The sequence below is a fragment of the Psychrobacter sp. 1Y10 genome (assembly GCF_052259005.1).
GTDB lineage: Bacteria > Pseudomonadota > Gammaproteobacteria > Pseudomonadales > Moraxellaceae > Psychrobacter > Psychrobacter saeujeotis.
The window spans coordinates 1-230,522 of record NZ_JBQQES010000006.1 but is presented as its reverse complement, the minus strand read 5'-3'; the positions used below and the strand labels follow the sequence as shown (position 1 = coordinate 230,522).

The 230,522-nt window shown below is 42.7% G+C and carries 182 protein-coding genes, 5 tRNA genes and 3 pseudogenes; 115 read left to right on the top strand and 75 right to left on the bottom strand.

From position 1 onward, the window contains the following. Positions 1-74 precede the first annotated feature (74 nt). The 4 genes from ACTXGH_RS09785 to ACTXGH_RS09770 all read right to left on the bottom strand — a co-directional run bounded on the left by ACTXGH_RS09785 (position 75) and on the right by ACTXGH_RS09770 (position 6,390). Positions 75-818, bottom strand: coding sequence for a cupin domain-containing protein (locus ACTXGH_RS09785; protein WP_439296669.1), 744 nt, complete (start codon positions 816-818; stop codon positions 75-77). Between the two features lie 146 nt (positions 819-964). Then, positions 965-3,046: a caprolactamase subunit alpha gene (capA, locus tag ACTXGH_RS09780; protein WP_439296670.1), complete on the bottom strand. Its 2,082-nt coding sequence runs from the start codon at positions 3,044-3,046 to the stop codon at positions 965-967. Positions 3,047-3,102: 56 nt separating this feature from the next. Then, positions 3,103-4,887, bottom strand: a complete 1,785-nt coding sequence (gene capB / locus ACTXGH_RS09775) for a caprolactamase subunit beta (RefSeq protein WP_439261084.1) — start codon at positions 4,885-4,887, stop codon at positions 3,103-3,105. A gap of 117 nt (positions 4,888-5,004) precedes the next feature. Then, positions 5,005-6,390 carry a purine-cytosine permease family protein gene (locus ACTXGH_RS09770; RefSeq protein ID WP_439296671.1) on the bottom strand — a complete coding sequence of 462 codons (1,386 nt, stop codon included), beginning with the start codon at positions 6,388-6,390 and terminating at the stop codon, positions 5,005-5,007. Between the two features lie 392 nt (positions 6,391-6,782). Between ACTXGH_RS09770 and ACTXGH_RS09765 the strand changes: the two genes are divergently transcribed. After that, on the top strand, positions 6,783-8,573 hold the full coding sequence (locus tag ACTXGH_RS09765) for a potassium/proton antiporter (RefSeq protein ID WP_439261068.1): 1,791 nt from the start codon (positions 6,783-6,785) through the stop codon (positions 8,571-8,573). 47 nt (positions 8,574-8,620) lie between these two features. Here ACTXGH_RS09765 and ACTXGH_RS09760 read toward each other — a convergent pair whose 3' ends face one another. Next, positions 8,621-9,562: a LysR family transcriptional regulator gene (locus ACTXGH_RS09760; protein ID WP_439296672.1), complete on the bottom strand. Its 942-nt coding sequence runs from the start codon at positions 9,560-9,562 to the stop codon at positions 8,621-8,623. A 181-nt stretch (positions 9,563-9,743) separates the two neighbouring features. Between ACTXGH_RS09760 and ACTXGH_RS09755 the strand changes: the two genes are divergently transcribed. From ACTXGH_RS09755 to ACTXGH_RS09710, 10 genes are all read left to right on the top strand, one after another. Continuing rightward, the gene (locus ACTXGH_RS09755) at positions 9,744-10,133 is read left to right on the top strand and encodes a RidA family protein (RefSeq protein WP_439296673.1); all 390 of its coding nucleotides are present in this window, start codon (positions 9,744-9,746) and stop codon (positions 10,131-10,133) included. Positions 10,134-10,369: 236 nt separating this feature from the next. Beyond that, a complete protein-coding gene (locus ACTXGH_RS09750; protein WP_439296674.1) occupies positions 10,370-11,845 on the top strand; it encodes an aldehyde dehydrogenase family protein in 1,476 nt (491 codons plus the stop codon). 187 nt (positions 11,846-12,032) lie between these two features. Then, complete coding sequence (locus ACTXGH_RS09745; RefSeq protein WP_439296675.1) at positions 12,033-13,022, top strand: membrane dipeptidase; 990 nt, start codon at positions 12,033-12,035, stop codon at positions 13,020-13,022. 196 nt (positions 13,023-13,218) lie between these two features. Then, positions 13,219-14,892 (top strand): BCCT family transporter, encoded by a 1,674-nt coding sequence (locus ACTXGH_RS09740; RefSeq protein ID WP_439296676.1) that lies wholly within the window; start codon positions 13,219-13,221, stop codon positions 14,890-14,892. Between the two features lie 176 nt (positions 14,893-15,068). Then, the gene (locus ACTXGH_RS09735) at positions 15,069-16,796 is read left to right on the top strand and encodes a hypothetical protein (RefSeq protein WP_439296677.1); all 1,728 of its coding nucleotides are present in this window, start codon (positions 15,069-15,071) and stop codon (positions 16,794-16,796) included. 12 nt (positions 16,797-16,808) lie between these two features. Beyond that, complete coding sequence (locus tag ACTXGH_RS09730; protein WP_439296678.1) at positions 16,809-17,534, top strand: DUF3726 domain-containing protein; 726 nt, start codon at positions 16,809-16,811, stop codon at positions 17,532-17,534. Between the two features lie 347 nt (positions 17,535-17,881). Further along, the gene (locus ACTXGH_RS09725; RefSeq protein ID WP_439296679.1) at positions 17,882-18,232 is read left to right on the top strand and encodes an ArsR/SmtB family transcription factor; all 351 of its coding nucleotides are present in this window, start codon (positions 17,882-17,884) and stop codon (positions 18,230-18,232) included. 101 nt (positions 18,233-18,333) lie between these two features. Further along, positions 18,334-18,744 (top strand): arsenate reductase (glutaredoxin), encoded by a 411-nt coding sequence (gene arsC / locus ACTXGH_RS09720; protein WP_201595128.1) that lies wholly within the window; start codon positions 18,334-18,336, stop codon positions 18,742-18,744. After that, entirely contained in the window at positions 18,728-19,486 is a 759-nt protein-coding gene (gene arsH / locus ACTXGH_RS09715) for an arsenical resistance protein ArsH (protein ID WP_439296680.1), read from the top strand. Before arsC ends, arsH begins: the two co-directional genes overlap by 17 nt. Positions 19,487-19,529: 43 nt before the next feature. Further along, a complete protein-coding gene (locus tag ACTXGH_RS09710) occupies positions 19,530-20,840 on the top strand; it encodes an arsenic transporter (RefSeq protein WP_439296681.1) in 1,311 nt (436 codons plus the stop codon). Between the two features lie 41 nt (positions 20,841-20,881). Here ACTXGH_RS09710 and ACTXGH_RS09705 read toward each other — a convergent pair whose 3' ends face one another. Next, positions 20,882-22,369, bottom strand: coding sequence for an ATP-binding protein (locus ACTXGH_RS09705; protein ID WP_439296682.1), 1,488 nt, complete (start codon positions 22,367-22,369; stop codon positions 20,882-20,884). A gap of 4 nt (positions 22,370-22,373) precedes the next feature. Further along, entirely contained in the window at positions 22,374-23,075 is a 702-nt protein-coding gene (locus ACTXGH_RS09700; RefSeq protein WP_439296683.1) for a heavy metal response regulator transcription factor, read from the bottom strand. A gap of 218 nt (positions 23,076-23,293) precedes the next feature. On the opposite strand from ACTXGH_RS09700, the gene ACTXGH_RS09695 reads away from it, so the two are divergent. The 9 genes and pseudogenes from ACTXGH_RS09695 to ACTXGH_RS09655 form a co-directional block, all read left to right on the top strand. Continuing rightward, the gene (locus ACTXGH_RS09695) at positions 23,294-23,569 is read left to right on the top strand and encodes a hypothetical protein (RefSeq protein WP_439261054.1); all 276 of its coding nucleotides are present in this window, start codon (positions 23,294-23,296) and stop codon (positions 23,567-23,569) included. Between the two features lie 132 nt (positions 23,570-23,701). Continuing rightward, a complete protein-coding gene (locus tag ACTXGH_RS09690; protein WP_439296684.1) occupies positions 23,702-24,298 on the top strand; it encodes a c-type cytochrome in 597 nt (198 codons plus the stop codon). A gap of 90 nt (positions 24,299-24,388) precedes the next feature. Further along, a complete protein-coding gene (locus ACTXGH_RS09685) occupies positions 24,389-25,030 on the top strand; it encodes a DUF411 domain-containing protein (RefSeq protein WP_439261052.1) in 642 nt (213 codons plus the stop codon). Positions 25,031-25,104: 74 nt separating this feature from the next. Next, complete coding sequence (locus ACTXGH_RS09680; RefSeq protein WP_439296685.1) at positions 25,105-26,808, top strand: copper resistance system multicopper oxidase; 1,704 nt, start codon at positions 25,105-25,107, stop codon at positions 26,806-26,808. 25 nt (positions 26,809-26,833) lie between these two features. After that, the gene (locus ACTXGH_RS09675) at positions 26,834-27,982 is read left to right on the top strand and encodes a copper resistance protein B (RefSeq protein WP_439296686.1); all 1,149 of its coding nucleotides are present in this window, start codon (positions 26,834-26,836) and stop codon (positions 27,980-27,982) included. 95 nt (positions 27,983-28,077) lie between these two features. Next, positions 28,078-28,554, top strand: a complete 477-nt coding sequence (locus ACTXGH_RS09670) for a DUF305 domain-containing protein (RefSeq protein ID WP_439296687.1) — start codon at positions 28,078-28,080, stop codon at positions 28,552-28,554. A gap of 137 nt (positions 28,555-28,691) precedes the next feature. After that, entirely contained in the window at positions 28,692-28,868 is a 177-nt protein-coding gene (locus tag ACTXGH_RS09665; protein WP_439261048.1) for a hypothetical protein, read from the top strand. Between the two features lie 113 nt (positions 28,869-28,981). Continuing rightward, a pseudogene (locus ACTXGH_RS09660) lies at positions 28,982-29,128 on the top strand (heavy metal-binding domain-containing protein); the annotation flags it as partial. A gap of 111 nt (positions 29,129-29,239) precedes the next feature. Then, positions 29,240-29,407: pseudogene (locus tag ACTXGH_RS09655) on the top strand (cation transporter); the annotation flags it as partial. 172 nt (positions 29,408-29,579) lie between these two features. Here the strand turns inward: ACTXGH_RS09655 and ACTXGH_RS09650 are convergent. After that, positions 29,580-29,831 (bottom strand): transposase, encoded by a 252-nt coding sequence (locus tag ACTXGH_RS09650; protein WP_439296688.1) that lies wholly within the window; start codon positions 29,829-29,831, stop codon positions 29,580-29,582. Positions 29,832-30,174: 343 nt separating this feature from the next. On the opposite strand from ACTXGH_RS09650, the gene ACTXGH_RS09645 reads away from it, so the two are divergent. Continuing rightward, entirely contained in the window at positions 30,175-32,088 is a 1,914-nt protein-coding gene (locus ACTXGH_RS09645) for an acyltransferase family protein (protein ID WP_439261046.1), read from the top strand. 118 nt (positions 32,089-32,206) lie between these two features. After that, positions 32,207-32,902, top strand: a complete 696-nt coding sequence (locus tag ACTXGH_RS09640) for a hypothetical protein (RefSeq protein WP_439261045.1) — start codon at positions 32,207-32,209, stop codon at positions 32,900-32,902. Positions 32,903-33,114: 212 nt separating this feature from the next. Here the strand turns inward: ACTXGH_RS09640 and ACTXGH_RS09635 are convergent. Both ACTXGH_RS09635 and ACTXGH_RS09630 read right to left on the bottom strand, forming a co-directional pair. Further along, positions 33,115-33,201: transfer RNA gene (locus ACTXGH_RS09635), tRNA-Leu, on the bottom strand. A gap of 146 nt (positions 33,202-33,347) precedes the next feature. Next, entirely contained in the window at positions 33,348-34,121 is a 774-nt protein-coding gene (locus ACTXGH_RS09630) for a ferredoxin--NADP reductase (protein WP_439296689.1), read from the bottom strand. Between the two features lie 546 nt (positions 34,122-34,667). On the opposite strand from ACTXGH_RS09630, the gene tsaA reads away from it, so the two are divergent. Both tsaA and ACTXGH_RS09620 read left to right on the top strand, forming a co-directional pair. Beyond that, a complete protein-coding gene (tsaA, locus tag ACTXGH_RS09625) occupies positions 34,668-35,618 on the top strand; it encodes a tRNA (N6-threonylcarbamoyladenosine(37)-N6)-methyltransferase TrmO (protein WP_439296751.1) in 951 nt (316 codons plus the stop codon). A gap of 81 nt (positions 35,619-35,699) precedes the next feature. Beyond that, on the top strand, positions 35,700-37,487 hold the full coding sequence (locus ACTXGH_RS09620) for a GspE/PulE family protein (protein ID WP_439296690.1): 1,788 nt from the start codon (positions 35,700-35,702) through the stop codon (positions 37,485-37,487). 21 nt (positions 37,488-37,508) lie between these two features. Here the strand turns inward: ACTXGH_RS09620 and ACTXGH_RS09615 are convergent, their stop codons facing one another. Continuing rightward, positions 37,509-38,267, bottom strand: coding sequence for an acyltransferase (locus ACTXGH_RS09615; protein WP_439296691.1), 759 nt, complete (start codon positions 38,265-38,267; stop codon positions 37,509-37,511). A 159-nt stretch (positions 38,268-38,426) separates the two neighbouring features. On the opposite strand from ACTXGH_RS09615, the gene ACTXGH_RS09610 reads away from it, so the two are divergent. The 6 genes from ACTXGH_RS09610 to gspK all read left to right on the top strand — a co-directional run bounded on the left by ACTXGH_RS09610 (position 38,427) and on the right by gspK (position 43,452). After that, a complete protein-coding gene (locus tag ACTXGH_RS09610) occupies positions 38,427-39,215 on the top strand; it encodes a TatD family hydrolase (protein WP_439296692.1) in 789 nt (262 codons plus the stop codon). A 286-nt stretch (positions 39,216-39,501) separates the two neighbouring features. Next, the gene (locus ACTXGH_RS09605; protein ID WP_299219409.1) at positions 39,502-40,191 is read left to right on the top strand and encodes a TetR/AcrR family transcriptional regulator; all 690 of its coding nucleotides are present in this window, start codon (positions 39,502-39,504) and stop codon (positions 40,189-40,191) included. A 13-nt stretch (positions 40,192-40,204) separates the two neighbouring features. Further along, on the top strand, positions 40,205-41,119 hold the full coding sequence (locus tag ACTXGH_RS09600) for a pilus assembly FimT family protein (protein ID WP_439296693.1): 915 nt from the start codon (positions 40,205-40,207) through the stop codon (positions 41,117-41,119). 3 nt (positions 41,120-41,122) lie between these two features. After that, entirely contained in the window at positions 41,123-41,611 is a 489-nt protein-coding gene (gene gspI, locus ACTXGH_RS09595; protein ID WP_439296694.1) for a type II secretion system minor pseudopilin GspI, read from the top strand. Beyond that, positions 41,608-42,390, top strand: coding sequence for a type II secretion system minor pseudopilin GspJ (gene gspJ / locus ACTXGH_RS09590; protein ID WP_439296695.1), 783 nt, complete (start codon positions 41,608-41,610; stop codon positions 42,388-42,390). Before gspI ends, gspJ begins: the two co-directional genes overlap by 4 nt. A gap of 12 nt (positions 42,391-42,402) precedes the next feature. Continuing rightward, positions 42,403-43,452, top strand: coding sequence for a type II secretion system minor pseudopilin GspK (gspK, locus tag ACTXGH_RS09585; protein WP_439296696.1), 1,050 nt, complete (start codon positions 42,403-42,405; stop codon positions 43,450-43,452). Between the two features lie 30 nt (positions 43,453-43,482). Here the strand turns inward: gspK and ACTXGH_RS09580 are convergent, their stop codons facing one another. The 3 genes from ACTXGH_RS09580 to ychF all read right to left on the bottom strand — a co-directional run bounded on the left by ACTXGH_RS09580 (position 43,483) and on the right by ychF (position 46,989). Continuing rightward, positions 43,483-44,163: a TetR family transcriptional regulator gene (locus ACTXGH_RS09580; protein ID WP_439296697.1), complete on the bottom strand. Its 681-nt coding sequence runs from the start codon at positions 44,161-44,163 to the stop codon at positions 43,483-43,485. A gap of 98 nt (positions 44,164-44,261) precedes the next feature. Beyond that, the gene (locus tag ACTXGH_RS09575) at positions 44,262-45,704 is read right to left on the bottom strand and encodes a deoxyguanosinetriphosphate triphosphohydrolase (protein WP_439296698.1); all 1,443 of its coding nucleotides are present in this window, start codon (positions 45,702-45,704) and stop codon (positions 44,262-44,264) included. A gap of 193 nt (positions 45,705-45,897) precedes the next feature. Beyond that, positions 45,898-46,989: a redox-regulated ATPase YchF gene (gene ychF, locus ACTXGH_RS09570; RefSeq protein WP_439261035.1), complete on the bottom strand. Its 1,092-nt coding sequence runs from the start codon at positions 46,987-46,989 to the stop codon at positions 45,898-45,900. Positions 46,990-47,126: 137 nt separating this feature from the next. Between ychF and ACTXGH_RS09565 the strand changes: the two genes are divergently transcribed. After that, entirely contained in the window at positions 47,127-47,522 is a 396-nt protein-coding gene (locus ACTXGH_RS09565) for a DUF7079 family protein (protein ID WP_439261034.1), read from the top strand. 9 nt (positions 47,523-47,531) lie between these two features. Here the strand turns inward: ACTXGH_RS09565 and ACTXGH_RS09560 are convergent, their stop codons facing one another. The 8 genes and pseudogenes from ACTXGH_RS09560 to ACTXGH_RS09525 form a co-directional block, all read right to left on the bottom strand. Then, positions 47,532-48,359 carry a phosphodiester glycosidase family protein gene (locus ACTXGH_RS09560; protein WP_439296699.1) on the bottom strand — a complete coding sequence of 276 codons (828 nt, stop codon included), beginning with the start codon at positions 48,357-48,359 and terminating at the stop codon, positions 47,532-47,534. Between the two features lie 35 nt (positions 48,360-48,394). Continuing rightward, complete coding sequence (locus ACTXGH_RS09555; RefSeq protein WP_439261032.1) at positions 48,395-50,200, bottom strand: FMN-binding glutamate synthase family protein; 1,806 nt, start codon at positions 50,198-50,200, stop codon at positions 48,395-48,397. A 211-nt stretch (positions 50,201-50,411) separates the two neighbouring features. Further along, positions 50,412-51,506: an RNA 3'-terminal phosphate cyclase gene (rtcA, locus tag ACTXGH_RS09550; protein WP_439296700.1), complete on the bottom strand. Its 1,095-nt coding sequence runs from the start codon at positions 51,504-51,506 to the stop codon at positions 50,412-50,414. A gap of 77 nt (positions 51,507-51,583) precedes the next feature. Beyond that, positions 51,584-51,937: pseudogene (locus tag ACTXGH_RS09545) on the bottom strand (LA2681 family HEPN domain-containing protein); the annotation flags it as partial. Beyond that, positions 51,922-52,269: an LA2681 family HEPN domain-containing protein gene (locus tag ACTXGH_RS09540; RefSeq protein ID WP_443561735.1), complete on the bottom strand. Its 348-nt coding sequence runs from the start codon at positions 52,267-52,269 to the stop codon at positions 51,922-51,924. The gene ACTXGH_RS09540 and the pseudogene ACTXGH_RS09545, both read right to left, overlap by 16 nt. A 265-nt stretch (positions 52,270-52,534) precedes the next feature. Beyond that, a complete protein-coding gene (locus ACTXGH_RS09535) occupies positions 52,535-53,230 on the bottom strand; it encodes a hypothetical protein (protein WP_439296701.1) in 696 nt (231 codons plus the stop codon). A 38-nt stretch (positions 53,231-53,268) separates the two neighbouring features. Then, the gene (locus tag ACTXGH_RS09530) at positions 53,269-54,501 is read right to left on the bottom strand and encodes an RtcB family protein (protein ID WP_439296702.1); all 1,233 of its coding nucleotides are present in this window, start codon (positions 54,499-54,501) and stop codon (positions 53,269-53,271) included. 585 nt (positions 54,502-55,086) lie between these two features. Then, on the bottom strand, positions 55,087-55,227 hold the full coding sequence (locus ACTXGH_RS09525; protein WP_439261028.1) for a hypothetical protein: 141 nt from the start codon (positions 55,225-55,227) through the stop codon (positions 55,087-55,089). Between the two features lie 123 nt (positions 55,228-55,350). Between ACTXGH_RS09525 and rtcR the strand changes: the two genes are divergently transcribed. Beyond that, positions 55,351-57,123: an RNA repair transcriptional activator RtcR gene (rtcR, locus tag ACTXGH_RS09520; RefSeq protein ID WP_439296703.1), complete on the top strand. Its 1,773-nt coding sequence runs from the start codon at positions 55,351-55,353 to the stop codon at positions 57,121-57,123. A gap of 179 nt (positions 57,124-57,302) precedes the next feature. On the opposite strand, the gene ACTXGH_RS09515 is transcribed toward rtcR, so the two are convergent. Continuing rightward, positions 57,303-58,130 carry an IclR family transcriptional regulator gene (locus ACTXGH_RS09515; protein WP_439296705.1) on the bottom strand — a complete coding sequence of 276 codons (828 nt, stop codon included), beginning with the start codon at positions 58,128-58,130 and terminating at the stop codon, positions 57,303-57,305. 217 nt (positions 58,131-58,347) lie between these two features. Here ACTXGH_RS09515 and ACTXGH_RS09510 point away from each other — a divergent pair, with 217 nt between their 5' ends. Continuing rightward, a complete protein-coding gene (locus ACTXGH_RS09510) occupies positions 58,348-59,550 on the top strand; it encodes an acyl-CoA dehydrogenase (RefSeq protein ID WP_439296707.1) in 1,203 nt (400 codons plus the stop codon). A gap of 202 nt (positions 59,551-59,752) precedes the next feature. Beyond that, entirely contained in the window at positions 59,753-60,991 is a 1,239-nt protein-coding gene (locus ACTXGH_RS09505) for a CaiB/BaiF CoA transferase family protein (protein WP_439296708.1), read from the top strand. 18 nt (positions 60,992-61,009) lie between these two features. On the opposite strand, the gene ACTXGH_RS09500 is transcribed toward ACTXGH_RS09505, so the two are convergent. Continuing rightward, positions 61,010-61,780, bottom strand: coding sequence for an IclR family transcriptional regulator (locus ACTXGH_RS09500; protein ID WP_439261023.1), 771 nt, complete (start codon positions 61,778-61,780; stop codon positions 61,010-61,012). A gap of 273 nt (positions 61,781-62,053) precedes the next feature. Here ACTXGH_RS09500 and ACTXGH_RS09495 point away from each other — a divergent pair, with 273 nt between their 5' ends. The 3 genes from ACTXGH_RS09495 to ACTXGH_RS09485 all read left to right on the top strand — a co-directional run bounded on the left by ACTXGH_RS09495 (position 62,054) and on the right by ACTXGH_RS09485 (position 66,791). After that, the gene (locus ACTXGH_RS09495; RefSeq protein WP_439261022.1) at positions 62,054-63,529 is read left to right on the top strand and encodes an NAD-dependent succinate-semialdehyde dehydrogenase; all 1,476 of its coding nucleotides are present in this window, start codon (positions 62,054-62,056) and stop codon (positions 63,527-63,529) included. Between the two features lie 208 nt (positions 63,530-63,737). Next, a complete protein-coding gene (gene gabT, locus ACTXGH_RS09490; RefSeq protein WP_439261021.1) occupies positions 63,738-65,000 on the top strand; it encodes a 4-aminobutyrate--2-oxoglutarate transaminase in 1,263 nt (420 codons plus the stop codon). 348 nt (positions 65,001-65,348) lie between these two features. After that, on the top strand, positions 65,349-66,791 hold the full coding sequence (locus tag ACTXGH_RS09485) for an APC family permease (protein ID WP_439261020.1): 1,443 nt from the start codon (positions 65,349-65,351) through the stop codon (positions 66,789-66,791). A 79-nt stretch (positions 66,792-66,870) separates the two neighbouring features. Here the strand turns inward: ACTXGH_RS09485 and ACTXGH_RS09480 are convergent, their stop codons facing one another. From ACTXGH_RS09480 to ACTXGH_RS09455, 6 genes are all read right to left on the bottom strand, one after another. After that, positions 66,871-68,244, bottom strand: a complete 1,374-nt coding sequence (locus ACTXGH_RS09480; protein WP_439261019.1) for an NAD-dependent succinate-semialdehyde dehydrogenase — start codon at positions 68,242-68,244, stop codon at positions 66,871-66,873. Between the two features lie 171 nt (positions 68,245-68,415). After that, the gene (gene aguA / locus ACTXGH_RS09475; RefSeq protein WP_439296710.1) at positions 68,416-69,519 is read right to left on the bottom strand and encodes an agmatine deiminase; all 1,104 of its coding nucleotides are present in this window, start codon (positions 69,517-69,519) and stop codon (positions 68,416-68,418) included. An 82-nt stretch (positions 69,520-69,601) separates the two neighbouring features. After that, positions 69,602-70,471, bottom strand: coding sequence for an N-carbamoylputrescine amidase (aguB, locus tag ACTXGH_RS09470; protein WP_439261017.1), 870 nt, complete (start codon positions 70,469-70,471; stop codon positions 69,602-69,604). 133 nt (positions 70,472-70,604) lie between these two features. Beyond that, on the bottom strand, positions 70,605-72,098 hold the full coding sequence (locus ACTXGH_RS09465) for a Na+/H+ antiporter NhaC family protein (RefSeq protein ID WP_439261016.1): 1,494 nt from the start codon (positions 72,096-72,098) through the stop codon (positions 70,605-70,607). 189 nt (positions 72,099-72,287) lie between these two features. Then, positions 72,288-73,658, bottom strand: coding sequence for an NAD(P)/FAD-dependent oxidoreductase (locus ACTXGH_RS09460; RefSeq protein ID WP_439296712.1), 1,371 nt, complete (start codon positions 73,656-73,658; stop codon positions 72,288-72,290). Between the two features lies 1 nt (position 73,659). Then, positions 73,660-75,003: a glutamine synthetase family protein gene (locus ACTXGH_RS09455; RefSeq protein ID WP_439261014.1), complete on the bottom strand. Its 1,344-nt coding sequence runs from the start codon at positions 75,001-75,003 to the stop codon at positions 73,660-73,662. A gap of 483 nt (positions 75,004-75,486) precedes the next feature. Here ACTXGH_RS09455 and ACTXGH_RS09450 point away from each other — a divergent pair, with 483 nt between their 5' ends. Both ACTXGH_RS09450 and ACTXGH_RS09445 read left to right on the top strand, forming a co-directional pair. Further along, on the top strand, positions 75,487-76,227 hold the full coding sequence (locus ACTXGH_RS09450; protein ID WP_439261013.1) for a gamma-glutamyl-gamma-aminobutyrate hydrolase family protein: 741 nt from the start codon (positions 75,487-75,489) through the stop codon (positions 76,225-76,227). Continuing rightward, complete coding sequence (locus ACTXGH_RS09445) at positions 76,202-76,858, top strand: cupin domain-containing protein (RefSeq protein ID WP_439261012.1); 657 nt, start codon at positions 76,202-76,204, stop codon at positions 76,856-76,858. Before ACTXGH_RS09450 ends, ACTXGH_RS09445 begins: the two co-directional genes overlap by 26 nt. A 60-nt stretch (positions 76,859-76,918) precedes the next feature. On the opposite strand, the gene ACTXGH_RS09440 is transcribed toward ACTXGH_RS09445, so the two are convergent. From ACTXGH_RS09440 to carA, 7 genes are all read right to left on the bottom strand, one after another. Continuing rightward, on the bottom strand, positions 76,919-78,295 hold the full coding sequence (locus tag ACTXGH_RS09440) for a glycosyltransferase (RefSeq protein ID WP_439296714.1): 1,377 nt from the start codon (positions 78,293-78,295) through the stop codon (positions 76,919-76,921). A 139-nt stretch (positions 78,296-78,434) separates the two neighbouring features. Continuing rightward, positions 78,435-79,307: a TIGR03915 family putative DNA repair protein gene (locus ACTXGH_RS09435; protein WP_439296715.1), complete on the bottom strand. Its 873-nt coding sequence runs from the start codon at positions 79,305-79,307 to the stop codon at positions 78,435-78,437. A gap of 11 nt (positions 79,308-79,318) precedes the next feature. Further along, a complete protein-coding gene (locus ACTXGH_RS09430; protein ID WP_439296717.1) occupies positions 79,319-80,587 on the bottom strand; it encodes a putative DNA modification/repair radical SAM protein in 1,269 nt (422 codons plus the stop codon). Between the two features lie 192 nt (positions 80,588-80,779). Beyond that, positions 80,780-81,733: a hypothetical protein gene (locus ACTXGH_RS09425; RefSeq protein WP_439296718.1), complete on the bottom strand. Its 954-nt coding sequence runs from the start codon at positions 81,731-81,733 to the stop codon at positions 80,780-80,782. A gap of 293 nt (positions 81,734-82,026) precedes the next feature. Next, positions 82,027-82,503 (bottom strand): transcription elongation factor GreA, encoded by a 477-nt coding sequence (gene greA, locus ACTXGH_RS09420; RefSeq protein WP_299219453.1) that lies wholly within the window; start codon positions 82,501-82,503, stop codon positions 82,027-82,029. A 252-nt stretch (positions 82,504-82,755) separates the two neighbouring features. After that, entirely contained in the window at positions 82,756-86,019 is a 3,264-nt protein-coding gene (gene carB / locus ACTXGH_RS09415; RefSeq protein ID WP_439296720.1) for a carbamoyl-phosphate synthase large subunit, read from the bottom strand. Positions 86,020-86,185: 166 nt separating this feature from the next. Then, positions 86,186-87,427, bottom strand: a complete 1,242-nt coding sequence (gene carA, locus ACTXGH_RS09410; protein ID WP_439296721.1) for a glutamine-hydrolyzing carbamoyl-phosphate synthase small subunit — start codon at positions 87,425-87,427, stop codon at positions 86,186-86,188. Positions 87,428-87,924: 497 nt separating this feature from the next. Here carA and ACTXGH_RS09405 point away from each other — a divergent pair, with 497 nt between their 5' ends. From ACTXGH_RS09405 to ACTXGH_RS09345, 13 genes are all read left to right on the top strand, one after another. Then, positions 87,925-88,461, top strand: a complete 537-nt coding sequence (locus tag ACTXGH_RS09405; RefSeq protein WP_439296723.1) for a gamma carbonic anhydrase family protein — start codon at positions 87,925-87,927, stop codon at positions 88,459-88,461. 88 nt (positions 88,462-88,549) lie between these two features. Then, the gene (locus ACTXGH_RS09400; protein WP_299219458.1) at positions 88,550-89,257 is read left to right on the top strand and encodes an HAD family hydrolase; all 708 of its coding nucleotides are present in this window, start codon (positions 88,550-88,552) and stop codon (positions 89,255-89,257) included. Positions 89,258-89,435: 178 nt separating this feature from the next. After that, positions 89,436-90,531 (top strand): peptide chain release factor 2 gene (gene prfB, locus ACTXGH_RS09395; protein ID WP_299219459.1). Its coding sequence is split into 2 segments (ribosomal slippage): positions 89,436-89,507 and positions 89,509-90,531, totalling 1,095 coding nucleotides; the frame shifts between segments, so codons are not numbered across the junction. Positions 90,532-90,653: 122 nt separating this feature from the next. After that, positions 90,654-90,938, top strand: coding sequence for a pyrimidine/purine nucleoside phosphorylase (gene ppnP / locus ACTXGH_RS09390; protein ID WP_439296725.1), 285 nt, complete (start codon positions 90,654-90,656; stop codon positions 90,936-90,938). A gap of 184 nt (positions 90,939-91,122) precedes the next feature. After that, positions 91,123-92,241, top strand: coding sequence for a DNA topoisomerase IB (locus tag ACTXGH_RS09385; protein ID WP_439296727.1), 1,119 nt, complete (start codon positions 91,123-91,125; stop codon positions 92,239-92,241). A gap of 205 nt (positions 92,242-92,446) precedes the next feature. Then, positions 92,447-94,159, top strand: a complete 1,713-nt coding sequence (locus ACTXGH_RS09380; RefSeq protein ID WP_439296728.1) for an AMP-binding protein — start codon at positions 92,447-92,449, stop codon at positions 94,157-94,159. A 106-nt stretch (positions 94,160-94,265) separates the two neighbouring features. Beyond that, the gene (locus ACTXGH_RS09375; RefSeq protein WP_439296729.1) at positions 94,266-95,057 is read left to right on the top strand and encodes an SDR family NAD(P)-dependent oxidoreductase; all 792 of its coding nucleotides are present in this window, start codon (positions 94,266-94,268) and stop codon (positions 95,055-95,057) included. Positions 95,058-95,686: 629 nt separating this feature from the next. Continuing rightward, a complete protein-coding gene (locus ACTXGH_RS09370; RefSeq protein ID WP_439296730.1) occupies positions 95,687-97,660 on the top strand; it encodes an acyltransferase family protein in 1,974 nt (657 codons plus the stop codon). Between the two features lie 401 nt (positions 97,661-98,061). Next, on the top strand, positions 98,062-100,659 hold the full coding sequence (clpB, locus tag ACTXGH_RS09365) for an ATP-dependent chaperone ClpB (RefSeq protein ID WP_439260998.1): 2,598 nt from the start codon (positions 98,062-98,064) through the stop codon (positions 100,657-100,659). 137 nt (positions 100,660-100,796) lie between these two features. After that, positions 100,797-102,038 carry a PQQ-dependent sugar dehydrogenase gene (locus ACTXGH_RS09360; protein WP_439296731.1) on the top strand — a complete coding sequence of 414 codons (1,242 nt, stop codon included), beginning with the start codon at positions 100,797-100,799 and terminating at the stop codon, positions 102,036-102,038. Positions 102,039-102,320: 282 nt separating this feature from the next. After that, the gene (locus ACTXGH_RS09355) at positions 102,321-103,973 is read left to right on the top strand and encodes a BCCT family transporter (protein ID WP_439296732.1); all 1,653 of its coding nucleotides are present in this window, start codon (positions 102,321-102,323) and stop codon (positions 103,971-103,973) included. A gap of 152 nt (positions 103,974-104,125) precedes the next feature. After that, on the top strand, positions 104,126-105,754 hold the full coding sequence (locus tag ACTXGH_RS09350) for a BCCT family transporter (protein ID WP_439296733.1): 1,629 nt from the start codon (positions 104,126-104,128) through the stop codon (positions 105,752-105,754). Between the two features lie 199 nt (positions 105,755-105,953). Then, entirely contained in the window at positions 105,954-107,606 is a 1,653-nt protein-coding gene (locus ACTXGH_RS09345) for a BCCT family transporter (protein WP_439260994.1), read from the top strand. A 102-nt stretch (positions 107,607-107,708) separates the two neighbouring features. On the opposite strand, the gene ACTXGH_RS09340 is transcribed toward ACTXGH_RS09345, so the two are convergent. From ACTXGH_RS09340 to dnaQ, 8 genes are all read right to left on the bottom strand, one after another. Continuing rightward, positions 107,709-108,050: a hypothetical protein gene (locus ACTXGH_RS09340; RefSeq protein ID WP_439260993.1), complete on the bottom strand. Its 342-nt coding sequence runs from the start codon at positions 108,048-108,050 to the stop codon at positions 107,709-107,711. A gap of 275 nt (positions 108,051-108,325) precedes the next feature. Then, complete coding sequence (locus tag ACTXGH_RS09335; protein ID WP_439260992.1) at positions 108,326-108,694, bottom strand: DUF3144 domain-containing protein; 369 nt, start codon at positions 108,692-108,694, stop codon at positions 108,326-108,328. Between the two features lie 34 nt (positions 108,695-108,728). Beyond that, entirely contained in the window at positions 108,729-109,895 is a 1,167-nt protein-coding gene (gene metK / locus ACTXGH_RS09330) for a methionine adenosyltransferase (protein ID WP_299219483.1), read from the bottom strand. A 254-nt stretch (positions 109,896-110,149) separates the two neighbouring features. Next, complete coding sequence (gene nth, locus ACTXGH_RS09325) at positions 110,150-110,845, bottom strand: endonuclease III (protein WP_439296735.1); 696 nt, start codon at positions 110,843-110,845, stop codon at positions 110,150-110,152. A gap of 110 nt (positions 110,846-110,955) precedes the next feature. Beyond that, a complete protein-coding gene (locus tag ACTXGH_RS09320) occupies positions 110,956-111,834 on the bottom strand; it encodes an RnfABCDGE type electron transport complex subunit B (RefSeq protein WP_439296737.1) in 879 nt (292 codons plus the stop codon). A gap of 137 nt (positions 111,835-111,971) precedes the next feature. Further along, positions 111,972-112,967: an NAD(+) diphosphatase gene (nudC, locus tag ACTXGH_RS09315; protein WP_439296739.1), complete on the bottom strand. Its 996-nt coding sequence runs from the start codon at positions 112,965-112,967 to the stop codon at positions 111,972-111,974. Positions 112,968-113,028: 61 nt separating this feature from the next. Then, positions 113,029-114,708, bottom strand: coding sequence for a hypothetical protein (locus ACTXGH_RS09310; protein ID WP_439296741.1), 1,680 nt, complete (start codon positions 114,706-114,708; stop codon positions 113,029-113,031). 129 nt (positions 114,709-114,837) lie between these two features. Further along, complete coding sequence (dnaQ, locus tag ACTXGH_RS09305) at positions 114,838-116,454, bottom strand: DNA polymerase III subunit epsilon (RefSeq protein WP_439296742.1); 1,617 nt, start codon at positions 116,452-116,454, stop codon at positions 114,838-114,840. Positions 116,455-116,782: 328 nt separating this feature from the next. Between dnaQ and ACTXGH_RS09300 the strand changes: the two genes are divergently transcribed. Further along, positions 116,783-117,346: a hypothetical protein gene (locus ACTXGH_RS09300; protein WP_439296743.1), complete on the top strand. Its 564-nt coding sequence runs from the start codon at positions 116,783-116,785 to the stop codon at positions 117,344-117,346. Between the two features lie 81 nt (positions 117,347-117,427). Then, positions 117,428-117,733 (top strand): hypothetical protein, encoded by a 306-nt coding sequence (locus ACTXGH_RS09295; protein ID WP_439296745.1) that lies wholly within the window; start codon positions 117,428-117,430, stop codon positions 117,731-117,733. A 127-nt stretch (positions 117,734-117,860) separates the two neighbouring features. Here the strand turns inward: ACTXGH_RS09295 and ACTXGH_RS09290 are convergent, their stop codons facing one another. Then, positions 117,861-118,316: a YkvA family protein gene (locus ACTXGH_RS09290; RefSeq protein WP_439296746.1), complete on the bottom strand. Its 456-nt coding sequence runs from the start codon at positions 118,314-118,316 to the stop codon at positions 117,861-117,863. A gap of 255 nt (positions 118,317-118,571) precedes the next feature. On the opposite strand from ACTXGH_RS09290, the gene ACTXGH_RS09285 reads away from it, so the two are divergent. Together ACTXGH_RS09285 and ACTXGH_RS09280 are read left to right on the top strand one after the other, a co-directional pair. Then, the gene (locus ACTXGH_RS09285) at positions 118,572-119,846 is read left to right on the top strand and encodes an LD-carboxypeptidase (protein ID WP_439296748.1); all 1,275 of its coding nucleotides are present in this window, start codon (positions 118,572-118,574) and stop codon (positions 119,844-119,846) included. Between the two features lie 567 nt (positions 119,847-120,413). Then, the gene (locus ACTXGH_RS09280) at positions 120,414-120,773 is read left to right on the top strand and encodes a hypothetical protein (RefSeq protein WP_439260982.1); all 360 of its coding nucleotides are present in this window, start codon (positions 120,414-120,416) and stop codon (positions 120,771-120,773) included. Positions 120,774-121,163: 390 nt separating this feature from the next. Here the strand turns inward: ACTXGH_RS09280 and ACTXGH_RS09275 are convergent, their stop codons facing one another. Continuing rightward, positions 121,164-122,741, bottom strand: coding sequence for a hypothetical protein (locus ACTXGH_RS09275; protein ID WP_443561734.1), 1,578 nt, complete (start codon positions 122,739-122,741; stop codon positions 121,164-121,166). 439 nt (positions 122,742-123,180) lie between these two features. Between ACTXGH_RS09275 and ACTXGH_RS09270 the strand changes: the two genes are divergently transcribed. The 13 genes from ACTXGH_RS09270 (at position 123,181) to ACTXGH_RS09210 (ending at position 141,485) form a co-directional block, all read left to right on the top strand. Beyond that, on the top strand, positions 123,181-124,083 hold the full coding sequence (locus tag ACTXGH_RS09270; RefSeq protein WP_439296847.1) for a YagK/YfjJ domain-containing protein: 903 nt from the start codon (positions 123,181-123,183) through the stop codon (positions 124,081-124,083). A gap of 138 nt (positions 124,084-124,221) precedes the next feature. Continuing rightward, positions 124,222-124,512, top strand: coding sequence for a hypothetical protein (locus ACTXGH_RS09265; RefSeq protein ID WP_439296849.1), 291 nt, complete (start codon positions 124,222-124,224; stop codon positions 124,510-124,512). 49 nt (positions 124,513-124,561) lie between these two features. Beyond that, complete coding sequence (locus ACTXGH_RS09260; RefSeq protein WP_439296851.1) at positions 124,562-125,554, top strand: DUF932 domain-containing protein; 993 nt, start codon at positions 124,562-124,564, stop codon at positions 125,552-125,554. A 108-nt stretch (positions 125,555-125,662) separates the two neighbouring features. Continuing rightward, positions 125,663-126,766: a YqaJ viral recombinase family nuclease gene (locus ACTXGH_RS09255; RefSeq protein ID WP_439296853.1), complete on the top strand. Its 1,104-nt coding sequence runs from the start codon at positions 125,663-125,665 to the stop codon at positions 126,764-126,766. Positions 126,767-126,873: 107 nt separating this feature from the next. Beyond that, complete coding sequence (locus ACTXGH_RS09250; protein ID WP_439296854.1) at positions 126,874-127,785, top strand: recombination directionality factor; 912 nt, start codon at positions 126,874-126,876, stop codon at positions 127,783-127,785. A 186-nt stretch (positions 127,786-127,971) separates the two neighbouring features. Further along, entirely contained in the window at positions 127,972-128,430 is a 459-nt protein-coding gene (locus ACTXGH_RS09245; protein WP_439296855.1) for a hypothetical protein, read from the top strand. Between the two features lie 182 nt (positions 128,431-128,612). Then, positions 128,613-128,864: a helix-turn-helix transcriptional regulator gene (locus ACTXGH_RS09240; RefSeq protein WP_439296856.1), complete on the top strand. Its 252-nt coding sequence runs from the start codon at positions 128,613-128,615 to the stop codon at positions 128,862-128,864. A 684-nt stretch (positions 128,865-129,548) separates the two neighbouring features. After that, positions 129,549-131,246 carry a DUF262 domain-containing protein gene (locus tag ACTXGH_RS09235; protein WP_439296858.1) on the top strand — a complete coding sequence of 566 codons (1,698 nt, stop codon included), beginning with the start codon at positions 129,549-129,551 and terminating at the stop codon, positions 131,244-131,246. A 36-nt stretch (positions 131,247-131,282) separates the two neighbouring features. Beyond that, on the top strand, positions 131,283-134,135 hold the full coding sequence (locus ACTXGH_RS09230) for an SNF2-related protein (RefSeq protein ID WP_439296860.1): 2,853 nt from the start codon (positions 131,283-131,285) through the stop codon (positions 134,133-134,135). 188 nt (positions 134,136-134,323) lie between these two features. Then, positions 134,324-137,491, top strand: coding sequence for a site-specific DNA-methyltransferase (locus ACTXGH_RS09225; protein ID WP_439296861.1), 3,168 nt, complete (start codon positions 134,324-134,326; stop codon positions 137,489-137,491). Positions 137,492-137,494: 3 nt separating this feature from the next. Continuing rightward, positions 137,495-140,899, top strand: coding sequence for a DEAD/DEAH box helicase family protein (locus tag ACTXGH_RS09220; protein ID WP_439296862.1), 3,405 nt, complete (start codon positions 137,495-137,497; stop codon positions 140,897-140,899). A gap of 379 nt (positions 140,900-141,278) precedes the next feature. Then, positions 141,279-141,354, top strand: a tRNA-Val gene (locus ACTXGH_RS09215). Between the two features lie 54 nt (positions 141,355-141,408). After that, a tRNA-Asp gene (locus ACTXGH_RS09210) sits at positions 141,409-141,485 on the top strand. Positions 141,486-141,720: 235 nt separating this feature from the next. On the opposite strand, the gene ACTXGH_RS09205 is transcribed toward ACTXGH_RS09210, so the two are convergent. The 6 genes from ACTXGH_RS09205 to ACTXGH_RS09180 all read right to left on the bottom strand — a co-directional run bounded on the left by ACTXGH_RS09205 (position 141,721) and on the right by ACTXGH_RS09180 (position 146,189). Further along, a complete protein-coding gene (locus ACTXGH_RS09205) occupies positions 141,721-142,131 on the bottom strand; it encodes a DUF3293 domain-containing protein (protein ID WP_439296863.1) in 411 nt (136 codons plus the stop codon). A 131-nt stretch (positions 142,132-142,262) separates the two neighbouring features. Further along, entirely contained in the window at positions 142,263-143,621 is a 1,359-nt protein-coding gene (locus tag ACTXGH_RS09200) for a tyrosine-type recombinase/integrase (RefSeq protein ID WP_439296864.1), read from the bottom strand. Between the two features lie 164 nt (positions 143,622-143,785). Continuing rightward, positions 143,786-143,872: transfer RNA gene (locus ACTXGH_RS09195), tRNA-Leu, on the bottom strand. A 124-nt stretch (positions 143,873-143,996) separates the two neighbouring features. Next, positions 143,997-144,070: transfer RNA gene (locus tag ACTXGH_RS09190), tRNA-Cys, on the bottom strand. 211 nt (positions 144,071-144,281) lie between these two features. Next, on the bottom strand, positions 144,282-144,416 hold the full coding sequence (locus ACTXGH_RS09185) for a putative transporter small subunit (protein WP_299219501.1): 135 nt from the start codon (positions 144,414-144,416) through the stop codon (positions 144,282-144,284). A 99-nt stretch (positions 144,417-144,515) separates the two neighbouring features. After that, the gene (locus ACTXGH_RS09180; protein ID WP_439260981.1) at positions 144,516-146,189 is read right to left on the bottom strand and encodes a sodium:solute symporter family protein; all 1,674 of its coding nucleotides are present in this window, start codon (positions 146,187-146,189) and stop codon (positions 144,516-144,518) included. Between the two features lie 1,012 nt (positions 146,190-147,201). On the opposite strand from ACTXGH_RS09180, the gene folD reads away from it, so the two are divergent. Continuing rightward, positions 147,202-148,083: a bifunctional methylenetetrahydrofolate dehydrogenase/methenyltetrahydrofolate cyclohydrolase FolD gene (folD, locus tag ACTXGH_RS09175; protein WP_439296916.1), complete on the top strand. Its 882-nt coding sequence runs from the start codon at positions 147,202-147,204 to the stop codon at positions 148,081-148,083. 59 nt (positions 148,084-148,142) lie between these two features. Here the strand turns inward: folD and corA are convergent, their stop codons facing one another. Both corA and ACTXGH_RS09165 read right to left on the bottom strand, forming a co-directional pair. Further along, positions 148,143-149,357, bottom strand: coding sequence for a magnesium/cobalt transporter CorA (corA, locus tag ACTXGH_RS09170; protein WP_439296865.1), 1,215 nt, complete (start codon positions 149,355-149,357; stop codon positions 148,143-148,145). Between the two features lie 104 nt (positions 149,358-149,461). Next, positions 149,462-149,851 (bottom strand): DUF2237 family protein, encoded by a 390-nt coding sequence (locus ACTXGH_RS09165; RefSeq protein WP_299219506.1) that lies wholly within the window; start codon positions 149,849-149,851, stop codon positions 149,462-149,464. A 661-nt stretch (positions 149,852-150,512) separates the two neighbouring features. Here ACTXGH_RS09165 and ACTXGH_RS09160 point away from each other — a divergent pair. The 12 genes from ACTXGH_RS09160 (at position 150,513) to ACTXGH_RS09105 (ending at position 166,444) form a co-directional block, all read left to right on the top strand. Next, positions 150,513-151,838: an ATP phosphoribosyltransferase regulatory subunit gene (locus tag ACTXGH_RS09160; protein WP_439296866.1), complete on the top strand. Its 1,326-nt coding sequence runs from the start codon at positions 150,513-150,515 to the stop codon at positions 151,836-151,838. Positions 151,839-151,995: 157 nt separating this feature from the next. Further along, positions 151,996-153,285, top strand: a complete 1,290-nt coding sequence (locus ACTXGH_RS09155) for an adenylosuccinate synthase (RefSeq protein WP_299219509.1) — start codon at positions 151,996-151,998, stop codon at positions 153,283-153,285. Between the two features lie 319 nt (positions 153,286-153,604). After that, positions 153,605-154,036, top strand: coding sequence for a nucleoside-diphosphate kinase (gene ndk, locus ACTXGH_RS09150; protein ID WP_439296867.1), 432 nt, complete (start codon positions 153,605-153,607; stop codon positions 154,034-154,036). A 366-nt stretch (positions 154,037-154,402) separates the two neighbouring features. Continuing rightward, the gene (gene rlmN, locus ACTXGH_RS09145) at positions 154,403-155,647 is read left to right on the top strand and encodes a dual-specificity RNA methyltransferase RlmN (protein ID WP_439296868.1); all 1,245 of its coding nucleotides are present in this window, start codon (positions 154,403-154,405) and stop codon (positions 155,645-155,647) included. A 272-nt stretch (positions 155,648-155,919) separates the two neighbouring features. Next, positions 155,920-156,849 carry a type IV pilus biogenesis/stability protein PilW gene (pilW, locus tag ACTXGH_RS09140; RefSeq protein ID WP_439260976.1) on the top strand — a complete coding sequence of 310 codons (930 nt, stop codon included), beginning with the start codon at positions 155,920-155,922 and terminating at the stop codon, positions 156,847-156,849. After that, positions 156,840-157,676 (top strand): helix-turn-helix domain-containing protein, encoded by an 837-nt coding sequence (locus ACTXGH_RS09135; protein WP_439260975.1) that lies wholly within the window; start codon positions 156,840-156,842, stop codon positions 157,674-157,676. Before pilW ends, ACTXGH_RS09135 begins: the two co-directional genes overlap by 10 nt. A 101-nt stretch (positions 157,677-157,777) precedes the next feature. After that, complete coding sequence (gene ispG, locus ACTXGH_RS09130) at positions 157,778-158,893, top strand: flavodoxin-dependent (E)-4-hydroxy-3-methylbut-2-enyl-diphosphate synthase (protein WP_439260974.1); 1,116 nt, start codon at positions 157,778-157,780, stop codon at positions 158,891-158,893. 124 nt (positions 158,894-159,017) lie between these two features. After that, positions 159,018-160,307: a histidine--tRNA ligase gene (gene hisS / locus ACTXGH_RS09125; RefSeq protein ID WP_439296869.1), complete on the top strand. Its 1,290-nt coding sequence runs from the start codon at positions 159,018-159,020 to the stop codon at positions 160,305-160,307. 93 nt (positions 160,308-160,400) lie between these two features. Beyond that, complete coding sequence (locus ACTXGH_RS09120; protein ID WP_439260972.1) at positions 160,401-161,222, top strand: YfgM family protein; 822 nt, start codon at positions 160,401-160,403, stop codon at positions 161,220-161,222. Positions 161,223-161,345: 123 nt separating this feature from the next. Then, positions 161,346-162,554: an outer membrane protein assembly factor BamB gene (gene bamB / locus ACTXGH_RS09115; protein ID WP_439296871.1), complete on the top strand. Its 1,209-nt coding sequence runs from the start codon at positions 161,346-161,348 to the stop codon at positions 162,552-162,554. Positions 162,555-162,903: 349 nt separating this feature from the next. After that, positions 162,904-164,334 carry a ribosome biogenesis GTPase Der gene (gene der, locus ACTXGH_RS09110; protein ID WP_439296872.1) on the top strand — a complete coding sequence of 477 codons (1,431 nt, stop codon included), beginning with the start codon at positions 162,904-162,906 and terminating at the stop codon, positions 164,332-164,334. A 163-nt stretch (positions 164,335-164,497) separates the two neighbouring features. Continuing rightward, complete coding sequence (locus ACTXGH_RS09105; RefSeq protein WP_439296874.1) at positions 164,498-166,444, top strand: sensor histidine kinase; 1,947 nt, start codon at positions 164,498-164,500, stop codon at positions 166,442-166,444. Positions 166,445-166,609: 165 nt separating this feature from the next. Here ACTXGH_RS09105 and ACTXGH_RS09100 read toward each other — a convergent pair whose 3' ends face one another. Together ACTXGH_RS09100 and ACTXGH_RS09095 are read right to left on the bottom strand one after the other, a co-directional pair. After that, the gene (locus tag ACTXGH_RS09100) at positions 166,610-167,776 is read right to left on the bottom strand and encodes a D-alanyl-D-alanine carboxypeptidase family protein (RefSeq protein WP_439296876.1); all 1,167 of its coding nucleotides are present in this window, start codon (positions 167,774-167,776) and stop codon (positions 166,610-166,612) included. Between the two features lie 459 nt (positions 167,777-168,235). Then, entirely contained in the window at positions 168,236-168,682 is a 447-nt protein-coding gene (locus ACTXGH_RS09095; protein WP_299219533.1) for an MCR_0457 family protein, read from the bottom strand. A gap of 685 nt (positions 168,683-169,367) precedes the next feature. Between ACTXGH_RS09095 and surE the strand changes: the two genes are divergently transcribed. From surE to ACTXGH_RS09075, 4 genes are all read left to right on the top strand, one after another. Continuing rightward, positions 169,368-170,261, top strand: a complete 894-nt coding sequence (gene surE, locus ACTXGH_RS09090; RefSeq protein WP_439260967.1) for a 5'/3'-nucleotidase SurE — start codon at positions 169,368-169,370, stop codon at positions 170,259-170,261. A 202-nt stretch (positions 170,262-170,463) separates the two neighbouring features. Beyond that, positions 170,464-171,243: a LysM peptidoglycan-binding domain-containing M23 family metallopeptidase gene (locus ACTXGH_RS09085; protein ID WP_439296877.1), complete on the top strand. Its 780-nt coding sequence runs from the start codon at positions 170,464-170,466 to the stop codon at positions 171,241-171,243. 240 nt (positions 171,244-171,483) lie between these two features. After that, positions 171,484-173,670 (top strand): ATP-dependent helicase, encoded by a 2,187-nt coding sequence (locus tag ACTXGH_RS09080; RefSeq protein WP_439296879.1) that lies wholly within the window; start codon positions 171,484-171,486, stop codon positions 173,668-173,670. A gap of 180 nt (positions 173,671-173,850) precedes the next feature. Then, complete coding sequence (locus tag ACTXGH_RS09075; protein WP_439296880.1) at positions 173,851-175,866, top strand: contractile injection system protein, VgrG/Pvc8 family; 2,016 nt, start codon at positions 173,851-173,853, stop codon at positions 175,864-175,866. A gap of 122 nt (positions 175,867-175,988) precedes the next feature. Here the strand turns inward: ACTXGH_RS09075 and ACTXGH_RS09070 are convergent, their stop codons facing one another. Next, a complete protein-coding gene (locus tag ACTXGH_RS09070) occupies positions 175,989-176,183 on the bottom strand; it encodes a hypothetical protein (RefSeq protein ID WP_439296918.1) in 195 nt (64 codons plus the stop codon). 129 nt (positions 176,184-176,312) lie between these two features. On the opposite strand from ACTXGH_RS09070, the gene ACTXGH_RS09065 reads away from it, so the two are divergent. Together ACTXGH_RS09065 and ACTXGH_RS09060 are read left to right on the top strand one after the other, a co-directional pair. Further along, complete coding sequence (locus tag ACTXGH_RS09065; RefSeq protein ID WP_439296882.1) at positions 176,313-177,560, top strand: NAD(P)/FAD-dependent oxidoreductase; 1,248 nt, start codon at positions 176,313-176,315, stop codon at positions 177,558-177,560. 72 nt (positions 177,561-177,632) lie between these two features. Continuing rightward, on the top strand, positions 177,633-177,971 hold the full coding sequence (locus ACTXGH_RS09060; RefSeq protein WP_299219550.1) for a RidA family protein: 339 nt from the start codon (positions 177,633-177,635) through the stop codon (positions 177,969-177,971). 133 nt (positions 177,972-178,104) lie between these two features. Here the strand turns inward: ACTXGH_RS09060 and ACTXGH_RS09055 are convergent, their stop codons facing one another. Then, positions 178,105-179,019, bottom strand: coding sequence for a LysR family transcriptional regulator (locus ACTXGH_RS09055; protein ID WP_439296883.1), 915 nt, complete (start codon positions 179,017-179,019; stop codon positions 178,105-178,107). Between the two features lie 220 nt (positions 179,020-179,239). Here ACTXGH_RS09055 and speB point away from each other — a divergent pair, with 220 nt between their 5' ends. From speB to ACTXGH_RS09035, 4 genes are all read left to right on the top strand, one after another. Continuing rightward, entirely contained in the window at positions 179,240-180,208 is a 969-nt protein-coding gene (gene speB / locus ACTXGH_RS09050) for an agmatinase (protein ID WP_439261294.1), read from the top strand. A 171-nt stretch (positions 180,209-180,379) separates the two neighbouring features. Next, entirely contained in the window at positions 180,380-182,098 is a 1,719-nt protein-coding gene (locus tag ACTXGH_RS09045; RefSeq protein WP_439296884.1) for a 5-guanidino-2-oxopentanoate decarboxylase, read from the top strand. 66 nt (positions 182,099-182,164) lie between these two features. Then, positions 182,165-183,949 (top strand): D-lactate dehydrogenase, encoded by a 1,785-nt coding sequence (gene dld / locus ACTXGH_RS09040; protein ID WP_439260956.1) that lies wholly within the window; start codon positions 182,165-182,167, stop codon positions 183,947-183,949. Continuing rightward, positions 183,939-185,345, top strand: a complete 1,407-nt coding sequence (locus ACTXGH_RS09035; protein ID WP_439260955.1) for a YjiH family protein — start codon at positions 183,939-183,941, stop codon at positions 185,343-185,345. Before dld ends, ACTXGH_RS09035 begins: the two co-directional genes overlap by 11 nt. A gap of 81 nt (positions 185,346-185,426) precedes the next feature. Here the strand turns inward: ACTXGH_RS09035 and ACTXGH_RS09030 are convergent, their stop codons facing one another. Further along, positions 185,427-186,461, bottom strand: a complete 1,035-nt coding sequence (locus ACTXGH_RS09030; RefSeq protein WP_439296885.1) for a GlxA family transcriptional regulator — start codon at positions 186,459-186,461, stop codon at positions 185,427-185,429. A 177-nt stretch (positions 186,462-186,638) separates the two neighbouring features. On the opposite strand from ACTXGH_RS09030, the gene ACTXGH_RS09025 reads away from it, so the two are divergent. The 8 genes from ACTXGH_RS09025 (at position 186,639) to ACTXGH_RS08990 (ending at position 198,152) form a co-directional block, all read left to right on the top strand. After that, positions 186,639-188,459: an acyl-CoA dehydrogenase gene (locus ACTXGH_RS09025; RefSeq protein WP_439296886.1), complete on the top strand. Its 1,821-nt coding sequence runs from the start codon at positions 186,639-186,641 to the stop codon at positions 188,457-188,459. Between the two features lie 75 nt (positions 188,460-188,534). Then, positions 188,535-189,317, top strand: a complete 783-nt coding sequence (locus ACTXGH_RS09020; RefSeq protein ID WP_439296888.1) for an SDR family NAD(P)-dependent oxidoreductase — start codon at positions 188,535-188,537, stop codon at positions 189,315-189,317. 175 nt (positions 189,318-189,492) lie between these two features. Beyond that, positions 189,493-190,257, top strand: a complete 765-nt coding sequence (locus tag ACTXGH_RS09015) for an SDR family oxidoreductase (protein WP_439296889.1) — start codon at positions 189,493-189,495, stop codon at positions 190,255-190,257. Positions 190,258-190,615: 358 nt separating this feature from the next. Beyond that, on the top strand, positions 190,616-192,958 hold the full coding sequence (gene tynA / locus ACTXGH_RS09010; protein ID WP_439296890.1) for a primary-amine oxidase: 2,343 nt from the start codon (positions 190,616-190,618) through the stop codon (positions 192,956-192,958). A gap of 63 nt (positions 192,959-193,021) precedes the next feature. Beyond that, on the top strand, positions 193,022-194,446 hold the full coding sequence (locus ACTXGH_RS09005; protein WP_439260950.1) for an aldehyde dehydrogenase family protein: 1,425 nt from the start codon (positions 193,022-193,024) through the stop codon (positions 194,444-194,446). A 210-nt stretch (positions 194,447-194,656) separates the two neighbouring features. Beyond that, positions 194,657-195,703, top strand: a complete 1,047-nt coding sequence (locus ACTXGH_RS09000) for a histone deacetylase family protein (protein WP_439260949.1) — start codon at positions 194,657-194,659, stop codon at positions 195,701-195,703. A gap of 269 nt (positions 195,704-195,972) precedes the next feature. Beyond that, positions 195,973-196,395, top strand: coding sequence for a tetratricopeptide repeat protein (locus ACTXGH_RS08995; RefSeq protein WP_439260948.1), 423 nt, complete (start codon positions 195,973-195,975; stop codon positions 196,393-196,395). Between the two features lie 212 nt (positions 196,396-196,607). After that, on the top strand, positions 196,608-198,152 hold the full coding sequence (locus tag ACTXGH_RS08990; RefSeq protein WP_439296891.1) for an acetyl-CoA hydrolase/transferase family protein: 1,545 nt from the start codon (positions 196,608-196,610) through the stop codon (positions 198,150-198,152). Positions 198,153-198,451: 299 nt separating this feature from the next. On the opposite strand, the gene ACTXGH_RS08985 is transcribed toward ACTXGH_RS08990, so the two are convergent. Beyond that, positions 198,452-199,393: an acyltransferase gene (locus ACTXGH_RS08985; protein ID WP_439296893.1), complete on the bottom strand. Its 942-nt coding sequence runs from the start codon at positions 199,391-199,393 to the stop codon at positions 198,452-198,454. A 241-nt stretch (positions 199,394-199,634) separates the two neighbouring features. Between ACTXGH_RS08985 and ACTXGH_RS08980 the strand changes: the two genes are divergently transcribed. From ACTXGH_RS08980 to ACTXGH_RS08965, 4 genes are all read left to right on the top strand, one after another. Continuing rightward, positions 199,635-199,877, top strand: coding sequence for a hypothetical protein (locus ACTXGH_RS08980; RefSeq protein WP_439296894.1), 243 nt, complete (start codon positions 199,635-199,637; stop codon positions 199,875-199,877). Between the two features lie 99 nt (positions 199,878-199,976). After that, entirely contained in the window at positions 199,977-200,390 is a 414-nt protein-coding gene (arfB, locus tag ACTXGH_RS08975; protein ID WP_439260944.1) for an alternative ribosome rescue aminoacyl-tRNA hydrolase ArfB, read from the top strand. A 111-nt stretch (positions 200,391-200,501) separates the two neighbouring features. Beyond that, a complete protein-coding gene (locus ACTXGH_RS08970) occupies positions 200,502-201,206 on the top strand; it encodes a cupin domain-containing protein (protein WP_439296896.1) in 705 nt (234 codons plus the stop codon). Between the two features lie 70 nt (positions 201,207-201,276). Then, positions 201,277-202,437, top strand: coding sequence for a flavin monoamine oxidase family protein (locus tag ACTXGH_RS08965; protein ID WP_439296897.1), 1,161 nt, complete (start codon positions 201,277-201,279; stop codon positions 202,435-202,437). A gap of 58 nt (positions 202,438-202,495) precedes the next feature. Here the strand turns inward: ACTXGH_RS08965 and ACTXGH_RS08960 are convergent, their stop codons facing one another. Further along, positions 202,496-203,311 carry an enoyl-CoA hydratase gene (locus ACTXGH_RS08960; RefSeq protein WP_439296898.1) on the bottom strand — a complete coding sequence of 272 codons (816 nt, stop codon included), beginning with the start codon at positions 203,309-203,311 and terminating at the stop codon, positions 202,496-202,498. 219 nt (positions 203,312-203,530) lie between these two features. Next, positions 203,531-204,034, bottom strand: coding sequence for a lactoylglutathione lyase family protein (locus ACTXGH_RS08955; protein WP_439296899.1), 504 nt, complete (start codon positions 204,032-204,034; stop codon positions 203,531-203,533). Positions 204,035-204,124: 90 nt separating this feature from the next. Here ACTXGH_RS08955 and ACTXGH_RS08950 point away from each other — a divergent pair, with 90 nt between their 5' ends. Beyond that, positions 204,125-204,994, top strand: coding sequence for a LysR family transcriptional regulator (locus tag ACTXGH_RS08950; protein ID WP_439260939.1), 870 nt, complete (start codon positions 204,125-204,127; stop codon positions 204,992-204,994). Between the two features lie 63 nt (positions 204,995-205,057). Here the strand turns inward: ACTXGH_RS08950 and ACTXGH_RS08945 are convergent, their stop codons facing one another. Both ACTXGH_RS08945 and ACTXGH_RS08940 read right to left on the bottom strand, forming a co-directional pair. Beyond that, positions 205,058-206,194, bottom strand: coding sequence for a glycerate kinase (locus ACTXGH_RS08945; RefSeq protein ID WP_439296900.1), 1,137 nt, complete (start codon positions 206,192-206,194; stop codon positions 205,058-205,060). 93 nt (positions 206,195-206,287) lie between these two features. Further along, on the bottom strand, positions 206,288-207,646 hold the full coding sequence (locus tag ACTXGH_RS08940) for a GntP family permease (protein ID WP_439296901.1): 1,359 nt from the start codon (positions 207,644-207,646) through the stop codon (positions 206,288-206,290). A gap of 254 nt (positions 207,647-207,900) precedes the next feature. Here ACTXGH_RS08940 and cobT point away from each other — a divergent pair, with 254 nt between their 5' ends. The 3 genes from cobT to ACTXGH_RS08925 all read left to right on the top strand — a co-directional run bounded on the left by cobT (position 207,901) and on the right by ACTXGH_RS08925 (position 210,589). Continuing rightward, entirely contained in the window at positions 207,901-208,959 is a 1,059-nt protein-coding gene (gene cobT, locus ACTXGH_RS08935; protein WP_443561733.1) for a nicotinate-nucleotide--dimethylbenzimidazole phosphoribosyltransferase, read from the top strand. Continuing rightward, complete coding sequence (cobS, locus tag ACTXGH_RS08930; protein WP_439260935.1) at positions 208,959-209,843, top strand: adenosylcobinamide-GDP ribazoletransferase; 885 nt, start codon at positions 208,959-208,961, stop codon at positions 209,841-209,843. Before cobT ends, cobS begins: the two co-directional genes overlap by 1 nt. 185 nt (positions 209,844-210,028) lie before the next feature. Further along, positions 210,029-210,589, top strand: coding sequence for a histidine phosphatase family protein (locus ACTXGH_RS08925; protein WP_439296904.1), 561 nt, complete (start codon positions 210,029-210,031; stop codon positions 210,587-210,589). A 7-nt stretch (positions 210,590-210,596) separates the two neighbouring features. Here the strand turns inward: ACTXGH_RS08925 and ACTXGH_RS08920 are convergent, their stop codons facing one another. The 9 genes from ACTXGH_RS08920 to ACTXGH_RS08880 all read right to left on the bottom strand — a co-directional run bounded on the left by ACTXGH_RS08920 (position 210,597) and on the right by ACTXGH_RS08880 (position 221,779). After that, positions 210,597-211,388 carry a sterol desaturase family protein gene (locus ACTXGH_RS08920; RefSeq protein ID WP_439296906.1) on the bottom strand — a complete coding sequence of 264 codons (792 nt, stop codon included), beginning with the start codon at positions 211,386-211,388 and terminating at the stop codon, positions 210,597-210,599. Positions 211,389-211,422: 34 nt separating this feature from the next. Further along, a complete protein-coding gene (locus tag ACTXGH_RS08915; protein WP_439260932.1) occupies positions 211,423-212,052 on the bottom strand; it encodes a CDP-alcohol phosphatidyltransferase family protein in 630 nt (209 codons plus the stop codon). Between the two features lie 64 nt (positions 212,053-212,116). Continuing rightward, positions 212,117-212,761 (bottom strand): ATP-binding cassette domain-containing protein, encoded by a 645-nt coding sequence (locus tag ACTXGH_RS08910; RefSeq protein WP_439296907.1) that lies wholly within the window; start codon positions 212,759-212,761, stop codon positions 212,117-212,119. A gap of 51 nt (positions 212,762-212,812) precedes the next feature. After that, positions 212,813-214,573, bottom strand: a complete 1,761-nt coding sequence (locus ACTXGH_RS08905) for an ABC transporter permease (protein WP_439296908.1) — start codon at positions 214,571-214,573, stop codon at positions 212,813-212,815. Beyond that, a complete protein-coding gene (locus tag ACTXGH_RS08900) occupies positions 214,570-215,889 on the bottom strand; it encodes an ABC transporter substrate-binding protein (protein ID WP_439296909.1) in 1,320 nt (439 codons plus the stop codon). The genes ACTXGH_RS08905 and ACTXGH_RS08900 overlap by 4 nt, the downstream gene beginning before the upstream one ends. A 214-nt stretch (positions 215,890-216,103) precedes the next feature. After that, on the bottom strand, positions 216,104-218,257 hold the full coding sequence (locus tag ACTXGH_RS08895; protein ID WP_443561732.1) for an FAD-dependent oxidoreductase: 2,154 nt from the start codon (positions 218,255-218,257) through the stop codon (positions 216,104-216,106). Positions 218,258-218,522: 265 nt separating this feature from the next. Then, positions 218,523-218,963, bottom strand: coding sequence for a hypothetical protein (locus ACTXGH_RS08890; protein WP_439260927.1), 441 nt, complete (start codon positions 218,961-218,963; stop codon positions 218,523-218,525). A 489-nt stretch (positions 218,964-219,452) separates the two neighbouring features. After that, positions 219,453-220,649, bottom strand: a complete 1,197-nt coding sequence (locus tag ACTXGH_RS08885) for an amino acid aminotransferase (RefSeq protein ID WP_439296911.1) — start codon at positions 220,647-220,649, stop codon at positions 219,453-219,455. Positions 220,650-220,849: 200 nt separating this feature from the next. Continuing rightward, positions 220,850-221,779 carry a LysR family transcriptional regulator gene (locus ACTXGH_RS08880; RefSeq protein ID WP_439296912.1) on the bottom strand — a complete coding sequence of 310 codons (930 nt, stop codon included), beginning with the start codon at positions 221,777-221,779 and terminating at the stop codon, positions 220,850-220,852. 146 nt (positions 221,780-221,925) lie between these two features. Here ACTXGH_RS08880 and hppD point away from each other — a divergent pair, with 146 nt between their 5' ends. The 4 genes from hppD to ACTXGH_RS08860 all read left to right on the top strand — a co-directional run bounded on the left by hppD (position 221,926) and on the right by ACTXGH_RS08860 (position 225,974). Then, the gene (gene hppD / locus ACTXGH_RS08875; protein WP_439260924.1) at positions 221,926-223,032 is read left to right on the top strand and encodes a 4-hydroxyphenylpyruvate dioxygenase; all 1,107 of its coding nucleotides are present in this window, start codon (positions 221,926-221,928) and stop codon (positions 223,030-223,032) included. 134 nt (positions 223,033-223,166) lie between these two features. Further along, the gene (phhA, locus tag ACTXGH_RS08870) at positions 223,167-224,000 is read left to right on the top strand and encodes a phenylalanine 4-monooxygenase (RefSeq protein ID WP_439260923.1); all 834 of its coding nucleotides are present in this window, start codon (positions 223,167-223,169) and stop codon (positions 223,998-224,000) included. Positions 224,001-224,137: 137 nt separating this feature from the next. After that, positions 224,138-224,479 (top strand): 4a-hydroxytetrahydrobiopterin dehydratase, encoded by a 342-nt coding sequence (locus ACTXGH_RS08865; protein ID WP_299219637.1) that lies wholly within the window; start codon positions 224,138-224,140, stop codon positions 224,477-224,479. Between the two features lie 91 nt (positions 224,480-224,570). Further along, the gene (locus ACTXGH_RS08860; protein ID WP_299219640.1) at positions 224,571-225,974 is read left to right on the top strand and encodes a Na+/H+ antiporter NhaC family protein; all 1,404 of its coding nucleotides are present in this window, start codon (positions 224,571-224,573) and stop codon (positions 225,972-225,974) included. A gap of 184 nt (positions 225,975-226,158) precedes the next feature. Here the strand turns inward: ACTXGH_RS08860 and ACTXGH_RS08855 are convergent, their stop codons facing one another. Beyond that, positions 226,159-226,836: a DUF421 domain-containing protein gene (locus ACTXGH_RS08855; protein ID WP_439296913.1), complete on the bottom strand. Its 678-nt coding sequence runs from the start codon at positions 226,834-226,836 to the stop codon at positions 226,159-226,161. Positions 226,837-227,323: 487 nt separating this feature from the next. Here ACTXGH_RS08855 and fahA point away from each other — a divergent pair, with 487 nt between their 5' ends. From fahA to ACTXGH_RS08840, 3 genes are all read left to right on the top strand, one after another. Then, on the top strand, positions 227,324-228,616 hold the full coding sequence (fahA, locus tag ACTXGH_RS08850; RefSeq protein ID WP_439296914.1) for a fumarylacetoacetase: 1,293 nt from the start codon (positions 227,324-227,326) through the stop codon (positions 228,614-228,616). Between the two features lie 164 nt (positions 228,617-228,780). Next, positions 228,781-229,356, top strand: a complete 576-nt coding sequence (locus ACTXGH_RS08845; protein WP_439296917.1) for a VOC family protein — start codon at positions 228,781-228,783, stop codon at positions 229,354-229,356. A 58-nt stretch (positions 229,357-229,414) separates the two neighbouring features. Continuing rightward, positions 229,415-230,458 (top strand): TRAP transporter substrate-binding protein, encoded by a 1,044-nt coding sequence (locus ACTXGH_RS08840; RefSeq protein WP_439296915.1) that lies wholly within the window; start codon positions 229,415-229,417, stop codon positions 230,456-230,458. The last annotated feature ends 64 nt before the right edge of the window (positions 230,459-230,522 follow it).

Below are 230,522 nucleotides of genomic sequence, written 5' to 3'. Positions count from 1 at the left end.
CTCGGGGGTGTAGTGTCGTGTTTTCATCGTTGTATTCTCTCAGAATGTTGAGTCTCCGACAATCCCGGGGCGGTTCAAGGAGAAATCTGAGGATTGGCTAAGTTAAAATGTATAAAGTCTTCGATCCGTTGTAGATGCGCGGCTTTGATCGTTGAGTTTTGACTATCTGCTAGAGATAAGGTGGGTCGATGTAGAGTATGTATGATTAAGTCTAATAGTTGTTGCTCGAGAAACTGAGACTCTGTAGAGGATAATGTAAAGTTAGTGGCAAGGTGCAGAGCATGATTGATTTGATGATTAAGTAGTCTGCCCGAGCCTTGTTCAGTAGTAATGGCCTGAGCAAAATACTGCTCTATTAAACGCTGATGGTTTTCTAGTCTGGCTATCGGTACTTTTAAGACTTGTAGCTTTACCGTTTCGGTATGATAAAATTGATAAGGTTGGTGAGATAGCTCAATAAAGAACTGACCAGGGTGACAAGTTAATAACCGTTTTTGTTGTTCAAAGCACACTGAGCCATTCAGTGGAAACGTAAGCAAAATACTATCGCAAGCCTTGGATACATCCTGTCCACTACGTTGATAATGTACAGAATCCGCGATATAGCCTGAGACACCCATTTGGGTTAGGATGGCTTGTTGAAGTTGACCTGTGAACTGGTTGGGGTTTTTAACTTGTACCTTTAAGTCAAAATAGGTATCACTAATTGCGTTTTGCCAGCCATCAGCATTTAGTAAAGGCTTGATTGGTTTTTGAGTGCTACTGGTGTTATCTATATGCTCATAGAGTTTTTTGCTTATGCCTTGACTATGTTCCATTTGCATTCATCCTTAAATGCTAGGTAATAAGTTTACAGCTCTTTATTCTCTCCACTTGGTTTTCAGATTTATCTTAACAAAAACGATAAATACCCTTCTCCCATAAAGAGAGAAAGGCTGAAATAGTTATGACTATTATATCCACATTATTGAATTTTGCTCAACTTGTATGTTCCAGATTGATGCAAATCAGCTTGCCAATTAGGTTTAACCACAATAGTTGTGGTTGGCTCTTCAATCAAAGCTGGACCGGTAACAACCGCTCCTGCACCCAGTTTATTGCCATCATAAATAGGGGTTTGCATCCATTGATAAGTATGGTCATGTATCATCTTGCGCTCATCCACTTTAGCGCTCTCCACCGATCCAACTTGAGTATCTAGGGTAGGTAGCTCAGGTTTGTTGACTTTCCCAATGATTGAAACTTCTACATTGACAAGCTCTACAGCACTGTCTCGTTCATCATAAGTATACAATTCTTTATGACGCTTGTGGAAGGCTTGTAGGATATCTTCGGCTGCATTACTATCTATGTTGCCGTTTGGCACGATGACATTGCATTCATGGACTTGTCCAACGTAGCGCATCTCCATAGCGCGTTCAATTTCTATATCTTCGTCACTAAATCCATCTTCTTTAAGCTTTGTAATACCGTCTTGCTCAAGCCTTGTAAGGGTATCGTTTAATGCTTCTAGCTCAACATCTGCAGACATAATCATAATTTGAGTGGCTAGATACGAGTATTTGACATCAGAGATGATTTGTCCAAAAGCGCATAGGCAAGAAGCTGACTTAGGTACAAGTATTGTATTGATACCCATCTCCTCTGCTAGTGAGATAATATGCATACCCGCAGCACCGCCAGCACAAACTAAAGCGAAGTCGCGAGGGTCATAGCCTTTTTCGATAGTAATACGGCGAATACCATTGGCCATGTTTTGATTGACAATCGTACTAATACCATAAGCTGCATGAGGTAAATCGATATCTAAAGGCTTGGCAATATGCTCATCGATAGCAGCCTTTGCTTTATCTTCATCTAAAGTGACAATCCCGCCTAGTACGGCACCAGACTGCAAATATCCCAATACTAAGTTTGCATCGGTGACCGTCGGTAGTGTGCCACCTTTACCATAACACGCAGGTCCTGGGGTCGCGCCTGCACTTTGTGGTCCGACCTCTAACATGCCAAAGTTATTGATATGACCAATAGAGCCACCGCCAGCACCTAGGGTTTCGACATGAATCATAGGTACACCAATGCGATTGCGCAAAAAGTCAATATCGCGATTTAGACTGGTTTTGCCATCTTTTGCTAGTGTAATATCGAACGAGGTACCACCCATATCGACAGTAATTACGTTATTAATACCGAAAGGTTCAGCGATATACAATCCCGCTTGCGGGGCAGAGGCAGGCCCTGAGTTGATCGCGTTAACCGCACGCTCTTTCATGACTTCACCCAATGCAAGCCCGCCATTAGATTGGAAGTAACGTACTGGTTGATCAGCGCCAAGTTGTTTGAAGTAATCATCTATCTTATATACGTAAGATGACATAATCGGACTGAGATAGGCATTAACTAGGGTCGTTGAGGTACGCGTATATTCTTTAATCTGCGGATAGACCTCACTACCGCAGCACACAAATACATCTGGCATATGCTGCTGTATCAGCTCTTTTGCTCGTTGCTCATGTTTGGTATCGCGTATTGACCATACAAAAGAGATGGCCACGCTTTTGACGTTTTGGCGTTTTAGCTCTTCTATGGCTGCTAAAATATCGTCTTCATTGAGCTCTTCACGCTCTGTCCCATCGGCAAGTATTCGACCGCGAATAGGGAAGCGCAAATCCCGCGGCGCTATTTGCGGTGCTGGCGGGTAGCTTGCATCGTAGCGGTGGCCTTCTTCTTTATGGCCCAGACGAATCTCAATGCTGTCTTCATGACCTTCCGTACAGAGTAGTCCTACTTTTACCCCTTTCATTTGAATCAGAGCATTTAGGGCAACGGTGGTACCATTAATACATAAGTCGCAGGCTTGGATGATCTCGGTAATTGGGCGATTGAATTTTTCGGAAATCTGTTGCAGCCCGTTAGCAATCGCTTTAGTACCATCTTCAGGGGTAGAAGGGGCTTTGAATAGATGTATATCGCCCCCATTTTCAGCCAATACGAAATCGGTAAAAGTACCACCAGCATCTACGCCTAAACGAAATTCATAACTCATAATTCATCCTTAAACTTTTCTATTTTATATGTAGAGTCAGTACATCCCTGTACCAACTATGCCGCCTCTGCCCGTAATGCTTGAGTCGCTTTTTCATCTAGTTGCATGGTTTTGCTATCAATGACGACACCGTATTCTTTTGCAGCGGCAGTCACAGAGACAATCCCTTCGATGACGTCACGTAGCACCGCTTCAGGCTCACGCTCAAAAGAGCGACCAAAGCCGCCGCCACCAGGATTGGTATTCCGCGCGCGCTCTCCTGACTTAATCTCAATTACCGTATTGTGAAGATGAGTATCGGTGGTGCCACCTTCACGGAACACTTCTAATTTTCCTAACTTGAGCTCTGGAGAGATTTGCTCAGCACCGCCTGCACCCATCGTTGGGATATGACGCCCTTCACCAAAAGCAACAACGGTCATGGTGTGATCGAGGGGTTCTACCTCCCAAACTGTACCGCAGCCGCCGCGCAAGCGTCCTGCGCCACCACTATCTTCTGCCAGTCCATACTTATGGACGACGATAGGATATTGATATTCTAATAACTCGATATCACCTGAGCTTAACGCACCAAAGCAGCACAAAGGCCCGCAAGCATGCCAACCATCCATTTGCTGAGTGGCGCCTGCGCCTGAGATAATAGAGGCGAGTACCATGGTGACATATTGCTCACCCGTTTTTGGATCAATGCCGGCGATGTTGACTCCTGACGAATGTCCCCATGATGCCGTTACGCGCTCAGGCGCTGCGTCCTCTAACGCCTTACGAACTGCATCTGTCAGCGTCTCCATCGGTGTGGTGGTACAGTTGACGTGAGGCGCTGGCTCTTTGGCATTACATAGCGTGCCATGTTCACCTAAATCAACGGTGACGCAGCGATACAGACCTTCGTTATAAGGAGGGTCCACTTGCGCGAACATCATGAGGCCAAGCAAGACGCCTGACATTGAGTTACCGGCATAAGAGTTGATAAAATAAGGCACTTGTGGCGGGCTATCTATCTTGATATGTACATCGCTACCTTTGATAGTAATGTCTGCACTGATAGTCAAATCGCCAAGACCATGCCCTGAATCTTCCAGAACGGCCTCGCCATGATACTCACCATCATTCAGCGATTCGATGAGCGAGCGCATGTGCTTATCAGCCATGTTTTTCAGCTCTTCGATCGCTGCACGAACCGTCTCTACGCCATATTTGTCTAGCAACGCAATCATGTTGCGCTCACCAACCGCGCAAGCACCGTACTGGGCATTCAAATCGCCTTCTTGATTGCGACGTGAGCGCATATTGCTATGAATTAGGTTGATAACGTCATCACGTCTAACGCCTTTTTCCCATATTTTGATGGGTGGAATGCGCAAGCCTTCGGCATAAATCTCTTTGGCATCTGGGTTATAACCAGCAGGTACAGGACCGCCGATATCGGTGACATGACCTTTACATACCGTCCAAAATACCAGCTCACCGTCATAAAACACAGGCTTATACATGCAGCAATCTAAAATATGACTGCCCATAACGACAGGGTCATTATGATATATAATGTCGCCTTCATGGATATCGTCGCCATAAAATCCTGCCACCGCTTTCATGGCTGGCATTAATGAGCCTAGATGAATAGGAATGTCTTGACCTTGCAGTATCATCTCAGGTAGATGATCAAACAGCGCATTACTATAATCATGCGCTAGGTTAAACACACTAGAGCGTGCTGTTTTTTCTAAGGTAAGTGTCATCTCGCGTTGCGCGGTTTCTAACGCGCCGCGGACAACGGATAAAGTGATAGGATCGAGGGCCTTGGTTGAAGCGGTGGTCGAGGTGTTTTTAGCTTGATTCATGATTCACTCCTTGTAATCTTATTATCGCACTGGCTTTACTATAACAATGCTAACCACAAATAAATGGATTGAGCAGGCACAGTATTTGACTGTCAGTGCACTTTTTATCTCATTTATTTAGCCAGTCGTTGTTTTTGGTGAGAGTTGTAAAACGTGTTGCTGAGTTTTGGGCATCAATATCGCGTACAAGACAGTCGCTGTAATAAAGGTCAAGGTCGCATACCAATTGACCCAGCTGCCGCCCAGATTCATAAGCACGATTCCGACGATTGAGGCTGCTATCCAAGCGACCAATCCTGACTTATCAAATGCTGGCAAGCGCTGCGGATCAATGATGGGAACCGCGCCAAAGATGTCTTTTCGTTTAGGATAAAGAATATGGGTGAGGGCAATCGCCACCCAAGCCACCACAAATACACCTTGATAGGCAAGCGCTTGTAACAGATAAGCAAATACATCGAGTAGCATCAGAACGAAAATAAAAGTACCAATTAATAAAGCGCCAACAAATTTTGGAATTTGAATATTGATGGTATCTTTGAGGAATGCTTGCAGATTGGTTGTCGCCAATAAGTAGTTGGCAGTATTAATACGAGTTTGTGTAACGACGACAAAGATAAGACCGAACACACCCATCAATTTTACCAGTCCTAAAGTGATGGACACCTCGGATAATGCGCCTTCTAAGGGGATAGTGCTCACTAAATAAATCCCCGCCAGTCCGCTCAAGAAAAAAGCGACTAGATAGAAGGGGATGCCGAAATTAAACCAAGATAAGAATTTGCTGTCTTCTTGCTTGCCATAACGCGCATAATCAAAGGTATACATCATCAATACCCATATGCCCATGTAATATACGGCAACGTTCCACCAGCCAAAAGGCAGTGCTTCTTCAGGCCCTAAAGACAGCCAAGCACTACTATAACCATACTCATTGGTCGCCATGACGACCGCCGCAATGAGCCCGATAATGTAAAACGGCAAGAGCACACCATTTAGTTTGTCCAGCCAGTTTTGTACGCTGCCCATAATCATAGGCACACTATAAGCCACCACGATCAAAGCGGCTATCCAGTAAGGAACAGAAGGGTAAGTTTGGCTAAAGGTGACGGCAATGACAGAGCCTTCAAATACCGCGTAATACATCGCCGTGGCAAAAAATATCAGTGTCGCTAAAGCTGCGCCTTTATGACCGAATAATACGCGAGAAAACAAGGCCACTGACATGCCTGTGCGAATGGCATAGCGAGTGATGATTCCATTTATGATTCCGTAAGCGCCGCAGCTTATCAATAAGCCGATAATCGCATTCTTAGTCCCATAGTTCTCTGCCATTGCAATACCAATGACCAGATAGAACATGGCGCTACAGACGCCCCACCATGCCATGGTTAAGGAACCTTTTGTAGCTCGATCTTCGTTTGACACCAACTCTTGGTTAGGATCAGAAGGGGTAGCAGAATTATCCTGGCCCTTATTCTTTGGTTGTATTACACCTGCCATATCACACTCCTTATGATAGTCTATTGGTTGTACCGTCGTCGTAATCGTCTATCGGCTAAACATAATTAGCAAAGACTTCTGTTTCGTTGACAGTAGCCACACCATGTTTTTTACGTCCTGTAAAATGGTGTTATTCCTACAATATCTCTATAACTAAAAAGATAACTGTAGTCATTTAACTATAGACAATACCTTAAGAAATAAAATGACTGGAGATGCAGAGTTTTTGATTGAGGGTGCAGGGTTGTTAGGGTTTTTTGATTGATGGTTTTTGTTAACTTTCACCTAGCCACATCCGTAATAGTTATTTATAGTACTATCAGTAACTATAATTCGCTCAATCACCATAACCAATACCATCATAATAATTATTAAAAATAGGGCTTAAAAAGATGGATACCTTAAATATCCTATACCTAGTGGGGGCATTGTTAATTTTTGCCAGTATCATGGCAAGTACACTATCAGCACGCTTGGGCGTTCCGTTGTTACTGCTGTTTTTAGCAGTAGGCATGTTGGCGGGCGAGCAGGGTATCTTAGGAATTGAGTTTTCACAATATAATATTGCCAACTTCGTCGGGCAGGCGGCCTTAGCTTGTATCTTGTTAGACGGTGGATTGCGTACCTCGTTTAAATCATTTCGAGTCGGTCTAAAGCCTGCGGTCACTCTAGCGACTTGGGGCGTACTGGCTACCGTTATGGTGCTAGGAGTCTTCGTTACTTGGTTACTTGATGTTGATTGGCGCTTTGGTTTGCTGATGGCAGCAATCGTTGGCTCGACCGATGCGGCAGCAGTATTTTCTCTATTACGTAATGGCGGGGTCAAGCTCAACGATCGTGTTCAAGCCACGCTCGAATTAGAGTCTGGTGCCAACGATCCTTTGGCTATCTTGTTGGTTACGGGCTTAATCGCTCTAAATGTAGATCCTGCTGGGCAGACCGTATTTGGATTTCTAGGATTGCTATTACAGCAATTGAGCTTTGGCTTGGGAATGGGCTTACTTTTCGGTTATCTACTCTCTAGGCTATTACCCAAGGTTCATTTAGCAGAGGGTATGTATGCAATTTTGATACTTTCTGCTGGCTTGTCAGTCTTTGCAGCTACCAATTTAATCGGCGGTAGTGGCTTTTTGGCTGTCTACCTCACTGGTGTGCTAATTGGCAACCATAAAGTGCGCTCAACTGAGCATGTAATGCGAGTGATGGATAGCTTTGCATGGTTGTCGCAAGCGGTACTCTTCGTCGTTTTAGGACTATTAGTCACACCATCAAACGTCATCAATGTTTGGCATTATTCAGTGGCAATCGCCGCCTTTATGATTTTGGTTGCCCGACCTATCGCCGTCTATACCAGTGTTAAGCCTTTTAAGTTTAAAGATAGGGAGATTGGTTTTATCTCTTGGGTCGGTTTGCGCGGTGCTGTCCCTATTACCCTTGCCATTTTGCCAGTCATGGCGGGAATAGATGGCGCTTTTATGTTGTTCGATATTGCGTTTGGGGTGGTGGTCTTATCGTTGATTTTACAAGGAACGACCATTCCTATTATGGCAAATTTATTTAAGGTGCGTATTCCGACTAATAAAGACCCAAAAGAGGAGCACGAAGTTTGGGTGTCAGACAAGGCAAGTATCACTTTATACGAGTTTGAAGTTCAATCAGGGGCGTTTGCCATCGGTCGTCATCCTAAAGGCATCTCCAACCGAGTCAGTCCTGATGAGATTAGTATTTTTGCGCTAGTGCGTGGACAACAAATAGTCATTGTCGATGAAAATACTAAGCTGAAATTTGGTGATAGCGTCTGGTACGCCATGAGGGGCAATCATGCCAGTAAGATTGCCAAGATCTTTAATGATACGACGTTAGATCGTAAAGCCATTGATGACTTCTACGGAGATTGGTTGTTATCACCCAGTGTAAAGCTTGGGGATTTACCGTTTTTTACTGGTGTCATGGCATCCGAAACCCTCACACATAAGCTCAAGTCTAAAGCTGACGACCCATCAATAAACATGTGGCAGCAGACCGTGGCTGAGTACGTTAAAGAAAGCTTGGACACGGCTCCAGTGTCGGGTGATACGGTCACGATAAATGACGAATGGTCGTTAGTTATTAAAGAGGTCGATGACAAGGGAGCGCTTAGAACCATTGGCTTAAAACACCAAGAATTGCCAACGATGGTCTAAGACAATAAACAAGCTTTGATACTGTTAAAAAACCAAGCTATGCAAAATCAGGCCATGTCTGACAAAGGGTAATGCTTCTGAACGTAGGCAATACACAGCTCATAAAAGGCTTGCGCTGGCGGTGAGATGGTTTTATTCGCCAGCTTAAAAATACCAATTTGTCTATCCAAAGATGGCTCAAGTAAGTCAATCCAAACCAGCTCTGGCTCATTAGAGGGGAAGGCGAGCTTGGGCAAAGTCGTGATACCCAAATCATTGCGCAGTAGTGAAAATAAAGACGTGATGTTTTTGACCGTGTAGCGTGCATTGCGATTGAGTACTTCGGCAGGCGTGTTTTCAAGCAATCGACAAGTACCGTTATAAATAAAAGGCTGCGTGACTAGCTGTTGCCACTTAAGCCCTTTTTTCCGTTGGCTCTTTGTCTGGTTGTTTGACTGCTTTTCTGGCTGACTTTTCAACTGGTTTAACGAATTGCTTTTTAAGCAAACGACACCAATAGGATCTGATATGAGTGGGGTAAAATCTATATCCGCCTGATCTATACTGATACAGTTACCCAATGCTAAATCTACTTCTCCTGCCAATAATCGATTGGCTACCCCAACAGAATTATCATCTATCAATACAATCTCAATATCAGGGTGCTTTTTTGAGTATTCGACCAACACGCTTGGCAACAGCTTGGTGACGAGCGATGGCACGCTTGCAATTCTTATTTTACCTTTGTCACCAGACGCAGATGCTTTGAGATCATCTTCTAGTGCTTTATAAGTGGTAAGGAATTGCTCAATCTTCGGTAAGCAGGTTTCACCAAAAGGGGTGAGTGTGGCTTTGTTACCACTTTCAAATAAACGCTGACCGAGCGTCTTTTCCAGCTCTTTGATGGAGGCTGACAGCGCTGCTTGTGATCGATTGGCGCGCTCAGCCGCGGCACGAAAACCGCCTTCTTTTACCACAAATAAAAAATGCCGTAATTGCTGTATTTTCATATTTTCTGCCGCCTAAATCTATTTATCAATAATATATCTACTATGATAGATTAAATCTATCAATTTTAATATTTAATTAGTTAGATTTGTCATTATTAAAAGGGTAGCATGGATGCAACATCGCAATACAGGCTATCAATTAAACAGATGATGCCGCCATTTATCTAAGGAAGAACACCGCATGACGACTCAAACCACTAAGCAGCCCGTTAAGACCTCACTTTACGCTTCTAAGTCACCGTTAGAGTGGGCGATTACTAACAATGGCACGCTGTATACCGCACAGATTCCTATCGATGAAAATGGTGAAGTGGTCGCAGGCGGTATTGAGGCGCAAACTCGGCAAACGCTAGACAATCTTAAGCACACACTAGAATGTGCCAATGTCGGCATGGATTCGGTATTGCAAGTGCTTATTTATGTGACGGATCGCGAGTATCTCAAAACCGTTAACCAAGTGTATGCTGAATACTTTGAAGCTCCTTATCCAAACAGAGCCGCTCTGGTGATCTCAGGGCTTGCTCGTGAAGAGATGCTGGTAGAGCTGGTCGTTTATGCTGCTGTGCCTTAAGTTTTGAATAAATTTCTATTCATAAATATATTTATTTTAAAATAAAACAAATACAGTGGTTAAACGTGCTACTGGTATAAATTTTCCTCGCTTGCTGTGCGCTTTGCACTCCAGAGGCTTCACAAAATTCATCCCAGTAGCACTATTTTCTTCAAAGTAAATCAATTATATAGATAGGTTTCATTTCATATTTTTTATTTACCAGGTTTTTTAATCGTTTTACTAAGGATGTTCTTATGTCAGCCCAAACCACCCAACAAGTATTGCAACAAGACCCAACTAAGTCACTTTATATCAATGGTGAATGGCAAGCGGGCGCTGATACCATTGCCAATATTAACCCATCTGATACCAGCGAAACCATTGGTGAGTTCGCGCAAGCAAGTCAAGACCAAGTCAAAGATGCTATTGCAGCTGCTCGCCAAGCACAGCCCAAGTGGGAAGCAACGCCACTTGAAAAGAAGCAGTCTATTCTACAAGCGATTGGTGATGAGATGATTGCCCGCTGTGATGAGCTAGGTACTTTGTTATCACGTGAAGAAGGCAAACCTTTTCTAGAGGGTCGCGGTGAAATTTATCGTGCTGGTCAGTTCTTTCATTATTATGCCGCTGAAGTGTTACGTCAAATGGGCGACCTTGCTGACTCGGTACGCCCTGGGGTCAAAGTCGAAGTCACCCGTGAAGCTGTCGGTGTGGTTGCAATTATCTCTCCTTGGAACTTTCCAACTGCCACTGCGGTATGGAAAATCGCGCCAGCGTTAGCTTTTGGTAACAGTGTTATCTGGAAGCCTGCGAATTTAACGCCTGCCAGTGCGGTCGCGTTAGCGGAAATCATTCACCGTCAAGGTATGCCTGAAGGTACGTTTAACTTGCTATTGGGTGGCGGCTCTAGCGTCGGTGACGCGCTTATCCATTCTACAGAGATTGATGCGGTCAGCTTTACAGGTTCTGTACCGACAGGACGTAAAGTTGCTGCTGCAACGGCACCAAACTTTATCCGCTGCCAGCTTGAGATGGGTAGTAAAAATGCGTTAGTCATCGCTGATGATGCTGATTTGCAGGTTGCTATTGATACAGCGGTTGCTGGTGCATTTGGGGGCTCAGGACAAAAATGCACCGCCTCTTCACGCCTTATCGTCATGGACAGTATCCATGATGCTTTCGTCGACGGTGTGGTCGCCAAAATGAAAACGCTAAAAGTCGGTCATGCGCTTGATGACGGTATCTTTATGGGACCTGTGGTCGATGACAAGCAGTTGGCATCAAACATGGATTGGATTGAAAAAGCCAAACAAGCGGGAGCCAATTTAGCCTTTGGTGGTGAGCGTTTAGAGATGCCACATGAAGGCTACTATATGTCGCCGACCTTGTTTACTGAAACCGATAACAGCTGGGATATCAACCAAGAAGAAGTGTTTGCCCCGCTGGCCTGTGTCTTGCGTGTCAAGGACTTGGAAGAGGCGATTGCGATGACCAATGATACGCGCTTTGGTTTGACTGGCGGCATCATCACCCAAAGTCTGCGTAGTAGTGCGATGTTTAAAGAGCAAGTACAAGCTGGCTGCGTGATGGTGAACTTAGCGACAGCGGGTACCGATTATCATGTGCCGTTCGGTGGTCGTAAAGAGTCGAGCTTTGGCCTGCGTGAGCAAGGTCAATACGCTAAAGAATTCTATACCATCGTCAAGACCGCTTATCAAAAAGCGTACTAATAGGATAAAGCGTAGGGTGGGTTAGCGATAGCGTAACCCGCCAATATTCGATATTAGATTATTCAAAACGGCGGGTTACGTTTTATTGGCACTCTCTACGAAAGCTTAATAAAGCTAACCCACCCTACGCAAATCTTAAGCTAGAAGCCAGCTCATAAAATTAAGAAAGCATAAAAAGGGAATGGATATGTATCAAGATCATATCGTCATTGACGGATTACAGTATAGCCATTGGGATCGCGACTACTTCAAGATGCTAAAAGATAGTGGTATCAATGCGGTACATGCCACCTTGGTCTATCACGAAGATGCGCGTCAGACCATGACCCGCTTCGCTGAATGGCACGCACGCTTTGAGCAGAACAGCGATTTGATTATGCCCGTGTATTCGGTCGCTGATATCAAAACGGCAAAAGAGCAGGGCAAAGTCGGTATCTTTTTTGGCGCGCAAAACTGCTCACCAATCGATGACGAGATTGGTCTGATTAGCGTCATGCGCCGTTTGGGTTTACTGATTATGCAGCTGACTTATAACAACCAAAGCTTGCTAGCAACTGGCTGCTATGAGCAGAATGACAGCGGCGTCACCCGCTTTGGTCAGCAAGCTATTAAAGAGATGAATCGCGTCGGTATGATCGTCGATATGTCGCACAGTGCTGAGCAATCTACGCTTGAGGCGATAGAAGTCTCCTCGCGTCCGATATGTATCAGTCACGCCAATCCAACCACCGCTCATGATGCCTTGCGTAATAAATCAGACACGGTTATTAGCGCCTTGACCAAAGCGGGCGGGCTATTAGGCTTTAGTTTATACCCGTTCCACTTGCCAAATGGTAGCGACTGTACGCTTGAGGACTTTTGCAGAATGATTGCCAATTGTGCGGATAAATATGGTGTTGAGCACTTAGCTATTGGTAGCGACTTGTGCCTTAATCAGCCGCAAGCGGTACTTGAATGGATGCGTAATGGTCGCTGGTCAAAAGCGATGGATTATGGTGAAGGTAATGCTAATAATTCAGGCTGGCCGGATACTTTGCCTTGGTTCGCTGGCAAAGATGGTATGGAAAATATCTATAACGGTCTTTTACAGCATGGCTTTAATGAGGCTGATGCTGGCAAAATTATCGGCCAAAACTGGTTTGATTTTTTAGAGCAAGGTTTAAAGCCGTCGGCTTAAATATTAACACTCTAAAGTTAAGCTTTGAAAGCTCGTTTTTTAGAGGTTCGTTGTTTAAATCTAAGCTTTGCAAGCCATCACTCCAACGCGCTATAAGACAAACGACGTTTTATAGCGTTAAAACTCTTTCATTTTTATAGTGGATTGACTATACCTCTGATTTAAACAATGTAACGTTAGCATATGGAGCCACATCATGGCCGATTTAAAGGGATTTAATAGCGATGAGCAAGGACGCTCAGACGTCGACAAAACAACAGGCACCTTAACCCATGTAGAGGGGCCGTCCGATACCTTAGGTCTTAAAAATCCAGCGTTTTGGTACAGTGGCGGTTTTATTACCCTCTTTGTTTTGATGGCTATCTTTGCTGAGGAGCAATTAGCACAAATCGTCAATGTCAGCTTTGCTTGGTCGGTCAATATTTTTGGTCCCTTTTGGCAGATACTATTATTAGCGACTTTCGTCATTGCTTTGGCTGTTGGTGCTGGCCGCACAGGACGAGTTATTTTGGGTAATCTGCCTGTGCCAGAGATGGACAGCTTTAAGTGGATGGCCATTCTTTTTTGTACGCTACTTGCTGGCGGCGGGGTCTTTTGGGCGGCCGCTGAACCTATTGCGCATTATGTGACGGCGCCGCCTTTATATGGTGAGTCACCAGACTTACAACAACGTGCATTCAATGCTTTGTCACAGTCTTTTATGCACTGGGGCTTTTTGGCGTGGTCGATTGTGGGCAGCTTGACCGCTATTGTAGTGATGCATCTGCATTATGACAAAGGCTTACCACTTAAGCCGCGTACCTTACTTTATCCTGTGTTTGGTGAGCGTGTACTGACGGGTCAAGCTGGCGCCATTATCGATGCTTGTTGTATCGTCGCGGTGGCGGCGGGCACCATCGGTCCTATTGGATTTTTGGGTTTGCAGACCAGCTATGCGCTCAATGAGTTATTTGGTATCCCTGATACCTTTACCACTCAGCTAATTATTATCGTATTCGCTATTGCGCTTTATACCATCTCAGCAATTAGTGGACTGACGCGCGGTATGCAGCTCTTAAGCCGTTTTAACGTTACGCTGGCTTTTGCACTGATGGTGTTTATTTTGATCTTTGGCCCGACCAACTTTATTGTTAATGGCTATATTCAAGGTGTCGGTAGCTTGATCGATAACTTTATCCCGATGGCAACCTATCGCGGTGATGAAGGCTGGCTGAGCTGGTGGACGGTGTTCTTTTGGGGCTGGTTTTTGGGCTATGGCCCGATGATGGCTATCTTTATTGCTCGTATTTCACGTGGTCGTACCATTCGAGAGTTGATTACCACAGTATGTATCATTGCACCGCTTGTCACCTGTTTTTGGTTCACCATCGTTGGCGGTTCGGGACTGGCGTTTGAGATTGCCAATCCGGGCAGTGTGAGCGCCGCCTTTGAAGGCTTTAATTTGCCAGGTGCGCTATTAGCGGTCACGCAGCAATTACCGTTTCCTTTGATTACCTCAATTCTGTTTTTAATCTTGACCACGATCTTTATCGTGACGACAGGGGATTCGATGACCTATACCATTAGTGTCGTCATCAGTGGCGAGCGTGAGCCAAACGCTATGATTCGTACCTTCTGGGGCATCATGATGGGGGTTACTGCTATTGTATTGATTTCGCTTGGTTCAGGCGGTGTGAGCGCCTTGCAGTCCTTTATTGTCATTACTGCGGTTCCTGTATCTTTTGTTTTGCTGCCGTCTCTATGGAACGGACCAAAAATCGCCCAGCAAATGGCACGCGATCAAGATTTGTATCGTCCTAACAAGGTTGTGGTCAATCATCGCAAGGCGGAGGAAGAGCTCGCTAAACAAAAAATTATTGAAGAAAAGTAAATTGTTGAACAACTATAATAATAGATATATTGTGTATAACATGTTGATTATGATAGTAATTTATTTACAGTGGTTTGATTAAAATGGTTGGTTTTTAAATGGCTTTGATTAAAAGCACTTCGTTAAAACGGTCAGCCAGTCAACTGGTCTGACATATTATGTAAGGTAGTGGCATTATGAATTTGGTTCACGCAAACAATGAGAGCATTGACGTAGCGACACTGTCTTTACGCAGCCCCGATGTGGTCATGAATGCTGAGCGGCTGGGTGCTATGCACCAGACGCGTATCAGCTTTGTACGTACATTACTGCGTAAAATTGATAGAGAAAAATGGACACTGAGTACGCATCTGTGGGATTTGGATGACAAGGGTTATGGACAAGTGATCTACCGTCTGCAAACCCCTGAGCATACTTATCATCTGGTGGTGTTTTGTAATGAGCTGGCCGATGACGAGCGTAATGATCGAGTGATCGCTCAAAAATGGGATGTCACCTTTGGCCTCGTATTTGGGGAGATTGGTCAGGAGCTACTCGATAATCTCAAAGCCAATGTACCGCTACAAGAAGCAGGTCGCAATTCCAACATGGTGATGGTGCTGGCACGCGCTAATAAAAGCGTGCGAGTGTTTGATCATATCGTGAGCGCCTTAGCTGATGGTCAGCAGCCTGACCTTGAGGTGCTCGCACAAGTCGGTTATATCCTGCGTACCACGGCAGTCTATGGAAACGGCAAATTTGGTATTTATGATTTTAAGCCATTAGATCATAGCGAAGATTTTAATCAGTCGTTTCGCGCGCAGATGTGTGCAGTTTATCTATTGCGCGAGTTTAGCCTTGATTGGGTTGATTTTTTAGCCAAGAAAAAAGGCGGTAATAAAGCAGTCGCGCTCCATCCAGAGATTAAGCGTTATCTAGGAATCGGTAACGCGACGGGTCTGGGTATGGCACCGTATCTAATCAATCACCCTTGTATCGTCGATCAGTGGCTCACCACTCGTGAAGAAGCCGTACAAGCGACTTTGGTCTGTGCTATTGAAGCAGAAAAGGCGGCATATTTTTCAAGCTTGTTGACACGTGCGATTCAGCATTTTACCGAAATCGTTACTATCAATGAGCAGCAAGATCAATTGAACGCGACCGTCGTTATAGAGTTGAGTGTATTACAAAGTAAGCTTATGAACATGATTGAAGGTCATAAAACATGGGCGGAGTTTCTGCAAGCTCATGATCATTTAAGTTTTGAGAGCCAAGAAGTTATTATTTCTTGCTTAATGGAGCTATATCCTGAACGTGTAGATTCGTTCCAAGAAAAGGTGAATGCCGATGAAAGCTTATCATTACCGAAGGGTAAAGTGATTCAAGATTTACTTGATGTATTAGAATCACGTTATCAATGGGCAATTACTATTGATTTTGATGAGCCTGAAAATCGCTATTGGTTTTGGTATCGCTCGGTGGATAAAGAAGAGCCACGTATGGGTGTGCGCGGTCAAGAGCCTGGCGACGATCGAGAGCTGTCATTAGACATCGCTCGGCAAACCAAAAAACTATACTCAGCATTGCAGCAAGCCGATCCACAGCAGCTCATATCCGAGTTTATGTTAAGCAAACCTAAGTACCGCTCTATCGCGCGCCGCGTATGGACCATGGGACATAAAAAAATGGGTGATATTCAGATGAATGTTTTGAATAAACACACACCGCCCATGCATCTGCTACGCTGTAAGCTATCGATGTTTGGCGCGACCAAGTTCGATCCCAGATCTGATCGATGGGTGCGAATTACTTTGTTTCAAGGTGCGCCTTTATTTAGCGAGGTGCATAGTGATGAATGGCTGTTTCCGTTATTGCCCAATTTGTCAAAAGAAGAGTCGTCAATCAAACAGCCATTCACACAGTAGGGAGGTTTAAACATGATTGTATCGCATAATGAAATCGTAGCAATGGTGTATAAAGCCTTTACTGGTATGCACCGCGAAGTAGGCGAAGCTGATGTTATTGCTTCAATGGTCGCTGAGCTGGAGATGGCAGGGCTGGACGGTGTACGCCATTTTAATAATGCCACCCCTTTTATTTTATCTGAACAAGATACGCCTATCGATATTGTCCATCAAGAGACTGGCGCGATTCGCTTTGATTTGCATGACAGCAGTTTGATTTGTCATTTGCCTGCCATCATGGACTACGCACTAGAGAAAATGGGTGATTTGGAGCATTTTCAGATTTATATAATGAACTGCCATAATCGTTGGCTGGCTTATAGTGAGCTGGTCAAGCTCGCTGATAATGGCATTGCCTGCCTAGCAAAATGGGATAATGGCACGGTGCCCAAGCATACTTTACTTACCCTAAACCAAGGCTTTGTCTATCCTGATATTTACTTCTTTAATAAGGCTCAAGCCAACTACAATACCAACGATATGATCATTGAGCTGGCGACTGCTAACTTCGATATTGAACAAGAAATCGAACATTTTGATCATAAAATATCGACGGATGAATTGTATGCCAACCATAAGCGCTCATGGAAAGAGGGTATTCATGTCGATGATGAGCAGTGGGCGATACTCAAAAAAACAGCGGCCGCCATACTGGTAGAAAACAGCGAGGTATCGAGCAAAGGCGCTGGCGGGGTGTAAACTTGACTGATTTTCATTTTTTAAATCAAGCGCTTGGGACACGTCGTTCTTGGAGTGTCGGACTTAGAATAATATTACTAGAACGGAAGTATCTAATTTTAAATATTTTTTTAATATATTTAGTTGCTCTTGTTGGGCAGTGTAAGGCAATTTATTTTGTAGACTGTTAGTTGATAGCCTGACTTGTTTATTGACATTAGAAACCCGCTAAATTGTTTTAGCGGGTTTTTTGCTGTGGGTTGTACGTTGTTAAAAATTGGATTATCGAAAGCTTTAAAATGCTACTTATAAACATTTTTCATTTATTGTTTATTGAAATATTCTGATATGTCTGTATTATTGGACGTATGGAAATAACAACTGCTATCGCAAGCTTTGCGGCGCTCTCTCAAGACACTCGTCTTAAAGCCTTTAAACTACTGGTCAGTCAAGAGCCTGAGGGTTTACCTGCGGGTGAAATAGCCCGTCAGCTGTCTGTGCCACATAACACCATGTCCGCGCATTTATCGGTGCTGGCGCGGGCAGGGTGGGTGGTGTCAAAACGTCAAAGTCGTCAGATAATCTATCGTGCATCCCTTACGCATATGGAAGCTGTCGTACAGTTTTTATTGCAAGATTGCTGTGCGGGCCATCCAGAATTGTGTGCCTCGCTGATGGATAGCTTAGGCGGCTGTGAAATTGCTAAACCTAATAATTAAGAAATTTTTTAAAGCCAGCGCTAAGCTAATAACTGATTCAATAAAAAGATTTTAATAAATAAATTCTTAATAACCATACCCAAAAAATAGGTTAAATCGCTATGAAACCATTAATTTTTCATAATCCAAACTGCGGTACTTCTCGCAATACGCTTGCCATCATAAAGGCATCAGGTGAGCAGCCAGAAGTGGTGGAGTATCTAAAAACCCCGCCGAGCCGTGATGAGTTGGTTGCGTTGCTATCGAAGATGAATATCTCGCCAAGAGAGTTACTACGTAGCAAAGAAACCATCAATGATGAGTTGGGCTTAGATAAGCCTGAGTTATCTGATGATCAAATTATCGATGCAATGATTGCCCATCCTATCTTAATTAACCGTCCTATCGTGGTCACAGATAAAGGCGCAGCGTTATGCCGACCATCAGAGCGAGTGTTTGAATTATTAGAAAACCCAGTGAGCAGTTTTACAAAAGAAGACGGCGAGACGATTTATCATGACAAAAGCGAATAAAAATCAGCCTCACGCAGAGGATTCATTGAAGCTAGATGACTTGCCCAATATTGATGCCAATCAATTACAACCGATCGATATTGAATCGCTGATTGCGCCAACTGACCCACGTCATCCGCCTAAGATACTGGTGCTATACGGGTCATTACGTGAGCGCTCGTTTTCCAGGCTGGCGGCTGAAGAAGCAAGTCGGCTGCTGCGTTGGTATGGCTGCGAGGTACGGATGTTTAATCCATCGGGTCTACCGCTGCCAGATGATGCTGATATCGATCATCCAAAGGTGCAAGAGCTGCGCGAGTTGGCGCAGTGGTCAGAGGGTATGCTGTGGGTGAGTCCAGAGCGTCACGGTAGTATGACTAGCATTATGAAAGCACAAATCGATTGGATACCACTCGCACTGGGCGGCGTACGACCAACTCAGGGTAAAACCTTAGCGGTGATGCAAGTGAGCGGTGGCAGTCAAAGCTTTAATACCGTCAATCAGCTGCGCATTCTGGGGCGCTGGATGCGTATGATTACTATCCCTAATCAATCGTCTATCCCTAAAGCCTTTTTAGAGTTTAACGACGATAATCGCATGGACAAGTCGCCCTTATATCTGCGCCTCGTTGATGTCTGTGAAGAGCTGGTAAAGTTTACTTGGCTCACTCGTGGACGTTCAGCCTATTTGACAGATAGATACTCTGAGCGGGTGGAAAGTGCTGAAGCAGTGTCGCAACGTGTCAATCAAAAGTCGCTGTAATATCTCCTAGTTATAATCAACACGCTGTAAATAAGGTTGCTCCATGCTCGCATTAACTATCTTTATCGTGACTTTGATTTTGGTGATATGGCAGCCTAAAGGCTTGGGTATTGGTTGGAGCGCGCTGGGTGGGGCTTTAATCGCCTTAGCTTTTGGCGTGGTGCAGTTATCCGATGTCGGTATTGTATGGGACATCGTTTGGGATGCGACCTTTACTTTTGTAGCGCTAATTATCATCTCGCTTATCTTAGATAGAGCAGGATTTTTTGGTTGGGCGGCGCTACATGTGGCCAGACTTGGCAATGGGCAGGGACGGTTGTTGTTTCCCATGATTGTAATATTGGGCGCGTTTATCTCGGCGTTTTTTGCCAATGATGGGGCTGCATTACTCCTAACACCGATTGTCATCGCTATCTTGCTACGGCTTAAGTTTTCACCGCCATCGGCATTGGCTTTTATCATCGCCACAGGCTTTATCGCTGATACCGCGAGCCTGCCGTTAGTGACTTCTAATCTGGTTAATATCGTCAGCGCCAATTATTTTGATATTGGCTTTGGACGTTATGCGGCGGTCATGGTGCCGGTAAATATTGTCTCTGTCATCGCGACATTAGCAGTGCTGTGGGTGGTCTATGCCCGCCAAATCCCAAAACACTATTCCATTGCCAATCTTAGCGCGCCTGCATCCGCTATTGAAGATCCGTTGGTTTTTAAAGCCGCTTTTCCGCTGCTTGCCTTGTTATTGGTTGCTTATTTTACCACCGAGTCACTAGGTATTCCTATCTCCCTCGTAACTGGTGCGGCGGCATTGGTATTAATGGCTATTGCAGGCCGCTGGTGGCAAGGCGGACGAGATGCCGTTGTTTCGGTGTCTGATGTCGTACGTAACGCGCCTTGGCAAATCGTCTTGTTTTCTGTGGGTATGTATTTGGTGGTGTATGGCTTGGGTAACGCAGGACTGACGGCTTATGGTGCCCAAATACTGAATTGGTTAGGGCAGCAGGGTGTCGTTATCGCAACGTTGGGGACTGGATTCCTTTCGGCTATCGTGGCTTCTATAATGAATAATATGCCATCTACCTTAGTTGGTGCACTGGCTATTGATAGCGCGCAAGTACCCGCAGCGACTCGCGAGCTGATGATATATGCTAATGTGATTGGCAATGATTTGGGGCCGAAGTTTACGCCCATTGGTAGCCTTGCGACCTTGTTATGGCTGCATGTATTGGCAGAGAAAGACTATAAAATAAGCTGGGGGCAGTATATGAAAATCGGGCTGCTCATTACGCCGCCAGTATTATTAGCCACGCTGTTGGCCTTGGTGTTTTGGTTGCCGATGCTACCGAGTTATTAAGAAGCTATAGTTGATTCGCTTTAAAACCGATACAGTGCTCGCTACAAAATCACCTCAACTTGGAAGTAATAATCATCTTTGATAGTAATGCTGACTTTGCCGTTATGGGCGTTGACGATAGCTTGCACAATGGATAATCCCAGACCTGATCCTGCGTGCATAGCCTTGGTTTGATCGTGACGATGAAACCGCTCAAATAACTTATCCGCATCGCTTTGTGCCAGTGGCTCGTCCAAACGATTGGTAATGGTTATTTTTAATGACTGTTTTTTTGTGCAAGATGTAACATTTTTTGATAAGTTGTCTTTGTCAATCATGGCCATTTTATGCGCGGCAATAGTAATGACGCTATCGTTAGCCGCATAATAGATAGCATTTGATAGTAGATTGGCAAACAGCCTTTGCAGCAACCCTTCATCACCTAACACACTGCCAAAGTCTCCTAATTTGTCAAAAGTGATACCGCGCTCATCGGCGATCAGCTCAAAATAATCGACAAGTTTGCCAATCAGCCTGTCAGTATCGACAGTACTAAGCTGCGAGTCACTCAGCCCCTTTTGAGTCTTAGCGAGCAGGAGCATATTATTAATCAGACTCGATAACTGCTCTAAAGTTTCATGCTGGTGATGCAGCTGCTCGATATACTCAGCGCTATCTCTAGGTTTACTGAGCATTACCTGTGTTTGGGTGCTAAGGGTCGCAAGTGGGGTGCGCAGCTCATGGGCAATATTGTCAGAGAAGCGTAGCAGGGAGGCAAAATTGCTCTCAAGCTTGCCCATCATTAAGTTATAGGATTCAGCAAGCGGACGCAGCTCCAATGGCATGTCATGAGCGTTAATTCTTTCATCCAGCCGTTCAGGGTTGATGCCTTTCATCTTTTGCATAATAGTAGATAGAGGCGCAAAGCCCCAGTAAACACTTAATGCTGCCACGGAGACTAACAATAGGGTAATGGCCATTAAGATCATACTAAGCTGACGGTTGAACTGTAATAAATATTGGTGATGAATATCGATGGGTAGGGCGATAAATGCCAAGGTATGGTGGTCTTTGATAATGATGGCTCGATAATTTCTATCGTTTATCTCAACGACGAACTGCTGCTCCTGATGCTCTTTCCATAATGATAATATATTAAAGCTGGCTGGCAAATCGTCGACAAAGCGGCTGGGTATGCTGGTCAAAAGCTGCCCCTCTTTATCAGCAATGACTTTTTTTAAATCATAATCGCGCCAAGAGGGGTGCAAATGGTCGTTGTCTGCTGGAACTGTGAGGGTAGATAAGTTAGAGGTAGCCGTTTGATCATTAAAATCAGTTAGACGCTGACGCAAATCAAAAGCAGCATGGGTGATAATCTCCGCGTCCATCTCCTCAAAGTGACCTTTGACAGAACGTTGCACCCAGATATAAATCACTACTTGTGAGAGAATCACGAAGAAGGTTAGTAAAAATATCGTGCGCCATAATAAAGGCCAGCGCCGATTATCAGATTTCGCTTGAGTATCATTAGGTGGTGTTTTATTTAACATCGATTTATTCAACGTCTGTATCATGTGTATCTAAAACGTCCAATTTATAACCCATGCCGCGCACGGTATGGATCAGTCTTGTATTAAAGCCATCATCGATTTTGAGTCGCAGACGTCTTATAGCCACATCGATGACATTGGTATCGCTATCAAAATTCATGTCCCATACTTGCGAGGCAATGACGGAGCGCGGCAGTACCTCACCGCGACGCTCAAGCATAAACTGTAATAAAGCAAACTCTTTTGCCGTCAGTTTAATAGCGCTGTCGCCTCTATGCACAGTGCGCTTGGCAATGTCCATTTTTAGATCCGCTATTTGCATAATCGTACTTTGATAATCTGCTTGATTGGCGCGTCTTAGTAGGCTTTTTATTCTGACTATTAATTCTGCAAAGGCAAAAGGCTTGGTTAGATAGTCATCGCCACCGATTTCAATACCTTTGACCCTATCGCTTAACTCATCTTTTGCCGTTAAAAATAAGACAGGCGTATGCTTGCCAGCGGCTCGATAATTGCATACTAGCTCAAAGCCACTAATATCAGGCAACATCACGTCCATGATGATGACATTAAAGTCTTCGGTCATAAGAGCATGATAGCCGTTGAGTCCTGTGGTCTGATGGTCAACGATAAAGCCGGCTTCGCTGAGCCCTTTTTTTATGTACTCACCAAGCTTTATCTCATCTTCTACTAGCAATACTTTCATAGGCTGGCCTCCATTAGGCGGATCAATTTAATGCGGCTCGTTCTCGCTATTACTTTTAGCCTTACTGTGGTCTTCATACTAAAGGAGTATACTCGGCATGAAAATCTAAAGCGACGAAGATGACAAAATTGTCATCTTATTGTCATCTAGCAGTCAGAATAAATAAGACATAATCTAAGCCAGTAACATGGCTTTTCACCAAAAAATAAGGGTTTACCATGTACTCAACCAAATCAATCATCATCACTGCTGTTGCTCTAGTCGTTTCAACGTCTGCTATGGCTCATGATCCCAAATTCCATGCCGAAAAGGATCAAATGAACTGTAAAAAGATGGAAAAACATATGCAAATGATGCAAAAGATGGATCATAGTAAGATGGATATGAACGACCCTGCTATGAAAGCAATGATGGCCAATATGGGCAAAATGAAACAGATTTATCAAAAACACTGCGTCAGTAGTGACAACGGAAGTAATGACAGTAAATCTTAAGAATTTTAAATATAGTCCTATGAAACATACATCACTATTAGGCAGCTTTACTGAATAAGCAGTTTTATTAAGTAAACAGCCTTACTAAATAATAGTGGTGTATTAACAAAAATAGATTTTTAGGATAAGTACATGAAATTCTTATTGGGGATAATTTTTACCCTTGTTGTCGCAATTACTGGTGTTTTTGCTGTCATTACTGGTGGTGTTATAAATATTGGCGCCGATCAAGAGCATAGTCCAATGGTCTACAATTTCTTGGAAACAGCTCGTAATCGTTCTATAGAAAATGCGAGTAAAGATATCATCGTTCCAGATTTAGAACAGGTGGACATGATTAGCAGTGGCGGTGCAGATTATAAAGACATGTGTGCAGGCTGTCATTTGTCTCCTGGCGTAGAACAGACTGACCTTAGTCAAGGCTTATATCCAAAGCCACCTAATTTTACCAATATTGATGTTGTTGCGCGTTATCAAGCGCAGGCTGGTGCTAGACAAGGGTTTTGGGCGATTAAACATGGCATCATGGCGTCTGGAATGCCAGCATGGGGTGCAACGCATGATGACGATAGAATGTGGGCCATGGTCGCTTTTATCAGATCGCTACCTAAATTAGATAAAAGCCAGTACACCATGCTAACGACTAGGTTGGACGACGATATGCTGGATATGTCGTTCAATAGCGACATGATGGATATGTCAGACGACGGATTTGAAATGCAGCATTAGTTGTTTTCAAGATCATGGTTTTTAGTCTTATAGCTTTTAATACCTAGTTTTTAATGTCAAAAATACAAACAGACGCTTAGGAGTGGCTTTATGAAGCGCTATACCAATATGTTTTCTAGCGAACACAACCAATTATCTGGTCGTGCTCTTTTAGTGATGGCGACATCTTCATTATTATTAGCGGCTTGTAGCCAATCAAATACGAGCGCTGCTGATTCTCAGCCTGTACAACCTGAGCCAACAGTTGCGACACAATCAGCTCAGATAGCACAGCCCCAAGCTGAGCTGTCAGCGGTGACGGCTCCTTTGATAAACCAATCAGAGCTTCTTAAAAATGTCTCGGCTACGGTCTATAAAGATGCTAATTGTGGTTGTTGTAAAGAATGGATAGGCCATGCAGAAGATAATGGCTTAAACGCTACCGCGCAAGACGTTGCAGACTTATCGATATTTAAAGAGCGTTATGGCGTACCGCCGCAAATGCAGTCTTGCCATACCGCAGTCACCACCGACGGCTATGTCTTTGAAGGCCATGTCCCTGCTAAGCACATGGCGCAGTTCTTAGAGAACCCACCTAGCGATGCTATCGGTCTTGCCGTACCGGGCATGCCAGTCGGTAGCCCTGGTATGGAGTATCAAAATCAGTTTATGCCATATCAAATCATGCAAATCAATAAAGACGGTACAACCAGCGTCTATGCTGATATTGAGTCGCCGCAGCAGCAATTGTAGTTTGATTGATGTTTGAAGTAGATCGTTTGGTACAAACTCAATTCCCATTTTATGGATTAAGTTAGGTCATTATTATGAATAATAACAGCATGCTTAACCGCAGGCGTTTTTTGACAGGGTCATCTACGCTACTTGGCGCGTCTATGCTATCGACGTTACCGACCATTGCCAATAGTGCCTTGGGGGCAAATCAAAAAAACGTCGTCATTAACACTGATAAGCCCGAGCATAAAGTACCCATATTGACAGGCAATGAGTTTGATCTTTATGTCAGCAAAAAGCCCATTATTGTTAACGGCAAGTCGAGCATGGCGACTCTCATAAATGATTCATTACCAGCGCCAACGCTAAAAATGCGCGAAGGCGATACAGTAGTGATCCGCGTCCATAACCAGATGAATGAATCGACCTCTATTCATTGGCATGGTCTGCTCGTACCGTTTGAGATGGACGGTGTGCCAGGTATCAGCTTTGATGGTATCCCAGCCAATAGTACCTTTACGTATAAATTTACGCTGAAACAAGCGGGCACTTATTGGTATCACTCGCATACTGGATTTCAAGAACAAACCGGTATGCGCGGGGCCATTGTCATCGAACCAAAAGGACGCGAGCGTCATCCTACCCAAGAAGATCATGTCATTTTACTCAGTGATTGGACGCACCGTGACCCACACAATTTGCTGAAACTATTAAAACAGCGCGCAGACTTTGATAATTATCATTTGCCAGATTTCAAGAAGCTATTGTCTGATATTGCCGCAACGGATTTAGAAGCTGCTTTTGATAAGCGTAAAATGTGGAATCAGATGCGCATGATGCCAACAGATTTTACGGATCTGTCTGGTGAAACGACTTTTACTTATTTGATGAATGGTAAAACGACTGCGGCTAACTGGACGCAACTTGTCAAAGCAGGTCAGCCAGTCAAGCTACGCTTTATTAATGGCTCAGCGCAGACGATATTTGATGTACGCATCCCTGGTCTAAAAATGACGGTAGTCGCGACAGATGGAATTGATGTGAGTCCTGTCGATATCGATGATTTCCGTATTGGAGTGGCCGAGACTTATGATGTCATCGTTACGCCAACTAAAGATGCCCATACGATATTTGCCCAAAATATCGATCGGACAGGTTATGTAGCGACGACGCTTGCTACTAAAAAGGACGCGCGTGCGCCAATACCTGCTATGGATAAAGTTGAATGGTTGACCATGGCTGATATGATGGGTGCGATGGGAGACAAGGGTTATGACGCTCGTCATGCCAATACAGAGTACGACTTTAAGACGGATATGCGCGTCGATAGTCCGCGTATGAATCTTGATGATCCGGGTATTAATCTACGTAATATTGATCGGCAGGTTTTAAACTACAGTCAACTGCGCTCTGTTGATGAGCATATTTTAGCTGAGCAGCAAAAACCGACTAGAGAGCTTGAGATTCACCTAACGGGTAATATGGAGCGTTACATCTGGGCATTAGATGGGGTTATGTTTCGGGATGCCGCGCCGGTCAACATCAAACCTAATGAGCGCGTGCGTATCACCTTAGTCAATGACACTATGATGAATCATCCGATGCATTTGCATGGTATGTGGAGTGATCTGCGTGCGCCTGATGGTGGCTTTCAGGTTCGTAAACATACGATCACGGTACAACCTGCCCAAAAGATTAGTTTTGATGTTACGGGTGAAGTTGGACGCTGGGCTTGGCATTGTCATCTGCTTTATCACATGGAAGCTGGGATGTTTAGAGAAGTTGCCGTTGTTTAATAAACCTTCGAATATGAGCCTTATTATGAAAGTATATAAAGTAGGTCTACCGTTTATTGGCATGTCATCTTTGATGTTATTAATGTCACCTTTAGCAAATGCTGCTGAGATGTCGCACATGGATCATGGCAGTATGGATATGTCTGGTATGGATCACAGCAGCATGGATATGTCAGGTGATATGTCGGATATGGACCATAGTGGCATGGACATGTCAGGTGGTATGTCAGACATGGACCACAGCGGCATGGACATGTCAGGTGATATGTCAGATATGGACCACAGTGGTATGGATATGTCAGATATGGACCACAGTGGTATGGATATGTCAGATATGGACCACAGTGGTATGGATATGTCAGGTATGGACCACAGTGGTATGGATATGTCAGGTATGGACCACAGCAGCATGGATATGTCGGGCATGGATCATGGCAGTATGGATATGTCTGGGATGCAAGGCGGCGAACCACCAGCCGATGCTCGTAGTCCAGATTATTCAAATGGCGTTCCTTATGGAGAGCATGGTAAGCCTTTAATGATGGGCACCTTGCCATTATGGGGCGTGTCAGTAGACGATTTGGGTTATCAATTTGACGATGATCAAATCAATTATGAGTTTGATACGTGGTACGGTACAGACAGCAACCGCGTAACGCTACGTAGCGAAGGTAGTATCCAAACTAAAGATGATAAAGAAATTGATAGCTTAACCTCATTATCTTACTGGAAGCCACTTAGTATTTTTTGGAATGGGGAAGCCGGTGTTGCTTATGATACCGAAAATGATAAATCTGCCGTGATGGCTGGTATTGCAGGCACTGCACCTTACTTCATCGAAACTGATGCTAGAGCTTATTTATATACTGATGGGCAAGTCCGGCTTGATTTAGCTGCGGAGTACGAGTGGCGCTTAGATCAGCATTGGGTAGTGATTCCAGAAGTAGAGCTGACGGTATTTAGCAAAGATGATACGGATAACCATATTACTAAAGGCTTTAATGAGTTTGGGGCTGACGTTAGGCTTACTTACGAGATGTTAAGTCGTCAGCTCGCGCCTTATGTGGGTATCAGCTATGAGACCGCTTTAGGCGACACAAGAGATTTGCGACGTCAAGAAGACGAAGCTGTTGATTCTAGTAGCGTGACAGCTGGTGTGAAATTTTGGTTCTAGTGTTAACCATGTAAGCAAAAACAGTTATAACACTAGCGCTAAAAACGGGCACCTCTTCATTTAGGTGCCTTTTTTACTAAATTAAGGACAAGAATATGAATAATCATATGGATAATAAACAGAAGCAAATGAACCCCTATGTGAAGTTCACAATCATGATTTTAACATCGACAGTAGTGATGTTTATCATGATGTATTTTAATACTTATCAGTGGGATCACGTTTATTTTAGCGAAACTAGAGCTTATATGGCGTTATATATGGGCGCTATGATGGCTATTATTATGCTCGCCTTTATGACCAATATGTATAAAAAGACTAAGGTCAATCTTATGATTTATGGGATTAGCGTCGTACTACTTGCCTTTGGTTTATGGGGCGTTAGATCACAACAAACGGTTGATCAGGTCGATTGGATGCAAGCGATGATACCGCATCACTCGATTGCTATTTTGACCAGTACCCGTGCTGATATCGAAGATCCGCGTGTACGCCAGCTTGCCGATGACATTATCGAAGCACAAAAGCGTGAAATCGATGAGATGCAGCAATTAATTGATGAATTGAAATAACTAGAATAGAGCATTATCAACTTTGAGTATTACGTATTCGATATTTTCGAGTAACTAGCTCATTGAAAGGTATACGATCACACGCCAGTACTATATCATTACTATGGATAAGGAAATAAAAATAAGGGGGCTTTATAATGGTAATTATGATGCATGGTATGACTGATGCTGTTATGTATAGCATGATGAATGGATCAATGCATGGTGTGGGGTGGGGAAGATCCATAGTCTCCCTATTGTTTACGGTACTGGTTTTTGCTGTACTGATATTGGCTATTTTGGCACTGATTAAATATCTGCGTAAACCAGACTAAGTCTGAGGCTCAATTGAATGGTTAGGCAGGTAAAGCAGAGTAGAAACCACGGCTATCAGCGCTTGATATAATTGGTTCAAAATCTCTACTCGTTGTCTTCAAGGAGTGATTTTATGAAGCATGTTGACGATACAAAGTCTATAGAAGGCGGACAGTACGATAAAGTACCTACTGGCTACATTGGCACAATCTTTATCTGTCCAATGCATCCAGAAGTTAGAGATGTTGAAAAGAGCGATTGTCCAATATGCGGTATATTTCTGCAACCTGAGAATGAATTTGCTAACTCAAACAATAATAATCACGACCACAACCATAAACATGCATATAGTCATGGAGAAGGCGCGGACAGCAGGGAAGTAAAATCCGTCATCAGACAGAACTTATTCTTCGCCTTTATCTATAATACGCTTGACGTACCGATTGCTGCTGGCGTGCTCTATCCGGTGTTTGGTCTGCTGCTAAGTCCTATGATAGCAGCGGTAGCGATGAGCTTATCGTCAGTCTCGGTGATTGGTAACGTAACGCGCTCAGGTTGAGGGGTTTGGATTTATCGAAATAGCACTGGGTATCAAGATCGAACATAATATGGTTTAAAAATACCTAAGATAATCTAATAAGAAACACCGTTTGAAAGGGCTAACACTGCATGCAGTGGTGGCTCTTTTTTATAGACTATAACGATAATTGAACTGTCAAATTTATAATCTTTTAATTTATAAACTCTTCTTGTATCTGAGATTTTAAACTTAAATCAGCATATATCTGTTTGAATCTGCGGTTTTCTTTAAGCTCTTTTAGACGCTTCACATCAGATGCTTCTATACCACCATATTTAGACTTCCATTTGTAGAAGGTTAAACTAGTGATATCGTATTTACGGCATAGCTCTTTGGCAGAAAACCCCACATCAGCTTCTTTTAAAATGGATACAATTTGCGTTTCAGTGATACGTTTGCTCATGTTAAAACGTTTTATGGATGTTTTATAAAAAACTCTATGGCTAAGGTGTATTAGTTTAGGAGATAGTTATACGAGCATAGAATTTTTATAACCTTTCATCAGCAACTTTTATGCTGATCTCTCGTATATGTTTCTTAGGTTTGTAATTTGGCCTTAAACCTTCTTAATAAAATGATGTCTATTGCACATAACTGACATTAACTGCTCTAGTAGAGCTATGCATTCACATACAAATAAGATACCATCGACAATATCTTCTTAGTCGACTGGTGTACAGCCTACAATATTGTATTTACAGCGATATTTATAACAACTTTATATTAACCTTTTGGACAGTGTTCTTATGAAATTTAGAAAAGATATTAATGGCCTTAGGGCAATCGCAGTTATCGCTGTTCTGCTATTCCATTTCAACCCTTCTTGGATGCCAGGGGGATTTGCTGGCGTTGATGTCTTTTTTGTAATTTCAGGGTTCTTAATGACTGGAATAATATTTAAAGGGATTGAGCAAGACAGATTTTCTATTCTAAAATTCTATGTTGCTCGCGCCAATAGAATCATTCCTGCTTTAGCATTGCTTTGCTTAGTCCTGATGATTTTTGGTTGGTTTTACCTTACGCCCTTTGATTACAGAGTATTAGGTAAGCATGTTGCCAGTAGTATAGGTTTTTTATCCAATATCATGTACTGGAGGGAAGCTGGATATTTTGATGCAGCTTCTCTTGAAAAATGGCTGTTACATACTTGGACATTATCAGTAGAATGGCAGTTTTACATTATCTATCCATTGATTCTGGTCGCTATGCGCAAGTTTCTGTCAATAAAGACTATGAAACTTATGATACTAGTGGCAACGGTTCTAGGCTTTATATTTTGTGTTTTTTCTACTTACAAATGGCCCAATGCCTCTTACTTCTTATTGACTACCAGAGCCTGGGAGATGTTGATTGGTGGTGTTGCTTATTCTTATCCTTTTACCTTAAAAGAGGGCAGAAAAAAGTTTGTAGAGTGGATAGGCGTAGCTTTGGTTGTCAGCTCTTATTTTTTAATATCAGCAGAAAATCCTTGGCCAGGTTACCTAGCGTTATTTCCGGTTCTAGGATCGTTCCTAATCATCCAAGCACAGCGTAATGACAGTATTATTACGAGTAATATAGTCTTCCAAAAACTAGGAGCTTGGTCTTACTCAATTTACCTTTGGCATTGGCCACTTGTTGTAGCTATATACTACTTCTCACTAAGTAGCTCTTATATTTATTTAGGTATGGCACTCTCTATACTACTTGGATTTTTGAGCTACAAATATGTTGAAAAAATCAATTTCAGAAGAGAGTTTGGCAACTTATTTACGTATTTAAAGCACAAGCCTATATACATGGTATTGGCAATTGGCGTCCTAGGAAGCTTTGTTTTTGTAGATAAAGGGGTTGAGGAAAGATTTTCGTTAAACGCGTCTGACGAAAATATTATTGATGGCCTAAAAATACCTTATAGAAATAACGGTTATTGTTTTTATTCATCTCACGACCCAAGTTTTGAGGTAAGCCAAAGTAAGGGGATTGATTGTTATTTAGGTAATAAAGAAAAAAATGCCAAAACATTGCTATTTGGTGATTCTTTTGCTGGTCATAATGAACCATTTTTTGACGAGGTATTTAAGGCTAATGACGCATCCTTTCAATCAATAGTTACCAATTGGTGTGTTCCATCTCTTACCGAAAACTTTATAGGTTCTAAAACGAATAAGGCCTATGAGCAATGCTTATTAAACAGGAAATACCTGAAAGAAAATATGCAAAATTATGAAAATTTAATATTCGCAGGATCATGGGGTAATGCTTTAGAATTTGAACAGTTTAAAGATGTGGAAAAACTGATTGATGAAGCAGCTAAGCTGGATGTAAATATATTCCTTATGGCAGCTCCTTATGATTACAAAAAAAACCCGTTACAAGGTTTTTATAAAAGTATTTATTTTGATCAACCATTTGATATAGATGCTTTCGATGGTAATGATACATTTGTAAGTAAAGCAAACATGAGACTGAACAATTTATCTCAAAAACATGACAATGTTTATTATATTGACAGAACAATGCTCTTTGAGAACAATAACACTTTCGATGTTAATGGAACTAATGTTCCGTACACTTTTGATGGAGATCATATCTCAGTTATAGGTTCAAAATATTCTGCAAAACACTTTATGAACCACAGTAATTACCAAGCTATGATAAATAACTTTGAGTTAAAGTAACTGTTTGAGGGCTAAAAGGGGGCGTATGCCCCTTATTGTGGCGTCATAACTAGCGATATACGCTAGAACTGTGGTCACAGCTATCAATACAGCGAACTTCTAGTACAAGGCACTATACATGACCAATAACAATCCCTTTAACCTTATTCCGCTCAATCCTACCGGCAGAAATGAAGAAGACAACGTCAATACTTATGCTCCTGAAGACATGATAACCATATACGAGCAGCAGTTTCTCACGCCAGTGTCTGAAGATGAGTTAACCGAGTTTTTACCCGCACTAAAAGCCTTTTACGATATCGATGACAATACGCTAGATGTTAGCGCGGTCATTTTTGACGCCATAGCTGACGCTACTATCATCTATAATCACAAGGTAAAAACAGGCGATTATCAGATAGTAGGAAGCTTAGTCACAGAGCAGATTGAAAACAGCGAAGGCAATGTAGACGATGAGAATAGTGATAGCCAAGCCTACACGATAGACTGTATGCGCACGTTTTTCATCAATGATGTAGAGATACCTTATCATTTTAATTTATTTATCCAAGGCGATGGTTATTCTACCTTGACCGAAAAAAACACCGTACTAGAAAAGCTATATTGGTTCGTCAATGCTGGATTTGATGAACACTTATTGGGCAACCCTGAAGATGTTGTAAGTTTAGAGTCTATCAACGAAGAGCTGGTCAGCTTAGGTATTAAAGAGATGGATCTGAGCACCATACATCAATTGGTCAATTATATTGAAGACAATCTTATCGATGACGATATGGCAGAAGCGTTAAATACCCTCATAGATGAAGCTGAATAGATTTGGTTTTAGAGTAAGTTATATTCCACATGCTCTATGAGATAGAGTCAATATATATAGCACGCAAGAAAAATTTGTACCAGTCTCTCATATTAATGCAATGCCTCTATTTTATTTAGTAACAACTATATTGTAGATTTTTTAGCATAGATTTATAAACCAACGCGCAAAAAAATACCGCTAACGATTTATGGTTAGCGGTATTTTAGTATTGGTACCAGTGGTCGGACTCGAACCGACACGCTTTTAAAGGCAACGGATTTTGAATCCGTCATGTCTACCAATTCCATCACACTGGCATGTTAGAAGATAATGTTTATTGGATAAATATTATCGAATTGGACTACAGGGTTAACTGTATAGGCTGCGTATTATAACAGCCTATTTTGAGCCGTCAAGAAATATTTATATAAATTGCATTTTAGTGTTGTCAGCCCTAGCCAAATTATCCGACGAAGGCACGCTCGACTGCATAATCTGCCTGTACACCCATACGTGGTGACACAGTAAGACCGAAGCCATCTAATATCTCTGACACTTCCGCATTAAAAGGCATACTACCGCAGAGCATGACGCGGTCATCTTCTTTATTCATCGGTGGCAGGCCAATATCTTCAAACAGTTTACCTGATTTCATCAAGTCAGTGACGCGTCCGGTGTTTCTGAACGCTTCACGCGTGACCGTCGGATAGTAGATGAACTTTTCGCGGTACCATTCGCCAAAGATTTCGTCATTTGGCAGCTCGTTTTCAAACATATCTTGATAAGCCAAATCATCAATATGACGTACGCCGTGGACCAGAATGATTTTGTCAAAGCGCTCATACACCTCAGGGTCACGTGCCAATGCTAAAAACGGCGCAAGCCCAGTACCCGTTGATAGCATGTATAGATGCTTACCTGGCAGTAAATCATCAAGCACCAACGTACCTGTCGGTTTTTTGCTGACCAATAGCTCGTCACCAACTTTGATATGCTGCAAGCGTGAAGTTAATGGACCGTCTTGAACCTTAATAGAAAAGAATTCTAAATGCTCTTCATAGTTAGGACTAGCGATCGAGTAAGCGCGTAGTAGTGGTCTGCCATCGATAGCGAGACCGATCATCGCAAACTCACCATTACGAAAACGTAAACCATCATCGCGCGTGGTTTTGATACTAAATAGAGCGTCATTCCAGTGATGAACCTCTGTGACCGTTTCGGTGCGAAGTTTTGACATAAAGTCCTCGTTAATAGATTACTGACTACATTATTAGGTTTAAATAAGTATTAAATTAAAATTTTCAATGGTAGATTCATACACTAAAAATGTATGTCGCTTATGACCATTATCAAAATCATGATAGAGACAGTGAGTGCAACCGCTTAAAATTTGAAATATTAAACTTATTAAGCTTGGATGTTATGAGTTCAATAGCATCATGAATCAAGCAAATAGGCTGCATTATAAACCGCTATTTTAACATTATTATTAAGCGTTATAAGGGGACCTGAATGCCTGTTAAGTATATGTATAGAGACGCCAGTATACGAATACAAACGATTCTCAATAAATTCCACGCTCATAATACCAAACTTTAAAATAAAAATCCGCTCAGCGGCTCTAAGCGGGCATGATAAAATAGAATATCGTTAGTAAATAATTTTGTATGATTGGATGAGACTGTTTTATAGTCAGTCTGTTTTATTGTATAAATCTGTTTTGAATAGACAAATTGTCGCTATTGGCAAGTTTTTTTGGAGATTTTTTATGTCAGGTGACAATATGGTAGAGGGCAATCTACCGGAGGGCTATGCGTCAGAAGGCTATCACCATGCGCCAATTATTGGCTATCATCGTGCGCCGCTGTCACAGAAGTTTGGGGCGCCAAGACAGCCAAATTTGGTGGCATTGACTAGCGTGATTGAGGTGTTAGCGCCTTATGACACACCAGCGGCATTTGCAGGACTAGAAGCGTTTAGTCATGTTTGGCTTAGCTGGCAGTTTCATCATAACTTTATAAATAAAAACGGCCATGCAAATAAAAATGGTCATATCAACAATAAAGCGCAAGACAGTTTTCGCGCGCAAGTACGACCACCACGGCTAGGCGGTAATGAAAAGATAGGGGTGTTTGCCAGTCGCAGTATGTATCGACCATCAGGATTAGGGTTGTCTGTGGTAAAACTTGAACGTGTTGAGGTAGTAGAAGGTCGCGTATTACTTATCATTAGCGGTGCTGATATGATTGATGGTACGCCAATTATCGATATCAAACCCTATGTGGCTTATAGCGATACTGTTGATGATGCGGAGAGTGGCTTTGCGCCAACTGCGCCAACACTACTAGATGTGACGATGACTGAATCTGCTCATGAGCAGATTATGACTTTGATTAATGTAGAGCAGGTTAATGTAGAGCAATCTGATAAAGCTAATAATAAAAATAATGACACAAATAGTGGTACGGAAAATGCTGCATTACTTTTTATAAATTCAACAAACTCAACAAATTCGCTAAGCTCAAGAGATGGGCTAGTCCACAAAGTACAAAAGCAATTGCTAGTCTCTGATATTGACCATATAAAAGAATTAATCGCGCAAGATCCACGTCCTGCGTACCGCCGTACGGAGATGAACAAAGTGTTTACGATGCGTTATAAGTCAGTAGATGTCAGCTTTCAGTTGCTAAAGACAGGGCAGTTGCAGATCACGGCAATTGTAGAAGTGGATTGAATTCAAAGTTATTAATTTTATAAATTTCTAGAGTTTAGCGTAATGCTTTCGCTACTCAATTAACCATGAAAGAAGAAAAATATGTCCGCTCAGCAGTATTCGATAGTGATTGATTTACGTTGGTGTCTTGATGAACTATTGGCAGATAGGGTGATTGACCAGCGTGGCTATAATTTGGTGATTACTAGTCGCCGTGATAAGGCGCAGCATCCGCTACTGACGATTAGTGAATTTGGTTTGCCAAATGGTCATGCGCTTGATAATAGTTCCGAGAATAAATTAACACTGGCATGGCTCAACCAATGGCTGGCAGCCAAAGCAGATATGTCAATCGTGCGTATTGATCCGTTAAAGGTTGATGTGCCAGCGGTGACACAGTTGATGTCTTTTGAATACGCACGCTCGCAGCATATTTTGCCGATTGAGGTTACATTAAATGAGGTCATCATCGGTACCGATCAGCCGTTTTATACCGATTGGCACACAAACATCGAAAAGCTGATTAAATCTAAAAGCTATCGCACGGTCTATATTAATCCTGAACAAATTAATCGCTATCGGCAAGAGTTTTACCAAGTCACACAAGCGATTGCCGGGGCAAATAGTGTGCATAAGCGTGCGGCTGCTGATGTGACCAATGTTGAGGCTTTATTGCAGTTAGGCGACAACACCAATCCAGATGCCAATGACCAACATATCGTCAAAGTCGTCGATTGGCTGCTGCAATATGCCTTTGAGCAGCGCGCCAGTGATATTCATCTAGAGCCGCGCCGTGAGACAGGCAAAGTACGTTTTCGTATCGATGGCGTGCTGCATACTGTCTATGAGATGCCACTTGCGATTATAGTCGCGGTAACCGCGCGTATTAAAATCTTAGGACGTCTTAATGTGGCAGAAAAGCGCAAACCGCAAGATGGCCGCCTAAAAACCCGTACCCATAATGGAATGGAGACTGAGCTGCGTCTGTCTACCATGCCGACTGCTTTTGGTGAAAAGCTGGTTATGCGCGTCTTTGACCCAGAAGTACTGGTGCGCTCGTTTGCTCAGCTTGGATTGTCGGGTAAGCAGCTTGAAACTTGGCAGGAGCTGACCGCACATCCAAACGGCATTATTTTGGTCACCGGTCCGACGGGCTCTGGTAAAACGACTACTCTATACAGTACGCTCAAGCAGCTAGCGACTGAGCAAGTCAATGTCTGTACTATCGAAGATCCTATCGAGATGATTGAGCCCGCCTTTAACCAAATGCAGGTCAATACGGGCGTGGATTTGCACTTCGCTGATGGTATCCGCTCTTTAATGCGTCAAGACCCGGACATTATTATGGTCGGTGAGATTCGTGATAACGAGACCGCCAACATGGCAGTGCAGGCATCCCTAACTGGACACTTGGTACTCTCAACGTTGCATACCAATGATGCACCAAGCTCCCTGACTCGTTTGCATGATTTGGGTGTCCAGCCGTTTTTGACTTCGGCAACTATCTTGGGCGTGATGGCGCAGCGCTTGTTACGTACATTATGTCCGCATTGCAAGCAGGCAGTTGATGTCATGCCAGATAGCGAGACAGCTATCCAATGGCAAGAGCTAGTACAGCCTTGGCGCGCTGCTGTGCCAGCACGAGTTTATATGGCGCAGGGCTGTGAGCACTGTCGCCATACAGGTTATCAAGGCCGCGTTGGTCTGTACGAGATCATGCCATTGTCGAATGAGCTAAAAAAGCTGGTCGCCGCTGATGCCAATTTGGATACGCTCAAACAACAAGCGTACCGCGAAGGCGTGCAACCACTGCGTCTATCTGGGGCGAAGCGTATCAGTGAAGGGGTGACGACCATAGAAGAGGTCATGCGCGTGGTGCCACTTAATTAGCTATCATAGTTTAAGCTATTTTTAGCGCTCCCAGCGTACATTTTGGCGAATGATTTTTGCAGGCGTACCCGCCACCATACAGTTTGGCGTCTCAATGGGTTTGTTTACAAATGCACCTGCTGCAATGATACAACCGCTAGCGATAGTGACGTTTTTAGAGATAGTCACATTGGCAGCAATCCAGATGTGATCTCCTAAGACAACATCAGCATGAGCATTATTCAGTCGCACATTAGAGTCTATATCGTAGACCTTGTGGACGTCAGTCGCCCGAATTTCAATGCCGCGCGATATCATGCAAGCGTTACCGATAGTCACGCTCTTATCGCGTGCCAAAACATAGCAATCTATGGCAGTGGTACGCGCACCGATATGAATGTGGAGATGGTTGCCAACGATTAATAATTGACCAGAAAATTTGACATGCTCCGCGATAGTTATTTGGTTATGACTGCCATTGATATCGATTTTTAACTTGTTAAACTTACCATGCTCACCAATGGTAATTTGATTGTCATGGCCTTTACGAATGGTAATGACTGAATGACCAATAATACGCGCATCTGTAGCAATATCGATGTGATTGTCATGTCCGTTGTCCTGTAATAAGAACCGCCGCTTATACAAATACTTAGGTAGCAGAGTCTTTATAATAGGGGGCAGAGTAACGGTTTTTTTATGGTTCATAATGATAGGGCTTGTGATGAATGAATAAAGAGTGCGATGTTTTGCTAGTGATACGCCATTATTAGGGTAGCGCTTTAGGGTGGTGTTTGCCATATCTATAGCTTTAATAAAGTTAATTTGAATACCATTAATAGCTAACCTAGTAGTTAGCTGTTAAAGAACGCTTGAAAACAGTGCTATTTAGAGCAATACATAGCATAACGATTATCAAATCCATATTTTAAAAGATTTTACTTATTAACGAGATTGTTTATGTTTACTGATACCCATTGCCATCTAAACCGGTTAGATTTAACGAAGTATGACGGTCAGTTGTCCGGTGCAATTGCCGCCATGAAAGAGGCCAACGTCACGCGTGCGATGGCAATTATGTGTGATTTTGCTGAATATGATGAGATTGCCAATATCGTCAGTACCTACGGTGATAAGACGCTAAACCTAGGCATGAGTGTGGGCATCCATCCTTGTGAAGATATTGGCGTATTGCAATCAACGACGGTCGAGCGTTTGATAGAGACCGCCGACGCTGAGCACGTCTGGGCAATAGGCGAGACGGGGCTAGACTATTACTGGTCAACAGAGAATAAAAAAGAGCAACAAGCCAGCCTTGCGCGTCATATTCATGCCAGCCAAAGCTTGAAGAAACCTCTGGTCGTACATATGCGTGATGCCAAAGAGGACACTATCGATATCTTGAAAGCGGAAGGTGCTGAACACGGCATTATTCATTGCTTTACCGAAGATTGGGATACGGCAAAACGTGCGCTGGATTTAGGGTTTTATATCTCGTTCTCAGGTATTGTGAGTTTTAAGAGTGCGCAAATGATTCAAGATGCAGCAAAAAATATGCCTAGAGATAGAATATTGATCGAGACTGATAGCCCGTATCTTGCCCCTGTGCCTAAACGTGGTAGACCCAATGAGCCGGCGTATGTTCCCTATGTAGCAAGTTATCTGGCCGATATGTATGGCTGTAGTAGCAATGAAGTAGGGGCGCTAACTGCAAAAAACTTTGAAAATTTACTAGCACAGTACCACTAAAATCGTTATGCTATGACCAGTCAGTCATTAATTGTATAGTCTTTTCGCTGCGTACTCAGTTATTAAGTATAAAAGCGTTGACACAGCAAGCAAGAAAAACTTATACCAGTTGTGCATTGTGTTACAACGTATCCGACTATATTAAGCAAATATAAGTGCCATAACCATTTATAGTCCACGATAGTTTTCATACAGTTGTGATGCTGACACTACCGTTTTACTTTCTATTGTACTGTTTATCGCAATATGGTCAGATGTTTGTTCTGACCAGGTTTTAGGAGAGATTATGAGTCGTCAACATCAGTTTAAAGCGCGCGAAGAGAATATCTTAGCGATGGCTGAGCAGTTATTACTTGAGTCAGGCGACGGTGACATCACTTTAGACAGTTTGGCCGAACAACTGGATTTGGCAAAAGGGACGTTATATAAGCATTTTTCGAGTAAAGATGAGCTGTATCTGCGTATTATTATTCGTTATGAAGAGCAACTGTTTGAGATAAACCGTATCGATGATTGTCCTTCAGCAGGGATTGCGCGGATGATATTTCAGCAGCTGCTTAATCCGCAAAAAGCCATGCTCCTTAATCAAATAGAAGAACGTCTGGCAGCGTCAGTGACTGGTCTTAATCGCTTATTCGGTGAGTTATACGATATTCGCCGTCAGCGTATGAAACGCTTGCTCGATATTATTAGTATTTATCTAAAAGACAAGCGTAGCAGTTTGAGTACTCGTGATTATTTGTCCTCTATTTGGGCGATGGGTCAAGGCGGAGCGGGGCTATTAAACTCCAGTTTCTATCAGCGTTATTTAGGTCGCCGCGATACGCTACGTTATGTTTTTGTGCAGCAAATGCTTGAGTTGCCCAGTCATTACCCAGCCGATGAGACGGACCAAGATGTATTGGATGAGGACATGCAAGAATTGGTTGAGCAAATTGATACAGAATCAGAAGAACATCGTAATACGACTTATTGATAGTAGGTGCAACATGCCGGTCACTGCCAAGACTCAGTCCAGCTCAGTGGTCGCGCACTCTTTTTGCCCCACAAAAAGCCAGCTAACTAATCTAAGTATTCTAAACAATGATATGGCTATAAAACTCAGTCATTATCATTGTCATTTCAATTTCCCCAAGCATTTTCAAGAAAGCTGTTCGCAAAAAAAACAGCTTCAAGAAAACCATCATCAAGCACTTCCTAATCAATCACATCCTAGTCGCATACTTCCTGCAAAGTTCGTATTGCCAAACTTACCGCGTTCGCAGACTGGTTTTACCCTAGTCGAGATCATGGTGGTCATGGTTATTTTGTCTATATTTGCTGGCATGATTGCTGTATCAGTCGGTAGTAGCGAATCCCGAAAAAACCGCGCCTTTTATGAGCATCTTATTGATTCATTAAGCTATGTCAGACTGCTGGCAGCTGAGCGTATGCAGCCGATGGGTTTGAGCATGCAAGCAGATAAGCAAGGTCAAGTAACGCCCGTTATCATGAGTTTATCAAACCCCTATATCGGCTATCAGACTCAATCAGTAACGCCAAACGGTGATAGCACGCTCAAAAACGCAATGGAGTTATCTGCAGATTTGTCCGGTATGTCAGGCGATGATGACGACAATCCACCAACGCCCAGCTGGGAGCTGGAGACGGCAGTTACGTTGCCACAAATGCCAGCTGGGGTCAGCTTAAGTATTCAAAGTTTACAGGCAAATAATGCATCAGGGCTTGAGTCCACCCAGATTTTACAGCCTTGGTTTAATGGGCAAGCAGTGCCGCAGGTATTGTGGTTTGGTACTGGGCAAGCAACTCCTGTCACGATTGAGGTACGTCATCAATCGCGATTAGTCGGAGAGGTCATTACTATTATGCCGGACGGTAGTATGACGATAGGGCAGGGACTGTAGCAGATGGCAAAGAGAAATAAACCAACAACGCACATGACAACACATAGCACAAGCCAAACCTCGCTTGCCAAGCATGAAGGTGGATTTACGCTGATTGAAGTGATGGTGGCGCTTGCAATACTGGCGGTGGTCGCTGTTGCCGCTAGCCGTGCCAGTAGTGCATATCTAAGCTCGGTTGAGGTACTACGTACGCGCACGCTTGCACACTTTGTAGCACAAAACGCCGCGGCTGATTTGCGGATTCAAGAGTCGTGGTTGACGGCCAATAGCACTCAAACGATGGATGCCCAAGGCCGTACGTGGCAAGTAGCCATGACCGTTAATAATACGTTGTCGCCAGCGCTCAAGGAAGTAAATATCAGTGTTGCCCCTATTATTGATGGACAAGTGCGCTCAGCGGTAACAGATATCGATGTGATCTTAGGCAATGCAGAACAAGATGTCGGCAGCTTAGATTTAAGTAGTTTAAATCCAAGTGGAGGCAACTTGTGAGGCAGCAGCACGGCTTTACCTTACTTGAGCTGATGGTCGCGATGGCGATATTTGCGATGCTTGCCGTCGCAGGGTGGCAGGTGTTTGATGGGGTTAACCGTGCTCGCGAGCGGGCACAGTTCCATGCCGATCAGCTGGCGGTCTTACAATATGCGTATTTGCAGTTGCAACAAGACATGGGTCAAATCATTGCATATCAAGAACCCTCTACGCAAAATAGTAGCGCGAACGGCTCCAGTCTGAACGACAGCGCTAATGATACTAATAGTGAGCACGACTCTATAGCTGCTAAACCTTTTATGAATTTAGAGGGTGAGCAGCTTAGTTTTGTGCGTTATGCTGATCCCGATCCGCGCTACCAAACCAGTCCAAGCTTGCAGCGTGTTGAGTATGTCTTTACAAATGAGCGTCTTATCCGGCGACAATACAATAGTATCCAAGGTGGGACTGATAGCGTCAGCTTGGATACGGTGCTGCTTAACGGTATCACAGCAGGGCGCTGGCAGGCCCATTTACCTGAGGTAAGTAACGACTTCCCTAGCGCAAGTAAGCAACAGATTAATAACAATAATAGCGATAATCCAAATAATGATGAAGCGGAGACTGTCTTACTTCCTAAAGGAATAGGGATGAGCTTTACTTATCAAGATATGCCGATTACCTGGCAATGGGCACTTGCCCCGCAACCTCTACCAAATAATAGTAGTGGACTTAATACCAATATAGGCGGTAATAGCGATAACGAAAATGATCTTGATAACACGACAAACGGCCAATAATAGGAGGCGCTTATGACAATGACAGCAGACTCCCAGCGCGGCGTGGCCTTATTGACCATTTTGCTTTTGGTTGTCAGTATTACAGTGGTAGCAGGGGCAATGCTTGCAAGCCAAAAAATCGTTATTCGCCGCAGTGGGCTACTATTTAATCAAGATCAGTTGCTACAAGACCTTGAGGCAGGAAAGCAGTTGGCGATCACCATTATTCGCGCTGATGATAAGCTAAATGATAACGATAGCATGCAAGATATTTGGGCGCAGCCGTTGCCGCCCTATACTTTAGGGTCGCACAGCATCACTATTGCGTTGCGCGATGAGGCCAGCCGTTTTAATATCAATAATCTTTATCATGATGACGCAGTCGATAGCGATGCATTGGAAGTGTTTCAGCGTTTGTTAACCCAGTTAAACCTAGAGCCTGAAATCGCGATCGCGGTACTTGATTGGCAAGACCCAGACAATGAAATCTATAACGATGGCGGTGATGAGAGTGTCTTATATGGTGAGCAAACAAATATTCGCGCAAATAAAGCATTGCCCAATCAATCATTGGTCAGTATCGACCAACTCCAAGAGGTACGCGGGATAAACGCTGATACATTGGCAATTTTGCGCCCGTATATTACCGCGGTCCCTTATTTTGTACCAATCAATATTAATACAGCAAGCCCCATACTGTTAGCTGCATTGATGGATGAGGCGACCCCACAGCAGATGCAAGCGTTTACAGACTTGCGCACGCAGCAAGTGTTGGCCTCTGTTGATGATTTATGGCAGTTACCGCCATTCATCAGTATGAGTGCTGAGGCGCGTCAAGGGTTTGAGTCGTTATTAGCGGTGGATAGTCAAGCATTCAGAGCGCTCATTACCGCAACTGGCAATAGCGATGTAGGCATCGCGCCACAGCGGTATGCCACAGTATTAATCAGTAAGACGAACTCTGAAAATGACGACGACGATATAAATAATAATGATGTTAACAACAGCGGTAACAATAATAGCAAAGCTAAGACCGTAACAGTCGTAGCACAGCGCTTATGGGCATTTCGTCCTAGTTTTTAACAACCAGTAACATTATTCAAGAATGCATTGTTAATCATTAAGCTGCGTCTTTTCGCTTGACTTCCAATTATAAGCACCATAAAACAACATTTGCGCTTGGCGCGTACAGTTATGTAGCATTAATTGTTTTTTCTCTTTGATTTCTGCTGGATTCATCTCATCGTCATGCTCCTCAGAATATGTGAGCTCTAACCAATCAATAATCCAAGAAAAAAACATATTGACCCCAGCTTCGGCCAATAAACGCCGGTCATAATCGTTGATATGTGTAAAGGCAGGCTGCAGTGCTAAATCCTCTCCCAAGATTTTTCCATGCATCTTTATCAGATTGCTGATGGCTTTACGGACAGCTTCTGAGCCACCAAAGCGCTCACTGACCAAAAACTGCCAATAACGAGGCTGTGCATTGACGGTTTGTAAAAATAATTGAATGCTTTTTGCAATTTGACGATCAAAACTGCGTTTGCGACCGATCTGTAGACCATCACGTAAGATAGCAAGGGTACCGCCTAGCTCTTCGACGACTAATGCTTCACCCAATGATTCCATGTCATCAAAGTGACGATAAAAGGCAGTCGGCACCACACCAACTTCACGAGTTACTTGTCTAAGACTGATGGAGCTAAATGATTGCCCGGTGATGCATAAGTCTAGCACTGCATTAAAAAATGCTCGCCGAGTTTGAAGCTTTTTTTGTTCGCGACTGCTCATAATATTTCAAAATTACCTAATAGATGTTTATCATACTCATTTCAACGCAAAAATACGAATGAAATACGTGGTTAGCGTCGATACTAACAGCGAGATTATCAAACCATTGTACCCCAATGACCCTGCAACTCTTGCGCCAACCTATAAGCTTCATGATCATTCATACCAGTAATAAAGTCTAAAATATTTAGAATATTATGATAAATATCCTCTGTCAGTAGGCGCCTGTTTTCATCAAGATGGGGCTGTAACAAGCTCAATAGGCGTTGCTGCTCAAAAGGTTTTGATGCGCTTGTGTGTGCCATCCATGCCAATGGCATAAATGAATCAAGTAGACGATGTAAGCATTGATTTGCCATAAGCTCCATGCGCACTTTACTTGGATGATTAAATATCTGTTCGCGCGCTAACTGCTTGGCTTGATTGATACCATTTTGCACACTTGCATCACAATGTGCAAATAGACTGCCATTGAGGGTTCCAGCTAGCAACTTATCGCTATTTACCACAAAAGCATCGGTCACGGTATTGACCAAGCGCATCATTGCGCGTGCTCGCAGTGAAGCTAGGCTCTGCCGCACAGAGAGATGTGCAGGTAAGTCAATACTACTAGGACGCTCGCCAATCAACTCATAAAATATCGTCGCCACCTCATGATAAGTGAGCATATTTAAATTGATTCCATCCTCTAGATCTATAAGCGCATAGCAGATATCGTCTGCCGCTTCCAGTAGATAAGCCAGTGGATGACGAACAAAGCCATCGTGTTGCTCTGAGCGTGGCAATTGCAAACAGTCCGCCAATTGCTCTAACTGTGCAGCTTCACTATAAAAGCAGCCAAATTTTTGTATTTTAGGGGCGTTTTGATAAGCACTCTGATGTTGGTTGCTGTTTATTAGAGTGCTATTTATCGGATTGCTGTGCGCCGCTAGCCATGGGTATTTCATAAAGGCGCCTAATGTCGCACAGGTTAGGCGCATGCCGCCCAAGTCAGGATGATGCTCATTACGGACCAGTAGGCGAAACCCTTGCGCATTGCCTTCATATGCAAACAGATCAAGACGCTCGTTATCGCTGATATTCTGTAAAACTGATTGGCGATCAGAATGCATAAACCAATCACGAATGGCGTACTCACCAGCGTGACCAAAAGGGGGATTACCAATATCATGAGCAAGACAGGCTGCTTGGACGATGACGCCTACATCTGCTGGCGTGACACCTGCAGGTAGGCCATTGCCTAATTTATCATGAAGCTTTTCTGCTGCCATGATTCCTAGCGAGCGCCCAATACAAGACACTTCTAAAGAGTGAGTTAGGCGTGTATGAATGCCTAGCTGATTGGTTAATGGATGGACTTGAGTCTTTTGATTGAGCTGACGAAAGGAGTGCGAGAACACCAAACGATCATAGTCTTTATGAAAGGAGGAGCGAGCACTGTCTTGGATAGGGGCTGGTTTTACACTACCTAGACGCTGTGCGGTGAATAATCGTGCCCAATGATCGGCTGGGGTAGTAAGCTTATTAAAATGAGCAGGCATGGTTTATATTCCATTATTATTGTCATTAACATTATCGTCTTTTGAGATACGCTTTATAAAAATATGCGATGTATTTTGACATCCGTTAAATCAGTATAATAAAAAAAGCCAGCGCGAAGGCTGACTTTTAGTTGTACTATGCTAAGACTGTGTAAGTCAGCAAGCAGGCAAAATGCTCATACTGTTGGGACACTTATACGTTAAAGCGGAAATGCATCACATCGCCATCTTGTACAATATAGGTTTTGCCTTCTAGGCGTGATTTACCAGCGGCAGCAGCCCCTTTTTCGCCGTTATATTCGATAAAATCATCATAAGCGATGACCTCAGCGCGGATAAAACCACGCTCAAAATCAGTATGAATCACGCCCGCCGCTTGCGGCGCTGTTGCACCAATAGCGACAGTCCAAGCACGCACCTCTTTAACGCCAGCGGTAAAGTAAGTCTGCATATCGAGTAAGTCATAACCACCGCGAATCACTTGATCCAAACCTGCCTCTTCCATACCCATGTCTTCTAAGAAGTCTTTTTTGTCATCTTCATCCAGTTGCGCGATTTCAGATTCGATTTGGTTGCATAAGGCGATTACGATAGAGTCTTCACCCGTGGCGTAGTCGCGTACAGCATCGAGATAAGGGTTGTTTTCAAAACCATCCTCAGACACGTTAGCAATATACATGGTAGGCTTTAAGGTAATCAGACCATAACTTCTGATCAGTTTTTTCTCATCGCTATCTAATCCTGCTGCGCGCGCCGCTTTACCTTCAGCTAAGAGCGGCTCGATTTTTTTGAACACATCGAGCATAGCTGATGCATCTTTATCACCGCCTTTGGCTTTTTTGGTTAAGTTGAAAATCGCGCGCTCAACCGCGTCCAAATCAGCAAGTGCCAGCTCTGTATTGATGGTTTCGATATCATCAATTGGGCTGATGCGTCCATCGACATGCACCACATTATCATCATCAAAGCAGCGTACCACATGGGCAATGGCATCGGTTTCACGGATATTGGCCAAAAACTGGTTGCCCATACCTTCACCTTTTGAGGCGCCAGCGACCAAGCCTGCGATATCGACGAATTCCATCGTCGTTGGCAAGACGCGCTCAGGATTGACGATGTCCGCCAGCTTCTTTAAACGTGGATCTGGCACTGGTACGATACCAGTATTAGGATCTTTGGTACAAAACGGGAAGTTTTCAGCGGCGATTCCCGCTTTGGTTAAGGCATTAAATAAAGTGGACTTGCCTACGTTTGGTAGGCCGACGATGCCGCAGTTAAAACCCATAGTAATCTCTCAATCATTTAATATATTGTGGAATAAAAATTGGCGCTATTGTAGCAAAGTTTAGCTGTTAGCGGGCGTATAGATATGCTAATTTCATAGTAAGGCATTAGTAAATAGTGCGGGACTGAGGCAAAGACATGAGTAGCTTAAGTGATAGAGAACTGGTATGGATGGCGTTGTCAGACTTGTTCGTCGACCATCGTATCAATCATGAGCACATAGCCAATCAAGTGGCTCATTTGACCATCAGCGAAGTAGAACAAATCTTATTTCATGAAGTCGCCCCTGTTTGTATGAGCAATTTACTGATGCCCACACCGACTGTCTGCGAGAAATTTAGTGAGAATTACGTCCTCTCTAGCATGCAGCAGCATTTGGCTAAAATGCAGTCCAATGGGTTTTATCGTCGTAAGGTCTTATTAAAGGCAAAGTTTTACAAGGTTTTTTTGAAGCAAGATTGGTTAAAGCTAATGGCCAGAATGCGCCGAGCACAAAAAAAGCAAGCAAACGAGTTACAAAATTTTGACTTTTAAAGTTAAGGCTTATTCTTTAGTTTCAACCACTCCAATCATCACACCCATCTCTTTTTTATCGTGCTTATCAATACTGGGCGCATATAATGCTGAAGCAACACCGCCATCTAAAAACAGCGCATCTGGACAGTTTAAGTTATCCTTAAATAAGGATGCAAACTGATAAAATGTCACAGGCTCATCGCTATTGACGAGCTGTATGCTGCCATCCTTACAAACGCCTGCACCGTTACGAAACTTACGTGAGCTACTATCAGGGTTAAACTTTGGATGTATCTCATCATTGATGACCAGCATTGGCCCTGATTGGGTGGCGTACCAAGGATCTACTTCGCCACTGTTAAGCTGCTCAGCTAAAGCATGACTTTCAGTGATTTGCACGTTGCCAGATTTATCCCACCACATGACTCCATTGGGTAATAGATGAAAATTACCACCGCCTGCGTTTAGATTTAAAGCGCGAATCTTGTCACCTTCAATGATTGTATAACCAATCGGTGCGTAACGCTCATTGTACATGCCTGCATTCATGGCAAAAACTAAGTTCTGTTTCTTTGGCAGCGTATTCAATAAATTAGCAAAAGTAAGTAATGGTTTTGAGCCATCAGGTTGTTGCCAAAACAGCTGTAGAGAGTAGCGTTCACTATTTAGTATCTCAGCATTGATACGACAGGTACTATAAGTAAAGGGTGAATCTTGCGACTGGCATGACCAGCTTTGCGTACCAGTATTAGATTTGTCAGCATCTATCGGCTGGCAGGCGCTAAGGCTTAACGTGAGTAGGGTCAACAGTAAGGCAAACACAAAGCTTGATATCAATCCGCTATCTTTTGTCATATCAATAATAATAGCTCAGCCCCTATAAACTATTTTTAATGATTAGTGGATGGAAGGTCGCGAAAGGTATTGTTTACATTACCAATCAGTTGACCGCCATCGACTTCATCATACTCTGGGCTATTAACGGTTTTTTCTGTAGGGGCGCTGGTCTCTTTACCTTTATCACGCGAGTCTTTGTTATAAGCAATCAGCGCATCGTTGTTTGCCAAAAAGCTATTAGGGTTTGCCATGACCCACATCTGGTTAAAGACATCAGCACGAGCGCTTTGATCAAGTAGCGCCCCCTTATCTGTAAAGTAAAAGTACTTCGATAGTAGCTTAATTTGACCATCATCTAGGCGACGTGCAATATGATAAGGTTGCAATTGGCTTGGGTGCTCAAGACCAACTGCCCCGACAATACTGGCGAGCGATTTGAGTGTGTTTTTATGAAAGCTTGCAACGCGCTCAGCTTTGCTTGGCACATCGAGCGCTTTTTGACGATACGGATCTTGGGTTGCAACCCCTGTTGGACAAGTATTGGTATGACAAGAGCGCGACTGAATACAGCCAACCGCAAACATAAAGCCGCGCGCAGAGTTACACCAATCGGCGCCTAGCGCGATTAGACGAGCAATATCAAAACCTGTCACAATCTTGCCACTGACGCCAAGTTTAACCTTGTCACGGACGCCAGCCCCAACTAAGGTGTTATGTACCAACAAAAACCCTTCAACCATGGGCATGCCGACATTGTCCATAAACTCAACGGGTGCTGCGCCCGTACCACCTTCTGCACCATCAATCACGATAAAATCAGGGTAATTGTCCATCTCTATCATGGCTTTGACAATCGCCATAAACTGCCACGGCTGACCAATACACAGCTTAAAGCCCACAGGTTTACCGCCGGACAGCTCGCGTAGCTCTTGCCAAAAATTCACCAGCTCGCGCGGGGTACTAAAGGCAGTATGCGAGGAGGGCGACACACAGTCTTGACCAGTAGAGACTTGACGCGTATCTGCAATCTCTTGAGTGATTTTTTCGCTTGGTAGCACGCCACCTTTACCTGGTTTTGCGCCCTGTGATAGTTTGATTTCAATCATTTTTACTTGTGGGTCAACCGCTTTTTCGGCAAAGGACTGTGGGTCGAAGTCGCCATTTTCATCACGGCAACCAAAATAACCCGTACCAATCTCCCAAATCAGGTCCCCACCGAATTTACGGTGATAAGGACTGATTGCGCCCTCGCCCGTATCGTGGGTAAAGCCGCCCATCTTCGCGCCTTGGTTGAGCGCCATAATGGCATTGGCAGACAAGCTTCCAAAGCTCATCGCTGAGATGTTAAATACGGACATATCATGCGGCTGGGTGCAATGCTTGCCACCGACGATGATACGAAAGTCTTTATTTTTTATAGGTGCGCTAATCGCTGATTGCAAAAACCACTCTTTACCATGCGCGTATAAATCATCGAGCGTTCCAAAAGCATTGGTGTCACTGACCCCTTTTGCCCGCTGATAGACCAATGCCCGCTGTTGACGTGAAAACGGTACTTGTTCTTTATCGTCCTCAAGCAAATACTGACGAATCTCGGGGCGAAAATCCTCTAGTACGTAACGAATATGACCTGCGACAGGGTAGTTGTTTAAGATGGAATGCTTGGATTGAACTAGATCATAAATACCTAAACCTACTGCCAAACCACCAATAACAATCAACCACCAGTTGATTAATAATAGCCCTGCCAAAAAAATTAAAATAGAGGCACCAAAGGTACTATAGCGTAGTAGCAGTCCTGTGATGTAAGGGCGACTGTGTTTGGGTTCAGGATTTAGATTGGTACGAGATTGGGGCATAGCAAGGCTCGGCAGTAATACGTAAAGATTAAAAAGGCGATAATAATCGAAAGAGCAAGTAGATCAAAAAACCCCTCTTTTATCATTATTAAGCACAAATAACGCGCTCAAATTTATCGCCTATATCATACACATATGATATCACTGCATAGCGGTATTTGAGTAACAATGTGCTAATGTAGTTATTATAAGGTTCATACTCATAGGTGGCTTAACCGACGACCTGCACCAATGTTTTATCGTCATCAATAGCATTAAACTTAATTTCAACGGGCAAGAACTGCTCAATCAACCACGCTTGGGTTTTAGAATGCTCGCTGACGACACGCGCTGTAAATTCACCGCCACCTGACAAGGCTAAAGGTAATAGTAGCTGATCGGTTAAGTACTCATCGACCAGCGCATCCGTTTGAAATAGATAACGTTTCACCAGTCCTGCTAAGCGGCTACCCACATTTTCCGCTGAGCTGCGTTTCTCTCCTAGCAAGGTAAAAACTTCTTGGTGCGTGTGCTCTCCAGTTTTGTGGGTTACTCTATGAGTGACGAGGGCATAACAAGTATTTCCCTCACCGATGCCGCGTAGTTTATTGCCTTGCGTACTAATAAGCGTCTCGTTGATACCTGACTCAATGAGCGCACTTTTGGCGCTGGCAAGCTCGCGTTTGCAAATATCATAGTCTAGATTGAGCACACTAGCGATCAGCTCTATGCTGATAAGCTCTCCACGTTTGGTTAGCTGTAATGATTTTGAATCAGCACGACGCATAAACGGTGTGATAGTCGCTTGAACCACGCCGCCACCAATAGGTGCAAAGCCAGCTTGCTGGCATTCAAGTTCGACTTGCATGCCCAGCTTCGCTAGTGCAGGTATAAAGGCCTGCTGTAAAAAGTCGCTGGTCGGTGCCATCGGATTATGGGTGCCGCCTTTAATGGTCACGGTTGATTTGCAATGTTGATCGGCATTGGCAAATAGTAGAGCAGGGAGCAGGGTTTGTAGCACCAGACTGGTACTGCCTGCCGAGCCAATATCAAAGGTGTAGTCACCGAACTTAACAGTATTTGGCGTAAAACTAAAAGCCGTGCTACCTAAATGCGCGCCTGATACGCTGGCGTTTGAGATTGCTTGCGATGCCTCTACGCACATCAAGTGCTGGCGCATAAGTCCGGGTTTGGCACGACCTGCGCGGATATTGCTAATCTCAATCGGCGTGCCCGTTAGCATCGATAGTGAGAGCGCGGTACGGATGATTTGTCCGCCGCCTTCGCCGGTGCTGCCGTCGATTTTTAGGGGTTTGGTTTTTGGCATAGGGTTTTCTTTTTAGCGGATGAGTAGGGCTTCGGCAAGTTTAATTTTGGTTCTCTCTTATTTGCTAATTTTATTTTTTAAGTATATTTCTTTCGCTCGATAAACTTGTCCTGAATTAAAATATTAGGAATATTTTCAAGAGCTTCTTTCTCAGCTTTGATCCTAGCTGCAAAGACGAAAGAGAAAATAGCTGAACGCGTCAATTGCAAAACATGCTCTGCGCTTTCAACAAATTCGGACTCAGAAATAAAAACTGGTTCTTCATAATAGGTTAACGAGGCTTCAATGCTTTCAGGTTTTTCATTCTCGTAAACAAATACGAAGCTATGTTCCAAGGCGTTTCGCCACTGCTTGTAAAAACTAAGCTCGCCTTCTAACTTATGGTTTAAATCACAAGCTATACTATATAAACCAATCAAACCTTCATTATCATAAGCTTCGAACTTTTGAAGTCTTTCTTCATTTTCAAGTTCCCAGAAAGTATGAAAATATGAAGGTCTGACTTTACCTTACCTTTACTGTTTTTGAGTTGTAAATCAAACAACAAGGCTACAGCATTACCTATCTTATCTAATATACCAAAGCAAATTCTAAAAGCAGTACGGAGCTTTTCGATATTTGTTCCTAGCAACTCGTTGTCATATAGCTCTGCATAGCAAGCATCGTCGTCGATATCGTTATCGCTCTTAGCAACTTTGTATTCATACAGCATCAATCTAGCAAGTCCGAATTCCGATTTAAGCCTATTTAGTACCTTTTCCATTGGCAATATGAAATCCCCAGATATAGCTCTAGTAGTTAAAGGAATAGTTAAATTATCACGGGCACTTCCATAGCATTTACAATATAAGCCATGTTCACTAAGGCTTAAGAAGCTATCTAAGCACCACTTCCGATACTCTGAAAAAGATTGATATTCCTGCTCATCTAAATGGCTGTTATCTTCTATAGCTATTCCCATATCCAAGCATTTTTTTTCGATATCACTATCTATTCTCTCAGCTCTTAGGAGATAGTGTTTTGCCCAGTCAGGAGGTATGCACTTTGATGCACTTTGATGCACTTGCTTTTCTGTAACCTAAAGCTATTTCTTTACCCTGCTGAACAGTATGCATTTTAGTAATGCTATTCAGTAAAATTAAACATTCACTACGGTTTACCCAAGCTTGAGCGATATCCAAATTCATTGCGATAACTTGATCGTATAGAGCTAATGCCTCGGAAAATCTGTATTGTTGCTTAAGGTTATTTCCTAGATTCACTAAGTATTGTGGTTGAGCTTCTATTTCTTGTTCTCTACAATTTAAAATAGCTTTAAGGAAAAGTGAATTAATTTTTGACAACTCTGGAATAGATTTGATATCTGAAGCTAAAGAATTGCCATATTTATGCTGAATTATATTTCGGTTAGCATTTGCTAAACAGTAATAATAACTATCACGAGTTAAACAGTTTTCAAAGCTATCAGATTCCATTATTTTTAAGCCTATATAGTTAGCTTCTGCCTTAGAAGCCATATGACCTATATCGACAAATATACCAGCGAGTCTAAAAAGTGCTAAAGATAAACTTGGTTCATTAATATCATTAACCTCTTCTAGAAGCTCCTTCAAATATAAGCATAACTTATAGCTTTCCTCAAACTGTCCTTCATCAATCATTTCAGATGCATTGTCTAGCTGCAAGTTTGTATATAGAACCCTAGATTGAATAGAATCTTCCATAAAATTTTTCCTGTTTGTTATAAAATTGCAGTTCCTATTTAGCCTTTAACACAAACCACTTGCCGCAAAGTATGCACCACTTCCACCAAGTCACTTTGTGCTTGCATCACATCGTCAATGTCTTTATATGCCGCTGGAATCTCGTCAATCACTTCTTTATCCTTACGACATTCCACCCCTTCGGTTTGGGCGATCTGATCATCTACCGTAAAGGTCTTTTTGGCTTCAGTACGCGACATGATACGACCCGCGCCGTGCGAGCAAGAATGGAAAGATTCTGCGTTGCCTTTGCCGCGTACGATAAAGGATTTTGCACCCATCGATCCTGGGATAATACCGTATTCACTGACGCGGGCACGTACTGCGCCTTTACGCGTAACGAATACTTCCTCACCGTAGTGCTCTTCTTTAGCCACATAGTTATGATGACAGTTCACCGCTTTTCTTTGGGCATTGAAGGGTTTGGTAACAATATTGCGTAGTGCTTTAATAGCATTTTCCATCATGATTTCACGGTTTTTAAAGGCGAATCGTTGCGCCCAACCGACCGCAAACCAATAATCATCGAAGTGCTCAGTCCCTTCGGCAAAGTACGCCAAATCTTTATCCGGCAAATTGATAAACCACTTGCGCATATCTTCACGCGCTAACTCGATAAAGTAACGACCGATGGTATTACCGACCCCGCGCGAGCCGGAGTGCAGCATAATCCACACCTGATTGGTCTCATCCAAGCACACCTCGACAAAATGGTTGCCGGTTCCGAGCGTGCCCAAGTGCTTTAGGTTATTGGTGTTTCTAAGCTTAGGGTGCTTTTGGGTGAGATAATTAAAATCATCAACCAGCGTGCCCCAGCCGTCTTGAACGGTGTCATCAGGGTTTGACCACGCGCCGACATCACGGCGAGAACCGCGTCCGCGAGTTTTACTGCGACCGTGCGGAATGGCTTTTTCCAGCTCGCTACGTAGGCCCTGCAAGTTATCAGGCAAGTCCTCAGCGGTTAAGGTGGTTTGCACCGCCATCATGCCGCAGCCGATATCGACACCGACTGCCGCTGGAATAATCGCCTCTTTAGTCGGTAATACTGTACCGATGGTTGCGCCGATACCCACGTGCACATCGGGCATCACCGCTAGCCACTTGTAAATAAATGGCATCTGCGAGGCTTTAATCAGCTGATCATGCGCTTTGGGATCGACAGGCACGCCTTTGGTCCAAAGTTTTATCGGGGTTCCGCCATCTTGAATGATGTTATGAGTGGTAGGTTGCATAGCGTGCTCCTTAGCGTTGTAAAAATTGTTTTTCTTATTTTATATAGTGCTAAGGGTATGCCAAATTTTCTATTCCCTAGAATTATTTTTATAAGTATCTGATATAAAAAGAAAAATAGTTTTACATTTTGAGAAGAGTTATATTCATAAAATAGCTTTGAACTTTAAAAATATAAATTATTCTATTGTTATATAATTTAATATATATTAGGTAAGATTAAAGTTAAGTAGTATTTGAATATATTTTTAAGTGTGTAGTTTAGAGACAGGTGTAGCGTAGATGATGGCTCACGGAGTGCAATACTACATAATCATCCGGTTACCTTATGAAACCAATCAGGACTTTGTATTTACAAATAAAACATCTGGCAGTTTGGCTTAAGTATTGGGACTATATGAGATGGCTATCGGGGGCAATAACTACATTGACGATGGGCAAGCGACTGATGAGCTAGATATGGATCAGCTGATAAAGATAGACAGCTAATTAAAGTAACTGTCTAAAAAGAATACGCTTGTTTTAACCTTATAAAAAACAGTATTAATCATTCGCCAAATGTTTTGCAGACTATTAATACTGTTTTATTACTCAGCGACTGGCTCTACCGGCTCAACTTCAGTATCTGGCGGTCCTTCAACTGGCGCTGCTTCTTCTGGTGGCGGCTCAGCACAAGCGCCAAGCAGTAATGTGGCTCCTAATAGACCATACATGATTTGGTTTCTCATTTTTGTTCCTTATTTATAATAGGCATTTATACGCTATGGTTATAATGATAGCTGGTTGCTTTGATTATAGCAGAATGTCCCTTTTTACAAAGCTCAATAGAGCAGCTGACTTATAATAAAAATATGCCTAATAACTCTCAGTCTAATATAAAACATCTTAACCAAGCTATCCCTAATAAAACCGCCATCATCGGCTTTCTCGGTACCACCTTAGACAACGGCTTTAATGACAAGCGTTGGCAACGCTGGCGACCGACGGTAAGTCTATGCCTGCACGATGATATGCTCGTCGATGAGCTGCATGTTTTATATAGCAAGCGTGATAAGCGCCTGTTTAAGATTGTCAAAGACGATATCGCCAAAGTCAGTCCGCAGACACAAGTCATCGCTCATCATGTGACGTTATCAAGCCCGTGGGACTTTGCCGATGTCTATGCCGAGCTATATGACTTTGCCACAGGCTTTGATTTTCAAGATAATACTGATTACTTGCTACATCTCACCACAGGCACGCATGTGGCACAGATTTGCTGGTTTTTACTGGTGGAGGCGGGGTTTATTCCTGCCGATCTGGTTCAAACTTCGCCGTGCCCAAGACCCGACCAAGCTGATCCGCAAGGCCGCTATCAAGTGATTGATTTGGATGTCTCACGCTACGATGGCTTGCGTGAGCGTTTTGAGGCCGAAAAGCAGCAACATTGGCAAACCTTACAAGCCAATCTGGTCACCCAAAACGCTGCTTATCAAAAGCTAATATCCGATATCGAAAAAGTCGCGACGCGCTCCACCGCGCCAATACTTTTAATAGGCGCAACAGGGGCAGGCAAGTCGCAATTGGCGAGCCAAATCTACGCGCTTAAAAAAGCCAAAGCCAATAGCAGCGCGCAAAACAAATATACCCTTGATAACTTTGTCGAGGTCAACTGTGCCACCTTGCGCGGCGATACCGCTATGAGCGTACTCTTTGGTCATATCAAAGGCGCGTTTACCGGCGCGGCGTCCAGTCGTGAGGGACTGCTAAAATCAGCCGATGGCGGATTGTTGTTTTTAGATGAAATCGGCGAGTTGGGTCTTGATGAGCAAGCGATGTTACTAACCGCTTTGGAGGAGCAGCGCTTTTATCCGCTGGGTAGTGATACGCCGATCAGTGTCTCATTTCAGCTGATGGCAGGAACCAATAAAGACCTGCGACAAGCAGTTGCCAATGGAGAGTTTCGTGCGGATTTATTTGCACGGCTCAATACTTGGACGTTTTTTTTGCCCTCATTAAAAGACCGCTTAGAGGATTTACCTGCCAATATCGACTATGAGCTGGCGCGTTTGGGTAGCGAGCAGCAACAGCAATTCCGCTTTACGGTTGATGCGCGGCAATTATACGAAGACTTTGCGACAAGTTCTGAGGCGACATGGCAAGGTAACTTTCGTGATTTGACCGCGAGTATGATTCGCTTAACAACGCTGACTGAAAGTAAAGTGATTCGGAAAACAGACGTACAAGCAGAGATCGCGCGCTTGATGAATATTTGGGGTTTGGTAGATGGTTTGAATGGCTCGAACAGTTTAAGTAATGATAAAGGCAATGACGCAACTAAAAATAGCCTAAGTAATGGTTCAAGTAATGATGTTAAAATCAGTTCCAACAGTGAGTTAGTTGAGCAGGGTAGTTATGACATTCTAAATAAATATTTAGATAATGAAACCCTTGCTACGATTGATCCGTTTGACGCAGTACAACTGGCGTATGTCATTGAGGTGTGTATCAGCCATAAAAACCAAGCGGCGGCGGGACGCTATCTTTACGCTAATTCAAGAGATAAGCTTAAAAGCCCAAATGATAGCGATAGATTGCGTAAGTATTTGCTCAAATTCGGGCTTAGATTTGATGAGCTGGGGTAGAGTTTAAAAGCATTGTTTTTGCTGATTGAATATTAAAATAAAAGGAAGTAGTTATGAGTGATCCACGATGAAATCTGTGGCGGCGATCCTTACATTGCTCATGTTCGCAATCGTTATAAGGTTAATGCTAATGGTTCGATAATGATCTATAGCGTTAAAGATGATAAATATCAACCGCTTTAATCCCCACCACCAATCCGCTCCGCCAATGCCTGCAACTTTGGCACTATCATCTCAGCATAGTCATCTGCTTCCCAGTTGGCACTTGGCACACTAGCATTGAGTGAATACGCATATTGCCCAGTGGCGACATCAAACACCCCAACCGCGACTGCTAATATGTCAGTAGAAAACTCTCCATCAGACACAGTATAACCGTACTGCTCATAATGCTCCGCTGCGCTGGCTAGAGTGCTTTGCGCATGGTTATAATTCTCGACAGACAAATTCTCTTGCAGATTGCCAATGATAACCGCCTGTCTTTCTTGTGAGCTTGCCGCATAAAAAGTTCGTCCAATGGCGGTGCGTGCAATGGGTACGGCTGAGCCAACTTGTAAATTGACCGATAGGCGAGCAGGGCTACGGCAGCAGGCAAGATAACGCATTTCGCCTGCAATCTCTGTGGCTAAGTTCACTGACACTTCGTTTTGTGTTGCAAACTGACGTAGCAAAGGTTCAGCAAATGCGACTACATCATGACGACTCCAAGCAGTAGCGCTTAATCGCACTGCGCTACTACCCAACTCATACTGACCGTAGGCGGTGATACGTAAAAATCCAAGCGTGGTTAAAGTGTAAATTAACCGAGTGATGGTCGCTTTCGGTAGTGCTGTCATTTGGCACAATTGCTGATGACTTAACTGCTCTTGCTGTTCAAAGGCAGCAAGTATAGACAAGCCGCGCCCAAGCGCCGTGACAAACTGTCTGTCTTCTGTCTTTTTGCTTTGCACAAGGGCATTATTCGTGCGTACTAGTAAAGGCGTCGGTTTTGGCAAGTTTTTTGTCATTTTTTGACCGCATATATTCAAAAAGGTTTACAAGAGAGATAAATTTTGCTTAAATAGTTTTACATTATGAAACTAAGTTTCACATAGCGGAACTTGGTTGTCAAATAAAATTGTTGTCAAATAAAATTTGCTTGTGATTTAGCTGGTTATATAAGTAGTTTTTGATAAAACGTTGATGAACAGTTTTTACAAGCCGTCTTAAGTAAAGGAGTACGACATGTCAGCACCTACTAACCTACGAACGAATGCCAGCCCAAGTTTTGATTGGGAAGATCCTTTTTTATTGCGTAATCAGCTTACTGATGAAGAGCGCATGGTCAATGAAAGCTCGCATCAGTTTTTTCAAAAAGAATTAATGCCTGGTATTTTAGAGGCCAATCGCAACGAAAATTTCGACCGTAATATTATGCGTCAAATGGGCGAGATGGGCTTACTTGGCGTAACGATTGAAGGTTACGGCTGTGCTGGTTTGTCAAGCGTGGCTTATGGTCTAATTGCTAAAGAAGTGGAAGCAGTAGATTCCGGTTACCGCTCTGCGATGAGTGTGCAGTCAAGCTTGGTTATGCATCCTATCCATGAGTATGGTACTGAAGAGCAAAGAGAGAAGTATCTGCCTAAGCTTGCTTCAGGGGAATATGTCGGTTGCTTCGGTCTGACCGAGCCTGATTCAGGTTCAGATCCTGCGTCAATGTCGACTCGTGCGCGTGCTGTCGATGGCGGTTATGAGCTGACTGGTAATAAGATGTGGATTACCAACAGTCCTATCGCTGATGTGTTCGTCGTATGGGCAAAAGATGATGAAGGCGACATTCGAGGCTTTATCTTAGATAAAGGTATGAAAGGTCTATCTGCACCGAAGATCGAAGGTAAGTTCTCACTGCGCGCTTCAGTGACTGGTGAGATTGTCATGGACAAAGTATTTGTTCCTGAAGCCAATGCCTTCCCAGATATTCGTGGTCTTAAAGGTCCGTTTGGTTGCTTAAATAAAGCCCGTTACGGTATCGCATGGGGTTCAATGGGTGCGGCTGAATTTTGCTGGAAAGCCTCGCGCCAATATACCCTTGATCGCAAACAGTTTGGCCGTCCATTAGCCGCAACGCAATTGGTACAACTAAAACTTGCTAATATGCAAACTGAGATTGCCCTTGGCTTGCAAGCAGCGCTACGTGTTGGTCGCTTGATGGATGAGCATAATGCAGCGCCTGAGATGATATCGCTAATTAAGCGTAACAACTGCGGCAAGGCATTAGATATCGCTCGTGTTGCTCGTGATATGCATGGCGGTAACGGTATCTCTGATGAGTTCCATATCATTCGCCATGTCATGAACCTAGAAGCGGTTAATACTTATGAAGGTACGCATGACATCCATGCACTTATCCTAGGTCGTTCGCAGACTGGTATTCAAGCGTTTTATTAATCTAAAGCGCTAGCAAGGTAATAATTAGCTTTTGATTAATTCATAGCTAAATATCAATTTTCAACGACTAACGTACGTTACTGTTTAGCCTTTAATACAGCGCTTAACATTAGCGTGCGTTTTTTTATAATTTGAAATAATGATGTATGCGCAAGCTTAAAATAATGAATACCTCAATGTTTCTAAAAGGTAAGGGAATATCATGAGTACGACATTACAACCTTCTAATTCACAAGACGATATTGATAATGCACCACGGGCAGCTTTACAGGGTATTAAGGTATTGGACTTGTCTAGAGTATTGGCCGGTCCATCCTGTACACAAGTGCTCGCCGATCTTGGCGCAGAAGTCATCAAGGTTGAACGTCCTGGCATCGGAGATGAAACCCGTCATTGGGCACCGCCCAAATTCAGCGATGACACTTCTGCCTATTATGCGACTATTAACCGCAATAAAAAATCGCTCACTGTCGATATCACGACCCCAGCCGGACAAGCCATTATCAAGCAGCTAATCGCTGATAGCGATATCGTGGTAGAGAACTTTAAGGTTGGCGGTCTCAAAAAGTACGGCTTAGACTACGATAGCCTGAAACAAGACAATCCGCGCCTAATTTATGCCTCTTTAACGGGTTTTGGTCAGACAGGACCAGATGCTAAGCGTCCAGGTTATGATTATATTATCCAAGGACTATCAGGGTTGATGAGTATTACAGGCCCCAGCGATGGTGAACCACATAAGGTTGGCGTTGCCATTGTCGATTTATTTGCAGGTCTGCAACTCACGATTGGTATCCAAGCGGCACTATTGGCGCGTCAACATACTGGGCTTGGACAACACGTCGATGTGGCGTTATTAGATAGTGCGCTGGCCATGTTAGCTAACGTCGGTATGAATCATTTAGCATCAGGAACTGTACCACCAAGACTGGGCAACCAGCATCCAAACATCGTACCTTATCAGGTGTTTGCAGGTCAGGGTGAAGAGCATTTTATTTTAGCGTGTGGTAACGACAGCCAATTTGCCAAACTTTGCGAAGTGCTAGGAGTCGATTGGCATACCGACAACCGTTTTATGACCAATCCTGCACGAGTAGTAGAGCGTGATCTGTTGTGTGATAAGCTGGCTAAGAAGTTTGCCGAGCATCCGCGTGCGTATTGGTTAGAGGCATTAGAGCAGGCAGGTATTCCTTGCGGTGCCATTCATAACATCGCTGAAGCTTTAGCAATGCCGCAAGCGCAAGCACGTGAGATGATTGTTGATTTTGCCGCACAAGGCAGTCCGGTAAGAGCGCTTGGTAGCCCTATTAAGCTATCAGCTTCTCCAGTAACTTATCGTACACCGCCGCCGCGACTAAGCGAGCATACCGATAGCACGCTTGCAGATCTTGGCTATGATAGCGAGATGATAGCCAAACTCAAAGCAGACGGTATTGTTTAGTTAAAATGGACAACAAAGCTAGGCTGAGCGTGAAGGTATAAAGCCTAAGCGCTGCTCTATTTGTTTGGCCAACTCAATCAGAACAGCACTCACCTCAGCGCGTTTGGCTTCATATTCAACTTGCAAAAAGCTGACTGCCATGCCAGCGACTGCGTGACCAGAGGCATTACGAATATAAGTACCTAAGCAATACATACCCTCGCGTAGCTGTCCATCATCTAATGAAATACGGCTGTCATGAATAGCTGCCATCTCATCGGCAAAGCTGACAAAGTTGTCAACGCCATTTGGGGTTAGCGGTTTAGGAAATTGCCCCTCATATATCGTCTCTATAGTATCTATAGGTAAGGTTGAGAGCATGGCTTTGCCCGTCGCCGAAAATACGGCGGGCACACGTACCCCAGCACGGAAGGTAAAGCCGAGCGGCGCAGGGGCTTCATGACAGGCCAAAAATACCACTTCTCCTAAGTCCAGTTTAGATAGCGTGACGGTATGCTGTAGTAGGGCAGGATACTGTACGATTAAGTCTTTAAATAGCTGGATCACACCTTGCTGCTGCTCATATTTGCCCGCCCAGTACATTAAATAAGAACCTAAATGAAAACGATTTTCAGCGTCTTTATAGATTACATGTTTGGTGAGCAGACTTTGTAAAATATTATGGGTTGAGCTGCGAGGAAGATCTAATTCTTTGGCAATATGAGCGGCTGTCAAGGGCTGGGTACTTGCCGTAATCAAATCTAAAATCTGAAAAGTTTTGTCTAATGCAGGAACAGCGGTTGAGCTCATAAGGGGCCTATAAAGGTGAGTAAAATTAAAAACAATAAAAATAAAGCGTTAAATAGTCATGAAAATGAGAATAAAGGTTGCAAAATGGATCCCATCATTCTTATAATGATGTCTCATATATAGAATCTATGTTCAGTATATTGAACAATATAACAGTTATCAATAATTATTTATGTAGAGTCGTATCAAAACGATTTCATTATCAAAGCTACTAATAACCGTTTTATCTACCTTTATAATATGCCATTAGTCCAATCGACAAGGAGCGTCAAAATGTCACAACGGTCACAATCTACTCTACAGTTGTCAAACCCAGACCTGCTTAAGCAACACTGCTTGATTAAGGATGGATGGCATGCTGCTAGTGATGAAGCCACTCTTGAAGTAAGTAACCCTTTTGGTGGGGACGTTATTGGCACTATTCCAAGTCTTACCACCGAAGACGTCAATGACGCTGTCGCTTATGCGCACGACGTACAAACAGCATGGGCTGCAAAAACACCAAAAGAACGTGCAGAATTATTGCAAAAATGGGCAGATCTCATTGATGCAAATAAAGAAGATCTTGCAATCATTATGACCGCGGAACAAGGCAAGCCTTTGACCGAGTCGCGCGGTGAGATTGGTTATGCCAATAGCTTTATTCGCTGGTTTGCAGAGGAAGGCAAGCGCGTTTACGGTGATGTGATTCCTGCCAATCAATCCCAACTGCGCCACGTCGTTCTTAAGCAGCCAGTTGGTGTTTGCGCGGCTATTACGCCTTGGAACTTTCCAGCTGCGATGATTACCCGAAAAGCTGCACCTGCATTAGCGGCAGGCTGTACGATGATCATCAAACCGGCCACTGAGACTCCATTTTCTGCGCTAGCATTAGGTGCATTAGCAGAGCAAGCAGGTATCCCAGCTGGTGTCATTCAAGTCGTTACTGGTAAATCATCAACGATTGGTGACATCCTTACAGGCGATACTCGTATTCATAAGTTATCATTCACAGGTTCTACGGAAGTGGGCCGTACTTTGATGGCTCAATGTGCACCGACTATCAAAAAGCTGTCATTAGAGCTGGGTGGCAACGCCCCATTTATCGTTTTTGATGACGCAGATCTTGAAAAAGCAGCCGAAGGCTTGATTGCTTCTAAATATCGTAACGCTGGTCAAACCTGTGTGTGCGCCAACCGTGTGTATGTCCAAGACAGCATCAAAGATGAATTTTTGGATGTGTTTGTCAAAAAAGTAGCTGAACTGAACGTTGGTAACGGCTTAGAGGAAGGCGTGGATATCGGTCCTTTAATCAACAAAAAAGCACTAGATAAGGTACAAGCACTACTCAAAGATGCATTGGATAAAGGCGCAACACTAATCGCTGGTGGTAGTATCAATAGCGCATCAGAGTTGACCTATAACCCGACTGTCATTACTGATCTTAGTAGTGACATGGACATTGCTCACGAAGAGATTTTTGGTCCTATCGCTACCATATTTACCTTTAACGACGAAGAAGAAGTGATTCGTAGAGCTAACGATACGATTTACGGATTGGCCGCTTACTTCTACAGCGGAGATTATGCTCGCTCATGGCGCGTCTCGGAAGGTCTTGAGTACGGTATCATCGGTCATAATACGGGACTTATCTCTACAGAAGTAGCTCCATTTGGCGGTGTGAAGCAGTCAGGATTTGGTCGTGAAGGCTCTAAATATGGTATCGAAGAATACGTTGTGACCAAGTACTGGTGCTCTGACGTCAGTTAATGATTTGACTGATGCATTTGGTTTTTAACAGTCAGTTTTTTGATCCTCAGCTTCTTCCATAGTTTTTGATGAATGTTAAGTTGAGGATCAATGCGTTAAAGAATTTTAGTGTTAAATAAAATTAATAAAATTTGGTATCTAGTATTTATTAGATAAATCGTTACTCAATAACCGCCACTTATGTAAAAATAAAGAAAAGGACATTCCTATGACTACGAACAATCAATCATTGCTTGAGCGCCGTAAAGCTGTGTTACCAACAGGACTTGGTGTGGCGTTTCCTATTTTCGCAGAAAAAGCAAAAAATTCTGAAGTTTGGGACGTTGAAGGTAATCGTTATATCGACTTTGTAGGCGGTATCTCAGTACTCAATACTGGTCACAGCCATCCAAAAATCACCCAGCGTGTCCATGAGCAACTAGACAAGTTTACGCATACAGCCGCGCAAATGATTAACTACGAATGCTACGTAGATCTTGCTGAAAAACTTTGCAAAAAAGCCCCCATCAGTGGCGATACCAAGGCTTTCTTTTTAACGACTGGTGCTGAAGCGGTTGAAAACTGCATTAAGATTGCTCGCGCTAAAACAGGTCGTCCAGGTGTTATCTCTTTCGTTGGCGGTTGGCATGGCCGTACGCTAATGTGCATGAGCCTAACAGGTAAAGTGCTTCCATACAAAAAGAACTTTGGCCCTATGCCAGGACCTGTTTTTCATGCGCTATTCCCAGCTGAAGAGTTGAACGTCACAGAAGCACAAGCGCTACATAGTCTTGAGATGATTTTTCAAGCGGATATCGATCCAAGCGAAGTGGCCGCGATGATCATTGAGCCAGTACAGGGTGAAGGCGGTTTTCATCAGGTAACGCCATCATTTGCTAAATCGTTGCGTAAAATTTGTGATGAGCATGGCATTGTACTGATTTTTGATGAAGTCCAGTGTGGTTTTGCACGTACGGGTACTTTGTTCGCCAGTGAGCAGCTAGGCGTCGAGCCTGATCTAATGACGAGCGCTAAAAGCTTAGCAGGTGGTTATCCTATCTCTGCAGTCATTGGTCGTGCTGATATTATGGATGCACCGCAAGTCGGCGGTTTGGGTGGGACTTATTCTGGTAACCCGCTTGCATGTGTGGCAGCACTGGCCGTCATGGAAGTCATTGAAGAAGAAAACCTACTTGAGCGCAGTGTTGAGATTGGCGATAAAATCGAAGCATTCTTAAAAGATCTAAACCTTAGCAGTATCGGTCATATTCGTCACAAAGGTGCAATGTTAGCTTTTGAGCTGATCGATAGTGAAGGCAAACCTGATACGGATGCAACAGCTAACCTAAAAGCTAAAGCTTTTGAACAAGGTTTATTGTTAGCGTCTTGTGGTATGCATGGCAACGCGATTCGTGTCATGGTTCCTCTAACAGTTGAAGATGAAGTATTGCAAGAAGGTCTTGATATTATAAAAGGTATTTTAACCGCTTAATTGCTACGCAGTTTTAGGGGCTTTGTGCTAAAACATATCGTAACGATTGTATCGGTTTTAACTAAATTTTTAGTTTGGTTAAAAGGTAGGGTATAGATATAAAAGCAAGGACGCTTTTGGAGTATTAATTCTGAATATAAGCTCTATAACGGCGTCTTGTAAATCAAGACGCCGTTGTTGTTTTTGTCAGTTCATATTTTAAGTTACAGTAATGAGAAGCCATTGCTTGCGCTAATACCAAACAAGTAATATGAGTATTAGAGTCTAGGCGGTAGGTTTTAGATATCAAATCAAGCCAGCTTAACCGTAAAAGGTTGACACGGATGATACACGGACAAGGAGCAAGTTATGTCTGCAATGAAAAAATCGTTAGGGGTAGTCGATATTATCGCTCTAGCATTCGGTGCTATGGTAGGTTGGGGCTGGGTCGTTTTGGCTAGTGGTTGGGTAGTCTCAGCTGGGACGTGGGGCGCTATCACCGCGTTCTTAGTCGGTGGACTTGCGGTCGTTATGATCGGTGTGACCTATGCTGAGCTGACCTCATCCATGCCGATTACAGGGGGTGAGCACACTTATACCCACCGTGCTTTAGGGGTTAATGTCTCCTTTATATGCTCTTGGAGTATGCTCTTTGGTTATTTGTCGGTCGTGGCTTTTGAAGCCGTTGCTCTACCTACCGTGGTAGAGTATTTGATACCGAATTATAATCAAGGGTATTTATGGAATGTAGCAGGGTGGGATGTCTATGCGACATGGGCAGGCGTCGGTATGGCAGGCTCTGTTTTAGTGACTTGGCTGAACACACGTGGTATGGAAGTCAGTGCTTGGTTTCAAAAAACAGCAGTGGCTGGTATTTTGATTGTTGGTGTTCTATTGTTTATAGGGGCACTGCTCTTCAATCCTGAAACGACAAACACTGAGTTGTCGCCTGCGTTCATTGGTGGTATTGGCGGTATTATGGCCGTTATCGTAATGGTTCCCTTTATGTTTGTAGGTTTTGATGTTATCCCGCAGGCAGCAGAAGAGATGAACTTAACCCGTCCAAATATCGGTAAATTCTTAATTGTCTCGTTAATTGTCGCGGTGATTTGGTATGTTGCGGTCATTTGGAGTGTAGGCGTGACGCTACCGTTGGCGCTAGCTGAAACATCCTCTTTAGGCACTGCTGATGCAATGGAGACCGCATGGCAAGGCAAATGGGCAGGTGTCTTACTGGTCATCGGTGGTGTACTTGGTATTATGTCGAGCTGGAATGCCTTCTTGATTGGTGGTAGCCGTTTACTTTATGCGATGTCTAAAGCTCATATGCTGCCAGCCTTCTTGGGTAAACTGCATCCTAAGCATAAGACACCAATCAATGCAATCTTACTTATCGGTGGACTTGCTACGCTTGCACCATTATTTGGTCGTAAGATGCTAGTATGGATCGTTACAGCGGGTGGTTTCGGTGTCGTCATTGCTTATACCTTAGTAGCAGTATCGTTTTTGGTATTGCGTTATCGCGAGCCTAATATGGTACGTCCGTTTAAGATTCCAGCAGGCAAAGTTGTCGGTATGATTACTATTATTCTCAGTTTGGGCTTGTTTGTATTATATCTACCCGGAATGCCATCGGCACTCTCTGGAATTGAATGGTCAATATTCGTCGGCTGGACCATATTAGGTATCATTTTCTTCACTTATGAGTCGATCAAAAATCCAGGCAAGAGCAAAGTGGTCATGGCAGCTGAGTTAGAAGAGTTAAAGATTGTCAATCAGCAGTGGTTACAAGAGAATCCTTACAAGAAATAAGTTTGTTACGGTTCTAATTGCAAGAAAGCCTAACATCAAATGTTAGGCTTTTTGTTTGTATAAACAATGACTCTATTAATTACGATTTATCACGAATCAACTTATAGTTTAAAAACTCAGTGATACCAAGGGTGCCAAGCTCACGACCAAACCCTGAGCGTTTGACACCGCCAAATGGGGTGTTGGCTTCAGAGCCAGACGGTGAATTAATCGTTACCATACCCACTTCTAGTTGTTCAGCGATCTGTGCTGCTAGAGCCGAATCTTGGGTCTGAATGGACGCGCCAAGACCAAACGGAACATCATTGGCAATTTTGATAGCATGAGCGATATCACGGGCTTTATAGATGACCGCGACAGGACCAAATAGCTCCTCGCGATAAACATCCATCGAATCATCAACGTCTGTCAGTACAGCAGGGGCAAACCAAGCGCCAGGCTTATCTTTAACCATGCCGCCTTCAACAAGCACAGTTGCACCTGCTTTAATAGCGCCATCTAACTGCTCTTGCAAATTCTGCGCTGCACTTTTTGATGACATCGGTCCAATGAAAGTTTTTTCATTATGCGGATCCGCTAGGCTCATTCCACGTACCGCGTCGGTAAAGCCTTTAACAAACTGATCATATACGCTATCAACGACAATTAAGCGTTTGGCTGCATTACAAGCTTGGCCGGTGTTACCAAAACGACCCTCAATAGCTCCTTCAACAGCTTGCTCAATATCAGCATCTGCTGCCACAATAAAGGCATCAGAACCACCAAGCTCTAAAACGACCTTTTTAAGCGCGCCGCCCGCTATTTTTGCAACTGCTTGTCCTGCGCGCTCAGAGCCTGTTAATGAGACGCCTTGGACTTTACTGTCTTCAATAATGGTCGCCGCTTGCTCATTGGTAGCAAAGACATTGTTATACACACCATCAGGCAGGCCTGCGTCTTTTAGGATATCAACGATGACTTCTGCGGTATTCGGGCACTGGGGCGCATGCTTTAGAATAATGGTATTGCCTGCCATGACGTTCGGCGCGACAAAACGTGCGACCTGATAATGAGGGTAATTCCACGGCATAATGCCAAATAATGTACCAACTGGCAACTTTTCTACAGACGCTGAACCTTGATCAACATCGATCGTATTCGGTGCCAATAGTTGCTCAGCATTGTCTGCATAGTAGCGATAAATTTCAGCGACCAAGCCGATCTCACCTTTTGCTTGCCCAACAGGTTTACCCATCTCATTGGCAACGATACGTGCAAGCTCATCTTGACGATCAATATAGATGTCAGCGACTTTATTCATTATCGCACTACGTTCGCTAAGAGAGGTTTTTTGCCACTCTTGATAAGCATTGTCTGCTTGTTCAATAGCATGCTGAATATCTTGCTCAGTCGCTGTTGGGTAGGTGGCTTCGATTTCACCAGTCGCGGGGTTGCTAACTTGATAGTCGCTCATAAATATTCCTTTGGTTAAAATCCATATTGATTATTATTCAAACAATTAACGTTTAAAATTTAATTTTACACCACTTATAAGTGTTCTGATAAATGGTAAAGCCCATTACAGTAACATATTAAACTGTATGAATAGCATAATGTCTTTAGTAAAATTACTATTGTTTAAGCGTTAGCGTTTAAGGGCTGGTTGCTGCTGGGTAATACAATGAATATTACCGCCTCCAAAAACAATCTCTTTTGTCTGTACTCCCACTACCTGATGACGAGGAAAGATTTTTTCAAGCTGTTCAATGGCCAAACTGTCGTTAATATCATCATATTGCGGGACAATGATGGCCTCATTACAGATTAAGAAGTTGGCATACGAGGCAATACATACATCACCTGTATGGCGCGCTTTGGCATCATCAGACTGTACTATATCGTAGTTTTCAGGCAACGTAACTGGCTTTTGGGTACAGCAAAGCTTATGAACTGTTAGACGTCGGCCTTTAGCATCTTTCATGTTTGAGAGTTGTTTATAGGCTTTTTGAGTGGCCTCAAAAAACGGATGGTTGGGGTCATCGGTAAACAAGCAAACCACCTCACCCGGACGAGAAAAGCAGGCGATATCATCAATGTGTCCTGTGGTTTCTTCAGGATCGATACCATCATCAATCCAGAGCACCTTTTGGGTATTAAGATAAGTGTTCAGCTTGTCCTCGATTTGAGTTTCGTTAAGATGGGGATTACGGCCAGGACTGAGCAAGCACATACGTGTGGTCAATACTGTGCCTTCACCATCGACATGAAACGCGCCACCTTCCAGCACAAAATCTTCGGTACGGTAGCGTTCGATATTCAAATAATCGCATAGACGTGCAGCTAACTTATCATCGTCATCCCAAGGCGCATAAAGGCCATCGTAGTCTCCGCCCCACGCATTAAACGTCCAATCACAGCCGCGTAGCTCACCTGCATCATTGATTAAAAATGTCGGTACGATGTCCCGCGCCCACGCATCATTGCTCGGCATGGAGATGACGTCAATATCAGCTGGCAAACTATCACGACAAGCTTGGTAGTCATTAGGGTTGACTAAAACTGCAACCTTACAATAGGGCTTAATAGCCATTGCCACCGCTTTGTAAGCTGCTTTGGCAGGGACCGCCTTTTGACGCCAGTTGTCTTCTCGATAAGGCCAGATCATCCACACTTGCTGTAAGGGCTCAAACTCGGCTGGCATATAAAAACCGTCGTCTATCGGAGTTGAGTCTTGAATGAGTTCAGACATATAAGTCACCTTGTTAGCAGTAATCTTTTAAGAAACAATTTTGTATAACCTATCTCAGTCACAGTTTGACATTACGTGCAGCTTAGCCATGAGTCAGTAACGTGCCATACATAGAAGGACGGCGATCACGAAAAACGCCCCATTCTTGGCGTTCACGAGCAAGTTTGTCTAAATCAAAGGTGGCGCTGATGACTTCATTATTATCTGCTGATGCTTCTTGAGCTATCTCGCCTCGGCCATCAGTGATGAATGAGCCACCATAAAACGACATCACGCTATCAGCACCATTTTGTGTGACGGTCTCAGAGCCAATACGATTAGATGCAACCACTGGCATTAGGTTGGCTGCTGCATGTCCTTGCATACAGCGCTGCCAATGCCCCTTTGATTCGATATCTAGTGTTGGCTCATCCCCAATAGCGGTTGGGTAAAATAATATTTCAGCACCCATCAATGCCATGCTACGCGCGCATTCAGGGAACCACTGATCCCAGCAAATTCCGACCCCAATTTTGGCGTACTTGGTTTGCCACACCTTAAAGCCAGTATCGCCTGGGGTAAAGTAGAACTTTTCAGCATAGGGAATGCCATCTGGTATATGCGTCTTACGATAGGTGCCAAGTATCTCGCCATCGGCATCAATTATGGTGATACTATTAAAAAACGTATTGCCCGACTTTTCATAGAAGCTAATCGGTAAGACCACTTCTAGCTCTTTGGCCAATTTTTTGAAATGAGTGATGGCAGCATTATCTGCGACAGAGGTGGCAAGTTTAAAATAATCAAAATCATGAACTTGGCAAAAGTAGGGCGTCTCGAACAACTCTTGGAGTAAGATAATATTGGCACCGTCCTTAGCTGCTTTGGTAACCAAGTCAGTTGCCGTATCTATGTTTTGTTGAATATCCCAACCACAAGCCATCTGTGTGGCAGCAACAGTTACAGTACGCATAATCTAATTCCTTTTATATATTAGCTAAGAAGTAAGGTCGGACAAAAAAACCATATTAAATAGTTGATAATGGACAATGACCAAACGGTAATTGCCCATAGTATAACGGTCTGATAACAACACTATGCTATATCTAGGCCATCATAAACCCTAAGCCTAAGAAGGTTGCGACAGACAGTACCGCACCTAGCATAGCGTAAGGGAACTGTGTAAAGGCATGCTGCATCGGTGAACACCCAGCGCCTTGTGCTGCTAGTAATGATGAATCACTAAAGAAACAAGCATGACTACCAAATGAAGAGGCAGATAACAAGGCACCAATCATAAGTGGCGTACTAACCCCCAGCGCCATAGAGATTGGGAAGACAATTGGCATCGCTAAGACATATAGACCCCAGCTTGACGACGTTGCAAATGTTAAAAAAGCCATGACTGCAAAAATGACAGCAGGGAAGATGATAATGGTCATATATGGTGTGATGGATTCAATGACATACATAGTCATGCCAAGCTCATCGTTGATGGCTTTTAGAAAAAAGCCTCCAATTACAGTTGAGAGTGGGTATAACATGACCTTAAAGCCTTTAAAAATAGCTTCAACTTGGGTCTCAAAGCTCAAAATTCCTTGTACCCAATATACAAGAACCGTCACAAAGCACGTCAATAACGCGCCTCTTAATAAATCAATTTCAAAGTAGATGGTTGAGACGATCAATAAGATCATAGGAAAAGCAAAATTTAAGATATTGGCTTTAAATGATAACTTGCGTTTGGCTTTGACGTTTGAGATTAACTGCTCCTCTACAAAGGCTTCAGGAACAGGGTTACCAGCTTGTGCACGTTTTTCAGCCTTTTTCATTGGTCCCCAGTTGCCAAATATACCAGTTGCAACCAAGAATACGATAATAAGGGCAAACCAAGCATACGCCATATAAGGAATAGCACTGATATAAAGCCCTAAACCAGCGCCGTCTCCTGCGACGTTATTCTCTTCCAACAAGCCTGCAAAGTAGACAGCCCAAGTAGAAATAGGAACAATAACACACATGGGCGCCGCTGTAGAATCGACGATATAAGCCAGTTTTTCACGTGATACGCCATACGCATCTGTGAGTTTTTTGACAGAAGTCGATACGGCCAGACAGTTGAGATAGTCATCAATAAAAACCACAATACCCAAAGCAAAGGTAGCCAAAAGTGACTGTCTACGTGATTTGATGATCTTTTGTAGCCATTCACTAAAGCCATCTAGACAACCGCTGATCTCAAGCAGTTGAATAAGCCCGCCCATAAGACCACACACCAAAACGATCCAGATAATCGTCTCATTACCTAGAACCATGGAGATATTGTCGGCGAAGGGGGAGACCAGATCAAAAGGATTGAGCATGACCAGGCCGGCGACACAGCCTGCTATCATTGATTCAAACGGGCGTCTTGAGACAATAGCAGTGATTAAGACTAGTAGCGTTGGTAATAATGATAATGCACCCCAAGATTCTGATGCATCTCGAGTACTTGAAAGCCAGACAAAGGCAAGATAGATAGCTATGCCTACTACCACCGTTAAGAACACTCGTTTGTTATGAAACAGTCCTTCAACAGCGTCGTTGAGCTTCATATTCATGGTTACACTCCTTGTAAAACCTCATTTTTTATAGAACAAAATATGCTCTTTAATTTATGCTTGATAACAGTTATGAATTTACTGGTATCAAGCTCATCACAACACTCCTTTGCTGTGATGGTGTAATGTAACAACGATCCTCAAAAAATTTAAAAAATGAACTATTATCTATTAATTTATCTTATTGGTCTACATGCCAGTACGATCTTTTAAGGCATACCACCATGATCCCATCATCGAATAAGGTACTCTTAATGCACGGCCCCCTGGGAAAGGTATCCATGGTATCTTGGTAAACGTATCAAACTCTGCAGTCTTGCCATTGATAGCATCGGCGAGTATCTGTCCAAATAGATGCGATCCTGTCACGCCATGACCACTATAGCCATGCGCGAAAAATACGCGATCATGTAATTTACCCAGCTGGGGCACACGAGAAAAAGACAAGGCAAAGTTACCACTCCACGCGTAGTCTATTTTGACATCGCGCAATTCTGGAAATATCTTATTCATATTGGGTCTGATTTTAGCTGTAATGTCAGATGGGTCTTGACCACCGTAGACGGTACCACCACCGAATAACATACGCTTATCAGCAGAAAGACGGTAATAATCCAGAATATAGCGCACATCTTCAACACAAACATCGGTTGGAAGCAGTTGGTCTGCCAAATCACCCAAAGGTTCGGTCGCGATGATTTGCGTTGATACTGGCATGACGCGATCCGTCAGTTTTGGAATGACTTTATTTAGATAAGCATTGCCGCAAATTACAGCCTGCTTACAAGTCACTGTGCCAAATTCAGTGATGATTTTGATAGAGTCATCGAAGTATTCAATATCAACGACCAACGTATTTTCATAGATGGTACCGCCGCCTTGTTCGACAGCAGCGGCTTCACCGAGTGCTAGATTGAGTGGGTGAAAGTGCCCGCCTGAATGATCAATGACACCGCCCACATAAGCATCTGTTTTTATGTGTTCTTGAATGCCAGACTTGTCCAACATTTCTCGATCATGCATGCCATGGCTTTCCCACAATGCATGCGTTTCTTGTAAGTCCCTTAGTTGTCCATTGTTTAGAGCTGCAAAGATGTTTTTTTCTTTTAGATCGCAGTCAATATTGTAATCAGCGATAAAACGACGAATAATTTTGCCACCGCGAGTCACTAGTTGACCGACGAAGTCTGCGTTTTGTTGACCATAAGATTTTTGAATCTTTTGTAGGCTGGCGTTAAGGCCATTGACGATTTGACCACCATTACGTCCTGATGCGCCCCAGCCGATCTGCGCGCCTTCAATAATGACGACTTCATGATCGGTCTCGATCAGATGTAGGGCGGTTGATAAGCCACTATAGCCACCACCAACCACACAAACCTCCGTTTGAATGTCATTTTTTAGCGTCGGTCTGTCAGGCTTAGGATTACGACTGGCGGCATAATAGCTATCAGGATATTGCCCTTTGTCTGAATAATGCGGAATATTGCGCTTATTATTAGACGGCTTGTTCGGCTGAGCATTTTGCTCCATAGGCGGTGTAACATTGCTATTTGACATATTAAACATCCTGTAAATAGGTGAGGTATTCAAGGTTAGTAACTTGCTGAGCAAAGCGCTTGGCTTCTTGTTTTTTGACAGCGATTAACAGCTCAATCATCTCACTTGGGAACAATGAGTCGATTAAATCACTATTTTCAAACTTACGAATGGCTGATAACCAGTCTAAAGGTAACGTTTTAAGCTCACTATCGTCATAAGTGATACTGTTGATGGGTTCTGGGACTTCAAGCTTGTTTTCAATACCATATAGCATGCCTGCCAAGACTGCACTACAGACCAGATAAGGGTTGGCATCTGCACCAGACACGCGATGCTCAATCCGGCGTGCTTTAGAGTCGCCACCTGGGATACGTACGGCTGCCGTACGGTTTTCATAGCCCCATGAGATATTATTTGGTGCCAGTGTCCCTGGAGTAAAGCGGCGATACGAGTTGACGTGCGGTGCAAATAATATGGTGCAATCTGACATGGTTTTTAGAAGGCCAGCTACCGCATGACGTAGCATATCTGACCCAGCTTCTGAGCCATCATCAAAAACATTGTTGCCATCTTTATCAAGCAGACTACAGTGAACGTGAAAGCCATTACCTGACTGCAAACCAAAAGGCTTTGCCATAAAAGTTGCGGTTAGTTTACGACGTGCAGCGACAGCTTTGACAACCTGTTTAAACAAAATGGCATCGTCTGCAGCTTTTAATGGATCGTCGACATGTAATAAATTGATTTCAAACTGGCCACAACCATTTTCAGCCAAGGCAGCATCAACAGGAATATCAAGCTTTTTACACTGAGCATAGATTTCATCTAAAAATTCATCGAATTGTAGTAAGTCGTTGATACTTAAAATCGATGTTTTATTCAGGCGTAGCCCACTTTTTGGACGAATAGGGGGTTTTGGGGTTTCGCCTTCAGTGTAATCAAGCAGATAAAACTCAAGTTCCGTTGCCATAACTGGCGTGAGTCCAAGCTCTTTGAATTTTTTACTGATGTAATCTAAAACGTGTCTGGCATCACCATAATAAGGCTCGTTGTCTTCGGTATAAAGCCAAACGGGTAGCAAAGATGATGGTGCACTAGTGTTAAGAAGGGGATATGCTGCACGGCCTGTAGGACGAGCAATGGCATCTATATCACCATTGCATTGAGAAGACTCAATGACATCAGCACCCCATATGTCGACGCCTAAGATTGACAAGGGCAAACGGATGCTACCGTTCTGAGCTTTTTCCATTTGACTAAAAGGGATGCGCTTACCACGAAGTAAGCCATTAATATCACCTGCAGCCACATAGACATATTCAGTGTTGTTTGCAGATTCGACCATTCCATTGGTTGTCGTCATGTCTCTAATTCCTATTGATTTTCAAGATTTTTTGAGTTGTTGCTACTAAGCCTTTAGTAGCTGTTGTGTATCACTTTTTTATAAAGGTTATCGAAGATTTCAAATAAAACAGTGACTATAAGTGATGTCATAAATAAAGTTTATTGCCTCGTTACCAGTTACTGCTAAGCACGTTTTATTTATCTTCATCAATAATATTAATGCCTTAGTGTCTTTTTACATCACTATTTATCAATACGCTTAATGGATGAAATGTATCTTTTGTCTTACTGATGTCATTCAATATATGATTGAAATTTATATATGTCAATTACTATTTAAAACTATTAATAAGTAACTTATTATAACCATTATGGATACCGTAGCATTAATAATGAAGTTTATAGTTTACATTTTATGAGCGAGTATGTTAAATTTTAAGCCATTATAAGCTCATCCAATCTGAAGTTTTAGGTTCGGATGTTACATTCAAGGAAGATTGACATGCATACTTTTAGACCTGTAATCGCTATTGTTTCTTGTTATAAGATGGTTGATGGTCAGCCATCACAGTCGGTTTATCAAAAATATATCGATGCTGTGAACTTTTATGGCGGTAATCCTATATTGCTACCAAACACAGCTGCCGATAGTGCAAACTTCGACGCATTATTAGAAATTTTTGATGGTATTTTATTGACGGGTAGCTATAGTAACGTTGCGCCAACCCGTTATGGCGCAACGCATCTTGAAGAAAAACAAGATTTGGGTCGTGATGATCTGAGCTTTAAGTTACTGGCTCATGCAGATAAGACAGGCACACCTTTATTAGCGGTTTGCCGCGGTCTACAAGAGATGAATGTACATTTTGAGGGAACGCTACATCCAGACTGGCGCGAAGTCGAAGGGTTTTATGAGCCGCATCTAGAAGACAGTACAGCGCCTCTTGAGGTACAGTATCAACCTGTACACGATGTCTTAATCCAGCCAGAAGGACGGTTGGCGGAGTTTGGCAAAGAATGGCATGTCAACTCCTTGCATAAGCAAGCCATCAATAAAGTCGGAGAGCGCTTATCTGTGGAAGCTGTAGCACGTGATGGGCTAGTAGAAGCAATCAGCTTAGTACAACATCCATTTATGATTGGTGTACAATGGCACCCTGAGTTAAATTATGCGCAAGATAACTTGTCCAAATTTTTGTTCACGGAATTCATTCAACATGCCAGCAAAAAACTCTCTAGATAACGTTTCAGATACAACCACTTTAGACGATACAGTCGCCGCCGAAAAGGCTCAGACAGCCATGGAGGCGGATGAACGACCAGAAGAAGATATTGGTAAAAAGATTAATCAGCTGCGACTTGCTAAAGGTTATTCACAGCGTAAGCTTGCAAGGCTTGCAGGACTGACTAATACCTCAATCAGTGCTATTGAGCGTAATAAAGTGAGTCCGGCTGTCAATACATTAAAAGCAATTTTAGCGGTGCTAGGCTCTGATTTGACGACTTTTTTTAGTGATGAGTGGAAAGAGCCTAAAGCAAGGGTGGTGGTAACTCCCAAAGATTTGATTGAGCTTAGTGAACCAAATAGCAGGGTATCACTCAAACAGGTATACAACTGCAGCACAACCAAAAACTTGGGGTTTTTGATTGAAACCTATCAGCCCAACAGCTCAACGGAAGAAAAAATCGCTCACGAAGGAGAAGAGATCGGTACGGTCATTGAGGGCAAGATTTTGATTCGTATCGAGGAGACCACATACTTGCTAAATAAAGGGGACAGTTATGTGATTGATACCATGAAGCCGCATACCTTTATCAATCCTAGCGATACGGTGACTCATATAGTGAGTGCGCATACACCAACGACTTATTAGATAAAATGATTATATAGGGTTGCTGCTATACTAAAAAGTAATGCAATTCGTTCTTAACTGTTATTGCTTATAATCGTGTTCCGTTTTACTTTTATCCATTTTACTTTTATTAGTGACGACAGCTTTATCATTAGCAGTCTGTTCTATATTTGCCACTGAGTCGCCAGTTGTTTTTGGCGGCTTTTTTAATAGATTAATCTTTGTATTTATTGTCCTTTTATCATGAGTATCGATAAAAGGAGAATTGGCCACTTTTAGATGCTTTTTGGATCTTTGTAAAGAGTGAGCATCTAACAACGCTTTTTGTTCTTTTTGCAGTGCTTCATACAGACCTTGATAGACTTCAATGGTCTCTTTAATCATTTGGCGCATGGTAAATTTATCTGTCATCTCAGGTCGAGTGACACTTTCTAACTGACTTTTGACAACTTTGCATAGAGCCTGAGCATTATATTTTTTAACCAAGCCCTGCGGGTATAACGGCTGCAAAATCTCACTAAAAGCCGCCTGATCCCAACCAATCACGGGCGTACCTAGATGAATGGCCTGCAGGGCATTAATACCGATAGACTCAGGCTGGTTGGCAAGTGCCATAACGATATTGGCCGCTGATAGCCACTCGCGCATGTCGTTACGTTTACGACCGACATAGGTAATACGTTCGGCCAGACCCAACGTATTGGTGCGTTGACGAAAGTCTTCATGCGCCACATCACCATCTCTATGGTCTTCGTCCATAATGATAGCGTGAATGTTGGGAAATTGTTCTTGCAGATTACCTAAAATATCAATCAGCCATTCTTGTCCATACTCATTACCAATGATAGTCGGAAAAACCAACCATTTCTTGTGTTCAAGCTCTGGATATTCTGCAAAGGTACGGCGCAACCAATATACAGAAGGGTTGTGCCGATACGGATAACGACGCGTATCAACGCCGCGGTAGATACGCTTGATGGACTTTGGATCGATCTCTTCGCGATGTAGACCTTTTCTCAAATAATTCGTCACACTATCTGATACCGTAATAATAGTATCGACATCCAGTAGTGCTTGTGAATATTTATTAATTGAATAAAAACCATACATGGTTGAGACTAGCTTTGGTCGATGTTTTACGCGTGCTCGGCGCAGGGCTAAATGCAATATCCAAGCAGGTGTGCGTGAATGCACATGGATAATATCAGGATTGTATTGTTCGATAAGATGACGTAAAGGGGCAACTTGTAAGATTGATAACCATGATTTTTTATACATATGCAGCTGATGGTATATATTGCCATCTCGCTCTAAACGTTTGACCAAATCGTTATCATCATCGGCACTAGAGACAATAATAGAAGTATGCCCGTTTTTGGCCAAAGCACGTCCAAGATGAAAAATCCCACGTTCGGATTCATCATGCTTCAAGGACGACAGTAAGCGCATAACTTTCATAATAGCGTGGGCCACCAGTTAGGATATCAAGCTGCTATTGTCAGTTAAAAATGCTGAAAACTCAACCATGAAGACCGATTAGAGATGACAAATCACCATGCTGGCTCAAGTTTCTACAGTCTAAAGAATTGATAAGTGGCTAACGACGCTTTTGCAAGTGTTCAGCATTGGGCAATATTTGCTTTTCGCTTAAGTATTTCCAATAGCGCTGCGGTAAATACTGTCTGTGCAAACGAGGGTTTTTGCGCTCTTTAATGTTGACGTTGGTAAAGTAACCTTGCCAAAATTTTTGATAGCGCTGTTCGTCCTCACTATGAATACTGGCAGGATGACGAAGGACTGCCTCATCAAGCTCAGTGATGGTTTGTAGGGCAGCGGGGCGCGTGGGCGTGCTTTGACTCGTATTATAGTAAATGCCATAGTCACGAGCCAGATCATAGATGGCCCAATGCTGATCTTGATAGCGCTGCCGAAAATGCTCCCCAATCAGCGGTAAGACGTTAAAATCAGGCTCAACACGGGCAAAATAGATGTCACTGGTTGTATGCTCAAAACGCACAAAGGCTTCCATACGGTGCTTTTCACGTCCGACAGACTTTACAGTTTGTACCAGCTCAAGTATGTTCAAGTTACCCAAGTCCTGCATAACATGGCGACTAGGGTAGTCAATAGCATATTTGACTACTTGAAATAAAGTGGTACCAATGTCATCCTTTTCAGACAAAAACCCCCAAAGTAAATTGCGCATACCTGAGCGACCTAATAGCTGGTTTAGTTTTACCAATACACGTTCAGCATTTTCTTCATTAGGCACAACGCTGGTTGCTTGAGCAATCAAAGAAGGTACATAACAGTCTTGGGCAATTAATTGTAGTGCTTCATCGTCTTGTAATTTATTAGCATAAACATAGAAGACAGCACTTAGCCAACCTTCAAAACTTGGCTCGTAAAGTACAATGCTGGGTGTCAATTGACCAACAGAGTACGTGGTGTTTGGGGCCAGCTCTAGCATATACACTCCTTTTAAAACAGTGCCAGTTGCCCACTGCGTTGATCCTTGTACTTAGTCTGCGTCTGCGCCAGTACGTATTGACGAAAGTTGTCACGTGTTAAATGCGCAAGATGCTCGTTTTTACCTGTAGTAGCAATAAAGTATTTGGCACGATTGACCGCAGCGCCCATTTTTTTGAGATGATAAAGCGTCAACTGATTAAACTTACGCGCTTTGACTATTTTTTTGGCGGTTTTGGTGCCGATACCTGGAATGCGTACAATCATCTCGTAGCTTGCTGTTTGAATATTGACAGGAAAATGCTCGCGATGACGGATAGCCCAAGCGAGTTTTGGATCACAGTCTAAATCCAAAAATGGCGACTCAGGCTCAACGATTTCATGCGCGCCAAAACCATAAAAACGCATCAGCCAGTCAGCTTGGTATAGGCGGTTTTCACGCACCATCGGTACTGGCGTGCCGATGGCTGGTAAGCGATTATCAGACAGCATCGGCACGTAACCTGAGTAGTAAACCCGCTTTAAATCATACTGCTTATAAAAATGACTCGATAACTGAATCACTTGTAAGTCAGTCTCATTGCTCGCGCCAACAATCATTTGACTGGTTTGACCTGCTGGAGTGAACTTTGGTGCTTTTTTGTGTGTTTTACGGCTCTCACGTATGGTGATGATCTCTTCTTTTACCGTTTCCATTGGTGCTTTTAGCTCGTCGTGCGACTTTTCTGGCGCAAGCAAAGCCAGACCCGATTTGGTTGGAATTTCAATATTGACGCTGAGACGATCAGCATAAAGCCCTGCTTCTAGTAGCAGCTCTTTTGACGCGCCAGGGATGGTTTTTAGATGAATATAACCGTTAAAGCGCTCACGAGTACGCAGGATTTTAGCGACCTCGACCAGTCGTTCCATCGTATAGTCGCCACTTTTAAAGATACCAGAGCTGAGAAACAGCCCTTCAATATAGTTACGGCGATAAAACTGCATGGTCAGATCAACCACTTCCTCAACACTAAAAGCGGCGCGCGGTGTGTCATTGCTTTTGCGTGAGGTGCAGTACGCGCAGTCATAGATACAATGATTGGTCAGCAAAATTTTAAGCAAACTGACGCAGCGACCGTCTTCGGTATAGCTGTGACAGATTCCTGTCGCAGAAGCGTCACCGAGTCCGCCACCTTGATTTTTACGCGTGCCAGCTGAGGATGAGCAAGAAACATCATACTTAGCAGCGTCCGCTAAGATGTTAAGTTTGCCTTGTAATCGATCGTAATTGATGGTTGCCATAAGTTATAGTGCCCATTCATTAGTAGAGTACTATTTTATCAAAATTAACGCTAAGTCATTGGATTTATAGAAGAATTAGGGGTATAACACGACAGATAGTGTCGTATAAAGAAACAAGAAAAGGTCTTGAACATTCAAGACCTTTTATAAAGTGATGTGTCAAAACAGCATACGCCATAGTAGGATAGATGATTATTGAACTTTAGCGCGTATAATCACAGTCTGCGGCGTATTAGCATCGAGGTTGACTAAGTTCCATTTGAGACCAGAATAATTCTCTTGAACAACGACAGTATTACCAACTTGTTTGATGGTCTGATAGTTGTCACCACCAGTGGTCGCAAACGTCGGTAGCGAGCTGTTTAAAGACACCAGTTTGACGCCGCTTGGTAATGACACCTTTGCATTGATATCACTCACTGGCTGCGCAGTCGTATTGATATAAGTGGTGTGGTATTCAATAACATCACCGGGCGCGACGTGATTGGCCGGTACGGCCATGTCGCGGCCCTCGCTATTTTTTAGAATTTTCATGATTTTAGTTTGCGCGCCAACGATATCGGGTGTGCTAAAAGTTGGTTGTAGTTGTAAGGTATCTAAAGATGTTGCTATAGAGACGACTTGGTTGGTCACTGCTTGGCTAGTAACAGTTTGATTAATGGTTGGCTGGGCGCTAGTTGTTTGATTCAACACTGGCATCTCATTACTAGTAGCAACAGGCAGTACTTGGGCTACTGTATTTACAGGAGTGGTTAGGACACCTGCTTGAGTAACTTGTTTGGTCACTGGTATGGTATTAAGAGGTAGCGTATCAACTGGAACTGTCGTGATCGTTGTACTGCCCTGAGTGGTGCCTTGATGAATAGTATAGCGTGGCACATTGGAGATTTGAGCGACTGAAAACGGTAGACCGTCTTGCATCGTAATACCATTAGGCGTCGCAGTAATGGTCGCGTTTTTGCCATTAGAGTGCTGCTCGACCACAGTAGTATTGCCAGTAGTAGGCTGACCAATAGCAATTTTAGAAGCAGCATTTGCCATAGAAGTAGCAAGAACACAACCAATCAATATGCTAAAAAGAGTTACTCTCATGTATACGAACTGATTTTTGTTAAGTGTTTTTGGCGCACTAATATTCATGGTCATGACAGAGTCCTTTCAGATGATAGTAAATAAAGCTAAGATAAGTATTATATAAATAGAAAAAACCCTTGTAAGCTAACACTGTAGACCGTGTCAACCCACAAGGGTGGAAATCTTAATGGCAACCGCCAGCTTGACAGATACCAATCACAGGATAAGTATTAATTTGAATCCAAACAATTATGCACTAAAAAAATATCAGTAGAAAAGCACAATTGTGTAATTTACAAAAGCTAAATAGCTGTCAAAGGACTCTATAGTCAGTAGCTAATAAACAATAATTCCAAGTCTCTATACTAACCATAAATGACTTTCATTACTTCATATTCAACCACACCTTTTGGCGTTTCAATACGAGCTTCATCGCCTTCAAACTTACCGATTAAGCCACGGGCAATAGGGGAGTTGACAGAGATTTTACCCACTTTAAAATCAGCTTCGTCATCGCCGACGATTTTATAATGTTTTTCTTCTTCAGTATCCATATTTTCAATGACGACAGTGACACCAAACACCACACGACCTTCTTGTTTTAAGGTTGTAGGGTCAATGACTTGAGCTCCGCCAAGCTTGGCTTCGATATCACGGATACGTGCTTCACAAAATCCTTGCTGCTCACGGGCAGCATGATATTCAGCGTTTTCTTTTAAGTCACCATGTTCACGAGCTTCAGCGATAGAAGCAGTAATACGTGGACGGTCGACGCTTTTTAGTTGTTTTAATTCGGCTTCTAAGGCGGCATGCCCTTGTGGAGTCATAGGGTAACGTTGCATGGTTTTTTTCCTTAAACCAATAACATCACACCACCTCATAATGAGATGGTGTCGATGTTATTACAATAAATGTGAAATATAAAAAAGATGGTTTTTGTGTTGTTCAATCTTTAAAACGTTAAGGATTCAACAATTGATTTGGTATCTTACAATAAACTTACGTGATAAAAAGCATAGTCGCAATTAAGCCACTATGCTTTTTAAAAATTATACTATTAAGGTAAGGTTACGATTATGGTTAATTTACTGAATTTATTCGGTCGCGTCAACTACCTTTGCTTGCTCATGCAAATCTTGTAACTTATACACATCAAATGGCAAGTCAATCGCATAGGATTTACAAACAGCATCTGCTGCACCTAAGGTTGTGACATAAAATACTTTACCTTGGAGCGCACTACGGCGAATGGAGAACGAATCCTCCTGTGCCTGTTTGCCTTCGGTTGTATTGATAATAAGGTTAATCTTACCGTTTTTCAAGGCATCAACGATATGCGGACGACCTTCAGTAACTTTATTGATCTGCTGACATTCAATACCTGCATCGCTCAGTACTTTTTGGGTACCAGTAGTAGCAACGATATCAAATCCAAAGTCTGCCAACTGACGTGCGATAGGAGCGATTTGTGCTTTGTCACTATCACGAACTGAGATAAAAGCAGTCTTGGTTTCGTCTGCCGTTGGCAAGCCTGGCAGACGCTCATTACTACCGATCACGGCTTTATAAAATGCTTCGCCAAAGGTCTTACCAACGCCCATAACTTCACCGGTTGATTTCATCTCAGGACTTAAGATTGGATCGACACCAGGGAATTTGGCGAATGGGAATACGGCTTCTTTTACTGCATAAAATGCAGGGACAATCTCTTTGGTAAAGCCTTGATCTTTAAGCGAGGTGCCAGCCATACAGCGCGCTGCCACTTGTGCCAATGACGTACCGATACATTTAGAGACAAACGGTACGGTACGGGCAGCACGTGGGTTAACTTCTAAAATATAGACCGTTTTGCCTTTTACGGCAAACTGTACGTTCATCAGACCGATAACGCCAAGCTCTTTTGCCATAGCAACGGTTTGCGCGCGCATCACGTCGCATAATTCATCAGAGAGCGAGTAAGGCGGCAGTGAACAGGCAGAGTCACCAGAGTGTACGCCCGCCTGTTCGATGTGCTGCATGATACCGCCGATTACGACATCATTACCGTCACAAACACAGTCGACATCAACTTCGATGGCATCGTCCAAGAAGCGATCTAATAGGACTGGTGCTTCATTGGATGCTTGTACGGCAGTGCGCAAGTAATGTCTCAGCTCATCTTCGTTATAGACAATTTCCATGGCGCGACCACCTAGGACGTAAGAGGGGCGTACCACTAACGGATAGCCAACGTCTTTAGCTTTAACCAAACCGTCTTCTAAACTGGTCGCCAACGCATTTGATGGTTGTACTAAGTCTAGTTGTTGGATCATGTGCTGGAAGCGCTCACGGTCTTCAGCACGGTCAATTGCATCAGGACTGGTACCGATGATTTTGACGCCGGCTGACTCTAGTGCACGAGCAAGTTTCAATGGGGTTTGACCACCGAATTGTACGATGACGCCGTCTGGGTTTTCGATACGCACAATCTCTAACACATCTTCTAAGGTGATTGGCTCAAAGTAAAGACGATCTGAGGTGTCATAATCGGTCGAAACCGTCTCAGGGTTACAGTTGACCATGATAGTTTCAAAGCCATCTTCGCGCATGGCAAGCGCTGCATGTACACAGCAATAGTCAAACTCAATACCTTGGCCAATACGGTTAGGACCACCACCGATGACCATGATTTTTTTCTTGTCGGTTGGGTTAGCTTCGCATTCGCTGTCATAGGTTGAGTACATATAAGCGGTGCTGGTAGCAAACTCTGCGGCACAGGTATCGACGCGCTTATAGACTGGATAGACGTTTAGATCCCAACGCTTTTTGCGTAGCTGCTTTTGCGATACACCAAGTAATTTCGCCAGACGCAGGTCTGATAAGCCTTTACGTTTAAAGCTACGCATATTTTGTTCAGTTAAGCCGCCAAAGCCTAAGGTTTTCACTTGTGCTTCGGTTTTGACAATGTCTTCAATTTGTACCAAAAACCACGGGTCAATTTTAGTAAAGTTGAATACCTCATCGACACTCATGCCGACGCGAAAAGCATCAGCGAGATAGTAAATACGCTCAGGCGTTGGAATAGTCAGGCGGTTAATAATCTCAGAACGCGCTTTGTCAGCAGGTACTTTTGCCAGATCGATTTGCTCATCAAAACCATCAGCACCTGTCTCCATACCGCGCAGGGCTTTTTGCATAGACTCTTGGAAGTTACGACCGATTGCCATGACTTCACCGACTGATTTCATTTGCGTCGATAGGATATTATCCGCTTGTGGGAACTTTTCAAAGTTAAAACGCGGTATCTTAGTGACCACATAATCAAGCGCAGGCTCAAAGCTGGCAGGAGTCTCACCACCAGTGATGTCGTTTTGTAATTCATCTAAGGTATAACCAATCGCCAGTTTTGCCGCGATTTTAGCAATCGGGAAACCTGTGGCTTTTGATGCTAATGCTGATGAGCGTGAGACGCGTGGGTTCATCTCGATGACAACCATACGACCCGTGTCAGGGTTGATACCGAACTGTACGTTTGAGCCGCCAGTTTCTACGCCAATCTCACGCAGTACTGCTAATGAAGCATTGCGCATGATTTGGTATTCTTTGTCGGTCAAAGTTTGTGCTGGTGCAACGGTGATAGAGTCACCAGTATGGACGCCCATTGGGTCAAAGTTTTCAATGGCGCAGATGATGATGCAGTTGTCGTTTTTGTCACGAACCACTTCCATCTCGTACTCTTTCCAACCGATTAATGACTCATCGATAAGCAATTGATGGTTCGGTGATAAATCAAACCCGCGCTCACAAATCTCGATAAACTCATCGCGGTTATAAGCGATACCGCCACCTGAGCCGCCCATAGTAAATGAGGGGCGAATGATACACGGATAGCCCATTTTTTCTTGGGTCGCAAAGGCTTCTTCCATGGTTTCAGCAGTCTCAGCGCGCGGACATTCAAGGCCAATACGCTTCATGGCTTGGTCAAACAGCTCGCGGTCCTCTGCCATCTCGATTGAATCTTTGGTCGCACCAATCAACTCGCAGTTATATTTGGTCAGTACGCCATGCTTGTCTAAATCTAGCGCACAGTTAAGCGCGGTCTGTCCGCCCATCGTTGGCAAAATAGCGTCAGGGCGCTCAGTGGCGATGATTTGCTCGACCGTCTGCCAAGTGATTGGCTCGATGTAGGTCGCGTCAGCCATGACAGGGTCGGTCATGATGGTGGCAGGGTTTGAGTTGACCAAGATGACGCGGTAGCCTTCCTCGCGTAGCGCTTTACACGCCTGCGCGCCTGAATAGTCAAACTCACATGCTTGACCGATGACGATAGGGCCTGCGCCAATGATAAGAATGCTTTTTATGTCGGTACGTTTTGGCATAGTTAGGGCTACCTTCGTTTAAATGATGTTTTAGTGAATCTATACTTTTATAGGGCTTATCGTGTTTTGTATGATAACGCTTAAACCGCTATTAATGATTCAAGCGTTATATTTATTGTTCGACAGTTGACTATCTACTTATGGTTAATGACTGGTTGTCAAGACTTTAAGCCTTCGCCGTCTTAGCAGCTGCCATCATCTCTTCAAATTTATCAAACAGTGGCGCAGCATCATGCGGGCCAGGGCTGGCTTCTGGGTGACCTTGGAAGCTAAAGACTGGTTTATTGGTCAGCTCAATCCCTTGGTTAGTACCGTCGAATAATGAGCGATGGGTAGACTTCACATTGTCAGGTAGCGTGTCTTCATCAACCGCAAAACCATGGTTTTGACTGGTAATCATAACTGTACCAGTGGCTAAATCTTGTACAGGATGGTTGGCACCATGATGGCCAGTTTTCATTTTGATGGTGTTGGCACCACTGGCAAGACCAATCAGCTGATGACCTAAGCAGATACCAAAAGTTGGAATATCGGTTTCTTCAATGATGTGACGTACCGCATCGATAGCGTAATCACAGGCAGCAGGGTCGCCAGGACCATTTGATAAGAAAATACCGTCTGGATTCATCGCGAGCACGTCTTTGATCGGTGTTTGTGCTGGCACGACGGTCACATGACAGCCACGATCTACTAGCATACGTAGAATGTTGGTTTTACTACCGAAGTCGTAGGCGACAACGTTATACTTTGCTTCAACATGCGTACCTAAATGCTTAAAGAAGCCGCCTGTACCGCTATCATGGCTACCGGGTACATCACGGTTGAGTAGAGTATCTGATAAATCCCAGCTGCCCGCTGTCCACTCAAACGTTGTTGGCGTACAGCATTCTTTTGCTAAGTCCATGCCTTCTAAGCCAGCAAATTCTTGTGCTAGTTTAATGGCTTGCTGCTCATCATCGCTGCTGATAGTTTCACCATTAGAAGCAGTTAGAATACAGCCGTTTTGTGCACCTTTATCACGTAACAAACGTGTTAATTGACGGGTATCAATATCGGCAATGGCGACTGTATCATGATTTTGCAGATAATCGCTCAACGATTCTGAATTACGAAAGTTTGAAGTAACCATCGTCGCATCGCGGATAATCAGACCGTCTGCCCAGACTTGATGACCGTTACCAGACTCAACATCTTCAGCGTTAGTACCAGTATTGCCAATATGTGGATAGGTGAGAGTGACTAGCTGGCGTGCGTAGCTTGGGTCGGTCAGGATTTCTTGGTACCCTGTCATGGCTGTATTAAAAACCACTTCGCCGACACGATGACCAAGACTACCGATACTGACACCGCGAAAAATCGTACCGTCTGCTAGTGCCAAAATTGCTTGTATTTCTGTCGATGAACTCAAGGGTTGCCTCCACTATTATTGGTGAGTGCCATTATAATGTGTTGATTCAAATATTGGCCTATAATCGCTATCTATACTGTTATAACTGCCGTCAAAACCAGAATAAAAAAGGGCTAAAGTCAAAAATTTTCCACAAAAAAGCGAGAAGACATTATTGATGAAAACTACAAAACTCACTGGGTAGTGAATAGGTAACTTGCATCATGTCCGCTCGCTTAGGCACAGATTTTGCGCATTATATACAATATATGCCAATATAGCTAGCCGATTAGCAAGGTTAATAATCACTTATTAAATGATAGTTGCAACTGATTATTCCAAAAATCAAGAATAACCTAAGTACTAAAATATCTAATTGCTTACTCAAAGTTAATATAACTATGAGTCTACGATCAAAACGGCTGGATTTTAAGGCATAGCTTTGCCACAATGGACGGCACTTAATTATATCCAATAAATAATAAAGTCAACACGTACAACTAAAACAAGGATCCGTTATGATTTATCAGTATTTAGACAAAACCCCTGAGTTTGCTGTTCCATTCAACGGGTGGGTCGCAGATTCAGCATGCGTCATCGGTGACGTTTACTTAGGTCATCAAGCCAGTATTTGGTTCGGCGCGGTCATTCGCGGTGACAATGAGCGCATTCATATTGGTGATTATAGTAATGTGCAGGAGAATAGTGTTATCCATACCGATGAAGGTATTGAAGTCAAAATTGGTAATCATGTTACTATTGGGCATTTAGCCATGCTGCACGGCTGCGAAGTGGATGATAATAGTCTGATTGGCATCGGCGCTGTAGTATTAAACAATGTTAAAATTGGCAAAAACTGCATCATCGGTGCCAAAGCCTTAGTCACTGAAGGCAAAGAGATTCCAGATAATTCGCTCGTGATGGGTGCGCCTGCAAAAGTGGTCAAAACTCTGACTGATGAGCAAGCGGCTATGATAAAAGAGTCTGCTATGCATTATGCGGCGCGTTGCCAGAAGTTTAAAACTGGTCTGGTCGAGGTTGAACAACCAGAATAGTTGAGCATTAATGTCTAATTTATCAACATACTAATTCAACAATATCGAAACGTACTGACCAACACTTATTTCTAATGAGCACTTCAATATGAGCACCAAAAACATCGATACTGCTTTTGTAGCCCGCACCTTGGCGTTATTTGACTTAGACCACACTTTACTCGATGTCGATAGCGATTATCTATGGGGCGAATATATCGTCAAACATGATCTTGTCGATGAAGCCGAATATCGCACAGCCAATCAAAAGTTTTATCAGGACTATATCGAAGGCACTCTTGATGCGACGGAATATAATGAATTTGTCGCGCAGTTTTTGAGCAGTTTGCCAATGGATAGATTGCACGAATTACGAGAAGATTATATTAAAAGTGAAATTGAGCCTCATATTCGTCCAAAAGCGATGGAAGTACTGTGTCAGCACATTGAGCAAGGTCATGATGTCGTGATTATTTCTGCGACCAATGATTTTGTGGTGTCTGCCATTGCTGAGCGGTTTGGCATTACGGATGCCAATGTGCTTGCCACACCGCTTGAAATTAAAGACGAACGCTATACTGGCAAATTGACTGATAAGCCAAACTTTCAAGCGGGCAAAATTTATCATCTTGATAAGTGGCTTGATAAGCAGCAAATAGCAGGAGTTAAGTTTGAGAAAACTTATGCGTATTCAGACTCCAAAAATGACATCCCACTATTAGATTGGGCCGATGTGGCTATTTGCGTGTCACCTGATGATGCACTGCATGCGCATGCGCTTGCTCATCGCTGGGCAGTAGAAGATTGGTCGATTTAGCTTTTCATTATTCAGCAACGTCATTGCAATGAGTAGTCTACAATATCGCTTTTAATAATTATTTTTTTTGGCGTAGGCTGGGTTTTTAACCCAGCATTTTAAATTTGTAAAGTCCTGAAGCTGGGTTAAAAAACCAGCCTACAATAGACACTATTACTTAATAAACACAGGAAAACCTATGGAAATCAATCCGTATCAAGAACAAATCAAAGATCTATCTGAGCGTGGGCAGGACTTGCGGAGGTATCTTTGACTTCGATGGTAAGCAAGAACGCTTAGAAGAAGTCAATTTAGAATTGGAAAACCCTGAGCTATGGAATGACCCCGAGCGTGCCACTAAGATTAACAAAGAAAAAAGCCAACTTGATGGGGTCATCGATGTCGTGGTTTCGCTTGAGACCACCTTAGAAGATGCATCTGCCATGCTGGAGCTGGCAGTAGAAGCAGAAGATGAATCGTTGCTTGCTGATGTACAAGCCGAGCTCGACGATGCGGAGAAGCGCGTTGCGGACTTAGAGTTTCGTCGCATGTTTAGCGGTGAGATGGATCCAAATAACTGCTACTTAGATATACAGTCGGGCAGCGGCGGCACCGAAGCGCAAGATTGGGCCGAAATGCTACTGCGCATGTATACGCGCTGGGCAGAGGCGCATGGCTTTAAAGTCGATGTCATTGAGGTGTCGTCAGGTAGCGTCGCTGGTATCAAGTCAGCCACGATTGAAATCAAGGGCGATTATGCGTTTGGTTGGTTACGTACCGAAATTGGCGTGCATCGCTTAGTCCGTAAATCACCATTTGATAGTAATAATGGCCGTCATACCTCATTTGCTGCTGTTTTTGTTTCGCCTGAAATCGATGATAATGTCGAGATTGATATTAATCCAGCGGATTTGCGTATTGATACTTATCGTTCATCGGGCGCGGGTGGTCAGCACGTGAACACCACGGATTCTGCGGTACGTATTACTCACGAGCCAAGTGGCGTAGTCGTGACTTGTCAAAATGAGCGTAGCCAACATGGTAACAAGGCCACTGCGATGAAAATGCTACGTGCTAAGCTTTATGAGCTTGAGATGCAAAAACGTATGGAGTCGCAACAAGCGGTTGAAGATAACAAATCTGATGTCGGTTGGGGCAGTCAAATTCGCTCATACGTGCTGGATGACTCACGTATCAAAGACTTGCGTACGGGTGTTGAGACCTTTAACACCGGTGCAGTATTAGACGGCGATCTCGATCAATTTATCGAAGCGAGCCTAAAAGCGGGACTGTAGGGGTGTTTTTAAGAATAAATCCCTACTCTTAATTCTCTACTCTTTTTGACGTAGCCACCGCCTACAGCAATTCATAAGGTTGATAGTTGGGTAACGAAACAAAAATTACTTAAGGAAAAGTTATGCTAAGCGTAAATAATTATTTTGATGATAAAGTCACTTCTATTGCTTTTCAGACGGCGACTAAGCCAGCTACTGTCGGTGTCATGAGTATTGGTGAGTATGAATTTGGCACTAGCGAATTTGAAACCATGACAGTCGTTAGTGGAGCGTTGACGGTAAAGCTGCCAGAAAACGATGAATGGCAAACGTTTAATGCTGGCGAGCAATTTACTATTGAAGCCAATAAAAAATTTAATGTCAAAGTTGAAGTAGAAACGGCTTATTTATGTGTTTATGGTAAATAGTAGATTTTAACTTATAGACATATTAGCTAAAAAAACGCCAAGTGGTTAACGCTTGGCGTTTTTTTGTGGGAATCTGATAAGCTAGGTTTTACACAGCATTACACTTTATCTGTGGCAAGTAAACAGCAAAAATAATGACAGTTAATTATGCTAAAACAATAACTTTCAATAGGCGTACTGTTTTATGGCAAAGGAAAACCAGCAAGCAATTACGGAAGATAGGCGTCATGATTATGAGCTTTTAGCGCGCCGTGCCAATCTGCGTTATGTAAGCGACGATGAACCTGGATTTACACGTAGACGTTGGGGGCGCGGGTTTACCTATCGTGATGCGACTGGCAAAACTGTGAAAGATAAAGCGTTGCGTAAGCGTTTTGACGCTTTGGTTATTCCACCGATGTGGTCAGAGGTTTGGATATGCCAAGATGACAAAGGCCACTTGCAGTCAACGGGTCGCGATGACAAAGCACGCAAACAGTACTTGTATCATCCGTCATGGAACAATATCCGTGATCAGGCTAAGTTTGATGCCATGATAGGTTTTGCAGAAGCATTACCAAACCTACGCGCACAAGTCGAAAAAGATTTAGATACGCAGTCGTTATCACGCGCCAATATATTGGCTGCAGTGGTCAAATTGCTTGAGACGACCTTGATTCGTATTGGTAACAGCCGCTATGCTAAACTCAATAAAAGCTATGGTCTCAGTACTTTACGCAGTAAGCATGTGAGCGAAACAGACAACGGGCTGGCGTTTGATTTTGTTGGTAAAAGTTCGAAGGAGCATCATATTGAATTGCAGGACGAGCGTTTAATTGACATTGTACAGGCATGTAGTGAGCTGCCCGGTTATCAGATTTTCAAATATTTGGATGACAATGGCGATAAGCAAGTCGTTGATAGTGCAGATATTAATGACTATTTACGGATGCACACTTGCGACAATGATTGTGAAAGCAAGATGTATAGCGCAAAGGACTTTCGCACATGGATGGCAAGTGTGCTGGCGGCCAGCTACCTTTACGATGAGCTGCAAACGTCAGTAGGCAAGGAGATACTGACAAGTGCGCCTGAAAGCGACGAGCGCCAACAGCTCATTACGGATATGGTCAAAGATGTGGCGGATGAGCTAGGCAATACGCCCGCCGTGTGCCGAGCTTCCTATATTCATCCCGTCATTCTTGAGAAGTTTTTAGCGGGAGAGTTTTTTGAGCCCTATAAACAAGCACGTCGTGGACGCACTAAAGAATATCAACGCTGTGAAGAGAAAGCGTTACTTGGGTTTTTAAGTACATTAGAATGAATTTATAGCTATTAGAAAGCTTGCATTTAATCGTAAAAATGATACGTTATGTATTGAAATAAACATAGAAATGCGTTACTAATAGATTATATTAAATGTAAGAATAAGAGACGGTCTATAGGATATGACCGTTTTGCTATTAGAACTAACATATATCTGACTTGACCCGTTGATCTCTATTTATAAATTGCTAAAGGATTAGCTCATGATTATCTCGTCTTCAAATACCAATGCATCTCAAAACACTGCTTTGAATGCTTCAAACACTCTAGCAAGCTATGCTGATTATTATAATAATTTTGATATGGAAGCGTTGTTAACAGAGATCTTTGGTGATCATCTGGACGATCGGCTTAATGCTTATATGGCTTGCTGTGGACGTCATGTGCGTGATGGCCGTGCTGATAATATCGCGCTGGTACACGAAGATACTGCGGGTAATATAACGCGCATGAGCTTTGGTGAGTTAGATAAAGCCAGCGCACAGGTAGCCAGCTTATTACAGTCTTATGGTGTAAAAGTCGGTGACCAAGTAGCGACCATGCTACCGCGTACGCCAGAGTTATTAATCATTGTATTGGCAACTTGGCGATTAGGTGCGATATATCAGCCTTTATTTACCGCTTTTGGCTATGATTCAATCAAGTACCGGATGGACAAAGCCAACACCAAAGTAGTTTTCACTAACGCTGATAATCGTAGCAAGTTTGAAGATTTGGCTGAGCAGACCAAAATGGTCTTTATCGGTAGTGCAGCTGATAGTAAGGCTTGGGGTGACGACAATTATAACGAGATGATAGCAACACAGTCGCAAGATATAGAACCAGTTTTGTTAGATACAGATGCGTCGTTTTTGCAGATGTTTACCTCAGGGACCGTTGGCAAGTCAAAAGGTGTCAGTGTTCCATTAGCCGCGTTGCCAGCTTTTTATCTATATATGCGCTATGCGATTGATCTACGCGAGAGTGATAACTACTGGAATATGGCAGATCCAGGCTGGGCGTACGGTTTGTATTATGCGATTACCGGACCTCTACTATTAGGTGTCACAACTTATTTTAACGAAGCGGGTTTTGATGCGACCAATACGCGCGACTTTATGGTGCGTCATAAAATTACCAATTTAGCTTCTTCACCAACGGCATTTCGCATGATGAAATCAAGCGGTGTCTTTGAAGAAATCACTGATAATAATCCTTCGACATTATCACTACGCTGTGCCAACTCAGCAGGTGAGACTTTAAATACTGAAGTAGTAAGCTGGGTGCAAAACCATCTAGGCTGCCAAGTCTGCGATCAATATGGGCAGACAGAGACCGGAATGACCTGCTGTGAGCACCATGCGTTAGAACATGAATGCCCAGTCGGCTCGATGGGTATGGCTCTGCCAGGGCATACCCTCGTCGTATTGGGTGATGATATGCAAGTATTGCCTGATGGTGAGCAAGGCCAGCTGGCAGTTGTGGTCAGTCAATCGCCAGCATTTTATTTCCGTGGTTATAGCTGGAACGAAAAACAGGCTTTCTTTGAGGATTACTATCTGACAGGAGATGTGGTCGAGCGTCATAGCGATGGCAGCTATTGGTTCTCAGGTCGTGATGATGACATCATTACGACGGCAGGTTACCGTGTCGGTCCAACTGATGTTGAAAATACTGTATTAGAACATGAGGCCGTCGCAGAGTCGGCTGCCGTCGGTGTCCCCGATGAGGTGCGCGGACATAATATCAAATCTTATGTGGTGCTAAAAGACGGCATCGAAGGCAGTGACGAGATTGCCCAGCAAATTAAAGACTTGGTACGTAAGCGTTTATCAACCCATGCTTATCCACGTGAGATTGAGTTTGTTGCAGCATTACCGAAAACACCAAGTGGCAAGATTCAGCGCTTTTTATTACGTAGTTTGACTGCTGAATAAGCTGCTAAATGAATAGGCTTAATTGTCAAAATTTTTAATATTTTTAACTAAAATTTTTCAACATTTCAACTAAAAATACAAAATCTTAAATGGTTAAGGAATAATAATGCAAATTCAACAACACAGCTTTTTAGTCACCGGTGGTGCATCAGGATTGGGTGAGGCAGTCGTTCGTGCCATCGTTAGTAAAGGCGGCAAAGTCGTTATCGCTGATTTGAATGAGTCAACTGGACAAGCATTGGTCGATGAGCTGGGCGATAATGCTCGTTTTGTACGCTGTGATATCACCAGTGGCGAAGAGGTACAAGCGGCTGTTGATAAGGCTGAAAAGGAGTTTGGCGGGTTGCAAGGATCTATTAACTGCGCAGGTATCGCTGTCGTACAAAAGCTACTCGATCGCGAAAATAACCCAGCGGACCTTGATGCCTTTAGTCGTGGGGTTAATATTAATCTCGTTGGCTCGTTTAACGTGGCACGTTTGGTCGCGGCCTCCATTGCTAAGCGCATAGCGAATAACAGTGATACAGAGAGCGCTGCAGATAAGAACATCGATAATGGTGTCATTATCAATACTGCATCTATCGCTGCTTTTGATGGGCAAGTAGGGCAAGCAAGCTATTCATCATCTAAAGCGGGCGTGGTCGGTTTGACCTTGCCACTAGCTCGTGAGCTGGCACGTCACGGTATTCGCGTTATGACGATCGCGCCTGGAGTCTTTGCGACACCTATGATGGATACTATCCCTGAAAAAGCACGTGAGCAGTTAGAAGCGAGCGTTCCTTATCCTAAACGTTTGGGCAACCCTAGTGAATTTGCCAAATTAGTGACTCACATCATTGATAATGCTTACTTAAATGGTGAGGTCATTCGCTTAGATGGCGCCATTCGTATGGTTTAATCTGTATTAATTGGCTGTAAAATCCGATAACTCCTTGATATAAATTTCTTATTTATAAAAAAGACACAACATTTAGCATAGCGCTTTGCTATTTATAATAGATGCAAGATTGGTCGATATAGTAATATGGTTGCCCAATAAATATCGATTGAGAGTAAAGCGCTTGTCATCTCTCTGTATTTTTCTCCAAATTACTCGTTATAAGTTCATCTTTTATCTAAATTAGATGAATTCTGATTGTTGATGTAAATACAATTTCAACAGTCCAGGTCAATAGCATTAACTGCAAAAAGATACTCGTCTATCGTTCTAAAGCTACTCTTATAATACAATTATGAATAAAGTCCTTATAAATCAAAGGCTTGTTTTTAATTCTGTGCACGCCTTGTGGCTATTGACTCTTATTGATAATTACTATCTATAATTTATCATTTCAACTCATCAATAGAACGATTTTAAAGGCACTTCTTCAACGATAAAAATAGCTACAGAGGTTATTGTTACCCTATTACAGAACCATATATCAACGTTATAGTACCGTATATCTAGACTATTTTATGTTACCTCTTCCCTTTTAGTATTTCTGTGCTATTGTCTATAATCGCTTATCTGAATATAGAGAGGAACCCGTGTTTGAAAAGTATACCCACCATGAGTATCGAAACGACATTCAAGGACTGAGGGCCATAGGGGCTATTATCATCATGGTGTTCCATATCTGGTTTAATAAGGTATCAGGTGGGGTTGATGTATTTTTCGTCGTTTCCGGATTCTTAATGGCTTCAATAGTATTAAAAGGCTATTTTTTAAATGGTACGGTAAGTCCGTTTCCTTTTTGGGGCGGCGTTATAAAAAGAGTCGCGCCATCAGCATATATTGTACTTGCAGCGACACTTATTGCCAGCTACTTTATCTCATCGCCAGTTCTTATATATACCGTGTTACATGAGATCATCGCCAGTGCCTTGCATCTTGAAAATATCCAGTTAATTAGGCTTTCTGTCGATTATCTATCTACTGGTAGACCGCCAAGCCCGGTTCAGCAGTTTTGGGCGCTGTCTATTCAAATGCAGTTTTATGTGGTCTTTCCACTGATTTTGATTCCTCTTGCTTATTTTGCGAAGAAAAGACAAACATCTACGCCTCTTTTTTTGGGAATAATTGTTATTATACTGGCATCCTTTGCCTACGCTACTATGCTGGTCAAAGACGATCCAGCAATGAGTTACTTCAATCCATTGTCTAGAATTTGGGAGTTTTTCTTCGGTTCACTCTCGTTTCTTTTAATATCCAATGCCAAAAAAATAAAATATAGACAGATTTTAGGCATCTTAGGTATTGCTTTGATTATTGGCGGTGCAATCTTTATACCTAGAGGCGCAAATTTTTCAGGTCCTATATCTTTAATTCCTGTACTTGGTGCAGTTTTTATTATTATGTCAGGTGTCGGTGGTCAGGGCGTCGTAAACAAGCTATTGTCCAACAAATTCCTAGTATTTTTAGGGGGGATATCTTTCACTATCTATCTGTGGCATTGGCCTATCCTGATATTTTATAAAGAATATTTTGGTTATGAGTCTATTAGTCTGATACAAGGGCTAATGATCATGAGCGTATCTACGCTTTTGGCCTACTTTACCAGCAAAAAAATAGAATCTCCTTTTAGAAGAATACCAAGAGAAAAAGTACTGGTGAATTTTTCAATCGGAATTCTATTTTTCTTACCTGTGATGGTAGCGGCTTTCGCTTTTAGACACGAAGTCGTCTCTACTACTGAAAGCGCTAAAATAGAATTGGAACAAAAATCTATTGAACCATTTACAGGTGATAAAATTTACTTAGAAAATGAAAGCTTCAAACCAGATCGTGAACGTCTGCTTACGATAAAGCAAAGGGTCCCTGCTGCCTATGCTGCTGGTTGCAATCAATCTATGGACGGAGAGGAGGTGACTACTTGCGATTTTGGAGACTTATCATCTGATCGTGAGATAGTACTGGCAGGAGGCTCTCATGCAGTACAATGGATCACCGCACTAGACAGCATCGGTAAAGAGAATAACTTTAAAGTAATCAATATGACAAAAGCGGGTTGTCCTTTAGGAGTGGTAGAAGAGTCTAACGAATCTTGTCACATATGGAATGAGGAGGCGGTTGAAAAAATCATAGAGATAGCGCCTCATGCTGTCATCACCAATTCTACTAGAACGGTGGTAGATCAAAAGGAGTTTATCCCTCAATCTTATATTGATACTTGGAAAGTAATCTCTGATAACGAAATAGATGTGATTGGGATAAGAGACAATCCACGCTTTGGTTTTGATGTACCAGACTGCTTACATAGAAGTAGGAACGCAGCAGATACAGATGCGTGTGTCATAGACCGGACTGAGGCTCTATTGCCAACTGATCCTACTATAGAGTATCAAGACATTATTACAGGTATTGATATGTCAGATATGTTCTGTACCGCCGAAAAATGCCCGACTACTTTTTCTGGAAAAATAATGTATCGTGATGCAGAACACATCAGTATAGAGTATGCACACTTTATAAAAGATACCTTTGAAGATAAATTAAAAGAAGCGTTATCTATGGTCAGCTAAATCTATGGTCAGCTAAAAATATTCAAAATGTTAAGTTAATACAGAAAGAGCCCAGCGCATTGGTTAAATCAACGCTTTGGGCTTTTTTTATGTTAACAGCCTCTAGAGCCATAAATTTATAATTTCTCCTTACCATATTCTTCTCTTGAAATAGCTATACAACACACCAATTGATAGCCTATAAGTAATATCATTACTACTGGCAAGGTTTAAAACAAAGTAATTTTAGTTGGTATATGTGAGCACTATTACTAGTAAGTCATTATCTGGTGTTGACACTAAATATATTTAGTTGAAATACAATCCGATATCCCGCATATACATAGCAGACAAACAGAAGGGCCATGATATAAGCCCGTTATAAAAACTGTTAAAAATATGAATTATAAAAGGATAATACTATGAGATTTGAGAAGTTTACGCAAAAGCTGCAAGCCGCCATTCAAGAGGCGCAAAGCCTAGCGTTAGGACGTGATAATACTGGTATCGATCCAGTGCATTTGCTTGCCGTACTGCTGCAAGATGAGTCCAATTTGTCTATCTGTCAGCAGGCAGGTGCCTCTATTCCTGCACTAAAAAATGGCGTGGCAAAGGCGTTAGACAATCAAGCCAAAATTAGCGAGCCGACAGGGGATGTCAACCTAAATCCAAACTCGGTCAAAATTCTAAATCTTGCAGATCGTCAAGCGCAAAAAGCGGGTGATGATTTTATTGCTACTGAATGGGTCATATTGGCATTGGCTGAACAAGGTGAGACCAAAAAGATATTTGAGAGTGCAGGGGTGACTGCTGATAAGTTAAAAGTAGTTATCGAGCAGTTACGCGGCAACGACAAAGTAGATAATCAAAACGCTGAAGATCAGCGTGATGCACTCAATAAGTATACGATTAATCTAACCGAGCAGGCAGAGCTTGGCAAGCTCGACCCAGTCATCGGCCGCGATGAGGAGATTCGCCGTACTATTCAGGTGCTATCACGCCGTACCAAAAACAACCCAGTGCTCATTGGTGAGCCAGGTGTCGGTAAGACGGCTATCGTTGAAGGTCTAGCGCAAAAGATTATCAATGGTGACGTGCCGGAGGGTCTGCGTCGTAAAGAAGTACTGTCGCTTGACTTGGGTGCACTGATTGCTGGAGCAAAATTCCGCGGTGAGTTTGAAGAACGTCTCAAGGGTGTACTGAGCGACTTGGCCAAACAAGAAGGTAACGTTATCTTGTTTATCGATGAGCTGCATACCATGGTTGGTGCGGGTAAAACGGACGGCGCGATGGATGCCGGGAACATGTTAAAACCTGCATTGGCGCGCGGTGAGCTACATTGCGTTGGGGCGACGACCTTGGACGAATATCGTCAGTATATTGAAAAAGATGCCGCACTTGAGCGTCGTTTCCAAAAGGTATTGGTCGATGAGCCGACGGTTGAAGATACCATTGCTATTCTTCGTGGTCTCAAAGAGCGTTATGAGTTGCATCATGGTGTTGATATTCAAGACAGCGCCATTATCGCGGCGGCGCGTATGAGTCATCGCTATATTACTGATCGTAAGCTGCCGGATAAGGCCATCGATTTAATAGACGAAGCAGCCAGTCGTTTGCGTATGGAGATGGACAGTAAACCTGAAGCGCTAGGTAAGCTTGATAGTCGTCTTATTCAGCTAAAAATGCAGCGCGAAGTGCTCAAAAATGAAGAAGATGCTGGCGCACGAGCTGAGCGTAAAGTGCTTGATACGCAAATTGATGAGCTTGAAAAAGAATACGCTGATCTTAACGAAGTCTGGCAAGCAGAAAAAGCGCTGGTCAAAGGCAGTCAACAGCTCAAAGATGAGCTTGACAAAACGCGCATCGCTTATGATAAGGCAAGCCGAGAAGGCGATTACGAGACCATGAGTAAACTGCAGTATGAAACCATACCGCAGCTTGAGCGCCGTATCAATGAGTCTGACTTGGCTGAGCAAAAGGAGCAAACAGGTGAGCCTGCTGGCGTAAAATTACTACGTAATAAAGTCACTGATAATGAGATTGCTGAAGTGGTGGCCGCGGCGACAGGTATCCCGGTCAGTAAAATGATGCAAGGTGAGCGCGATAAGATGCTAGCAATGGAGGACAAACTCCACGAACGCGTTATTGGTCAGGACGAAGCAGTTGAGTCGGTTGCTAATGCAGTGCGTCGTAGTCGGGCAGGTTTGTCTGATCCGAATCGTCCTTCTGGCTCGTTCTTGTTCCTAGGGCCAACAGGGGTAGGTAAGACTGAGCTGACGAAATCTCTAGCAAACTTCTTATTTGATAGTGAAGAGGCGATGGTGCGCATCGATATGAGTGAGTTCATGGAAAAGCACAGTGTCAGTCGCTTGGTAGGTGCTCCTCCTGGTTATGTCGGCTACGAAGAGGGCGGTACATTAACCGAAGCTGTACGCCGCAAGCCTTATAGTGTTGTGCTATTTGATGAAGTAGAAAAAGCGCATCCAGATGTGTTTAATATCTTATTACAGGTATTGGATGACGGGCGCTTGACTGATTCGCAAGGTCGGGTCGTAGACTTTAAGAACACGGTTATCATCATGACCAGTAATTTGGGTTCACATAAAATCCAAGAGATGGTTGGTGAAGACTACCAAGACATCAAAGCGGCAGTAATGGATTCAGTTGGTGAGCATTTCCGTCCTGAGTTTGTCAACCGTATTGATGAGATCGTAGTGTTCCATGCGCTCGGTCAAGAACAGATGGCCGGCATTGCTGATATCCAACTAGAGCGTTTGCGTCGCCGCTTACAAGATCGTGAGTTAGATATTACCTTATCTGATGAAGCAATGAGTCAGTTGGTCGCTGTGGGTTATGATCCAGTATATGGTGCACGTCCACTAAAACGTGCTATCCAGCAAGAGATTGAAAACCCATTGTCATTAAAACTGCTGGCAGGTGACTTTGTCGCAGGTGACATTATCAAAGTCGACGTAGATGTAGATGATAAGCTCACCTTTGATAAGCTTAGAATGAGTTAATAACGCTAAAGTGTAGTACAAAACTGACCCCTTACTTGCAATAGCAGGTAAGGGGTTTTTTTATTTAAAAACATAATTTGTACCTTGACGGTGTTTTCACTTGCTATATTAGATAAAAGCAGATCAATAGGGAGAATATGATGACAACCATTACCAAACGTATCAATGTACCTTTGAGCATAGTAGCATTACTATTTAGTGCCTCTGCTTGCTCTAACTCAACCACCTTAAATACTGATACAACGCCCCCACCAATAAAAGCGTCTGATGATGCTGCTAATAGTGCGCAAAAAAGCACCAACAAACCTGAATTTACGACTAAAGAGTTTGCGACCTTCAATGAGCCATGGGCAATGGCAGCGCTACCAAAAACAGCTAATGACCCTCTCAAACTACTTGTGACCCAAAAAACAGGTGAGCTCTTTATCGTTGATACTCAAACGAGCAATAAGACACAAGTCGATGGTGTGCCAAGTGTGGCATATGGCGGACAAGGCGGTCTTGGAGATATTGTGTTAGCGCCTGATTTTGCAACGAGTAAGATGGTATATATCAGTTATGTTGAAGCAGGTGACGGTCCCGACAACAACACATTTGGCGCTAAGGTCGTTAAAGCCAAACTTGTAGGGCTAGACACTGATTCGCCAAGTTTGCAAGCTATCACACCTATTTGGCAGCAAACCCCAAAAGTAAAGGGACAGGGTCATTATAGTCATCGATTACTATTTTCTCCTGATGGACAGCACTTATACATTAGTTCAGGGGAGCGTCAGAAAAAGGACCCTTCACAGGATATGACCGTTAATTTGGGTAAAATAATTCGGCTAAATGCTGATGGGTCTGTCCCTAAAGACAATCCATTTGCTGGCAATACTCGCAACATTGCTTCACAGTTTTGGACAATAGGCCATCGTAATGTGCTTGGTATGGCATTTGATGAGTCAGGCAGATTGTGGGTCAATGAGATGGGACCTCGTGGCGGTGACGAGTTTAATCTTATTAAAAAAGGCAATAACTATGGCTGGCCTGTGGTTTCTAATGGCCGTAACTATTCGGGTACTGATATTCCTGATCACGACACCCGTCCTGAGTTCGAGCCGCCTAAAATTACATGGACACCGGTTATTTCACCCTCATCTATGAGTATCTATAGCGCTGGTAATCAAAACAATTTTCCAGAATGGCAGGGTGATGCGCTTATGAGTGGTTTATCATCCAAAGCTTTAATCGTAGTCGATATGAAAGAGACAGGCGATGCGTCTGAGCGTTATCGTTATGATATGGGTGCTCGTATTCGTAATGTTCTGACAGTCGATGGTGAAGTGTGGGTATTAGAAGATGGCGATAGCGGTAGATTGTTACAACTCTTACCAAAATAAGAATATGCCTCTTTATTTGATTTATATACTTTTGCCATATAAATGCTGCGATGATTCCTAATTGTTAGTATATAAAGAAGTAGAATGTTTTAAGACACATCTGTAATAATAAGAGGTATTGATGCTTAATTCTTACTATTATTACTGTTTTTAAACTGGTTATAAGCCATTAATCCGCAGTATTGCAGTCAGTTGCAAACTTGTAAGTAGTTGAATTAGATTTGATAGTTAAGAAATATCTTGTTATTGTGTGCCTCACAGGAAATTAAGGTAAATTTACAGATGGACCATCTAAAAGTTGAGAGATTGGGACCGTTTCCGCGAGTGAGTAAGCCTGTTTTTATTACGTCAGGTATTTTAATCGTCGGTTTTATTATCTTTGGCGTGCTATTTACTGAAACTGCTGGTACTCTTTTTAGTTTTTTGCAGGGTTTTATTACTGATAAGTTTGGCTGGCTTTTTATTCTATTAATGAACTTGGCTTTAGCGTTATGTATTTATTTAGCCATGAGCCGTTATGGCGACATTCGTTTGGGTCTTCAAACAGAGGCACCACAATACAGTCTATTCTCATGGATTGGCATGTTGTTTTCTGCGGGTGTCGGTATTGGTTTGATCTATTGGGGCACCGCTGAGCCTTTATACCACTTTATGGCGCCCCCATTAGGTGAGCCAAATAGCGTAGAGACGGCTAAACAAGCTATCAACTTTACCTTTTTGCATTGGGGATTACACGCTTGGGCACTGTATGCGTTTGTTGCATTGTCTCTCGCCTATTTTCATTATCGCCGCGGCTTACCTCTATCAATTCGATCAACGCTCTATCCGTTATTAGGCAAAAAGATCTTCGGTCGATGGGGGCACGCTGTTGATATCCTAGCAGTATTTGGGACAATGTTTGGTGTTGTAACATCTTTGGGTCTGGGGGTTTTGCAAATAAACTCAGGACTTGAGAAACTATTTGGTACGCCTAATAGTTTAACAGTACAAATTGCTTTAATTGCTTTTATAACGGTTTTAGCCGTTATTTCCGTGTTAATGGGTTTGGATAAAGGTATCAAACGCCTAAGTGATATCAATATCGGACTGACAGCCATCTTACTTGGCTTTATGGTTATTCTAGGACCAACGTTATTTATCTTCGATAGTTTCCTTGAAAACGTCGGTAACTATTTATCAGTGTTTGTTCCACTAGGACTGTGGGGCGAAGCTTATGAAGGTCAAGAAAACTGGCAGTCTTCATGGACGATATTTTACTGGGCGTGGTGGGTAAGTTGGGCGCCATTCGTCGGTATATTTATTGCCCGTATTAGTCGCGGCCGGACCATTCGTGAGTTTGTGTTAGGGGTCATGTTAATACCAATAACAATCTTGTTTTTTTGGTTTACGACTTTTGGCGGCGTTGCTATTCATATGGAGTTGCTCGCTGCTATTGATCCTGCATTGGCTAGTCCAGGACTCGTTGAAGCGGTACAAGCAGATTTTGGTAGTGCCATTTTTAAGCTGATCGAGTACTACCCGTTAACCAAACCGATTACTTTTATAATTGTCATTATGATTGTACTTTGGTTTGTAACATCATCAGATTCGGCAAGCTTTGTCATTGATATGCTAACAGCTGGTGGCGATACCAATCCGCCAAAAATTCAGCGCTTATTTTGGGCAAGTACAGAAGGCGTCATAGCTGCAGTTTTACTTGCAGCCGGTGGACTAAGTGCTTTACAGGCAGCAGCTATCGTAGCAGGTCTACCATTTGCTTTAGTCGTATTTGTGATGATGTACGCGCTACTACGTGGTTTAAGTAGGGATCAGTTGATACTGTATAGAGCTCAACAGTATTACATTACTGCAGAATCAGCAGATCATAATACGGCGAACGAGTTCGTTGATGAAGATCTATTGGAAGGTCCGCCTAAGATTGCTAAAGGTGACTAATCTATATTACCTGTTATTGTTATTATTAGAATTTTCATATACAGATAGCCCTCACATTTAGGGCTATTTTTATGCGGTTATATATATTTTTTAGGTTTGATAGGTTGTTTATATCCAAACATAGTGGCACAACTCTATTTTAGGAAGGTATTATGAGTGAACTCAAAATTGGTCGTCTAGGACCTTTTCCACGAGTTAATAAGCCTGTTTTTATTGCCTCGGCAGTTTTGATCGTGGGTTTTATTATATTTGGCGCTCTGTTTCATGAGCTGGCTGATTCAGTATTTGCTGCAGCACAGGGTTTCATTACTCGGCGATTTGGCTGGCTATTCGTTATCTTAATGAACGTGGCAGTGGTGTTAAGTTTGTATTTGATTTTTAGTAAGTATGGTGACATTCGCTTGGGTCATCAGACCGAAAGGCCACAGTATAGTCTGCCATCTTGGATCGGCATGTTGTTCTCAGCAGGTATTGGTATCGGTATCATGTACTGGGGCACCGCAGAACCTGTTTATCACTTTATGGCACCACCTCTTGGCGAAGCTGAGACAGTAGAGGCCGCCAAACAAGCGATGAACATCTCGTTCTTGCACTATGGTATCCATGCTTGGGCTATTTATGCCATCGTGGCGTTGTCCCTGGCATACTTCCACTTTCGCCGTGGTCTGCCACTCTCTATTCGCTCAAGTCTGTATCCATTGTTGGGTAAAAGGATTTATGGCGGGTGGGGCCATGCTGTTGATACGTTGGCTGTATTCGGTACGATGTTTGGTGTAGTAACTACCTTAGGTTTTGGTGTATTACAAATCAACTCAGGGCTTGAAGGATTGTTTGGTTTACCAAATTCGGTAACGGTACAAGTTATCTTGATTGCTTTGATTACTATGCTTGCCTGTGGTTCTTTATTAATGGGATTGGATAAAGGCATCAAGCGTCTTAGTGATACCAATATTGTTTTGACCTTTGTGCTGCTAGGGTTTGCTTTTATTATGGGCCCAACCCAATACATTATGGACAGCTTGGTTGAAAACGTCGGTAACTATGTACAAAATATCGTTCAATTAGGCTTTTGGAGTGAAGCTTATAGTAAGGGCGATTGGCAGTCATCATGGACTATTTTCTATTGGGCTTGGTGGATTAGCTGGTCACCATTTGTTGGCGTGTTTATCGCTCGTATTAGCCGTGGTCGTACCATTCGTGAATTCTTATTAGGCGTATTATTTATTCCTATGGTTATCCTGTTTTTCTGGTTCACAACCTTTGGCGGTGTGGCTGTAAATATGGAGCTGATTGGCAATCCTGGGTTCATTGAAGTGGTACAAAATGACTATGGAAATGCAATTTTTAAATTAATGGAATTTTATCCATTTACGCAAGCCACAACGATGTTGATCATCATCATGATTGTTTTATGGTTTGTGACCTCTTCAGATTCAGCAAGTTTTGTGATCGATATGCTAACCGCAGGTGGTGAGACCAATCCGCCCAAGATCCAACGTCTGTTTTGGGCGATAACTCAAGGTTTTGTTGCTGCTATTCTACTGGCAGCGGGCGGTTTAGGCGCCCTACAAGCGGCTGCTATCGTGGCAGGATTCCCGTTTGCCGTTGTCGTCTTTGTCATGCTGTACGCTATGATACGAGGATTTAATCGTGATGAGCTTATATTGTACCGTGCAGAGCAGCGCTTTATCACTGAAGAGTCGGTCGAGCACAATACGGCTAATGTGTTCGTTGATGAAGAACTATTAGAAGGACCACCTGAGATTGCTAAGGGTGATTAAAGCATAGTATAAAATTGCACGTCGCTACACAAAACCTCAATCTATTCGTAGATTGGGGTTTTATTAGTTAATAAAGTAGTGAATAGAGTCAGGCTACTTTCAAACTTTTCTTGATGAAAACTCAACCGTAACGACACTGCGTTTGATAAGTAAGCAATATCTTGATAGGGTATCGTTTTTTTTAATTTTGGAAAAATCTATGGATCACGTTAAAGTTGGTCGATTGGGCCCTTTTCCAAGGGTAAGTAAACCAGTATTTTTGTCTTCAGCGATTTTAATTATCGCGTTTATTATCTTCGGTGCCTTTTTTAATGAGCTGGCAAGCGTAGTGTTTGGGCAAGCAAAAGCGTTTATCTCAATGCGTTTTGGCTGGTTCTTTATTATGGTAGTCAACTTAGCCGTGGTCATGAGTATCTATCTAATATTTAGCCGATATGGTGATATTAGGCTCGGACATCAGATGGAAAAGCCAGAATACAAACTCATCTCTTGGATTGGTATGTTGTTTTCAGCGGGTATCGGTATTGGTTTGCTTTACTGGGGTACGGCTGAGCCGTTGTACCACTTTATGGCACCGCCGCTTGGTGAAGGAGAGACGGTCGCATCTGCCAAGCTTGCGATGAATATCTCGTTTTTACACTACGGTATCCATGTGTGGGCAATTTATGGCATGGTGGCTTTAGCATTGGCTTATTTTCACTATCGCCGTGGTTTACCACTCTCCATTCGCTCAACGCTTTATCCATTATTAGGTCAAAGAATTTATGGACGTTGGGGTCATACTGTTGATACGTTGGCTGTGTTTGGCACGATGTTTGGGGTGGTCACAACCTTAGGCTTAGGTGTGTTACAGATCAACTCTGGTCTTGAGAGTCTATTCGGTATTCCTAATAACATCACAGTACAGATTGTCTTGATTGCGGTTATTACCGCGCTTGCTGGACTGTCGCTATTGATGGGACTGGATAAAGGTATTAAGCGTTTAAGTGACATCAATATTTTTCTGACTATTGTGCTATTGAGCTTTGTGATTATCTTAGGTCCAACGCAGTTTATATTTAATAGTTTTGTAGAGAATATCGGTAATTATCTGCACCAAGTTGTTCCGCTAGCCTTATGGACAGAGTCTTATGAAGGTCAAGAAAACTGGCAATCTTCATGGACAATCTTTTATTGGGCATGGTGGATCAGCTGGTCACCGTTTGTTGGCGTATTCGTCGCCCGTATTTCTCGTGGTCGCACGATTCGTGAATTCATATTAGGGGTGTTACTGATTCCGGTTACCATATTGTTCTTATGGTTTACAGCCTTCGGCGGGTCGGCAGTGCACATGGAGCTAATGGCTGCAGTCAGTCCTGACATAGCCAGTCCTGGACTGGTTGAGGCAGTACAAGCAGATACTGGTAGTGCTATCTTTAAATTGATGGAAACCTATCCCTTTACTCAAGCAGCAACTGCCTTAATTATTGTCATGATCGTACTATGGTTCGTGACCTCATCTGATTCTGCCAGCTTCGTCATCGATATGTTGACATCGGGCGGTGATACCAATCCACCTAAGGTTCAGCGCCTGTTTTGGGCAGGGACTGAAGGTGTGATTGCAGCGATATTGTTAGCAGCGGGAGGACTTGGGGCATTACAGGCCGCAGCTATTGTGTCAGGGTTTCCCTTTGCTATTGTCATGCTGGTCATGATGTATGCGCTACTTCGCGGCTTGAGCCGAGATCGTCTGGTGTTATATCGCAATCAGCAGTGGTTTGTCACTGAAGAATCAGCAGAACATAACTCAGCAAACGAGTTCCGTGATGAACATTTGCTAAAAGGTCCTCCTAAAGTTACCAAGTCTGATTAGTAAGATTGTAAAAATGACGCGAATAATAGAAAACCCCAGTTTATAAATAGGCTGGGGTTTTTTTATAAGTATAACGCTAGATTTTTTAAGGCTATTAAAAGTTTAGATACATTTCCCTGGTACATAACCTATCGCTGCAGTTGTGCCACAGGCTGAGCAGGCATTACCTGCCGTACGATAACTGACTACCGAGCCAACTTTAGTAGTAACGCAAACAGGGTCGTATTGCATGGTACACATGTTTTGCTCTGGGTTGTGAGGCGGGCACTTAGTAAATAGATTATCACTGGGTGCTGGTTGATTAGTGGCTGGTGTATGAATTGGAGTAGTGTCGGGCTCGGCGACACTCGGAATATTACTACAGCCTGCTATTGTCATCGCTACAGATATTCCAAGTAACGACAAGCATGAACGCCAAGATGTCCAAAAATTATTATTAAACATAAGATGTCCTTATTTACGAAAAGCATAATGTATGAAAGTCGCAATTTATGAAAACTACAACGTCCTGTTGTAGTGGATGAACTAATAATCGGTTATAAAGCAGACTCTTCTGCTATATCTGCTTTTATAAGTTAAAGACGGCCTAAGCTTAAATAGCTTAAGTTTCCTAAGTACTAGTCTAATTGTAGTCAGTCGTGTACTAAAAAGATAGCCAATAAAAAACCCCAGTCTATAAATAGGCTGGGGTTTTGTTTTAAGACTGAGTAATGAAGTGCTTATTTAGACGACTTATCATCTTGATTGAGCTGAACATATTTATCAAAGTTTTGTGCATAATCAGTCAAATTGTCACTTAGCATCTGACGGTACTGCTTAACGTAAAACTCTACGATATCGTCTTTTTCTTTTGCAAAGTCATCACCCTTTACAAAACCAATAGAGGCGACCGAAGCGCTATAACGCGCAGCTGCATAAAGCAATGAAGCGCCGACTTGCCCTGAATGAGCATCAGGACCCAATTGGCTATTCGCAACACCAATGATGGCGTCAGCACGCTGATAAAATGCCTGCATTTCAGGGGTGATTTCAGCCAATGCTTCAGCATTGTGATTTTGAGCATTGTTATCAATATTATCTTGAGACATAAGCGACTCCTATTGAGTGTATTTGAATATAGATTTATAGACCTGCATCTGCTTTTAGCAATTCAGCTTTGTCTGTTTTTTCCCAAGTAAAGGCAGTCTCAGAGCCAACGCGTCCAAAATGTCCAAAGGTTGCTGTGCGTTGATACATAGGTTGGAGTAAGTTGAGCATTTGCGTGATGCCATAAGGACGCAAATCGAAATGCGTACGAATCAGGCGAATGATCTCTTCAGAGCTAATTTTACTCGTGCCAAAAGTATTCACCGAGATAGAGGTAGGTTCAGCGACTCCAATCGCGTAGCTCACTTGTACTTCACAGCGCTCAGCCAATCCTGCCGCGACGATGTTTTTGGCGACATAACGTACCGCATAAGCGGCGCTGCGATCGACTTTTGAAGGATCTTTACCACTGAATGCACCGCCACCATGACGAGCCATACCGCCGTAGGTATCGACGATGATTTTACGTCCGGTTAAGCCTGCATCACCGACAGGACCACCAATGACAAACTTGCCAGTTGGGTTGATGTGGTAGCGAGTACCAGCATGTAACAGATCGGCTGGCAGTACTTGTTTAATGATAGATTCCATGACTGCTTCTTGCAGATCTTTTTGCGAGATACTTGGATCATGCTGAGTAGACAATACTACAGCGTCAATCGCAGTCGGACGGTTGCCATCATATTTTAAGGTAACTTGTGCTTTGGCATCTGGACGCAACCAAGGCAGATCGCCAGCACGGCGTAGCTCAGACTGACGCTCCATAAGACGATGCGCAAACTCAATAGGAGCCGGCATTAATACTTCGGTTTCATTACTAGCATAGCCAAACATTAAGCCTTGATCACCAGCGCCTTGCTCTTCTGGGCTGCTACGATCGACACCTTGAGCGATTTCAGGTGATTGCTTACCAAGCATATTAATAACCGCACAAGTCTCACCATCAAAGCCAAGATCTGAGTGATGATAGCCGATACCATTAACCGTATCACGTACAATACGCTCTACATCGATATTAGCAGTAGTCGTCACTTCACCTGCTAGTATGACGGCACCAGTTTTGACCAGCGTCTCGCATGCTACGCGAGCTTGGATGTCTTCACGTAAGATGGCATCAAGGATAGCGTCTGATATTTGGTCAGCCATTTTATCAGGATGGCCTTCGCTTACAGATTCAGATGTAAATAAGTTGTATTCACGCATAGTTAGATCGCTTAATTGCAAGGACTGTCGTTACTAAATCAGTCATAATTGAATGTTAACGGAAAATAAGAGGCAAAAGTGAATCAAAAAATTAGCACATTTTACCGTGAATCGAGTCAAAACTCTAGTGTCAGCTATGGTTGCTAACAATCGTAAAAACCAACGAGCTAGCTAAATTTTTGTCAGTGGTTATCTGTATCGTTTTTCTTTAAGTTGAAGTGACTCTATTAAACAACATTAGCCATAAAGAATTGTTAAATCTCTAAAAACGCGGCTTTATCCTTAAACATACATTCCTCGTAGACTGGACAGGCTCCGCATTTGGGGGTACGCGCTTGACAGGTATAGCGCCCATGCAAGATGAGATAGTGGTGAGCGTCAACCAATAAGTCTTCTGGAATGCGCTCGACCAGCTTTTTCTCTACTATTGATACGTTCTTGCCAGTAGCCAGCCCCGTGCGATTGCCCACACGGAAGATATGCGTATCGACTGCCATTGTTGGTTGTCCAAAAGCGGTGTTTAAGACCACATTAGCGGTTTTGCGTCCGACCCCAGCGAGCGACTCTAAGTCTTTACGGTTATCAGGTACCGTGCTGTCAAACTTCTCTATTAAATCGCGACAAGTTTTGATGACATTTTTGGCTTTGGCATTGTATAAGCCAATATTTTTGATATAAGATTTTAGTCCTTCTTCACCCAGTGCCAATACGGCCTCAGGAGTATTCGCGACTGGGTATAGCTGCTGGGTTGCGATATTGACGCTCACATCAGTCGCTTGTGCAGAGAGTATGACTGCAACAAGTAGCTCAAAATTATTACTGTAGTTTAATTCAGTAATGGGATCGTCAATAGTAGCAGCTAGCTTTTCAAAAAATGGTCGTACGTTACGATTGGGCAATCGTCTCGATGGCGGTGTGTTTGCAGTTTTGTGTTTGACAGTTTTGCTCATAGTATATGGACAATCTTTTATAGCTGTTAATAGTGGTTAAGGTCGATACTGAATTAGATCAAATAAGACAATAGGGTATGGACAAACTATCTCTAAAACTAATACTAAAGCTATAACTGAGACAGTTGATCTTGCAACATAGCCAACTCAGCGCTTTTTTTCGGATTAGGACGGACGCTTAGCTGTTTTTCTAGTTTTTTGATTTTGGTACGTAGTTTGGCGGCAGCAATAGTATTCTTTGCTTGCTGCTCGTCAATGTCAATCGCTTGTGCGCTGGCGTTATTTAGCTTGGCTTCTACCATACTGACGACAGGTCTACTATTATTACTGTCGGTCAGTTGCTCAGTTACGCGCCTAAGATGCGTGTGATAACGTTGTCGCAGCTCGTTTTGTTCTTGCGTGCGCTCTGCTGCTGACAATTCACGCTCAATAGGCACAAGATCGATGCAGTCAACAGGGCAGGGTGCAATACACAGCTCACAACCAGTGCATAAGTCTGTAAAAATCGTATGCATATGTTTGCCAGTACCGACGATGGCATCGACCGGACAGGCTGGGATACACTTTGTACAACCAATACAATCATCTTCACGAATGATGGCGCGTACTTCATGCGGACGCTCAGTCGTGGGGTCTATTGGCCACTTTGATGGTACAGCACTTAAGCGTTTTGGCTCGTTACTTGAGTCTTGGCTTTGTAAAAAGACCGTATCTAAAGTAGCATGATCTGCGTCTAAAATATGGCCAATGGCATCACTGACAGGTTGTCCACCAGGTACACATTTATTATGCGGTTCACCATTTACGACGATAGCGGTAGCATAAGGTAGACACCCGTCGGGATGATCACAAAGACCACATTGTGTCTGGGGCAGGCACGAGTCAACATACGCAATTTGTTGTTGTGTGTCGGCTGGCAGCGTCTCTAAAGTTAATGTATCAAACAGTATCGGCAGGTTTGTTAGACGGGTATGAATATTACTGGGCATTTAATCAAAGGCCTTAAAACTGGCGTAAAGAATTGGCGAGAGTTACTATTGGTCGTGACTAGTATAGATAATCTATCATAAAAGAGGATTGTTCATAATGGCATACTATTGGTTACACACGAATATATTCTATAAAGCTAGAGTATTATGCCTTGTTCGTGAGCAATTTGTGCAATTAAATCATAAGCAATACTGCCTTTAAAAGGTATCTTTGGTAAGTTTGAGATATCAAAGAAGTCGGCGTGCGAGAGCTCATCTTCTTGTATGACTATCTCACCGCTTGTATAAGACGCTCGAAATCCTAGCATTAAGTTTGAGGGAAACGGCCATGGTTGACTGCTGACGTAGCGAATGTCAGTCAAGCAGATACCTACTTCTTCAGCGACTTCACGTACTACCGCATGCTCTAAGCTTTCACCTACTTCTACAAAACCTGCAATCAGTCCATACTGAAGCTGGGTACTCGGTCGACCATAGCGGTGATGGTGTGCCAAGAGTATTTGCATCTCGCCGGTTTGTGGGTTTGGACGAGTGATGGCTGTGATGACACAAGGTTGTACTCGTGGATACTGGCGTAAGCGGCAGACTGGACAGACCATCGCACGCTCACCAAATTTGGCTACCGTAACCGAAGCGCTGCAGCGACTACAAAACTGAGTATCTGCTTGCCAGCGCAGCAATTGAATCGCTTGACTCAGCTGCGTAGAGAGCGCTGCTGGCAATTGGGTGATAAGCTGTCGGTAAGTAATAAAGCCTATCTTTTCAGTACCAGCTAATGGCGTCTGCAATACGGTTGACTTATAAGAGTTTTTAGTTAAGTTAGGAATAGCAATGCCGTGGGTTTGCGCATAATCGTAAGTAATGGCAATGGTAGCAGGTACATCATCGCCATCAATAGACTCGGGATCAGTATTCAACTTTTGTAATCCACCTGTCTCCCAGTTACTTGCTGCTAAGCTTGCCAGTAACTCAACACGGCCAACCTGATAAAGCTTAATTGATGACTCTGCTGCTTGGTCTTTTGTAACAATATCGTTTTCAATAGCCAAAACAGGAACTTGCACAGGCCACCAGCCTTTTGCAGTATAGCGGCACAGTACAGTCTCGTTATCAATTACAAAAGCGGTGGTCATAAATAGCTATCCAAAGCAGCAAGAGGGTTGATAAAAATTTACTTATATTTATCTGCAACGATTAAGCGGCAAGTAGTTGGCTCAAACTATCCTGAGCAACATCCAGTGATTTTTTGCTCACAGGATGGTTGTTCTCAAAACCATCTAAGCGATAGTCTACTGCCATAAGTACATCAGCTATATGAGCAAGTGTACGATCATCTATACTTTGACCACTTTCAAGACGTTTTTGCATATTGATGGTCAACTGATTAAGCATATTTGCAGGTGTAGCCAATTGTAAGAAGCGTATTGCACCCGCGACTTGATGTATCAGATCAGGTATATTCTCAAGGTTAAGCAGGTCGCGATTGTCGTCCACTAGATAGTCGTTAATTGCTTGCTCTGCACTTGATATGGCTGTACGACTCTCTTGTACCAACGTATCATAGGCCGTATCGATTTGATGTAATGAGATATGCTGACTATGCGTTGCCAAATGAATAGCGCCTGGTGTGTGTATTTTTGCCATTGCGTTCGAAGCATTCTCGGCATGCATTAGCGCCAATAGCAGAGAGTCAAACTCATTAGGGGCTGGCGTTTGCCATTTTGCTACAGCTGAGGCAACATTTTTAAGAGAGGTTGCTGCATCAGCCAAACATAATAACTGCAATACTGAGCTCAGCTCTATAAGATCGGCAGCTATTGAGTTTACTTGTACCGCCGCAGGGCTAAGCGTGTCACCGCGGGCATAACTATCAACTTTTTCTTTGATAGTGCTGATTTGGTTTTGAATAATATCATTTAGCGTATCAGTAATGGCACGGTTTGGTCCAAACAAGAAGCGCTGCATTTGCTCAAGCTGTGATGACTCAAGCCGATTATTTGCATACTGAATGCGTAGCTTTTGCGCTTGTTGATTGTCACGCTGACAAGCAAAACTTACTAGGTCTGCAAAACGGGCATCCATGATTGGCAAATAGCTATGAAACTGCTGCTCTAAGTAGATTAGTGTATGTTTTTGACTAGCATTTAACGGTAATATGTCTTTGATATCTGTGACGACAGCCGTTGCCGCTTGCCAAAACAGGCTATCAGTATGGGCAGCAATCATCGCACAAGCAGCACTCATAGCATCTAGTTTTTGCTGGGTATCTGCCGTTAGTGGTGCATGTTTGGCAAGAACGACATTTAGACCGCTGCGATAAGCATTGGTGAGTAAGTCGCTATTCAGGCTTAACTCGCATAATGGTTTAAAGTTCTGTTCAGGATTGGCAATAATAACGCTGCTGCTACCAAAGTCAGAAAAACAATCGGCATTGATCGTATCTTGCTGACTGTGGGCATATAGTTTGTTGATAATTGGCAATAGTAGGGTTGGCTCTACCGTTTCAGTTAACAGTACAAATTCAATATAACGATCAAGTGTCATGATCGCCTCTGATAGATCCATAATCAAAGCGGTGTCGCCGTTATTATTATTGTCATAAAGCTGTTGTAGACCTTGTGCGATGGCCGTACTTAGTAGCTGTCCGCCAGTTAATGCAACCAATTCAAAAATACAAGACAGTTGTGTTAACATACTAATAGAGTCTAATAATAAAGAGACTTGTTCTTGATCATCATTAAATTCGCTAAGATGATTCTCAGTATCCTTTAAAATGACTGTAATCTCATTATGAAGCAGATGTAGAGAAGGTAGGTTAAAGTTAGTAATACTAAGGGCAGGGGTGGTCAATATTGTTTGCTCAGACTGGCTCATAGTTTTTTTCCATAAAATATTGATAGAGTCGACTTTAACAGCAGATAATTATTAATAAAAGCAGGCTTTTTAGTATGTTATTGGACGTATAATAGGCGCAAGCCAATTAATCATGCGCAGTAACGCGCTCTACCACTGCGATAGCCTAGCGTTTAAATCAGGATAATCTTCTGCTAACCCTGCAAACCAGTTTTGATTGGCATGGTTGTCTACGGTTGACTCTAGCAATAAAGATGCCAAATTTGCAAAATTAGCATGAGCGGTGTTGCCACCCTCTGTTTGAGTATCTTCTTCGATCGCTAACGTTACCTGTCCTCCTGTCATGGCCAGATAAACTTCAGCTAAAATCTCCGAATCCAACAAGGCGCCGTGAAAAGTACGATCTTGCTTACCGACATCTAATCGGCGAACCAAAGCATCTAGCGTGTTTTTTTGTCCAGGGTATTGCTGCTTTGCCATTAATAAAGAGTCAGTCACTTGTACACGCTCGGCGAAGTCTGACAGACCCACTTTACTAAACTCCATGTTTAAAAAGTTCATATCAAACGTGGCGTTGTGAGCGATGATTTCTGCGCCATCCATAAAATCATATAACGACTTAGCAACCTGATCGAAGGTTGGCTTATCTGCCAAAAAAGCTTCAGAGATACCGTGAATACGAATGACTTCTTCATCCATACCGCGCTGCGGGTTGATATAAACATGGAGTTTTTCGCCCGTAAACTTACGACCGACCATCTCGACAATACCGACCTCAATCACGCGGTCACCTTTGAGAGGGTCAAGCCCTGTCGTCTCTGTATCCATGATCAGCTGACGATTGGGCTCGTGTCGATGAATAGGCTGTGGTAGTAGCGGACGAAAGTTGGGGTTGGCACGACCAGTATCACCATCGAATTTTGGCAAGTCTACTGACACGTTGGTTGTATCGCTGTTTGTATTCGTCTCATCTGATATCATGGTGTTGATACTCACTGGCTGCGTAGTATTATTTAATTGTTTGACTTGAATAGACTTTGAGTCACTGTTGTCTGACATCTCATTTAAAGAATCTTCGTATAACAATTCTTCTTCTGAATCCTCATCCATCATATTAAAGCCTAACGGGTCATCGTTTAACCAATCATTGGCTTTTTTTTTAGCAGTGTCATCGTCGTTACGTGCAGAGTTATCGGCAGAATGCGCGACAGATGGTTGCTCGCTGCTAGACGTGACGCCTAGATTGGCCAGCTCATCTGCTTTTTCGTTACCCGCGTGCCCAGCGTGACCTTTAACCCAGTGCCAATCAACATCGCGTGCTTGACAAAGCGTATCCAACTGTTGCCACAAGTCTTGATTGGCTACAGGCTTTTTGCTCGCAGTCTTCCAGCCACGCTTTTTCCATCCTTCAATCCATTGGGTAATACCGTTTTTGACATAGCTTGAGTCGGTCCAAATTTCAAGCTTTATATCTTGAGGACTGTGTTCCAAAGCTTTTATCGCCCCCATTAGCTCCATACGATTATTGGTGGTTTCTTTATCACCACCGTACAAATCTTGCGTATGGCCATCGCTAAAAATAAGGTGCGCGCCCCAGCCACCAGCGCCAGGATTACCTTTACAAGCGCCATCTGTATAGGCGACCGTGGTATTTGCTTTTACCGCCAATGGATTGGTCGTATTTTGCTGGCTTATGGTCGATACATTTGCAGGTGTGCTGGCAGATGCAGTAGAAGGTGAGGATGATAGAGCAGGATTGTCTGACATAATGACCTAAAAGCTTAATGGATAATCAACTCATAATAAATAGCGACACTCTTAACTACATAAGACTCTTGTCGTAGAGGACGTTTAGTCGTTATCTGTGCCTATACTATCGTAGATTGATTATAATGTGATTGAATGACTGCGCTCAATTATAGCAAATACGGGGCTCATATGCGCCATCGCTTGCCGTAAAACTATGAAACTAAATATCAAAACAGTAAGAGGGTGGTTTTCTGTTAAAATGAGTAGGATAAGGACATGACATTACTTGTCAGCTAAAGCGGATTTATCTATATCACAGTCTCTTTTAACGTAGGATAATATTATCATGTTCAATCGCTCAAACGTTATGGGTCATAAGTTTAGGATGCTTGCCATCAGTGCTATGACCATTAGTGCATTGCTATTAGTAGGTTGCGACGGTACCAGTACGACTACAGAAACAGAGGATGCAAAGACTGAGACGGATTTGTCCGTATTTGAAGGTTGCTATACGGTTAGCAATGATGAGCCTGCCCAGATTAAGGTCAGTCAGCAAGAAGGCAGGTGGGTCATGCAAATGAAAGAGCCTGCGACTGCCAAGCGGGTGTGGGACAAAGCCGAGCCACTAGAAGTTATAGAGAATAGCGAGATACCCAATTTTTTCTCCTTTGACCCTGACAATGTTGACGCAGTCATCGGTCGTCCTGATAGAGTGCTGGTCATGGCACATGTCAAACCTGTTTATGCCAATATCGACCCTTTGCTTGATAGTGAGTATTTGTCTTATATCTATAAAGGAGCCAATACGATTTATCAGGTAGAGTGTGATGAAGTTAATACGGACATCTTGGCCAACCCACATGCCAATATTATTATTGATAATGTCGGGTCAAATAATAAAAGCCTTTAACCACAGGCAGTCTTCAATAAGAAATATAGCGTAGTCCAAGCAGAATATCTTGCCAGTCATTAAGCAATAGAGTTATATTATATGAATTTTTTGAGTTATGTCGTCTTGGGTGGATTGTCTTATGCCGCTGGCTGGGCGATACGTACGTATGTACTCGGTAAACAACCCAAACCCGCGCAGCCCTATGGTCTAAAACATCCTGTCATCTTAGGATATCTGGGCGCGTTTTTTATTGTTATGCTCGTTGTCTCTTGGCTGATTGGACGCTATCTACTTGGTCACGTCACGATTGACTTACCCTTTATCATTATTAACAGTCTGGTTGCGACATTCGTATACTCATTTGGTCTCAACCCAGAAAACGCCAATTATGAGGTACCTGATTGATGGTTAGTGATTACTTACTAATGATGATTTACTAGCTTTAAACTTGATGCACATAAAACACGGTCAGTGATGAACTCATTGACCGTGTTTTTATGATTAGAGATACCATTTATCACTATTTTAGTAATTAAGATTTTTTCTTATCTTTTATATTTTTGTCTTCATTATCAGACGCTTTATCTTCAGACTTTGCACCATCTTTATACATGGAATCTTTGGACATTGATTGCTCGTTTTTCCAAGCTTTATATTTGTTCAAGTCTTTCTCCATCAGTCTTAGGCAAAACCCTATTACCAAGGCATCATCAACTTGACCAATAAAAGGTATGAAATCTGGAATAATATCGATAGGGTTTAATACGTACAACAACCCAACCACTGCCGCTGAAATAGTTTTATAAGGTATATTGCGATAATTACCTTGGTAATAATCTTTTACCAAGCTCATCAGTAGCATCAAATCTTTAGCATAACGCTCGAGACCGCGATCCTTGTCGACTTGATTCTTTATGCTGTCTTCTTTACTTAAAATGAGTTTAATATTGTCTAAAAGCGACTTATTATCTTTTTCTTTATCAGCCATACTAGCGTTCCTATCATTATTGATGAATTATCTCTTACCATTTACTATAACAAGAGTAATGGTAAGTACCAAACATGGTTGTTTAACAATTTGTTGTCGTTGTAATAGGCAATGGTTATAGGGTTATGCAACCCTTGTCGCTATTAAAGCTGTCAAACTGCGATATTTATATAAAGTTAATGTTAAAAACGTTGATAGTTAAATCATTATTCTAAAACCATTATTTTGAAATAAGTTTTGAGGTAACAGTTCAGTATGCGTATAACAAATCCGACTCTTTTACAACAAACTGATATAACCACTGCGGCTGATAAGGAGCTTAGTCGCCGCCAATTCTTATGTCGCTTAGGGGTAAGTACAGGTGCTGGACTACTTGCAACTCAAGGTATCGCTCAAGGCTTAACGATTAAAGCTGCAGACAAAACGAGCGATCAAAATAGCAGTATGCAGCTGACCAAAGATGATTTACCAACGGCGCTGCCAGATGTTAATCAGTCAATAGCGTCCAAATCACGTTGTATCAATCCTACTATTGAGACACGTCTATTTGCCAGCTCCAACGTTGGCGGTAGTCATGAGCGTAACCAATTGGCATTAGAGCGTATGGCTTGCGCAGGTTTTGAAGTGCAGAATCCTACTATTACTGAGCGACAATATTTGCGCTTTGCGGGAACGGACACGCAGCGAGCCAGTGATCTGCAAAACATCGCGACTGGGGCGATTGCTGCACCCAAGCTGCTCATGGGTATACGCGGTGGCTATGGCGCAATGCGTCTGCTGCCGCTGATTGATTGGCAAACGCTGGGACGCATTATGAAAGAGCGGGGCACGATACTAACAGGCTTTAGTGATGTCACTGCCATTCAATGTGCACTGCTGGCGAAAGGGCAAATGAGTTCGCTCGCTGGCCCCATGCTCTATAGCGAATTTGGTAAAACGTCTCCTGATGAAGTCAGTTGTAGGCAGTTTGCAGAAGCGCTTACTAACCCTAATTTGAGCATTACTGTTCAAAATGCCGATTTGACCAGTAAGAAATTACCAGCGATTCTAGCGACTGATAAGACTCAAACAGTCACGGGAACGATTTGGGGCGGTAATCTGAGTGTGGTATCAGCGCTGGCAGGTAGCGAGTATTTGCCGCGCATTGATGGCGGTATTGTATTTTTAGAAGATGTGGGTGAGCAGGCTTATCGTATTGAGCGCATGCTTTATGATTTATATTTGGCAGGTGTGTTCAAGCGTCAGCAAGCAATTGTGTTTGGCTCACTGTCTGGCACAGGTGAAGATAGCTACGATAAGCGTTACGATGTCGCGATGGTCATTCGCCAGTTGCATAAGCTGACTGGATTACCTATCTATAATGGCATGAGCTTTGGGCATATCAGTAAAAAACATAGCTTTCCACTCGGCGCGACTTGTCAAATTACACCAGTGAGCAATCAAGCAGGCGGCTATACACTAAGCTTTAGTGATTATCCGATAATTGATAAAAGCGCTGTTAATCTTGAAGGGTTGTGGCAAGTCATATAGATTGATCGGAAGTTTTTCGATCATCAGATTAACATTTGCCTTACAGAAGGCATCGCTCATATCTGTCAAGATTAAATACTAATTGTTCTTCTATTATAAGGATGTATGATGATGTCAAACGCAAAAAAAACAAATCTTTCAGCTCCTTCTATTCATTACAACACTACTTGCAGTTGTGAAAAATGTGGATGTACCAGTCCATCAACTTGTGAAAAGTGCAATATGTGCGAAAAATGCTGCCAGTGTAATTAAGCTTAATGAACAATAGTAGCGAGTGAGATTGCAGATTCGATTGTTACTAAAAGTAATAAGTGCTCAACAAGCGTATGCAACTGCCTTAACTCCATGAGTCGGGCGGTTTATTTTTTCTACTTAATAAAGATAACTATATAAGTTGCAAGATCATTTAGGGCGAGTAAAAACTCAATAAGCACACCTAGTGGTTTTTGTTAAACGATTAATGAAAACAAACAAAAATGATTGGTTAGTAATAGCAGATAATATTTAAATGATATATAAGATAGTACTTACCTTAAATTGATGGGTATTATAATAAGGAACATTAAAATGAAAAATTCAGTATTGAATAGAACCTTTCAAAATAAGCTATGGGTGGCAGTATTAGTAAGTCTTATCGGACTGAGCGCTTGTAGTAATGAAACAGAGGAAAAGGCCGATACTAATAATACAGAGTCTAGCGAAATGACGCCAGTTCAGACAGATAGCGATACTGAAACTAGTGTTAGTACTCCTACAACTGAAGCAGAAGGTACAGAAAGTGCAGACAGTACAGATGATGACGCGGGGGGTACAGCCTACTATTCTGGTGTAGACAGCGTGGAAAATGAGCAAAAGGCTGATGATACGGCTACTGTAAACGAAAATAACTCGAACTTAGATAAAACAGCAGCGGAAGGGCTACAGTAACAACTGAATGATATATAGCTTTGTCTATTGTCTTTATTAAAAGTAAGACCGCTAGCTATTTATCGCATCGGTTTACTGTGTATTTATATGTAGGTAATGTACACCAATGCACGGATTAGGATAGATAGAGCAGGACAGTATAGAACACCAGATACAACAAAGCCCCTGATATCAGGGGCTTTAGTTATTCTATAAGATAGTATAGAACTATGTAATGGTACCCGGAGCCGGAACAGTTACATGGTATTAAGTATTTGATATATAAAGAATATTTTTTACATATTCGATTCGGTACACTTGTGAGTATACTTAAGATTTGCTTTTCAACTTTATATTAATTTCGTAATATAAATCTCATAATTTCTTACCAGGACTGAACTGCTACTTAGTTTATACATGTTTCCCAGTCTTTTGTCTTATCAGTTCAGCATTTATCAAAAAAGGATCATCATCAGCCATTTTATCATCAATGTTGTGAAGAGTCTTAGCTGAAGCTAAATTACTGTCAATAGCCTGTAGTTTCGTTGTCAGATCATTGGTTTCCATCGTAGAGATGTTTGCAGGTAGAATAATATCTTCATGCTGATTGATCGCCTCATCTGTCAAGTTGTCAGTGGTAGTAGCAGTATCGTCAACGTTATCCAAATTCACAGTCTTATCATCAGATTGGTTCTGTTGAGTATTTGCGATTGACTCAGCATTATCAGTGCAAACAGAGTCTTCAATATTCGGAGTTGATTCTGACATCTCATTCTTACAGTCTGACTCTCTAGCCTCTGTATTATCAACACCTGCTAAGAAAGGCTCAGGGTTGAATTTCTCGGCTCTCAGGCTTTGCTCCGTATCAAAAGAGTCAGTATAAGGCTTTGCGTATTCAATCATTGAGTAATCGGTAATAGTTTCTCTAGTACTTTTGGGTACTTGGGAGAAAAAGGTTTGATCATAGTTTTCTATAATATCATTGAGCATTTGCCCCTGTGTTTTCCCCTGTCTATTAGCAATAATCTTTAGAGTTTTTTGGTTTTTGCGTGTAAGCCTTAAGCCTTCCTCTTTAATTTTCTTATTACGAACGCGACTAGTTTTTGATAACCAGACATCATACATGTTATCTATAAACGTAGCTCTATTAGCAACTTTCAATTCTTCTGCTATAGGATTATCTGGGTTGAATACCCAATAGTCCAGCGAAGCTAGCATATGGTGCAGTCTGCTAGCCGTATCTGTTTCTTTGAACCTAATAGTATCTATACATATTAGAGCTGGTTTATAACCACTTTTATCGACATCCGATTTTAATTTGATATTATTTTTTTTGTTATTTTTATTAGATTTTAAGTGATCAAGATCGTGGAGCTTTTGCATATATTTATATAAATGATTAATATTAACTGGATTACTATGATCTATCCATTTCGTCTTTTTATATCCCACTGAGCTATTAATATAAATGTTTTTCAGAATATCCAAAGCTTCTTTTTTACGAGCTATTAGAGATTCATTATAACTATCTGGTGCCCTATGGAAATTTCCTGCTGCAAACATTAATTTCTCATTAAAAATAAGATCATGAGCGAAAATTTCAATATCAGACTCTATACTTATATGATTGCTTATTATATTTAGTTTCTTCAAGACCATATTTAGCCATAATGCCGCTCTAGCATCTTCATAAAACCATCGAACATAAGACAAGGGTATGCTATTCATTGCGCTTGTCTGTAAGAAATTATCTAATTTTTTTGGAGTACATTTAGACTGTTTGAGGATTATAATAATTCGATTTTTGCTCAGACTATCATCTTTTAAGATATATGCTGAAGGTATTTTATGTTGCGATCTTAATTCAAAAAGACACCAATAGGCATTATAAATACTCAGGTTGTTAATCTTTTTTTCGATATATTCATCGTTTTTTGTGGCTATACTTTGCCGATTATTTAGATTCTGATTAGCATCTCCAGTCACCATAACTCTCCATAAATCTTTCAAAATTGCTATTAAATACCAAGATGGTACTGGTTTTCTGTATCATTAAATCGTGATAAAAACACTATTAAAACGTCATTAGAACGTCATTAAAACGTCACCTTATTTGCAGATAGTCTAACGCAAAATATAGATCGTAGGCTATTAAGTTTTACAATTTATTATTATGCCTCAATATGCTAACTCCACTTCAAGCATTTGCCTGTAAAACCCTATAATCTACTGCTACCTGTCACAATAATTTCCAGAGCTCGCCTACAGAAAGCTGCACTACGGCAGCTCATCCTTAGTGGGTTATCTATATTATATATAATCTAGTAGTTACTTACCTTGATGCTGAGAGTTGATCTCTCAGCACTAACATTATAAAAATACTGATCAACCTGACCCTATGAGAAAATCACCTTATAGGATCGCAATCATGTCATGTCCAGTTACTAGCCAATCTCAACTTATCTGTAACGTCGATAAACTAGTTACAGATGTTCTATCCAATAATATTAATATTAGCAACGTTAGTGTGCAACTCTCAGCGTTATACCTACCGCTGGTAGCCGATTATGATTCTAGCTTGGATTATTTCCCAACCATTACTGCTTTTATAGATAGCGCCAATAGAGTAGTATCTAGTAATCATTCAAAAAAAATAAGGTGGGGTTATTATAATACTAGGAACTTCATTGATAATTTGTACGCTTATAAAAGTAATATTTTAAAAAACAATATTAAAGTAATTGAGCAAGAAAAAGTTAATACAAAAAAATTAGACATTTACATGAGTCAGATGTTGAATCATTACTCAAGATTGTTAATTGTACGTGTGGATTTAGGGTATTCAAAAGATACCATTCATCTGGTGTCTATCGAGACCTTTTATGAACACTTAAAAAAACTTAGAGAGCTTATTGGTAAAACAGAAAGCTGTTTTGAAGAATTAGAGGGCAATGTAATTGCTTTAGAACAAGGTCATGACCGTGGTTATCATGTTCACTTATTACTGATGTTTGATGGTTCTAAACGCTGTAAAGATACTCATATAGGACAGCTAGTTGGAGAAAAATGGCAGAGTGTTACTGGTGGTCTTGGCAGTTACTACAACTGTAATAAACTGCAGTATAAAAAAAAGCAGGAAGCTCTTGGCAGGTTAGGTGTTGGCATGATTCATCGTCGTAACCCGAAAGATGTGCAAAATGCTATTAATGCTTCTTTGTATTTGACACAGCCTGATAAAGAGAATCAACATTTAAGGGTGAAGCTTCGTAAAATGAAAACTTTCACTCATGGTATCTATGAGACTGCCAAACGTAGAGGCCTACCTAAATAGCAAAATAATCTCAGATATACAGTATCATCATGAGATAAGACAGGAAGCCTAGCTACCTGTCTATTAACCCCAATCTATCCTAATCAAAGGTCTGCTTAATCGCAGGCCTTTTTTGTGCGCTTAATTTAAGGAGCTTATATGCAAACGATCTGTCCTTACTGTCACTCATCAAGGGTGACGAGCAATACGGATACTGATAGTCCCTTTAATATCTTCGAGCAACTGTGCTCACAATCTGCCCTATCAGGTCTTGGTGTAAGCGTCTGTAGGTATTACAAAATCAATTCAGCTATCGGTGTGGTAGTAGGTACGGCACTGGCTTCTGCGATCAGCTTGGCTAAAGACAAGCTACAACAGCCACCTTTGATCACCCTAGCAGAAAGGCCCAGTTATACCTGCAATATCTGCTCAAGAATTTTCACTATTTAACCTATCTATCTAACCCATAATTCTAATCAAATCTAAAAGGAATATTCTCATGGCACATTTAATCGAATCAATGGCATACGTTGGTGAAACCCCTTGGCATGGCTTAGGTAATGAGCTTGCACCTAAGCAGCCTATCGAGGTCTGGGCAAAGCAAGCGGGTATGGATTGGCGTATAGAATCATCAGACGTCAGCTACATGGCTAATAATGACAAAGGGCACAATCTGATTCTGCCCTTTGCTGAACAGAAGGTTTTATACCGTAGCGATAACTTCGAGCCGTTATCGGTGGTCAGTCAGCGCTATCAAGAAGTCCAACCTCGTGAGATTCTAGAATTCTACCGTGATCTTACCGAGCAGTCTGACTTTGAGCTTGAGACTGCTGGGGTATTAAAGGGTGGTCGTAAGCTATGGGCGTTGGCTCGTACAGGCCAGTCAGCAACGCTTAAGGGTAAGGATGTCAGTAATGGCTACTTGTTACTGGCAACCGCTTGCGATGGCACGCTAGCGACTACGGCGCAGTTCACATCGATCCGTGTGGTCTGTAATAACACGCTTGCTATTAGCTTAGCTAACGGAAGTGGTGGCGTAGTGAAAGTACCGCATAGCACCTCGTTTGATGCGGACAAGGTCAAGCAGCAACTAGGCGTTTCAGTCAAACAGTGGGATGAGCACAGCTACGAGATGAAGCAGTTATCAGAGCGACGTGTGACCCAAGCAGAAGCAGCCAATTATCTCAGCCGAGTTTTCAACGATCAGGACAATGACCTCATTCTGTTTAACAGTGCTAAGAAAGAGAAAGATGCCGTGCCAAACGCTCGCGCCATGAATCAGGTGATGAACATGTTTAACGGTCAAGGTCGCGGAGCCGATCTTGATGCCGCTAAAGATACCGCTTACGGCTTGCTATGTAGTATCACTGAATACGTGGATCACGAACGCAGAGCAATGTCGAAAGACCATCGATTAGACGGTGCTTGGTTTGGCTCTGGCGCTAAGCTCAAACAAAAAGGCTTAGAGGAATCGCTACTGATGCTGGCTTAACCAGCCACGTTTAAAGTCTGAAAATACAATCAACCACGCCTTCGAGCGTGGTTTTTTATGCCGCTTATTTCATTAATACCAATAATCAATTTATCGAAGGAGTTCGTTATGAACATGATTGCACTAAACAGCACGACTCAGCTAAGACAGGCCAAACGTGCCACCGTTAGGCTTAAACCAGCAGTAGTGAAAACGAAGCAAACCGATACTGCTGATAAACCTACCCAATCTAATACTTCAAAGACTGCTAAGCGCTTGGTCAACACCAAAGATTTAAGTCATGAAGACTGGTTAGCCATTCGTAAGCAAGGCATTGGCAGCTCTGATGCCGCAGCCGCTTGTGGTATTCATCCGTATTTATCAATGCTTGAACTATGGATGATCAAGACAGGACGTATGACATCGAATATCGATGAGAACATTGAAGGATATTCACCACTCTATTGGGGCAATACCTTAGAGCCGATGGTGGCTAAATACTACCAAGAGTATATTGGAAACAAGGTGCGTCGCGTCAATGCCATCTTGCAGCACCCTGATTCTGACAAGCACTTTATGCTCGCTAACCTAGACTATGCCATCACTGGTAATGACGAGGTACAGATTCTAGAGTGTAAGACCGCTGGTGAACACGGAGCCAAGCTATGGAAGCATGGCGTGCCGTTGTATGTGACGTGCCAAGTACAGCATCAATTGGCGGTCACTGGCAAACAAGCTGCGCATATCTGTGTGCTGCTGTGTGGACATGAAACTAAGATTTATAAGGTTGAGCGTGACGAGCGTTTAATCGAATCTATCATGGAGCATGAGAGCCTGTTCTGGCAGTACGTGGAAACAGACACACCACCAACCCCTGACCACTCAGAATCTGCTGCTCGGGCATTAAAACAGCTTTATCCAACGCATAAACCCTCAAGCAAGGTTGATCTAACGGATGATGATGGCGCTAACAAACTGTTTGAGCAATTACTGAGCTACCGTGACTATATGCAGGAGTTAGAAGAACGTCATGACCAAGTGAAGCATCAGCTGCAAACGCTGATTGCTGATAATGAAGTTGCCGTGTTTGATAAAGGGGCTATTTCATGGAAGCGCTCGAAAGACAGTGTCGGTCTTGATAGCAAGGCCGTTATTAAAGCGCATCCTGAGCTGTTAGCCAAATTTAGTAAAACTAAGCATGGTAGTCGCCGCTTCGTTATCTTAAACGACTAAGCCGAAACCTACTACATTTAACCAAAACAAGCGCATAAATGCCCACCCTAATTGGTGGGCTTTTTTATGGCTAAACACATTTTATTAAACCTATAAGGAATATCACCATGATTAAAGGTCTAACAATAACCCCGCCAGTTCTAGGTCGTATCAGTATTGGACGTGTCATTCAAAAAGACGGCAAGCGTCTGCCTGCTAAAGACGATCAATTCACTATCACCAGCCAAGTGCAGAATAAGGATGGCTGGATCAACCACCCACTTGATGCAAAGCTACGCGAAAAGAATGACGGTAAGCTCAGACAGATTCCCGTACGCATGCTGTTTAATGATCCTGAGCTAAACCTGCGAGCAGAGTACACGCTGTTCGATAGACAAACAGGTCGTCCATTATGCGTAGGTGATGGTGAGCAGTGTCAACGTCGCACCAATAATGGCGTTGAGCAACTGTCTTGCCCATCACCAGATCGTTGCCCATTAGCACAAGGCGGTGCTTGTAAGCCATATGGTCGCTTGTACGTTAATCTCAGTGAAGATGATGAGTTAGGTACGTTTATCTTTCGCACCACAGGCTTTAATAGTATTCGCACGCTTGCCGCACGGCTGAGCTACTTTGCTGCGGTGTCAGGCAGTAAGCTGTCGTGTTTACCCCTGCAATTAACGCTAAGAGGTAAAAGCACCACGCAAAGCTATCGTACGCCGATTTACTTTGTTGATTTAACGTTGCGTGATGGTGTGACACTAAAGCAAGCAGTGCAAGATGCACAGGCAATTGATGCGGAGCTTAGCGAACACGGTTTTGATCAAGCCGCGCTAGAACAGGCTGCAAAACAGGGTTACGTCAATTCATCCTTTGAAATTGATAACGATGGTTTGTTAGACGTGGCTGAAGAATTTTATCCCATGGAGACAGATGACGTTAGCAGTAGTCAGCAGGGGAATTATCAGAACGGGTTAGCCACTCATAACGTGACTAGCATTGAGCAAGGGCTACGGCAAAGCGTAACAGCGGTGAGCTAAGGAAACTGAGGAAGATATGCTGCGTAAGTCAGTTTGGTCAAAACAAGCGATCTAAAATCGCTTTTTTTACTTCTTATCGGTTTATTTTTAGTGGCTTATTGCCTAGGTTACGTCTTAAAATGTGCTAGTTTTTCATAATGGCATATTAAAAACGGATTATCACTGTTTAACGTAAGGGTAGCTAAAATGGATTTAGAAAAGATAATAGCTTTAAGTACTTCAGTACAACTGTCTAAGAAAATATCTACAAGAATTACCAATCAGACTGAACGTTATTTACAGAGCTTTGGTGAAGGTACGGTAACAACGAAACATCTTAAAAGTATATGGGACGATATTTGCTATAAGTTCCAAACAGAAGGATTTTGCGGCAAGGTCTACGATCTCATGGTCGTAGAATATGTTGGCTCACTGGTGGATGCTTTAGAAGACTATGAATTTAATGCCATCTACCTTCAAATTGAAAGCCTGCGTACGAGCCTATCTGATTCAGCTAAGAGTACGCCATCAGGAGTAGACAAACAAAGTTCTATTAGCATGTATCACTTTAAAGATGAAGTTATTGTATATATCACTGAAGAATACGTTTATAAACGGGCTAGATGTCACACAAACAAAAGGCTTAGAAAAGCTCTAAATATTTAAGATAGTCATGTATGAAACTTATTATTAAAAGTATTTTTGACACAAAAAAGGAGCTGATTATTCAGCTCCTTTTTATTGCTTAATGGATAAGGTCCGTCGGACGATATAAGTCTCATAAAAAAATACAGGACTCCCTGACTGTATGAGAACAGATGTTCCCATACAGCAATTAGGAGATAAGCATGGAAAATTCAAACACAGCACAGCCAGTAATCGAGCAATGTAATCACATACCACAACTATTGAGTATTAAAGATGTTGGTAGCTATACTGGTCTTAGTCGTTCTACGATTTATGAGATGGTTAATGAACAATCTGATCGTTACGACCCAACATTCCCTAAGAAGGTGCAACTGACACAGGTAAGGGTGGTGTGGGTAGCAAGCGAGATTGCAGAATGGATTAATACAAAGATTGCAGAACGTTCAGTATAGATTTATCCGACTGCCCTAACTTTACAAGTAGGGCAGTTTATTTTTTTTGTATTATGAGAGGTTTCTTAATCTAATACACTAAGTAATATACTTTAGGCAGAAGAAAAGACATCAGAAACTTTGTGTTTATAATCAAAGTCTTATTGCAATTAAAAGGCTATTTCATGCACAAAATATTGTTAGGGAAAAGTTGTGTAGGATAGTATTTGGCATTAACAGAAATATGCAGATAGTCTTTTGAATAAAAGACTATTTAAACAGGCTAAAAGACTATTCAAAGGTTCTTCAAAGACTATTTTTCACTATTAAACATATATAAAACAAGGGCTTAAGGGTCTCTCTAGAGAGGTGATAAAAATATTTATCTTATTAATAATCATTTATCACTATCTTGATCAAAAGCAGCCGCTAGTAGGGCGCTGTAAGGGGTCGTCTCCATTTTCATGCATATAGATTTAATAGGATGACGATGAATGGCTATATCTAAGCGTAGCAGGCTATCTGACAGGTTACAGCTTATACGTTTGAAAGTAGGGCAATATCAAGGATCGTGAGCTGTTAAATAGATCAGACAAAAGTATATCCTTAGAAGGATATTTCAAGCTCGTATGGTAGACTACTTCGAATAATATAATCACAAAACAATAATCATGTATAAGTTAATCTTTAATAGAGAGTTTACGAATGAGCAAAAACCTTAGCGGTGCGGACTACCCTTTATCAAAAATATTTAGCTCAGATTTTGAATACGTTATTCCACCTTATCAAAGACCATATGCATGGACGATAGATCAGGCATCCGAGTTATTTGAAGATTTACATAGTTTCTATCAATATGAACCTGATGAGGAGTATTTTCTTGGTAGTATTGTTCTAATTAAGGAGGAAAATAAGCCTCATTCTGAAGTAATTGATGGTCAGCAAAGATTGACCACTTTAACAATCCTACTAGCTGTGTTATCAAATAAACTACAGGGTGATGATAGGAAGGCACTACTGCAATACATACTAGAGCCAGGGAATAAATTTGAAGGATTAGAGAGTAAGCCACGATTAACTGTTCGCAGTCGAGATCGAGATTTTTTTGCATCTTACGTTCAAGGCCTAAAGTTTGACGAACTTTTCGCAATGGACGAAAAAGCGTTTGAGAATGAATCACGTCTAAATATCAAACGCAATAGTCAGCTTCTAGATAAGTACGTTTCTGAAAAGTTTGGTGATGATGTAGAGCAAATTGAGAGTTTTACAGCTTTCCTGCTTCGAAAGTGTTATTTAGTAGCGGTATCAACCCCTAATCAAAAATCAGCCTTTAGAATATTCTCAGTAATGAATAGCCGAGGGTTAGACTTGCAGCCAACTGATATCATTAAGGCCGATACGATTGGCATGGTTGAATTAGAGGCCCAAAGAGAAAAATATAATGAACGTTGGGAAGAGATGGAGGTCGAGCTTGGACGGAGTCGTTTCAATGATTTGTTTTCTTATATTCGTATGATTCATGCTAAAGAGAAGGCAAAACGTTCGTTGCTAGAAGAGTTTAGAGAACACGTACTAAGTAAAGGTATTAGTCCTGAAGATCTAATTTCAGCAGTCTTAGAGCCTTATGCAGAAGCATTGTTGATTGCAAAAAATAGTGATTATGTAGCGGTAGCCCATGCCGAAGAAGTCAACAGGTATTTAAAATGGTTAAATAGAATTGATAACTCTGATTGGGTGCCAACAGCAATCAAATTTATAAAGAATAATAAAGCTAAGCCTGAGTACATGGCTTGGTTTTTTGAAAGATTAGAGCGACTGGCAGCATTTATGCATATTTGTGCCTATAACATAAACCAACGCATCGAACGTTATAACAAGGTGCTTAGTGCACTTGAAAACGATCATTCTCTTACTAATCCTATAAACGAGGTGGAATTAACAGATGATGAAAAGCATAAAATGATTAAGGTGCTTGATAGTGATATTTATGATCTAACATCAAGAAGAAGAAACTACTTAATATTGCGATTAGATGCATTTATATCAGATGGAGGAGCAACTTATGATCCTACTATCTTAACTATTGAGCACGTTTTACCCCAGACAGTAGACAAGGAAAGTGAATGGGCCCAATGGTGGCCTGTAGCAGAAGAAAGAAAAATATGGGTACATAGATTAGCTAACTTAGTACCCTTAAATAAGAGACGCAATTCAAGTGCTAGAAACTTCGATTTTGATAAAAAGAAAAATGCTTACTTTTTAGGTCGAAAAGGAGTTTCTTCGTATGCACTCACTACACAAGTCATTGGCTATGCTCAGTGGAAGCCAGACGATTTGCCTAAACGTCAAATAGAGCTTATGGACATTCTAGCTGATAACTGGCGATTGAAGATTGACGCATAAAAACTCTATGTTGCGACTAATAATAAGATTTGAACTATGAATAAGGTAACCAACCACCAATTAAAATATTTTGCTTGGGAAATTACTAAGCAGCGTAGTAGCTCCGACGACGCACGTATTGCGCAGTCGCTATTCGATGCTCAGGTTGACGTAAACCCACACCAGATTGAAGCGGCATTATTTGCGTTGAGTAACCCTTTAAGTCGAGGTGTTGTCTTAGCCGACGAAGTAGGTTTAGGTAAAACTATCGAAGCAGCATTAGTACTATGCCAATACTGGGCAGAGTATAGAAGGAACTTGCTAGTAATCTGTCCAGCATCATTACGAAAGCAGTGGGCATTAGAATTACAAGATAAATTTAACTTACCTGTACAAGTACTAGATTCGTTTACTTGGAAAAAATTACGTCAAGAAGGTGTTTATAATCCTTTTGAAAATAAAAAGATCACCGTTATATCCTATCCATTTGCGACCAGAATGGAACATGAGCTGGCTAAAATACCTTGGGATATGGTTGTAATTGATGAGGCGCATCGGCTGCGTAATGCCCATCGTCCTAGCAACAAAACAGGCAATAGCTTTAAAAAATCTTTAGTTGCTCGCAATAAACTACTCCTGACAGCAACGCCACTACAAAACTCATTGATGGAGCTATATGGTCTTAGTACTATCATTGATGAGCACCTATTTGGTGATGATAAAGCGTTCCGCCGTCAATATGTTAACGAAGATAACTTGCCAGCCCTTAAGCGCCGATTGGATCAGTTTATCCATCGTACGTTACGTAAGGATGTTTTGGAATATATTCCATATACAAGACGCCATGCTTTGACGGTACCATTTACACCTAGCGATGTAGAACAGCGTTTGTACGATCAAATAAATAGCTACTTACAAAGAGAGTTTAGCTATGCCTTTCCTGTACAGCAACGACACCTAATCACGATTGTTTTACGTAAACTACTAGCGTCTTCTACTTCTGCTGTTATCGCAACATTAGAGTCGATTCGTAATCGTCTTCAGGCTCTTTTAAATAATCAAACCATTGATGCAGAATGGATAGAGCATTTTATAGCTGATGAAGATATAGACGAAGAGCTTATCGAAGAGGACGAGGACGAGTATAGCGAATATGAAACTCGCGGCGTTGATGCAGATTTACTTAAATCTGAAATTAAAGAGGTCGATCAGTATCTTGCTTTAGCTCATGAAATTGATGAAGACCGTAAGTCCCACGCGCTGTTAACGGCGTTGGAGCGTGGGTTTGCCCGTATGTTTGAAATGGGGGCGCCAAAGAAGGCTGTGATATTCACTGAGTCACGTCGCACGCAAACCTATCTTGTAGAGTTTTTGCAGTCTCATGGGTTTAATGGCAAGGTAGTCGCTTTTAATGGTAGTAATAATAGCCCAGTCAATACTGGTATCTATCATAGATGGTTAGCTAAACACGTAGGTAGCGACAGAGTTACTGGCTCATCGTCAATAGATAGACGTACAGCGCTCATTGATTATTTCAGAGATGACGCTGAAATCATGATTGCTACCGAAGCCGCTGCTGAGGGTGTCAACTTACAATTCTGCTCTTTAGTGGTTAACTATGATTTACCTTGGAATCCACAAAGAGTCGAGCAGCGTATTGGTCGCTGTCATCGCTATGGCCAAGCTTTTGATGTGGTTGTAGTCAACTTTGTCAACGAGCGTAATGCAGCTGATCAAAGAGTGATGGAGCTACTTAGTGAAAAGTTTGATCTGTTTGAAGGGGTGTTTGGAGCCTCGAACGAAATACTAGGATCGATAGAAAGTGGTATTGATTTTGAGAAACGTATTTTAGAGATTTACGATAAGTGCCGTACAAATCAGGAGATTCAAGAAAGCTTTAATAAACTACAGTCTGAGCTTGAGGCTCAAATCAATCAAAAAATGCTACAAACTCGAGACCTGCTATTAAAGCATTTTGATGCTGATATCCACGAGTTGCTCAAGATTCATAAGCAGCGTGCTGAAGAGCAGCTTGATCGTATCAGTAATTTCTTTTGGGCGATTAGCCGAGCACTGCTATCCTCTTATGCCGAATTTCATTCTAATCAGTTAAGTTTTACGCTACATAAGTCGCCTACAGTAGATATTAAGGTTGGTAGCTATCAACTGATCAGAAAGGGCGAATCTGTACCTGATAATACCTACATATATCGTCTCACGCATCCACTTGGTGAGTATGTACTAAATAAGGCAAAGCACCTACCCACTGAGACTGCGCAGATAAACTTTGATTACAGCAATTATGATAAAAAAGTATCAAGCCTTGAGCCATTAGTAGGGCAGTCAGGATGGTTGTCGCTTAGCTTATTATCACTAGACTCATTTGCAAAAGAAGAGCATTTAATACTGACAGGAATGAATGATAATAATACTGTCTTAGATGCTGATATCTGTGAGCGTATTTTACGTTTAGAAGGAGTAGTGATTGAAGATAAAATAACGATAGCTATTCCGAAACTATTCACCGATACAATCGAGTTTCAGCATAAAAACAAACTGAGTGAGGCGCTTGATAGTAATCAGGTGTTTTTCAAACGTGAGCAAGAAAAGATCGAAAGTTGGGCAGATGACCATATGGCATCGGCTGAATCAGCACTTGACGATATCAAACTTAAAATACGTAGCTTAAAACGAGAAGCTCGCCAAGCCAGCACCATCGATGAGCAAAAGCAAAAGCAGGAACAACTCAAAAAGGCAGAACGTGAACAACGCAAACTCCGTCAAAATATTTTTGATGTAACTGATGAAATCGAGGAAAGACGCGATACATTAATTGAAAACTTAGAGCAGATGATGCATAAAAAAAGCCAGTTTGAAACGCTTTATCATATTCGCTGGCAGCTGCATTGATTCTATAGCTATGATAAGCTCAATGATGTTTTACCTGTCCATTGCAGCACCAATATGGTAAATTAGTAGGTTAATTTTTTCACTCTTTTAGAGCTAGGTTTGGTTTCATTAATTGAGACTGGCCTAGCTCGTTTTGTCATAAGTCTATGACAAAGTGCTGCTATAAAAACCCTGTCGAAGGACTCACCATGAGCCAATATGCCAATCTTAATCAAAAACTAAAAAACATCTTTCAAATTGATCGTCCTGATCTAGATTTTGGTATTTATCGTATCTTGAATGCTCGTCGTAACGAAATCAGTGATTATCTAGATAATCGTCTCAAAGCCAAAGTAGAGACGTATCTGAAGGACGCCAAAAGCGATGTTCATGACAGTCAGCTTGAAAGCATTACTAATCAAATTAAGGACGAGTTTGGTAAGCGTGCGTTCGATGAGGCAGGTAACTTAGTCAACGAAACCGCTATCGAAAGCTCACTTGGACAACAGTACCAAGAGCTACGCGATCATGCTGATAGCAGCTTTGATCAAGCGCAAGTGTTTAGCCATTTGTACACCTTCTTTAGTCGCTATTATGATGAGGGTGATTTTATCAGTCAGCGTCGCTACAAAGGCGATACCTATGCTATCCCTTATTCTGGTGAAGAGGTGATGCTGCATTGGGCGAATAAAGACCAGTACTATACCAAGTCAGGTGAGATGTTTAGCAATTACCGTATTCGCTTTAACTCGATAGGTGAGCCTGATAAGTCTGTCTTATTTCGTTTGTTATCTGCTGATACGGCAAAGGACAATCAAAAAGACAATGACAAAAGTCGTCGCTTCGTTATTCTCTCTAAGCCAAAGACGTTAACTCGTACCGATGAAGAAGGCGAAGAATATGAGGAAATCGTACATCCTATAGAACTTAATGATGCTGGCGATGAGCTGACGGTATGGTTTGAATACGCAGTCATGGACAGCAAAGCCAAGCAAGACAAGCTTAATCTACAAGCGCATGATGACATCTTAGACAATACTAAAGTTACAACAGCATGGGCAACCTTACTCAAGCACCCAGAGCCAACCGAAAAACAGTCTGATCGTGACTTACTCCGTAAGCATCTAGATACTTATACGCAAAAGAATACTGCTGACTATTTCATTCATAAAGACTTGGGTAAATTCTTAAATAATGAGCTGGACTTCTATATCAAAAACGAAGTCATGCATTTAGATGATGTGGTTAATAGTTCAGGCTTTATAGAGATCGAGCGCCAGCTTGCGCTGATCAAGTGCTTACGCAAGATCGGTCGTGAGTTGATTGAGTTTTTAGCGTCGCTAGAAAACTTTCAAAAGAAGCTATGGCTTAAAAAGAAGTTCGTGGTATCGAGCCATTATTGCATTACGCTTGACCGTGTTGACGAAGCGCTGTATAGCGAAATTGCTGATAATGAGATTCAGTGGCAGCAATGGGAAAGCCTAGGGTTTAAGGTAGCTGATGATAGCCTACCATATTGGGGTAGCAGCCAATATCTAGAGGAACATCCGTATCTAATGGTGGATACTAGTTTGTTTGAGTTAGGCTTTAAAGCCAAGCTGTTAAATAGCATTGATGATTTGGATGAGCAAACAGATGGTTTGATTATTCATAGTGATAATTTCCAGGCATTAAGTTTAATTCAAGAAAAATATAGCAAAAAGATTGATTGTGTACATATTGATCCGCCATACAACACAGAAACAAGTGGTTTTCTATATAAAAATAATTACCGTCATTCGTCTTGGTTAACATTTATGAACCAAAATCTTTCTTTAACCAAAGATCTAGTAAGTGCTAATAGTTTTCTCCAATGCCATATAGATGAGAATGAATATGAGAGTTTATTTAAAGTTATAAGTGATGTTGGCTATAATAGTGCAGGCACCATTGTTTGGGATAAGCAGAACCCTATGTTAGGTAGAAAAGGTGTGGCTACACAGCACGAATATGTTATTTGTTGTGCTAGTGAAGATAATCCTATTATGATAAATAACCCTAACGTTTACACAGCACTTGATAAAGCTAAGTTATTAATAGACGGAAATAATGGCAAGGTAGATCAAGAAGTACAGAAGTCTTTCTCAAGCTGGGTATCTAAACAGAAAGATTTTTCTGGGGGAGATAAAGCTTACAAATTGATAGAAGATGATGGAAGAGTTTTTCGTGGCGTAGCAATGGGCGCACCTGAATACAGGAAAGACCCTAAATTCCATATACCTTTAGTACATCCGGTGACTGGAATGGAATGCCCTGTACCGCCAAATGGTTGGTCTAGAACCCCAGAGACATTACAAGATCTGATTGATAATAATCAGATACTTTGGGGGAAAGATCACACTACTCAACCTCAAAAGAAAGTGTATATAAATTATGATTCAAAAAAGCAAATTTCTTCAATAATCCAGGACGCTACTAGTGGAAAAAAGGTTTTGGATCCACTAAATCTAAGTTTTCCCTACTCTCATCCCACTTCATTATATAACGTCTTACATAATGTTATAGATTCGGGTTCTACAGTATTAGACTTTTTTGCCGGCTCAGGTACTACTGCACATTCATTAATTGATCTTTATCGATTATATTCTAAGCAAATTAGATATATCCTAGTAGAGCAAGGTGAACATTTTCACACGACACTCAAACCTAGAATCCAAAAAATAGTCTATAGTGAAGAATGGAGGAGTGGCGTACCTACTATATCAAAAGATAGTAATAAAAATAATAGTACTAATCCTTGCAATGGAATTAGCCATTGTCTAAAAATCGTCAAGCTTGAAAGCTACGAGGATACTTTGAACAACCTTGAGCTTAAACGTAGTCCTGCTCAAAATGATTTGTTTGCTGACTTGACATCTGCTCAGCAAGACGACTATCTAATGCACTACATGCTCAATATTGAGAGCAAAGACTCGCTACTTAACGTGGCTGATTTTGCCAATCCTTTTGATTATCAGCTCAAGATAACGGCAGACAGCGCTGGCGCTTATACAGTACAAAACGTCGATCTTATCGATACCTTTAATTATCTCATAGGGTTAAAGGTTAGAAATATAGACTATCAGCTAGATCGAGGATTTGTACAGGTAGATGGGCACTTGCGCACAGGTGAGCTAGTTACCGTGTTTTGGCGTGACTGTGAACAGATTGGTTATGATGAGCTGGACAAGACACTGAAAAAGCTGCGTATCAATGCTTTAGATAGCGAGTATCAGCAGATATATGTCAATGGTGATCATAACATCAACACCAAGCTTACCAGTACTGATGGTAGTGAGAGACAACTAAAAGTCCGCTCAATAGAGCAGGTATTCCTTGAGCGCATGTTTGCAGAGTAAGTTATGGCTAATCCCAGTAAAAAGAAAAGCAAAAAAATAAACTTCCATGAGCAGCTGGTACTTACGCAGTGGCTATGGTCAAAGTTCAATCCTGACAATATTAAGGGCATGCATACGCTATTGGATTTGCCTGTCCATGAAGGTATTGAACACGAAGGTGAGGACGCAGGCCAAACCAAGTTTTTCACTGAGCTGACTAGAGACTTAGTCGGTAAGCAGACTTTAGATATCGATACCCTAAGGCGCTATGATAGGAATATCGTTCGTCACTGGCTACAGATTAGTGAGGCTCGCAATAAGCAAGCTAATAGTGAGCTGAATTTAAAATACTTTCAATATCTGTCATTATTATTTACGGAGTATTACTTAGATCAATACTTTAATAATTCTGAGCAGATGTTAGAGGAGTTGAATGCTACCGTAGTTGCCTATAACGAGGACAAGAGTGACAGCGAGATACTACAACCGTACGTAGCCAATGACTTAAACAAAGTTGCGTACTGGAGTGCCACAGGTAGCGGCAAGACGCTATTGATGCATATTAATATTTTGCAGTATCAGTACTACACTGAGCACGCCAGCCACAATAATAAAATCGAGCAGATAATTCTACTAACTCCTAATGATGGGCTCAGTAATCAGCATCTTGAAGAGTTCAAGATGTCTGGTATCGAAGCTATGATATTTCAAAAAAACAAATCCCGTGATCAGTTTTTAAAATACGTGCAAATTATGGATATCCATAAGTTGGCTGAAAGGGATGGTGATAAGACAATAGCGGTAGAGTCACTAGAAGGTCAAAACCTTGTATTAATCGATGAAGGCCATCGTGGCACGAGTAGTGCTGCTGGTGCATGGATGGGCTACCGCGATACGCTGACAAAAGACGGCTTTAGTTTTGAATATTCAGCGACCTTTGGGCAGGCGATTAATAAATCAAACAACGTTATCAAACAAGAAGAAAAAGAGCAAAAAACCAAGGCCAAGATGCTATATGGTACTCAGGCATTAGCCAAACTAGACGATAATCAGCTAAAGGCTCTAAGTTTAGATGAGCTGGAAAAGCAAAAAGCACGACGCGAAGCCTTGCGTGAAGTCTATGCAAAAAATATCTTGTTTGACTACTCGTACAAGTATTTTTATGATGATGGCTATGGTAAAGAAGTCAATATTCTCAATATGAAAAAAGGTGAGACGCAGGATAATCAGCAGCTATATCTAACCGCCTGCTTATTGGCTTTTTACCAGCAACAGTCCCTTTATCAAAATAACGTTGGACGTCTTAAGCAATTCAAAGTTGAAAACCCCCTTTGGGTATTTGTCGGTAATAAAGTAAATGATGATGATTCAGATATTTTGACCATCATCAAATTTTTAGCTGACTTTTTAGATAGTCGTCATAAAGCAGAAACCATCAACTGGATTCATGACTTTATTACCAATAAGTCACGTTTGGTCGATAACAAAGGTAACAATATTTTTGTTAATCGTTTTGCTCCATTGCATGGTAGAGACGCTGAAGATATTTATCAAGATATACTCAGCCAGTTCTTTAATGCAGGGAGTAACCAGCGCTTAAACGTCATACGGATCACTCAAAACACAGGGGAGCTGCGTCTACAAATTGGTGAGAATACACCGTTTGGCGTGATAAATGTAGGCGATGAAAAAGGCTTATTTGATCACTGTGAAAAGCTAAGTAATAGCCATTATCTTAATACGCGTACCGATGAATTCACTCCGACGCTATTTGATACCATCAACGACGATAATAGCAAAACCAATCTGCTCATTGGCTCACGTAAATTTACCGAAGGGTGGAGTAGTTGGCGAGTCTCGACTATGGGTCTGTTGAATATGGGTTCTGGTGAAGGCTCACAAATTATTCAATTGTTCGGTCGAGGTGTACGTTTAAAAGGTGAGAGGTTCTCACTCAAACGAACGCCGCACAATATTTATAGTAAAGCTGAGTATAAAGATCTGTATCTAGATTTGCTACAAACGATTAATATCTTTGGCTTACATGCTGACTATATGGAAAAATTCCGTGACTATCTAAACGATGAAGGGATCGTGCTTAACCAAGATTTGGTTACTTTAGATTTCAATACCAATCGTATAGCAGCGCCGCATAGACTCAAGACTTTGACGCTTAAAGATGGTTATAAGGATAATCAGCCAAATGGCTTCAAGGCACAGGTCAAGCTGTCGCTATTTGAAATTCCTGATAAGTATCAAGGCAAGATTAAAAAACCGTTTGTTATTTTAGACTTATATCCACGACTCCAAGCCTATCATACCGATAAGCGTAAGCGTAATAATGACTTAAAAGACAAGCGTCAAGAGAATGAGATATCGCCTGATATCATGCCCTTCTTTGATTTTGACAGTTTATATTTACAATTACAGCAGTATAAGATGCAACGTGGCTATACCAACATACGTCTTGGTATCGACGAGCTTAGAGCGTTCTGCTGTAAGCCAATTAAAAATACCCATGATGACTGGTATAGGCTATTGGTAGATAGCGAAAAGCTGATGAAAGATATGGAGGGTATTCGCTTTCAGCAAAGTATTTTATTAGAGCTGCTAAAAGCGTACATGGATAGATTTTACAAAACCATGAAAAACGCGTACGAAGGTCAGTACTATGAAGTGACAGAATTTAATGTTGGCGATGATGATCTGCCTATTCACATGTGTGATAAATACGTCTTTACATCAAAAGAAGGGTTTAATGGTGAGGCAGAAGAGTACTTTAAACGCCTTACTAAATTGCAAGATATAGTCAATGATGGACAGCTAGAGAAGACAGTCAACTGGCAGGATGGTAGCTTACGTACGGTCGTATTTGATAAGCATTTGTATTATCCATTATTCAGCAAAAATGATGATAGCTTACCTTTTACTTGGTCGCCTTCAGTATTTGATTATGATAGTAAGGGTGAGAGTAGCGAAGTTAAGTTCATTGATGATCTACAGCGCTACATTAATTCTGATAAACAGATTGATGCGCTTAAAGATTACCATATCTATTTACTTCGTAATCCCGATAATCGTTACAAAGGATTAGGTTTTGCACTAGCAGGTAATTTTTATCCAGACTTTTTATTGTGGTTAGTACACAAAGAGACGGGCGAGCAGTACCTGACCTTGATTGATCCTAAGGGTATCCGCAATATGAGCCTCGATGATCCTAAGTTTAATCTTTATAAGCAGATTAAAGAGCTTGAGAGTCAGCTAGAAACTAAGCTTGTTTTAAATAGCTTTATTGTAACTCCAACGCCAATGAACACATTGGTAGACAATTCTTTGAGCGAAGACGAGCTTAAAGAGCGTAATGTATTATTTATGGTAGGTAATCAGACGGCTTATTTGGATGATATGTTTGAGGGGATTCTAGGCTAAGCCTATATGAATAAAAAGCTGAATTGGTAGCTTGTAACAATTCAGCTAGGTTCAATGATAGGTTGGGACCTATCAGAAGAAATTATAGGCCCTTAATTTAACGAGTTTAATTTAATTTCTCTAATAGTCTTATTTGAATTTTAAAATGATGAAGTTAATAGCTAGCTATTGTTCTACTATTATAAATTATGCTTACTGTTTTTATAAAGTGAGTATGGATTACTTTCTTATGTAGAGTAACCCATAAAATAATATTTGACAGTTAGCTATAACTCTATATAATGCACTACCTCAGCAAGTATACTTGTTTGATAAGTTATAGTGAAATTAATTAATATTTGATAACTCTGATTAAATGTTATTTAAAACATTACTCTAAGGGTGATTAGCTCAGTTGGTAGAGCGTCTGCCTTACACGCAGAATGTCGGCGGTTCGAATCCGTCATCACCCACCACTCTTTAGTATAGTGCTAATGCGCTAGGTGGTTAAATAAACTAAAACGACCTTAGCAGCGGTAGTTCAGTTGGTTAGAATACCGGCCTGTCACGCCGGGGGTCGCGGGTTCGAGTCCCGTCCGCTGCGCCATATTTAAAATAAATTTAAACTTTCGAGTTTAAGCAATTTTTGCCTCAAGTATTAGTTTACTTGAGGTTTTTTTGTCTGAATTTTATCAAAACGCTTTGCTTAGATAGCCGTGCTAATGCCTAATTATTATATTCTCTAATTTACTAATTTTTTGCATTAGGCTTATAGCTTGATCTGTATTTAATAAATACCTGAAAAACAGGGTAGGTTTAAAGATAAATGTTAGTCTGTTAACCTACTTTAAATTAGGGTTCAATAGTAATATAGGTAAGCCAGCACAGGTGACATATACCACAGCATTTTGCTCAAAGGTGCAACATAGTTTGAGACTGCTGTTTTGGTCTATTGGATAAGCAAAGAAACTGTTTTCTCGCCATTTACCGTCAGGACTTTCACCATAGCCTTCCGTTACGTTTAAGCCTTGTTTGAGCAACTCATTTTTTAGTTCTTGATTAGCCTGCTCGTTTTCTTCAACAGTACGCTCTTTTCCTAATGGATTCCAAGCTGTAATAAACAGTCCACCAGCTGGAGAAAATGGCTGCAAGAGAGATGCAGCTTTGGATGATGTTTTATCAATATTGAGTAAAGTATCATCAAACTTATAATTAGTTTGATGATAGGCTTCCAAAAGGGGGAGGTCTAACATAAAAGGGCTCGATTAGATTTTTGTTGAGACCTATGTTATCAGAAATAGTCTTTGGATAAACTTAGTTATTTACGACAGTAATTTAGTTTTTAGTAAATAGTATATTGCTCAATTAATTTAAGAATGAAAGGCTATCCTTTATTTCCTAATAGCTCTAGTACTTTATCCTCTCCGAGCTGATCAATCAATGCTTGCAGCTGGGCAGTAGAGTCAGCTTGTAATTGTGCATCTGCTCTAAACTCCGCTGTCTTTCTGCCTTCTCTCAAAGCGTCTAAATAGTCAGCCCACTTCTGCATCATATCCGCTCGATCATCAAGGTACTCAAATCGACCATATGCCGTGCCATTAGGATCTTTAGTCGTATGACCCAATGCCATCTCTACGAGCACTAGAGAGTACTTTAGTTGCTCTTGCAGGATAGTCTTCGCTGTCGCTCTAAAGCCATGAGCGCAATGTATGTCTTTATACCCTAAATCCTTTAGACGCTTATTAGCGGTAGCGTCAGATAGGATCTGATGCTTTTTTGCCGTCTGGCTAAAAAAGACATATTCAGTATGCCCATTAATCTTTTGTTGCTCATGTAAGATTGCTACGGCTTGACGCGGTAGGGGAACCACCATGTCCTTGACCATATTTACCTTGCCTTGTCCCTTCAATGGCTTTAATCGCCACCTGCCAGCCTCTAGGTCTAGATCAGCCCAGCGCATACGTCTTAAATCACCATTGCGAACAAACAGAAGCGCTAATAGCCTAAGGGAATTTATGGTGTTCGGGTCACCTTCTATTGTCTCGATAGCTTTAAGTAATTTAGCCAAGTCTTTAGGCGTAGTAACCGCAGGACGATGGCCATAACTTGATTTAGCCAACTGGCTCTTAATAAGCGCCGCAGGATCGCTCGTACAGAAGCCTCGTGCCCCAGCATAGACAAACACATCACTGGCAATGCCAGCACAGCGTTCAGCCTTGTCTGTGGGCTTACCATCCTTGTTTAATGAGTTTGCTTGAATGTCTAACAGCACTTCAAGCATTTTAGGAGAGGTGATATCGCTGATTGGCTCGTCACCAATATATTTGCATATAAGATCAAGACGACCTTTCTTACGAATGAGGGTATTACTCTTCTGAGTCTGATCTAGACTGTCAAAGTACTCCCAAGCAAAATGATTAAAAGAGTTTTTAGTTTTTATAATAATACTTTTCTTAATTTCTTCACGATGAAGTTTTGGGTCAATACCTTTGCTTAACAGATCTTCATACTCACGCCAAACTTCACAGGCACGAGCATACGAGATATTTGGATATATACCGATGGAGATAATACTTTGTTTGGGATTTGAAGGCGGGTAGTATCGATACATCCATGACTTAGTTTCAGTAGGACGCACCATCAAGAATAGTTTAGGGTGGTTTTTGACAGGAACGAAGTACTTCTTATCTTCAGGCTTATGGCTGCTGATGCTTCGGTCTGAACTGATCGCTTTTCTTTCCATATCCTAGATCTCCATGAGTAGACTCAAAACTCGGTATACTTGACAGTATACTCAAAGTGCATGGATTAGGATAGATTCATAGGACAGTATAGAACACCAGATACAACAAAGCCCCTGATATCAGGGGCTTTAGCTGTTCTATAAGATAGTATAGGACTATGTAATGGTACCCGGAGCCGGACTTGAACCGGCACGCTCGTTAGAGCGAGGGATTTTAAATCCCTTGTGTCTACCAATTTCACCACCCGGGCAAAACTTGTTTTATCTACAATGTGAACTAGCTGATAGACCATCTAGTTACTAGATAAGTGGTCGCTATTATAAGCGGTTGTGCTAATAATGCAAGCCTAAATTAACGTAAAGTTAATAAATAATTGGAGGCTGGAGTCGGAATCGAACCGGCGTTAACGGAGTTGCAGTCCGCTGCATGACCACTCTGCCATCCAGCCAATCAAGGTGGACTATATTAGCAAAAATAATTTAAATTACAAGTCATTTTTTAGCTAAAAATAAGTTATTTACTAATGTAAGTCGATTTAAGCATTATTTAAAGATATTTGAGCAGTTATTATCCTATCAATAAGTGTTCAGTGGATGATAAGACAAGAATGCTGCAACACCTTTTATAAGTGTTGCAGCTAAACTTGTCCAATAATCTGTTTATAAGATGTCTTTGTTATTACGTTTGGCTTTTTTGATGTCACGATAAGTCGCAGTACAAATCAAAACCAGTACACCAAGTGTAATTGCAGGCCAAATTAAAATATATAAGCCATAAATAAAGACGTTGTCCATGATATCTCCTTATAGTATTTATAAATATGGGGTTTAAGAGCAATCGACGATCAGCTATCTACCGACCATCGTTGTCTAACCATCATTACCTAAGATGATCTATACTTTCGCATTTGGTATTTTTGATACTTTAGCTTTTTTATCATAGTCACCAACACGCTTTTTAATCAGCTCAAAATCAAAACGTTCATTGCCCATTAGACTGACGATGACACAGACGATGGTACTAGCGCCATAAGCCGTTAGTGAGGCGAGTAGGACCATATATTGACGTAAGAAGCCAGTAGCGAAAATGAGCATCAGTACCAGCGTAATAGCTGCCGCTAACATACCGATTTTACGGCCTAAGAAGCCAAATACCATTAGTCCAATCACGACTGCGGCGCCAACACTTGCTAATACTTCAAAGAATAAAGCCGTGTAACCAATGATCGGCAAAAGCTCAAAGCGAGCTATACAGAAAAACAGCAAACCGATAATGACCGCAGAGGTGAAAGCGGTATTGGTCACACGATTCCAAAATACACTGGCTATCACAGGGAAGACAATTGCACCCCACAATGCACCTACGAATACCAACATCACTAAAATATCTAGCTTAAAGCTAGCAAAGATCAGACCAGCAGCAGTGGCAATAATCATGGTACTACGACCAACCAGCATCATAGTCTTAGGTTTGACTTTACCTCTAGCGATGTTCTTACCATATACATCTGCCATCATAATGGTCGATAATGCCGACAAGTCTGAATCAGCAGTCGATGACAATGAGCCGATGACCAAGATAAAGAACAAGGCGATAAAGACAGGATGCAAATAAGTACTGACCATTTGCGGGATCAGGTTGTTCATATTGCCGTCAAGTGGCTCAATACCAATGGTCAAGGCCATCAAACCAATCATGCCAAGACCGATGACGATACCTGCATAGCCAACTGTGGCCGTGACAAACGTCGCTTTGATCTTGGTTTTATCAATCGCAAATAAGCGCTGCGTAATGGTTTGGTTACCAATAGCATAAGCCAATACGGCGACAAAATAAGGCGCACCTTGCTGAAAAAATGCCTCAGGCGAAAAGAAGTTCTGTTGCTCAAGCGTCAAGTTGGATAGTCCGCTGACCATAACTTCAGGCCCACCCATCGCAAATAATACTGCCGGAATAATAACGATACCAATGGCCATTAAAGCGACCAATTGGGCAAAGTCAGTGAAGACTGAGGCGCGAAACCCTGAAGTTAGGGTATAGCTCAGTACTCCGACACCCGCAATAATCACCCCTGTTTGGAACGATAACGGTGATAGTACCGATACCAACGCCCCAGCCGCAGTGAAATTGACCATCAAGCTAATTAAGCTGCCCATAAGGTTGGATATGGCTAAAATTAATTGGCTTGATGAGCCATGACGAGCGTGAATAAGTTCGCCTAAAGTATGTCCATCAGGAGCAAGCTCACGAAAGCGCATGCCAAAAGGGTAGATAAATAAAATCATTAGCGCGCCCCAAAAGCCATAATGTATCGGCCCTGAAACGCCATACTTATAGCCAGAAGTAGCGGCGGCATAAAACGATGCTGCCCAAATCCAAGTAGCGGTCATACTGGCTGCACCCATACCAAAACCGACACCATGGCCTGCGACCATAAAACCTGACGTCGTCTCTTTGTCTTTTTTAATCAACAATGACAATAAGTAAGTGCCGCCATAAAACGCTAACAACAATAAAATAATGGTTAACGATGAAAATTGGAACAATGACTCAGTTTTCAAATTCATACCTCGAGATTGTTTTAGATAAAAAAGTTGGTACTACAATTTATAGTCCCAACCAATTATGAATTGAGTAATCAGACTAATACTATGAATATCACAAAATCTGTTGTTTCATTAACAGTCAGTTAGCAAAACATGCGATGAGGATGCTACATACCAAGGATCAAACATCGGATAATATGATATATAGCAAACAGTAGCCCCCAAATGACTGGCGTCTAATAATGGGGTTGCCATCACGCTCATATAGTCGCATGTCATAGTAGATGTTACAGATGAGTACTTATCAACAAAGTACTAACGAACACGAAGTAATAACTACTACTTCGCATTAGATATAGACAGCTAAAGTCGGCACTCGTTTTTTATTCAAGATTTTTAGAAAAATCTAAACTTTCAAATATATGAATAACGATGTGAGAGCTCTGTAACTGCCATAAGCAAGTTGGCTAAATGAAACTCTGGCCAATAGCGCGTGAAAACATGTAAATAGCGTTTGACTCCGTTTGAGTCTATAACTGATGTTTTATACTATTCACAAATAAAACTTACCCATAAAACGACATCCGTGTTAAATATAAGTAACATTTACGTGTCACAAGAGTAACACTAATAAGCCTTCAATCTCAAGTTTAAGAGTGATCTTGGGCTTTAATGACTGGTGACTGCCAAGTTTTAGTCGTAAGTGATAATCTTATCTACGTTAATATGTCTTATAAGAACATATAAGAATTTGCAATATTTAAGAGGTAATCTTTATTGACGACTGGGCTTTTGGTCGCAAAATAGGTACAATATCTTGCTTAGTACGGTGTCTGCTCTTTAAGAGATTTATTAGCATAATTGCTACCTCAATTGTCCTGATGATGTGCAAAATGCGGGATATATACGCTCATAGTAAGCCACTGCTCACCTATGTTTACTGAGCAAAATAATGGCCGACACTGTTTCCCTCTTATTTATTGCTTTATTCATTGGAGTTACCATGTCAAATGCCTCGTCAATTGAAACGACGATGACGTCAGATAATCAATCTGCCACCTTATTAGACGGCAAAGCACTTGCTAAGCAAATAGAGCAAGAACTGCGTACACGCGTAGATAATATCAAAGACAAGACTGGTCGTACGCCAAGTTTGGCAACGATATTGGTTGGTGATGATCCTGCTTCTGCCACTTATGTGCGTATGAAAGGTAACGCCTGTAAGCGCGTCGGTATGGACTCTATTCGAGTTGAGATGCCAAGTGCGACAACCACAGAGGAGCTTAAAGCCAAGATAGACGAGCTTAACAACAATCCAGATGTCCATGGCATATTGCTCCAGCATCCTGTCCCTGATCATGTTGATGAGCGTGCATGTTTTGAGCAGATTGATTTGGCAAAGGACGTTGATGGGGTGACGTGCTTGGGCTTTGGTCGTATGGCGATGCAGCAGTCTGCCTATGGTTCATGTACGCCGCAAGGCATCATGCATTTATTGGAACACTATAATATAGAGCTTGCAGGTTTGGAGGCAGTGGTCGTAGGACGTAGTGCCATCTTGGGTAAGCCAATGGCAATGATGCTATTAAATGCCAACTGTACAGTGACCATGTGTCATTCAAGAACGCAGGATTTGGCTGAGCATATTAAGCGTGCTGATATTGTCGTTGGGGCTGTAGGTGTGCCTGAGCTGATTAAAGCAGAGTGGATCAAAAAAGGGGCAGTAGTGGTCGATGCAGGCTTTCATCCAACCGACAATGGCGGCGTCGGCGATATTGAATTGAATGGCATAGAGAATATTGCTAGTGCTTATACGCCTGTTCCAGGTGGCGTAGGTCCAATGACTATTAACACATTGATTCGTCAAACAGTCGATGCAGCTGAAAAGTCAGCGGGTTTAGATGCTCATAAATAGACTGAACGATATGATAAAAAAGGCTGCTATCTAGTAGCCTTTTTTTATATCAACTTATCTTACAACCATTTTAGCCTTTTAAAATTATAATACAGATAACTACATAAGGCGATGATAAGTCCCATGATCACAAGGTATGAGTATTTCCAATGTAGCTCAGGCATAAAGTCAAAGTTCATCCCATAAATACCAGCAATGGCAGTCGGTACGGCTAAGATACCTGCCCAAGCAGCAAGCTTACGTACCACCTCGTTTTGTCCCATGTTCACCATCGCCATATAAGTATTCATCACCACACTGAGCATCTCGTTCAAACCATTAATAGCGTCTAAAGAGTGGAGTAGATGGTCATTGACATCACGAAAGTAAGGTTTTGCTGCTTGCGAAAATCCAGAGACCAACTCGCTTTTTTTGTGATTGATAAAAAAACTACAGATGTCTTGTACAGGCAAGATAATCGCGCGCATATTTACCAATTGTGACTTGAGCTCATAGAGGTTTTTTAATGTGCTTTTATTAAACTCATAACTAAAGACATAGCGCTCTTGCTCGCGCAAATAGCTGCCTAGGCGATCAGTGACTGGCATATAGTTATCGACAATAAAATCGAGAATAGCATGCAATACAAATATGGGCCCCATGCGTAGCTTTTCAGGGCGACGATTGCAGTGTTCACGTACGGGTGCATACGAGTTGGAAGGACCATTACGAATCGTAATCAGATAGTTTTTACCCATAAATATGGCAGTAGTACCATAGCGTATAATGTTGTCCTCCAATTTTGCAGTCCGCAATACTACAAATACCATGTCGTTGTCATAGTTTTCGACTTTGGCGCGCTGATGATCGGCAAACGCATCTTCAATCGCCAGCTCATGTAAGTCAAAAGCATTTTGGACTTTAGTCATGGTCTCTAAACTGGGATCATACAATCCAAGCCAGATAAATTGGCCATTGTTGCTAAGCGCACGACTGACGTCATTGAGCGCCACTTGGCTCAGTTGCTCGCCTGTCTTGCGCGAATAAGCATAGCAGTTGACCACTTCATCATCACTAGACAAATCAATGTCTTCATAACGCTCAGAGTCAGGATCGTATACCGTCATGGTCTCGATGGTATCTTCGGCCGTGGCATCCACGTCTCCGTAGATATAGCTGTCATAACTATTTAGATAGGGATGACTGTCACTGATATCAGAATAGATACGACTAATATTAGAGTCAGGTGTAATGCGGGTGTTCGTCTTAATAGATAGATCGTCATTGCGCTCCATACACCCTCCCTTGTTGCTTTTATAAAATCTAAATGGCTACTTTCTATTCAAAATGGCCCAAATGAATTCAGCCTAGAAAAGCCCAACGATAAACCATGTCGATGTTATATCGCATAGCGTTTTAAAGTGTCAATATCGACCAGTGTTAATAAACTCTCATGACAACCTTCTAGCTTCAATTTTGGTGCGATATCGAAATCTAGTGCTTCAACCCAGCGTAGCGCACAGATACACCAATAATCACCAGGTTTTAGACCTGGAAAGTTGTATTCTGGCAAAGGCGTGATTAAGTCATTACCACGGCTTGATGAAAAGTTTAAAAACTCACTGGTCATCTTGGCACAAACGGTATGCTGACCAACATCATGATTGCCAGTATGACAAAAACCATTACGATAATAGCCAGTAATAGGATCAAAGCAGCAGCTGGCAAGAGCAGTACCTAATACATTGGTCTGGTTAATAGCAGGGTTAGGGTGGTAGTCAGATGACATAAGGTCTCCGAAATTAAGTGATTGTATAGAATGGGAGTTGATAAATTTTTACCGTAGTTTGTATATTGTTAGTCGTGGTTTTTGTAGGTAAACGAACTGGAATAAATTTGCTGTAATATCTGCAGTTTTAGCAAGCAAAAAATTATACCAGCTGTGCGTGGCTACTAATGTATCGACTTTATCTCGAGATAATTATAGCCTGTCTACTAATAGCCTAAAACATAGGCTAGTGTAACATGGGTCTATTAAAAAGATGTGAACCAAATCATTCATCACGACTTAATAGAGGATGAAAGCGATCATAAACGATCGTTTTGGCTAAGAATAAATCGCCATAATGCAATAATGTATTTATGACTAGATAGAACGTATTGATATGAATTGTGACTAGGCGAACCCCAGTTGCTATGCTAAACTAAAACATAAAGTGCGCTGATCATTTACTATAATTAGCGCATAAAGATACTCGTCTTATCATCCTAACTTATACTTATTACTCACCCTTTTGCAGTTACCTAGTTTGTTTATAAATAATTGGGCCAATGGTGTTGCGTGTTAAAAATGTGTCAAAAACATACAGTAGCCATCGTTGATGTAATCATAAACAAAACCTTACTATGCCGCGTTTTTTGGTAAGCAATACGCCAAACAAGGATTTATTGTGTCTGTCAGTTCTTATTCAGCTGTACCCGTCCAATCACGTTCTGAAATTAATCCCACCTCTCAGCATGCTGATGATAGTAGCGTACCCAATCATCTGCCACATTTAAGCAATTTTCATCTCAGTAATTTTACCGCAGAAGTTGCCAATAGCTGGCTGCTACCTGATGGTGTGGTTGATGTATTGTTTGAAGATGCGCAAAAGCAAGAAGTGCTGCGACATCAGTTGACTCAGCAGCTTATTACTCACGGCTATCAGCTAGTCTGTCCGCCGATGATTGAGTTTACAGAATCATTATTAAGTGATGCATCGGAGGATCTTAAACGTCAAACCTTTAAAATCATCGATCAGCTTACAGGTCGTTTGATGGGTGTGCGTGCGGATATTACACCGCAGATTTTGCGTATCGATGCCCATCATGGTGGGGCAGGTATTGCGCGTTATTGCTATGCAGGTGATGTCATTCATACCTTACCCTCAGGATTGTTTGGATCGCGTACGCCACTGCAGTTAGGTGCTGAGATATTTGGTTGTGCATCGCTAAGTGCAGATTTTGAATTGATAGATGTGTTATTTACGATGGTCAATGACCTAAATATGAGTGCAGCTTTGCACATTGACTTGGGTCATGTGGCGATATTTAAACGGTTGGCTTTATTGGTTGAGCTATCAGATAGTGACACTAAGCAATTGATGCATTTATATGCCAACAAAAACTTACCAGAGTTAAAGCGCGTCTGCCAAACATTACCCATGGGTAGTGATTTTTATGCTTTAGCGCGCTTTGGTCACGACATGACACGGCTATTGGCGAAGCTGTCAGATACCGCACAACAAGATACCGAGATTGTTACCGCAGTCGATGAATTACAGCGCTTAAAAACCCATCTGCAAGAGCAGTGGAATTGTAATGTCAGTATCGATGTCACTGAGCTGTCGGGCTATCACTATCATACTGGTATTGTATTTAATGGCTATATCAACAGTGAAACCCAACCATTAGTACGTGGTGGACGTTTCGATGGTATGCAAAGTGGTGGTCACCTAACAAATAGCCAGCCACGTGAAGCCACAGGTTTTAGTATGGATGTCAGTCGCTTGTTAGCACATGTCGAACTGGCTGCTCCAGTGGTAGTGGTCGTTGATTATGCTGCAATTAACAATATGGATAGCGAACAAAGACAGACGCTACGTCAACAAGTTGATAGCTTACGCCAGCAAGGTTACCGAGTCACTGTACCGCTGGATATGCATGACTGTCCTCAAGACGTCACGCATCGATTAAGTATCGTTGACAACCAGTGGCAATTAACCGCTGTTGAATAAAGCTATTTTATTGAAAATAATTGTATTAAAAAATGGGTTTATCAAAAGACAGTATCGTCAAAAAGCATCATTTTTCGTTTAGTTTTAAATTGTTATCGTATGGCTGTTTGATAATGAACAAGCCATGCACCTTAATACATCATTGTAAGGATTAATTATGGGTAAGAATGTCGTAGTTTTAGGTAGCCAATGGGGTGATGAAGGTAAGGGTAAAATCGTTGATTTACTTACCGAAAAAGCCTCAGCAGTAGCACGTTTTCAAGGTGGCCATAATGCTGGTCATACGTTAGTTGTCGATGGCAAAACCACTGTCTTGCATCTTATTCCATCAGGTATTTTACGTGAAGGTGTAACCTGCTTTATTGGTAATGGCGTTGTACTAGCACCTGATGCTTTATTAAAAGAGATGAAAGCGCTTGAAAACAACAACGTGCCTGTACGTGAGCGCCTACGTATTTCACCTAACTGCCCACTTATCATGCCTTATCATGTGGCACTCGATCAAGCTCGTGAAGCAAAGCGCGGTACTGGTAAAATCGGTACAACAGGTCGCGGTATCGGTCCTGCATACGAAGACAAAGTTGCGCGCCGTGCGATCAAGCTTGCTGATTTATTCCGTGAAGACCTAGAAGAAAAACTACGTAACCTAATCGAATATCATAATTTCCAGCTGACTCAGTATTATAAAGTTGACGCGATTGATTTTGATGAGACACTCAAGCTATGCCAAGAGTGGAAAGAAGAGATTAAAGGCATGGTAACTGATGTCACTGAAGACCTTAATCAGTTGCGTTTGGCTGGCAAGAATTTAATGTTTGAAGGTGCGCAAGGTACATTGCTTGATATAGATCATGGTACTTATCCGTTTGTGACTAGCTCAAGTGTTACGGCAGGCGGCGTATCTACTGGTACGGGTATTGGTCCATTGTATTTGGACTATGTACTTGGTATCACTAAAGCCTACACCACACGTGTTGGTAGTGGTCCGTTCCCAACAGAATTATTTGACGATGTCGGTGCCCATTTAGCCAAAGTTGGTCATGAGTTTGGTGCAACCACTGGTCGTGCACGTCGCTGTGGTTGGTTTGATGCAGAAGCCCTACGCCGCGCCGTTGTACTGAACTCTATGTCAGGTATCTGCTTGACTAAGCTTGACGTATTAGATGGTTTAGAAGAGCTATTAATTGGTGTTGGTTATGAATTACCAGAGACTGAATGCGCAGGCGCGCATGATGCTGAGTTTTATGAATCAGTAACACCAAAGTATGAGACGCTAGAAGGTTGGAGCGAATCTACTGTCGGTATTACCAACTATGATGACTTGCCAGAAAATGCTAAAAAATACATCAAGCGTATCGAAGCGTTGATTGGCTGCCCAGTTGATATCATCTCAACGGGTCCTGATCGCGAAGAGACCATCGTATTGCGTGATCCGTATGATGCGTAGATAAATAGAACAAACTATTGAATGACAAAACCCTAATGTCCAGCTAAGAGCTAGCATTAGGGTTTTTTATAAAGATTAATAATACTGGTAAATATACAATATATAGTATGTACCTCTTAACTTTTAGTAATGCAAAATTTACGTTTAAGTAAGCTGGTATCATAATTAATCCTATCATTTATAGCGCCAATCATTATAATAGGCAACAATCACATGTCGAGGCTCAGATATACGAATTGGTAAATCTGAAATGCCTGAGTATTATAGTGATAATAAACGATTCAAACCCTTACCTTTATAATTCTATTAGGAGCTTCTCATGGCTAACGAACGTACTTTATCTATCATCAAACCTGACGCAGTTGGTAACAACAATATCGGCGAAATCTACAGCCGCTTTGAAAAAAACGGTCTAAAAATCGTTGCTGCAAAAATGTTGCAACTTGATGATGAAAAAGCAGGCGGCTTCTACGCTGAGCATGCTGAGCGTCCATTTTACAATGACCTAAAGTCATTCATGATGTCAGGTCCAGTATTGGTATCAGTATTAGAAGGCGAAAATGCTATCGCTAAGCACCGCGAAATCATGGGTGCAACCAACCCAAAAGAAGCTGCTGAAGGCACTATCCGTGCTGACTTCGCTAGCAGCATTGACGAAAACGCAGTACATGGTTCAGATTCAGCAGAGTCAGCCGCACGTGAAATCAGCTACTTCTTCAGCGATGATGAAGTTTGTGCACGTACGCGCTAATAATTATTATTAATATCCGCTTATGATATTGAGCGTTAATCATTAGTATTGTAAGGACGGCTTATACTCAACTGGGTATAAGCCGTTTGCGCTACTACTGAACTTTTTTGTATTTTGTTGAATATGCTATTATTAATCAGTCTATGCTCAAGCTTATCGGTTGTTTTTGTTGAAATTTATTATTATGTCCCTCATTATTAATTTTCAATCATTTAATTAGCGTTATCAATCCCTTATCAGTACATTGTCGCTGTAGATAATCATTTGTATTTTATAACTGACAAAGTTTGCGCTCATAGCGGATTGCTCAATGCAGCACTTAATTGTATTACTACGCTCATGGCTTAGGCCAAAAGGTTACTTATTATGTCAACGATTCAAGCTCCTACTCAGCATGTGCCTACTAAGCTTACTAATAGCATTAAGTTGGTAGATGAAGCGCAGGCAAAAACCAATCTATTAGGTATGACGCAAGCACAGCTCGCTGATTACTTTAAGAGCATCGGTGAAAAACCATTTCGTGCCACTCAAGTGATTAAGTGGATTTATCAGCACGGGGTGACTGATTTTGAGCAGATGACCAATCTAAGTAAGTCGTTGCGCGACAAGTTGTCTATGCACGCCTGCGTAACCCCGCCAAAGGTTATCCATCGTCAATATAGTGATGATGGTACCCGTAAATGGGTGTTTGAGGTCACTGGGGGCTCATTGGTTGAGACGGTGCTAATCCCAGCAGATGATAGTAAAGCAAATGGCCGTAAAACGTTGTGTGTGTCTTCACAAGTCGGCTGTGCATTGGACTGTAGTTTTTGTAGTACAGGTAAGCAAGGCTTTGAGCGTGATTTGAGCGTCGCTGAGATTATCGGGCAGTTGTGGGTCGCCAACGCTTCTTATATGGCAGACGAAAACGACAGCTTAGAAAACGTCGATCATAGCTTATGGGAGAACAACGTGACCAACGTTGTCATGATGGGCATGGGTGAGCCATTATTGAATTATAAACCAGTGGTCAGCTCGATGGAGATTATGCTTAGTGATCATGCTTATGGTTTATCCAAACGCCGAGTCACTTTATCGACGTCAGGTGTGGTGCCAAAGATGTATCAGTTAGCGAAGGATATTGATGTGGCTTTAGCCATTTCACTGCATGCACCCAACGATGAATTACGTAATGAGTTGGTACCAATTAATAAAAAATATCCATTAAGCGAGTTGATCGCTGCGGCAAAAAATTATGTCTATGACGTCAATCCGCGCCACAAAAAACATGTCACGATTGAATACGTCATGTTAGATGGCGTCAATGACAGCAATGAGCACGCTGAGCAGTTGGTTGCATTACTTGATGGTTTGCCAAGTAAAATAAACCTGATACCGTTCAATCCATTCCCGCATGCCCCTTACGATAAATCAAGTAACAATCGCATTCATGCGTTTAGTAATATTTTGAGCGAAGCAGGTTTTGTTTGCACCATTCGCCAAACGCGCGGTGATGATATTGATGCAGCCTGTGGTCAATTGGTTGGACAAGTCGCCGATCGAACCAGACGGTCAGCGGCATGGCAACAAAGCATTAAAGACCGCGATGCTAAGGGTAACGCTGCTGTCTAATGAGTGACGGAGTGACAGCAATAGTGGCTCAGTCTAAGACAAGAAACAGATAGGGTTACGTTCCTATTGGTTTTAGTAAATAATATTTATAACCATAAAAATGCAGTCATGGTAACTAAATTGTACTTAAGGGGTTTAAATCCATTAAACTAATGGCTCATTGGAACTCTAGTATTAAATTTACAGTACTAAAACTCAGTTTTATAATGGCGGCTATGATAATGTTTGAATATTTTTGTCAATTTAAGACTCAGCGTAAAACATCTTTAATAATGAAGGAGTCCTCAGTAGCGAGTGCTTATCAAAAAACAAACTATACTATCTCTGGTAATCCTGAGTCTAGTAACCTAAAGTTTGGGAGCCTAAAAAATCGGCTGATAGCTAGTGCAATCGCTACCTTATTACTAGCGGGTTGCCAAAGTACACCAACAGATGGCTTAACTGGAAGTACGCGTTATCAAACGTCTACTCAGCCAAGCGATATTCGTAATCTTGACAAGCAGGAGATCGCTCGCGTACGTACATCGCTTGCCGCGCAATACATTCGTAAAAACGAGCTTGATACCGCGCAGCGTCAACTTGAAAAAGCTTTTGCTGCTGATAGCCGATACGCGCCAGCCTATGATATGATGGGCGTTTTGTTGCAACAAGAGGGCAGCCGCCTTAATCTTGAAAAGGCCGATCAATACTTTAAAAAAGCCATCTCGCTTGACAAGGATTTTGATCAAGTGCGTAACAACTACGGTGTCTATTTATCGCAGATGAAGCGTTATAGCGAGGCGGCAGAGCAGTTTGAGATTGCAGGTGCAGCACTTGGTTATGAAGGACGTATTGGTGCACTTGAGAACCTAGGGCGCACTTACCTACAGTTGAATAACCATCCAGCGGCGGCCAAAGCGTTTTTGCGAGCGTTAGATGGTAATCGTAATAGCTTGATCGCTCATATTGAGCTGGTCGATTTGTTGCTTGAGCAGCAGCGTGTACAGCAAGCACAACGGCTTTATGATGAAACCTTATTGCTCGTACAAGGTCAGGGTGTTAGTCCGCGATTGCTTTTACAAGGTATTAAGCTTGCCGCCGTTCAAAATGATAGAACCACGCGTCAACGATTAGCACAACAGCTATTATCTGCTTATCCATTAAGTGATGAAGCAAAACAACTTAAGACTTGGCTTAACAATCCAGAGGCATCATGGAAATGAACAACCCATCATCAAATCATCAGTCTAACGCTCAGGGATCATTTGGTGCCACGCTGCAGCAAGCCCGTAAAAGTAAGCAGATCAGTTTAAAAGAAGCCGCCAGTGAATTATTCATCTTAGAGCGTCATTTACAAGCACTAGAAGAAGAGGATTTTGCCGCTTTACCGCAAGTTACCTTTGCGCGTGGTTTTGTCATTAACTATGCAAAATTTTTGCAGTTGGATCCCACAAAAATCGCGACAAGCTTCGATGCAGCGTATCCAGATGAGATGAGAGCGCAGTCGGTGAGTAACATTGATACACCGCTGCGCCCGATGGGAACCTTACAACGTGATAGTCGTAGCCGCATCCGCTTTAACCCGTTGTTGATTCTTGCAATCATAGGGCTTATTGTATTGGCGGTGTTTTTATTTCGCATGGTCACTAATGCCAGTCAAGATAACGCTACATCTACCACAGCCGTCGAAGACTTGTCAGCATCAGAGCAAGCTCAAGGGGCAGCGGTTGATACTCAGTATGATAGTACTGGTTTAGATAGTGTGGGTGCGTCCGGTTCAGCACTTAATTTAGATAGTAATAGTGATATCAGTGCGGTCACATTGGACGTTGAGGTCATAGACACTACCAACGTAGATATTACGGATGCGTCTGGTAACAGTCTGATGTCAGGTAGCCAAACCAGTGGTAACTATAAACTGCTTGGTACGCCGCCATTTAACATCCAAATTGATAATATTGACAATGTAAAATTATTACTTAATCAAGAGTCGGTTGCGTTAAATGAGTATGCAACCGATAAACAAGCAAGCTTTGCGTTGGCGCCATAATGATTTGATCGTTACAGGCTTAACAGCTTGTCATAGTAATGTTATGGCCGCTTTAAGATTGCTTATATTTTTTATCTTTTGTTCTCATTAAAGGATTCTTTATGTCCACGTCATCGCCTATTACTCGCCGTCCTACCAAAAAGATCTATGTCGGTGATGTCGCGATTGGCGGCGATGCACCGATTAGTGTGCAAAGCATGACCAACACAGACACTTGTGATATAGCCGCAACAGTCGCTCAAATTGAACGCTGCGTTGATGCTGGTGCTGACTTCATGCGCGTCTCGACTCCAACGATGGAGACAGTTGAAGCGTTTGGTAAGATTCGTAAACTGGTGAGCGTACCTTTGGTTGCTGATGTGCATTTTGATCACAAGATTGCACTAGCAGTTGCTGAAGCAGGGGCGGACTGTCTGCGAATTAATCCAGGCAACATCGGTAGCGATGCTAAAGTGCGTGAAGTTGTGGCCTGTGCTAAACATCATAATATTCCAATTCGCATTGGGGTGAACGCTGGATCTTTAGAAAAGGACATTCAGCGTAAATATACTGAGCCGACGGGCGAGGCGATGCTTGAGTCAGCGATGCGTCATATCGATATATTAGAACGTTTAAACTTTGATCAATATAAAGTGTCTGTCAAAGCGAGTAATGTGTTTTTAACTTTGGATGCGTATCGCTTAATATCGGCACAAATTGACAATCCGCTACATCTTGGTGTCACTGAAGCTGGGGTATATCGTACTGGCGCCGTCAAATCTGCAATCGCGCTTGGCGGTTTATTATTAGATGGTATCGGTGATACCATTCGTATCTCTTTGGCAGCAGAACCAGAAGAAGAGATCAAAATCGGTTTTGATATCTTAAAATCACTCAATATTCGTTCTAATGGTGTAAACTTCATCGCATGCCCAAGCTGCTCTCGTCAAGAGTTTGACGTGATTAAGGTAATGACTGCGTTAGAAGCTCGTTTAGAAGATGTGCGTGAGCCCATGAATCTATCGGTGATTGGTTGTAAAGTGAACGGTCCAGGAGAGGCAAAAGAGTCTGACATCGGTATCGTAGGCGCAGCTCCCAAATCCCTGGTATACCGCATGGGTGAAAAAAGTCATCTTATCGATACCAATAATCTGGTTGATGAGATTGAGAGTATGGTACGTGCTCATGCAAGCGAGCTGGAAAAGTCACGTGAAAATGAAATTATTAGAGTTAAATAGATGATGCAACTATTCATCGCCCTGAGTCTGTGAGTAGTAAATCATTAGTAAGCATCTAAGTGCTAGTAGTAACGATAATAACAATAGAGACAGTCGTTATAATATTTGAGGATATGACCGAATCATGATCAAAGCTATTAAAGGGTTTAATGACATTCTGCCAGAACAGGCAGCAAAGTGGCTACAACTAGAAGCTGTATTGGCAGATGTATTGGCTCGTTACGGTTACGAAAATATTCGCCTGCCCATCGTTGAGCAGACTGATCTATTTGCTCGTGCTATTGGCGGTGCGACTGATATCGTTGAAAAAGAGATGTATAGCTTCGCTGATAAGTCTGAACCACCAACACCTCTGACCTTGCGTCCTGAAGGTACAGCAGGGGCAGTGCGTGCAGTGCTTGAGCATAACTTGCTACGCGGTGACACGCCAAAACTCTGGTATATCGGCCCTATGTTTCGTTATGAGCGCCCGCAAAAAGGACGCTACCGTCAGTTTCATCAGATAGGGGTAGAGAGCTTTGGTAGCGCGTTGCCAGATGCTGATGCTGAGCTGATTGCAATGACCCATCTAATGTGGCAAGAGCTGGGTCTCAAAGATGAGATGCGTCTGCAATTAAACAGCTTGGGCGAAATCGATGAGCGCCGTGCCTACCGAGATGCTCTAGTTGCCTACTTAACGGACAAGCAAGATCAGCTTGATGAGGACAGTAAGCGCCGTTTGACTACCAATCCGCTACGGATTTTGGACAGTAAAGAGCCAAGTACCCAAGCACTGCTTACTCATGCACCCAAGCTTGCTGACTTCTTAGGGATAGAAAGTAAGGTCCATTTTGAGCAAGTTCAAACGTACCTGACGACGCTTGGTATAGATTACGAAATCAATCCGCACTTAGTTCGCGGTCTTGATTATTATAATAAAACGGTTTTTGAATGGGTCACTGATAAGCTTGGTAGTCAAGCAACTGTCTGTGCTGGTGGGCGCTATGATGGCCTGATTGGACAGCTAAAGTCTGTCGGCACACGTGACGACAAACCAGTTAAGTCTGAGCCTGCCGTTGGTTTTGCAATGGGTCTTGAGCGTTTATTGCTACTTATTGAAGCGGTAGCTCCTATGCCAGATGCGTCAGTCTGTGACGTCTTTGTCGTTGCGCAGCCAGAAGTCTATGGGTTTGGTATCAACTATGCGCAGCAGTTACGTTATAGCCGTCCAGATTTGCGAATTAAGATGGCGAGTGCAACCAGTATGAAAGCACAAATGAAAAAAGCAGATAAATCTGGTGCAGCTTTGACAGTTATAATTGCACAACAAGAGCTTGACGATAATACAATCAGTATTAAAGACATGCAGACGGGCGAACAGCAGTCAGTTGCCCAAGATTGGCTAGCGAGCACAAAGAACTTTACACGTCTGTAGTTATGTTAGTAGTAGCGTCTGGTAGAATGACCAACGCTCACTCGCTGCTCAGCAATTAGATTTTAGCAACTAGATTTTATCAGGTAAATAAACATGGCTCAAAATACCCAGTCGCCTAATACAGACAACTCTATGCAAGCGCTCAAGCAGTATGGTAGCTACATTCTGACAGCTATTTTATTGGCCTTAGCCGGTTATTTTGGCTGGACATATTGGCAAGAGAATCACGCACGGGTAGATACCGTAGCCGCTGATCAATATGCTGATATCCAAAGACTTAATGAAGAAGTAAGTCTGGCAGCACAGAACCCAGATCTAGAGGCTGAAGCATCCACGGCACTTGCTGCTAGTCGTGCCCAGCTAAATAAAGACATCGATGCATTAGTCAGTACGCATGGTAAGTCGGTTTACGCCTGGCAAGCTTTAATGATCAAAGCTCGCCAACAAGTCGATAGCGATGATTTCGCGGGTGCGACTGAGACCTTAGAAAAGGCATTGGCCATAGATCTAGGAGATGCAGGTTTAAATGCGATTACGCGTTTACGCTACGCTGAAACATTGTTGTCAGCAGGGGACACAGATGCTGCACTATCAGAAGCTAATAATGATATGCCAAGCTCATTTGAGGCAAGCCAACAAGAGTTACTAGGTGATATTTATTTAGCAAAAAATGATGAAGATGCTGCTATTAAAGCCTATACTAATGCTTGGAGCCTGATTGGTAAACGTCAAGAAACTAGAGCAGTATTGGCATTAAAAATGGAGAGTCTGGGTATTGTACCTGAACCCATCGATGAACCTGCTAGTCTTATTCAAGCAGCTGCCATACCAGAACCAACAGCAGCGCAAAATGCCAGTGCAGATATTCAGAGTAGCGTTAACAATAGTAACGATTCTGACCAAGCAGCGCAGTAAATCCGTATTATAATCAACAATAATGTATATCGTAGACAATGATAATGCTACCTATGACAGCTTTTTAAGCCAATAGCATAGTCCGTTGACCGATAGTTAATTTATTCGTAATGAGAGCAGACAATGACCCTATCTAATCGCTTCAGCAAAAAAACCAAAAATAAGACCATGAAGTCGACTGTCATGAACGTGGCGGCTTTGGCGCTGATGACGACTGCTGTTGTTGGTTGTAATCGCGGTATTAAGCCGGTGGTAAACGATCCAGTCGAATTGGTACAAATTGCACAACCTGTTAGCGTCCTGCAGCCAATATTTAGCGTCGACGTTGGTAACAAGAAAGTCAGTAAAAAAGACCCGCTTGCCTTACAAGTTGGTTATAGTAATGGGCAAACTGTTACAGCATCACGTGGTGGCGAGTTGACAGGTTTTGATAACGCAGGTCAGCGCTTATGGTCCATCAACGTTGATGAGCAAATTACTGGTGGTGTAACGATAGATTCATTAAGTCAGACTGCTATTGTGAGTACACGCAGTGGTTTGGTAATGGCTTTTGATAGCACAACTGGTGCTAAGCGTTGGCAAAAACAGCTGTCAGGTTCAGTGCTGACGCCTGCGCTGGTTAGCAACAATCGAGTCGTTTTATCTGCCAATGATGGCTTCTTACACGGTTTATCTTTACAAACAGGTCAGTCAATCTGGCAATTTGCCACTCAAGTACCAGCTATTAGCGTACGCGGTAGTGCAGCGCCAACACTATTAGATGACAAAACAGCATTACTTGCTACTGCTGATGGTCGCCTTCATGCTATTACGCTTGATAATGGCTTGCCGCAGTGGTCAAGACGTGTTGGTGTCGGTGCTGGCAGCAGCGAAGTTGAGCGCATGAGCGATGTTGACGGTATGCCTGTTGTCGACAATAATCAGCTATATGCGATCAGTTACAGCGGTCAATTGCTAGGGATTGATTTAACATCGCGCCAAGTCATGTTCGTGAATGAATTGGCAAGCTTAAAATCACTTGCCGTAAATGATCAGCAAATCATTGCCACCAGTTTAGAAGGTAAAGTTGTCGCTTACGACCGTAATAATGGTAATGTGTTGTGGGAGAGTGAAGCGCTTGCTTATCGTGACTTGACGAATCCTGTGATGATTGGCAATTACATCGCTGTTGGTGATCTTGAGGGCGTCGTGCATTTGTTTAATCCTGCAAACGGCGATATCGTAAGCCGAGTACAAACTAAGGGTGCGTTGACCGATCTACAAGTGCAGGGTAACCGCTTAATGACGCAAAGTACTTCTGGGCAAGTAGCCATATGGCAATTGGCTCGTTAAGTAGCAATATATGGTGCTACTTTGGCTGACTTTTATGCCATTAAAAGGCCTTATTAAATAATAATCTTTGATAAAGATATTAAGCAATAAGGCTATGCTATGACGTTTAAACGCTGCTTTGTCAGCGTTTAATGCCTTGTACAAATAGCGCGTTTAGCGTAATCTATGCGCCTTTATGATAAGGGCAATTATTTACAATTAATGTGCTGTTTTTTCTATTAATCCATCATCTATCCCATTAAAAGACTATTATCTTTTATAATAGGTTCTTTGTCTTCATCATTCATTTAAGTTTGCGGTCATATGACACCTATTTGTTGTTATTACTGACCATTATTGAGAGTAACGCATGAGTATCAAGCCCGTGGTCGCGCTAATTGGTCGCCCCAATGTAGGTAAATCTACTTTATTTAATCAGTTTACTAAAAGTCGTCAGGCTTTGGTTGCGGATCTATCCGGTTTGACTCGTGATCGTCAATACGGTGATGCTACCTATGAGGGCAAATCGTTTATCGTAGTAGATACTGGCGGTATCGGTGAGGCCGATGATGGCAGAGGCGATATTGATGATTATATGTCTGAGCAGTCGCATACGGCAATTCATGAAGCTGACATCATCGTATTTGTGGTTGATGCACGTGCTGGTATGATCGGCGCTGATGCAGAAATTGGTAAGTTTTTACATACCCTAGGTAAGCCTGTATATGTTGTCGCCAACAAAGTCGATGGCACGCATGATTCGGCCTCTGCAGAATTTTATGCATTAGGGTTAGGCGAGCCTTATCCAATGGCTGCCAGTCATGGTCGCGGTGTCGGTAACTTACTAGAAGTTATCACTGCCGATATGCCAGAAGATGTCGATACAGGAGAGCCGGATGGTCTTAAACTGGCTATCATTGGGCGTCCAAACGTAGGTAAATCGACTTTGGTTAACCGTCTATTGGGTGAAAACCGAGTCGTCGTCTTTGATATGCCTGGTACCACACGTGATAGTATCTATATTCCTTATAAACGTGATGGCAAAAATTATGTATTGATTGATACTGCTGGTGTACGCCGCCGCGGCCGTATCGATGAAAAAGTAGAAAAATTCTCCGTCATCAAAACTTTGCAAGCGATTGAAGACTCTAATGTTACTGTCATCGTGATCGATGCACAAGAAGGTATCGTCGATCAAGACCTTCATATGATCGGTTATGCACTTGATGCAGGTCGAGCATTAGTCGTTGCGATTAATAAATGGGATGGGCTGACGCACGAACAAAAAGACTATATCAAAATTGAGATGGAGCGTCGTTTTAACTTTATACCCTACGTAAAAGTGCATTTAATCTCTGCGCTGCATGGTACTGGTGTCGGGAATCTGTATCCTTCTATTTTACGCGCCTATCAGTCCTCGATGTTTGAGGTATCTACCAACCGCTTAACACAAATATTGCAAGATGCAGTCATTGCAAACCCGCCACCAACTGTTGGTGGTCGCCGTATCAAACTGCGTTACGCTCACATTGGTGGTCATAACCCGCCCGTTATCGTTGTTCATGGTAATCAAACAGGGTCGTTGCCTAAAAGCTACCAGCGTTATCTTGAAAACCAGTTTCGCCAAGTGTTTAAGCTTGAAGGTACACCGCTTAATGTCGTCTTTAAGCTCAATGAAAACCCTTATGCTAATAAGAGTGACACGCCAACTAAAGCCAAAGCTCAGCAATTGCTACAGCGTCAACGCAATCGTAAGCCAAAATATTCAAAAAGTCATAGAAAAACGGATAAAAAACAATAGTTGAGACCTTTAAAGACTTCTACAATGGAAGTCTTTAAATTAAATATCAAAAAACTACTGATAAATGCTGTTGGTTTTTTTATAAGGTTGCCGTTTATCGTAAAATAAACAAAATACATACTTATGAGGTATTATAAGTCAAAGCCATCATGAATTGATTGACATGAGTATAAGTTCTTCTAGAAACATACCCACGATTATTCGTTATTCTATCTTACAAGCTATCGTCGTGGCAGTTTTTGCAGGATTTTTATTGTCTTTTGTTTATACCTTTGTCCATAACTATCAACAAAAACGTTTACATGTTCAGCAGTTGGGCGAAATGTTGTCAAATAGTGCCTCAACCCCTGATGGCGCTAACTTGGTTGCTCGACAAGTGAGTATATTGCTGGACAATGATCCTAGCTTACAAAGCATCTTATTTTATTCAACTGATCAACCTATTGATTCATTGAGTCAAGGCAATATTAATAGTGTAGGTAATAATTGGTATAATGCTTGGTTTGCTGATACAGTCAGCTTCAACTATCCTGTTACCAGTCGTTACCTTACCGGCAGTAGTATCCAGCGCGCCAATTCTTCTCAACGTATTGCTAATACCTCACCTATTAGTGTTAGAGATACTCCAAAAATGACCACTCCGTTAGCCGCGCGCAATACATTGGTTGGCTATATTAATATTACGTTAGATATGAACCAACTACGTTGGTACTGGGTACGAATCAACCTGTTGTCATGGTTTGCAACTACCATTTTAGCGATTTTTGTTGTTTGGTATATTCTACGTAAACTCAACTGGCCAACCAAAGATATTGTCGAGCTTGCAAAGGTATGCGAGATAGCAGCTAATGACCCTGAGCTTGAACAGCTACCCACCATTCAACAGCGTTTTGAGTTTGAAGAGCTTATACGTATAAAAGAATCTTTTATCATTCTATTTGAGCGCTTAAGAGTGGCACAGCAAGATTACCTCGATTTAGCAGATTTTGAGCAGCAGCTTCATAATAAAGACTTGTCCCTTGACATGCAGCGATCAAACTTTCAAAACATGATTACTCATGAGCTAAAAACCTCCCTTAATGCCATTACAGGGGGGTTACAGCTGTTGGATAATCAGTATCTTAATGATGAACAAAAAGATACGTTGGCTATTATTCATAAGGGTAGTCATCATTTAGAGCTGACTCTTGAGCAAATCATACAGTTAAATAGAATAGAAAAAGGCCAAATGGTAGTCAGTTTAAGTGAATTTAACCCATTAAAGATGATTGCTGATCTGATAGAGAAGTTCGAGCCAGCTGTTAGACAAAAAAACCTAGAGCTTATTAGCCGTGTTCATCATGTTGAGTATACTCTAGAAGGAGACATAAGTAAGATTCAACAGATCTTGACCACATTAGTAGACAATGCGATAAAATTTACTCATACCGGACGAGTTATTATTGACTCTCAACTGACGCATTTTAATGAAAGTATTCGCTGGCAAGTTAAAGTTATTGATACAGGTATTGGCATTAGTACAAGTCATCTAGAGGATATATTTACCCCATTCTTTCAAGTTGATTCGTCAGTTACTCGCGAGAACGAAGGCGTGGGAATAGGGCTGTCAGTCATCAAGCAAATTGGTCAGCTTTTGGGTGCATCAATCGAGGTGGATAGTGAGGTTGGTGTAGGCAGTAAATTCATCGTTACAATGCCACTGCGTTATAAGAGTCAGACACAGTATGAATACCTCTTAAAGGACATTAATGTTGTGTACTATCATCATGATGAGATCAGCTCGATGGTAGAGATGCTGGGACGACTTGGCGCTCATGTCAGCTCTCAGCGTAATGGACAATCAATGATGGATTATATCTCAAAAGTGAAAGTAAACGTCATCATGTTTGCAGAAGAGGTATTGCCTGAACAAGTCGTTCAGTTGACCAAGCACATTCGAGAGCGAGAAACAACTTATCGCTCGCTATTGGTTTACTGGTACCCACTCCACAAAGAGCAATACGTAGAAAGCTTTGAATATGATCTAAAAGCTGCGGGTATAGACTATTGTCACAGTGCTGTACAAGATGCCAAACTGCTGACTGCTCTTTTGAAGAAATGGGTGGTATAACCTACTTACTACTATGAGAATGTTAATTAACAAGGTTTAATAGGTATTTGGTGTGACATGTTAAACCAATAGATATCACATAAATAAAAAAAGACGCCAAATGAGAGCGTCTTTTTTTATTTACTGCTCATCTAAGATGAGGGAGCAATTACTATTCTAGTAAGTTTAAAATAGGTTCTGTGCCCAGCGTACAACATGCTGCCACATCCGGTTCACAAAGCCTGACTGTTCGATATCAGTGGTGGCTACAATAGGCACTGAGGCCACTGCCTTGCCATCAATGACTGCCAACATTTTACCAATCTGTTGACCTTTTTTGACAGGCGCTTCTATACTTTCAGGGATATCAACGACTGTAGTAATCTTATTTTTTTGTGTTTTACTGGTTAAGACTTGTAGAGTATCACCTGTTGTCAGCTCTATCTCGTCGGCCTCTCCAAACCATACTGGTAACTTACTGACAAACTGATTAGACGGTGCTTTTGTCACTGTAGTAAAATGACCAAAGCCCCAGTTAAGAAGCTCTCGCGATTGATCAGCCCGTGCTTGTGGACTTTCAGTCCCCATAATGACAGAAATCAGACGCATATCATCACGATTACTTGAGGCGACCAAGCAGTAGCCTGCTGCATCAGTATGTCCAGTTTTTAGACCATCTACTGTAGGATCTGTGGCCAGTAGCGCGTTACGATTGCCTTGAGTAATACCGTTATAGGTAAACTCTTTTTCAGCATAGATATCATAGTATTCACCACTGTTTTTTACAATGGCGCGAGCAAGCTTTGCCAAATCAAGTGCTGAGGCTTGGTGCCCCTCATCAGGCATACCTGTTGCATTCACAAAATTTGTGTTATCCATACCCAGCTTTTTAGCTTGCTCATTCATCAATATTGCAAATGAAGTTTCGCTACCTGCAATATGTTCGGCCATTGCTTTTGAGGCGTCGTTGCCTGATTGAATAATGATACCGCGTAGCATATCAATGACACTGGCAGTTTTATTTACTGGCACATACATACAAGACTGACTGCTACTACCACGGCACCATGCATTCTTGCTCATTAGCACTTGTTCATCTTCGGTCAAGTCACCTGAGCTTAGACGTTGCTCAATGATATAGCTGGTCATCATTTTGGTTAGTGAGGCTGGCGGAAGAGGCTGGTTGGCATTTTTTTGCGCTAATATCTCACCAGTATTATAGTCCATCAATACATAGGCGGTATTGTCCATCTCTGGAGATTGAATAGCAGCATTGGCAATTACTGTACTCAAAGATAAGCTGACGCCAACGATTAGTTGTACCAGCTGTTTTTTTACATGCTTTACTGTCATAGATTGTTACACCACATCATGAAACCCAATGCGTCTATCGCCAGCTATACTCATAAAAGCATCTATAGATGACGATTGACATAAAATTAAGGCCTTATATTAGCAAAATGCTTACCAATGGGGAAACAATAAATACGATAAAAAAGACATTGACAATATGGAGGAAGCCAGCCTAAAAAAGGTTTGCCGTAGTCGCCATCAAGGCCATGCTACAGGTTTTGTTTATGACAAAAAAAAGAGTCTATTTAAGCAGTTTTGCATCATAGTAAAAGGTGCTCTTTTATTTGGTATCTATTATAGTACGCAAATAGTTTGCTCCTTTCACGCTTCGTTTTTAGGATGAAAGGAGCAAACTTAGGATATAAAAATTGTTTGGGCAGGAGGTGTTGGATACTGACTGATGCTTTTATATTTATATGGTTAATCGCTTAGTCAGAGTATGTTGTGACAAGTCAGCCGTTAGTATTGCGCGTTTGCTAAATCTTCACACAAGGCTTTATTTTCTTGTTTTGAGAACCCCAGTGTCCAGCTACGTATACTTTGTAAGATTTGACGATAATCTTGCTGCGTTGACAAATACTGTATTGCAGCCTTCGGATCTTCTAAAGACGGCATAAGCTCATGCAGTTGTATATTGTAAGATTTATAAAAACGTTGTCTTTGTCTTTTATTTAACATCGGTGGGCAAATTTCAGACAGTACCTGCATGACAGCAATTTCATGTTTAGTAATACTTACGCCAGACATATCTAGAGGAATGGTAGACACATTATTACTAGCTGCGTTGGATGTTTGAGCTAACAATGAAGCAGAAGCTATCAAGCCGATAATGCCAATCCTTGAAGCTGTTCTTGAAACTATTCTTGTCGTTATAGAAATTATAGATAATATCGATTGATTCTTCATTCGGTATCACACTCGCTTTACGTTATTTAATGGTGTTATGGTAATGGGAAAAAAAATAAAAGTCACATAAAATATTGACTTATGTGTAGATATATTGTGACCTAGAGTCGATCGTTAGCAACATATCAGTAGCATCTGTCCCTAAGTTACATAAGCCTTAATAGATAACAGTCTATTGTTGTTCATTGTTGCCTATTGTAACGAAAAAAATAGGTGAAGAGGTGACCAACTAGTGTTGATATACACATCCGCAAAAGCGAATTTTATAAGGTTAAAAATATCAATAGGTTTTTGCAAATGTAGCCACAACTGTTTGATTATACTTGATTTTAAGACAATGAGTGAAAGGTTTATTTGTGCCGATGCTTAGTTAGGGTATAATCTCTTTCTATATCGTATAATAGTTCGATGAATGTAGACTTACTTTATGCAACTACTACTACGCTTATAAATATATTTTAAACCATATTGTATTACCGCTAGGTTTTCGTTTTTTACCTTCTATATCTGCATTTATCTGCTAAATAAAGGCATACAAAAGTTATCTTTTTCCTCAAAATGCTGCTTTAAGATGCTTGTTCTTAAACGCTACTATCTATGAGATAGATGACTATAGGTTATTAGCAATCGGTTACGATATTTAAGTCTGTTGCCAGAAAATGAGATATCACTATATTGAGCTGCCATGAAGTTTTTGATTAGTAATGATGATGGAGTACATGCGCCAGGGTTGTTGGCGTTATACCAAGCCCTCTGCCAGATTGGAGACGTTGTGGTCGTTGCACCCCATGAAGAGCAGAGCGGTAGTGCCAGCTCGCTTCATATTTCTCAGCCCTTGTATCCTCATATATTACCATCAGGGTTCGTTGCGGTTAATGGTTCACCTGCTGACTGTGTCTATCTTGCGCTACACGAGCTTTATCCTAACACTCAGTTTGACTGCGTGATCACGGGTATTAATTCAGGCGCAAACCTAGGGCAAGACGTCTTGTTTTCGGGTACTTTTGGTGCGGCTTTGACCGCTCAGCTTTTTGGTATACCGGCGATTGCAACTTCATTGGTGGGTCATAGGATTAAAGGCAATGGACAGGATCAAACCAGCCATTATGAAATGGCCGCAACCGAGATCGTCAAAATATTGACCAAAACGCTTTTATTGGAGGAGCTCAAACGTTTGCCTTATCACGTACTCAATATTAATATTCCTAATGTAAATACGGCTGAGGGTATAAAAGGACGCAAAATCACACGCTTAGCTCATAGCCTAATAGAAAAACCTGTACATCATATGGTTGATCCACGCGGCCGCGATGCTTATTGGTTATGTTTAAAAAAATGCCAGAATTTGCCAACCACAGAGCATATGGACGCCAATATTAATACGCCTATTGATGACTCTATAAGTGGCAGTCCTGAGCGACTATGTCAGCCTAGAGCCGATAACAACGGTAACAACGATAATTTGGTGATTGATACAGATGAGCTGGCGGTAGCAGCAGGTTATATTAGTTTATCTCCAGTTCGCTTACATCATACACCAGCGTCTACCCTCAGTAAGTTTTCGACTTTGGCATTGTAATTCATCCTTGTAATTGAAGGGTGATGAAACAGACGCTATTTTTATAATTAAAGTCAAGTTCTATAAATAGGGTCGTATTATGGTTATAATAGCGGCGGCATAATTTTATAAACAGTAAAGATAACAACACGATAATCGTGAGCACTATATAATTGTGAGTACTACAAAGAACGTGAGCACTATAAAGAATAGGAAACCTTGTATGAAAAAGCTTATTTCTGGGTCGCAGCTAGCGACTGTAGCCTTAGTCGGAACACTAGCGGTTGCGATGACAGGCTGTGCAACTAAGCCGACCTATCAAAATTCTGCACGACCAGCCCCTAAGATTATTACCAATAGTCAAGGTGTCCCCAACTATCACCTTGTAAAACGTGGCGATACGGTTAGCCAGATTGCTTCACGTTATCGCTTAAATTATCGTCAAATCGGAGCGCTGAACGGCCTTGATAGCAAGTATACTATCTATAGTGGCCAATGGCTCAAGCTTTGGCATGGTGAACAAAGCGCGCCCACACGTCCTGCTAGTAACAACAACTATAACGTTGCCACTACGCCTACGACACCGCCGCCTACGACAGGCTCGGCACCTGTTTATGAAGTAACTGCCAATTCGACCGCTGGCTACGAGTATCCTAGTCGTAATCAAGTCCTTCGTAATTTTGATGCTGCATCTGGCAACATGGGCATGTGGTTTGCCGGTAGAGAAGGTGATCCAGTGCTCGCCAGTCAAAGTGGAACGGTACTATACGCGGGTGATGGGCTAACCGAGTATGGCAATCTTATTATGATTCGTCATAGCGGTGATTACATTACCGCTTATGCGCATAATAGCCAATTATTGGTTAAAGAAGGCGAAGCGGTACAACGTGGTCAACGTATTGCCAGGATGGGTAGTAGTGGCCAGACCAATCAAATAGCCCTACAGTTTCAAGTACGTCTAAATGGTAACCCTATTGATCCGCGTGCTGTACTAGGACGTTAAATCATTGCTCAAATAAATGTCGTTTGGCTTAAGTTTTATGTGACCTAAGCTAACAAGGTACAACATAAGAGCTATCGGATACTTATAACCTGTCACTACTTTTCATATCGTTGCAAAGCCTTATGAAAAGTGGTGATAGGTTTTTTTATAGAGTGTCGAGATGATTTAGAGTTAACCTGTTAATTAAACTTGTTTTTTGTTTAGACAGCTTTTGACTGAAATTTAAGGCCATATTGTATAATGACTACTACGATTTTTGACACGCAAAGCTATAACTATCCGCAGAATTTTGCGGAGATACAACCTAAGCTTACGCGCTTGAAAAAGGCGATTAAAAAGCTAGAGGCAAACCTAATCGATGCCGATGACGATGCAAATATTGAGCTGCTGAAGCAAAGATTGAGTGGTGAGTTAGGGTTGAAAGTAGACTACGCCAGTGAGCTAAACCCTGATCAATTGCTAGCAGCCACTACTATTGAAGGGAAAGTATTGGTCATCGCTGGTGCTGGCTCTGGTAAGACCAAAACCTTGACCTATCGCACCAGCTATTTGTTAGAAAATGGGGTGAACCCCAAAAGTATCTTGCTACTGACTTTTACCCGTAAAGCAGCAAATGAGATAAAAAGTCGCGCCAAAGTTTTATTGGCTGATACGTTATCAGACGATGACCTGGCAAAAGACAGACTACCGACCAGTAAAGCGTTAAACGATATCACCAGTGGCACTTTTCATTCATTCTGCAATATGCTATTGCGTCAGTACTCAGGGCTACTTGGTATTAATCCGCGCTTTACTATCTTGGATACAGGTGATAGTGAAGACGCCATCGATTTAATTCATAAGGAAAAAAAGTATCCTGCGCAAACCAAAAGCCAAGCCTTTCCGCGTAAAAAGACCTTGCGAAACATTATCTCTACTTCTAGAAATAGACGCATTCATATCCGCGACTTAATCGAAAGTAATTATCCTGATATCGCTGTACACATTCCCATTATCGAGCAGTTGGCAATTGATTTTCATGAGTATAAGCGCGCCAATCATCTTTATGATTTTGACGATATTATTAGCCAAGTCGTACGACACTTAAAGACCAACGACACCTTTCGCCAAATGCTACAAAATCAATATCGCTACATCATGGTTGATGAATATCAAGATACCAATATTCCGCAAAAACAGCTGATAGATTTGATTTGTGAGCCTGAATCGGTATCACTGATGGTAGTCGGTGATGACAATCAAAGTATTTATGCTTTTCGCGGCGCAAACTACGAAAATATTCTACTGTTCGGTGAGACTTATCCAGATGCCAAGCTTATCAAGCTGGAGCAAAACTATCGCAGTACGCCTGCTGTTCTAAATTATATCAATGCCTTGTCTGCGCAAATTACCTTGGGCTATCAAAAGCAGCTGTACTCTAACGTATCGATAGAGGGGTACAAGCCCGTCTTTAGCCGCCTGAGTGATGAAACCCGCGAGGCTAAATATATCGCTGATAAAATCATAGAGTTAAAACCAGATCACGATTACAACGATTTTGCGGTACTGTGCCGCACGTCTTTTCAGTCCAATTATGTACAGTTAGAATTTATGGAACGCGGCATTCCATTTATCGTGGTAGGTGGTATCAAGTTCATTGAGAGACGGCACATCAAAGATGTGTTAGCCTTTGTCAAAATACTCTATAACCCAAATGACACTATTGCGTGGCATCGAATTCTAACCTTGTTTAAAGGAGTAGGGGCAGTTACCGCGACTCGGTTAACTCAAGCAATCGATGCCGATAGCCATTCTTTTGAACCATTACTCACGCCAAAGTTTGCCAAAAAAAGTGAGCAACTTGAGCCTTTATATCACACTTTAACTAAGGCGAGTCAAGCAGAATCAGTCGAGACTATTATTGAGCATGTTTTAGAGTTTTATGTCCCTATTCTAAAAACGTTAGAGGAAAACTGGCGTGAGCGCAATGAAGACTTTCGGGTGCTTAAAAACTTAGCAACAGAGTACAGCAGCCTTGATAGTTTCTTAGAAAATCTGGCGCTCGATCCACCCAATGACTCAGTAGCGACGACCAGTCAACCAGAAGAGGATGATAAAGACAAAGTGACGATTTCGACCATTCATAGTGCCAAAGGGCTAGAATGGCCAGTGGTCTTTGTCAATTCATTAGTCGATGGTATTACGCCGCACCATCGCTCTTTGGCTGACTTTGAGGAGCTAGAAGAGGAACGTAAACTGTTCTATGTGGCTTGTAGTCGTGCCAAGAGCAGATTGTATCTGACTGCTCCAGATTATTTTGCCAGTTATTCAGGATATTTTGACAAGCCATCACGATTTATCGCTGAGTTGTCTGCAGATGAGGTGGAGGTTAAGCGCTCAAGGAAGTCGTTAGAAATGCTGGCGAGTGATGATCCCGTGTGGTGGTGATTGTTAAAAGTTTTAAGACATTTAGTTTTATTCTAAAAATAAAATATACAAGTATCCCTTCAATACTAATACTTGACAATATTTCAGTAATATCTATACTTTTCTCATTAGATGGTTTAATAACTTTTGTTGATAAACTGTTAGTTTTGCTCTTACTGTAGCAATGATGAGACTTTACTTATGCCCTCACAAACTGCACGTCTGCACCAGCTCAAGGTTGGCAGTGACATTTTAGCAACCACCTCCCTTTATCCAAGTGCCTTTTTTTGGACAAGTAGCCTTAATCAAAGCGCCATTAGTCATATACTCGTGTTCAGTTATGACTTTTTAGATTCAAACGCTTGTTTGTCCTTAATTAGTAAACCTATATGTTTAACCACGTTATCTGCAGCTCGAGAGCCTACTTGCCGTTGTGGACTCATTCAAGCCGTCCGCTACCATCATTCAGACGGCGCCATGCACTTTTACACCCTTGATATCGTCACCCTTGACTGGCAACTGACCCAGTCCATCCATACTCGCAGCTTTGTGAATCAGTCCACCTTCGATATCATCACCGCTATCTTGAATGATTATGACTTTGAATGGCAGCTCTCAGAGCAACTGCTCTCATCAGATACTTTAACTCGTCCGCTAGAGATGCGTAGTCAGTCAGATGTTAGCGATTATGACTTTATTAACGGCTTGCTGGCAGATATTGGGATAATCACCTATTGGGTATCAGGTGACTCAGTGGATGAGCTTGGCTATTGGTCTTTGGTCAGTGCGCTAGACGAGAATGCGTTATCACCACTTAATTATAGCTATGAGAAGTCCTCAGTACAGTCCGGTCAAGACAGTGTCGATACGCTACAGATGAGCGCCAAGCAATTAGGCACTCGCACCGTGGTGGTACGAGCGGATGGACTCGCTACTGATACTATCTATGAAGGTGTGGCAGATGACGACTCACCCTTAGCATTTGATGACACCGCGGTGCTATTTGGGGCGCCGTCTCGGGTATATAGCGATGAATCTGCTACCCGCTTAGCTGAGCAATGGGTACGCGCCAATGGCTGCAATAGAGAATATTATAGTGCCACAGGCGCCATGCGTGGCCTAAGCATCGGTAGCCAAGTTAGCATTAACAACCTACCTTCTATTGGTCGTTTATCTACAAATTGTACGGCTATGATCATCGTCGGTATCGAACCGAGCAGTGACAGCGTCTCCTACCACAACCAAGTGCTGATAAGAGACTGGCTTACGCGTACCGCTAAACAAACAGCACTTAGCGCCATACCCGAGCACGGCTACGACATTGCTCGTGACACTGGCATCTGGGTAACCGCCACGCTATTAGACTCTGCTATTCCTTACTGTCCCTACCCAAGCAAGCAATCCCTTGTCAGTAGCCGCTATAGCGGTGTCACCCAAGCGCGTACCGGTGATGCCACTACCTCAGCCTCGCCAAGCTACGCCTCACAGGTCACCGATGACGGTTTGCAGCGCATGATCACGACTCCGGTATCCGCAGGAATCAGCCTGCATGATGATGGGGTCACCCCGCCACTGCGCAGCCTGCAGTTGTCCTCAGGAGCCACCCACGGTTGGCAGTTTGCGCCAAGGCTCGGACAAGCGGTGCTACTCAACCACTGGTATGGCGACAAAGATAGTCCCCTGATCAGCCGCGCCCTCTATGACGGGATCGGCATGGGCGATACTGATGACAAAGACATCACTGCCCGTGACGGCGGACTGGCTAACAGACATAATCTGAAAAACGGATCTTCTCCCAGATGGCATGGCTCAGGACTGGGACATTCGCAAATCAAGGATGATGCCCACAGTGGCTGGATCTCTGGTATTGCTCAGTACGGGCTCACAGAAAACTCTGAGGTTACACTTCTCTTTGATGACACCCCAAACCAAATCGGCATGCAGTGGGCGGTCAACACCGCTAGTCGTGCCAATGCGCAAAACCCAACGACAATAGACAAAGCGACCTTTGCTCCTGATGAGCACGTGCTTGAGCTTGGCGTCCTACGCCATCGCTACAGCAACCATCAATCGACAAGTAGTGGACAGGGTATAAACCTTGCCACCGATCATGGACTACAAGCAACAGCAAATAGTTGGTATAAATTTACATATGAAACTGCTGATATTTGTACTAATGCCTTAAACACTTATGCAGCACAAAGTGAAGAGCTTTAGATAGATCTCATAATAAATGTATACTATTTGCCACTCCAGCAGCCTTTTGACCTATGCTGTCAAATCCGTACAACTAAAATTGGAAGATTTTAATTACGCAGCTTGACAATAATAATCAAACCTCATCTGTCTTGGCGTCTTATAGCCCAAACCTGTCTGACCATGTATTGACTGATATGATGGCCTTGCTCTGCAAGATGAGTGTGCAATCGCTCACAGCCATAGCGCTGTTTAGTTTCATCATGAGCCACGCGAACTGGCTTCTGCATCAAATATATATCTAATAACCCTATCATTCCTACCAATTTACTTCTCATTAGATGCCTATAACTAAAAATATTTAGTGCCAAAAAAATCCGTCAAATATGGGTTTATTAATTATCAGGTTCGCGTTATTATCACCCCTAATTTGTAAGACTCTACTACCTATCAAGAAAGGATATTCTATGCGCTATGAGGTTATTGTTATTGGTGCTGGTATGGTTGGCACATCGATTGCGTGGCACCTGCAAAATAATGGTTCGCAGGTATTATTGTTAGACAAGAAATTGCCAGGGTCAGAGACTTCATATGGCAATGCTGGTTTGATCCAGCGCGAAGCGATTCATACGCATCCTTTCCCGCGTCAGATCACTGAGATGATTAGAGTATTGCCTAACCAGGGTACTGACATTCGTTATCGTATACCAGCTATCTTACGTTATCATCAAGCGCTATTGCAGTATTGGAAATACTCTACGCCTGCATCAGTCAAAAAAATCGAGGCTGAATGGCAGACATTGATTGAGCATTGTACCAGTGAGCATCAGACCATGATTACAGCGTCCGGCGCTGATGAGCTGATTACTCGTGATGGTTGGTTACAGCTGCATCGTTCTGAAGACACATTTAAAGAAGCGATTGCTTCAGCTATTGATGCTCGCGCGCAAGGTGTTGAGCATAACGTACTAAACCTTGAAGAATTAAAAGCGATGGAGCCTAGCGCTAATTTTGAAGGTTTCGTCGGTGCGATTCATTGGTTGAACTCATGGCAAGTATCTAACCCAAGCGCCTTGGTAAAAGCGTATGCCAAAAATTTCCAAGAGATGCAAGGTACAATCAAAGAGAGCGATGTAAAAGAAATCGTACAAGAGGGTGAAGGCTGGAAAGTTGTTACCGATAACGACACTTATTATAGTGATAAATTGGTCATTGCAGCTGGTCCTTGGTCAAATGATCTGATCAGACCGCTTGGTTACAACTTGCCGTTGTTCCCGATGCGTGGCTATCATCAGCACTTTAAAGTGACGGACAAAAACACTATCAATCATAGTATGTTTGATATGGATAAAGGCTTTGTTATGGGGCCAATGCAGCAGGGTATTCGTATCACGACCGGTGCTGAGATGACTACCATGAATGCGCCAAAAAACTTTGGACAATTAAAAACGGTATTGAAGTTTGCTCGTAAAATTCTACCGCTAGATGATGCTGTAGAAAGTGAAGCTTGGGCCGGCTCACGTCCTTGTATGCCTGATATGAAGCCGGTGATTGGTCCTGCGCCTAAGCACAACAGATTATGGTTTGCCTTTGGTCATAGCCATCAAGGCTTTACATTAGGGCCGATGACAGGACGCATTGTGGAAGAGATGATTCATGATAAGCCGGTACTGGTCGATGTAGCACCATTTAGCGCCCAGCGTTTTTCTAGCTAAACATTATTTTGTGAATGATGATTGTTGCAAATATTTGAATAAATTCAGTTCTATCATTAAGGATTAGTTACGATGAAAAAGTTACATAGTAGTCAGCGTATGAGTAAGATCGTTGTGCATAACCAAACGGTATATTTATGTGGTCAAGTAGGTAATAGCGATGACGATATCAAAGCGCAGACATTGACTTGTTTGGAGAAGATACAAGCATTGTTAGAGGAAGTGGGCAGTGATAAATCGAAACTGCTAACAGTGACGGTCTGGGTAAAAGATATGGCAGACTTTGCCGCGATGAATGAAGTATGGGATAAGTGGTTTGACGGTATACAGCCACCAGCTCGTGCTTGTGGTGAGTCTGCGTTGGCACGTCCTGAGCTATTGGTTGAGATGACTGCCATCGCTGCTGAGTAACTGTCTGTTTATAAAGATTGTATAGAACAAGGAGGTGATATTGATATCGTCTCCTTTTTTTTGATTTTTATGCGCTACATTTTTATAAAAAACGGTTTACCAGCAAAATTTTGATAAATATAAGTTTACAAAGCTAAGGTGTTTGCTTATCCAATAGCCTAAGCATCTGTTGCAAAAAAGTACTGACTTGTTTGTGTAAGTTTTGCCGATAAGCCCAGTGATGACTCACCTCATAGCTTGCCTCATCAGGTAATAAAACTTTCATCAGCCCCATGCCCTCATAACGCTTTGCCAAATCATTTGGTAGGTAACCGACGTGATGACCTGCAAGAATCAGCTGCGCTGTCGCCTCCATATGATAAGTGGTGGCACTCAACGTCTTAGGGCGAATATGGTTAATGCTGTGCTCAGTAATATAACCTCGTTTGATCCATGAGTAGTTTTGTTCTAATTCATGAAAAGTCAGGCCTTTTGAGTCATCAAATAAGATGTGTTTGCGTCCACAGCAAACCACTTGTTTTTCAACAAAGGCATGTTGAAAAGTTAATAGAGGAGGAAAGCTACCAAAATAACCCACGCCAATGTCGCTTTCGTTGCTCAAAAGCTTGTCTAACATGCTCTCTGGGCTTTGCACATCGATAGAGAAGTGGATCAGTGGATTTTTACTATAGCTTGCGGACAAGCATTGCTGTAACGCGTCATAAAAAAACGCGGGCATCTGATCAATGAGACACAAACGAATGTGACCCCCATGAACAGAGTCCAATTGACGAATATAATGCAATTGATGTTGAAAGCTGGCAACCGCTTCGGTAAAGCTCAAACAGGCTTCATAGACCGCTGCGCCATCTTCTGTAAGCTTAAAGCCAGCTCGGCCGCGATGACAGAGCGTCATACCCAAACGATCTTCTAAATGAGTCAAATGACCGCTAATGACAGAAGGGGTAACATTTAAGCGAGTTTGTGCGGCTGTCACGCCTTGACACTCTACAATAGCCATAAAGCTACGTAAGGTTTTGATGTCTATTTTTATCAGCTCATCTAACATTAAGACTTATGCTCCAGTGCTTATTTCTTTCATTTTTTAATATAAAATACGGTTTTTGACTTTTAATAAACTTCTGATAATAACGAACAAATCAAGCTTACTACGGAAATTTAGAAGTTTACTTCTAAATTTTACCATGGTCTGTACTCTGATATTTAGGTATTGTCAAAGCATATAACAAATTGCCTACCGTAAATAAGATAAAACAAGGATGAGAATGATGAAATTCAATCAACCATTAAGCGGCAACGAGATGCCAAGATTTGGCGGTTTTGCTTCGATGATGCGTCTGCCTACTCAAGCTGATGCTCAAGGATTAGACGTTGCTTTTGTTGGTGTACCGTTAGATATTGGGGCGTCAAACCGCAGCGGTGCCAGACTTGGCCCAAGACAGATTCGCGATGAATCACGCATGATTCGCCCTTATAACGTGGCGACTCGCGCCGCGCCCTTTGAATCCCTACAAGTCGCTGACATTGGCGATGTACCCATCAATACTTTTAACCTACTAAAAAGCGTCGATATTATCGAACAATTCTATACCGATAAAATCGTTAAACACGATGCTATCCCATTAACGTTAGGCGGCGATCATACCATTGCACTGCCTATCTTACGCGCGCTTGCCAAAAAACATGGTCCTGTCGGCATGGTGCATATCGATGCTCATGCGGATATCAATGATGATATGTTTGGTGAAAAAATCGCTCATGGTACTCCGTTCCGCCGCGCTGTTGAAGAAAACTTAATCGATGGCAATCGTGTGGTACAAATTGGCTTGCGTGGTACTGGCTATAGCGCTGAAGAGTTTGATTGGTCGACCCAGCAAGGCTTTCGCGTGGTGCCAGCGGAGGAGTGCTGGTACAAGTCGCTTGCACCGCTCATGGCAGAAGTACGTGAAAAGCTTGGCGATGGTCCTGTTTACTTAAGTTTCGATATTGACGGCATTGATCCGGCGTTTGCGCCTGGTACAGGCACGGCTGAAATTGGTGGTTTGACGTCTACGCAAGGTATCGAGATTATCCGCGGTATGCGTGGCCTTGACGTGGTTGGTGGCGATTTAGTAGAAGTATCACCACCATATGATCCGTTTGGTAATACTTCTGTGTTAGCAGCGAACTTGCTGTTCGAGATGCTATGTATCTTGCCAGGTGTGCGCTATGACGACAAAGTCAAAGCAGTCTACTAATCGCAGCGTTTATCTCGATTGAACTGTCCTGCAAAGAACAGTTTGGACAAAATAGTCTCTATAACAAGCAGCCTTTATATATAAATAATATAAGGGTTGTTTCAAGATACAGATTTGATAATTTTGATAATTGCCTGAATATTCAGCGAACCTTTTTAGGATGATCGACCCATGACGCAATCAATGCAAGCGCCTTCTTCATTGCCAACAACCTCACCTCTGACATGCGGTGAGCTGTTGGTACAATGGTTAGAGTATTACGGAGTTGAAACCGTATTTGGTATCCCTGGTGTCCATACGGTAGAGCTATATCGTGGTTTGCCCAATACCGATATTCGCCATGTGACCCCGCGTCACGAGCAAGGCGCTGGGTTTATGGCCGACGGCTATTACCGCGCGTCTGGTAAAGTTGGCGTTTGCTTTATTATCACAGGCCCTGGCATGACCAATATCATGACTGCGATGGCACAAGCGTTAGCAGATTCTATCCCGATGTTGGTGATATCTAGTGTCAATAAAGTTGAGGACACAGGAAGCGGTGAAGGGCATTTGCATGAGTTGCACGATCAGCAAGGTATGGTCAGCAAGGTTGCGCTTATGAGTAAAACCATCTGGCAACCTGAGGCGCTACCCAAAGTCATTGCTGAAGCATTTTCCATGTTTAACGGCGCTCGTCCAGGCCCTGTCCATATTCAGCTGCCTATCGATGTAATCACCGCCGATGCCAGTCATGTTGCTAAGCCACCTAAAATAGATCAAAGTGCAAAAAACCAAGCTGATGCGATTTTAGCACTACCGCAGGTCACAAGACCGCTACCCAATCCTGCGCAGCTTGATTTGATCGTTGAGCAGCTAAACCGCGCAAAGAATCCAGTTGTATTGTACGGCGGTGGTTGCGTTGACGTCGATCACGATGCACAAAGGCTGGCAGAGCTGATAGATGCCCCGACATTTTTGACCATCAATGCCAAAGGTTTGCTGCCACCTGGTCACGCACTCAGTTTGGGTAGCAATCAGTCATTGGACGCTGGTCGCGCCGTGATTAGCGAGGCAGATTTGGTACTAGCGATCGGTACCGAGCTTGGTGAGACTGATTACGATGTGTTTTTTAATGGTGAGTTCCAAGTCAACGGCACACTCATTCGTATTGACTGCGATGCTCAGCAGTTGCAGCGTCCTTTTAGGGCGGATATCGCCGTATTGTCTGATGCACAGATGGCGATTAGTGGGCTATGTACACGTTTAGAAAATCACAATCTCAATCATAAGGCAGCAGCGCGCGTAGCCGAGGTAAAGCAGACGTTAATAGAAGCGATGACCCCAGACTTTGCTGGTCAAAATGCACTACTTAAGCTCATTCGTGATGAAGTGAAGGATGTCATCTTCGTCGGTGATTCAACGCAGCCTGTCTATAGTGGCAATCTTGGTTTTGAGGCATTATCAACCCGTAAATGGTTTAATTCATCGACGGGATTTGGCACGTTGGGTTATGGTTTGCCTGCCGCAATTGGCGCAATGATTGGATCGAAAACGCCTGTCATTAGTCTTATTGGTGACGGTGGTATTCAGTTTACCATTGCTGAGCTTATCTGCGCCGCTGAGCTTGAGCTGCCATTGATTGTCCTACTGTGGAATAACCAAGGTTATGGTGAGATTCGTCGTTATATGGAAGAGGGTGGTTTGCCATTGATTGGGGTCAATATAAAAACACCTAATTTTGAGCATTTAGCCGCTGGATTTGGCGCAGGCTATCGCAGAATTAATGATAAACAACAACTGCTAGATGCTTTACAAACAGACACTCAAGGTAGCCAGCCTATCGTTTATGAAGTGGATGAAGCTGATGAATTTCTTATCAATATGGGTAAGACTTTTACTTGTTTTAGCTAATCAAAAGGTCACTACGCATATAAGAAACTGGCATATAAAAAACTGGTCGCTCAGGGAAGAACGCCCATGCTATCAAACGTTAAAAAAGCGTCAGACGAAGGACTTGAGCGGTTAATGGGTTTGTTAACGGATCTAATTGCTACTGTCGGTGCGGCTAATGTAATGACCAAACCCAGTCAGCAACAGTCTTATCTACACGGTGCGACTGGAGATATCGCAGATGCCGTCAAGGCAGTAGTAACGCCAGATACCTTAGTAGCGCTTTGGCGCGTGATTAATATTTGTGCGGCAGCGGATGTGATTATTATTGCTCAAGCGGCCAATACGGGACTGACTGGCGGCTCAACCCCGTACGGTGACTATGATCGACCAGTCGTCTTGGTTTCGATGCAGTTATTGACCGGTAGCTACTTGCTTAACGATGCTAAAGAAGTGATTGCGTTACCAGCCACCACGCTTCAGCAGCTAGAAACGCAGCTTTCGCCATTAGGGCGTGAACCGCATTCGGTATTGGGCTCTAGTTGTGTTGGCGCGTCAGTGATTGGCGGTATTTGTAACAGCTCAGGCGGTATGTTGGTACAACGTGGGCCTGCTTATACTGAAATGGCATTGTTTGCTAGGCGTAATAATGATGGTGAGTTTGAGTTAATTAATCATTTAGGTATTGATTTAGGTGAGCATCCAGAGCAGCAGCTGCGCAATTTACAGTCTGGACAGTTTGACAAAAGCTTGAGCGCTTTAAGTGATACATCCATCAATAGAAGTAATGCAAACCATCACTATCAGCATAAAGTCCGTGACTACAAAGCCAGTACGCCTGCTCGTTTTAATAATGACCCTAACGGTCTATATGAAGCTGCTGGCTCAGCAGGTAAGGTCATTGTCTTCGCTGTTAGGGTCGCCACATTTGCTAAGCCGGCCCAAGAACAAACGTTTTATATCTCGACCGATAACGCGGATACCTTAACCATATTGCGTAAGCAATGGCTAAAAAGCGCGCTGAGTCTGCCTGTCTTGGCAGAGTATATGCACAAAGACTACAACGATATTACCCTGCGCTATGGCCGCGACACTTGTCTTAGTATGCGCAAGTTGCCAGCCAGCAAAATAGGGGTGCTATACCGATTACAAGCAAAGATCAGCTATTATCTAGATAAATGGCGACTGCCAAAAACGTTGCCTGATCGCGTGCTACAGATGGCAGCCATCTTTATGCCCGCCTCGTTACCAAAAAACTTAGCTGAGCAGTCACTTTCGTACCGTTATCACTTAATTATAAAAGTGGCGGATGATGATGATAAGAGTAATGACATTGCTGCTGCGACAGCATTTTTACGTGAGTATGTACAGCGACAACAAGGCAAATTGCATCTGTGTACAAAGGATGAAGCACAAGCATTATTGATGTTTCGTAGTGCCGCCACCGCTGCTATGTTTCGCTATCATAACCTCAATCACACAGCGTTCGGTGAGCTATTATCCACTGATATCGCTCTGCCTAGAAATGCGACAGATTGGGATGAGTCTTTGCCGACTCATTTACAACAGCAAGTAAGTAGAACTTTTTATTTGGGACATTTTTTTTGTCACGTTTTGCATCAGGATTATCTATTAAAGCCTGCGGTTGATGTAAAAGAGTTCAAAAAAGCGCTACTAGATTTTTACAATGAGCGCCATATCGAGTACCCTGCAGAGCACAATGTGGGCCACGTCTATACTGCAAAACCTGCACTACATTCTTTTTATAAAAAACTAGATCCGACCAATTCACTTAATCCGGGAATTGGTCGGACAGCAAAATGGAAAAATTGGCGAGTGTCGCCTATCATGGAGGAAACAAATGACGGTTAATATCAATAAGTCGCAGCAGCCTGTTTTAGGCAATGATGCTGTCGACTCAAAAACGCCGCAAGGAGAGCAATGGCGCGCGTCATTGTGGAAGTTTTTATTGTTTTCAGCGCTTGGTATTGCGCTATTTATTATTCCATTTCAATGGGATGGTAAAGTTACGATTTTACTTGGTGTATTAACCGATGCTTTGCAGGCGGCTTTAGGTAGTTATGTCGCTTATATTACCCTTGCGATAGTCACGACCTCTTTTATTGGCGCGCTTGCAGTCAAAGTATTGCGTCCTAATTTACACCCAGATTCTTTACTAAAAAAACTCTTCGATGTCGATTGGTTATGGCTTGTCGCACGTTTTTTAGGTACGCTATTTATCTGGATGATTTTTTTACAAGTAGGTCCAGAATTTATTATTAACCGGAATACTGGCGGCGTCATATTTGAAGATCTGGTCCCCATTTTGGTTCCTTTATTTTTCTTTGCCATTTTATCTTTACCGTTCTTGACTGACTTTGGCTTGATGGAGTTTTTGGGAACTTTGGCCAGTAAAGTATTTATTAAACTGTTCAAACTGCCAGGTCGTTCTGCAGTCGATGCAATGTCCTCATGGTTTGGTGCAGCCTCTATCGGTCTGCTAGTGACTATGCAAGAGTACGATAAGAGTTACTATAGTCAGCGTGAAGCAGCCATTATTGCCACGACTTTTTCGGTAACCTCTATTGCTTTTACTTATGTCGTTGCCAAGACCATTGGGGTAGATAATAATTTTGTCTTCTTTTATTTGACCATCGCTTTGACTGGTTTTATTGCTGCGATTATTATGCCGCGCATACCACCATTGTCACTAAAGCCTGACACCTACCATTCTGGTAAATGTTTGTTGAATGAAGACATTCCTGCGCAATATAGTATGCCGCAGTGGGCATTGAACCGCGCAGTGACTCGCGCACACTCTATGCCAGGCTTGGGTAGTGTATTTAAAAACAGCGTAAAAAACTTGTTTGATATCTATTTTGGACTTATCCCAATTATTTTTGCAATCGGTACTATTGGTCTAGGATTAGCTGAATATACGCCTGTGTTTGATTGGCTTGCCGCGCCATTGGTTCCTGTGCTCGATTTGTTACAAATTCCAGAGGCTGCCAAAGCAGCTCCTGCTATGATTATGGGTTTTGCTGATATGTACTTACCAGCGTTGGTCGGTAAGAGTATTGAGAGTGAAATGACACGCTTTGTCGTTGGCGCTGCCTCTATCACGCAGATTATTTACATGTCTGAAGTTGGTGCGCTGATTTTGAAATCAAACATTAAACTTAATGTTTTAGAGCTGTTTATGATTTTTATTATTCGTACGCTTATTAGCTTGGTGGTTATTACATCAGTGGCACATTTGCTGTACTAGTAATTTATTTATAGCAAACATAGAGCCGATTTGATGTCAGTCAGATCGGCTTTTTGCTATTTATATATTTTCAAAAAAATCTCAAATCGCTAAGCGTGAAAACTTCTCTTGATATTCTTTTGGTGTCAGCTCGGTTGCGCGCTTAAAAAGTCGCGTGAATGATGAGATGTCATCGTAGCCAACTTGCTCAGTCAGCGATTTTATCGTCACATTCCCTGATTCCAACAACCGCTTTGCTTGCTCAATTCTGACTGCTTGAATGTATTCAATTGGGCGCATCGCGACGCAAGATTGAAAACGTCTGTTTAAGGTACGCGGGGTGACATTGACCATCGCTGCCAAATGGCTCACCTGTAAAGGTTGTTTAAAGTTATCTTCGATAAATACTTGTACTTGCTTGACCAGCTGGTCTGCATGCGGCTTATGCAAAGTCACGTTAGTATAGCTGTTTTGATTGCCACGTTTGCTATCGATGATCTGAGTTTTGGCCACTTGAGTCGAAATCTCACGGCCGCAGTAACGCTCTATCAATAACAAGGCTAAGTCATAAAAGGCGCTACCGCCTGCGGCGCAAAAAATATGTCCCGATTGGGTTGTTGACTCGCTTTTTGACTGGATTTTTGATTGCGTAACAAACTGGTTTTCTTGCAAATCAACCAATGGAAAATCTGTCTTAAACTTATTGGCATAGCCCCAATGAGTGGTCGCGACTTTGCCATCGAGTAAGCCTGCCTTTGCCAAAAAAAACGCGCCGCTACAGTTACTGGCGATATCCGCCTTGGTCGTTGCAAGCCGCTTTATATGCACAATTAATTCACTGTTTTGATTCAGTACTTTATCGATCGAATCGCCAATGGTTGGAATTAATAATAAGTCGCACTCAATCACATCTTGAATATCGCAATGCGCTTGCATGATTAAGCGATTGCTACATCTGATATCGGCACCGCCTAGACTGGCTATCTGCACATCAAATCTTGGCTCTACCGTCTCATCTGCGAATCGTTGCCAGCTGACCCCAGTAAATGAAAATAAATCTAGGGCCCCAGCGAGCACGCTACCGAGAACACCATCGAAACCAACAATAATGACTTTAAAAGGTTTAGAGTAAGGCACAAGCGTTTCCTTTCTTTATACGTATCAGAAATAAAGTTTTTCGACTGAATATTTCTCACAATCAATGTTGTGTATGTCTTATTTGACCATAATTATGTCATAAATGACAATACGGTACGGCGTTAAATTAGATTACTATCAATTAATTATCAAATTTAATAAGTTAACGAGAATACTATGGCAGCAGATACGCTTATCAATGACTTTGAATTACCGTTCCAATTATATGATGTATTGGGCACTGAAGACTTAACCAAACATCCTAAATTTGCAGAACACAGCCGCGAAACCTTTGATGCGGTTTTGGGTACCGCCAATAAAATTGCCACCGATTTGTTTTTGCCACACAACCATTTGGCAGATAAAAACGAACCACAGTTTGACGGCAAAAAAGTCAGCATGATAGACGATGTTAAAGTAGCTTTTGATGCGTTTCGTGAGTCAGGTTTTATCGCGGGTCGTTATCGCTTTGATGATGGTGGGATGCAATTACCTGAAACCGTCATGACAGCGGTGGCAGGCTATTTTATGGCAGCCAATCCATCGACCACCGCTTATCCATTTTTGACCACTGCCGCGATTAACGTCATCTCGCATTTCGCCAGTGATGAGATTAAAGATGCCTTTATGCCGCGTATGTTAACGGGCGAGTTTACTGGCACTATGGCACTGACCGAGCCACATGCAGGTTCATCGCTTGCTGATATCAAAACCACAGCAGTAAAGCAAGACAACGGCAGCTATCGCATCAAAGGTAACAAGATTTATATCTCAGCGGGCGATCACGAATTGTCTGACAATATTGTGCATTTGGTATTGGCCAAAGTGCCGGGCGGTCCTGGTGGCGTCAAAGGTATCTCGTTATTTGCTGTACCCAAGTATCGCTTAAATGAAGATGCCTCGGTCGGCGAGCGTAATGATGTCCATCTAACCGGACTCATTCATAAGCTTGGTTATCGCGGCGCGACTTCTACGGCGTTAAGTTTCGGTGATGCAGGCGAGTGCTATGGCTATCTCATCGGTGAAGAGCATTTCGGCCTGCGTTATATGTTTAAGATGATGAATGAGGCGCGTATCGCGGTTGGCTTTGGCGCGGCGATGATTGGCTATCGTGGTTATCAGTATTCGCTCGATTATGCAAAAGACAGAACGCAGGGTAGAATCGCACCGAATAATAAACCCGAAGATGCAGCAACGGCGATTATTCAGCATGGTGATGTCAAACGCATGCTCCTTGCGCAAAAAGCTTACAGCGAGGGCGGCATTTCACTGTGCTTATACGGCTCAAACCTGATTGATCGTATCAATACCTGTGAAGACGCCACACTCAAAAACGAGCTATCAGAATTATTGGATTTACTCACGCCAGTGTTAAAAGCATGGCCATCGGAATATGGGCCAAAGGCCAATGATTTAGGTATTCAAGTATTGGGCGGTGCAGGCTACACGCGTGAATATCAGGCTGAGCAGTTTTGGCGTGACAACCGTCTCAATCCCATTCATGAAGGCACAAATGGTGTGCAGGCGTTAGATTTGTCATTTCGTAAGTTATGGCAAAACAAAGGACTTGGTATTCAAGTTTTAAAACGTGAAATCACCCAAGATCTAGAAAGTATTAGTACGCCAGAAACTGCAAAACTTGCGGGTAAATTGATGCCCTATATGGATCATCTGCATGAGGTATTGGTACATCTAAGTAAGGTTTTGCAGACAGAAAAAGTCATTACGTTGACGGGCAACGCGCAAGCGTTGATGAATATTTTTGCCTCTATCGTGGTCAGTTGGATTTGGATTCGCCAAGCGAGTAAAGCGGAGCAGTTGCTAAGCGAAATTAACGACAGCGGCACACAAAATACTGAAAAACAAAACTTTTATCATGGCAAACTACAAGCAGCCAAATATTTTATCGATTGGGAGCTGCCATTAATCAAGCGCGATATTGAACTGTTGAATAACGACAATGCGGTATGTACCGATATGCAAGCAGAATGGTTCTAACCAATGAAAGGTTAGTAGTATCATTTTGTAGAAACTTGCATCAGATAAAATAAAACTCTTTTAAAGGAATATTATATGACGTTAAATACAAATGGAGTTGCATCAGACGTAACTGGTAAACGCATTTTAATCACTGGCGGGGCGTCTGGTATCGGCGCTGCAAGTGCGTTATTGTTAGCCAGTCGCGGGGCCAAAGTAGTCATTGGTGATCTAGCAGAAGAGATGGGCGCAGCCGTTGCTAAGCAAGGTCAGGAAGCTGGCAATAGTATTGTGTTTAAAAAGGTCGATGTTACCAGTGGCGATGACGTGCGAGCGCTATTTGCCTTTGCCATGGAGACGCTTGGCGGTCTTGATGTGGTGATAAACAATGCTGGCATCGATCATAAGCCAGCACCCATGCACGAGCTAAGCGATGAGGATTTTGATCGCAATATCGCCGTTAATTTAAAAGGCGTCTGGCATTGTATGCGAGCTGCTGTCGCTTGTATGGCGACCAATGGCGGTGGTCACGTGATCAATGTCGCGTCTATCGCAGGTTTGCGTTCTGCGCCGCTGTTATCAGCTTATAGCGCTGCAAAGCATGGTGTCATGGGGCTAACCAAGTCTGCTGCTCATGAATATGCGCGCATCAATATCCGCTTTAATGCAGTCTGTCCGAGCTTTATCGATACGCCGATGGTACGTAATACCATGGCGAAGATGGATGAGCGCGCCCAGCAAGCAACCATTAAAGCCAGCCCAATGCGCCGTTTGGGAGATGTCGATGAAGTGTCTGGTGCGATTGCTTGGCTGGCGAGTGATGAAAGCAGCTTTATGAATGGTCATGCGTTTACCCTCGATGGCGGCATGTTGGCTTAATAGTTTATACCAATCCCAAAAATATGATTAGCGGTGTCAAACTCGCTTAGTCTACTAATTGTAGTACTTGCACTCGTTTTCCTTGCTACTCAAATTTTTGGAAATGGTCTTAAGTTTCGTAAAGCTGATAAAAATCTTAAAACTGAAGGGTTAATTTACAAAATTATGAGGAATAATGATGAAAGATTTATTTGATTTAACGGGCAAGATTGCCTTGGTTACTGGCGCTAGTCGTGGTATTGGTGAGTCTATCGCTCGTTTATTGGCATCTAGAGGCGCACATGTCATTGTCTCTAGCCGTAAGATTGATGCTTGCCAAGCCGTCGCTGATAGCATCAAAGATGATGGACATAAAGCCAGCGCCTTTGCCTGCCATGTCGGTGAGATGGATCAGATTGAGGCGATTTTTGAGCACATCAAGAGCGAATTTGGTCAACTTGATATCTTAGTCAATAACGCTGCCGCCAATCCTTATTATGGGCATATCTTAGATACAGATTTGGCAGCGTTTGATAAGACTGTGGAAGTTAACATTCGTGGTTATTTCTTTATGTCGACAGCTGCGGGCAAGATGATGCGCGAGCAGGGCGGCGGGGTGATTTTAAACACCGCCTCGGTCAATGGCTTGGTCGCGGGTGATAAGCAAGGCATCTATTCAATCACCAAGGCTGCCGTGATTAGTATGACCAAAGCTTTTGCTAAAGAATGTGGCCCCTTAAATATTCGCGTCAATGCGTTATTACCAGGTCTGACCGATACCAAGTTTGCCTCGGCTTTGACCACCAATGATAAAGTCTTAAAAATGGCGCTACATGCCATTCCACTAGGACGCGTAGCCGATCCGGACGAGATGGCAGGTACGGTATTATATCTAGTGTCTGATGCGTCGAGCTATACGACAGGTGCAACGGTGGTTGTCGATGGCGGTATGCTTGCTTAGTAGTAAATGGGTAGTAAATGAGTAGTTTGAAATAATAGAGCCAGCTCTTAAAGTAAAGAAACCGCATGATGCTAATATCATGCGGTTTTTTGTATTTATACTCTATATTCAATTTATATGATCTAAACTTATAAATAAATTAACTGTGAAGCTACGTTAATAAAAAATAGAGATGAGTTATTGTCCTGCAATATAACTGTTGCTATAGTAAATAACGGTTTGATCTTAAAATGAGTCGCTTATAGCGTATTTACTAAGCTCTTTTATTGTCTACCGGTCACTACCAAGTACGAAATGGAATTCGTCTCAGAGTTAGTAGATGCTATCTCTATATCTCAATACGATAAGGAAGTCGTCAATGATACATGCTCATACCCCCATTCATAATAAGCAAAAACTCAACAATAAAACCAATAAAAATCTCACTACTAGGGCGTTAAAATCAACTTTTACTGCATTGGTGGCCAGTCTGGCGCTTGCATATAGCGCGCAAGCATTTGCTCATGGCGGCAAAGTCAATATGGTTCCGATCGAGGAGGCGATGAGTACAGCGGGTGCAGACGTTGAATATGATAGTTATGCTGAGATGTATACTATTACTAAGAACTCAACCCGCGTACAAATCAAACCCAACAGCAAAACTGCTATGGTGAACGGGCAGTCCTTAGCAATCACCAATCCGCTCATCATAAAAGATGGTCAAGCTTTAGTGCCTGATTCATTAGCAAATGAGATTTTACAATCAGGTTTGGATCAAACTTTTAAGATAGAGCAAAGCCCGCATCCACTCAATGTGTTAAGTGCTGAGGAGATCGAGCAAACTTTGGCTATTATCAAAAAAGCCAAGCCTACCGAGACCAATCTACGGTTTTCTGATATCCGCCTAAAACAACCTGATAAAGATGCAGTATGGCGTAATGTCACTGAAAACAAGCCTTACCAAGGTGATCGAGTGGCAACCTTTAGCATTTTAAAAGGCAATACGGTCATTGAAGGTGAAGCAAATTTAAACAAAAACGCCTTAACCAGTTGGAATGCGATAGAAGATACCTTTGGTATGGTGCTGGTAGATGATTTTTATGCCATACAAGACATCATCCAAAATAGCCCTGAATACAAAGTGGCGTTAAAAAAACATGGTATAGATGATGTGACTAAGGTTGTCGGAACGCCGCTGACCGTTGGATATTTCGGTGATCAGGACAATTTAGATCAGCAGCTGCGCGTCCTTAAAATCGTCTCTTATCTAAATGTGGGCGATGGCAACTACTGGGCGCATCCTATCGAAAACTTGGTGGCAGTGGTCGATTTAGATGAGAAAAAAATCATTAAAATAGAGGAAGGTAGTGTCATTCCCGTACCGATGACCCCGCGTCCAATCGATGGTCGTGATCAAGATATTGTCACTAGTAAGCCATTAAATATCATCGAACCAGAAGGCAAAAACTATACCATCACTGGCCGAGACGTTGAATGGCACAACTGGAAGTTTCATATTGGTTTAGACAGTCGAACAGGCCTACAGCTTAGTACGGTCACTTTTAATGATAAAGGCGTTGATCGCAAAATCATGTATCAAGGTAACTTGGGCGGTATGGTCGTGCCTTATGGCGATCCAGATATGGGCTGGTACTTTAAATCTTATCTTGATGCTGGTGAATACGGCATGGGAACTCTGACCTCGCCGCTAGAAAAGAACGTCGATGCACCAGAAAACGCGGTACTCCTTGACGCTGTGCTACCAGACTATCAAGGCAATCCTTATACCATTCCGAATGCCATTGCAGTGTTTGAGCGCTATGCAGGTCCTGAGTTTAAACATCAAGAAATGGGGCAAAAAAACGTCAGTACTGAGCGCCGTGAGCTGGTCGTACGCTGGATAAGTACGATAGGTAACTATGATTATATTTTTGACTGGGTGTTTGAGCCAAACGGTACGATCGGTATCGACGCTGGGGCAACTGGTATCGAGGCTGCTAAAGGCGTACTTGCAAAAACCATGCACGATCCAACGGCCAAAGAAGACACTCGCTATGGTACGTTGATTGATCATAATATCGTCGGTCCAACGCACCAGCATATCTATAACTTCCGTTTGGATATGGATGTCGATGACAAGACCAATCATATCAAACGTATAGATCCCATCGTCGCTGACAATACACGCGGAGGGCCGCGTACTAGTGCGATGGAGACTCGCGAAACCACAGTGGTGACCGAGACGGCCGCCAAAGAAAACTTCGATCCTGCTTCTGTGCGTCTAATCAGTAATGCAAGCAAAGAGAACCGTATGGGAAATCCGGTATCGTATCAAATGATTCCGTTTGCAGGCGGGACTCATCCTATCGCAAAAGGTGCCAATTTCGCTGATGATGAGTGGATATACAATCGTCTTAATTTTATGGATAAACAAATTTGGGTGACCAACTATGATGCAGATGAGCAATATCCAGAAGGTAAATATCCTAATCGCTCTGACAAAGATACTGGCTTAGGGCAGTTTACGAAAGACGATGAAAACATTCATAACAAAGACTTGGTGGTGTGGCTAACGACAGGTACCACCCATATTGCCCGTGCTGAAGAGTGGCCTATCATGCCGACAGAATGGGTAAACGTGCTACTCAAACCGTGGAATTTCTTTGATGAAACGCCATCGCTGCATTTGAATCAAGATAAAGGTGAAAGCGAGAGCAAATAAGTACCTAAGTAAATAAACGCCTTTAGAATATTAGGCCATAACCCTAACCATAAGAGTAAAAAAATGAAAGAATTTAATTTAATTATCAACGGTGAAAGTGTTGGCACCACTGACTATTTTGACGTTATCAACCCAGCGGACAAATCTGTCATTGCTCGTTGCCCAAAGGCTACCACTGCGCAGTTGAATGATGCGGTAGCAGCGGCCAAATCAGCGTTCCCTACTTGGTCGGCATTGACTTATGAGCAGCGCCGAGATCGTTTGATGCAGCTTGCTGATGCTATCGAAGATAACGCTGAGGAGCTGATGACGCTACTGACCAAAGAGCAGGGTAAGCCGACCAAAGGCTTTGCAGATCTAGGTGCAGGCTTTGAGTTTGGTGGCACACTCGCTTGGATACGCGCGACCGCCAGTATGACATTGGAGCCGCAGGTCATTCAAGATAACGACACCGCACATATAGAGCTACATCGCAAGCCACTTGGGGTAGTAGGTTCGATTACGCCGTGGAACTACCCATTGCTGATAGGTATCTGGCACATTATCCCTGCACTATTGACAGGTAATACAGTTGTCATGAAGCCCTCTGAGATGACCCCATTGACCGTATTACGATTCGGTGAAATCGCTAAAGACATTTTGCCCGCTGGTGTGTTAAATATAGTGACTGGCGAAGGGGAAATTGGGGCTGCGATGACGTCACATCAAGATATTCAAAAAATCGTATTTACAGGCTCGACGCCCACGGGCAAAGCCATTATGAAAAGCGCAGCTGACAATCTTACCCGCTTGACACTAGAGCTTGGTGGCAACGATGCGGGTATTGTCTTAGCAGATGCCGATATTGCTGCTTGTGCGCCAAAGATATTTGCGACCTCTTTTATTAATAATGGCCAAACTTGTGCTGCCCTAAAGCGCCTTTATGTCCATGAATCTGTGCATGATGAGCTATGTGAAGCTTTAACGAACATGGCCAATAGCATGAAAACGGGCAATGGCTTTGATGAAGATACTGACTTTGGACCGCTACAGAATCAAGAGCAGCTTAATATCGTCAAAGCACTTGCCAAAGATGCCAAAGAGCGCGGCGCCAACTTCTTATGCGGCGGTGACGTCACGGACGAGAGCGGCTATTTTTATCCAATCACGCTCGTGAGCAATATTAATGATGGGGCAAGGCTGGTCGATGAAGAACAATTTGGGCCCATTTTACCTATTATTAAATTTAGCGATGTAGAAGAGGCGATAGATAGCGCCAATCGCTTGCAAGTGGGGCTTGGCGGCTCAGTGTGGTCGCAGAATATCGAAAAGGCACAGAAAATTGCTTCTCGCTTAGAGTGCGGTACGGTCTGGATCAACAACCATGCCATGATTCAGCCTGATGCGCCATTTGGCGGTGTGAAAGATTCAGGGTTTGGGGTGGAGTTTGGAGAAGCTGGCCTAAAAGAATTCACCTTCATCCAAACCGTACAGACGTTTAAATCTTAAAACCACTTTTACTGATAACAAGGGTCATTAAAGATTCTATGCTGTAGTCACGTTTGCAGCATAGAGTCTTTATTTGTATTTGACTCTGATTAGGCGCTGGCATATATTCAATGGTTGGTGATAATAATATGATGACTTTTAGCCATATAAAGAAAGGCTATGATGGCATCATACAAAATGGACTGCGTCATAAACAATGGAGTGTACAGAGTGAAAATATACAGTCATGAAAACTTAAGTCTGCATAGACCACTGCCTTACTTTTCGTATGGAAAAATGCATGAGCCGCTAGAGATACCAGAGCGTATGGTCGAGATGTTAAAAGCACCAGCGGCATTAGGACTGGAGGTGACGAATGCCAAAGAGGTCGGGATGGGACCGATCTTAGCGGTGCATGACTTTGGTTATGTTGAGTTTTTAAAGCATGGCTATGACGAATGGATGGCGGTAGAAGAGGACTTAGGGGACCAAGTACAGACAGGGATTTTTGTGCCGTATGACAATCCTGGACTGGGCATCATGGCAAAAGCGGCCAAATATCAGGCCGATGATAGCGCGCCAATCAGTGAGCATTCATGGATATCTATCTATTGGTCAGCGCAAACGGCGCTTAATGCAGCTGAGGCTTTGCTTAACGATGATAGCGACTCAAGCAATGACACCGATGTACAACTTTGCTTTTCACGGCCGCCCGGTCACCATGCACGCAAGAGCGCAGCAGGTGGATTCTGTTATCTAAACAACGCTGCCATCATCGCGGAACACTTACGACAAAAATACGCCAAAATAGCCATCATCGATACCGATATGCATCACGGTCAGGGTATTCAAGAGATATTCTACGAGCGTAAAGATGTCTTATATACCTCGGTACATGGCGACACCGTTAATTTTTATCCGGGTGTCACTGGTCATGAGTTTGAAAGAGGGACGGGTGAGGGAGAGGGTTATAACGTCAACTTCCCAATGCCGCATGGTACTGATGAGGACGGCTTTTTTGAGTATGTCGATAAATCCATCGATACTATAAAAACCTTTGATCCTGATGTCATCGTCCACGTCTTAGGGTTTGATGTCTACAAAGATGATCCAGAAGCGAGATGTAAGGTCAGTACAGAGGGCTTTAAGATATTGGCGCAAAAGATGAAAGCGTTAAACAAACCTTTGATTGTACTGGTAGAGGGTGGCTACTATATCCAAAAGCTCAACCATAATTTACAGGCGTTTTTATCTGGGTTAGTAGGAGAAGATAGCTAATCATTTGTCTGATTATTTGACTGACTGTTTGACTGGTTATCTGATAAAGATGGCTTTATTAAAACCCGACTTAAAATATAAAGGACACGGTAACAGTTATCGTGTCTTGTTCCATATTGTCGTATATTTGTCCATTGGTCGCCTAAAACTTAATAAATCTTTTGGCATATAAATGCCAAGTATTCTTTATAACGCTTATCCAACCTGTCAATTTACGCTATAATCATCAGCAATTTATCCAATCTAGTCGCATAAAGGGTCCGCGAGTCATGATTAATACCAAAATATATAAGTCCATTTATGTGCTAGCCGAAAAGCTACTAGAAGCCGATAGCAAAAATGATCAAGAGACATTTGACGCTCTCTATGCACAGCTAAAAGATCTTTGCATTGAAAATGAGAAGAGCGATAAAGACCACCCAGAGCAATGGGAGACGCTCGCTGACTTCACTGAAGACTTAGAAGCTGCGCTTATCATTTATGAAAAAGCACTCAAAAAAGCCACTGCTATTAATTCAAAAGATCATATGGCATCAATTGCGTTTTCTATGGCTGAGTTACAGATTGAATTGGGCCAAAAAGACGCGGCTCTCACCAATCTAAAAAACGCCAAAACCAGTGCCAATAAAATTGAAGATAAAGAATTTAAGACTGAGATAAACAAGCTACTTGCCACGCTATCGGCAGAGTAACTGTCATATAAAAGGGCGTTTGAACCGCTTTAATTTTAAAGTTAAACGTCTATACCTAAGCGCACCTGCTTGCCTTTTGTCGAAAAATTGTCCAAAATGCGACAACGAAAACGTGTTAGCGGGTTCGTTGCAGATTTACCTCATTGTCATGTCTGTTTTAGTATTCATTATTTTGAGGTTTTTTTAATAAGGAAGTTAATAGGAATATTGCTATGGGTTCAATCAATCACGAAGAGCGCGTCCGTCATGAAGGTTTGCGTGAAAAAATCATGTCTGCTGAACAGGCCGCTTCATTTGTACAAAACGGCATGACGCTTGGGGTCGCAGGATTTACAGGGGCAGGCTACCCAAAATTTGTACCAACTGCTATCGCTAATCGTGCCAAAGACGCTCATGCTCGTGGCGAAGCATTCGGCATCGGTATGCTAACGGGTGCGTCCACCTCTCATGACTGTGACGGTGTATTGGCAGAAGCCAATTGTATTAATTTTCGTGCACCATTCCAATCTGATCCTGCCATGCGTAACCACATTAACGCTGGTAACACGCACTATGTTGATATGCATTTATCACACTTTGAGCAGCAAGTTCGTTTTGGCTTCTATGGCGATATGGACATTGCCTTGATTGAAGCGACAGGCATTACCCCAGAAGGCAAAATCATTCCTTCAATGGGCATTGGTACTAATAACCAGTGGCTCAAAACTGCCAAAAAAGTCATCATCGAAGTCAACTCGCGTCAAAGCATGATGTTAGATGGCATGCATGATATCCCAGCAGACCTTGGTGAGCCGCCGTTCCGTCAGCCTATTCCTATTGTCAAACCAGATGACCGCATCGGTACGCCGTACCTAGAGTGTGATCTCGATAAGATCATCGGTATCGTTATGACCGATGCGCCTGATCGCAATAGCAAGTTTGCAGATCCAGATGAAAACTCTAAAACCATCGCGTCACAAATCATCGAATTCTTGGATCATGAAGTCAAAAAAGGCCGTTTGCCAAAAAACCTGTTACCACTACAGTCTGGTGTAGGTAATGTGGCAAACGCTGTATTGATGGGTCTACAAGATAGCCCGTTTGATGATCTGATGGGATACACCGAGGTACTACAAGACGGCATGCTTGATCTGGTACTTAGCGGCAAAATGAAGTCAGCGTCGGCCACGGCATTGTCGTTTAGCCCAGATGCGCTAAAGCGTTTCAATGATAATATTGAGTTTTTGAGTGATAAGCTCGTACTGCGCCCGCAAGAGTTTACCAACCATCCAGAGGTGATTCGTCGTCTAGGTATCATTGCTATGAATGCGATGATTGAAGCGGATATTTACGGTAACGTCAACTCAACCCATATCATGGGTACCAAAATGATGAACGGTATCGGCGGTTCAGGCGACTTTACTCGTAACTCGCATTTCTCGTTCTTTGTGAGTCCATCTACGGCTAAAGGCGGTGCTATTTCTACTATCGTACCGATGGTATCGCATCACGACCACTCTGAGCATGATGTGATGTTTTTGGTGACTGAGCAAGGATTTGCTGATTTGCGTGGTAAGTCGCCGCGACAACGCGCCAAGCTTATTATCGATAACTGTGCGCACCCAGACTATCGCCCAATGCTACAAGATTACTATGACCGTGCTGCTAAGGCCAGTGGCTTACAAACACCGCATCTCTTAAATGAAGCATTGTCATGGCATCAGCGCTTTGTTGAGACTGGCGATATGCGTATCAACAAAATGCGTTTAGCGGTATAAGCGATTCGTAGTATTAAAAACTAGTAATATGCTAGTCATAAAAAGTAATAACGCCTCTTATCTGTCATCAGGTAGGAGGCGTTTTCTTATATCTAAAAATAGCTTCTAAACCGTTATAGTCAGTTCACAATAAAAGAGATACGCTTAAAATAGCGTTCTGCTGGTATAAATTTTCCTCGCTTGCTGTGCGCTTTACACTCCAGAGGCTTCAAAAAATGTATTCCAGCAGCGCTATGCTGTTTTTGAGAGGTGTTTTTTACTTATTAAAACTGGTTTTTAGGCTCCTATTCTTCAAGCTCCTATGTTTCAAAGTCAGCCAGCATCTTGGTGATGCGCTCATCTTTTTCGCGCCATATATGCTCAACCCATTCAAACATTCTGGCTTTGACGGCATCATCATCTTGATAACCACCATTTTGAACAGCTACAGATAAACCATCTGGTATGTCGATATAGCGGACATCGACGCCCAAGCGCTTGATATTGCCTTTCCACAAGTCACTATAGTTTGGTACGCCATCAGGATAGACAATCGTCATATCCAATATACCGTCTACTTCGGCACCCAAGGCATTGATAGCCAGCGCCAAACCGCCCGCTCTTGGCTTAAGCAGGTGCGTGTAGGGCGACTGCTGTCTCTCATGCTTAACAGGCGTAAAGCGCGTTCCTTCTAGATAATTGAGCAAGGTAAAGGGCTTGTCTTTAAGTAGCGCGCAGGCACGTTGTGCTTCTTTGAGGTCTTGACCTTTTAAGGCAGGGTTCTTTGCGATATCCGCTTTAGAATGCCGGCGCATCATGGGGAAATCTAAAAAATAAAAGGTTTGACCGACGATAGGAATGTATAACAATTCAAACTTAGTAAAAAACCGCGTCAAAGGCAGGCGATCTTGGCTAATATACTGAACAATACTGGTATCAACCCAAGATTGGTGATTGCTAATCAGTAGGTATTTTCCGTCTATATATACATCATCAGGTAAGCTGATGCGCCAGTCTTTTTGTGGTAACACCATGTCGATCACAGCGTTATTACTATTAATCCAATGATTGGCGATTTTGATCACCGCCTTGTCGGCGATGGCGGCGCCAGTAATCATTTTGGTCGCACCCATAAGCCACACGGGGATGCTGCCAGCGAAGCTATTCCCTGCGATGACGCCCGTCGCCGTCGCTAGCGATACTGCTTTGGCAAGTTTGGGCGTGCGGTCGTGCATTTTTTGAAAAACGGATGCCAAGCGCATATCAAATCCTTTCTATTTGTCTATTGTTGGTTATTATAAGCATCATGGCATAATTTTAGCAGATATACATACTTGTGCAGCGCTGGCGGTGTGACTGGCTGTTACAAATAATGAATATAGCAGCAGAGAGTGAATGAGAGCGCATTGTAGGTGCATTTCAACTGCTATCATAATCGAGTGTTTGAGTTATCGTAAGAAGTAAAAATTCATTTTGAGTGAAATACTATTTTGGAGCGCAACTATGGAGATCATAGGAATTGTTTTATTTATTATCGGTGTCATCATCTCTTTTATCTACGGGATTAAGCTGATTATTATTGCCTTTCAAGAGTCCATACTTTGGGGTCTGCTATATTTGTTTCTTCCATTTGCCAACTTATATTTTATTATTACGCGCTGGGAAAAGTGCAAAGCGTCCGTTTTTAAGATACTGATGTCAATTCCGTTTTTAGTGATAGGCGCTATGCTTGGTTCAATGCAATAAAATGTTAGAAGTAACGCCCTATTTATAAATCCTCAACCATGCCCCATATAGAAGAGAAGCATTTAAAAACCAATTATTTAAAAGAAATAAAAGACAACTATGATTTTTATCAGTAATACCATCAGCTTAAGCGATAGTGAAGTCGAGATTAGCGCCATCCGCGCGCAAGGGGCAGGCGGGCAAAACGTCAATAAAGTCTCCTCCGCTATTCATCTACGCTTCGATATCAATGCCTCAAGTCTGAATGACACCCAAAAACAGCGTTTATTAGATAGCAAAGACAGTCGTATCACTAAAGAGGGGATATTCGTCCTCAAAGCTCAGCAACACCGTACCCAAGAGCGCAACAAGATTGACGCGTTTGAACGTCTTAAAGCCTTCATCTTTCAATCTACCCAAGTCGCTAAAGCTCGCAGACCAACCAAGCCGAGTAGAAATGCTAAGCGTAAACGCGTCGATCAAAAGACGCAGCGCGGCAAAACCAAGGCATTGCGCGGTAAGGTTGATTATTAAGCGGGCTATTATAGTTAGTATTAAATAAAAAAGTTACAACGACTAAAAAGTGCTACTGGTATAAATTTTTAAGTCGCTTAGCCATATTAAATCGAATTTGGACACTATCCTATGCTAATTAATGCAGATTTTTCATCTCGAGCTGAGCTAACGGCTGAAGAGCATCAATGGATTAAATCACCGCAGAATGGTGTCGAGCGCGTCATGCTTGACCGCGTAGGCGCGGAGAAGGCGCGGGCGACTAGCCTTGTGCGTTATGCGCCTAATTCGCATTTTCCGCATCATCAACATCCGGGCGGCGAGGAGATTTTGGTATTGTCAGGTACTTTTTCTGCCGATGATAAGCACTATCCCACTGGCTGGTATTTACGCAATCCGCCAGCATCAGGCCATACGCCTTATAGCGATGAAGGGGCGGTGATCTTTGTAAAGCTGCGACAGATGTCACCATCTGAAGAGCGCCATGTCGCTATCGACACGCACGATAGTACAAACTGGCAATGGATCGGCAATCGTGAGGTGTGTGCTTTATTTTTGAACGATAGTGAACAGGTGAGCTTGCAGCGGCTGAGCGCAGATGATGCATTGTTTACACAAGACCTCATGACTCAAGCGATTGAGGGTGGTGCAGAGCTGTTAGTGGACGAAGGTACGCTGCTAGAAGGTGATAAGACGTATAAACAAGGTAGCTGGCTACGCTTGCCCGCAGGTGCGCAGCCACAGATAAAAGCAAGTACAGAAGGAGCTACGGTCTATGTTAAGACTGGACATCTTGCTCACGTCATTGGCGCAGATATCGAAGGTTTAGACGTTTAATGAGCTAAAGCATGTTATCCATAATTTAAGATGTTAAGCGCTTTTAATGAAAAATAAAAAGAAAACTTCTATGCAAAAATTAGATATAACAAATGTACCTGTAGCAATTATCGGTGGTGGTTTGAGTGGTCTATATGCGGCTTATTTATTAGAGCAAAAAGGCATTGATTATATATTGTTAGAAGCGCGTGATAGTTTGGGCGGTCGCATTCTCGCTAGTAAGCTTTTAAAAGATTCGGCCTTAGAGCGACCGACTTCACAACATCTTGGCTCTGATAGTGTACAAGAGGTAGATAGCTTTGATTTAGGACCTTCTTGGTTTTGGCCTGATTATCAGTCGCAGTTGAGCGATCTGGTCAATGAACTACAGCTGGAGACTTTTGCACAGTTTGAAGAGGGCGATATGATGGTTGAGCACGCTCCTAACGAGCCTGCTGTTCGTATGCAAGGCTATAAAAGCTCGCCACCTTCAATGCGTCTAGTCGGTGGTATGGCCGCATTGATTGATGCTTTATATCGTCGTCTTGATTCCTCACGTGTTTTTAATAGTCAAATTGTACGTCGGTTGCATAAAGCAGATGAGCACATAGAGATAACCAGCGAAGACACGTCTGGGCAATTCACGACTTGGCGAGCGCAGCATGTATTGCTGGCGCTACCGCCTCGTTTGGTGGAAGACAGTATAACGTTTGAGCCAGCTTTACCGTCCGATATGATAACGCAATGGCGCAACACAGCGACTTGGATGGCGCCTCATGCCAAGTATTTTGCCGTTTACGATACGGCTTTTTGGCGCAAGCACGGTCTCTCGGGAGCCGCGCGTAGCTCGCAAGGGCCAATGGTTGAGATTCATGATGCCTCTAGCATGGGTGGCAGGGGTGCGTTGTTTGGCTTTATAGGAGTACCTGCCTCCGTACGCCAAAGCGTCTCTGAAGATGTGTTAAAAGCACATTGCCGTGCGCAATTGGTACGTCTATTTGGCGAGCAGGCAGACACGCCCAAAGCTGAGTATCTGAAAGACTGGTCACAAGATAAATTCACCGCAACGACTGCCGACGCAAGTAGTGATGGTCAGCATGCGGTGGCACCTGTTTCTAAGGCAATATCAGGTGTATGGAGTGATTGCCTAACGGGGATAGGCAGTGAATGGTCGCCACAGTTTTCTGGTTATATTGCTGGTGCTATTGAAGCGGCAAGCCTTGCGGTACAAAACTTGCCTGAAAAGATGTAGTTTTTAATTTTATTAATAGTATTGTTATTAAGTAGCGTTCTTCTAAATGGTGAAGCTATTAAGGTCCCGTCCATACTGCATGGCGCTTTTCGATAAAGGCATCAATGCCCTCGCTCACATCGTCTGCCATCATATTGCAGGTCATCACTTGTCCGGCATATTCATAAGCATCCGCTAAATCCATGTCCAACTGTTTATAGAACATATCTTTGCCCGTTTTGACCGCGACAGAGGATTTGGCAGTAATGGCATCGATTAAAGATTGCAGCGTTGCATCCAACTGATCCGCTGGCGCGACACGATTAATGAGTCCTTGCTGCAAGGCCGTATGGGCATCGATAAACTCACCCGTGATTAGCATCTCAAAGGCCTGCTTGCGAGACAAGTTGCGGCTGACGGCAACGGCAGGGGTTGAACAAAACAGTCCGACATTTATCCCAGAAGTCGCAAACTTAGCGTCATTAGAGGCCACCGCTAAGTCGCAGGCTGCCACCAGTTGACAGCCTGCGGCGGTAGCAATGCCTTGTACTTTGGCAATTACAACTTGCGGCATTTGATTGACGGTCAACATCATCTGACTACACTGCTTAAATAATGCACTGTGGAATGCTTCATCTGAGTGTGCGCGCATCTCTTTTAGGTTGTGACCTGCACAAAACGCTTTGCCATTCGCGGCAATGACGACCACGCGAATACTACTATCTTGAGCGATGCCGTCCAGCTCTGCTTGCATGGCGGATAACATATCGACTGATAGCGCATTGAATTGCTTAGGACGGTTTAAAGTAAGAGTGACGACGCCGCTTGCATCTTTGCTATCGTCTCTGATAACTAATGGCTCGCTGGTGGGGGCGTCTGTATTTGTAGTATTCATTTATCATCCTTGATAATTGGTGTTCATTCACTCAAATGATAGCATGGCGTGCAAGTTATACAATAGAGTGCTGATATTGAAATTGCACATATGAAAATAGCGCATTCATAATATGAGTGCGCTATTCGTATCTTTATTAAGAATAAATCGACATGTAGAGATAAGTCCGATTTTTTTAACTTTCATAACGAAGCGTTATTTTACTCTTAAGCGCTATACCTAATACGCGCCTTCGCTATAAATAAGCTCATAGCTGTGGCTGTATATTTCAACGATATTGCCGAACGGGTCTTCCATATAAATCATACGGTAAGGTTTTTCGCCGGGATAGTAATAACGCGGTTTTTCCATACGCTTTTTACCGCCAGCAGCGACAATGCGTTCAGCGAGCTCTTCCACGTTTGGATCTTGCACGCAGAAGTGAAAAATACCTGTCTTCCAGTATTCAAAGTTGTTTTCAGGGTTTTCTTGATTTTTGAATTGAAAGATTTCAACGCCGATACGGTCACCGGTAGAGAGATGAGCAATACGGAAACTGCCCCAGCCTGAGCTAAAGACTTCCGTACACATCTCACCAATCGGGCTGTCATCTTCAATGATTTCAGTCGGTTCCATGATGGTGTACCAACCCATCACCTCGGTATAGAATTTTACCGCTGCTTCTAAGTCAGGGACGGAAAGGCCAATGTGTGAAAAGCTTCTTGGGTAAACGTTATTCATCATTCATACTCCTGTTTTGATATGGGAGTAGTTTACAAAGCTATATCCATTACGTAAAATTATCCTTTATTATAAAGTTAAGTATATATCGTAATGATGAATATCACATGGCTACGTACGTTCTGTACCCTTGTTGAAGTGGGGCATTTTACCCGCACTGCCGAGCGCCTACATATGACCCAGTCAGGTGTCAGCCAGCACATACGTAAGCTTGAAAGTCAGTTAGATGTCGACTTGCTCATCCGTCAAGGGAAGCAGTTTTCATTGACGGATGCCGGCGAGGAGCTGTATAGGGAGGCGGGTGATATCTTGCAGCGCTTAACAAATCTAGAACAGCGTATCGGTGATGACCCCGCCTATGCAGGGCTAGTGAGACTCATGTCTCCTGGCAGCGTGGGCTTAAAGTTATATCCAAAGCTTTTGATCTTACAGCAACAGTATCCACAGTTGGTGATTGACTATCGCTTTGCGCCAAATAGCGATATAGAGCGAGCGCTTGCGAATCATGACATTGATATTGGGTTTATGACGGAGATCTCAGATGACGAGGGAATAAGTTGCCAGTCAATAGCTCAAGAAGCGCTCATACTAGTGACGCCTGTGATGACTAATGAGCTAAGCTGGGAGACACTCATAGCGCTTGGGTTTATCGATCATCCTGACGGTACTCATCATGCCAGCATGCTGCTGAGTGCCAATTATATCAAGTTCCAGCATATTAATGACTTTAAGAAAAAGGGCTTTTCTAATCAAATTGGTTTGATTTTAGAGCCTGTTAGTAGGGGGCTTGGCTTTACCGTATTGCCAGCACACGCGGTTGCAGCATATCCAAACCCTGAGCTTATTAGCAGCCATCGTTTGCCCGTGCCAATGAGTGAAACACTATATCTTGCCGTACGGTGCCAGCAAGCCCTACCTAATAGAATGCAAACCGTCATTAACGAGGTAAAAAAGTGGTTGTAAAATTATAAAAAATAGCGATATTTAGATTTGATGTCGGTCAATCAATTAACTTGTAGGCTGTTTTTATTTCATACTTTGCCCCAACTTCATAGTCGCGCCAACATTAACCGCGGTAGTCTCAATACTTTTATAAGCTTTGCTTAGCACCTTATCGAGGGTGTCCAGCTTTTGAATGCTAGGCATGACGACGTCAAACCCAGTGGTCTGAGCTGGCGCAAGGCCGTCAACGCTACCGCAAATAGCGATCACAGGCTTGTGGCTGGCTTTTGCCAGTTGGCTGATACCGCCAGCGACTTTACCCATTAAAGTTTGTGCATCAAGCTTGCCTTCACCAGTGATGACCAGATCTGCATTAGCAATATGCTCTTCTAGGCTGACAGCCTCAGCGACGGTATCAAACCCTGATTTAAGATTAGCGCCGCAAAAGGTCATTAAGGCAAAGCCAAGACCACCTGCTGCCCCTGCGCCTGCGATATTTTGGTAATCCTGATAGCCGTGCTGTCCAGATACCATTGCAAAGTGACTCAAGGCTTTATCTAATAGTGCGACTTGCTCTGGATTGGCGCCTTTTTGTGGTCCAAAGATAGCACTAGCTCCTGATGATCCGCATAATGGATTGGTGACATCGCAGGCCACTTCAAAGACGGTATCTTGCAGCTTTGGATGAAGCTCTGCACCGTCTATCTGCTTTAAGTTGGCCAGTTCGCTACCGCCTTGCGCCAAACGCTTGCCATCAAGGTTATAGAAATTCATTCCTAAGGCCGTTAACATACCAAGACCGGCATCGTTGGTGGCACTACCGCCCAGACCGATAATGATGCGTTTGACGCCCTCACTCAAAGCATCCGCAATAAGTTCGCCAACTCCGTAGCTGCTGGTAATGAGCGGATTGCGCTCATCCGTCTTCAATAGATGTAGACCGCAGGCGTGAGCGATTTCAATCACAGCTGTCTTGTTTTCTAATAACAGATAATTGGCAGTAATTGGTCGCATTAATGGATCGTTCACAACCACGTTTTTCCAGCGCCCGCCCAACACATATGACAACACCGCAGAGGTGCCTTCGCCGCCATCTGCCATGGGCAATAATGTATAGTCTGCATCAGGAAAAACCTGACTAAACCCAGATTGGATAGCGCGACAAACTTCTAGCGCTTCTAAGCTTTCTTTAAACGAATCAGGGGCGATTAAAATTTTCATGAAGCTCTCTTGGAATATCTAAGTAAAAATAAAGTGGGTAAGCAAGTTTCTTTTATAAACGCTATTCTCTAGCAATTTATTTAATAAAATTAGTTAAATAAATACCAAAGTTAATAACCAGATAAACAATATGCTGGTAATACCTTGAATACCGGTAGCCATTGAATGAGCTTTATAAGCTTGTGCTACACTCATGCGGCTAAACTGGCTAACAATCCAAAAGAAGCTGTCATTAGCGTGCGAGATGGTCATCGCGCCCGCACCAATTGCCATCACACAAAACACCCGTCCAAGCTCACTGTCGAGACCAATTTGACCCAATAACGGTGCAACCATCGCTGAGGTGGTGACCAATGCGACGGTGGTTGAGCCTTGAGCAGTTTTTAGCGCAGCAGACACAATAAATGGCATAAAAATACCGAGACCTAACGCGGATAAAGTAGTACCTAAATAATCGCCTATTGGAGTGACTTTTAGCATCGCACCAAATGCACCGCCAGCCCCAGTAATCAAAAGGATTGGCGCTGCTACGACTAGACCTTGAGAGATAGCATCGCTAACTTGTTGTGTCTTCTCTTTACCATTTATTAATAAAAATGATAAAAACAGACCGATAAGCAGCGCAGTAAGTGGATTACCAATAAATATGAGTATGTCAGCCAATAAGCCTTCGCCTAAAGGGGCGGTAGGGAAGTTGGCAAAAGAGGATAAGCATATTAAAACGATAGGAACAATAATAGGCAAAAAAGCCTTGGTTGCAGAAGGCATACTATTATAGTCTTCACGAGATTTCATGTTGGCTGGCACAGTGGCTGCTGGTGCGTTTTCGGCATCTATATTGTCTGGTTCGACATTAAGGAAACGGTTTGACCACAACCAGCCCGCCAATACAGCGACGGCTGTGACGACAACACCAACCATAATGACCAAACCTAAATTTGACTCTAAGCCCAAGTTTCCAGCTGCAGCAATGGGTCCTGGGGTCGGCGGCACAAAGGTATGGGTGGCATATAGGCCAGTTGCTAAAGCAATACTCATGGCCACGCTTGATACTTTTAAGCGCTCGGCTAAAGATTCTTTTAACGAGTTTAGAATGATAAATCCTGAATCGCAGAATACAGGAATTGAGACGACGGCGCCGACAATAGACATGGTCAGCGTAGGAAAACGTGGCCCTAAAAAGTTAATAACCGTTTCGGCCATTACAATTGCTGCGCCTGTCTTTTCAAGAATTAAACCGATAATAGTACCAAATACAATCACCAGACCAATGTAACCTAAGATGCCTCCAAAGCCATCAGAGATAGTCTTAGCAACGGTATCAAGGGGCACTTGGTAAAATAGCGCTACCAAAAATGCCGATAGTATCAATACTAAAAAAGGATGCCATTTTAATTTTGCGGTGGCAAAAATAATAAAAAGAATGGTTAATACAAGCCAAAATACAATCATCGTAACCTCTATGGGGCTGTAGTATTTGTTATTTTAAGACGTGTTTCTTAAGAAATGTTCAAGACATCATTCTATAGCAAATGTTATAAGCTAGATAAGAGAGTTTGTTTAATGATTTGTTTAAGGCTAGCGTTTTTAATAATTTAAATGGCTACTTGGTATATTTGTTAGAAAATAAGATAGGTAGCTCAAGAAAATAAGCATAATCTGCTACCATAGTCTCCTGTTTTATTTATAACTTTAGGATGACTGCTTTGACCACCTTTACCGCGCCAACCATTGCCAATATAGAAAATAATGAGCTACGTCAGCAGCTGCAACAGATCATAGACTCAAAAACCAAACCACTTGGCGCACTGGGTCGCTTAGAGACACTGGCACTGCAATTGGGCATGATTCAAGGGACAACAACCCCGCATATTAATCAGCCACAGATTCGAGTGTTTGCTGCTGACCATGGCTTAACCAAGCATGGCACCTCAGCCTATCCAAGTGCCGTCACTGCGCAAATGGTTTATAACTTCTTGCAGGGCGGCGCTGCTATCAATGTCTTGGCGCGTCAGCATAATATCGAGCTAAAAGTCGTCGATGCTGGGGTCGATGCAGACTTTGCCAATTCTCCTTTTAAAGACCATCCGCAACTGCTCGATTATAAGGTCCGCCGTGGTAGCCGAGACGCGCTCACAGAACCCGCCATGACAGAAGAGGAGTGCTTAGCTGCACTAGAAAACGGTATGAAAGTGGTTAAAGGCTTGGCGGGTAATTTGCTCATCGTTGGTGAAATGGGCATTGGCAATACTTCAGCGGCGAGTCTTTTGCTGGCGAGATTGGGTGATGTACCGATCGCTGATTGTATCGGTCGTGGTACCGGTCTCGATGATGGAGGTCTACAACATAAGACGGATATTTTAACGCAAGTATTGGCGCGTCATAATGAAGCACAGTCTCCGTTAGATGCGCTCGCGGCATTAGGCGGGCTTGAGATAGCCATGATGGCAGGTGCGCTGATTCAGGCCGCTAGCGAACGGCGTATTCTATTAATCGATGGCTTTATTGCCAGTAGCGCGTTATTGGCTGCGGAGCGCCTATCACCCGGTGTCGCTCAATACGCCATATTCGCCCATCATTCAGTCGAGCCAGGGCATGCGCATTTATTAAAATTACTTAACGCTGAGCCATTACTCGATATGGGTATGCGCTTGGGCGAGGGTAGCGGGGCAGCGCTTGCTTACCCACTACTGCAGTCCGCTTGCGCCATCATTAATGAGATGGCAAGCTTTAGTGATGCTGGAATTAGTGAGCAAAATAAATAATGTCACAGCCATTAAAGCAGGAATCAAAACAGGCGTTAAATCAGCCAGAGCCGTTACAGCAGTCTTCGCCTAAAAGCGTTGGTCAATTCATAAAGCATGAATGGATATTGTTACTGGTCGCCATGCAGTTTTTAACGCGATTGCCCGTGCCGCCATTCAAAAATTATAATCCGCAGTGGTTACACCAAAGCAGCCGTCATTTTCCCGCCGTTGGTTTGCTGGTTGGGCTACTTTGCGCTGGCGTGTTTTGGCTTGCCAGTGTGCTATTTACGCCCTTAGTTGCTGCGGTGCTAAGTACGGTATGCGGGATTAAGCTCACGGGCGCTTTTCACGAAGACGGTCTTGCCGATAGCTGTGATGGTTTGGGCGGCGGTCTGACACGTGAGCGCACGCTGACTATCATGAAAGACTCGCGCTTGGGTACATATGGCGTGTTAGGTCTGGTCTCTGCGCTATTGCTAAAGATTTCCTTGTTAGCCACCATGCCGTTATCGGTGGCTATCGTCGCGCTGATTATTGGGCATACCGCGTCGCGTTTGCTATGTATTAGCCTGCTTGCTCTGCTACCGTATGGCGGTGAGATAGAACATGCTAAAGCCAAACCTATGGCGCAGCAGTTGACAGCGTTACAAGGATTGTTCAGTAGTGGTTGGTTGCTCGTGGCAGGAGTTTTAGTAATGGTTATATTTCCTAATGCCATACAGCAGATTAGCATCGGTCAGTGGTTATTGGCTTTGGTGTTGGCTTTAGTTGCCACTGATTATATGCGGCGCTTATTACGTAGGCGTCTGGATGGCTATACTGGTGATGGTTTAGGGGCGACACAACAGCTGAGTGAAGTTGCCATTTATGCAGGTTTGGCAGCGACTATACCTTTTTTATAATTCAAAAGAAATCTAAAGTATATAATCAGTCCTAAATAAAATAAGTGCAAGTATCATAACGCGCTACTGGGTAAATTTTCCTTGCTTGCTGTACCTACGCAGACAGATGCTACGAAAAATTTATCCCAGTAGCATTGTGTGCGTTTTATAGCGGATTGGCTACAAAAAAGAAGGCTAATCAATCAATGACTCTTTATATTTGGCGTCATCCTAAACCCATTGCTGCTGAGGGTATCTGTATTGGGCAAACAGATGTAGGAGTAGATAGGCGTAAATTAAAACGCCTTGCCAATCAAATCGAGCGCTTTACCCGTGTTCATCAATTACCTAAAGTGATTTGGGTCAGCCCATTACAACGCTCACTAAAAGTCGGGCAGATACTGGTGCAACGTGGCTTTCAATGTCGAGTCGCGCCTGAGCTTGCTGAGATTGATTTTGGCGAATGGGACGGTCGCCCTTGGGAGCAAATCGCTAAGCGAGAGATTGATGATTGGTGCAATAACTTTGCGCACTTCGCGCCCGATAATGGCGAAAGTTTGCAGCAGCTATTTGACCGTGTTAAAGGGTGGTTGAATAAAGTCTCGACTGAATCCGATCACACCCCAATACTAGCTGTTAGTCATGCGGGCTGGATTAATGCTGCTAAGATGATAGATGCTGGGCAGGAGGTACCGAAGGTAGCGGTTGATTGGCCATCTTCAGTTGCTTATAGGGAGTGTAGTAGTTTGGAGCTTTCAGGAATATAGCTATCGCTCATTTATGTCTAAACGGCATTACCAATAATCCCCATAGCGAGGCGTTTCGTTTGGGTGAGGGATATTCTTTTAACCCAATATCTAGCTCATTATCAGGCTTCTGCGCTTGACCCTTATAACTACCAAAGATCCAATCCCACCAAATGACACTAAAGCCATAGTTTGAATTGGTCTCGCTGCCGCGCTGGCTATGGTGAATACGATGCAAGATTTGGGTCATCAATACGAGGCGTGCAGGTTTTTCAATGGCAGGTGGCAGACGAATATTGGCATGATTAAACATTGCCAAGCCATTTAGCGCAATCTCAAATATCAGCACTGCAATGGCAGGAACGCCCAATAAGCTGACGGCAACGAGCTTCACTAAAATGCTTAAGACAATCTCAATGGGATGAAACCTTAAGCCTGTGCTAGCGTCGATATGCGCATCAGCATGATGGACTTTATGCAAACGCCAAAGAATAGGTACGCGATGAAATAATCGGTGCTGCCAGTAAATAATAATGTCGAGCAATATTAAGCTTAATACGATAACTAGGACGCTTGGCAAATCGATAATATTAAACAGACCAATTCCATGCTGCTGATTATAAAGCGCCACAGCCGTTAGACCGATAGGCACCGCTAGACGAGCAATAACGGATGACGCAAACACCAAGCCAAAGTTAGCAAACCAGCGTTTATGGCTTTTAATGGGTGCGGTGCGTGCAGGCATGCGCCACTCAATCAGCATCATGATGACTAAAATGCTTAAAAAGAACCCAAGTCGCCACCATACTTCATTAGTCATTGCTTACCTCTTGATTGGTACAAACTGCATATTTTTAATGGGCATTTACTTCTAGTTGTTTGAGGGTATGGTAGCCACCATGGATACGGGTAAAAATCGTAATGGCGCAGGCAGTTGCAAAAATGCCAGCGAGTAATATAAAGTGCTGCGGCCAAATGCAAAAGGCAACAAACAGCGCGATGGTTTCGGTGCCTTCCGTCAAGCCGTTTAAATAATAAAAGCTTTTATATTTAAACTGTGGTTTATCCAGTTTAAACTTTTCTGCAGCGATGGCAAATGCTAAAAAGCTGGAGCCTGTACCAATAAAAGCGGCGAGTAATAAAGCGCCTGCAATGGCGTTTTGTTCAGGATTTGCCAAGATAAAGCCTAGCGGAACTGCTGCATAAAATAAAAAGTCGAGCGTAATGTCTAAGTAGCCGCCTGCGCTTGAGCTTTGCTGTGCATGACGAGCTAGCGCGCCATCAAGACCATCAAAAATACGATTCAATACAATCGCTGCAAGTGCGCCATACCACAATTCAAACGCCAGCAGTGGTAAGGCTAACATGCCGATTAAAAAGCCCGCCACCGTGAGTTGATCAGCCGTGATACCGCGTTTGTGCAATACAACGACCACAGGGGCTAGCATCGGCTTAATCATGGGCGTGAGAAATTTGTCTAGCATGCGCTTGCCTTTTATATTTCGCTTCAATGTTTAAGGTTATAATTCTAAGACTACAGGTTTAGAGCTACAGGTCTAAATGAATGACTTTACCCTTTGCGGCCTCAGCATCGCTACGATCGTGCGTGACCATAATGGCGGGGAGTTTATGGGTGCGGATTTGCTCAAATACCAGTTGGCGCGTGTCTACTCGCAGCTGGGTATCGAGCTTGCTAAAAGGCTCATCAAGCAGTATCGCTTTTGGCTCGCTCAATAGTGTTCTAAGTAGCGCCACTCGTGCTTGTTGTCCGCCCGATAAATTATCGGGATGGCGATCTCCCATGCCTGCTAGCCCCACTTGTGCCAGCGCTTGTGCTATTTTTTCACGGCGCTGTTTTTTATTGCCCACTTTATTGCCTTTAGGCATCGCAAAAGCAATATTACCTGCGACCGATAAATGAGAAAACAGTAGAGCATCTTGATACAGTACCCCAATATGCCGTAGATGCGTCGGCAAATGACTTACGTTTTCATCATTTAACCAGACATCACCAGTAGCGGCGAAATTATTCGGTAAGGTACCTGTTAACCAGTTCAATAAGCTCGATTTACCACTGCCAGATGGGCCCATGACGGTCAGTATCTCACCACCAGTAATTTGCTCATTTAGGCTGAGTAATAGCTCGTCTTGTCGATATAACTGTAAGTCTTTTATCTGTAAAGAGGATTGCATCAAGGGCCCTTTTTTGTGTTTTTAACGACTGAGTTTTTAACGTCTGGATTTCTAACGAGTGCCACTTTTAAAGAAATACTTCGGCAATACCCACGCCAATATAAAGCCAATTAACGGCAGTGCCATTTGGATGATGGCATACACCGCACTGGTGCGCCTACTGGCACCATTGGCGAGAGTCACCGCTTCGGTGGTGATGGTGGCGATACGTCCGCCGCCTGCGAGTAGCGTCGGCAGATACTGACCAAAGCTAATGGCCAAACCAAGGGCGATAGCAATCAAAATCGGTGCAAACAGCTGGGGCAATTTGACCTGCAAAAATACTTTAGCAGGAGTTGCACCAAGGCTCGCGGCTACATGAGCAAAACGCGGGTCTAGACGCCTGTAGCTGCTGGCAAGTGATAAAAACACATAAGGCAGCACAAAGAGCAGATGGGTGAACGCCACATTAAAAAATGCCGTTTGATTATTCACCAACTGCTGTAGCCACACCAAACCAAATAAAAAGGCAATGCTGGGCACTAATAGCGGCAAATAGATAATGAAACTGGTAAATCTTGAAAGTGGCTTTTTACTTAATTGCTCGGCTTCTAAACATAATAAAGTCAGCACAATGGCAAATACCGTACTCACGATACCGATCGTAACGGTATTAAATAATGGCGTACCCATTTGCATAAAGGCACTTTGAAAATGTAATAACACAAGCTGCTCTGGCAATACGGCGGGAAAGCGCCAAAAACCAGCCACAGACCACATGACCAGTCCAATGAGCGCCAGCAAAATAAAGCCAATCACTACAGTGGTAAGCGTGGCGGCGATTTTTTGCCAGAGTGCATCGGCATAGTGGCGCTTGCCATTGAGCAACGTGCCATTAAAGCAAGCTTTTATTGCTCTCTCACCACCGAGCCACAAGGCAATTAAGCCACCCGTCAACGCCAGCTGTAATAATGCGCCTGCCGAGGCTTTTATACGTAAGTTTAAATCCACATCGTTAAACCATTGCATGATGGTGACTGCTAGTGTTGGCGGCGTATTTGGACCGAGTATCAATGGCATTTCTACGCTGGCACTGGCATAAGCAAGGACGGCTAAGATAGGCAAACGTAAAAAAGGATAGAGAATTGGGAGGACAGCTTTAAAAAAGGAAGTGATGGGATAATAGCCGAGATTTAGTGCAACTTTATATTGTAGACGCAGCTTTTTACCAAGCTCTGGTTGTGCCAATGCGCCTAGTGCCATTAATAATAGAAACGGCAGCTCTTTCAACGTTAAACCCAAAATGATGCTGATGCCGTAAGGGTCATGTGGAAACATACCGCTTGGCGCCAACTCCCAGCCACTTAGAAGCGGTGAAATGAGGCGTGAAAACATACCAGAAGGCGCAATTAAAAAGCCAACCGCGATGGCTGCCGCTGCATGAGGAATGACCAAGATTGGACTCAGCAAACGCTCAATACGGGTCAACCAAACGCTATTAAAAAATGCCGCCAATACCATTAAAGATATGACAAAAGCGAGTAGCGTACTTATCAATCCAGTAGCGATGCTGAGCGCTACCATTTGGCTAAGACCGGGCGTCTGCCACAGATCGTTAAATCCTTGTAGACTAACGGTCGTTTTTTCAAGTGCGGGCACCCAGCTAAAGGCAGGCAACAGCACGCTGATCAAACCACCGAGTACGGGTAATATTAACAGTAGCAGTAAAAATTTCGGACTCAATGATACAATGCGCGTAAATAGGTCTGTTTTATAAGGATCTATCGTTCTAGTGCTTGCATCAGCCGTTTTATTATTAGAATCTTTACTCATGGGCTGACTCCATAACGCGCCTGCCAGCCTTGCATAATGGCATCAACCCAGCTTGGATGTGGTTCATTCACGGTCCGTTTTATCGCGTCAACCGGTAGGGCGCTCGGATGCGGTTTGCTAGTCTTAAATAGCGCTTGTTGCTCAGAGTCGAGCGTCGATTGGACAAGTACAGTTTTATCACCCCATACAGCAGGCATTTGCTTTTTAGCCTGTGCTTCTGGACTCAGCAAGAAGTTTGCCACCAGCTGCGCGGCTTGCGGATGGCTGGCATTATAGGGAATGGCCACAAAATGCGTGTTACTCAAGCTGCCATCGCTCATCGCATAGCTACGAATGCTCTGGGGTAAGTCATAACGCTGCACCGCCGCTGGCACTTCTGGCGCAGAAAAGCTAAAGGCTAAGCTAAGCTCGGTATCATCAACCAAGCGCCGCATGTGCGCGCCCGTTTGCACAAATTGCTCACCCTTACGCCATAGAGTTGGATGTAAATCATCTAAAAATTTCCATAAAGGGGCTAATACTATGTCTGTATTCTGCTCAGTGGCTGGCAGGTTGAGCTGTGGTTTGGTATTTTCGCCTATTTTAGCATCCTGTTGTTCGTGCAACATGACTAAAGCGTATTTTAAAAAGCTCATGCCTAAAAAGTCAGGCGGCTTTGGATAGCTAAAACGCCCGGGGTTTTGCGCCGTCCAATTGACCAGCTCATTTAAAGTGGTTGGTGGCTTGTCAGTTGATAAGCTGTCGTAATAAAAGGTCAGCGAGGCTTGTCCCCATGGTGCTTCCATACCATTGGTCGGTACACCAAAATCGAAGTTAACGGCAGGATTATTGTCTGGGTCGGTCAACGCAAAATTCGGTAGTTTGTTTGCCCATTGTTTACGTAATAATGAATTCTCACTCATGGTGGCAAAGTTGGCGCCATTTATCCAGATAAGATCCACGCTGCCTCCATCATTATTATTGGCGGACTTTTCCGCAAGTACGCGGCTGACAGCTTCACTCGTGTCGCTTAACTTGACATGAACCAAATTGATATTGTATTTATCATCGACTTGCTTGGCGGCCCACTGTAGATAAGCATTGATTTGCGGGTCACCGCCCCATGCATAAAAGTAAACGTCTTGGTTTTTACCTTGCGTCTCTATCTGCTGCCAATACGAGGATACTTCATTACTTACGGCAGTAGTAGATGAAGCGGTGTTGGCAGAGATGCTTGAAGAAATAACCGCACAAACGCTAAGCGCTACAGCATAGGCGCTATAGCGACTTAGGTTTTTTAGCGTTGGCAAAGCTGGTAAAGATTTAATAACGTACATTTATGTTCTCGTTATAACCCGTATTAAATGTCATTCAATCATAGATTCTGAAGCGTGCCGTTGGTACAAATTTTCTTCGCTTGCTGTGTGACTCCGTCACTCCAGAGGCTTCAAAAAATTTATCCCAGCAGCACTTATTTCTAAAAAAATCAATTGTCTAAAAGACGATGAAATTAATGAGTTGCAACAGCATCGAGTTTCACTGGAAGGCTAATTAACCTCGACGCCATGTATGGTATTTCTCAAGCCAGTTTAATACCGTTTCAGGCGCATGATTGCGTTTCCATTCACCAGCCGCGTATTTATTGCCCTCCGCCCACGTTGGATACATATGAATGGTGCCGAGTATTTTATTCAGTCCTAAACCATGTTTCATCGCCAGTATAAACTCCGGCATGATATCCCCAGCATGCGCAGCGACGATGGTCACGCCGAGTATTTTATCTTTACCTTTAGGGGTAATCACTTTGATGAAGCCATCGTTGACGCTTTCCGTCACTGCGCGATCTAAATCTTTAAAGTCGTAGCGGGTAATCTCAAAGTCGATGCCTTTCTCAACAGCCTCTTGTTCATTTAAGCCAACGCGCGCGACTTCTGGGTCTATAAAGGTCGTCCACGGAATCACGCGATAATCTACTTTAAACTTCTTTAGATGCCCAAATAGGCCGTTGACGGCGGCGTACCATGCCTGATGGGAGGCCACATGAGTAAATTGATAAGGACCGACGACATCACCTGCCGCGTAGATATTGGGATAGAGGGTCTCTAGATAGTCATCCGTCTCAATAGTACGCTCAGTTTCAACACCTAATGCTTCTAGGCCATAGCCTTCTAAGCGCGCACTACGTCCAACGGCACAAAGCAATTCGTCATATTCAATCGCGATTTCTGCCTCATTGTGTTTCACCACAATATATTTTTTGTCGTCACGTATCTCACAGCGTATCGCTTGATGCGAGGTTAAGACATTTACGCCACTCTCGACGAGTACTTTCTCCGCAAATTCAGAGACTTCCACGTCTTCTTTTTTCATAAGACGCGCGCCTCTTTCGATTTGGGTCACATTGGAGCCTAAGCGTGCAAAGGCTTGCGCCAGCTCAGAACCGATAGGCCCGCCGCCAAGTACGACCAGTTTTTTCGGCGCTTCTTCTAATTCGGTAAATTTATTCCATATGGTGTCACTGGTCACATAGCCGGTTTCTTCCAAACCCGGCAAGTCTGGGACAAATGGGCGTGCGCCAGTCGCAATAACGATGGAACGTGCGGTTAGTGTTTGCGTGCCGCCATCGTTTAGTGCAATCTCTACCGTCCATGGATCGATGAATTTGGCATAACCTTTTAACACTTCGACACCCAAGTCGGTATAGCGCTCGACGCTGTCGTTTGGCGCGATGTCAGCGATGACTTTATGGATACGGCTCATGACATTTTTGAATGAGAACTCTGGTGGCGTATTGTCTAAACCATAGCGCTCAGCATGGCGCATTTGTTCGGCGACTTTCGCGCTTTTAATCAGGGCTTTACTCGGTACACAGCCATAGTTTAAGCAGTCGCCACCCATCTCACCCGCTTCGATTAATGTCACTTTTGCTCGGACGGTCGCCGCGATATAGCTGGTGACTAGCCCGCCAGCACCAGCGCCAATTACGATCATATTACGGTCGAATTTTTTAGGTTTGCTATAGTTTTTATAGACGCGGCGTTTTTTTAGCATATTTAATATCCCTTTTGCTATTAATGGGAAGAAGCCTAATAACGCAAATGAGACAATTAAATTAAATGATAAAATCCCTGACAAACTGTCAATTTGCGCCAGTTGCGTACCGGCATTAACGAATACAAAGGTGCCCGCAAGCATACCAACTTGGCTTACCCAGTAGAATGTCCTCGCTTTAATTGCGGTGACGCCCATGAGTAAATTAATCAAAAAGAACGGAAATATCGGTACTAAGCGTAAGGTAAATAAGTAAAACCCGCCTTCTTTTTCAACGCCAGCATCAATAGCTGCTAAGCGCTCAGGAAAGCGCTGCTTAATCGTATCACGCAGTAAATAACGTGAGGTTAAAAACGCTAGTGTCGCACCAATACTGGAGGCAAATGAGGCCACCAATAAGCCTTGCCATAAGCCAAATAATGCCCCAGCCGCTAAGGTTAAAATAGCTGCACCAGGTAAGGATAAGGCGGTGACGACGACATAAAGTAAAAAGAAACCGCCAATAATCAACAGCGGTGATTGCGCTTTATAGTCGTTAAATTGCGCCATCGACCCTTTTAAGCCGTCAAGCGTCAATAATTGATTTAGGTCAAAGTAGAAAAAGCTTGCCGCTAATATCAATATTAACAGTATCAAAAATATTCTTTTAATCATGAAATGTCCGGCTAAATAGTGGGGCAAAGGTTAAAGATACAATGGTTTTTTCGGTTAAGCATCTGCATCGTCTTAAGAGTAGCAGCCATTACATTGAATGGTTTGAACGGCCTATTGGTTTATTAACCACAAAACAGCCAACTTATCATTCTTAACAGTATATAGCCTGTGTTCTGCTAACTAGTATTTATATTACCATTATCAAAATGAGGACATGCTTTAGTCTAATAATAGGCACGATCTAATAAACTCTACTGAATAAGCTCTATTTAGTAGGTACTTTATGAGTTTGCGTTAAAAAGGTTTTTTTGCCTAACGTTAATGTGTCCCAATCTCGCATTAAAAATAACGCGACACAGGCAGCTAACATTGGCCACGCGGCAAAAAACAGTAGATTATCAAAAGGTTTGAGGTATAAGCCAAAGGTTGAGAAAGTCGAGATAGCATGGAGCAATAAGACGGCGCCATAAGTCCAAGTTTTAAATAAACCGACAGCAAATGTCAAAATAAGAACCAATTGAGCGATACCTATAGCGAGGAATATCGTCTCACTCATGGCCTCAAGACCATAAAATTTTGAGAAAACACCTGCAGCGTGTTCGGGATGAATAAGCTTGTCGAGCGTCCAAACTAAAAAAACAATGAAAATACCAAGTCGAAGCAATAATAATGAAAGTGGCAAATATTTTGGCATAACTTTTTGCATAAGTTTTCGCTTTTGAGAAATTTTGAAAGTGGGTTCAAACAATTAATGAATAAAATGAGTACTGATACTTTTCATCATCATAGAATAGACATAAGTAAAATATTTATCATATTGAGTGATTGCTCAAAAATGAATACAATATTGCTGCTAAACACTATAAAGAAACTTATTGTAGTTGTTCTTGAATGATTGTTCAAGTTTGTATTGTCTGGTACCTTACGGTTATAAGAATTCGTTACACTCTTTTACTACATTAGCAATGCTAGCTTAAAGGTGATTATTTTATATACACTCAACGTTATATATGATTAGCCTTTTGAGCTGCACAAATCGTAATGGGAAATATTTTTCCTAATTAATTTCAGCAAAACGCGATTTTAAATAGAAACGGGTAAAAGAGATAGACAAATAAAAAAGGCTGAGCCAATGCTCAACCTTTTTTTAAATCAGATATCTATAACACGATATCTAAAATACTGTGTTAGATAATTAACCTTTCAAAACTTCGACCATCGCATTGGCGACATAGTCGACGTTATCCACATTTAGACCAGCGACGCACATACGCGAATTGGAAACCATGTAAATACCAAACTTGGTTTTCATTTGCTCCACTTGCTCAGGCGTCAATCCTGTAAAGCTAAACATGCCGTTTTGATTAGTCAGGTAATCAAAGTTACGATCAGAAATTTTGGCCTCTAGTACCGACTTTAGCTTCATACGCATGGCTTTAATACGGTCACGCATGCCATAAACCTCACCGATCCATTGCTCGTGCAAGGCTTCGTCATTCATGATGATATCGACGACGCGTCCGCCATGTGATGGTGGGCTTGAGTAGATACGGCGTACTGTAGAAGTCAGCTGACCAAAGACACGCTCGGCTTCATCAGTAGTTGGGCAAACGACTGATAAGCCGCCGACACGCTCACCGTATAACGACAGGTTTTTGGAGAATGAGTTGCTGACAAACAGCGGTAGACCCATATCGACTGCCTTACGAATAGCATAAGCATCGCTGTCCATATCTTCGCCAAAACCTTGATAAGCGATATCCATGAATGGAATCAGCTCGCGCTCTTGAATGACGTTTAGCACTTGATCCCACTGCTCTTTGGTCAAATCCACGCCCGTTGGGTTGTGGCAGCAAGGATGAAGTAAAAGAACATCGTCTTTGTTTAACGTCTCAAAGAACGCAATCATCTCATCGAATTTGATGCCGCCAGTGGCTTTATCGTAGTAGGGGTATTTGCCAACTTCAACATCACTGCCCTCAAAGATAGCAATATGGTTGCCCCATGTTGGGTCGCTCACATAGCATTTAGATTGCGGGAACCATTCATGAATAAATTCAGCACCTACTTTTAATGCGCCAGAGCCGCCAATAGTAGCGATGGTAGCGACAAGACTGTCTTTTAATACTTGCGCATCTTTACCGAATAACAGTTCCTGACAACCTTTACGGTGACCTGGTAGCCCTGCCATTGGTAAATAAGGACGCGGAGAGACAGGGTCTGCAATGCGCTGTTCGGCAGTTTTTACACATTCAAGTACTGGCATTTTACCGTCTTCGTCGTAGTACACACCCACGCCCAAGTTTACTTTATCGGGATTGCTGTCTTTTGCAAACTTGTCCATCAGCCCCAAGATTGGATCACCCGCGTAGTAGTCGATACGTTCAAACATTTTTTTTCCTTACAAGAATAAAATAAAGCACAAGAATAGACACGAAGCCGCCAAAAAGCATAAACCAGATTGACAATTAACTCAACGATAGATTCAACCATATTGATTAATTAACTGATTAGATGAGCTATTTGATAATCTAAATATATTTTTAGCCAATTAAATGGCTAACAACCATTTAAAAATAGCGTCTACTTACGCTAGCTTCCTTTATAATCGTTAAAATGGCTTGCAAAATAAGTCTGCAAAAACTCTTTAAAAGCAATACTGGCAGGCGATAGCGCTCGCGATGAACGCTGATATATAAAGAACCTACGCACTTTAACAGGCTGTGCGAGTGGGCGCATTTGTAGGCCATTGGCACTTACCCAATCAATGACTTCTGGCATATAAGGCAAGCATAAAGTAATACCAAAGCCCTGACGCGTCATCTCAAGTGCAGTCGACATAAAGTTGACTTTATAGCGTGCTTGCTGAATATGAGAAGCAATGGTCTCATCCAGCTCGGCGGTCACTTGTTCAATAAAAGGCCCTTGTAAGGTAATAAGCGGAATATCTATCAAATCCTGCCAGATCACCTCGCTTTGCTTAGCCAGCGGATGATTATCTGGCATCACCACGCAAAATGGCAACTCATATAACAAATCGGCTCTGATGTCGTCTTCACTTTCCATGAAACCAAGCTCCGTACCAACGCCCAAATCGACTTCAATATCTTGAATATGTTGCAAAACGTTTTCTGCAGAGCAATCTATTAAAGACACGCTGATATCAGGATATTCTTTAGCAAACTGAGCGATAACCGCAGGCATAGAAGAAGCAGCAAATTGTGACACCGCTAGCCGGACTTGACCTTGCGCAAGACTCATCAGACTGCTCGCTTCGTTTTCAAACAATTGCATCTCATTAAGGACCCGCCGAGCTTGCGGCAGTAAATGTCTGCCTACGACCGACAAAGATAGCTGACGCGTGGTGCGATCAAACAACACGATGCCAAGACTGGTCTCCAACTCTTTGATCAATCCGCTCACAGCTGATTGGGTCAAATACATCTGATCACTAGCACGGGTAAAGCTGCCACTATCAGCGACTTTGATAAAAGCGGTCAATTGGCGAATACTGATATTCATAAGTAAACCTGATAAATAAATTAAAAAAAACAATTAGTCTTATAAATAAAGCTACTCTAAGATGGACACATCGTCAATACATTGCATTGATATATACAACTTTTATATGGATTTCATACCACCGATTAACGTTAAGGATGATTACAATGGCAGATTTATTTGAAAACCCAGTAGGCTTGCAAGGGTTTGATTTTGTCGAATTCGCCTCACCACAACCTGAAGCAGTAGAAGCGCTTTTTGAGCAGCTTGGTTTTACCCATGTCGCCAATCACCGATCTAAAGATGTCTCTTTATACCGTCAAGGTGACATCAATCTTATATTAAACCGTGAGCCAAGAAGCCAAGCCAGTTACTTTGTAGAAGAGCATGGGGCAGGAGCTTGTAGCATGGGTTTTCGCGTGAAAGACTCCAAAAAAGCTTACGAGCTGGCAATTAAAAATGGTGCCCAGCCAGTAGAGGTACCGACAGGGGTGATGGAGTTAAGACTTCCTGCTATCAAAGGTATCGGCGGCTCACTGATTTATCTGATTGATCGTTTTAAAGATGGTGAGTCTATCTATGACGTCGATTTTGAGTTCTTCCCAGATGTAGATAAGTATCCGGTTGGTCATGGCTTCAAGGTTATTGATCACCTGACCCATAACGTTTACCGTGGGCGCATGGCTTATTGGGCAAACTTTTATGAGCGCATCTTTAACTTCCGTGAAATCCGCTATTTCGATATTAAAGGCGAATATACTGGCCTGACCAGTAAAGCCATGACGGCGCCTGATGGCAAAATCCGCATTCCGTTAAACGAAGAATCAAAGCAGGGCGGCGGACAAATCGAAGAGTATCTAATGAGCTTCAATGGTGAGGGTATTCAGCATATTGCTTTAGCCAGTGATGACTTATTTGCCAGTATCGATAAACTAAAAACGGCGGGTATACCGCTTATGACCGCGCCAACGGCCGCCTATTATGAAATGCTGAGCGAGCGCTTACCGAACCATGGTGAAGACGTCTCTGAATTACAAACGCGCGGCATCTTACTCGATGGTACTACCGAGGGCGGCACACCGCGTCTGCTATTACAGATTTTCTCTGAAACTATCTTAGGTAGCCCAGTATTCTTTGAATTTATCCAACGTAAAGGCGACTATGATGAGGGCTTTGGTGAAGGTAACTTTAAAGCACTATTTGAATCGATAGAGCGCGATCAAGTGCGCCGCGGCGCTATCGGTCAGTCTGAGACAGAAACCGAAACAGAGTAAACTTATCCACCAAACAAACATGGCAAGGCAAAAGGCGATTTGTCTTGCCATCGTTCACGCTGTAGTATCGAACATATAGCGTTATTAAAGTACTGACACAAATAAAACGGATATACGGAAAAAGGAGCATCGGCATGGAACGCCAAAACAAACAACCCTATCTCTCGCATCAACCTGATGCCAATGGTCACATTCACTACAGTGATGATGAGCATGCCATGTGGCAAGCGCTGCTCGAGCGTCAAGCCAAACATACACCCAACCGCGCTTGCTCAGAATATCTAGAGGGACTTAAAAAGCTCAATCTACCGTCAGATCGTATCCCGCAATTGCACGATATCGATGAAGTGCTACAAGCGACGACAGGTTGGCAAACAGCCGCGGTGCCTGCTTTGATTAGCTTTGGTAAGTTCTTTAAACTTTTGGCCAATAAATCCTTCCCTGTTGCGACCTTTATCCGCCGCTTTGATGACATGGATTACATCGAAGAGCCGGATATCTTTCATGAGATTGTCGGACACTGTCCGCTACTGACTCATCCTGCTTTTGCTACCTTCAATGAAACTTATGGCAAGCTTGGTCTTAATGCCAGTAAAGAAGAAAGGCTATTTTTGGCACGTCTTTATTGGTTTACCATTGAGTTTGGTTTGGTCGGGCAAACGCAGGATACCCGCCGAATTTATGGCGGCGGTATTTTGAGCTCACCATCTGAAACCATTTATGCGCTCAGCAACGAGACTCAAAACCAGTCAAACCCTCAATCCCATCATCAACCTGAGCACCGAGCCTTCGATTTGCTAGATGTGTTACGTACCCCTTATCGTATTGACCACATTCAGCCTATCTACTATGTTATTGATGATTTAGATACGCTATTTGATATCGTGAATAGCGATATCATGGGAGTGGTCAAGCAGGCGATGTCACTTGGCATGTTTGAGCCAACATATCAGGTTGAAACCAGTTGATCATTTAATAATCGATTACTTAATCAACGAACGACTTTACCAAAAGTACTGCAACATAGATTGTTTAAGTAAACAATCATGTCAACATAGACGTGCATTTAATAAAAACTTAATAGTTAAAATAAAAGGAATTTACTATGACAACATTATCTCAAGCCAGCTGCGAAGCCTGCCGTATCGGTGCCCCAACAGTCGAGGAAGGTGAAGCACGCGAGCTGCTGCAACAAATACCTGATTGGTCACTCATTGAAGACAATGGTATCAATCAGCTACAGCGTCAATATAAATTCAAAAACTTTGTCACCGCTATGGCGTTTGCCAATCAGCTTGCAGATATTGCAGAAGCTGAAGGTCATCATCCTGGCATATTGGTAGAGTGGGGCAAAGCGACGGTTACATGGTGGTCACACAGTATTAAAGGTCTGCATCGCAATGATTTTATCATGGCAGCCAAGACAGATAGTCTATATGGTCAATAATGAGTATAGTAATAATCAAAGCGACTTAGTAAACTTACCACATTAAAATCCAACCCCAAACCAATTTTAATTGGTCATTTAAGGATGTGTGATGCCGCCACAAATACTTACTCAGTTTTCACCTAGACTCGCATTTACTATCGCCATCACTGTCATCGCTATTATGGGTATCACCATGATCGGCTTTGGCTGGGTACCTCATTTGTCGTTGATACTTGCTATCTGTGTGCTATTGGCTATTGGACTATTCAAAGGTCTAAGCTTTGATGACATGCAAGGACAAATGGCCTCGGGCGTAATGCGCGGTATCGGTGCTATTTATCTGTTTTTCTTTATTGGTTTGATGGTTGCTGCACTTATGATGTCTGGCGCCATACCGACACTGATGTATTTTGGCTTTGAGCTGATATCACCAGAGTTTTATTACATCTCAGCCTTTGTACTTACCTCGATCATCGGCATTGCACTGGGCAGCAGTTTGACCACTGCGGCAACCTTGGGCGTGGCGTTTATTGGAATGAGTAATGCGTTCGATGCCAATGTCGCTATCGCTGCTGGCGCTGTGGTATCAGGGGCGTTTTTCGGTGATAAAATGTCGCCATTATCTGATACCTGTACCATCGCTTCATCAGTTGTGGGTATTGATTTATTCGAGCACATTCGCAATATGATGTACACCACGGTACCTGCTTGGATACTGACGGTCATACTGTTCTGGTTCTTCTCAGGACAAACTGTCAGTGGTGATTTGAGTCAAGTGACAGTTTTGCAAGGACAGCTGATCGAAAGTGGTTTGGTACATGGTTATGCAGTATTACCGTTTGTGGTACTTGTAGGGTTGGCCTTGTTTCGGGTTAATGCCATCTATACCATTATTTGTACCATTGTTGCGGCATTGATTGTTACCTATTTGCACAGTTCACCGAGCCTTGGACAACTAGGAGGATACTTCTTTGCAGGCTATGCGCCCGCTGAGACATTGGAGCTTGGAGAAGTTGGCGGTATGCTCTCACGTGGCGGCGTACAAAGCATGTTCTTTACTCAGATGATTGTGATATTGGCACTGAGCCTTGGTGGCTTGCTAAGCGCTTTAGGTATCCTGCCAGCGCTGCTATCAGGTATCAAAGACACTTTGACCAGCTCGGGGCGCGCAATATTTGCCGCGGCCATGTCAGCACTCAGTATCAACGTGTTAATCGGTGAGCAGTATTTAAGTATCTTACTCTCAGGTACTGCGTTTCGTCCGATATTTGAGCGCTTAAACTTACATCCAAAGAACTTATCTCGTACCATCGAGGATGCAGGTACAGTCATCAATCCACTCGTACCTTGGAGTGTGTGCGGGGTATTTATCAGTCAAGCATTAGGCGTGCCAGTACTGGATTATCTACCTTATGCGTTTTTCTGTTATTTATCGCTACTGTTGACATTGTTATTTGGTTTTACGGGGCTTACCATTAGTCGTAAGGATGGCACCAAAGTATCCGCTCGATAGTTAGGTTTTAGTGACGATTGTATATTTTGCTAATGCTTATTTAAACCAATAAAGCCGTCCCAAATTTTTGGTGACGGCTTTATTGGTTTTGTGTCAATCAAAGGCCAATTTTGAGCTATCTAACAGTTTTGCTATCTGACCATCTTACTGTCTAACATAACAATGCCACTATCTAACAATACCACTATCTAACAATGCCACTATCTAAGGCTTTCGCCCAACTTTTACATTCACAGCGCACGCACCGCTGATCTGGTTTAATAATATAATCGACATAACCACAATGCATGCAAGCATAGCAATGCTTTGGGTCTATCTCGTCAGTTGCTTGGTACTGCTTAGGAAAAAGTGGCAAACCATACTGTGTTTCATCGGGCGCAAATAGCAATAAACTAAATGAGCCATCAGTTTCTAATAAGCCGACACGTACCTGGCCTAAGTGTTCAACCCCTTGTTGGCGCATTTCAGCAAAAAATTCGTCATGTGACATTTTGCCTCTTTTAATTTTATCCAGTACTAACGTGCCATCTTCGACGATATAAAGCGACTTTCCTTCCAAAAGATCCTCAAAAGGCTGATATTTCATCATCATCCAAGTGCAGAGTCGATACATGATAATCACAATACTCATGATGAGCAGTGCTTGAATGATGGGTAAGTCCTCGGTAAACATCGGATCACCAGCGATAGAACCTAGTGACAAAATAATCGTCAGCTCAAAAATAGACAGCTGCCGGACACCGCGTTTACCAGTAAAACGTAAAAATATAATAATCATGCTAAACATTACTACTACGCGTATCACGATTTCGGCGGCAAATGCCCAAGTAGTGTCATGAATAAAGATGCTTGCCAGATCCATGTATGTTTATCCTTTTTTAGTGATCAATTATTATTATTAATCATGCCATCGTTATTACTACTGCCTTCAATTAAAGTCATGCTTTGCTGCCATGGTTTCACGTCATAAATAGAGCCTATGACAAACCGCTACAGCGTGTTTGAATGCCTGCCGCATTATAAATCAATATCTTTATACCTTATAACGTAAAGCAATATAAAAGCTAAAAATAAGGATTAAAAAATAGGGACTAAAAACATAGATATTAAAAACATAGCTACTAAAAAAACAAAACGTTCGAACATAGATGAGTTTTTTTTAACTTACTCAAAAGCCTAGGAATCGCTTGCAATATTGATGAATTTAAATTACCTTATACGTAAGTAGTTAATCTATACGTAATTTTATATTTGTGATTTATCTATAATTATTTGATAAGATTTGTCTTTTATCACAGTGATTTTTACAAAAATAGTTTTTAAACCAATTAGCTAGCAAGGAGCCACCTATGTCAACGAGTGACAAAAACCTTTCCTCATTTCTCGATATCGCAAGCGATTCTGATTTTTCTATCCACAATTTACCTTATGGCATCTTTAGTGACACTGCCGATGGTAAGCGCCGTGCTGGTGTCGCCATTGGTGAGCACGTTTTAGACTTAGCGGTACTTGAAGCCGAAGGCTTACTTAAATTAGAAGGCGGTAGCTATTTTGATCAGCCGACATTGAACGCCTTTATTGATTCTGGTCGGGATAATTGGACTAGCGCGCGTAGTACCATTCAGACCTTGCTATCTGCCGATACGGACACGCTACGCGACAACCAAGACTTGCAAGGCAAGGCGTTATTTAAGCAAGCTGATGTCACGATGCATCTGCCTGTTCATGTGCCTGGTTACACTGATTTTTATTCGTCCAAAGAGCATGCTACTAACGTTGGTACGCTGTTCCGTGATCCTGCTAATGCGCTATTGCCTAACTGGACAGAGATGCCAGTCGGCTACAACGGACGCGCCAGTACGGTCTTCGTGACAGGTGCTACAGATATCATTCGTCCATCAGGTCAGCTCAAACCCAATCCAGACGAGCGTCCTATTTTCGCGCCATGTAAGCGCCTTGATTTTGAGCTTGAGACCGCCTTTATCGTGGGACAACCCAACAAAATCGGTGAGCCTATCTCTATCAAAAACGCGTGGGATCATATCTTTGGTATGGTTCTGTTTAATGATTGGTCAGCCCGTGATATTCAAAAATGGGAGTATGTGCCATTAGGTCCTTTTAATGCCAAAACCTTTGCTTCAGAGATATCTCCTTGGATTGTCACTTTAGATGCGCTAGAACCTTTTAAAACGTCAATTCCAAACCAAGATCCCAAGCCATTGGCTTATCTACAAGAAACAAAATCTGATAACAGCTTTGACATTAATTTGTCAGTAGAGTTGCTTCCAGAAAATGCGGAGAGCGCTACCGTCATCTCTGAAACCAATTTTAAATACATGTATTGGTCGATGGCGCAGCAATTGACGCATCACACCATTACTGGCTGTAAAGTTGAGGTCGGCGATATGATGGGCTCAGGTACTATCTCAGGACCAACGCCAGATTCGTACGGCTCAATGCTTGAGATTGCTTGGAACGCGACCAAACCTGTTGAGCTCAAAGGCGGGAGCACACGTACCTTTATCGAAGATGGCGATACGGTCATTATGAAAGGCTATAGTGAAAAGGATGGTATTCGAGTCGGCTTTGGTGAAGTGCGCGGAAAGGTGCTACCAGCTTTAAACTTTGATTTTGACGCATAAAATTTACACAGTATAAGCGCAAAACAGTCAATAGCTGTTATTAATATGAATGTTAGCAATAGTGTCATCGTTAATATAAACAGCTACTTGGCTTAGGTTGTATGCCAAAAACACTAGTGAAAGCATTCTTCTTAGGTTTTGCGCCTTATCAAAAGGATATTGATATGAGTTTTAAAATAGAAAAAATTCACCACGTAGCCTATCGCTGCAAAGATGCTAAAGAAACCGTAGAGTGGTACAAAAAACACTTAAACATGGACTTCATTTTAGCGTTCGCTGAAGACCATGTGCCTTCTACCAAAGCCTTTGATCCCTACATGCATATCTTTTTAGATGCTGGTAACGGCAATGTATTGGCATTTTTTGAAGTGCCCAATCAGCCTGAGATGGGGTTTGACCCTAATACCCCAAGTTGGGTGCAGCACTTAGCACTTAAAGTTAAAGACCGTGACGAGCTTATGGCTGCCAAAGAGCAGTTAGAGTCTGCTGGCATCGATATTGTTGGTGTGACCGATCACGGTATTTTTCACTCTATTTATTTCTTTGATCCCAATGGCCATCGCTTAGAGCTGACCTATGATGACTCTGCCTCAGAAGCAAAAATCTCGATGATTACTGAAGAGATGAAGCAAGAAATGCTTGATGAATGGTCACGTACTAAACGTGCACCAGCTCATACGCAGTTTTTACATGCAGCAGAGCTTGAAGAAGCCAAACAGCAAGTACCTGTAGGTGAGTAGCAACTGCTGATTTTAAAGATTTCACTAGTAAAAATGAACATCAAGAAAGGACTCTACGATGAGAACAAAACTATCTACTGGCATAACGCTTGCGGCCGTACTTGCAATCTCCGGTTGCTCTGATAAAAGCGCCACCACCTCAGGCACAGACGATGTGACAACGCTCCGGTTTTCACATTTTATGACTGCCAATGACAATATCAATACCGAAGGCTTTGAGCCATGGGCCAAAAAGATTGAAGAAGAGTCAAATGGTCGCTTAAAGATTGAAATTTATCCTTCCGCCACTCTAAGTAAGCCAGGTGCCACCTACGATGCTGCTGCTAAAGGCACCGTAGATATTGGCATGCAGGTGCAAGGTTATACTGCTGGTCGTTTTCCTTTGACGCAAGTCGTAGAGCTACCTGGTATCTCAAACACGGCACAAGAGCAGACCTGTATCTTGTATGAATTGTATAATAACGGTGCCATCTCGGATGAGTATGAAGATACCCATCTATTGTCGCTCATGGGCTCGGGGCAGGGCGCACTACATACTGCTGACAAACCGATTCGGACGCCAGAAGACATGAAAGGTATGCGTATCCGTCAGCCATCAGTAGTCGCAAGTCACGTCATTGAAACCATTGGTGCAGCTCCTGTTGGGATGCCTGCTAGTGATACTTATACTTCGCTACAGCGCGGTGTCATCGATGGCTTAGCCTTTACTTGGCAGCCTATTCAAGCATTCCGTCTCGATGAGTTACTCAGTCATCATACCAACATTCCTTTTTATAACTCTACCTTTGTCGTGACTATGAATAAGGACAAATATAACAGTCTGCCTGACGACCTTAAAAAGGTTATTGATGATAATTCAGGAATAGTCATGTCAGAGCGTATCGCCAAGATATTTGATGAAAGTAATGAAGCTGCGATGGCTGCTGCTCGCGCCAAAGGCGATACGATGATTGATATTCCAGATCCGCTCAATGATCCTGAGTGGAGAGGTCCATTACTAGAAGGTACTCAAAGATATCTTGATGAACTAGAAGCACTTGGTCTAGACGGTGAAGGTGTTTATGAGCAAGTAAAAGCTGCGAGCGTTGGCTGTAAAGTCTAACCTATTAAAGGCAATCTCCCATGGCATTTTTAGTCAACCTCAGCACTCTCATCTCAAGGCTGTG

Coding starts and splice junctions, on each gene's coding strand:
- dnaQ (WP_439296742.1), bottom strand. CDS start 116,454: ATGTCAGACAATCCTGCTCTATCATCCTCACCTTCTACTGCATCTGCC.
- ACTXGH_RS09015 (WP_439296889.1), top strand. CDS start 189,493: ATGATGAAAGATTTATTTGATTTAACGGGCAAGATTGCCTTGGTTACT.
- ACTXGH_RS09345 (WP_439260994.1), top strand. CDS start 105,954: ATGGATCACGTTAAAGTTGGTCGATTGGGCCCTTTTCCAAGGGTAAGT.
- ACTXGH_RS09485 (WP_439261020.1), top strand. CDS start 65,349: ATGTCTGCAATGAAAAAATCGTTAGGGGTAGTCGATATTATCGCTCTA.
- ACTXGH_RS08885 (WP_439296911.1), bottom strand. CDS start 220,649: ATGTTTGAACGTATCGACTACTACGCGGGTGATCCAATCTTGGGGCTG.
- ACTXGH_RS08890 (WP_439260927.1), bottom strand. CDS start 218,963: ATGCAAAAAGTTATGCCAAAATATTTGCCACTTTCATTATTATTGCTT.
- rtcA (WP_439296700.1), bottom strand. CDS start 51,506: ATGCCAAAAACCAAACCCCTAAAAATCGACGGCAGCACCGGCGAAGGC.
- ndk (WP_439296867.1), top strand. CDS start 153,605: ATGGCTAACGAACGTACTTTATCTATCATCAAACCTGACGCAGTTGGT.
- ACTXGH_RS09360 (WP_439296731.1), top strand. CDS start 100,797: ATGATGACAACCATTACCAAACGTATCAATGTACCTTTGAGCATAGTA.
- ACTXGH_RS09755 (WP_439296673.1), top strand. CDS start 9,744: ATGACGACTCAAACCACTAAGCAGCCCGTTAAGACCTCACTTTACGCT.
- ACTXGH_RS09185 (WP_299219501.1), bottom strand. CDS start 144,416: ATGGACAACGTCTTTATTTATGGCTTATATATTTTAATTTGGCCTGCA.
- ACTXGH_RS09645 (WP_439261046.1), top strand. CDS start 30,175: ATGAAATTTAGAAAAGATATTAATGGCCTTAGGGCAATCGCAGTTATC.
- ACTXGH_RS08945 (WP_439296900.1), bottom strand. CDS start 206,194: ATGAAAATTTTAATCGCCCCTGATTCGTTTAAAGAAAGCTTAGAAGCG.
- ACTXGH_RS09220 (WP_439296862.1), top strand. CDS start 137,495: ATGGCTAATCCCAGTAAAAAGAAAAGCAAAAAAATAAACTTCCATGAG.
- arsH (WP_439296680.1), top strand. CDS start 18,728: ATGACAAAAGCGAATAAAAATCAGCCTCACGCAGAGGATTCATTGAAG.
- ACTXGH_RS09765 (WP_439261068.1), top strand. CDS start 6,783: ATGGATACCTTAAATATCCTATACCTAGTGGGGGCATTGTTAATTTTT.
- ACTXGH_RS09695 (WP_439261054.1), top strand. CDS start 23,294: ATGTACTCAACCAAATCAATCATCATCACTGCTGTTGCTCTAGTCGTT.
- ACTXGH_RS09745 (WP_439296675.1), top strand. CDS start 12,033: ATGTATCAAGATCATATCGTCATTGACGGATTACAGTATAGCCATTGG.
- ACTXGH_RS09375 (WP_439296729.1), top strand. CDS start 94,266: ATGCAAATTCAACAACACAGCTTTTTAGTCACCGGTGGTGCATCAGGA.
- ACTXGH_RS09440 (WP_439296714.1), bottom strand. CDS start 78,295: ATGAAAGTTATGCGCTTACTGTCGTCCTTGAAGCATGATGAATCCGAA.
- ACTXGH_RS09760 (WP_439296672.1), bottom strand. CDS start 9,562: ATGAAAATACAGCAATTACGGCATTTTTTATTTGTGGTAAAAGAAGGC.
- rlmN (WP_439296868.1), top strand. CDS start 154,403: ATGTCAACGATTCAAGCTCCTACTCAGCATGTGCCTACTAAGCTTACT.
- carB (WP_439296720.1), bottom strand. CDS start 86,019: ATGCCAAAACGTACCGACATAAAAAGCATTCTTATCATTGGCGCAGGC.
- ACTXGH_RS09055 (WP_439296883.1), bottom strand. CDS start 179,019: ATGTTAGATGAGCTGATAAAAATAGACATCAAAACCTTACGTAGCTTT.
- ACTXGH_RS09710 (WP_439296681.1), top strand. CDS start 19,530: ATGCTCGCATTAACTATCTTTATCGTGACTTTGATTTTGGTGATATGG.
- ACTXGH_RS08865 (WP_299219637.1), top strand. CDS start 224,138: ATGACAACATTATCTCAAGCCAGCTGCGAAGCCTGCCGTATCGGTGCC.
- ACTXGH_RS08955 (WP_439296899.1), bottom strand. CDS start 204,034: ATGATGAATAACGTTTACCCAAGAAGCTTTTCACACATTGGCCTTTCC.
- ACTXGH_RS09435 (WP_439296715.1), bottom strand. CDS start 79,307: ATGCTAGAGCTGGCCCCAAACACCACGTACTCTGTTGGTCAATTGACA.
- ACTXGH_RS09230 (WP_439296860.1), top strand. CDS start 131,283: ATGAATAAGGTAACCAACCACCAATTAAAATATTTTGCTTGGGAAATT.
- ACTXGH_RS09540 (WP_443561735.1), bottom strand. CDS start 52,269: ATGGAAAAGGTACTAAATAGGCTTAAATCGGAATTCGGACTTGCTAGA.
- ACTXGH_RS08995 (WP_439260948.1), top strand. CDS start 195,973: ATGATTAATACCAAAATATATAAGTCCATTTATGTGCTAGCCGAAAAG.
- rtcR (WP_439296703.1), top strand. CDS start 55,351: ATGCCTAATAACTCTCAGTCTAATATAAAACATCTTAACCAAGCTATC.
- ACTXGH_RS09120 (WP_439260972.1), top strand. CDS start 160,401: ATGGCTCAAAATACCCAGTCGCCTAATACAGACAACTCTATGCAAGCG.
- ACTXGH_RS09300 (WP_439296743.1), top strand. CDS start 116,783: ATGTTCAATCGCTCAAACGTTATGGGTCATAAGTTTAGGATGCTTGCC.
- ACTXGH_RS09005 (WP_439260950.1), top strand. CDS start 193,022: ATGAAAGAATTTAATTTAATTATCAACGGTGAAAGTGTTGGCACCACT.
- clpB (WP_439260998.1), top strand. CDS start 98,062: ATGAGATTTGAGAAGTTTACGCAAAAGCTGCAAGCCGCCATTCAAGAG.
- ACTXGH_RS09180 (WP_439260981.1), bottom strand. CDS start 146,189: ATGAATTTGAAAACTGAGTCATTGTTCCAATTTTCATCGTTAACCATT.
- ACTXGH_RS09735 (WP_439296677.1), top strand. CDS start 15,069: ATGAATTTGGTTCACGCAAACAATGAGAGCATTGACGTAGCGACACTG.
- ACTXGH_RS09235 (WP_439296858.1), top strand. CDS start 129,549: ATGAGCAAAAACCTTAGCGGTGCGGACTACCCTTTATCAAAAATATTT.
- ACTXGH_RS09405 (WP_439296723.1), top strand. CDS start 87,925: ATGATTTATCAGTATTTAGACAAAACCCCTGAGTTTGCTGTTCCATTC.
- ACTXGH_RS08970 (WP_439296896.1), top strand. CDS start 200,502: ATGCTAATTAATGCAGATTTTTCATCTCGAGCTGAGCTAACGGCTGAA.
- ACTXGH_RS08840 (WP_439296915.1), top strand. CDS start 229,415: ATGAGAACAAAACTATCTACTGGCATAACGCTTGCGGCCGTACTTGCA.
- ACTXGH_RS09725 (WP_439296679.1), top strand. CDS start 17,882: ATGGAAATAACAACTGCTATCGCAAGCTTTGCGGCGCTCTCTCAAGAC.
- fahA (WP_439296914.1), top strand. CDS start 227,324: ATGTCAACGAGTGACAAAAACCTTTCCTCATTTCTCGATATCGCAAGC.
- ACTXGH_RS09095 (WP_299219533.1), bottom strand. CDS start 168,682: ATGAAGAATCAATCGATATTATCTATAATTTCTATAACGACAAGAATA.
- ACTXGH_RS09260 (WP_439296851.1), top strand. CDS start 124,562: ATGGCACATTTAATCGAATCAATGGCATACGTTGGTGAAACCCCTTGG.
- ACTXGH_RS09105 (WP_439296874.1), top strand. CDS start 164,498: ATGAGTATAAGTTCTTCTAGAAACATACCCACGATTATTCGTTATTCT.
- ACTXGH_RS09255 (WP_439296853.1), top strand. CDS start 125,663: ATGAACATGATTGCACTAAACAGCACGACTCAGCTAAGACAGGCCAAA.
- greA (WP_299219453.1), bottom strand. CDS start 82,503: ATGCAACGTTACCCTATGACTCCACAAGGGCATGCCGCCTTAGAAGCC.
- ACTXGH_RS09650 (WP_439296688.1), bottom strand. CDS start 29,831: ATGAGCAAACGTATCACTGAAACGCAAATTGTATCCATTTTAAAAGAA.
- ACTXGH_RS08925 (WP_439296904.1), top strand. CDS start 210,029: ATGACTCTTTATATTTGGCGTCATCCTAAACCCATTGCTGCTGAGGGT.
- ACTXGH_RS09500 (WP_439261023.1), bottom strand. CDS start 61,780: ATGAGCTCAACCGCTGTTCCTGCATTAGACAAAACTTTTCAGATTTTA.
- ACTXGH_RS09265 (WP_439296849.1), top strand. CDS start 124,222: ATGCAAACGATCTGTCCTTACTGTCACTCATCAAGGGTGACGAGCAAT.
- ACTXGH_RS08845 (WP_439296917.1), top strand. CDS start 228,781: ATGAGTTTTAAAATAGAAAAAATTCACCACGTAGCCTATCGCTGCAAA.
- ACTXGH_RS09385 (WP_439296727.1), top strand. CDS start 91,123: ATGGCAAAGGAAAACCAGCAAGCAATTACGGAAGATAGGCGTCATGAT.
- tynA (WP_439296890.1), top strand. CDS start 190,616: ATGATACATGCTCATACCCCCATTCATAATAAGCAAAAACTCAACAAT.
- corA (WP_439296865.1), bottom strand. CDS start 149,357: ATGGAGCGCAATGACGATCTATCTATTAAGACGAACACCCGCATTACA.
- ACTXGH_RS09460 (WP_439296712.1), bottom strand. CDS start 73,658: ATGTCAAATAGCAATGTTACACCGCCTATGGAGCAAAATGCTCAGCCG.
- ACTXGH_RS08915 (WP_439260932.1), bottom strand. CDS start 212,052: ATGCTAGACAAATTTCTCACGCCCATGATTAAGCCGATGCTAGCCCCT.
- ACTXGH_RS08990 (WP_439296891.1), top strand. CDS start 196,608: ATGGGTTCAATCAATCACGAAGAGCGCGTCCGTCATGAAGGTTTGCGT.
- ACTXGH_RS09515 (WP_439296705.1), bottom strand. CDS start 58,130: ATGACAAAAAACTTGCCAAAACCGACGCCTTTACTAGTACGCACGAAT.
- ACTXGH_RS09295 (WP_439296745.1), top strand. CDS start 117,428: ATGAATTTTTTGAGTTATGTCGTCTTGGGTGGATTGTCTTATGCCGCT.
- ACTXGH_RS09065 (WP_439296882.1), top strand. CDS start 176,313: ATGCGCTATGAGGTTATTGTTATTGGTGCTGGTATGGTTGGCACATCG.
- ACTXGH_RS09035 (WP_439260955.1), top strand. CDS start 183,939: ATGACGGTTAATATCAATAAGTCGCAGCAGCCTGTTTTAGGCAATGAT.
- ACTXGH_RS09060 (WP_299219550.1), top strand. CDS start 177,633: ATGAAAAAGTTACATAGTAGTCAGCGTATGAGTAAGATCGTTGTGCAT.
- hisS (WP_439296869.1), top strand. CDS start 159,018: ATGATCAAAGCTATTAAAGGGTTTAATGACATTCTGCCAGAACAGGCA.
- ACTXGH_RS08960 (WP_439296898.1), bottom strand. CDS start 203,311: ATGAATACTACAAATACAGACGCCCCCACCAGCGAGCCATTAGTTATC.
- ACTXGH_RS09480 (WP_439261019.1), bottom strand. CDS start 68,244: ATGAGCGACTATCAAGTTAGCAACCCCGCGACTGGTGAAATCGAAGCC.
- ACTXGH_RS08965 (WP_439296897.1), top strand. CDS start 201,277: ATGCAAAAATTAGATATAACAAATGTACCTGTAGCAATTATCGGTGGT.
- capB (WP_439261084.1), bottom strand. CDS start 4,887: ATGAATCAAGCTAAAAACACCTCGACCACCGCTTCAACCAAGGCCCTC.
- ACTXGH_RS09495 (WP_439261022.1), top strand. CDS start 62,054: ATGTCACAACGGTCACAATCTACTCTACAGTTGTCAAACCCAGACCTG.
- nth (WP_439296735.1), bottom strand. CDS start 110,845: ATGAGCAAAACTGTCAAACACAAAACTGCAAACACACCGCCATCGAGA.
- ACTXGH_RS09700 (WP_439296683.1), bottom strand. CDS start 23,075: ATGAAAGTATTGCTAGTAGAAGATGAGATAAAGCTTGGTGAGTACATA.
- ACTXGH_RS09730 (WP_439296678.1), top strand. CDS start 16,809: ATGATTGTATCGCATAATGAAATCGTAGCAATGGTGTATAAAGCCTTT.
- gabT (WP_439261021.1), top strand. CDS start 63,738: ATGACTACGAACAATCAATCATTGCTTGAGCGCCGTAAAGCTGTGTTA.
- pilW (WP_439260976.1), top strand. CDS start 155,920: ATGAAGGAGTCCTCAGTAGCGAGTGCTTATCAAAAAACAAACTATACT.
- ACTXGH_RS09245 (WP_439296855.1), top strand. CDS start 127,972: ATGGATTTAGAAAAGATAATAGCTTTAAGTACTTCAGTACAACTGTCT.
- ACTXGH_RS08860 (WP_299219640.1), top strand. CDS start 224,571: ATGCCGCCACAAATACTTACTCAGTTTTCACCTAGACTCGCATTTACT.
- arsC (WP_201595128.1), top strand. CDS start 18,334: ATGAAACCATTAATTTTTCATAATCCAAACTGCGGTACTTCTCGCAAT.
- ACTXGH_RS09290 (WP_439296746.1), bottom strand. CDS start 118,316: ATGGCTGATAAAGAAAAAGATAATAAGTCGCTTTTAGACAATATTAAA.
- ACTXGH_RS09675 (WP_439296686.1), top strand. CDS start 26,834: ATGAAAGTATATAAAGTAGGTCTACCGTTTATTGGCATGTCATCTTTG.
- ACTXGH_RS09600 (WP_439296693.1), top strand. CDS start 40,205: ATGCCGGTCACTGCCAAGACTCAGTCCAGCTCAGTGGTCGCGCACTCT.
- gspK (WP_439296696.1), top strand. CDS start 42,403: ATGACAATGACAGCAGACTCCCAGCGCGGCGTGGCCTTATTGACCATT.
- ACTXGH_RS09455 (WP_439261014.1), bottom strand. CDS start 75,003: ATGACGACAACCAATGGAATGGTCGAATCTGCAAACAACACTGAATAT.
- bamB (WP_439296871.1), top strand. CDS start 161,346: ATGACCCTATCTAATCGCTTCAGCAAAAAAACCAAAAATAAGACCATG.
- ACTXGH_RS09400 (WP_299219458.1), top strand. CDS start 88,550: ATGAGCACCAAAAACATCGATACTGCTTTTGTAGCCCGCACCTTGGCG.
- ACTXGH_RS09560 (WP_439296699.1), bottom strand. CDS start 48,359: ATGACAAAAGATAGCGGATTGATATCAAGCTTTGTGTTTGCCTTACTG.
- ACTXGH_RS09640 (WP_439261045.1), top strand. CDS start 32,207: ATGACCAATAACAATCCCTTTAACCTTATTCCGCTCAATCCTACCGGC.
- ACTXGH_RS08895 (WP_443561732.1), bottom strand. CDS start 218,257: ATGATTAAAAGAATATTTTTGATACTGTTAATATTGATATTAGCGGCA.
- ACTXGH_RS09380 (WP_439296728.1), top strand. CDS start 92,447: ATGATTATCTCGTCTTCAAATACCAATGCATCTCAAAACACTGCTTTG.
- ACTXGH_RS09275 (WP_443561734.1), bottom strand. CDS start 122,741: ATGGTGACTGGAGATGCTAATCAGAATCTAAATAATCGGCAAAGTATA.
- folD (WP_439296916.1), top strand. CDS start 147,202: ATGACGTCAGATAATCAATCTGCCACCTTATTAGACGGCAAAGCACTT.
- ACTXGH_RS09165 (WP_299219506.1), bottom strand. CDS start 149,851: ATGTCATCTGACTACCACCCTAACCCTGCTATTAACCAGACCAATGTA.
- ACTXGH_RS09580 (WP_439296697.1), bottom strand. CDS start 44,163: ATGAGCAGTCGCGAACAAAAAAAGCTTCAAACTCGGCGAGCATTTTTT.
- metK (WP_299219483.1), bottom strand. CDS start 109,895: ATGCGTGAATACAACTTATTTACATCTGAATCTGTAAGCGAAGGCCAT.
- gspI (WP_439296694.1), top strand. CDS start 41,123: ATGGCAAAGAGAAATAAACCAACAACGCACATGACAACACATAGCACA.
- ACTXGH_RS09680 (WP_439296685.1), top strand. CDS start 25,105: ATGAATAATAACAGCATGCTTAACCGCAGGCGTTTTTTGACAGGGTCA.
- ACTXGH_RS09280 (WP_439260982.1), top strand. CDS start 120,414: ATGAAAAATTCAGTATTGAATAGAACCTTTCAAAATAAGCTATGGGTG.
- dld (WP_439260956.1), top strand. CDS start 182,165: ATGCTATCAAACGTTAAAAAAGCGTCAGACGAAGGACTTGAGCGGTTA.
- aguB (WP_439261017.1), bottom strand. CDS start 70,471: ATGCGTACTGTAACTGTTGCTGCCACACAGATGGCTTGTGGTTGGGAT.
- ACTXGH_RS09155 (WP_299219509.1), top strand. CDS start 151,996: ATGGGTAAGAATGTCGTAGTTTTAGGTAGCCAATGGGGTGATGAAGGT.
- tsaA (WP_439296751.1), top strand. CDS start 34,668: ATGGTAGAGGGCAATCTACCGGAGGGCTATGCGTCAGAAGGCTATCAC.
- der (WP_439296872.1), top strand. CDS start 162,904: ATGAGTATCAAGCCCGTGGTCGCGCTAATTGGTCGCCCCAATGTAGGT.
- ACTXGH_RS09575 (WP_439296698.1), bottom strand. CDS start 45,704: ATGCCTGCTCATTTTAATAAGCTTACTACCCCAGCCGATCATTGGGCA.
- speB (WP_439261294.1), top strand. CDS start 179,240: ATGAAATTCAATCAACCATTAAGCGGCAACGAGATGCCAAGATTTGGC.
- ACTXGH_RS08905 (WP_439296908.1), bottom strand. CDS start 214,573: ATGAGTAAAGATTCTAATAATAAAACGGCTGATGCAAGCACTAGAACG.
- ACTXGH_RS09320 (WP_439296737.1), bottom strand. CDS start 111,834: ATGCCCAGTAATATTCATACCCGTCTAACAAACCTGCCGATACTGTTT.
- ACTXGH_RS09505 (WP_439296708.1), top strand. CDS start 59,753: ATGAGTACGACATTACAACCTTCTAATTCACAAGACGATATTGATAAT.
- ACTXGH_RS09740 (WP_439296676.1), top strand. CDS start 13,219: ATGGCCGATTTAAAGGGATTTAATAGCGATGAGCAAGGACGCTCAGAC.
- ACTXGH_RS09270 (WP_439296847.1), top strand. CDS start 123,181: ATGTCATGTCCAGTTACTAGCCAATCTCAACTTATCTGTAACGTCGAT.
- ACTXGH_RS09605 (WP_299219409.1), top strand. CDS start 39,502: ATGAGTCGTCAACATCAGTTTAAAGCGCGCGAAGAGAATATCTTAGCG.
- ispG (WP_439260974.1), top strand. CDS start 157,778: ATGTCCACGTCATCGCCTATTACTCGCCGTCCTACCAAAAAGATCTAT.
- ACTXGH_RS09445 (WP_439261012.1), top strand. CDS start 76,202: ATGCCAGCAAAAAACTCTCTAGATAACGTTTCAGATACAACCACTTTA.
- ACTXGH_RS09355 (WP_439296732.1), top strand. CDS start 102,321: ATGGACCATCTAAAAGTTGAGAGATTGGGACCGTTTCCGCGAGTGAGT.
- ACTXGH_RS09665 (WP_439261048.1), top strand. CDS start 28,692: ATGGTAATTATGATGCATGGTATGACTGATGCTGTTATGTATAGCATG.
- ACTXGH_RS09080 (WP_439296879.1), top strand. CDS start 171,484: ATGACTACTACGATTTTTGACACGCAAAGCTATAACTATCCGCAGAAT.
- ACTXGH_RS09070 (WP_439296918.1), bottom strand. CDS start 176,183: ATGAGAAGTAAATTGGTAGGAATGATAGGGTTATTAGATATATATTTG.
- ACTXGH_RS09085 (WP_439296877.1), top strand. CDS start 170,464: ATGAAAAAGCTTATTTCTGGGTCGCAGCTAGCGACTGTAGCCTTAGTC.
- ACTXGH_RS09020 (WP_439296888.1), top strand. CDS start 188,535: ATGACGTTAAATACAAATGGAGTTGCATCAGACGTAACTGGTAAACGC.
- ACTXGH_RS08985 (WP_439296893.1), bottom strand. CDS start 199,393: ATGCGCTTGGCATCCGTTTTTCAAAAAATGCACGACCGCACGCCCAAA.
- ACTXGH_RS09075 (WP_439296880.1), top strand. CDS start 173,851: ATGCCCTCACAAACTGCACGTCTGCACCAGCTCAAGGTTGGCAGTGAC.
- ACTXGH_RS08900 (WP_439296909.1), bottom strand. CDS start 215,889: ATGTACGTTATTAAATCTTTACCAGCTTTGCCAACGCTAAAAAACCTA.
- cobS (WP_439260935.1), top strand. CDS start 208,959: ATGTCACAGCCATTAAAGCAGGAATCAAAACAGGCGTTAAATCAGCCA.
- ACTXGH_RS09770 (WP_439296671.1), bottom strand. CDS start 6,390: ATGGCAGGTGTAATACAACCAAAGAATAAGGGCCAGGATAATTCTGCT.
- ACTXGH_RS09525 (WP_439261028.1), bottom strand. CDS start 55,227: ATGAGAAACCAAATCATGTATGGTCTATTAGGAGCCACATTACTGCTT.
- ACTXGH_RS09535 (WP_439296701.1), bottom strand. CDS start 53,230: ATGGAAGATTCTATTCAATCTAGGGTTCTATATACAAACTTGCAGCTA.
- ACTXGH_RS08950 (WP_439260939.1), top strand. CDS start 204,125: ATGATGAATATCACATGGCTACGTACGTTCTGTACCCTTGTTGAAGTG.
- ACTXGH_RS08920 (WP_439296906.1), bottom strand. CDS start 211,388: ATGACTAATGAAGTATGGTGGCGACTTGGGTTCTTTTTAAGCATTTTA.
- ACTXGH_RS09100 (WP_439296876.1), bottom strand. CDS start 167,776: ATGACAGTAAAGCATGTAAAAAAACAGCTGGTACAACTAATCGTTGGC.
- ACTXGH_RS08855 (WP_439296913.1), bottom strand. CDS start 226,836: ATGGATCTGGCAAGCATCTTTATTCATGACACTACTTGGGCATTTGCC.
- ACTXGH_RS09620 (WP_439296690.1), top strand. CDS start 35,700: ATGTCCGCTCAGCAGTATTCGATAGTGATTGATTTACGTTGGTGTCTT.
- ACTXGH_RS09555 (WP_439261032.1), bottom strand. CDS start 50,200: ATGCCCCAATCTCGTACCAATCTAAATCCTGAACCCAAACACAGTCGC.
- ACTXGH_RS09200 (WP_439296864.1), bottom strand. CDS start 143,621: ATGGAAAGAAAAGCGATCAGTTCAGACCGAAGCATCAGCAGCCATAAG.
- ppnP (WP_439296725.1), top strand. CDS start 90,654: ATGCTAAGCGTAAATAATTATTTTGATGATAAAGTCACTTCTATTGCT.
- ACTXGH_RS09670 (WP_439296687.1), top strand. CDS start 28,078: ATGAATAATCATATGGATAATAAACAGAAGCAAATGAACCCCTATGTG.
- ACTXGH_RS09350 (WP_439296733.1), top strand. CDS start 104,126: ATGAGTGAACTCAAAATTGGTCGTCTAGGACCTTTTCCACGAGTTAAT.
- ACTXGH_RS09685 (WP_439261052.1), top strand. CDS start 24,389: ATGAAGCGCTATACCAATATGTTTTCTAGCGAACACAACCAATTATCT.
- ACTXGH_RS09340 (WP_439260993.1), bottom strand. CDS start 108,050: ATGTTTAATAATAATTTTTGGACATCTTGGCGTTCATGCTTGTCGTTA.
- ACTXGH_RS09465 (WP_439261016.1), bottom strand. CDS start 72,098: ATGAATATGAAGCTCAACGACGCTGTTGAAGGACTGTTTCATAACAAA.
- ACTXGH_RS08980 (WP_439296894.1), top strand. CDS start 199,635: ATGGAGATCATAGGAATTGTTTTATTTATTATCGGTGTCATCATCTCT.
- ACTXGH_RS09450 (WP_439261013.1), top strand. CDS start 75,487: ATGCATACTTTTAGACCTGTAATCGCTATTGTTTCTTGTTATAAGATG.
- ACTXGH_RS09225 (WP_439296861.1), top strand. CDS start 134,324: ATGAGCCAATATGCCAATCTTAATCAAAAACTAAAAAACATCTTTCAA.
- ACTXGH_RS08940 (WP_439296901.1), bottom strand. CDS start 207,646: ATGATTGTATTTTGGCTTGTATTAACCATTCTTTTTATTATTTTTGCC.
- arfB (WP_439260944.1), top strand. CDS start 199,977: ATGATTTTTATCAGTAATACCATCAGCTTAAGCGATAGTGAAGTCGAG.
- ACTXGH_RS09205 (WP_439296863.1), bottom strand. CDS start 142,131: ATGTTAGACCTCCCCCTTTTGGAAGCCTATCATCAAACTAATTATAAG.
- ACTXGH_RS09705 (WP_439296682.1), bottom strand. CDS start 22,369: ATGTTAAATAAAACACCACCTAATGATACTCAAGCGAAATCTGATAAT.
- ACTXGH_RS09610 (WP_439296692.1), top strand. CDS start 38,427: ATGTTTACTGATACCCATTGCCATCTAAACCGGTTAGATTTAACGAAG.
- ACTXGH_RS09285 (WP_439296748.1), top strand. CDS start 118,572: ATGCGTATAACAAATCCGACTCTTTTACAACAAACTGATATAACCACT.
- ACTXGH_RS09565 (WP_439261034.1), top strand. CDS start 47,127: ATGAGTAGCTTAAGTGATAGAGAACTGGTATGGATGGCGTTGTCAGAC.
- ACTXGH_RS09690 (WP_439296684.1), top strand. CDS start 23,702: ATGAAATTCTTATTGGGGATAATTTTTACCCTTGTTGTCGCAATTACT.
- hppD (WP_439260924.1), top strand. CDS start 221,926: ATGGCAGATTTATTTGAAAACCCAGTAGGCTTGCAAGGGTTTGATTTT.
- ACTXGH_RS09045 (WP_439296884.1), top strand. CDS start 180,380: ATGACGCAATCAATGCAAGCGCCTTCTTCATTGCCAACAACCTCACCT.
- ACTXGH_RS09335 (WP_439260992.1), bottom strand. CDS start 108,694: ATGTCTCAAGATAATATTGATAACAATGCTCAAAATCACAATGCTGAA.
- ACTXGH_RS09530 (WP_439296702.1), bottom strand. CDS start 54,501: ATGCAACCTACCACTCATAACATCATTCAAGATGGCGGAACCCCGATA.
- ACTXGH_RS09750 (WP_439296674.1), top strand. CDS start 10,370: ATGTCAGCCCAAACCACCCAACAAGTATTGCAACAAGACCCAACTAAG.
- ACTXGH_RS09785 (WP_439296669.1), bottom strand. CDS start 818: ATGGAACATAGTCAAGGCATAAGCAAAAAACTCTATGAGCATATAGAT.
- ychF (WP_439261035.1), bottom strand. CDS start 46,989: ATGGGTTTTAACTGCGGCATCGTCGGCCTACCAAACGTAGGCAAGTCC.
- ACTXGH_RS08910 (WP_439296907.1), bottom strand. CDS start 212,761: ATGCAATCCTCTTTACAGATAAAAGACTTACAGTTATATCGACAAGAC.
- ACTXGH_RS09425 (WP_439296718.1), bottom strand. CDS start 81,733: ATGACCATGAATATTAGTGCGCCAAAAACACTTAACAAAAATCAGTTC.
- ACTXGH_RS09025 (WP_439296886.1), top strand. CDS start 186,639: ATGGCAGCAGATACGCTTATCAATGACTTTGAATTACCGTTCCAATTA.
- surE (WP_439260967.1), top strand. CDS start 169,368: ATGAAGTTTTTGATTAGTAATGATGATGGAGTACATGCGCCAGGGTTG.
- ACTXGH_RS09510 (WP_439296707.1), top strand. CDS start 58,348: ATGTCAGCACCTACTAACCTACGAACGAATGCCAGCCCAAGTTTTGAT.
- ACTXGH_RS09615 (WP_439296691.1), bottom strand. CDS start 38,267: ATGGCAAACACCACCCTAAAGCGCTACCCTAATAATGGCGTATCACTA.
- ACTXGH_RS09630 (WP_439296689.1), bottom strand. CDS start 34,121: ATGTCAAAACTTCGCACCGAAACGGTCACAGAGGTTCATCACTGGAAT.
- ACTXGH_RS09135 (WP_439260975.1), top strand. CDS start 156,840: ATGGAAATGAACAACCCATCATCAAATCATCAGTCTAACGCTCAGGGA.
- ACTXGH_RS08880 (WP_439296912.1), bottom strand. CDS start 221,779: ATGAATATCAGTATTCGCCAATTGACCGCTTTTATCAAAGTCGCTGAT.
- ACTXGH_RS09310 (WP_439296741.1), bottom strand. CDS start 114,708: ATGAGCCAGTCTGAGCAAACAATATTGACCACCCCTGCCCTTAGTATT.
- capA (WP_439296670.1), bottom strand. CDS start 3,046: ATGAGTTATGAATTTCGTTTAGGCGTAGATGCTGGTGGTACTTTTACC.
- phhA (WP_439260923.1), top strand. CDS start 223,167: ATGGAACGCCAAAACAAACAACCCTATCTCTCGCATCAACCTGATGCC.
- ACTXGH_RS09250 (WP_439296854.1), top strand. CDS start 126,874: ATGATTAAAGGTCTAACAATAACCCCGCCAGTTCTAGGTCGTATCAGT.
- aguA (WP_439296710.1), bottom strand. CDS start 69,519: ATGTCTGAACTCATTCAAGACTCAACTCCGATAGACGACGGTTTTTAT.
- ACTXGH_RS09240 (WP_439296856.1), top strand. CDS start 128,613: ATGGAAAATTCAAACACAGCACAGCCAGTAATCGAGCAATGTAATCAC.
- ACTXGH_RS09430 (WP_439296717.1), bottom strand. CDS start 80,587: ATGGCAACCATCAATTACGATCGATTACAAGGCAAACTTAACATCTTA.
- nudC (WP_439296739.1), bottom strand. CDS start 112,967: ATGACCACCGCTTTTGTAATTGATAACGAGACTGTACTGTGCCGCTAT.